The sequence below is a fragment of the Pseudonocardia wallangbongensis genome (assembly GCF_054486945.1).
The window spans coordinates 113,679-342,132 of the sequence record NZ_JBRERS010000010.1; the positions used below are offsets into that span (position 1 = coordinate 113,679).

A 228,454-nucleotide genomic window follows, 5' to 3' on the forward strand; every position below is an offset into this window, starting at 1 on the left:
CTCGTCCAGCGGGGTGTGCGGCGTCGGGCCCGCGGACAGCACCGGGAACCCGGTGGTCACGTACTGGCCGGGCGGCACCCGGGTCGGGTCGGCGTCGGTGCGCCGCCTGCCAAGGAAGCCGCGTGATGCGGGCGTCATCGGCGCACTCCCAGCTGCACCCGCAGCAGCCACTGCTGCTTCTCGAGCTCGCGGACCACCTCCACGAGCACGTCCTGCGACACGAGGTCGACCTCACCGACCCGGCGGAGCCGCGAACGGACCCGTTCGGCCACCGCCGCGATGCGGTGGGTGACCTCGTGGACGAGCACGTTGTCCTCGATCTCGGCCGGCGCGACGGGCGTCAGCTCGGTTCCGGCAGCGACGGCCGACACCTGGCCGTCGACGGTGTGGCCGATCGTGACGGCTCGTTCGGCGACGGTGTCGGCCATCGAGCGCCACGAGCCGACGAGCTCGTCGAGCTGCAGGTGCAGCGAGTGCGACAGCGGGCCGACGGCCATCCAGTGCAGCTGCTTGCCGGTCAGCGACAGCGCCACCAGATCGTGCAGCACCGCCTCCAGCTCCTGACCGATGGCGGCCCGCTCGTGCGGGTTGTCCATCGGCGGCAGGTAGACGGCGGCCGTCAGGGAATCCATGGATGGTCCTCCTCAGCGTGCAGCGGACGACCCGGTCGCCGCCGCGGTCCAGCTGACGTCACCCTCTTCGGGCGCGGCGCCGATCGCATCAGGGTGCTCCCCGGTCGATCCGCCACCGGTCGCCGAGCGGTTCTCGTATGCTCCGATCACCGGGACCACCGCGTGCGCGAGTCGCAGATCCTGGGGAGGGGAGCCGGACGGGCTCGGCATGCTGATGGACAGGCTGATCGACAGGGCCGGCGAGCGCGACGTGCTCGACCGCCTGCTCGCCGACGTCCGCATCGGGGAGAGCCGCGCGATGGTGCTGCGCGGCGACGCGGGCATCGGCAAGACCGCACTGCTCGAACACGTCTTCGGGCAGGCCGTCGACTTCCGCACGGTGCGGGCCACCGGCGTCGAGGCCGAGAAGGAGCTCGCCTTCGCCGCTCTACATCAGATCTGCGCGCCGATGCTCGACCGGTTGGGGCGGCTGCCCGCCCCGCAGCGCACGGCCCTGGCCACCGCGTTCGGTCTCGACGTCGGCAGCCCGCCGGACCGGTTCGTCATCGGTTTGGCGGTGCTCGGGCTCTTCGCCGAGGCGGCGCGGGAGCAGCCCCTGCTGTGCGTGGTCGACGATGCGCAGTGGCTGGATCGCGCGTCGGCGCAGGTGCTCGGGTTCGCGGCCCGGCGCCTCCGCACCGAGTCGGTGGCCGTCGTCTTCGCCATGCGCGACGTCGAGGACCACGCCGAGCCGCCCGACCTGGTCGGTCTTCCCGAGCTGCGTGTCACGGGGCTGACGGACGAGGACTCCCGCACGCTGTTGTCCTTGGCCCATCCCGGACCGATCGACGACCGGGTGCTCGAGCGCGTGACCGCCGAGAGCCGGGGCAACCCGCTGGCGCTGCTGGAGCTGCCGCGGGGCTTCACCCCCGCCGAGCTCGCGGGCGGGTTCGGGCTGTTCGGGTCGGTGAGCGTGCCGCGGCGGATCGAGGAGAGCTTCCACCGGCAGATCGACTCGCTGTCGCAGGCCACGCGGCAGGTGTTGCTGGTGGCCGCCGCCGAACCGGTGGGCGACCCGGTGCTCCTGTGGCGCGCCGTCGACCGGCTCGGCATCGACAACAGGGTCGTGGCCTCGTCGCAGGGTGAGGCGGCCGGGCTCGTCGAGTTCGCCTCCCGGGTGCGCTTCCGGCACCCGCTGCTTCGCTCGGTGATCTACAACGCCGCGTCACCGGAGCAGCGGCGGAGCGCGCACCGGGTGCTGGGCGAGGTGGTCGACCCGGAGTCCGATCCGGATCGGCGCGCGTGGCACCTCGCTCAGGCCACCGCCGAGCCGGACGAGGATGTCGCCGCGGAGCTGGAACGGTCGGCCGGACGGGCCCGGTCCCGCGGCGGGCTGGTGGCGGCCGCGTCGTTCCTCGAGCGCGCCACGGCCCTGACGCCGGACCTGCTGCGGCGCGGGGAGCGGGCGCTCGCCGCGGCCCAGGCCCGGTACCTCGCGGGCATGCCGGAGGCGTCGTTGCGCCTGTTGTCGCTGGCCGACGCCGGGCCGCTCGCCGCGCTGCCCCGGGCCCGAGCGGACCTCCTGCGGGCCCGCATCGCGTTCACCGTCGACCGGGGCCGGGACACGCCGCTGCTGCTGCTGAAGGCCGCGGCGCAGCTGGAGCCGCTCGACGCCCGGCTGGCGCGCGAGACGTACCTGGACGCGCTGCGCGCCGCCTGGTACGCGGCCGACCCCACCGGTGGCGTGACGATCCGGGACGTGGCCCGCGCGGCCGCGGCGGCACCCTCGTCCGGGTCCCCGCCGCGCGCCGCCGACCTGCTGCTCGACGCTCTGGCCGTGCGCTACACCACCGGCTTCCCGGCCGGCGCGCCGTTGCTGAAGCGGGCCCTGCGCGCGTTCCGGGATCCCGGCCTGTCCGACGAGGAGGGGTTGCGCTGGCTGTGGTTCGCGAGCGCCGCCGCCGTCGACCTCTGCGACGACGACACCGCCGACGCGGTCACCAGCAGGTTCGTCGCGCTCGCCCGCGACACCGGTGCGCTGGCCACCCTGCCCCTGGCCCTGACCACGCGCATCGTGATGGAGGTCTTCGCCGGCGACCTCGGCGCGGCGACCGCGCTGGTCGAGGAGATGCAGGGCGTCGAGGACGGCACCGGGATCCCGGCGGCGTCGTACACGGGTCAGCTGCTGGCGGCGTGGCAGGGCCGGGAGGGCGTCACCAACGAGCTGGTCGCGGAGACCGCGGCGGAGGCCGAACGGCGGGGGGAAGGGCTCGGGCTGATCAACGCCGGGTGGGCGCGCGCGGTGCTGTTCAACGGGCTGGGACGGTTCGAGGAGGCGTTCGCGGCGGCGGAGCGGGCCACCGCGCCGCACCAGGAGCGGGGCATCCTGACGTGGGCGCCGCTCGCGGAGCTCGTCACCGCGGCCTCCCGCATCGACCGGCACGACGCGGGCGCCGACGCGCTGCGGCGCCTCGAGGAGTTGACGCAGGCCAGCGGCACGCACTGGGCGCTGGGCCTGGAGGCCTCCTGCCGGGCCATGCTGAGCGAGGGGCGATCCGCCGAACGCTCGTACGTGGAGGCGATCGACCACCTCTCCCGGACCCGGATCCGCGGCCAGCTCGCCCGGGTTCGCCTGCACTACGGGGAGTGGCTGCGGCGGCAGAACCGGCGCAACGACGCGCGCGACCAGCTCCGCACCGCGCACGAGATGCTCACCACGATGGGCATGGGCGGGTTCGCGGCGGCCGCCGCCCGGGAGCTCGGGGCCACCGGGGAGCCGGTCCGCAAGCCCGTCGACCCGGGCCCGGGCGGGCTCACCACCCAGGAGGCCCAGATCGTCCGGCTGGTGCGCGAGGGCCTGTCGAACGCTGAGATCGCCACCCGGATGTTCATCAGCCCACGCACCGTCGAATGGCACCTCGGCAAGACGTTCGCCAAGCTCGGGATCACCTCCCGCCGGCAGTTGCGCCGCTGAGCCGCCGGGGTGTCGGACCGGGGAGATCCCCGAGGCGACGCCGCGGTGCCCGCGCGACGCTCCCTGCTGCACCGACACACGTACCGAGGGAGTGGAGATCGCCATGAGCCAGACCTTCGAAGGTCGCAAGCTGGTCGTCGTCGGCGGCAGCAGCGGGATGGGCCGGCAGACGGCGGCCGACGTCGTCGCACGCGGCGGGAGCGCGGTCGTCGTCGGTCGCAACCCGGATCGCGTCGACGAGACCGTGCAGGCGCTGTCGATGGGCGGGAAGGCGTGGGGCATCACCGCCGATCTCGCCGACCGCGACCAGGTCGTCCGGGTGCAGGAGCAGCTGGCCTCCGAGCACGCGGACGCCACCCTGCTGGTCAACGCGGCGGGTGTCTTCGTCCCGACGCCCTTCCTCGACCACGACGGCGCCGCCTACGACTCCTACATGGAGCTGAACCGCGCCATCTTCTTCCTGACCCAGACCGTGGTGCGCGGCATGGTCCAGACCGGCCACGGCGGCTCGATCGTCACGATCGGCAGCATGTGGGCCCACCAGGCGGTCGGCGCGACACCGTCGAGCGCCTACTCCATGGCCAAGGCCGGGTTGCACGCACTCACCCACAACCTGGCCATCGAGCTGGCAGGCCAGCAGATCCGGGTCAACGCCGTCGCCCCCGCCGTCGTCGCCACTCCCATCTACGAGGCCTTCATCCCGAAGGAGAAGGTCGCCGAGACGCTGCAGAGCTTCAGCGGCCTGCACCCCCTCGGCCGCGTCGGCAGCGCGCAGGACGTCGCATCGGCGATCACGTACCTGCTCTCCGAGGACGCCGGCTGGGTCACCGGCACCGTCCTCGACGTCGACGGCGGCGTCATGGCCGGGCGCAACTGAGGACCCGGGAGGACCCGATGGCGCGTTCGATCGAGTGGGGCCGGGTGACCGACGCCGACGTGGTGCGGGCGATGCGGGAGTACGACCGCACCGGGCCGGAGCAGTTCTTCGCCGAGCACGGCTTCGCGCGGACCACGACGTACGAGCTGGTGTGGGAGGAACGCCGCTACCCGCCGAAGGCGATCCTGGGTGTGGCGTACGAGCTCGCCACCGGAGATCGGCTGGCCGCCACCGATTTCGAGGGTGGGCGCAGCGGCGCCGTCCGGGTCCTCGGGAAGCTCGGGTTCACCGTCCGCCCCATTCAACGGTCGGTCGGCTGAGTGGCGAGGTCGGGCCAGTGGGCGGCCCACGGGGCGGCGGCCTCGAAGGCGGCCGAGGCGCGCAGGACGTCGGCGTCGGCGAGGTGGCGGCCGACGATCTGCAGGCCGACCGGGAGGCCGTCGGGGGTGAAGCCGGCCGGCACGGTGGCGGCGGGCTGGCCGGTCAGGTTGATCGGGAAGCAGAAACCCAGCCACGCGGTCGACCGGACCATCCGACCGTCGATGATCTCGGGGCCCTGGGTGTGGAGCGGGAACGGCGGGACGGCCAGGGTGGGTGTGATCAACAGGTCGTGGTCGGCCATGAGCCGCCACATCTTGTTGTTGACCGCCTTGCGCACCCGCCTGGCGCTCGTCAGCTCCTCCGCGGTCCAGGGCTTGCTCATGATCTCGACGACGTCGGGTGACATCTGCCCGCCGTACTCGCCGATCAGCTCGCGCATGCCCGCCAGGTCGGTGTCCCCCACCACCACCGTCCAGAACGCGTCGAACGGGTCCTCCCAGCCGGGGTGGGCCTCCTCGACCGTGCAGCCCAGGTCCTTCTCGAACACCGCCGCCGCCCGCGCGACGACCTCCCGGACGGCCGGATCGACCGCGAGGTAGCCCCAGTCCGGGGAGAACGCCACCCGCATGCCGCTGATCCCGCCCTCGACCGCCGTCGACCAGTCGACGTCGCCGGCCGGGAGCGACAGCCGGTCCCGGGGGTCGGGCCCGGCCAGCACCGACATGAGCAGCGCCGCGTCGGCCACCGTGCGGGTCAGCGGCCCGATGTGCCCGATGCTCTCCCAGCTGGACGCGCCGGGGTACCGCTCGTCGCGGGCACCGGGGTACATCGGCACCCGGCCCATCGACGGCTTGAACCCGTAGATGCCGCAGTGCGCCGCCGGGATGCGCACCGAGCCGCCACCGTCGGTGCCCAGGGCGACCGGCCCGATCCCGGCGGCGACCGCGGCCCCCGAACCGCTGCTGGAGCCACCCGGCGTCATCGCGGTGTTCCACGGGTTGCGCGCAGCCGGGGAGACGGGGTTGTGCCCGGCGCCGCTGTAGCCGAACTCGGGCACCGTGGTCTTGCCCAGGATCACCGCGTCGGCCGCCTTGACCCGCTCGACGACGACGTCGTCCTCGTCCGGCACGAAGTCGCGGTAGATCGGCGAGCCCATCGCGGTGCGGATGCCCTCGGTGCTGATCAGGTCCTTGATCGCGATCGGCACCCCGGCCAGCGGGCCGACCGGTTCACCGCGCGCGATCCGTTCGGTGACCTCGGCGGCCGTCGAGCGCGCCAGCTCCCGCGTCGGCTCGCAGAACGCGTGCAGAACCGGGTCCAGGCGGTCCATCCGGTCCAGCACGGCTTCGATCACCTCGACGGGCGAGAGCTCCTCGGCGTTGATCCGGGCGACCAGCTCGGTCGCCGGCATCCGGCAGATTTCCTCGGTCATCGACGGCCTCCGGCTCGGCCGGGAAGCGCGTCGCTCGCCGGCGGGTCACGTTGCCCGACGATCATGTGAACGGGTCGGGGCCCGTCGCATCGGGGCGTTCCCCGGCGATCCGCCCGGTGGACGCGGGCCCCGTCGCCCGGACCCGGTGATACCCGGACGCGACGGGCCGCCGCCGTTGCGACCGTCTCGGGGCGAAGGGCGTTCGCCCGCGGAGAGGAACCGTCATGTCTCGTGCCCGAGCAGCATCCACGTCCGACAGCCACGACGTCGACGGCTACGACGTCATCGTCCTGGGCGCGGGCCCGGTCGGCCAGACCGTCGCCGACCGGGCCCGCGCGCACGGGCTCGCCGTCGCCGTCGTGGAGCGGGAGCTCGTCGGAGGGGAGTGCTCGTACTGGGCGTGCATCCCCAGCAAGGCGATGCTGCGGCCGGTAGTCGCGGTCGCCGACGCCCGCCGCGTCGACGGCGCCCGCGAGGCCGTCACCGGCCAGGTCGCGGCGGCCGGTGTCTTCGGCCGCCGCGACCGCTACGTCACCGGCTGGGACGACCGCGGCCAGGCCGACTTCCTCGCCGGGATCGGCGCCGACCTCATCCGCGGGCACGGACGGCTCGACGGGCCGCGCCGCGTCGCCGTCGCCACCCCGGACGACCGGCTGGAGATCCTCACGGCGCGGCACGCGGTCGTCGTGTGCACCGGCAGCCGGGCCACGTTGCCGGACATGCCCGGCGTCGCCGAGGCCCGCCCGTGGACCAACCGCAAGGCGACCGACAGCAGCGCGGTCCCGGACCGGCTCGCGATCGTCGGTGACGGCGGCGTCGCGGTCGAGATGGCCACGGCGTGGCAGGGCCTCGGGTCGTCGGTCGTCCTGCTCTCGCGCCTGCACCGGCTGCTGCCGCGCATGGAGGCGTTCGCGGGCGAGCTGGTCGCCCGCGGCCTGGAGGAGTCCGGGGTCGAGATCCGCACGGGTGTCACGGTGACGGAGCTGAAGCGGCCCGGCGGCAACGGCCCGGTCACCCTGCTCCTCGACGACGCGGGCGAGGTCGTCGCCGACGAGGTGCTGTTCGCGGTCGGGAGGAACCCGCTCACCGAAGACATCGGCCTGCACACCCTCGGGCTCACGCCCGGCTCCTGGCTCGACGTCGACGACAGCTGCCAGGTCCGCGGTATCGAGGGCGGCTGGCTGTACGCCGCGGGCGACGTGAACCACCGGGCGCTGCTCACCCACCAGGGCAAGTACCAGGCCCGCATGATCGGCAACCTGATCGCGGCGCGCGCCGCGGGTCAGCCGGTGGACACGGCCCCGTGGGGCGCGCACACCGCCACCGCCGACGTCCACGCCGTGCCCCAGGTGTTCTTCTGCGACCCGGAGGCGGCGGCGGTCGGCCTGACCGCGGACCAGGCGCAGCGCGCCGGGTGCCGGACGCGGGTCGTCGACATAGACCTCGAACGGGTGCCGGGCGCGCTGTTCCACGCGGACGGCTACCGCGGCCGGGCGCGCATCGTGGTCGACCTCGACCACGAGTACCTGCTCGGCGCGACGTTCGTGGGACCGGGGATGGCCGAGCTGCTGCACTCGGCGACCATCGCCGTCGCGGGGCGGGTGCCGATCGACCGGCTGTGGCACAGCGTGCCGTGCTTCCCGACGATCAGCGAGGTGTGGCTGAAGCTGCTCGAGGCCTACCGCGACGCGGGCTGACCCCGGCCACGCTCATCGTCGGCCGCCTCGTCGTCGATCACGACGTGCATCGCGGCCTCCTCCGCGGAGGCCGCGGCGCCGTCGACCCCGATGTCGCGGGCGAAGTAGTCCGAGCGCGGGTCCGCCTCGTCGAGGTCCTCGAGCACGAGCCGGCCCGAGCGCATCGCCCCGACCTCCCGGTCGACGGGCTCGCCGTCGGTGTCGGAGGTGTCGCCGATGCCGTCGCCGAGGTCGACGTCGGCGAAGTCGGGTTCCTCGCGCGCCAGCCGGTGCGCGAGGTCCTCGTGCCCGGCCTGCTCGGCGGCGGTCGTCCCCCACGCGGTGAGGCCCCACGGCCGCTCCGGAGGCGAGTAGCCCTCGTCCGGGTCGCTGCCGGTCTCGTCGTCGTCGAGGCTCTCCTCGGGCGACAGCAGTTCGGGGTCACCGAGGTCGCCGAGTGCCCCATCGTCTCCGAAGCTCACCGTGTTCTCCCTCCGAAGATCGGGTGGTAGCGCTCGGGACAGCTTCGGGCCGGTCCGGCCCGCTCGCATCAGGCAGCTCCCGGGTCGTCGTTCCGGCGCCGGCATGCCGGAGGATTGGCGGCGTGCTGCTGGACAGGGAAGGCGAACGCGAGGCGCTCGAACACCTCCTCGCCGCGATCCGGACCGGGGAGAGCCGCGCGCTGGTGGTCCGGGGAGACGCCGGCATCGGCAAGACCGCGCTCATGGAACACCTCGCCGAGCGCGCCGCGGGATGCCGGATCGTGCGAGCCGTCGGCGTCGAGGCCGAGAAGGAGCTCGCCTTCGCCGCGTTGAACCAGGTCTGCGGCCCGATGCTGGACGCGCTGGCACACCTGCCCGCACCGCAGCGCGAGGCCCTGCGGACGGCGTTCGGCCTGAGCGCCGGCAGCCCGCCGGACCGGTTCATGATCGCGCTGGCCGTGCTGGGCCTGTTGGCGGAGGTCGCGCGCCAGCAGCCCCTGGTCTGCCTGGTCGACGACGCGCAGTGGTTCGACGTGGCGTCGGCGCAGGTGCTCGGGTTCGCGGCCAGGCGATTGCGGGCCGAGTCCATCGGGATGGTCTTCGCCGTGCGCGACGCCGGCGACGAGCATGAGGTGCCGGAGCTGGCCGGCCTGCCGGAGGTGCAGGTCAGCGGGCTGCCCGACCACGACGCCCGCACGCTGCTGGCATCGGCGCATCCGGGACCGGTCGACGATCGCGTGCTGGACCGGATCGTCGCCGAGAGCCGAGGCAACCCGCTGGCCCTGCTGGAGCTGCCGCGCGGGTTCACGCCCGCCGAGCTCGCGGGCGGGTTCGGGCCGTTCGGCTCGGCCGCGCTGCCGCAGCGGATAGAGGAGAGCTTCCGCCGGCAGCTCACCACGCTGTCGCCCATGACCCAGCAGGTGTTGCTGATCGCCGCGGCGGAACCGGTGGGTGACCCGGTGCTCGTCTGGCGCGCGGGCGATCGGCTCGGCATCGGCATGGACACCGACCTCGTGTCGCGGGAGGCATCGGCGGAGTTCGTCGAGTTCGGGTCCCAGGTGCGCTTCCGGCACCCGCTCCTGCGGTCGGCGATCTACCAGGCGGCCCCGCCGGATGCGCGGCGGAAGGCGCACTGGGCCCTGGGGCAGGTGACGGACCCGGAGCGCGACCCGGACCGGCGTGCCTGGCACCGCGCCCAGGCGGCCGCCGGAACGGACGAGGACGTCGCGGCGGAGCTGGAACGCCGCGCCGGGCGGGCACAGGCCCGGGGCGGGCCGGCCGCGGCCGCCGCGTTCTTCGAGCGTGCGTCCGAGCTGACCCCGGACCCCGAGCGGCGCGGGAAGCGACAGCTCGCGGCCGCGTACGCCGAGCTCCAGGGCGGCATGGCGGACTCCGCGCTGCGCCTGCTCGCGCTGGCCGACGCGAGCCCGTTGCGCGCGATGGAGCGCGCACTGGCGGATCGGCTGCGGGCCCGCGTCGCGTTCACCACCAACCACGGTCGTGAGGCCCCCCAGCTGCTGCTCAAGGCGGCGGCCGAGCTGGAGGGCCTCGACGTTCGGATGGCCCGGGAGACCTACCTGGAAGCACTCCAGGCGGCGTGGTTCTCCGCCCACCTGGCGTCCGGGCCCGGCCTGCGCGACCTCTCGGGCGCCGCTCGGGCCGCGCCGGCACCGGAGCCGCCCCTCGGTCCGTCCGACCTGCTGCTGGACGGACTCGCCGTCAGGTACGCGGACGGCTACGCGGCCGGCGCGCCGCCGCTGAGACGCGCGCTGGAGGGGTTCCTCGACGCGGACCCGGCGGGCGACGTCGGGCTGCGATGGCACTGGTTCGCTTCGACGATCTCGATGGACCTGTGGGAGGAGGAGACGTGCGATGTGCTCACGAGCCGGTTCGTCCAGCTCGCCCGCGCCTCCGGCACGCTCGCCCCGCTTCCCCTCGCCCTGACCCAACGGGCCGTCCTTCAGGTGTTCACCGGCGACCTGGCGGGGGCGGGCTGGCTGCTCGAGGAGTTCGCCGCCGTCCGGGAGGCGATGGGCGTCGACGAGCTGCCCTATGCCGCGCAGCTCCTCGCCGTGTGGCGGGGACGGGAACGCGAGGCGGCCGCGCTGATCGCGGCCACGACGGCCGATTCGGCACGCCGCGGCGAGGGCGTCGGGGTGATCGCCGCCGGCTGGATGCAGGCGCTGCTGTGCAACAGCCTCGGCCGCTTCGAGGAGGCCCTGTCCGCGGCGCTGTCGGCCACCGAGCCGCACCAGGAGATGGGCGTCGTGACCTGGTGCTCGCTGGTGGAGCTCGTCACCGCGGCGGCGGCCGTCGGGGAGGTGGACGTCGCGGGCGGGGCGCTCGCGCGCCTGACGACGATGACGCGGGCGAGCGGCACCGACTGGGCGCTGGGCCTCGGAGCGCGCTGCCGGGCGCTGGTCAGCCGTGCGGATGCCGCCGAGCCCCACTACCGCGAAGCCGTCGAGCGGCTCGCCCGCACGCGCATCCGCGGCGAGCTGGCACGCACCCACCTGCATTACGGGGAGTGGCTGCATCGGCAGAAGCGCCGTGGTGAGGCGCGCGACGAGCTGCACACGGCGCACACGGCATTCACCGCGGCGGGGATGGATGCCTTCGCGGCGCTGGCCGCCGACCGGCTCGGCGCCATGGGTGAGACCGTCCGCAAGCGCGTCGACGCCCGCTCCGGCCGGCTCACCACGCAGGAGGAGCAGGTCGCCCGGCTGGCGCGGGACGGGCTGTCGAACGCGGAGATCGCGGTGCGGCTCTTCATCAGCAAACGCACCGTCGAATGGCACCTGAGCAAGGTCTTCACGAAGCTCGGCATCACCTCCCGGCGTCAGCTGCGCCGCTGAGCCACGGGCGGCAGGCACCGCGCACACCGGGGGCGGGACCGGTGCCGAACCCGGGCGCGGACGACGGCTCCGGGCACAACGCTCCTCCTCGGGGCCGCAGGAACGGTCACCAGCCACCGAACCCGAGGGGTGAGGACGATACCGAAGGTCCACCACCGATACGCCGGCGTTGCCGGCCACCAGCTCTTCTACCGGGAGGCGGGCCCGGACGACGCGCCCGTGGTCGTGCTGCTGCACGGCTTCCCGACGAGCTCGTTCATGTTCCGCGACCTCATCCCGGCGCTGGCCGACCGGTACCACGTCATCGCCCCCGACCACCTCGGGTTCGGTCTCTCCGACGCACCGCCCGCGAAGGAGTTCGACTACACCTTCGACGCGCTGACCGACCTCACCGTCGGGCTGCTCGAGGAGATCGGCGTCGAGCGCTGCGCCATCTACGTACAGGACTACGGCGCGCCGATCGGCTGGCGCATGGCGCTGCGCCGGCCCGAGACCATCACCGCGATCGTCACGCAGAGCGGCAACGCCTACGACGCGGGCTTCGTCGACAGCTTCTGGCAGACCGTGTGGAACTACCAGCGGGAGCAGACCCCCGAGAACGAAGCAGCCATCCGGCAGGCGCTCACCCTCGACGTCACCCGGTGGCAATACGTCACCGGCGTGCCGGACCCGACCCTGGTCAGCCCCGACACCTGGTACCACGACCACGCGCTGCTGAGCCGGCCCGGCAACGACGAGGTCCAGCTGGCCCTGTTCCGCGACTACGCGACCAACCCCCCGCTCTACCCGCAGGTGCACCGGTACCTGCGCACCAGCCGGGTCCCGGTGCTCGCGGTGTGGGGTCGCGGCGACGAGATCTTCGGGCCCGCCGGCGCGGAGGCGTTCGCGCGCGACGCCGTCGACGCCGAGATCCACCTCCTCGACGGCGGCCACTTCCTGCTCGAGAGCGCGGGCGACGAGGTGGCAGCGCTCATGCGGGACTTCCTCGGACGCAGGCTCCCCGCACCGCGGGAGATGTGAGGCGGGTCGGTACGTTCGGAGGATGTTCGATGAGTTGGTCACGCGCCTCGCGCGCCTGCAGGTCTCGTCGCTGTCCGACGCGGACAAGACGCTGCCGGTGTGCGACCCGGCGATCCAGGCGCTGCTGCCCGACGTCACGCTCGTGGGCACCGCGTTCACCGTCCGCGCCGACGGCGACCTGCTCGGCATGATCGACGCGATCGGCCGCGCGGAACCGGGCACCGTGCTCGTGGTGGCCACGGACGGCCGCCCGCTCGCCGCCTCCGGCGAGCTGTTCGCCACCGAGGGGCGCCGGCGCGGGCTCGCCGGGATCGTCGTCGACGGGTTCTGCCGGGACCTGCGCGGGATCCGTCGGATCGGGCTGCCGGTGTTCGCCCGCGGCACGACACCGGCCGCGGGGCCCGCGCTCGGCCCCGTTGTCGTCCAGGAACCGGTGACGTTCGGCGGGGTCGAGGTGCGGCCCGGCGACCTGGTGTTCGGCGACGACGACGGGCTGCTCATCGCCCCGGCCGAGCGCATCGCCGCCGCCGTGGACCGGGCGGAGGAGATCGAACGCGTCGAGGGCGAGGTGGCCGCCGGGATGGGTGGCGGTCGCACCCTGCACGAGCTGACGAACGCCCCCGAGCACCTGCGGGCCGTCGCCGCGGGTGAGCCGAGCACGTTCCGGTTCCAGCCCTGACGGGCGGGCCGAGCGGCCCGTTCGCTCCACCTGGGCGGCCCGCTACCCGATGCAGAACTCGTTGCCCTCGGGATCGCGCATGACCGTCCAGCTGGCCCCGTTGCCGGAACGCTGCTCGCCCCGGGTTGCGCCGAGGGAGACGAGCCGGGCGATCTCGGCGTCCGGGTCGCGGGTGGCGAGGTCGACGTGCACCCGGTTCTTGCCCGCCTTGGGCTCCGGCACCTGGAAGAAGAGCAGGTGCCGGACGCCGCGGGGGTCGGCGGCGCGCAGCCGCACGAAGTCGGGCCGCTCCTCGGCCACCTCGTACCCGGTGACCCCGGCCCAGAACGCGGCGACGCGGGGAGGGTCGGCGCAGTCGAAGGTCACGTTGAAGATGAAGGACGTCATGGCCGTCATCATGGTCGCGCCACCGAGGGCGTCGGCGACGACCGGACGACGACGAGGTGCATCACGGGCGGGTGCTCGCTGATCCCGGCCGGAACACCCGGTCGAGGTGGTAGTCGACGGTGGCCAGGGCCTCGTCGGGCGTGCGGGAGCCGAGGACGATCCCCGTGGCCTGGGAGTCGACGAGCGCCCAGAGGACGCCGGCCTCCTGCCGCGGGTCGACACCGGGTGCGAGCTCGCCCGCATCCCGGGCGCGGTCGAGCTGCTCGGCGAAGAACCCCATCAGTTTCGGCCCGCCCTCGGCGACGACGGCCGCCATCCGGGGCTCGGACATCGCGCGGATGAAGAACGCGATGCCGGCCTGCCACGACGCACGGCTCGGCTCGTCCGTGGGGATGATCTCCACCAGGACCGTCCGGATGATCTCGCGGACGGTCGGCGGCCGGCTCGCCGCCCGCAGCCTCTCGACGACCCGCTGCTCGTGCAGGCGCGACTGGTGCTCGTAGGCGAAGGCGAGCATGTCGGCCTTGCTGCGGAAGTAGTGCTGCACCCGGCCCATCGAGATCCCGGCCTCGGCGGCGACGTGGCGCAGGCTCACCGACTCCAGGCCCTCGGTGGCGGCGAGCCGGAGCACGGCATCGGCGATCTCCCGCCGCCGCGCCTCGTGGTCCACCTTCCTGGGCACGAACCCACGTTACAATGCGAATGCATTGCAAAAGGGGGAGACATGACCACGACCACGGAACGGCCCGGTGAGCTCCGGCTCCGGCCGCCGCGCAACCCCGTCGACCCGCGGGCGGTCGGCTGGTGGCGCACCACGCTCGCACTGGTGTTCGGGACGCCGGTCGCGGTGCTGGCGGTGCTCGGGTTCCTGATCACACCCGCGCGGTTCTGGCTGCTCCTGCCGGCCGCGATCATCGTGCTGATCGGGACGCCGCTGACGCTGGCACTCCCGCGCCGGTGGTACGGCCTGCACCGGTGGGAGGTCACCGACGCCGCCGTCTACACGCGCTCCGGCTACTTCTGGCAGGAGTGGCGGGTGGCGCCGATGTCGCGGATCCAGACCGTCGACACCCAGCGCGGTCCCCTGGAGCAGCGGTTCGGGCTCGCCACCGTGACCGTCACGACGGCGTCCGCGAAGGGGGCACTGAAGATCGAGGGCCTCGACCACGAGGTGGCCGCCGACCTCGCCGAGCGCCTCACCACCACCACGCAGGCCACCCGCGGGGACGCGACGTGACCGGGACGGACCCGGGCTGGGTCGCGCTCGACCGGCGCACGGTGGCGGTCACCGCGCTCGTCATGGTCGTCGTGTCGATCACGGCCGGGCTGCCGACGGGGATCGGCATCGCCCGCGGCACGTCCGCCGGCACGGCCCTGCTCTGGGTGCTGCCCGCCGCGGCCCTGCTCGTGGCGGCGGGCAGTGCCGTCGACCACGTCCGCTGGCGGCGCACGCGCTACCGCCTCACCGCGGGACGCGTCGAGCTGCGCACCGGCGTCCTGGTCAGCAAGCACCGGTCGCTGCAGCGCGACCGCATCCGCACCGTCGACATCACGGCCGACCCGCTGCTGCGCGCGTTCGGGCTGGTGGCCGTGCGGGTCGGCACCGGCGAGCAGTCCGAGGGGTCGGTGGTGCTGCGGCCGGTGCCGGCGCCGGTGGGCGAGTCGCTGCGCCGCGAGCTCCTGGACCGTTCGCACGCACCTGCGTCCACCGACGGGACGCTCGCCGCGCTCGACCCGGCCTGGATCCGGTACGCACCGGTGTCCTTCCTCGCGCCGGTGCTCGGCGGGAGCGCCTTCGGCGGTGTGCTCCAGGTGTCCGAGTGGTTCGGCCTGCAGTCCGGCGTGATCGCGTGGGCCGGGAGCCTGTTCCGCGCGGTCCCGGCCGTCACGATGATCGCGGTCCTCGTCGCGGCGGCGCTCGTGGTCGGCGCGGTCGCCGCGCTCGGGCTCTGGGTCGAGATGTGGTGGAACTACCGGCTCGAACGCGAGCCGGGCACGCTGCGGGTGCGCCGGGGCCTGTTCACCACCCGCTCGATCTCGATCGAGGAGGCGCGGCTGCGCGGCGTCGAGCTCGTCGAGCCGCTGGGCGTGCGGCTGTCGGGCGCGGCCCGCGTCGACGCGGTGGCCACCGGCATGGCGGACGTGAAGCGCGACGACGACAAGACCGACCGGCGCACGCTGCTGCCCGCCGCCCCGCGCGGGATCGCGCTGAGCGTCGCGGCCGACGTGCTGTGCGAACCCGCCTCCCCGTTCGACACGGTGCCCTTGACCGGCCATCCGGTGGCCGCGCGCGGCAGGCGGCTGCGGTGGGCGCTCGGCACCGTCGTCGCGGTCGAGGTCCCGCTCGTGCTCCTCGGCGTCCTGCTCACCACCGTTCTGCTCCACACCGCCTGGATCAGCGCGCTCGTGCTCGTCCCGCTCGCCGTCGTGCTCGCGCTCGACGCGTACCGCGGCCTCGGGCACGGGCTCGACGCCGGTTACCTGGTGGCCCGCAGCGGCACCGTCCGGCGGGCCACGGTCGCGTTGCAGCGCGGCGGCATCATCGGCTGGACGTTCCGGCAGTCGGTCTTCCAGCGCCGCGCCGGGCTGGTGACGGTGGTCGCGACGACGGCGGCGGGCACCGGGGCGTACGCGGTGCTCGACGCCGGCTCGGACGACGGGCTCGCTCTGGCCGTGGACGCGGTACCCGGGCTCCTGGACGCGTTCCTGGAGCCCGTGCCGGCGTACGTGTCCAGCTAATCCCTTGATCCACCCTGCCAGGATCGGGCCCATGGTCCTCGACCCGAGCCGTCGGCTGCAGTCGCTGTACGTCCCGGTCGGTGACGGCGTGCGCCTCGCCGTCGACGTCTGGCTACCGGTGGAGCGGGTCGCCGCGGGCGAGGCGGTCGGTGCGGTGGTCCGGACCACCCGTTACCACCGCGCGCAGGAGCCGGCCGGCGCCGGTCCAGAGTTCGACTCCAACCGGGCGGAGGGCGAGCTGTGGAACGCCGCCGGGTTCGCGTTCGTCGTGGCCGACGCGCGCGGCACCGGCGCGTCGTTCGGTGCGCGGACCGGTGAGCTCGGTGAACGCGAGATCGCCGACTTCGGGGAGTTGATCGACTGGGTGGCGGCGTGGCCGTGGTCGAACGGCCGGGTCGGCGCCTGCGGCACGTCCTACGAGGGCCAGGCCGCCGAGCTGGTCGCGCGCCTGGGCAACCCGCACCTGGTCGCCGTCGCGGCGTTGTTCAGCCCGTACGACCCGTACCGCCAGCTCATGTATCCGGGCGGAGCCGCCACCGCGGGCCGGTTCGCCCGGTGGATGTACGGGTGCCGGCTCAAGGACGGCGTGGCCGGGGCCCGCGAGCGGCTGGCCGAGCTGCAGGGCGTTCCGGCGGAGTCGATCGAGCCCCCGGCGCCGGTCAAACCCGTCGACGGTCCGGACGGCCGGGCCCTGCTGGCCGAGGCGGTCGCGGAGCACCAGTCGAACGCCGACGTGCACGCGCTGATGGACCGGGTGCCGTTCCGCGACGACCGGGTGGACGGGCTCGACTGGGCGATCACCACACCGGCCGCCGCCCACGACGCGATCGCCACGACCGGCGTCCCGCTGTTCGTGCGGGTCGGATGGGTCGACGGCGCCTTCGTCACCGGCGCCCTGACCCGGTTCGCCACCCTGCCCAACCAGCAGACGGTCGAGATCGGGCCGTGGGGGCACGGCGGTCGCACGTACGCAGACCCGCTGGGGCCCGTCGACAGTGATCTCGCCGGCCCCGAGGGCCAGGACCGGCGCCTGGTGGAGTTCTTCGCGCGACACCTCGACGCGAACCCGGCGCCGCCGGGACGCGGCACGCTGACGTACAGCACGCTCGGCACGGGTCGGTGGCGCACCGTGGACGCGTGGCCGCCGGAGGACCTCGACGTGCGCCGCCTGTATCCGGGTGCGGCCGGCGAGCTGGCCGCCGATGCGGGGCCCGGGTCGACCGTGCGGTACGCCGTCGACCCCGCCTCGTCGACCGGCCCCACCAACCGGTGGCTCGCCGGCGAGATCGGACGGGGTGCGGCCTACCCGGACCGGCGGGGCGCCGACGAGAAGCTGCTGACCTTCACCTCCGCACCGCTCCCGGCCGACCTGCACGTTCTCGGTTTCCCGGTGGTGACGCTCCACCTGGCGACGAACGGGGACGACGGCGTGGTCCACGTCTACCTGGAGGACGTCGGCCCGGATGGATCGGTGACCTACCTGACCGAAGGCTGCCTGCGGTTCCTCCAGCGTGCGACGACCGGGCCGGCCGGGCCCACGGGGCTCGGCGTATCGCGCAGCTTCGCCCGCGCCGACCGTCTCCCGGTCGAACCCGGGAAGAACCTCGAGCTGGTCGTCGAGCTCCTGCCGGTGTCCGCGTTGCTCCGCTCCGGTCACCGGATCCGGATCGCGATCGCCGGCAACGACGCCTCGTGCTTCTCCTACCACGGCCCGCCGGGCGAGACCTTCACCCTCACGCTGGGCGAATCCACGCACCTGGACCTTCCCGTCATGCGCCGGGAGAGGTAGCCGTCGCCCCGCGGACGGCCGCCGTCGTGCGCTCCTCGTCGCCGGTGGCCAGCAGGTCCAGCAGGGCGCCGCGCAGCGTCGCGAGGACCGCCGTGGGGTCGGCCCCGGGGCCGAGCACGTCGCCGAGCACGTCGATCCAGTCACGCACCGTCTGCGCGGCGAAGCCGGCCCACGGCCCGTCCGGCTCGACGAGCGCGCGGGCGTAGCCCTCCGCCCACAGCCGCAGCAGGTCGCGCCGCTGCGGTGCCGCGAGCCACTCCCAGAGGCGCGCGACGAGCTCGCCCGGCCCACCGCCGTCCGCCCGCACCTGCGCGAGCAACTCGAGCTCCTCGGTACGCGAGCGGCGCAGCAGGGCCTGCACCAGGCCGTCCTTGGAGCCGAACAGGTACAGCAGCACCCGCGGGCTCGACCCCACGGCCTCCGCGAGCGGGCGCAGCGACATCCCGGCCATGCCGTTGCGGAGGACGTAGGCGTACGCCAGCTCCAGCAGCTCCTCCCGGCGCGGCGACGGGACTTGCGGATCGGCGCTCATGGCGCCAGTCTGCACTGAAACAGTCGTTTCAGTCCAGGGAGGCAGCGATGGGCGAGGTGCGGATCCGCGAGCTCGGACAACCGGGCGACCTCGGTTGGGTGGTGCTCGCCCATGGCGAGCAGTACGCGGCGGAGTTCGGCTGGGACGGCTCGTTCGAAGCGCTGGTGGCCAGGATCGTGGCCGACTTCGGCGAGAGCCACGACGTCGAGCGCGAACGCGCCTGGATCGCCGAGCTCGACGGCAGGCGCGTGGGCTGCATCTTCTGCGTGGCGGGCGACGAGCCGGGCACGGCGAAGCTGCGGATCCTGCTCGTGCACCCGGACGCCCGCGGCCACGGCGTCGGCGCCCGGCTCGTGGACGCCTGCGTGGCGTTCGCCCGCGACGCGGGCTACCAGCGCGTGCGGCTCTGGACGAACGACGTGCTCGCCGCCGCCCGGCGGATCTACCTCTCCACCGGCTTCCGGCTCGTGACCGAGGAGCCGCACCACAGCTTCGGTGCGGACCTCGTGGGGCAGGACTACGAGCTCGACCTGTCTCCGGCCACCTGAACCGGCCGGAGCCGCTCAGACCTGGATGGCCTTGGTCTCGGACGCCGTCGTCGCCGCCATCGACCGCGGAGACTCCGCGGCCGAGCGGATCGAGTGGGAGCTGCACGCGTTGATCAACCGGAGCGCGCGGGCGGACAAGCTGAGCTGGCTGCTGCGGTCGACGGCCCGCTACGCCCCGTTCCGGGCGTGGTCGTCGGTCACCGGGTGGTCCGAGGCGGCGCCGGAGGACCACTTCCCGCTGCTGCGCGGGCTCAGCCACCGCAGCCCGCGCACGGCCCGCGACGCCATGACCGCGCACATCCGCAACGTCGGCGAGCTGCTCGCCAACCACTGACCGAGCGGGGGATCCTCGTGGAGGACCCGACGGCGGTCACCGAGGCCCGGTCCCGCATCGAAGGCATCCCCGGGCCGTACGACGGCGCCGGGTCATGATGGCGCTCAGGCGGCCACTGCGTCCCAGCGCCAGTTCTCGGCCATCGGCTCCGCGCAGTCCGGGCAGGGCACCTCGCATCCGGACGTCGCGGTGACCGGCAGCTCGGCCTCGACGCCGCAGCCGGTGCAAGCCCACCATCCGGTCGTCATCGTCGTCGTGTCCATGGCCCGATGCTAAATCACACCACTGTCGTTTCCGCCGACCCGCGCCGCGGGTAACGCCTTCCGTGCGCGCCACGAGTGGATCCGCGGGGGTTGGGGTTGACCACGGGCCCCGCGCGGGAGCGCTGGGCCCGCGCGCGTCCCCGGCGCCGCGCCGACGTGCCCGCGTGGCGCGGATCCGGCCAGTGCGATGCCCGCTCAGACGTCCTCGACGAGGTCCGCGATCGAGGCCACCACGCGGTTGGGCCGGTACGGGAAGCGCTCGACATCGTTGGCCTGGGTGATGCCGGTCAGCACCAGCACCGTCCGCATCCCCGCCTCGAGGCCGGCGATGATGTCGGTGTCCATCCGGTCGCCGACCATCACCGTGGTCTCCGAGTGGGCCTCCAACCGGTTCAACGCCGCCCGCATCATCAGCGAGTTCGGCTTGCCGATGAAGTAGGGCTCGACGCCGGTGGCCCGGCTGATCAGCGCGGCCACGGCGCCGGTCGCCGGCAGGACCCCTTCCGGCGACGGCCCGGTCGCGTCCGGGTTCGTCGCCACCCACCGCGCGCCGCGCTTGATCAGCCGGATGGCCGTGGTCACCGCCTCGAAGCTGTAGGTGCGCGTCTCCCCCAGCACGACGTAGTCGGGCGCGTTGTCGGTGAGGACGTACCCGATCTCGTGCAACGCGGTGGTGAGCCCGGCCTCGCCCACGACGTAGGCGCTGCCTTGGGGCCGCTGGTCGTCGAGGAAGCTCGCGGTGGCGAGCGCCGAGGTCCAGATCGACTCCACCGGCAGGTCGATCCCGCTGGTCCGCAGGCGGAACTGCAGATCGCGAGGCGTGTAGATCGAGTTGTTGGTGAGCACCAGGAACGGCCTGCCGGCAGCACGCAGGCGGGCGATGAACTCGTCGGCGCCGGGGATCAGCCGTCCCTCGTGCACGAGCACACCGTCCATGTCGGTCATCCAGCACTCGATCGGCTTGGCGTCGGCCACGGCTGGGCAGCCTATTGGAACGCGGCGGGCCCCACCTGCGTTGACCAGGTGACTGTCGCCGGTGAGGAGTGGTTCGAGTGACAGGAACGATCCTGACCATCGTCGTCATCGCGCTGATCGTGGTGGGCGTCGCATGGCTGATCCGCCAGCGGGGCGCCGCCCAGGCCCGCGAGCTGGAGGACGCCAAGTCCGAGGCCCGGCGCTGGGTGGAGCGGCTGGGCGGCCAGGTGCTCAACCTCGTCGGCACCGACGACGCGTCCAAGCAGGCGATCGCCGACGCCGCGGAACGCTACAACGCGGCCGGGTCGCAGATGGAGCAGGCGCGCAGCGTCGCCCAGGCACGCCAGGTCACCGAGACCGCCCGCGAAGGCCTCTACTACGTCCGCGCCGCCCGCACGGCGATGGGCATCGACCCCGGCCCCGAGCTGCCCCCGCTCCCGGGGCAGGAGCGTGCCGGCGCCGTCAGCGAGGACCGCGAGGTCGAGGTGGAGGGCCACTCCTACGGTGCCTCCCCGGTGCCGTCGGCCCGCAACCAGCACTACTACCCCGGCGGCACCGTGGCCGGCCGGCCCGTCCCGCAGGGCTGGTACTCCGAGCCGTGGTGGAAGCCGGCCCTCGTCGCCGGCGCGTGGGGGATCGGGTCGGCCCTGCTGTTCAGCGCGATGTTCACCGGCATGTCCGGGGTGGCCTACGCCGACGGGTTCGCCGACGGCGCGGCGTCCGCCGACGGTGGCGACGGTGGTGGCGACGGCGGTGGCGACGCGCAGGGCGACGTCGGTGCCGACATGGGCGACCCCGGTGGGTTCGACGGCGGCTTCGACGGCGGCGGCTTCGACGGCGGCTTCGGCGACTTCTGACTTCGTTCGGGAGCGTAGCGAGCGAACCATTCAACACAGCGTGGTCCGCGAAGCGGTCGGCCGAGCGCAGCGAGGCCGGACGGTGAGCGGATACGGGTGCCCGGGCACCCGTATCCGCTCACGACCCCTCGTCAGGCGGCCTCCCAGCTCGGCCGGTCGGCGTGCTCCTTGACGGTCACGTTGATGCGGTTGAAGAGGTTCAGCGTGCCGATCATGATGATGAGCGCCGCGAGCTGCTTCTCGTCGTAGTGGTCGGCGGCCTCGTCCCACACGGCGTCCGGCACGGCCTCGTCGGTCCGGTCGGCCGTTCGCGTCACGGCCTCGGCCAGCCGCAACGCCGCGCGCTCCGCGTCGTCGAAGTACGGGGCCTCCCACCACACGGCCACGGCCATCAGCCGCTCGTCGGTCTCCCCCACCTTCCTGGCCTCGCGCACATGTCCCTGGACGCACGCGGCGCAGCCGTTGATCTGGCTGACCCGCAGGCCCACCAGTTCGAGCGTGCGCTGCGGCACGCCGCCCTGGGTCGTCGCCCGCAGCAGGTTCTGGATGCCCTTCATCGCGTCCGGGAGCACGAACGCCGGGTTCGTCATACGCACGGGACTGCCTCCTGTCACATCTCTCGTCTCTCGTGGGTCAGTGCTCTGACACGCGAGGACGGAAGGATGTGACAGATGGACCGGCACGAGGACTTCCTGGCCGAACGGTTCGAGGAGCACCGCACCCATCTCAAGGCGGTGGCGTACCGGATGCTCGGGTCCCGCGCCGAGGCCGACGACGCCGTGCAGGAGGCGTGGCTGCGCGTCACCCGCGGCGACACGTCCGGCGTGGACAACCTCGGCGGGTGGCTCACCACGATCGTCGCGCGCATCTGCCTCAACGTCCTGCGCTCCCGCAACCAGCGCCGCGAGGAGTCGCTGGACGCGCACGTACCCGACCTGGTGGTCGCGCCCGCGGGCCAGGCCGCCGCACCCGACCCCGAGCACCAGGCGGTTCTCGCGGACTCGGTCGGCCTCGCGCTGCTCGTCGTGCTGGAGACCCTGAGCCCGGCCGAGCGCCTCGCGTTCGTGCTGCACGACATGTTCTCGATGCCGTTCGACGAGATCGCCCCCGTCATCGACCGCAGCGAGACCGCCACCCGGCAGCTGGCCAGCCGCGCCCGCCGCCGCGTGCGCGGCGCCCAGCCGGAACCGGACGCCGACCCCGGCGCACAGCGCGCCGTGGTGGACGCGTTCCTCGCCGCCGCCCGCGGGGGCGACCTCGAGACGCTCGTCTCCGTCCTCGCCCCGGACGTGGTGGTGCGCATCGACAGCGGGACGCTGCGCCCGAGGACCGTGCTCCAGGGCCGGGAGGCGGTGGCGCAGGGCGCGATGGCCTTCACGCGGGTCGCCGAGCTCACCCGCCCCGTGCTGGTCAACGGTGCGCCCGGGGCCGCGGCGTTCCGGGCCGGCCGGCTCGTCTCCGTGGCGGCGTTCACCGTGTCGGAGGGGAAGGTCAGCGCGCTCGACATCCTCAGCGACCCGGAACGGCTCGCCGGCATCGACCCCGCGGTGCTCGAGGGCTGACCGGCCGGGCCGGCGGGTTCGAGCCACCGGGGATCTCAGCGGACTGCCAGTCGAACCGGGTTGCCGACGCGCCGTCGTCGCTACCGTCGGGCCCGTGACCACGCACACCGCCCCGTCGCCCTTCACCGAGACCACCGGCCCGGCCCGGCACGCCGCGTTCGCCGAGCTCGCGAGCACCGGCCCGGTGCAGAAGGTCATGCTGTTCACCGGCGTCCCGGCGTGGGTGGTCACCGGGTACGCCGAGGTCCGCGAACTGCTCTCGCACCCGGCGCTGGCCAAGACCGTCGGCGGCCCGCACATGGACGCGATGCCGCCGGAACTCAATGCCGCGATCAACACTCACCTGCTCAGCACGAACCCGCCCGACCACACCCGGCTGCGCCGGCTGGTGACCGCCGCGTTCACCACCCGCCGGGTCGAGGCGCTGGCACCGCGCGTCCGGGAGATCACAGACGGCCTGCTCGACGACCTGGTCACGGCGGGCGCGGGTGGCCGGCCCGTCGACCTCGTCGACGGCTTCGGGTTCCCGCTGCCCATCACCGTGATCACCGAGCTGCTCGGCATCCCGCCGGGCGACCGCGCCGACTTCCGGCGCTGGTCGTCGATCACCGTGAACGGCCCCGTGCACCCGCCCGAGGTCTACGTCGGCGCGGCGCGCAGCATGGTCGGCTACGTGCGGGAGCTGATCGCCGCGAAGCGCACCGACCCGGGCGACGACCTGCTCTCGGCCCTCATCGCGGTGCACGAGGACGGCGACCGGCTCTCGGAGGACGAGCTCACCTCGATGGTCTTCCTGCTGCTCGTCGCCGGGCACGAGACCACCGTCAACCTCATCGTCTCCGGCACGTACGCGCTGCTGCGCCACCCCGACCAGCTCGCGCTGCTGCGGGCCGAGCCCGAGCGGCTGCCCGCCGCCGTCGAGGAGCTGCTGCGCTACGACGGTCCGGTGCAGGTGACGATCCCCGCGGTCGCGGCGGCGCCCATCGAGGTGGGCGGCGTGACGATCCCCGCGGGCGACGTCGTGCTGCCGGCCCTGCTCGCCGCCAACCGCGACCCGATGCGGTTCCCCGAGCCGGACCGGCTGGACGTCACCCGCACCGCGAACTCGCACACGGCGTTCGGCCACGGGCTGCACCACTGCCTCGGCGCGCCACTGGCCCGCCTGGAGGGCCGGATCGCGCTGGGCGCGCTGCTCGAGCGGTTCCCCGGGCTGCGGCTCGCCGACCCGGACGGCGAACCGGCCCGCAACCCCGGACTGCTCATGAACGGCCTGGTCGCGCTGCCCGTCGTCCTCGCTTGACACGCTGGCACCGCGGGCACCAGAACAGGTTCCGGGCGGCGTGCGCGGCGTGCGCGATGGGCGTGCCGCAGACGAGGCACGGCAGCCCGGCGCGGCGGTACGCGTAGACCTCGCCGCCGTGCCGGTCCTGACGCGGTGCCCGGCCCGTGCGCTCCGGGTCGTGCTCGGGTGCGACCGTGTCGATCCGACCGGTCCGCACGCCCTCGCGCATCAAGGTGACGAGATCGCCCCACATCGCGTCCCATCGCGCCCGGCGCAGCGAGCGCCCCGGCAGCTGGGGGTCGGTCCGGTGTCGGAACAGCAGTTCGGCCCGATAGACGTTGCCCACGCCCGCGATCACGGACTGGTCCATGAGCAGGGTCGCGAGCGGCGCGCGCGAGCGCGAGATCCGGGCCCACGCGCGGTCCGGGTCGGCGTCGGCGCGCAGCGGGTCCTCGCCGAGGCGGTCGTGGACCGCCACGACCTCGGCGTCGGTCACCAGCTCGCACGCCGTGGCACCGCGCAGGTCGGCGACGTGGGTGGCGCCCACCATCCGCATCCGCACCTGCCCCACCGGTTCGCCGGCGGGCAGCGGCTCGTCGCCGAACGTCCCGTAGAGCCCGAGGTGGACGTGCACCACGAGGTCGGGGCCGTAGTGGTGGAACAGGTGCTTGCCGTGCGCCTCCGAGCGTTCCAGCACGCGACCGTCGACGATCGCCGCGCTCGCCGCGAACCGCCCCTGCGGGCTGGACACGGCGACCGGGCGCCCGGCGAAGCGACGCCGGTGCAGGTCGGCGAGCCGGTGGAGGGTGTGGCCTTCGGGCACGACTCTCAGGTCGTCGTCGTGCGCGCAGGGATCTGCTCGGGCGGCAGCGCGGGCGGCACCCCGGTGCGCTCGTACTCGGTGAGCAGGTCGATCCGCCGCTGGTGGCGCGGCTCACCGGAGAACCGCGTGTCGAGGAAGGTCGCGACGATCTCGGCGGCCTCGTCGAGCGAGTGCATGCGGGCCCCGACCGCGACGACCTGGGCGTCGTTGTGCAGCCGGCCCAGCTTCGCGGTCTCGACGCTCCAGGCGAGCGCGCACCGGATGCCGGGCACCTTGTTGGCCGCCATCTGCTCACCGTTGCCGGAGCCGCCGAGCACGACACCGAGGCTGCCCGGGTCGGCGAGGGTGCGGCGGGCCGCCTCGACGCAGAACGGCGGGTAGTCGTCCTGCGCGTCGTAGCCGGCGGGTCCCACGTCGATCGCCTCGTGGCCCAGCCCGGTCAGGTGTGCGACCAGGTGCGCCTTGAGCTCGAAGCCGGCGTGGTCGGAACCGAGGTAGACGCGCACGGTGGGTCATCCTCCCCCATGCGTCAGCTCCCGCCCCCGCCGGGACGGTGACCGTCACGCATCTCGGGGACGTCCGCTTCCGGGACGTCCGGCCCGGGTTCGGGCCCATCCGGATCGGCCAGGGTCGGGTCGGGCGTGGTCGGGTCCGGCGTGGGTGCGCCGGGGAGCCCGGGGACCACCTGCACGGTCTCCAGCGGTGGGTCCACCTGCGGTGCCGTGCCGCCGCTCGCGCGGACGTCGATGCGCTCCCCCAGGTAGCGCACGACGACGGACGCCGCGGCCACCACCGGCACCGACAGGAACGCGCCCGCGATGCCGTAGAGCGTGCTGCCCGCGGTGACGGCGAGCAGCACCACGGCAGCGTGCAACCGGAGGCTGCGGCCCTGCAGGTAGGGCTGCAGCACGTTGCCCTCGAGCTGCTGCACCAGCACGATCAGCACCAGCACGAACATCGCCGTCGTGAACCCGTTGCTCACGAGCGCCACGAGCACCGACAGCGCCCCCGCGACCAGGGCACCGACGATCGGGATGAACCCGCCGAGGAACGTGAGCACGGCGAGCGGGATCGCGAGCGGCACGCCGAGCACGACCAGCCCCAGCCCGATGAGCACGCCGTCGACGAGCGCCACGAAGGCCTGTACGCGGATGAAGTCGCCGAGCGTGTTCCAGATGCGGCGCAGCACCTCGGCGAGGTGCCCACCGGCCCCGTCGCCCGCCAGCGCCCGCAGCCACGGCAGGAACCGCGGCCCGTCCTTCACGAACAGGAAGGCGAGCACCAGCGTCAGCAGCGCGGTGACCACACCGGACGCCACGCTGCCGACGCCGGTGAGCACGCTGGTGGTGATCGTGGAGACGCTCTGCTGCAGCTGGGCGGTGGCCGTCTGCAGGGCCGCGTCGAGCTGGCTCTGCGCGAGGTTGACCGGCGGCCCGGACAGCCACTGCTGGATCGCCTGGATGCCTCGCGTGGCGCTCAGGGTGATCTCCGGGATGCTGCCGACCACCGACGTCGTGATGAGCGTGACCAGCCCCGCGAGGACCACCATGCCGGCGAACAGCACCGTCGCCGCCGCGAGCGCGGGTCGGAAGCGGCGGCGGCGCAGCCACGCCGTGGGTGGCCAGAGCATGGTCGCGAGGATCACCGCCAGCACCGTCGGCATCACGATCGACCACAGCGCCCCGATCAGCAGCCAGATCAGCACGACGCCGCCGGCGACGAGGATCAGCCGCAAGCTCCACCGGGCGGTCCACGTGATGCCCTCGCCGATCGCGGTGCCACGGCCCCGCCGCGGGGCGTCGCTCGTCGTCACGGCCCTCTCCTCGCTCCCCGTCCTCCCGGTACCCGGCCTCAAGGCTCCCAGACAGCGGCAGCCGGCGTCGGCCGTGTCTACGATCTCCCGGGTGACGCCCCGAACAGCCGGCATCGTGCTCGCCGGCGGACGCTCGTCCCGGATGGGTGAGCCCAAGGCGGCGCTGGAGTGGCACGGCTCCACCCTGCTCCGGCGTACCACCGGCGTGGTGGCCCGCGCGGTGGACGGCCCGGTCGTCGTGGTCCACGCGCCGGCCCAGCCGCTGCCGCCGCTCCCGGACGCCGTCGAGCTCGTGGCCGACCCGGTCGAGGGGCTCGGCCCGGTGCAGGGGATCGCCGTCGGGCTCGCGGCGCTCGGCGATCGGGCCGACGCGGCGTTCGTCTGCTCGACGGACCTGCCCTTCCTGCACCCCGCGTACATCCGGCGGGTGCTCGGCCTCCTCGACGGGGACGCCGTCCTCCCGCACGCCCGCGGCCACCGCCAGCCGCTCGCCGCCGCCTACCGCACGACGCTCGCTCCCGTGCTCGCCCGGATGGCCGATGAGCGGCAGCTCAAGCTCGGGCAGCTGTTCGAGCGCTGCCGCACCCGCCACACCGACGACACCGAACTGCTCGCCGACCCCCGGCTGCGGCGCCTCGACCCGGACCTGGACTCGGTCGTCAACGTGAACGAGCCCTCGGACTACCGCGACGCCCGGGAGCGGCCCGCCCCCGAGGTCACGCTCCAGCGGTTCGGGGCGCTCGCCCGCCGCGGCCCCGCGCCCGGCACCGCACGCGCCGCCACCCTCGGCGCCGCTGCCGCCGCCGTCGGGCTGGAGCTGGACCGGCACGTCGTCGCGGCGCTCAACGGCGACCAGATCACCCGCGATCCCGAGATGCCGCTGGTGGCGGGCGACTCGGTCGCCTTCCTGTCGGCGGATGCGGGGGGTTGATCGGCGGCCGCGGCGAGCAGGCGCCCCGCCGCTGAGGCGCCGGTGCGGCCGATGTTGCGGCAAAGCTGCGGTAGCCGGACGTGTTTCCGCGGTGCCCGGTCGCGGAAGGTGGAGCCATCGGCCTGCTTGATCAGCTGATCGGTCCGAGATTCGCCGCAGCGCCCACCCGAGGGCGCCCAGCCACACCTGATCACGAAGAGGCCACCGCAGGCCACGCACCCCGGAAGCGGCCGGCGACGAGCCCGGGCCCAGGTCGCGCACCCCGCCTCCTTCACACACCCGGTCGACGGGGCGCATCCGCCCACGCCGGATGCGCGAGACACGAGATAGCCCGGCGACGGCAGCGCGCCGATTCGGCAACAGGCACCTCCTGCCGCCCATGTCCCGATCGGGGCGATCACGCCGGCGTGCGCATACAGTCAGCACCATGACGGCAGGCGGCTACTCCGGGCGCGCGCTGGTCGTCGACGTCTCCGCCACGTCGGCCACCGGTGACGTGCTGGAACTGCCCGACCGCGTGCTGCGCGCCTACCTCGGCGGGGTGGGCCTTGGCACCTGGCTGCTGCACCGCCTCGCCCCCGCCCGGGTCGACCCGCTGGCCCCGGAGGCGCCGCTGGCGTTCGTCTTCTCCCCGCTCGTCGGCACCCCGCTGACGACGAGCGCGAAGTTCGCGGTGCTGGCGAAGTCGCCCCTCACCGGGCTGCTCACCGACGCGCTCGCATCGTCCCAGTTCGCGATCGCGGGCAAGCTCACCGGCCACGACGCGATCGTGGTGCGCGGGCGGGCCGCGGAGCTGTCGGTCCTGCTGGTCGACGCGGACGGCGTGCGCCTCGAACCGGCGCCCGAGCTGGCCGGGATGTCCGCGGGCGCGGCGGAGGCGGCGGTGAAGGAGCGGTTCGGCCGCGGCTGGCGCACGGCGGCGATCGGCGCTGCCGGCGAGCGCGGCGTCCGCTACGCCACGATCAGCCACGACGGAAGGCACGCCGGACGCGGCGGGCTGGGCGCGGTGCTCGGGGCGAAGAACCTCAAGGCGATGCTCGTGCGCGCCGGCACGAAGGTCGAGGTCGCCGACCCGGCCGCCGTGCTCGCGGCCGCCAAGGACCTGCGGCAGCGCAGCTTCGGCCCGGCCACGGCCAAGTACCGCGAGCTCGGCACCCTCGCGAACCTGCTCGCGTTCAACGCCGTCTCCACCCTCCCGACGCGCAACTTCACCGCCGCCACCTTCGCGGAGGCCCCCAAGCTCGCCGCGGAGGAGCTGCACGAGATGCGCGGCGTCGCCCGCAACAGCTGCGCGTCCTGCTCGATCGGCTGCGAGCACATCTACTCGCGCAAGGGCGGCGGCTCCCAGCGCATGGAGTACGAGAACGTGTTCGCGCTCGGCCCGCTCTGCGGGGTCTCCGACCCGGACGACGTGTTCGCCGCCAGCGCCCGCTGCGACGAGCTCGGCCTCGACACGATCTCGGCCGGCGGCACCATCGCGTGGGCGATGGAGTGCGTCGAACGCGGGCTGATCGACGCGCCCTGGCTGACGTTCGGCGACGGTGCCGCGCTGCTGCGCGCCCTGGACCTGATCGGCACCCGCGAGCCCGGCCTGGGCGAGCTGCTCGCGCTCGGCTCCCGGGCGGCGGCCGGGCTGGTCGGGCACGGCTCGATCGACTTCGCGCCGCAGGTCAAGGGCCTGGAACTGCCCGGGTACGAGCCGCGCTCCCTGCAGTCCATGGCGCTCGGCCTCGCCGTCAACGCCCGCGGCGCCGACCACAACCGCTCCGGCGCCTACGAGGCCGACCTCTCCGGGGCCGTCGACCGCCTCTCCGGCGGCCCCGCCCACGTCGCGGCCGCCATCGGCACCGAGGACCGCGCGGCCGTGATGGACTCGATGATCCTCTGCAAGTTCCTGAGGGGCGTGTTCACCGAGCCGTTCGAGGAGTGGGCAGCGCTCCTGCGCCCCGTCACGGGCTGGGACGTCACGGCCGACGAGCTGCGTGTGGCGGCCCGGCGGATCGTGCTGGCCAAGCGCGAGTTCAACGCCCGTGAGGGCGCCACCACCGCCGACGACGTGCTGCCCCGCCGGATGCTCGACACCCCGCTGCAGCTGGGGTCCGGCCGCACCGCCACCCTCACCGCGGAGCGGCTCGCCGCGATGGTCACCGGCTACTACGCCGGCCGCGGCCTGGACACCGAGGGCCGGCCGGCCCCGGCGGACCTCGCCGACCTGCTGCTCTGACCCCACCGTTCACACCTGCACACGTTTTCCTGCGTTCGCCCACGCATGCCTCCCCGGGCTGACACGGTTCCGCACCGGACCGAGAGAAGTCACTCCCAGTTGTGAGGCCAGCGGAATGGATGCAGGCAGCTTCGTCATCGCACTTCTGACGGCGGCGGGCGCCGCCGCCGGCCCGGCCGCGCTCGGCACGCCCCCCGAGGCCACGGCGGCCACCACCCGCTGCATCGCCGCTCCCGGCGAGGAGCGATCCGGCACCGCGGACATGGGCCGGCAGCGGGCCGGCACCGACGTCGGCCTGGATTCGGGCCGGGACCCGAGCACCAGCTCGTCGGCACTCGCCGAGGAACTGGCGCAGGAGCTCGCCGACGTCGTGGCCGAGAGCGACGACGCCACGTCCCGGCGCCTCGCCGCCGCGCTCGCCGCGGCCGGTTTCGAGGCGGGCGCCACGGGGTCGGGCCGGCAGACCACGGCGGCGCGCACCGACGGCGGCATGCTCGACGACCGCGTCGGCGACGACAGGCTCGACCGGAACCGGACGGGCGCCGAGGACCGGCTCGACCGAGAGCGGGGCGGCGCCGACCGGCTCGACCGCAACCAGGACGAGGACGGGCCGGGCTGCGCCGACCGCGGGCGGCAGCAGGCCGCCGACGTCGAGGACGAGAGGTCCGGCGCGAGCGGCGCGAACCGCTCGAGCGACCTGGAGGACGTGCTCTCCTCCCGGGACTCGACGCGTTCCAGCCGGTCGAGCGCCCCCGTCGAGCGCGGCGGCTCCGGCATCGCCTCGGCGCTCGAACGCGGTGAGCGGACGGCCGGATGAACGAGCGTCGGCGAGCGGGTCAACAGCACGGCGACGGCGGCGCACCCCGGGCGTGGCGTCGACCCCCGGCCGCGCGGCGGGCCCACCCGCGGACCGCGGAGCCACCGGCCCCGCACCTGCGCCCCGCGCCGCCCCCGGGCCCCGGGCCGACCACCGACCGGGCCCGCGCCGACCTCGCCGACCTCGGCCACCCGCACGCCGCCGTCCCGGCCCCCGCCGCCCTTCCGGCCCGGCGCGCCGACGCGGGTGCGCTGGCCGCGGCGTTCGGCGTCGACTTCCTGTCCTGGGACGAGGGCGACCCCGAGCGGCGGGGCCGCGCGCTCGCGCCGTACGTCACCCCACCGGTGCGGGAGGAGCGGCTCGCGGCCACGGGCTGGTCGGGCAGCGGCCGCCAGCGGGGTGAGCTGGCCCTGCCGGGCGCGGTCATCGCACTGTCGGAGGACCGCCTGCTCGTCCACGTCCGGGTCCGGGTCACACCGTTCCGCAGGCTCACGAGGGCGCCCGGCTGCGTCCGGCACAGCACCGACGTGCTCCCGTACCCGGCCGCCGCCCCGGCGCCGACCGATCCGGGCTGGGTGGGCCTCGACTCCTACTGGTACGAGCTGCTCGTCCCGGTCCGGGAGATCACCGACCAGTGGCGGGTCGACATCGGCGCGGTCATCGTGGTGCCGCCGTTGCCTCCCGAGGCGCGGGACGGGGTGGTTCCACCGTGACCGTGCGATCCCACGGGTACCACCCCGCCTTCCCCGCCGAGCCACCGTTCGGCGAGGCACCCGCGGACGCGCCGTGGCGGCTGCGGCCACGCGCCTACGACCCGCCGTTCCACGACCGCGACGACCCCCCGACCGAGGAGATCCCGGTGATCCCGCCGGGCCCCGTCGCTCCCGACTGGAGCCGGCTCGCCCCCACCCAGCCGTACCAGCCCTCCACGGAGTTCCTCCCCGCCGACATCGACGTCGCGAGCGCCGCCGTGCTCACCGACGAGTCGCTGGTCCGGCACCAGCGGGCCACTCCCACCGAGGGATGGCGGCTGGCCCTGTTCGCGGCGTCCGGCGGCCGCATCAACCCGGGGCAGAGCCCGCACGAGGCGGCGCGGGTGGAGCTGGTCCACCGCATCCGCCGGCCGCTGCCGGCAGCGCACCGGGTCGCCGTCGTCTCGGTCAAGGGCGGGGTCGGGAAGACCACGGTGGCCGCCTGCCTGGGGCTGGTGCTCGCCGAGCTGCGCGGCGACCGCGTCGTGGCGCTCGACGCCAACCCCGACGCGGGCACGCTCGCCGAACGCCTCACGGGGCCGGGCGGTCCCACCGTGCGCGACCTCTACGAGGACATGCCCAACCTGGCCTCGGTCGCCGAGCTCACCCGGTACACCCGCAACGCCGGCCGGTTGCACGTGCTGGGCAGCGAGCAGGAGCCGGCGATGGGCGAGGCGTTCAGCGCTGAGGAGTACCTGGACGTCACCTCCCTGCTCGAACGCTTCTACAACGTGATCATCACCGACTCGGGCACCGGCATGGTGCACTCGGCGATGGAGGCCACGCTCGCCTCCGCCGACAGCCTCGTGGTCGTCGGCTCGCCCACCGTCGACGGCGCCAACCGGGCCAGCCGCACCCTGTCGTTCCTGACGGACGAGGGCTACCGGGTGGCCGCCGAGCAGTCGGTCGTCGTGCTGTGCGGCGACCGGCACAGCCCGGACGTCGACCGCGCCCTCATCCGGTCCCACTTCGCCACCCGGTGCCGGGCGGTGGTCGACATCCCGCCCGACCCGCACCTCGCCACGGGCGGCCGGATCGACCCGGCGCTCTGGCGGGGCCGCACGCGCGACGCCTGGTACCTCCTCGCCGCGCACGTCGCCGACGGGTTCGGCGCCCCGACGGCGCCGGCGCCCCCGTTCGCGATGCCCGTGCCCGACACCGGCTGACCCTCCCACCCGAGAAACCCGAGCAACGAACCGACGTACGAGGACGGCGATACCGATGGATCCGATGAAGAGCCGGAGGTGGATCGCTGCGGCCGCGCTCGCCGCCGCCGTGGTGTTCCTCGTCATGATCACCGGCGAGCACGGGCCGGCGGCACCGGATGCCGCGCCCGCGCCGGTCTCGTCGTCCGAGGCGGTGCTGGCCTCCGACGGCGGGCCTCCCGAGGACGACGACGCCGCCGGTGGTGGTGGTGGTAAGCAGGATGCCGATCGGGAGGAGGTCGTCGGCGCCCTGCAGGGCCTGCTCGACGCGCTCGGCATCTCGGCCGACGAGCTCGCCGAGGGCGCCGAGAACTCCGACTGCGGCAGCGGCGCGAAGGGGAAGTCCGGCAACGGCAACGGGGATGCGAACGGCAGTTGCTCGCAGTCCGAGCCCGCGTCCGCCGGCCGGTCCGGCGACGCCGAGATCACGATCGCCGGCTTCGCGTTCGGGCAGCCGCTGACCGTCGCGCCCGGCGAGAAGGTCGAGGTCGTGAACACCGACGCGGCCACGCACAACGTCACGGCCGCCGACGGGAGCTTCGAGACGCCCGACCTGAAGCAGGGCGACACGGCCACCATCACCGCGCCGACCACGCCCGGCCGCTACGAGTTCAGCTGCACGCTGCACCCCGAGATGACCGGCATGTTGATCGTCGAGGGCAGCGGCGGCGGGCAGGGCCGGTCGCGCTCGTCCGGCGACGACGGCAGCACCCGGCAGCACCAGAGCACGGCACCGGGCCGCGACGGCACGGGCGGCTCCTCCAATGGCTACTGACGTGATCCGGCGCCGGGGGGAGGCGCCGTGACCAGCTCCTTGCAGGTGCCGGCGGGGCCCGGCTCGGTCGCGGCCGCACGCGGCTCCGCGCGGCTGGTGCAGCGGTGGTTCGCCGGCCTCACCGTCGTGCTGCTCGCCCCGCTCGCCGTCCGCGTCGTCGCAGGCGGCCCGGCGCCCCTGTGGGCCACGCTCACCGACCTCACCGGCCTCTTCGCGCTCTCGGCGTTCGTCTGCGCGTTCGTGCTGATCTGCCGGCTGCGGACGCTGTCGGGGGCGGCCGGGATCACGGCGCTGCTGTCGGCCCACCGGGCTCTGGGCGTGCTGGCCGCGGGAAGCGTGGTGCTGCACATCGCCGTCGTGATCGCCGCCGACCCGGCCAACGTCTACCTCCTCACCTGGGTCTACGCGCCGCCACGCGCCAGGGCCGCCACCGCGGCCACCGTCGCGCTCGCGGGCGTGATCGCGCTCGGCGTGCTCCGGCGGCGGGTGCGTCAGGAGTACGAGCTGTGGCGCTGGGCGCACCTGGTGCTGAGCGTGGCGGCGGTCGCGCTGTCGGCGCTGCACGTCCAGCTGGTCGGGCAGCTCGTGGCGCACCCCGTGATGCGCTGGGTGCTGGTGGCGCTGGCCGTCGCGCTCGTGGCGGCGCTCGCCCACCGCTCGCTTTCGGCACGGCGTTCGAGCGAGCACGTCGTGCGGGAGGTCCGGCACGACTCCGACAGCGTCTGCACCCTGGTCCTGGACCCGCTCAAGGCCCCGTTGAGGTTCGCTCCCGGCCAGTTCGCGTGGCTGCGCCTCACCCGCGGTGGCGAGGAGCACCCGTTCACGATCGCCTCCTCCGCGGCGGGCGGCGCGTGTGCGTTCACGGTGCGCTCCACCGGCGACTTCGGCACGGTCCTGCGGAACCTGCCGGCGGGCACACCGGTGTGGGTCGACGGGCCCTACGGGTCGTGCAGCCTCGACCTGCTCCCCCAGCCCGCGTCCGGTGTCGCCATGGTCGCCGCGGGCGTGGGGATCACGCCGATGCTCTCCATGGTGCGCACGCTCGCCGACCGCCACGACCCGCGCCCGCTGCTGCTGGTGCGGGCCGCGGCGGAACCGCGCGAACTGCTGTTCCGGCACGAGCTCGACGAGCTGGCGCGGCGGCTCGACCTCACGGTCGTCGAGGTCCTGCGCAACCCCCCGCCGGGCTGGACCGGCGCCACGGGCGACGTCGGCACGCCGCTGCTGCGCGTGGTGCTGCCCCACTCCGGCCAGCGCTCGGCGCTCGACCACTTCGTCTGCGGTCCACCCGGCTTCGTCACCGCCGTCACCCGCAGCCTGCTGGAACTCGGCGTTCCGGAGCACCGCATCCACACCGAGCAGTTCTGACCACGCAGAGCAGATCTAGACGCGAAGGGGCACCGGCTGTGCGATCACCTGTCTCGAGGGCCGCGCGCTGGGCCGGCGCGGTCGTACTGGCCGTCATCGTCACCGTCGCGGTGTTCAGCTCCGCTGGCACCGGCGGCGCCGCCGCGAACCAGCAGCCCGGCACCGCCTCCCGCACCGCGTTCGGCCCGCTCTCACCGTCCGACGTCGACCTGGTGGTGAAGGTGCGCCAGGCCGGGCTGTGGGAGGGCCCCACCGGGCAGCAGATGGAGCAACGAGCCACCAACCAGGTCGTGCGGGACGCGGGCCGGCGCATCTCCACCGAGCACGCCGAGCTCGACGCGATCACCCGCCAGACCGCCGACCAGCTCGGGGTCACCCTGCCCAGCCAGCCCTCGGCGCAGCAGCAGGGGTGGATGGCGGAGATCTCCGCGCAGAACGGCGCCGACTACGACCGCATCGCGGTGAACCGGCTGCGCCAGGCGCACGGGGTGGTGCTCCCGATCATCGCGCAGGTGCGCTCGGCCACCAGGAACGAGCTGGTGCGCCAGTTCGCGACCACGTGCGCCCAGTTCGTCACGCGCCACCACGAGTACCTCGAGAGCACCGGCCTGGTGGACTTCGAGGCGCTCCCCCAGCCGTCCGCTCCCGCGGCGGCCCCTGCCCCGGCCGCGCCCGCGGCGGCCGGGGCACCGGTGCTCACGGCGGGCGGGAGCCAGGCGAGCGGGCCGTTCGACGGCGTGCTGGCCTCGGTCCGCGGGGCCTCGGTGTCCTCGTGGCTCGCCGCCGGGCTCGCGTTCGTCGCCGTGCTCGGCGGCGGGGCGCTGCTCGACATGATGCTGCGCGACCGCTCCCGCACACGTCCCGCGGGCCCCGCGCCCGCTCCCGCCTACCCACCGGGGCGGCCGTTCCCGGCGCCGCCGCGCCCGCCTGCGCCGCCGCGCACCCAGCCGCCACGGCGGCGGCAGCCGGACCGGCGCCGGCCGGGCGGGCCGGCCGTGTTCGGCCTGCTCGTGATCGGTGTGCTGGCGCTGCCCCCGCTGCTGGAGGGCGCCGCGTCCGCACCGGCCGCGTCGTCCACGAGCGCCGTCGCCGCCGGGTTCGCCGAGCTCGACCCGGCCCCCGGCCACGTCCTCGCCCTGGTCGCCGCCACCGAGGACGAGCCGTCCGGCGACGACGAGGGCGAGGACGGCAAGAAGGATCAGAACGACGAGGGCGGCAAGGCGGGGGCCGGGGAGGGCGGCGACGCCCGCGACGAGCTGAGCCAGGCGCTCGCCGCCCGCCAGGCCGACCGCGACGACGACAACGGGGACGAGAAGGCCGACGACCGCGGCGACGACCAGCAGAACGACCAGCAGAACGACGATGCGGCCGACGAGTTCCCCGGACGCGAGAACGCCGCCCCGCCCGCCCTCGCCGACTTCGCCGACATCGGTGAGGTCGGCGAGGTCGTCGCCGACCCCACCCCGGACGCCAACGCCGCCACCGGCAGCTTCGTGTCCGAGTGCGGCGAGCCGGACCCCGCGCTGCGCAACTCCGACAACTGGATCGCCAGCCCCGGCGTCGTCAACGGCGCCCAGCACATGCACGACTACCTCGGCAACGTCGCGACGGACGCGTCCACCGACGCCGGCGACCTGTTGGCGTCGGAGACGAGCTGCGAGCTGGACAACCGGTCCACGTTCTACTGGCCGGTGCTGCGCGACACCACGCGGGTCGGTTCGGACGACAACGACGACGGCGGCGGCCTGGACGGCAACGTCGGGGAGATCATCGAACCGTCGCAGGTCGTCATGCAGTTCCTCGGCAACGCGACCGGGCCCGTCTCGCCCATGCCCCAGCTGATGCGGGTGATCACCGGGGACGCGAAGGCCGTGACCAACGGGGCGGACAACGTCGGTGCCCAGTGGACGTGCCGCGGTTTCGAGGACCGGACCACCACGCAGTACCCGCTGTGCCCGGACGGGAGCAGGCTGCTGCGCGTCCTCGACTTCCCGTCCTGCTGGGACGGCGAGAACCTGGACTCCGAGGACCACCGCTCGCACGTCACGTTCGCCGACGAGCAGACCGGCGCATGCCCGAACGACACGGTCGCGGTACCGCAGCTGCGGATGATCCTCGCCTACGACCAGCCGGGCGGGCGCAACTTCGCGCTCGACACCTTCCCCGACCAGCAGCACCACCCGGCCACCGACCACGGCGACTTCGTCAACGGCATGCCCGACGAGCTGATGGACGCGGTCGTCGAGTGCCTGAACGAGGGACTGCAGTGCTGACCCGCGCGACCGCCGCCCGCACGCCGGTGCGGGTCGCCCTCGGGCCGGTCGGCCGGTGGGCGGCCGTCGCGCTGGGCGCCACCGGCGCCGGTGTGCTGCTGGCCGCGGCGGCCGACGGCGTGCTGCCCGACGCCACGACGGCCGGGGTCACGGTGAGCCGCACGGCGATGGACGTGGCCGGGGTCGCGGTCGTCGGCCTCGCGCTGCTCGAGGTCCTCCTCCCGGCCGGGGACCGGCGGGCGGCGCCGGTGCTCGCGCGGACGGGGCGGGCCGCGCTCACCGCCGCGGGCGCGTGGCTGGTGGCCGTCCTGTTCGCGATCGTCTTCGGCGCCGCCGCCGCGTTCGCCCGCCCGGTCACCGCGGTCGAACCGGACGAGCTGGTCACCTGGGCCACCCGGCTCGGAGCGGGCCAGGGCATGCTGCTCGTCGCCTGCGCCACCGCGCTCGTCGTCGGCTGCGCGGTCGTCCGGGTGCGCAGGCCTTCGCTCGTCCCGCCGCGGGTGGTGCTCGCCGCCGCCCTGTTCGCGGTGATCACGCCGGCCGTCACGGGCCACTCCGGTGCGGCGCACGCCTACCAGCTGGTCGCGGTCGTCGGCGTCGGGATCCACGTGGCGGCCGCGGCCGCGTGGGTCGGTGGTCTGGGCGCGATCCTCGTGCTGGTCGCGTCCCGGCGCGGCCTGCTCGTCGCCGTGCTGCCCCGTTTCTCCCGGCTCGCCGCGGTGTGCATCGCCGCCGTCGCGGCCACGGGCGTGCTCACGGCCGCCGTCCGGCTGCCGCCCGCGCTCGCGCACGTCCGGTGGGAGGCGGCGGTGCAGCTGTACCTCGCCACCGGCACCGGTCAGCTGCTGGTGGCGAAGACGGCGGCCCTGTGCGTGATCGGGTGCCTCGGCTGGCTCACCCGCCGCCGGATGGCGGCGAGCCGCATGCCGCTGCTGTTGTGGGCCGGGTACGAGGTCACGCTGATGGCCGTGGCCCTTGGCCTGGCCGCCGCCCTCACCCAGACGGGCAGCGGTCATCAGTAGGTCGTGACCCGCACCGGGGCTGCTTGATCAGCAGACGGGTGCGCCCACGGCCACATCCCCTGCAGCTCATGTCCCTCATCTGCTGATCGGGGGTCGCCCCGCGGCGGCCCCGTCTCGCGGGCCTCCGGTCTCGCCGGCATGATCGGGCCGTCGGCGCGGAAACGGGCGAATCTGACCCGAGAATGCGCCGAACCGTCGATCACGGGCTCGAGGTGTGACGAGGATCCCGCAGTGGTCGGCCCCTCGGCCACCCGGGTCAAGGCTCGCCGTCGAACCGCAACCCCGCCGTCGCCGCCGAACCTCGCGCTTGACCTGTACCTGACTTCAACTCTTACGGTCGCCACGAGCAACCCGGAACGAAGTCCGTACGAGAACTGTCGGACCCCATCGCCACACTGACCGCGTCCGGCCGAGGAGATGAGTTTCACCGGCCGGCGCGGTCGTAGTGGCGGTGGGCCGGACAGCGAGGGGCAGGAGCGGCACGTGAGCATGGAGATGGTGGCGTGGCAGTCGATGTACCAGGCTGCCCACGCCCAGGAGGAGAGACGGCCGTTCTCGATGGCCACGCTGCGCCGGATCGGGGCGTTCGCGCAGCCCCACCGCCGGCGCATCGGCGCGTTCCTGCTGATCAGCGTCGTCGTCGCGGCGCTCGCCGTGGCCACGCCGGTCCTCGCGGGCCGCGTGTTCGACGTCATCGACGGCAGCGGCCCGGTCGAGGTCGTGGTGTGGCTCGCGGTCCTGATCGCGGTGATCGCCGTCGCCGAGGCGGGAGGCGGCATCGTGGCGCGCTGGCTGTCCGCGTCGCTGGGCGAGGGCCTGATCCTCGACCTGCGGGCCGCCGTGTTCGACCACGTCCAGCGCCAGCCCGTCGCGTTCTTCACCCGCACCCGCACGGGCGCGCTGGTGAGCCGCCTCAACAACGACGTCATCGGGGCGCAGCGGGCCTTCAGCGACACGCTGTCCGGCGTGGTCGGCAACCTCGTCCAGCTCGTGCTCACGCTCGTGGTGATGCTCAGCCTGTCGTGGCAGGTCACCGTGCTCGCGCTCGTGCTGCTGCCGCTGTTCGTGCTGCCGGCGCGGCGGATGGGCCGCAGGCTCGCCTCCCTCGAGCGGGAGGCGGCCGACCACAACGCCGCGATGGGCACCCAGATGACGGAGCGCTTCTCCGCGCCGGGCGCCACGCTCATCAAGCTGTTCGGCCGGCCCGCCGAGGAGACGCACGAGTTCGTCACGCGCGCCGCCCGCGTCCGCGACATCGGCGTGCGCACCGCGATGGTGCAGTGGGTGTTCGTCTCGGCGCTCACGCTCGTGTCGGCGCTCGCACTCGCCCTCGTCTACGGCGTGGGCGGTTGGCTGGCGCTGTCCGGCGGCGTCACCTCGGGCGAGGTCGTGGCCCTCGCGCTGCTGCTCACCCGCCTCTACGCGCCGCTCACGGCGCTGGCGAGCGCCCGGGTCGAGGTGATGAGCGCGCTGGTGAGCTTCGAGCGGGTGTTCGAGGTGCTCGACCTGCCGCCGCTCGTCGCCGAGCCGGAGAACCCGGTGGCGCTGCCCGACGGCCCCCTGGCGGTGGAGTTCGGCGCGGTCGGCTTCGCGTACCCGTCCGCCGACAAGGTGTCGCTCGCGTCGCTGGAGGAGGTCGCCCGGCTCGACACGCGTGGCGGCGAGCAGGTGCTGCACGACGTCTCCTTCCGGGCGGAGCCGGGCCAGATGATCGCGCTGGTCGGCTCGTCGGGCGCCGGCAAGTCCACGATCGCCCAGCTCCTCCCCCGGCTCTACGACGTCGACTCGGGCTCGATCGAGCTCGGCGGTGTCGACGTGCGCCACCTCTCGTTCGACTCGATCCGCGGGGCGCTGGGCCTCGTCACGCAGGACGGGCACCTGTTCCACGAGTCGATCCGCTCCAACCTGCTGCTCGCCGCCCCCGAGGCGAACGAGGCGGAGATCTGGAACGCGCTGGAGCGCGCCCGGCTCGGCGAGCTCGTGGCGTCCCTGCCCGACGGGCTCGACACGATCGTCGGCGAGCGCGGATACCGGCTGTCCGGTGGGGAACGCCAGCGACTCACGATCGCCCGCCTGCTGCTGGCCAAGCCGCGGGTCGTGGTGCTCGACGAGGCCACCGCCCACCTCGACTCCACGTCCGAGGCCGCGGTGCAGGAGGCGCTGGGCGAGGCATTGGCGGGCCGCACGGCGATCGTGATCGCCCACCGCCTCTCCACCATCCGCGCCGCCGACCAGATCCTCGTGCTCGAGGCCGGCCGCATCGTCGAGCGCGGCACCCACACCGAGCTCCTCGCCCGCGACGGCCGCTACGCCGAGCTGCACCGCACGCAGTTCGACCAGCCGGGCACCCGTACACCCGTCGCGCTGGCCGGCAACTAGAGGCAGCCGCCCGGCCGGGCTGAGGGGTCCCGGCCGGGCGGAGAACACCACGGCGACGAAGGGCACGCTGCGCGGGTGATCGCCCTCCGGCAGACTCGACGGGTGGACTTCCGCTCCTCCTACCGCCACGGGTTCCTCCGGGTCGCCTCCTGCACGATCCGCACCACGATCGCCCAGCCTGCGGCGAACGCGGAGGCCGTGCTGCAGTCGGCACTGGAGTGCCACGACGACGGGGTCGGGCTCGCGGTCTTCCCCGAGCTCGCGCTGTCGGGGTACTCGATCGAGGACATCCTGATGCAGGACACCCTGCTCGACGCCGTCGAGGAGGCCGTGCTGCAGGTGGCGGCGGGCTCGGCCGACCTGCTCCCGGTGCTCGTCGTGGGGGCGCCGCTGCGCTACCGGCACCGGGTCTACAACACTGCGGTCGTCATCCACCGCGGGCGGGTGCTCGGCGTGGCGCCGAAGTCGTACCTGCCGACGTACCGGGAGTTCTACGAACGGCGGCAGATGGCGGCGGGCGACGACGTCCACGACACCCTGCGGATCGGCGGGGCGGAGGTGCCGTTCGGCCCGGATCTGCTGTTCACCGCGGAGGACGTGCCGGGGTTCGTGCTGCACGCCGAGGTCTGCGAGGACATGTGGATCCCGATCCCGCCCAGCGCCGAGGCCGCCCTCGCCGGCGCCACCGTGCTCACCAACATCTCCGGCAGCCCCATCACCGTCGGCCGGGCGGAGGACCGCGGCCTGCTCGCGCGGTCGGCGTCGGCGCGCTGCCTCGCCGCGTACGTCTACGCCGCGGCGGGTGAGGGCGAGTCCACCACCGACCTGTCCTGGGACGGCCAGACGATGATCTGGGAGAACGGGGTGCTGCTCGCCGACACCGAGCGGTTCCCGAACGGGCCGCGGCGCTCCGTCGCCGACGTCGACCTGGACCTGCTGCGGGCCGAGCGGGTGCGCATGGGCACGTTCGACGACAACCGGCGCCACCACGCCGAGCGCACGGACTCGTTCCGGCGGGTCGGGTTCCGCCTCGACCCGCCGGACGGGGACATCGGGTTCCGCCGGGACGTCGAGCGGTTCCCGTTCGTCCCGTCCGACGAGACGCGGCTGGAGCAGGACTGCTACGAGGCCTACAGCATCCAGGTCTCGGGGCTGGAGCAGCGGATGCGGGCGATCGGGCAACCCAAGATCGTGATCGGCGTGTCCGGCGGGCTGGACTCCACGCACGCGCTGATCGTCGCGGCCAAGGCGATGGACCGGGAGGGCCGCCCCCGCAGCGACATCCTCGGGTTCACGCTGCCGGGCTTCGCGACGGGCACGCGCACCAAGGGCAACGCCACCCGGCTCGCCGAGGCGCTCGGGATCACGTTCGAGGAGCTGGACATCACCGAGACCGCCCGGTTGATGCTGAAGAACCTGGAGCACCAGTTCGCGCAGGGCGCACCGGTGTACGACGTGACGTTCGAGAACGTCCAGGCCGGGCTGCGCACCGACTACCTGTTCCGGGCCGCCAACCAGCGGGGCGGGATCGTGCTGGGCACCGGTGACCTCTCGGAGCTGGCGCTGGGCTGGTCGACCTACGGCGTGGGCGACCAGATGTCGCACTACAACGTCAACAGCGGGGTGCCGAAGACGCTGATCCAGCACCTCATCCGGTGGGTGGTCTCGTCGAAGCAGTTCGACGACGACGTGGACGCAGTGCTCCTCGACGTCCTCGACACCGAGATCACCCCCGAGCTGGTGCCGACCGGCGAGGACGAGGAGGTGCAGAGCAGCGAGGCGAAGGTCGGGCCGTACTCGCTGCAGGACTTCTCGCTGTTCCAGGTCCTGCGCTACGGCTTCCGCCCCTCGAAGGTCGCTTTCCTCGCCTGGCACGCGTGGCACGATCCGCAGCAGGGCGGCTGGCCTGCCGGGTTCCCGGAGGACGAGCGACCCGCGTACACGCTGGCCGAGATCAAGCACTGGCTGGAGGTGTTCGCGCAGCGCTTCTACGGGTTCAGCCAGTTCAAGCGGTCGGCGCTGCCGAACGGGCCGAAGGTGGCGGCCGGTGGGTCGCTCTCGCCGCGCGGCGACTGGCGGGCGCCGTCGGACATGTCGGCCCGCATCTGGCTCGACGAGATCCAGAGGGAGATCCCGGCAGAGTGGAAGGAGTGAGCCGGAAGCTGTGGGTCCTCGCGACGTTGTCGGCGCCGGTCCTCGTCGCCGCCCCGCTCGCGTGGTTCGCCGCGTCCACGAGCGGCAGGCGCACCACGGTGGACCGGGCGCAGGCGCGGCCCGTCGCGCTCGTGCTGGGGGCCGGCCTGCGCGCGGACGGGCGGCCGACGCTGCTGCTCGCCCGGCGCCTGGACCTCGCGGCGGACCTCTACCACCGCGGCACGGTGGACGCGGTGCTGGTGAGCGGCGCGGACGACGAGCCCGCGGCCATGCGCGCGCACCTGCTCGCGGCGGGCGTACCGGACGCCAAGATCGTTTGCGATGTGGCGGGCGTCCGCACCTGGGACTCGTGCGTGCGGGCGCGCGAGGTGTACGGGGTGCGCTCGGCGATCGTCGTCACGCAGGAGTTCCACCTGCCGCGGGCGGTCGTCCTCTGCGCGGCCGCCGGCATCGAGGCGATCGGCGTGGGCGATGCGAGCCTGCGCGTGCGCCGCACCGCCACGCTCTACGGGTGGCTGCGGGAGATCCCGGCCGCGGTCAAGGCCCTCGGCGACACGATCTTCCGCAGGGCCCCGCAACACCGGGGTGAGCCGACGAGCACGCTCGCCGACGCCGTGCGCGCACCCCGCCCCCCTGGAGGTTCCTCCACCCTCTGAGGGGAGCGCTGGATATTCGTCCGTCGTCGCCCGGCCGAGCCGGCGCTTGACTGGAACGCGTGACCACCGCGACCACCCACCCCGCACTCGCCCCGGCCCGGCTCGGGACCCACACCCTGCGCAACCGGCTGGCCGTCGCCCCGATGACCCGCGTGTCGGCGACGCCGGACGGCGTGCCGACCCCGGACATGGCCGACTACTACGCCACCTTCGCCGAGGGCGGGTTCGGTCTGATCATCACCGAGGGCGTCCACCCCGACGCCGAGCACAGCCAGGGCTACCTGAACCAGCCGGGCCTCGTCACCGATGCGCACGTCGCCGGCTGGCGGGCCGTCACCCGGCGGGCGCACGCCGCGGGTGCCGTGGTGATCGCGCAGCTCATGCATGCCGGCGCGCTGTCGCAGGGCAACCCGCACCGCGCCGGCACCGTCGGCCCGTCCGCGGTGCAGCCCGGCGGGGAGATGATGCCGGAGTACGGCGGGAGCGGACGGTGGCCGGTGCCCGCCGCGCTCGGCGTCCGCGACCTGGAGCGGATCGTCGAGGGCTTCGCCTCCGCCGCGGTGCGCGCCCGCGAGGCGGGGTTCGACGGCGTCGAGATCCACGCCGCGAACGGCTACCTGCTCGACCAGTTCCTCACCGAGTACACGAACCTGCGCACCGACGACTACGGCGGTTCCCCCGCCAACCGCGTGCGGCTCGCCGCCGAGGTGACGGGCGCCGTCCGCGCCGCGGTCGGGTCGCAGTTCCTGGTCGGCGTCCGGCTCTCACAGACGAAGGTCAACGACTTCGAGTACCGCTGGCCCGGCGGCCGGCGCGAGGCGGAGACCATCTACACGGCGCTCGCGGACGCGCGCGCGGACTACCTGCACATCGCCAGCGAGGGCCGGGCGTTCCTGGAGACCGCGCTGCTCGACGGCGGGAGCACGACCACCGCGCTCGCCCGCGGCACGACCGGGCTGCCGGTGATCGCCAACGGCGGCATGCACGACCCGCGGCCGGCCGAGCAGGTGCTCACCGACGGCCACGCCGACCTGCTCAGCGTGGCCCGCGGGGCACTCGCGAACCCCGACCTGCCGCACCGGCTCGCCGCGGGGACACCGCTCGAGCCGTTCGACCGTGCGCTGCTCGCCCCGAGCGTGACCCTCGGCAACGCCCGGCGGTGGGCCCGCGACGCGCGGTGAGAGCCGGCCTGGGGGTCCTGAACAACGACGCCGCGCAGTAGGCCCGAGTTGTTCAGGGCGTTCCTAGGAACCGGGTTCCGCGCCGGCGACGAGCTGGTCGGGTTGGGTCGCGTAGACCGTCATCCACGTCGGACGCAGCCGGTAGTAGACGACCTCGGACCAGTCGAACGAGGTGTCCCCGTAGAACCCGTGGAGGTGCTCGTGGATCTGCGGCCAGTCCGGGGAGGCCGGCCCGTCGGCCGGGTGGAGGTCCTCGACGACGCCGTGGACGAACACGCCGAGCTCCTCCCCACGCAGGTGCGCGACGCTCGCCGCGGGCCGCGCGCGGAGGTGCCGCGCCTTCGCCGCCCCGCGGGCCGTGCCGAACACCCAGCGGCCGTGCAGGAAGTGCCCATCGACCGCGCTGACCCGTGGTTCGCCCTTGGCGGTGACCGTGGACAGCACTAGGACGCACATGCCCGTGAGCACCCGTGCCAGCTGCCCCGCGGTCAGGCTCCGCTCCCCGTTGATGATCGACCGCAGGTGGGCGGTGGACCGGCCGAGCGAGGCGTCGATGAGGGTCTGCATGTCCCGGAGTTCAGCTTCGGTCTCGTACACCCCACCAGCGTGACGGCAAAACCTGACAGTTCTCGTGGAGGTTCGATGGATGTCCTGAACCGGAGCATCGACGTGCCCGGCGGCACCGGTCGCGCGGTGCGCGTCCGGGCGGGCGAGCGGATCCGGGTCGTCGACGTCGCGGGAGGCCAGGTCGGCGACGTCTTCGCGTTCGCCCACGACGGCGAGCACCCCAGCACCGAACACCACAGCGCGGCCCACACCCGGACGCAGACCCGGCGGCTGTTCCCGGCCGTCGGGGAGCAGTTCGTCACCGACCGCAGGCGCCCGATCCTCACGCTCGTCGCGGACACCTCCCCCGGCGAGCACGACATGCTGATCGCGGCGTGCGACCCGCAGCGGTACGCCCTGCTCGGCGCGCCCGACCACCGCTCCTGCGCGGCGAACCTGCGGGAGGCGCTCGCCGCGATCGGGCACCCCTACGCCGGCCCGACGCCGCAGCCGATCAACGTGTTCATGCGGATCCCGGTCGGGGCCGACGGCTCGCTGACGTGGCTGCAGGCGCCGACGGCCGCCGGCGACGCGATCTGCCGACCGGGTAGATCGTGGCCCGGCCCGCGGGTCCGAGGTCCACCTCCAGGGGCCGGGGCCTGCGGGCGAGCGCCGCCGCGGCGGCGGCCGCCTGCTCGGCGTCCAGCTGCGCCCCGGCCGCGCCGAGCACCCGTCCCATCCGGTCGACGACGGCGAGCGGCAGGTCGTGGTCGCGCCGCAGCACCGCGAGCACGCCGGACGCGCCCGCCCCGTGGGAGATCGCCGCGGCCAGCGCGTTGCCCCGGCGGACCAGGCCGACGAGCGCGTCCTGGCGCTCGGCCGCGTAGCTGGCCGCGGCCGCCCGCGTGATCGCCGTGAACGGCACCTCGATCGAGATCTCGAGCAGCGGCAGGTCCGCCGCGCGACAGGCCTCGACCAGCTCGTCCGGCGTGCTCGTGCGTTCGGCCCGCAGCCCGAAGACGATCCCGGCCGCGCCCGCCCGCCGGACACCGGCGACGAACCCGGCGGGCTCCGCGGCGTCCAGCCAGAGGCCGTTGGTCAGCACGAGCTCGCGTTCGCGCACGTACCGGGAGGGGTCGGCCAGCTCGGTGTTGTGCACCCACACGACCTCGGCGTCGAGCGCCCCTTCCGGCCCGGGGACGAGCAGGCGCAGCGCCAGCGCCGGGTCGGCGAGAAGGGCGCGCAGCGTGAGCATGGTGGAAATCTATACAGCTGGGAGACGCACTGATAGACGTTCCTCCACTCCGCACGCGGTCTCGTCCCTGGTTGCCTGAGGCTCTCCTCGCACAGAGAGGCGTCACCGTGGCCGCTACGAGAACGACTCGCACGAGAACGGCACAGCCGACCGAGACCGTCCCCTTCGACGCCCACGGGATCGACCCGATCCCGCCGGCCGGTCGGGACTCGACACCGTGGGAGCAGTTCTGGATCTGGGCGGGGGCGAACATCGCCCCGATCAACTGGGTGCTCGGCGCCCTCGGCGTCACCCTCGGGCTCTCACTCGTCGAGACCCTGGTCGTGATCGCGCTCGGCAACGTCGTGGGCTGCGCGGTGTTCGGCCTCTTCAACGTGATCGGCCACCGGACCGCGGTGAACCAGATGGTGCTCGGGCGGGCGCCGTTCGGCATCCGCGGCGCGCGCGTCCCCGGCGTCGTGCAGGGCCTGCTCACCATGGCCTGGGTGGGTGTGAACACGTGGGTGGTGCTCGACCTCGCGCTCGCCGTGCTGGCCCGGATGGGGGTGCGCGGCGGCGTGGGGCTGGAGTACACGGTCGCCGCTGTGATCATGGTCGTGCAGCTCGGCCTGGCCCTGTACGGCTTCTACGCGATCCGCACGTTCGAGAAGTACACGGTGCCGGCCACCGTCGCCGTCATGGTCGTGATGACGGTGCTCGCACTGGCGCACGCCGACGTCGACTGGACCGGCAGCAGCACCCCCACCCCTGCCGACAAGCTCACGGCCGTCACCCAGCTCCTCACCGCCATCGGCATCGGCTGGGGCATCTCGTGGGTGCCCTACTCGGCGGACTACAGCCGCTTCGTCCGGCCGCGCGCGTCCGGCCGCTCCGTGTTCTGGGCCTCCGCGCTCGGCATGTACGTGCCCACCGTGTGGCTGGCCGCGCTCGGCGCGTGCCTGGCGAGCGCCGGCGGCGCCGGCGACCCGTCCGACCTGGTCGTGAGCACGTTCGGGGCGATGGCCGTACCGGTGCTGCTGCTGGTCATGCACGGCCCGGTCGCGACCAACATCCTCAACCTCTACTCGTGCTCGCTGGCCGCGCTGTCGATCGGGATCCGCGTCGCGCGCTGGAAGCTCACGCTCGTGGCCGGGCTCGTCGCGTCGGGGGTGCTCGCGGTGTTCGTGCAGGCCGACAGCTTCGCCACAGCGTTCGACCACTGGATGGTGTCGATCCTGGTGTGGATCAGCCCGTGGGCGGCGATCGTGCTCGTGGACTTCTTCGTGCTGCGCGGCGGCCGGGTCGACGTCGCGGGGCTCTACGCCGCGCCGGGCGACTCGCCGTTCGGATCGGTGCGCCGCGGCGCGCTCGCCGCGCTCGGACTGGGCGTGCTGGCCGGCTGGAGCTGGCAGTTCGGACTGGTGCCCCTGATGCAGGGTCCGATCGCGCGGGCCATGGGCGGCACGGACTTCTCCTGGCTCTCCGGTGGCCTGGTGGCAGGCGGCCTGTACTGGCTCCTGGCCAGGCGGGCGTGCCGCACCTGAGCACGAGGTCGGGCTGTCGCCGAACACACAGACCTCGGTCGCGGGAGGCAGGTTAGCCTCTCCTCAATTATGGAGAGGGAGAGCTCGATGAGGTTGATGGTGGCCGGCGCGCTGGTCCTCGCCCTGGTGGCGGGCTGCGGTGGCGCGACCGACGCGGGGTCGAGCGGCCCCGGCAACACGGACGTGGCCACCGGCGGCCGGCTGTTCTCCACCGCCGACGAGGCCACGGCCGCGCTCGGGGCCGACGCCGCCCCGGGCGTCTTCCCGCGCACGGTCACGCACGCCCGCGGCACCACCCGGCTGGAGCGCAAGCCCGAGCGGGTCGTCGTGCTCGACACCGGGGAGATCGACGAGGCGCTCGCGCTGGGCGTCGTCCCGGTCGGGACGGCCACCCCCAACGGCACCATCCCCTCGTACCTGCAGCCGCAGCTCTCGGGCAGCACGAACGTCGGCTCGCTCGACGGGCTGCGGCTCGAGGCGATCGCCGCGCTGAAGCCGGACCTGATCCTCGGCAGCCAGCTGCGGGTCGACGACCTGTACGACGAGCTGTCCGCGATCGCGCCGACCGTGCTGAGCATCCGGCCCGGGTACCCGTGGAAGGAGAACCTGCTCCTCGCCGGCGCGGCGCTCGGCGAGGAGACCAAGGCCACCGAGCTGCTGAACGAGTACCAGCGTCGCGCCGACGCGATCCGGGCCCGGTTCACCCAGCCGCCGAAGATCTCGCTGCTGCGGTTCATGCCCGAGCGCATCCGGCTCTACGGCAACCTCTCGATGATCGGCGTCGTGCTGCGCGACGTCGGGCTCCCGCGCCCGGAGAACCAGGACATCGACGAGCTGGCCGCCGAGATCTCGCCGGAGCGGATCTCCGAGGCCGACGCCGACTGGGTCTTCTACTCCAGCTACGGCCCGAAGGAGGGCACCGCCGAGGGCTCGGTGGTCGGCGCGCAGCTGTGGAACCGGCTCGGTGCCGTGCAGCGCGGCACCGCACGCCCGGTGGACGACGAGGTGTGGTTCCTCGGCCTCGGCCCGATCGGCGTGTCCCACGTGCTCGACGACCTGGAGTCCTTCCTGACCTGACGGCACCCGGATCCGCTCACGACTCGAGCGGCCCCAGGTAGCCCTTCAGGACCCGCTTCAGCTCGCCCACCAGCGCCGCGCGCTCGGCGCCCTCGGCGGCCGTGATCGCCCCCGTCATCGCCCGCACGATCTGCGCGGCGACGAGCGCGGCCCGGTCCCGCTCGACCGCGGGCAGGCCCGGCGCGCGCGTCCCGATCACCGCCGACACGCGGCCGAGCAGGGCCTCCTGCAGCGGCCGGGTGGCCACCGCCAGCGGGGCGGGCGCGTCGGGGCCGGCGAGCAATGCCTTCGCGCCGGGGTTGGCCAGGTTGAACGCGATCAGCGGGTCGAGGATGCGGTCGAGCAGGTCGTCGAGGGGCAGGTGGGCGACGTCCGCTCCGTCGAAGGCGGCCGTGTGCGCCGCTCCCATCCGCTCGGCGAGGCGCGCCGACAGGGCCTCGGTGATCGCCTCCTTGTTCGCGAAGAACTGGTACAGCGAGCCGGGCGAGATGCCGGCCCTGGCCGCGATCCGGTTGGTGGACGCCACCTCGTAGCCGACCTCGGCGAACAGGGCCAGCGCGGCGTCGAGGATCTCGGCGATGCGCCGCTCCCCGCGCGCCTGCCGGCGCACCGGCCGGTCTGCGGTCGTCACACCCGCATCCTGCCCGGCCCCGCTCCTCGCCCGCGACACCCGTCACGGCGGCGGTGGACGGGACCGGCCACACTTGATCGAAGGTTCGGGGGGTGCCGTGGCAGCAGGGTGGGACCAGTCCTTGGCGGCGCGGGTCGTCGTGCGGGTCCTGGACCGCGGCGGCGCGCCGGTCGGCGCCGGTTTCCTCGCCGGGCCGGATCTCGTCGCGACGTGCGCGCACGTCGTCGCCGACGCCATCGGGGCCGACCCGTACGGCCCGGCTCCCACCACGGCGATCCGCCTCGACCTGCCGCTCTTCGCCACCTCCGACGCCGACCGGCCGCCTGCCCTCGACGCCGAGGTGTTGCGCTGGCAGCCGATCCGGGACGACGGCTCCGGCGACATCGCGATCCTGCGCGTGCGCGGCCCGCTCCCGGCCGGGGCCCGGATGCCGCCGGTCCGCCGGGTCGACCGGTTGTGGGGTCACGGGTTCCGCGTGCTCGGGTTCCCCGAGGGTCTCGCCGACGGCGTGTGGGCCACCGGACGCATCCGCGGGGAGCAGGGCAACCGCTGGTTCCAGCTGCAGGCCGCGCCGGGCGAGGAGCCCGTCGTCGGCGGCTTCAGCGGCTCTCCCGTCTGGGACGACGAGAGCGGCGCGGTGGTGGGCATGACGGTGGCCGCGGACGCCAGCGGCCGGACCACCACCGCCTACCTGCTGCCGATCGACCAGGTGCTGGGCCTCGACCCCGAGCTGCTGCCCTGCCCGTACCGGGGCCTCGAGCCCTTCGGCGAGGAGCACGCCGCCTTCTTCTTCGGCCGGGAGGGTGACGTCGACACGCTCGCCGCCGCGGCGACGCAGCACCCGCTGGTCGCTGTCGTCGGCCCGTCGGGGGCCGGGAAGTCGTCGTTGGTGCGGGCCGGGCTGCTTCCCCGCCTGCGCGGCGACGGCACCCGGATCGCGGAGCTCGTCGGCCGGCCGGGGGCGTCCGCGGCCGAGGTGCTGGGCACAACGGTGGAGGCCCCGGCGGGCCACGCCGAGCGCCTGGCCGACCCGGACGAGCGGCCGGCCGCGGTGCGGGGTCTCGCGACGGCGCTGGCGCAGCAGCGCACCGTGCTCCTGCTCGACCAGTTCGAGGAGATCGCCGCGGCCGACCCCGGCAGCGCGCGCGAGCTGCTCACGCTCGTGGGCGAGGTGGTCTCGGCCCTCCCCCGAGACGACGACGGTTGGCCGGTCCGCGCCGTGATCACGCTGCGCTCCGCCACGATCGACGAGGTCGTCGTGCCCCGGTTCGCCACGCTCCTCGGCGCCGGAACCGTGCTGGTGCCGCCGATGGAGCGCCGCCAGCTGCGGGAGGCCGTCGTCGCGCCGGCCGAGCGGGCGCCCGGGCTGACCTTCGAGCCCGGGCTCGTCGACCGCATCCTCGACGACGCCGCGGCCGAGCCCGGCCGGCTGCCGCTCGTGGAGTCGCTGCTCACCGAGCTGTGGGGCCGGCGGACCGGCGGCATGCTCACCGTCGAGGCGTACGAGCGCTCCGGCGGCGTGGCCGGGGTGGTCGCCACGCACGCGGAGGAGGTCGTCGCCGGGCTCGGCGACGGGGCGCTCGCACCGCTGCGCCGGCTGTTCACCTCGCTCGCCGCACCCGACCGCGACGGCCGGTTCGTCCGCCGCCCGCAGCGCTTCGCCGACCTCGCGGCCGACCTGCACCCGATCGTCGCACCGCTGGTGGCCGGGCGGCTGCTGGTCGTCGAGCGCGCCGGTGGTGAGGGCGACCGGATCCAGCTCGCCCACCAGGCGCTCATCGCCCACTGGCCGCGCCTGCGGGACTGGCTCACCCAGGACCGGGACTTCCTGTCCTGGCGCGACCAGCTGGAACAGCAGCGCGACCGGTGGGAGGCGGCGAGCCGGGACGACGGCGCCCTGCTGCGCGGGAGCGCGCTCGCCGTGGCCCAGGAGTGGCTGCCCGCGCGCACCGGCGACGTCTCCCCCGCCGCCCGCGAGTACGTCGACCGCAGCCGTGCCCGCCAGCGGCGCGAGGTGCGGCGGTGGCGCGTCGTCACGGCGGTGCTGGCCGTGCTGGTGCTGGTCGCCGCGACGTTCGGCGCGGTCGCGGTGTCGAGCCGCAACGAGGTGAGCGCCCAGCTGCGGCTCGCCAACGCCGAGATCCTCGGCCAGTCGACGCTCACGCGGATCGGCGCCGACCCCGCCACCGCGGCCGCACTGGCGCTCGCGGCGTGGCAGTCGGATCCTTCGAACCCGACCGTCCGGTCCGCCCTGGCCCGGCTCGCGATGGCGACGCAGTCGGTCGAGGCCGTGTACCCGGACCTGACCGAGCAGTCCTTCGGCGTCTTCGGGGTCTCGACCGACGGGATGACGGTCGTCATCCGCGAGGACGACCGACGCATGACCGTGTTCCACGGGATGCCGGCGGGGTCGGTCGACCGGTGGGACGTACCGGACGTGCCGGCCGGATCCTCGACCGCGCGACTCACCCCGGACGGGCACCTGCTGGTCGTCCCGGACCCGGCGGGCGGGCTCGCCCTCTGGGACCTCGCCGCCCGGACCGGTCCGACGCGCATCGACGACCCGGCCGTCGCCGGGCTCGATGCCGGATCCCTGAGGCTCTCCCCGGACGGTCGCCTGCTCACCGGGTTGACCCCGTGGCACGACGGCCGGTCCGACCTCGTCGTCTGGGACATCACGCGCGGCGCGGTCGTGCCCAACCGGATCACCCCGATCCGGGATCCCACGCTCGGCGAGATCGTGCCGACCTCCGATCCGGACATCATTCTGGAGGCCATCCAGGAGCCGGACGGCCGGATCCTCGCCCGCGCCCCGAGCGACGGGACCGTCCGCTTCGAACACCCGCAGCACAGCATGATCGCCGGCCCGTTCGTGCTCACGTGCGCCCCCGACGATCCGCGCGCCGTGCTCGTGCGGGCCGCGGAGTCCGGCGCCGACCGGCAGCGCATCGGCCTGCTGGCCCCGTGCACCCGCGACTACCTGCACAACCACCTCTCCGCCGACGGGCAGCACCTCATCGAGCCCCGGACCGCGGACCGCGAGCGCGACGTCGACATCTTCCGCATCACGAGCCTCGCCGAGGGGACCGCGTTCGAGCTCGCGGAACCCCCGGACACCCGGGCGGCGGCCACCGAGCTGAACACGATGACGCTGACGGCCGTGGTCCCCCGAGCGGACGGCGGGCGCACGGTCCTGCTGCCCAGGGCACGCTCCCTCGTCGTCCTGCGCGCCGCGCCGGCGCCGCGGCTCCCCGCGCCGCCGGAAACGCTGATCCTCAGCTCCGACGGGCGCTACGAGGTGGCGCTGGCCGGCGACCGGCTGACCGTGCTCGACGCGTCGACCCAGGACGTACTCGCGGGGGGCACCCTCCCTGCGCTGCCGGACGGCTCGAACTTCATCCAGGTGTCCGACACCGTCGGCGTGCTCACCCACGCACCGAGGAAGCGGGACTACGCAGAGTACGCGCTCCCCTCGCTCGCGCCGACGCTCGGCACCGACCTCGGGCCCTTCCCCGACCCGCCCATCCCGACGGAGCCGGTGGTGAAGACCACGCCGGAACGCGTCGTCCTGCTCGCCGACGGGCTCGTCTTCACCTGGGACCGCAGGACCGGGAACATCCTGGGAGACCCGATGTTCCTCGCCACGACCGTGCAGCGGACGCAACAGCTCCTCCAGAACCCGGTGATCGCCGCCCGGCCGGGGCCGGTTCCGCAGGTCGCGGTCGTCGCCGGCTCCGGGGGGATCGAGCTGTGGAACCCGGTGACCGGCACGCAGGACGGCGCCCTGCCCATCCCGCCCGCGCGCATCCCGATCGACGCGGTCTACGACCGCACCGGAACGCGGATGATCGTCCTCGGCCAGGACCTCACCGTGCAGATCTGGGACGTCGACCGCCGCGAGCCGGCGAGCCGGCCGATCGCGGTCACGAGCCTCGGCCTCCCGCAGGGGCTCGACGCCGACGGCTACCTCGTGTTCCTGGAGCCGACCGCGGTGCCCGACGTCAACCAGCTCACGTTCTGGGACGTGTCGACCGGACGGCAGAGCGGGTCCGTGCGCATCTCCACGGCCTACCCCGGCAACGAGCCGCTCACCGGCGACGGGACCCGGCTCCGGCTCAACGGGAAGGACGGGGCGCTCCCGGTGGCGTTCCCGCTGACGGCCGCGCAGTGGGTCGAGCACCTCTGCCGGTTCACCGACCGCCCCTTCACCGAGCAGGAGCGGAACCTGATGCCGGCGGGGATGGACGTCGAGCGCCCCTGCACGGGAGCGGCGAGCCCCCGCTAGTGGGGTCCCGGATCACCGCAACACCCAGCGGCGCTGGGCCGAGCGGCACGTTCGCTCGCGCCTAGCGTGCGAGGGCGCTGTTCGCTCCACCTGGGGTGGCTCGGCGCGGCGCGCCGAGCGGCAGCATCCGTACGGCGAGCGACGGGAGCGCTACCCTGCGCTCCGGCCCGGCCATTCCGGCCGGAACGACAGCCGGTCCTCGGGGGGCACGATGGCGGAGCCGGACGGCACCGACCGGATCGAGACCGACCTCGAGGTCGTCGCCGGCGTCACCGACCGTGGCCACGTCCACGAGCGCAACGAGGACGCCATGGCGCTCGGGCGGTGGCCGGACGGGACGGTGGCCGCCGTCGTCTGCGACGGGGTGTCCACCTCGCTAGCACCGCACCAGGCATCGCGGATCGCGGCCGACACCGCACTCGACGTCCTGCTGACCGGCACGGGCGCGGCGGCCGAGCGCGTGCAGGCCGCCGCCCACGCCGCAGCGGCCGCCGTCTCCGTGCTCGGCCGGGCCGGCGACCCGCACGCGCCGTCCTGCACGCTCGTGTGCGCGCTGGCGCAACCCGGTGAGATCACCATCGGCTGGATCGGGGACAGCCGCGCGTACTGGCTCGCCCCACCCGACGCCGACGAGCCGGCGCGAGTCCTCACCACCGATCATTCGTGGGCGGCCCAGATCGTGGCCGCCGGCGTGCTCGACGAGGCCGCCGCGATGCGCGACCCGCGGGCTCACGCGATCACCCGCTGGCTCGGTGCCGGCGGAACGACGGAGACGGACGTGGCGACGCTGCGCCCGGCGGGTGACGGCGCGCTGCTGCTCTGCACGGACGGGCTCTGGAACTACCTGCCCGACGCCGCCGACCTGGCCGCGATGGCGCTCCCCGAACTGGCCGACGGCGGGCCGATCGCGGCCGCGGAGGCGTTGACGACGCTCGCGCTCGACGCCGGCGGCCGCGACAACATCACCGTGGCCGTCATCCCGGCCCGAGCCGGCACCCCGTCCGAGTGATCGACCCTCACGATCCGTGACAGTCGATGGTTCCGACCGCGTTTCGAGCCGATTCACCGCAACCAGAAAGAAGGAGTAACCAAACGCGGAGTATTCGACTCACCCGATGGTGGTAGGTGATTTGTTTCCCCCCACCGCGGACGCTAACTTTTTCGGCAGTCAGCGAGGCTCCCCGTCGTGACGCTGACCATGGATGGGTTGGCTCCGGTCGACTCCGGACACTCAACAGGAGATGAACTGTGCTGAAGAAGGCTGGAATTGTCGTGGCCACGGCCGCTGCCGGGCTGCTCGCGGTCAGCCCGCTCGCCTTCGCCGGCGACGACCACGGCAAGGACCACGGCAAGAACATCGAGGACGTCAACCACATCGACGGCTCGAGCGAGGGCCTGCTCAACGTCGCCGGCAACAACCTCTCCGTTCCGGCGAACGTGTGCGACAACCAGGTTCCGGTGAACGTCCTGGGCGTCCAGGTGCCGCTCAACAGCACCGACGTCGTCGCCCGGGTGACCGCCGCGCTCGGCCTGAACAGCGACACCGAGGCCGACTCCGACGGCGACACCAGCCTCGACGACTCCTGCAACGCGGCCGCCGAGACCGGCGACAGCGCCGAGATCGACGACTGATCTGCGGGTAGTTCGCGACAACGGCGCCGGGCCTTCGGGTCCGGCGCCGTTCTCATGTCCGGGTTATCGAGAATAGGCGCCCATCCGCCGGGCCGGAATGCTCGAACCGCCGCGCGATATCCGGTCAGGTACCGGAGCCGGGCAGGCGTTCCTGGTGGTGCGGGGACCCGCGGACCGGCATCCTGCTCGCCGTGAGGTGGACCAACTGGGCCGGGGACGAGCGGTGCAACCCGGCCGTCCTCGCCCGGCCGCTGTCGGTCGAGGAGCTCGCCACGGCCGTGCGGGACGCGGGCGGGTGGACGGTACGCGTGGCGGGCGCCGGGCACTCCTTCGGTGACCTCGTCGCCACCGACGGCGTGCTGCTGCAGCTCGACGGGCTCGCCGACGTGCTCACCGTGGACCGGGACGCCGGGCTGGTACGGGTGGGCGCCGGCATCCGGCTGCACGCCCTGAACGCCGCGCTCGACGTGCTCGGGCTCGCCCTGCCCAACCTCGGCGACATCGACCGGCAGACCGTGGCCGGCGCGATCTCCACGGCCACCCACGGCACCGGCGCCCGGCTGGGCAACCTCGCCACGCAGGTCGAGGAGCTGGAGCTCGTCCTCGCCGACGGCAGCACCCTGCGCTGCGCCCCCGGCAGCGACGAGCTGCGAGCCGCGCGCGTCGGCCTGGGCGCGCTGGGCGTGCTGGCGACCGTGACGCTGCGGGTGGTGCCCGCGTTCCGGCTGCGCGCCGAGGACCGGGCCCACCCGCTGGACGAGACCCTCACCCGCCTCGACGAGCTCGTGGCCGGTAGCGACCACTTCGAGTTCTACGTCTTCCCGCACTCCGACCGGGCCCTGACCCGCACCAACACCCGCACGGGCGCCCCGGCCGCGCCTCGGGGCCGGCTGCGCCGCCTGCTGGACGAGGAGCTCGTGCCGAACGACCTGCTGGGCGCGGTCTGCCGGCTCGGCAGGCGGTTCCCGGCCACGATCCCGCGGCTGAACCGGCAGGTGGCGGCCGCGTTCACCGCGAACGTCCGTACCGACGCGAGCCACCGGGTGTTCACCGGCCCGCGGCGGGTGCGGTTCACGGAGATGGAGTGGGCGCTGCCCCGCACCGGGTGCGTGCCGGTGCTGCGGGCCGCCCTGCGCGCCGCCGAACGGCACGCCGTGAACCTCCCCATCGAGGTGCGCTTCACGGCCGCCGACGACGAGTCCTTCCTCAGCCCGTCCTGGTGCCGCGACACCGCCTACGTCGCGGTGCACGCGTTCGCGGGCATGCCGTGGGAGCCGTACTTCCGCGACGTGCAGGCCGCCGCGCTCGAGCACGACGGCCGGCCGCACTGGGGCAAACGCCACCTGCTCGACGCCGCGGCGCTCGCACCCCGCTATCCCGCGTGGGACCGGTTCCAGGCCGTGCGGGACCGCCTCGACCCGGACCGCCGTTTCACCAACGCGCACGTGGCCCGGGTGCTGGGCGACTGAGTCAGCCGGTCACCGCAGGTCCCGGCACGGCCTCGCGCCCGCCGTCGACGGCCGGGCCCGGCGGGCACGGCCAGCCGTGACTGCTGCGCGGCCGGCCGATCCCGGTCACCGCCTCCCGCCGTCCCGTCAACTCCCGCTCCGCGCACTCGACCGTCGGGAACGTCGAGAACTCCCCGAGAGCGGCCGTGACGGCCACCGGGAGCAGCGGCTCCCGCGCGCTCACGCCCGCCAGGTGCAGGCGGACCCGCGCGGCGCGCGCCCCGTCCCTCGCCCGCCGCAGGGCACCGAGGTCATCGGTGGCGAAGAAGCTCACCTCGCCGAGATCGACGACCAGGTGCCCGGAGCTGCCGGTCCGGGCCACCTGCGTGGCGACCAGCCCCGCCAGCCGCCCGACGGTCATCCGGTCGAGCACCCCGGCCACCCGCACGAGACGCAGTCCGGGGGAGCAGACCTCCACGGACAGCTGTGCCCCGTCGAAACGCACCACCGAACCTCCCACCCGCGCTCGGACCGTTCGGCTCAGCGGATACCCCATGGGGTGAGGGGTAACCCGGGTCCCGGCTCACGCGATCGGGGCAGCGTGTTCGGCGACGAGCAGGTCGTGCGCGTAGGTGATCTTGATGTTGCGCTCGTCCCCCGGCACCCACCCGATCGGGACGTCGGGCGCGAAGCGCTCCATGCAGGACGCGGTGTCGGTGCCGGTGAACCCGCGACGGGCGGCCTCCTCGTACGCCGCGAGCAGCGGCGCGGCCCGGAAACCCTGCGGCGTCTGGACCGCGACGAGCCCCCCGGGCGACGGGCCGGCGAGCCCCGACCCGTCCGGCCCGGCCACCGCGAGATCGTCCCGCCACAGCCCCGGCACCGCGCCACCGGTGACCCGGGCCGCCGTCAGCACCGACGACGCGAGCTCCCGCCCGGCGAGCGGGCGCGCGGCGTCGTGGACGAGCACGACGTCGATCTCACCGGTGTCGATCCGCCCGGCGAGCCGCCGCAGCCCGGCAAGCTCGGACGCCTGCCGGGTGCTCCCGCCGACGACCACCTCCACGCCACCTCGGGTGTGCTCGGCCAGGATGCGGTCGGCGAGCGGCCGGTCCGACTCGCGCACCACCAGCACCACCGCGCCGACCTCGGGCATGCCGGTGAACGTCGCGATCGACCAGGCGAGCACCGGCCGCCCGCGCAGCGGCAGGTACACCTTGTTCCGCTCGGCGCCGAGACGCGTGCCGCTGCCGCCCGCCAGCACGATCGCGGCCGCGGCGGGCCCCTGCGATGACGCGCTCACAGCCCAAGTGTCCCTCGCCGGGAGACCGGTGCGTGTATCGGTGGATCCATCTCTCCGCCGGGTGTGCCGGCGGGCCGGCCTCGTACCGGGCGTACTCGGCCGGTTTGCCGGTGCACTCAGCGGGGGCCTGGGCCGCCGAGACACGTGCAGGGCTTCCGGCGAGGGGCACTTGTTCGCAGGATCGGCGACACACCGCCGGAGCGGTCCGTATCGTCTCCACGGGTGACAGCGCCGTCGCCGGCAACTGCAGACACCGGCGACGGACGGGGAGAAACGCTCGAATCCCCCACCCGACGAGGTGCGTCGCGGCGCCTGCGATCACTCGCAGTAGGCTCCGGCGGATTCGTCGTCCCGCCGTCCCGGATGACCGACCGCAAGAGGGGGTGCGCATGACGGACGACCGACGGCGCGTACCCGGCCGCGCCCGGGCGACGCCTCCGCCACGGGAGGCGCCACGCCACCAGGTCTCCCGCCAACAGCCACCGCGTCAGCAACCACCCCGCCAGCAACCGTCGAGCCAACCCCAGCAGCCTCCCCGGCAGCAGCCCCCGCGCCAGCCGCCGCCCGCCGCCCGCCGGTCCGACCGCGGCAACCGGGCCGTGCCGCCCTCGCGCCACCAGCAGCCCCCGCGCCGCCCGGTTGCGCCGTCCGACGCCACGCGAGCCATGCCGACGACGCGCCGCCCGCCGCGGCCGCGCGACACCGAGCCCGCCACCAGCCCCGTCCCCCGCCCCGCGCCCGGCAACGGGCCTCCCGGCAGCCCGCCGCGGGGCGGGCAGCGCAGATCCGCCGCGGCGGCCCGCGCCGCCGTCACCACGGCGCTGCCCACCTCCCCGCCGGCAGCGCCCCTGCACGACGACGACCCCGAGCCCCCCACGGTCCGCCACGGGGCGCTCCCCCCGGCGCGCACGTCCGTGGCGCGCACGCCCACCCGGCGCCGGCGCCCTGCCGAGGTGGCCGACGAGGCCGCAGACCGGTTCGCGGACGACGAGGCGCAGCCACGGGGTTCCTTCGGCAGGGCGCTCGCCGCAGCGGCGGCCTCCACCGTGGCCCCCGGCTCGGGCCACCTCATGCTCCACCGCACCCGCACCGGCGCCGTGATCCTCGGCACATTCCTCCTGGTGATCGCCGTGCTCGTGATCCTGGTGCTCACCTCGGACACCGCGCAGCTGCTCAAGACGGCCCTGTCGTCCAACGTGCTCGTCATGGCCACCATCGGCCTGGTCGTGGCCGGGCTCGGATGGGTGGCGGTGATCGTCCGCGCCTACCTGCTGGCCCGGCCGCCCGGGCTCGGCGCGGCCCGGCAGGTCATCGGCGTGGCCACGGTCGTCGCGCTGTGCCTGGTGGTGGCCGCACCGCTCGGGTTCGGCGCCAACCTGGCCAACTCGCAGCGCGCGCTGCTCGCCAACCTGTTCGCAGGCGGTGGTGGCACCGCGGCGGCCGACGCCATCGCGAAGCCGAAGCTGAACATCCTGCTCGTCGGCAGCGACGCCGGGCCGGACCGCACGGGCGCGCGGACCGACACGATGATGGTGGCCAACATCGACACGAAGACCGGCCGCACCGTCCTGTTCTCGCTGCCCCGCAACATCCAGTACGCCCAGTTCCCGGACGACTCGCCGATGGCCGAGGACTTCCCGAAGGGCTTCCACGACTCGTCCGACCCGCTGTCGGGCGACTACCTGCTCAACGCCGTCTACGCCTGGGGGCTCACGCACCCGAACGTCGCCCCGCCCGGCCCGACGAAGGACCCGGGCCTGAACCTGCTGCACGAGACCATCGCCTACATGCTGGGCGTGCAGCTGGACTACTACGTCGAGGTCAACATGGCCGGGTTCGCGTCGATCATCGACGCGCTCGGCGGCCTCACCGTCGACGTCGGGCCCGAGCGCCTCCCGATCGGCGGGATCACGCCGAGCGGGCGGCACGTGCGTCCCGACGGGTACATCCAGCCCGGCGTGCAGCAGCTGTCCGGGGAGCAGGCGCTGGCGTTCGCCCGCTCCCGCACCAACTCGTCCGACTACGACCGCATGGGCCGACAGCGCTGCCTGCTGCAGACGATCCTCACGCAGAAGAGCCCCACCGACATGCTCACCAACTTCCAGAGCGTCGCCGCGGCCACCACGAACAGCGTGTCCACCAACATCCCGCAGGCCGTCCTGCCCGCGCTCGCGGCGCTCGCCGGCAACGGGATCTCGCTGGAGAGCGTGTCGTTCGACCCCAGCCTCCCCGACCCGTCCACGAAGGACGGCCACTTCAGCACCGGCGACCCGAACTTCTCCTACATGCGCCAGGTGGTGCAGGACGCCGCCAACCGTCCCCCGGCCCCGCCCGCGCCCCCCACCAGCGCGGCCGCACCCACCACCCGCGCGGACGACGATGACGACGAGTCGACCACCAGGAAGGTGAAGGACGACGACTCGGCCTCCCCCACCTCGCTGGCCGATTCCTGCTGACGGTCAGTCCCCGACCCCGCGGGGCCGCCACCGGTACTCCGCCTGCGGCCGCCCGGCGGGACCGTACCGGGCGGTGCGCTCGGCGAGGCCCGTCTCCACGAGGTACTCGAGGTAGCGCCGCGCGGTCACCCGGGACGCCCCGATCGCGGCGGCCACCTCGGCCGCGGTGCGGCCACCGGTGCCTTCGAGCGCCGCCCGGACGCCGTCGAGCGATTCCCGGCTCACCCCCTTGGGCAGACCACCCGCCTCCGTGGGGGTGCGCAGGCGCCCGAACAGGTCGTCGACGTCGTCCTGCGCCACGACCGGGCCGCCGCCGAGCCGCTCCCGGTACTCGAGGTACCCCTCCAGCTTGCGGCGCACGGCGCTGAACGTGAACGGCTTGACCAGGTACTGGGTGGCGCCGAACGCGACGGCGGCCTGCACCACTGCGACGTCGCGCGCCCGCGTCACCATGATCACGTCCGTGGTGTGCCCCGAGGCCCGCATCCGGCGCAGCACCTCGAGCCCGTTCGTGTCGGGCAGGTGGACGTCGAGCAGGACGAGGTCCACGGCGGTGGTCGCCAGCGCGCGCAGCGCCTCGGCGCCGGACGCGGCGCTCGCGGCCACCGTGAAGCCCCGCACGCGCTCGACGTAGGCGGCGTTGGCGGCCGCGGCCACGGGGTCGTCCTCGACGACGAGCGTGCGGATCACGCCCGCACCAGCGGCAGCCGCACCGTGAACTCCGCCTTCCCCACGAGGTGGACGCCGCCGCCGTGGCGCTGGGCGGCGCGCCGGACCAGGGCGAGCCCCAGCCCGCGCCCCATGCCGTCGTCGGGCTTGGTGCTGAAACCCCGGTCGAAGGCCCGCGCGGCGTCCTCGGGCGCGACCCCGGGGCCGCTGTCGCTGACCCGCAGTTCCACCGCGTCGTCGTCGACGCCGGCGCCGAACCGCACCCATCGCGGCTCCGGGCCCTCCTGCGCGGCGTCGATCGCGTTGTCGAGCAGGTTCCCGACGATGGTGACGAGGTCGCGCGGATCGGCGAGCCCCGCCGGCATGTGGGTGCCGTCCTCCAGGCGCAGCTCGACGCCCCGCTCGCCGGCCGCGGCCGCCTTCCCGACCACCAGCGCGGCCACCTCGGGCACCGCGATCCCCGAGACGACGGCGTCGGTGAGGTGCTGGGCGGTCTCGAGCTCCGCCGTCGCGAACTCCAGCGCCTCGTCGGCGCGCCCGAGCTCGATCAGCGAGATGACGGTGTGCAGCTGGTTGGCCGCCTCGTGCGCCTGGGCGTGCAGCGAGTCGGCGAACCCGCGCACGGTCTGCAGCTCGCTGACCAGCTGCCGCAGCTCCGTGTGGTCCCGCAGGGTGACGACGGTGCCCAGGTACCGGCCCGCCCAGCGCGCGGCGCCCTGGCTCACCACCACGATCCGGTCGGACGTCAGGTGGATCTCGTCGTCGAACGCCCGCCGCTCGGCGAGCGCCACACCCAGCGGCGCCGGCAGCCCGACCTCGTCCACCCGGCGGCCGCCCACGTCGTCCGGGAGCGCCAGCAGCCTGCGCGCCTCGTCGTTCACCAGCTGCACCCGGCCCTCCGGGTCGAGCAGCAGCAGCCCTTCCCGCACGGCGTGCAGCACGGCGTCGTAGAACTCGTACATCCGCGCCAGCTCGGCCGGGCCCAGGTCGTGGGTGGAGCGCCGCAGCCACCGGCTCACCAGCCACGACCCGGCCGCGGCCAGCGACAGCGCCACCGCGACGGCGGCGAGCACGACCGGCACCTGCCGCTCCAGGTCCCGGGCCACGGCGGTGATCGTCCGGCCGACGGAGACGAGGGCCACCACGCGCTCGGCGTCGAACACCGGAACGACCGCGCGCACGGACGGTCCGAGCGTGCCGGTGTAGGTCTCGGTGAAGTGGTCGTCCCCGGCGGCCGCGGGCTCGATCGTCCCGATGAACCGGTGGCCGATCTCGCTGGTCGTCGGGTGGGACCAGCGGATCCCGTCCGGAGTCATCACGACGACGAAGTCGGTGGCGGTGTCGATGCGCACCCGCTCGGCGAGCGGCTGCAGCACCGCGGTGGGGTCGGGGTCGTCGAGCGCGGCGAGCACCTCGGGCGACGCGGCCAGGGTGTGGGCGATGCCGAGCATCTCCTCCGCGGTGGCCTCGCGCCCGGCCTCCCGCAGCTGGAACCAGCTGGCCGTCGCCAGCGCGACCAGCACGACGCCGGCGATCACGGCCTGCAGCGCGAACAGCTGCCGGGCGAGGCTCCACCCACCTGCGCGCCCCATCCCTGCTCCGCTCGTCGTTCGAAATGAACAGAAGCGCGACGATAGCCAGGTCCCGCCGGATGATTCGCCGCGATGGTCGCCGGTCCACCGGTACCTGCGCAATCGCCACCACCGTCGTCGGCTCCGGAGGAACCCGTGACAGACACCAGCGCACCACCACGGCGAGATCGCACCCACTACCTCTACGTCGCGGTGATCGTCGCCGTGCTCCTGGGGATCGTGGTCGGCCTCGTCGCCCCCACGGTCGGGGAGGCGCTCAAACCGCTGGGCACCGCGTTCGTCAACCTGATCAAGATGATGATCTCGCCGGTCATCTTCTGCACGATCGTGCTCGGCATCGGGTCGATCCGGCAGGCCGCGAAGGTGGGCCGCGTCGGCGGGCTCGCCATCGGCTACTTCCTCGTGATGTCCACGATCGCGCTGGTCATCGGGCTGGTGGTGGGCAACATCGTGCAGCCCGGCACCGGGATGGACCTCGGCGGCATCGAGGCCTACAACGCCCCCGAGGGCGAGTCGACGTCCGAGTTCGTGATGGGCATCATCCCGACCACGCTGTTCTCCCCGCTGGTCGGCGACAGCGTGCTCTCCACCCTGTTCGTGGCCCTGCTCGTCGGGTTCGCGGTGCAGGCGCTCGGCCGCTCCGGCGAGCCGATCCTGCGCGGCATCAAGCACGTGGAGCGGCTCGTGTTCCGGGTGCTCGCGATGATCATGTGGGCGGCGCCGATCGGCGCGTTCGGCGCCATCGCAGCGGTGGTCGGCGAGACCGGCTGGTCGGCGATCGTGGCGCTGTTCCAGGTGATGTTCGCCTTCTACACCACCTGCGCGCTCTTCGTCTTCGTCGTGCTCGGGCTGCTCCTGCGGTTCGCTGCAGGCATCAACATCTTCTCGCTGTTGCGCTACCTCGGCCGCGAGTTCCTGCTGATCGTGTCGACCTCGTCGTCGGAGTCGGCGCTGCCGCGCCTCATCGCGAAGATGGAGCACGCGGGCATCTCCCGCCCCGTCGTCGGCATCACGGTGCCCACCGGCTACTCGTTCAACCTGGACGGCACGGCGATCTACCTGACGATGGCGTCGCTCTTCATCGCCGACGCGCTCGGCCGGCCGATGGCGATCACCGAGCAGATCGGGCTGCTGCTCTTCATGGTCATCGCGTCGAAGGGCGCCGCGGGCGTCACCGGCGCCGGGCTCGCCACGCTGGCGGGCGGCCTCGCCTCACACCGGCCCGACCTCGTCGACGGCGTCGGCATCATCGTCGGCATCGACCGGTTCATGTCCGAGGCCCGCGCCGTCACCAACTTCGCGGGCAACGCCGTCGCGACCGTGCTGATCGGCAACTGGGTCGGCGAGTTCGACCGCGAGAAGGCGGACCGCGTCCTGCGCGGCGAGGAGCCCTTCGACGAGGCCACGATGCTCGACGACACCCCCGACGAGCAGGCCACCCCCACCCCGGAGCCGGCCGCCACCAGCGCCTGAGCCGGGGAGCCAGCGGCGCCCCGCCCACCGGCGGGGCGCCGTCTTGGTCTACTGGGCGCATGACCCGAGAGATCGCCGCCGAGCAGGCCACCCCCGCCGTCGCCCACCACGGCGAGGGCCCCGTCTGGAACGCGGGCCTCGGCGTGCTCGCGGCGGTGGACATGCTCCGGGGCGACCTGCTGACCGTCGCCCTGCCGCCCGGCGGTTCCGCCGAGGTGCAGCGCAGGCACGTGGGCGACGTCCTCGCCGCCCTGCGCCCCCGGGACCGTGGCGGCTGGGTGGTGGCGCTCTCCCGCGGGTTCGGGCTGCTCGACGAGCCGGGCTCGGTGGGCGGGGGCGAGGCCCGCCCGCTCGGTGAGCTGTGGTCCGACCCGGGCGTCCGGATGAACGACGGCGGCTGCGACCCGGCCGGCGCCTTCTGGTGCGGCTCGATGGCCTACGACTCCGCGCCCGGCCGCGGCGCCGTGTTCCGGCTGGCCCCGGACGGATCGGTCGCCACGATGCTCACCGGCGTCACGGTCTCCAACGGTCTCTGCTGGACGCCGGACGGCTCCCGCGCCTACTACGTCGACTCCGGCACGGGCGCGATCGACGTGCTGACCGTCGACCTGACCGCTCCCGCGGTGATCTCCCGAGAGCGGTTCACCGAGGTCGAGGGCGGCACGCCGGACGGGCTCACCGTCGACGCGGAGGGCGGCGTCTGGGTGGCGTTGTGGGGCGGCTCCGCCGTGCACCGCTACACGGTGGACGGCGCGCTCGACACCGTCGTCCGGCTGCCGACGACCCACCCCACGGCCTGCGCGTTCGCCGGACCCGGGCTGGACGAGCTGTGGATCACCACGTCGGAGCAGGGCGCCGGTGTGTCCGACGGCCGCGCCGGGGCGTTCTACCGCTGCCGACCGGGGGTACGCGGCCTCGAACCGCTCACCTACGGGGGATGAACCACCCCCGACCGGGGAATACCGTTCGGCGCGTGACCGGGGGGTGCGCGCGTGGCGCTGCGCGGTTCTGTCACCCTTGACGGCCAAGATGACCTGCGCACATCCCGTCCGGGGTGGACGCACGGAGAGGAGACACGTCGACATGGCACTGCCCACGCTCACTCCGGAGCAGCGCGCCGAGGCCCTGAAGAAGGCCGCGGCCGCCCGCACCGCCCGCAAGGAACTCCGCGACTCGATCGCCCGCGGCGAGCAGACGATCCCCGCGGTGCTCGACCGCGCCAAGACCGACCAGGTGGTCGGGAAGACCAAGGTCGCCGATCTGCTCAAGAGCCTGCCCGGCTACGGCCCCGCCAAGGTCTCGCAGCTGCTGGAGCAGACGGGGATCGACGCATCCCGCCGCGCCGCCGGGCTCGGCGAGCGCCAGCGCCAGGCGCTCATCGACGCGCTCAAGTGACCCCCACCGCCCGGCGCCCGGACCGGACGTGATCCGGTACCCGGGCCCGGGCGGGGTGGCGCCCGCCACCCGGGCGCGCCCAACGATCGACACGGGCAGCGCCGACCGGCAGGATCCACACGTGGAACGCTTCGTCGACGTCGCGCCCGGTATCGCCCTGTGGGCCGAGGACATCGAGCCCACCGGGCCGCACCCGGCCGAGCCGCTGCTGCTCGTGATGGGCGCCAACTCCTCCGGCCTCGTGTGGCCGGACTCCCTCGTCGCGCAGCTCGCCGACCACCACCGCGTCATCCGCTACGACCATCGCGACACCGGGCGCTCCACCGCCACCTTCGAGGACGACCCGTACGGCATCACCGACCTCGCCGCGGACGCGGTCGCGGTGCTCGACGCGTTCGACGTGCCGCGCGCCCACGTCGTCGGGATGTCGATGGGCGGGTACCTGGTCCAGCTGATGCTGCTCGACCACCCCGAGCGCGTCGCCACCGCCACCCTCTTCTGCACCGGCCCGCTGCCGTTCGCGGGGCCGCCGCCCACGCCGGCCCTGCCCGGCCCGGACCAGGCCCTCCTGCGGCTGTGGGCCGAGATGGACGACCCCCGCGACCCCGAGGGCGAGATCGCGTGGCGGCTGGAGCACTGGCGGACGCTCAACGGCTCCGGCACCCTGTTCGACCCGGCGGAGTTCCGCGCGCTGGAGGAGCGGGTGATCGCCCACGCCGGCCGGACCGACCCGGTGGTGGCGCACGCCCGGATGGACACCGATGGCATGGCACGCGGCGCCGAGTTGGCATCCGTCGGCGTGCCGACCCTCGTGATCGAGGCACCGGAGGACCCGGCCTTCCCGCCGCCCAACTCCGGCGTGCTCGCCCGCTCGCTCGGGCACGGCCGCATGGTCCGGATCCCGGGCATGGGCCACGCGATCAACCGCACGGTGATCTCCCCGCTGGCCGCTGCCATCCTCACCCAGACCACGCGCGCGGCCGCCGCACCCGCCTGACGCGAGCGCGTCCCGCTCGGGGTGGTGCCCGTCACACACCAACTGTGGCGCTCGCACAGGAACTGCAGTTGGTGTGCGAGCGCTGACGTTCATGTGCGGCGGTCGCTATAGGCCGATCGAGTGACGCCGACATGGTGTACATCAGCGCTGCGTGATGACGTTCCGCCACCCATCGGCGCCCGCTCACCCGATCGGGTGATCCTCATATCGGCGCATTCGGGGCGGGCCGCCCCAGAACCGGTCGCCGTCGGCCACCTCGCACATCATCGCAGGTAGAACGCCCGCGTGATCCACTTCTCGGTGGGCCCCCGATGCTCGGCGCCGTCGGGCCGGCCCTAAAGTCTGGCCTCTCGGCCGGTGCGCCGATGCCGCCGCACAGAGCAGTCGGCAGCAGCCGATTGGCCTAAGTGCAGCCCTCCTCCGGGCGTATGGCATCGTTCGCGCGGCGTGCTGCGGGAGGAGAACGGGTGAAGGTCGTCGCCGTCATCAACCACAAGGGAGGGGTGGGCAAGACCACCCTCACGGCCAACCTCGGCGCCGGGTTCGCGGCCCGAGGTCAAAAGGTCCTGCTCATCGACCTGGACGGGCAGGCCAGTCTCACGATCTCGTTCTTCACGCAGAGCGAGTGGGCAGCTGACCTGCTGCCCGAGAAGACCATCAAGCAGTGGTTCGACCGGATCGGGAGCAACAACGCCGAAACCCCGGCGAAGCTCGTCTCCACGCCGCCCCGCGTCCAGGACAAGCTGTCGCGCGGCACCGGGGGGCTCGACCTGATCGCCGCCCACCGCGACCTCACGGACGTGGAGACCAACCTCGCCGCCGACCTGCTCTCGAACCCGGGCCGCTTCGGCGAGCTGCACGGCAGCCTGCGCGAGATGCTGGCCCACGAGGACTTCGCCGAGTACGACACGGTTCTCATCGACTGCGCCCCGAACTTCGGGCTCATCGCCAAGAGCGCCGTCGCGGCAAGCGACCTGCTGCTCATCCCGACCAAGCCGGACTACCTGTCCACCAACGGCATCGACTCGCTCGGGTTGAAGATCCGCTCGTTCGTCGAGGAGTACAACGAGCACTCCGCGATACCGGTCGAGCGGCCCGCCGCGTCCGTCGTGTTCACGATGGTGCAGAACACGAACGGCGCCCCGATCGAAGCGCAGCGCAGCGTGATCAGCCGCATCGAGGCCCGCGAGGTGCCGACGTTCGCCACGACGATCCGTGACAGCAAGGCCGTCTACGGCCCGGCACCCGAACACGGGGTGCCGGTGATACTCGGCGGGACGGGGCGGGCAGCCACCCGCGAGCTGCGCGACATGGTGTCCGAGCTGTCCGGCCGACTGGAGAGGATCGCCGCATGATGGGCCCCGAGCCGATCGACATCGAGTCGCTCCCCCGCTCCCCGCTCCCCGCCCAGCCGCTCGCGGTCGCCCTGCAGAAGGCCGTCGCGCTGCTCGAGTCGCTCAGCCGCGAGCAGCTCCAGGACATCGCGTCCGGCGAGGGCAAGCTCGTCTACCAGCCGTCCGCTGCGCGCACGACGCGGCGCCGCGAGGTCGTGCAACGGCCGTCGGGTGTCGACATCGAGGCGGCGGTGGCCGACATCAACCGCTTCACCAAGCCCGGCGATGTGGCCGACTACCTGCAGAGCCGTGCGGAGTTCACCGTGCCGGTGCTGAAGGAGATCGCAAAGGCGCTCGGCCCCACGGTGAACAGCACGGGCCGCACGAAGACCCAGCTCCGCCGCGACATCGTCGAAGGCACGGCAGGCTTCCGGGTCCGCTCGGCAGCGATGTCCGAAGGCGCCTGGGCGAAGCCCTGAACGCTCCCGTGAGTGGGTACGAGTGCTCGGGCACTCGTATCCACTCACGGCCGCGACAGCGTCAGCCTGGGTAGATAGCGGCCCGTCCGCGCCGCGTAGGCGACGTACTCGTCGCCGTGCAGCTGCGCCAGCATCGGTTCCCGCACCGCGCGCACCTGGATCCGCACGGAGACGACCAGCAGCACGGCGGCCAGCACCCCGACCAGCGTCGGCACCATCACCAGCGTGCCCGCGGTGGCCAGCACGATGCCGGTGAGCCCCGGGTTGCGCATGCGCGACCGCAGGCCGGCGCGGGCGAGCACCGGGTCGGGCGAGCCCGCACGCCGCAGCTCGAGCTGCGAGGCGAGCACCAGGGCCACCCCGAGCAGGGCGAGGCCGGCCCCGATCACGACCACGCCGGGGTCGTCGAACACCGCGATCGGGTCGATGACGTCGGCGGCGACGAGCAGCGGCGCCACGAGACCGAGCCCGGTGGCGATGCCGTACAGCAGGCGCCCCCACCAGGCGGGCGAGCCGGGCACGCGCGCGGCGCGGCCCATCGCACGGCGGGCGGGCGAGGCGTGCAGCAGGCGCCGCCCGCCGACGGCGCCCAGCACCGCCACGAGAGCGCCGATCGCGAGCGCCAGCCAACCCGCGGCGTGGTGGTCCAGCACGTCGGCGAACACCGTCCAGACGGGGCGGCCGGCGAGCTGCCCCCCGGCCTCCACCGCGAGCGAACCACCGAACAGGAAGAACAGCACGGCGGCGCCGATCGACACGGCACGCTCGGGGAGCAAGCGACCCAGCTTCCGGCCGACGAGGATCGCCAGCGCGTCCGCGGCCACCATCCCGAGCGTGGACCCGATCCACACGCCGAGCCACCCGTACTGGGTGGCCAGCGTGATCGTGGCGAGCATCGTCTTGTCGCCCAGCTCGGCGAGGAAGAACGCCACCGCCGAGGTGAGGACGGCGGAGCCGGTGGCCCGAGCGGCCTTGGCCCGCTCGCCCTCGGTGAGCCGGTCACCACGCAACGTCCAGGCCCCGAAACCGACGAACGCGACGGCGGCCACCAGCGCGATCCAGCCGGTGGGGAGCGCCGAGCCCAGGCTGTGCCCGACCGCGACCGACAGCAGGTGCACCGCCGTGGTGGCGATCGTGATGCCGGCGAGCACGGGCAGCGCCCGGTAACGGGTGGCGAACGCGAGGGCCATCAGCTGGGACTTGTCGCCGAGCTCGGCGACGAAGACCACCCCGAAGCTGACGGCGAGGGCGAGCAGGAATCCGTTCATGTCGCGATCGACGCTACGAGCGTCCGGCGCAGCGGCTGGACTGCAAAATTCGGTTAGCTTGAGCTAACGACCGAGGTCGGGCGCTCTAAGCCTCGAGCCGGACAGCGCGGTGGCCAGCCATCATCTGCTGGACGAACGGCACGCTCGTCCAACAGGACGGGACGAATGTGCCGCTCGGCCAACCCGAGACGCGCCCGACGGTCGACCGTTCGCGTCCACTGGACCGCTGGTGTACCAATGGGCTATGAGCGCTCCGTCGACGGAGACCGACAAGCAGCGGCGCCTGCGCACGCGGCTCGCCGAGCTGATCGCCGCGATGTCGCCCGGCGAGCCGCTCCCCGCCGAGCGCGACCTGGCGCGCGACCTCGGCGTGGCCCGGATGACGCTGCGCCGGGCCGTCGACGGCCTCGTCGCCGAGGCCGTGCTCGTGCGCAGGCAGGGGGCGGGCACCTTCGTGGCGCCGGTGAAGGTGGCCAACCGGCTCGCGGCCAACTCGTTCTCGGCCGACATGCGCTCCCGCGGGCTGCGACCCGGCAGCCGCACGCTGCGGTCCGGGCAGGCCCCGGCCGGCGTCATGCTGGCGGCGCTGCTCGAGATGCCGAGCGGCACGCCCGTCCTGCACGTGCGCCGGCTGCGGTTGGCCGACGAGGAGCCGATGGCGGTGGAGGACCTGCACGTCCCGGCCGACCTCGTGCCCGGGCTCACCGGCGCCGACCTGGAGGACCGCTCCTACTACGAGCTGCTCGCCGACCGCTACGGGCACCGGATCGCGTCCGGCACGCAGACCGCCGAGGCCGCGCTCACCAGCGCCGAGGACGCCGCCGTGCTCGGCGTCGAGGCGGGCGCCCCCGCGTTCTGCTTCGAGCGCACGTGCCGGGTGGACGGCGGGCGGGTGGCCGAGTTCGTCCGGTCGGTCTACCGGGGCGACCGCTACCGGATCATGGCCGACATCTTCCCGTCGTAACCAGACCGTCGCTTGACGTGGCCGGGGTGACCGACACTACAGTTCCGACCATTTAGACCTCTGGTCTCAAAAACCGTCGAGGGGAACTCCATGTGGTCGATGCCCGGATCCCGATCGGTGCGGCGATGCGCCGTCGCCGTAGCCGCGGTAGCGGCCCTGGCCCTCGCGGGCTGCGGCGGCCAGTCCGGCGACGCAGGCGGTGACCGCACCCTGACCGTCTGGATCATGGAGGGCACCAACCCGGACAGCCAGCCGTTCTTCGACGAGCTCTCGGCGGCGTTCCAGCAGCGCACCGGCGCCACGCTGGACGTCCAGTTCATGCAGTGGGGTGCCGCGAAGGACCGGTTCACCACCGCCATCGCCGGGCAGACCACGCCCGACGTGGCGGAGGTCGGCACGACCTGGGTCGGGGAGTTCGGCGATGCGGGCGCGCTGGTCGATCTCGGCCCGCGGGTGCAGGAGGCGGGCCTGTCCGACAGCCTCCTGCCCGGGCTGGTCGAGGCGGGCACGCTCGACGGCGCGCTCTACGGACTGCCCTGGTACTCCGGAGTGCGATCGATCGTCTACCGCACCGACGTGTTCGCCGAGCTCGGGCTGCAGCCGCCGACCACGTGGGACGAGCTCGTCGCCGTCGGGCAGCGCATCAAGGAGGCCCGTCCGGACCTGCTGCCGCTGCCGATCGCGGGCGACAACGAGTTCGTCGTCTACCCCTTCCTGTGGGGCACGGGCGGGGAGGTCGCCACGCAGAACGGCGGGACCTGGACCAGCGGCGTCGACTCGCCCCAGTCGCGCGAAGGCATCCAGTTCTACGCCGACCTGGCGCTGGAGCACGGGTTCTCCACACCGGCGGCGGCCAACTGGCGCGAGACCGACGTGCGCGACTCGTTCACCAAGGGCCAGTCCGCGATGATCTTCTCCGGGAGCTGGACGCCCAAGGCCATCCTGGAGGCGGCCCCGGACCTGGAGGGCAAGATCGGCGCCTTCCCGATCCCCGGTCCGACCGGCGGGCTCGCGCCGTCGGTGGTGGGCGGCTCGGTCCTCTCCGTCTTCGAGACCAGCGCCGAGCAGGACCTGGCGTGGCAGCTCGTCGAGATGATGGGCACCGGTGAGTTCGCCACCAAGTGGGCCCACGAGTCCAGCTACTTCCCGGGCACCACGGCAGAGCTGAACGAGGCCGCGCAGTCGCCCGACCCGCTCGTGGCGCCGTTCGCGACGCAGATGGTCGGCTCCGGGCGCAGCGTGCCGGTCACGCCCACGTTCGGCCAGATCCAGGGCAAGAAGACGATCGCGGCGATGATGCGCTCGATCCTCACCGGCGAGGCCACCGTGGAACAGGCCACCTCCACCGCGGCTGCGGAGATGAACGAGATCTTCGCCAGCGGCGCATGACCCTCGCCGAACGCACCGACGTCGAGCGGGGCGTGGCGCCGCCCAAGCCCGGCCCGCGGCGGCGCCGGCGCGGCACGGCCCGCCCGTGGCTGCTGCTCGCCCCCGCCCTGCTGGTCATGGGCGGGCTGCTGCTCTACCCGCTCTTCCGGGTGCTCGTCCTCTCGCTGCAGGACTTCGGGCTGCGCGAGCTCGTGTCGGGCCGCACGAAGTGGGTCGGCGTCGACAACTACGCGGAGTTGCTCGGCAGCCCGGCCCTGTGGACCACGGTGCTGCCGAATACCATCCTGTTCGCCGTGGTGGCGGTGGCGCTCACGGTGGTGTTCGGCACGCTGGTGGCGCTCCTGCTCGCCCGGCTCACGCCCGTCGTCCGCGGCCTGGTCACGACCGCGATCATGGTGGCATGGGCGATGCCCGCCGTCACCGGCACGTACGTGTGGGTCTTCGTGTTCACCCCGGGCGACGGCCTCGCGATGCAGGCGCTCGACGCGCTCGGCCTCGTCGACGCCGCCACCGCCAACCCGTTCGCCGGGCGCCTGTCGTTCTACGCGGTCGCCGCGCTCAACGTCGTGCACCACGGGTTCCCGTTCGTCGCGCTCACCGTGCTCGCCGGGCTGCTCACGATCCCGCGGGAGCTCACGGAGGCGGCGATCGTGGACGGTGCGGGCCCGTGGCGCCGGTTCTGGTCGTTGACGTTCCCGATGCTGCGGCCGGTCTTCGCGGTGGTCACCGTGCTGTCGACGATCTGGGACTTCAAGGTGTTCACCCAGATCTACCTGATGCCGGGCGGCGACGGCGTCAACCGGGGCGTGCTCACGCTCGGCACCTGGTCGTACGTGGAGTCGTTCGCGCAGAACCGGTACGGGCTCGGCGCCGCGATCGCGGTGCTGCTCACCGCGTTGCTGCTGGTGGTCACGGTGACCTACCTGCGGCTGCTGTTCCGGGAGGAGGAGCTGTGAGGGCGGCGCTGAAGGGGCTCGGGGTCACCGGCGTGCTCGTCTTCACGCTGTTCCCGGTCTACCTCATGGTCGTCACCGCCCTGAACGGCGAGGCGAACGCGGGCTCGCGCACGCTGTGGCCGGACGAGTGGACGCTGCGCAACTTCGCCTACGTCGTCGGGGACGGTGGCTTCGGGCGGTACCTCGTCAACTCGCTCGGCGTCGCGCTCGGCACCGTGCTCGCGGGCGCCCTGCTCGCGCTGCTGGCCGCGGTGGCCGTCTCCCGGTTCCGCTTCCGGTTCCGGACGTCCGTGCTGGTGATGGTGCTGGTCATCCAGATGGTGCCGGTGGAGGCGCTCGTGATCCCCCTGTTCATCCAGGCGCGGACCCTCCAGATGCTCGACACGCTCGTCGGGCTCACCGTCGTGTACCTGGCGTTCTCGCTGCCGTTCGCGATCTGGACGCTCCGCGGGTTCGTCGCCGCGGTGCCCGTCGAGCTCGAGGAGGCCGCCTACCTGGACGGCGCCTCGTGGGGCCGGATGTTCCGGTCGGTGCTGCTGCCGCTGGTGGCACCGGGGCTCGTGGCCACCAGCGTGTTCTCGTTCATCGTCGCCTGGAACGAGTTCATCTTCGCGCTCACGTTCATGTCCGACGACCAGAACTACACGGTGGCCGTCGGGCTGCGCCGCTTCTTCGGGCAGCACGCCACGGACTGGGGTGCCGTGATGGCCGCGTCCACGCTGATCACGATCCCGGTGATGGTGTTCTTCGTGATCGCGCAGAAACGGCTCACCGACGGGCTCGTGGCCGGAGCCGTCAAGGGATGACCACCGACGACGCGCTGGTCAACGGGGTGCTGCTGCCCGGCTTCACCGGCGCCGCGGTGCCCGGCTGGCTGGCCCGCGCCGCCGACGCCGGGCTCGCGGGCGCCTGCCTCTTCGCCGGGAACGTCGGCCCCGGCCTGCGGGCGCTGACCGCGGACCTGCACGCGCGGCGAGCCGGCTTCCTCGTCGCGTCCGACGAGGAGGGCGGCTCGGTGACGCGGCTGGACGGCCCGTGGCCCAGCGCCGCCGCGCTGGGGCGGCTCGACGACGAGGCCGTCACCGAGGCCGTCGCCGCCGGCATCGGCGGGCGGTGCCGAGCGCTCGGGATCGACCTCGCGCTCGCACCCGTCGCCGACGTCCTCGGGGGATGGAAAGCCGGCGGGGCGGGTAAGGACTGGGAACCGGACAACCCCGTGATCGGCATCCGGTCCTTCGGCGCCACCCCGGATCTCGTGGGCCGGCACACCGCGGCGTTCGTCCGCGGGATGCAGGGCGCGGGCACCGCCGCCACGGCCAAGCACTTCCCGGGCCACGGCTGCACCACCGTCGACTCGCACCTGGCCCTGCCGGTGATCGGCGACGACGCCGCCACGCTGCGGGCCCGGGACCTGCCGCCGTTCGCCGCGGCGGTCGCGGCCGGGGTCCGCTGTGTGCTCACCGCCCACGTGCGCTTCCCGGCCCTCGACGACCGGCCCGCCACGATGAGCCCGCCGCTCCTCGCGGTGCTGCGCCGCGAGGTGGGCTTCACCGGTGTCGTGATCAGCGACGCCGTCGACATGGCCGCGATCGCCGCGACGGTCGGGATGGGCCCCGGCGCCGTCGCGGCCGTGGCCGCCGGGGTCGACCTGGTCTGCATCGGCAACCCGCAGAACGGCTACGACGACGAGACCGGCTACCGCGAGGTCCGCGACGCGCTGCTCGCCGCCCTCGCCGACGGCACGCTTCCGCGCGAGCGGGTGGCCGAAGCCGGGCGGCGGGTCGCGGAGCTCGCCGACTGGGTGCGCGCGGCCCCGGCCGGGCCGGACGGCGCGGCCGGGCTGGGCGGGCAGGTCGTGCGGCGGGTCGCGGAGGTGCTCGGGGACGTGCGCATCGGGCCGGGCGCGCACATCGTGGACCTGCGGGGCGGGATGAACATCGCCGACGGCCGGGCCGGCGAACCGCGCGTCGCCGCCGCGCTGCGCCGGCACGACCCCACGGTGACGGCGGGCCCCGGCGCGCCGGCCGGCCGGCCGCTGGTCGTGGTGGTGCGCGGTCCCTCCGCCACCTTCGACGAGGTGCGGGCCGCCCGCCCGGACGCGGTGGCCGTGCACGTGGGGCTGCCGGGCGGATGGCGCCCGCCCGCTCCGTCGGTCACCGTGTGGGGCGACGGGCACGCGCACGCCGAGGTCGCAGCGGAGTTGCTCCGCCAATAGCCCGATCAGGGGTTTCGGCTGGTATTCCCAGGTGGTCCTCAGGACAGCCTCAGAATCCAGGCGCATCGTCGATGACATGAGCGACGAGCAGAGGGAGCACGGCCGGGACGCGAGCGCCTCGACCGGTGACTCCCGTACCGAGCAGTACCCCGTTCCGTCGTACGCAGGCGCCGCGGGACCGGCGCCCGCGCATGGTGCCGGCCAGCAGGCCCCCGCGCCCGACCCCTCGGCGGCCTACGGCCCGCCCCCGCAGGGGCCTGTCGGCGGGTTCTTCCCGCCCCCGCCGAACCACTTCCAGGGCCCGCCCACGGCCACGATGCCGCCCCAGCCGCGCAAGCAGCGGGGCATGGCGACCGTCGTGGTCGCCGCGGTGGTCGCCGGCCTCGTCGGCGGCGGTGCCGGTTTCGGGGGCGCGTACGCGCTCCTCGGAGACCGCCCCGGCACCACCCTCTCGTCGGCACCGCAGGGCTCGAACGCGGTGAACGCCGCGCCCGGGTCCGTCACCGCGGCCGCCCAGACGGTGCTGCCCAGCACCGTCGACATCCGGGCCAGGGTGTCGCAGGGTGAGGCCGAGGGCAGCGGCGTCATCCTCACCGCGAACGGCGACATCCTCACCAACAACCACGTCGTCGCGGGCGCCCGGGACATCTCGGTCACCCTCTCCGACGGCAGCGAGCACCCGGCCACCGTCGTCGGCACCTCACCCAGCTACGACATCGCCGTGATCCGGGTGCAGGGCGCCTCCGGGCTCACGCCGTCGACGCTCGGCGACAGCTCCTCGCTGCAGGTCGGGCAGCCCGTCGTCGCCATCGGGTCGCCGCGCGGCCTCACCGGCACCGTCACCACGGGCATCGTCAGCGCGCTCGACCGCACCGTCACGGTGCAGGGCGAGGGCGGCCAGGCCGTCGTCTACAACGGCCTGCAGACCGACGCCCCGATCAACCAGGGCAACTCCGGCGGGCCGCTGGTGAACCTCGACGGCCAGGTCGTCGGCATCAACTCGGCCATCGAGACCTCGGGCCAGAACGCCGGCAGCATCGGGCTCGGCTTCGCCATCCCGATCGACCAGGCCAAGCGCGTCGCCCAGGAGATCATGAACTCCGGTACCCCCACCAAGCCGGTCCTCGGAGTACAGGGCAGCATCGCAGGCAACAGCGCGGAGGGCGCACAGATCGCCGCCGTGCAGCCGGGCTCCCCCGCCGAGGCGGCCGGGCTGCAGGCAGGCGACGTCGTCACGAAGGTCGGCGACGGCCCGGTGGCCGACTTCGCCGACCTCATGGCCCGGATCGGGGCGCACTCCCCCGGCGAGCAGATCGCGCTGACCGTCACCAACGGCGGCGCCGAGCGCACCGTCAACGTCACCCTGGGCAGCCAGCCCGACGAGGCGGCGACCACCAGCCCGAGCGAGGGCGGCGGTGGCGGCGGCAACAGCCCGTTCGGCGGCCAGAACCCCTTCGGTGGTGGCGGAGGCAACCCGTTCGGCGGGGGCAACTGACGCCGACGATCTCGTCAGTCCGACATGAGCCACGCCCGCACCTCGTCGCCGTCCGCGCCCAGCGCGGGCGGCGGCTTGCGGTAGGACGCCGGCGTCGCCGAGTACGTCACCGGGTTGCGGACGCTGGGCACGCCACCCGGCTCGACCACCGGTTCCAGGCCCAGCCGGTCGGCCAGGGCCAGGCCCTCGTCGATCGTGTTGATCGGCCCGCACGGCACGCCCACGGGCGCGAGGATGTCGAACCACTCCTGCGCGGTCTTCGTGGCGAGCCGCGCGAGGAGCAGCGGCCGCAGCTCGTCGCGGTGGGCGTTGCGCGAGCCCATCGACGCGAAGCGCGGGTCGTCGAGCAGCTCGGGGGCGCCGACGGCGGTGGCGAGCTTGCGGAACTGGCCGTCGTTGGCGGCGATGACGATCAGCTCGCCGTCCCCGGTGGGCAGCGGCTCGTACGGGAACAGGGAGAGGTGGGCGTTGCCCAGCCTGCCGGGCACGACCCCGCCGGCGAGCACCGCGGACGTCTGGTTCACCAGGCCGGACAGGGCCGCCGACAGGAGGTTCGTCTCCAGCTTCTGCCCCGTTCCGGTGCGTTCGCGGTGGTGGAGCGCGGCGAGGATGGCGAGCGCGGCGTGCAGCCCGGTGATCACGTCGAAGACCGCGACGCCCGCGCGGTAGGGCGGGCCGTCGGCGTCGCCGGTGAGGCTCATCAGGCCGGACGTCGCCTGCACGAGCAGGTCGTACCCGGGCAGCCCGGCCCCTGCCGCCGTGCCGAAGCCGCTGATCGAGCAGTAGACGACCCGCGGGTTGCCCGCCGACACCGTGGCGTGGTCGAGCCCGAACCGCGCGAGGCCGCCGGGCTTGAAGTTCTCGATCATGACGTCGGCGCGGCCGGCGAGCCGTTGCGCGACGTCGAGGTCGGCCGGGTCGGCGAGGTCGAGCACGATCGACCGCTTGTTCCGGTTGATCGAGAGGTAGTACGTGGCCGTACCGTCCTCGCTGGTCGGCGGCACCCAGGTGCGGGTGTCGTCGCCGGTGCCCGGGCCCTCGACCTTGATCACGGTGGCGCCGAGGTCGGCCAGCAGCATCGTGGCGTACGGCCCGGCGAGGATGCGGGAGAAGTCGGCGACGAGCACCCCGGCGAGGGGTCCGCCGACCGGGGTCCCGTCGACGCGGTCGTTGGCATTGCTCACGCCCGGCATCGTACGAAGGTCAGGCCCGGCGGCGCAGGACCGTCACAGTGACCGCTGCCGCGGCGGCCACCGACACCGCGCTCGCCAGGAAGGCCAGCTGGTATCCGCTGGTCAGGGCCTCGGGCAGCGGGGTTCCTGCGGCGGTGGCGGCCTCGGTGCTGGCCGCGGCCAGCGCGGCGAGCACGGCCGTGCCCAGCGCGCCGCCGACCTGCTGGCTGGTGTTGGCCAGGCCGGACGCCAGCCCGGCGTCCTCGTCGGTGGCGTCGGCCATCATCACCGTGGTGACGGCAGGCAGCGCCAGGCCGGCACCGGCGCCGAGCACGAGCATCGACGGGAGCACGTCCACCAGGTAGTTGCCCACCGGTGGGCGGGTGAGCAGCAGCAGGCCGGCCACGAGGAGGATCTCGCCGGCGAGCAGCACCGAGCGGGCACCGGAGCGGGCGATCAGCCGGCCCGACGCGGTGAGCGACACCAGCGCGATCGTGAGCGTGATCGGCAGGAGCGCGAAGCCGGTCTGCGCCGGGCCGTACCCGAGCGCCCGCTGCAGGTACAGGGCCGCCACGAACTGGAAGCCGAGCATGCCCGCCACCATGAGCAGCTGCGCCGCGTTGCCACCGGACACCGCGCGCGACCGGAAGATCCGCAACCGGACCAGCGGCTCCGCGGCCCGCCGCTGCCGCACGACGAAGCCGACGAGCAGCGCCACGGCGGCCACGCCCATCCCGAGCCGCACGGCGGGCCCCGAGGTGTCGACGATCGTGAACACCGCGAGCACCAGACCGGCCGTCACCAGCAGCCCGCCCAGGACGTCCGGGCGCGCCGCGCGATCGGACGGGCGGTCGGCGGCGACGTAGCGCAGCGCCAGCAGCACGGCGGCCACCCCGATCGGCACGTTGACCAGGAAGATCCAGCGCCAGCCGACGGTGTCGGTGAGCACGCCGCCGAGCAGGGTGCCGATGGATGCACCGGCCGCGCCGACGAACGCGTAGACGCCCATGGCCCGGGCCCGCTCGCCCGGCTCCGGGAAGAGCGCCACGACCATGCCGAGCACCACGGCCGAGGCCATCGCCGCGCCGACCCCCTGCACGAACCGGGCCGCGATCAGCATCCCGGCGCCGACGGCCAGCCCGCAGAGCAGCGACGCCAGCACGAACAGCGCGAGGCCGCCGAGCAGCATCCGGCGCCGGCCGTAGAGGTCCCCGAGCCGCCCGGCGAGCAGCAGCAGGCCGCCCAGCGGTACGAGGTAGGCGTTGACCGTCCAGGCCAGCCCCGTCGTGGTGAAGCCCAGCTCGGACTGCAGCACCGGCAGCGCGACGGTGGTGATCGTGCCGTCGAGAATGATCATGAGGGTGGCGCTGCACAGCACCGCCAGCGCGAGCCAGCGGGATGGTGCGGAGCGATCCGTCGGAACGGCCGAACTCGTCATGAGATGGACCGTAGCAGATAGTTTTCTAACAGACAATCTCGTTCAGTACGGTCAGGCGCCCCGCTTCCGGCGCGGTGCGTGCGGGTTCGGCTCCACGGCCGACAGCGGGCCGTCCCGGGTGACGAGGGTGACCAGCGCGTCGAGCAGGGCGGCGCGCTGCTCGACGGGCAGCACGCCGAGCACCTCCTCGTAGAGGTCGTCGATCACACCGCGCGCCGTGGCGACCGCCCCGTCACCCGCGTCCGTGGTGCGGACGATCCGCACCCGCCGGTCGGCGGGCGACGGCGTGCGCTGGGCCAGCCCGGACTTCTCGAGGTTGTCGCAGGTGACGACCATCGTGGTCTTGTCGAGCAGCGCCAGCTCCGCGAGCTCGCCCTGGGTCAGCTCGTGCGCGGCGGCCTTGGAGAGCACGCAGTAGTCGCGCACGGTCATGCCCAGCTCGCCGAGCACGGTGCCCATCCGCGCGGAGAGGGCCTGGCTCGCCTTGTCGAACAGGTAGGAGAGGTCGGCGCGGATCTCGTCGTCGCTGCGCGTGTCCATAGCACAAGAGTACAGACGATCCGCAACGGGACGGTCCTGTACGGAACTGTCTACCGGCGCACCGGGTCCTGCCTCCGCAGGAGCCACGCCGTGACGCCCAGCAGCACCACCAACTGGACGGCGAGCACGCCGACGGCCAGCAGCCACGGGCCGGGCGCGTGCTCCCACAGCGGATCGGGGTCGCCGCGGACGTTGGGGTTCAGGTCGACCGTCGACGCACCCATCGCGTACGCCCACCGCGACGGCACCAGCCATGCCACCTGCTCCAGCACCGCCCGCCCGTGCACCGGGAACAGCCCGCCGCTCACCACCAACTGCAGCATCAGTACGAGGACGAGCAGCGGCATGCCGCGGTCGGCGTTGTCGATGAACGCGGAGATCACCAGGCCGACGACCATCGTCAGCACGGACACGGCGACGACCGCGAGCAGCACCTCGACAACCCCGGACCCGAGTACCACCGCGGCGTCGGGCGGCCGGTGACCGAGCAGGGCCAGCACCGTGAACACGGCGGCCTGCACGGCGGTGACCACGGCGAGGACCAGCAGCTTCGAGGTGAGGTAAGCGCCCAGCGAGAGCCCGATCGCGCGCTCGCGCCGGTACACCGGGCGTTCCTTGACCAGCTCGCGGATCGACGCGGCGATCCCCATCAGCGCCCCGCCGAGCACCAGCACGAGCAGCAGCTGGTTCGGCTGGCCGGTCCGCTCCGCCACCGCCGTGGTCGACGAGAGCCCCGCCGACCCCGGCACCAGCCGCGCGAGCAGGCTCAGCACCAGCGGCAGCAGTGCGAGGAACAGCGCGTACTGGCGGTCGGCCGCGATCACCGCGAGGTAGCGGCGGCAGAGCACGCCGAGCTGGGTGAGCCAGCCCTGCTGGCGCGGCGCGGTGCGCGGCGGCCCGGGACGCTCCGGCACCCGCGGCAGCGCGGCCGTGGGTGCGGCCACGTAGCGGCGGTGCTGGGCAGATGTCTTGAACCTGGTTGCGAGCACGGGGCCGGGCACGCGGTCGAGCTGCAGGAACATGTCGGCGAAGTCGCGCTCTCCGAAGTACCCGAGCGCCTCGCGCGGCGGCCCGAAGTACGCGACGTGACCACCGGGCGCCAGCACGAGCAACAGGTCGCAGACGTCGAGGTTGAGCACGCTGTGGGTGACGACCACGACGGTGCGCCCGGCGCCGTCGGTGCCGTCGGCCAGGCCGCGCAGCGTGCGCATCACCGACCGGTCCAGGCCCGGGTCCAGCCCGGACGTCGGCTCGTCGAGGAAGAGCAGCGACGGCTTCGTGAGCAGCTCGAGGGCCACGCTGGTGCGCTTGCGCTGCCCGCCCGACAGCGTGTCGATCCGCTGGTCGGCCTGCCCGGTGAGCCCCAGCTCCGCGACGACCTCCTCGACGCGGCGCTCCCGGTCGGCGGCCGGCACGTCGGCCGGGAACCGCAGGCGCGCGGCGAACCGCAGCGCCCGGCGCACGGTGAGCTGCGGATGCAGCACGTCGTCCTGCGGCACGAGCCCGATGCGGTGGCGCAGCTCGTCGTAGCCCGCATAGAGGTCGCGCCCGTCGTAGCGGACGTGGCCGTGGTCGGCGGGCCGCGACCCGGTGAGGGCGCGCAGCAGCGTCGACTTGCCCGCTCCGCTCGGCCCGACGATCGCGAGGAGGCAGCGGCCGGGCAGCGAGAAGGACACGCCGTCGAGGAGCCGCTTGCCGCCGCCGACGGTGACCGACAGGTCGTGCGCGGCGAACGCCACGTCGCCCGAGTCGACGACGGCCACCAGCCGGTCACCCTGCAGGCGCAGCAGGGTACGGCCGACGCCGATCACGTCCGCGGGCGTGACCGCCGCCCGCCCCGTGCGCGCGCCGTTGACGAACGTGCCGTTGCCGCTGCCGAGATCGACCAGCTCCCAGCCGCCGTCCGGGCGCCGCTCCAGCACCGCGTGGCGCCGCGAGGCGAGCAGGTCGTCGACCACCACGTCGTTGTCCGGGAGCCGCCCGATCGTCAGGCGACCGGACGCCACGAGGTGGACGGTGGTGTCGCGGCCGGCGACCGGTACCGCGACGGGAGCCGGAGGGGTCGGGTTCGGCCGCTCGACCAGCGTCCGGACCGGCTCGGCCCGGGCGGGAGCCGGCGCGGGCGGACCGCCGACGGGGTGCAGCTCGACGGTGGTGCCCCCGCTGCCCCGGCCCAGCCGCACGACGACCGGGCGATCCACCCGCAGCACGGTGATCCGGTCGTCGTCCAGTGCCCCCCGCCGGGAGTCGGGTGCGTACATCGGCGGATCCAGGTTTCTGCTGGGTGTGCCGGCGGGTCGTCCCTCGTATTGGTCATACTCGGGCGAGTCGCCGGTGCGCCCAGCAGGAGGCTGGGCCGCCGAGGTATGTGGCGGACTTCCGGCGGGGGGCACTAGGTAGGTGCCGTTGCTCGAGCTGTCGGTGAGCGTCCAACCGTCCCCGGTGAGCTCCAGGACGGCGTGCCGGCGCGACACGCGCGGGTGCGGCAGGTCGAGGTCGGCGTCCGGGCCGCGGCCGATGACGAACGGCCGCCCGGCGGGCACGCGCACGCTGCCGCCCGCGTACCGCACCTCCAGCCCCCCGGGTCGCATCAGCTCATCAAGAGCTCGGCGGTCGCCCCGGGAGCGCTCACCATCGCGTCGTGGCCGGTGGCCAGCTCCCGGAACTCCCAGCCCTCGCGCCGGGCGATCGCATGCGCGGAGTGGACCGCCGGATAGGCGGGGTCGGTGCACGCGACGTACGTGACGGGCCGACCACCCCCGAGCGGGCCGCGCATCGGGAACGGCTCGGCGTAGGTGCGCAGCGGGTGCGGGGTGAGCCTGCGGTCGACCCAGGCGATGTCCTCGGGATCGGCCAGGCCGAACGCCGCCGCGCCGGGCGGCGGGAACACGATGTCGCCGGTGGCCTCCGCCGCGTCCTTGCGCGCGGCCGCCGACTCCGGTGGCAGCCCGTCGAACCCGGCGGCTCCCGCCTCGACGACCAGCCCGTCGAGCAGCACGACCCGGCGCACCCGGTCCGCGGCCGCCTCGGCGACGGCGAGCGCGACGAGCGCCCCGAAGCTGTGCCCGACGAGCACGACGTCGGTGAGCTCCTCGTTGTCCAGCACGCCGACGACGTCCTGGACGAGCGTGCCCGGGCCGACGTCGGCGCCGAGCAGGTGGGCCCGCTCGCCGAAGCCCGTGAGCGTGGGCGTGAACACCTCGTGGCCCGCCTCGCGCAGCAGCCGCGCCACCCGCCGCCAGCACCACCCGCCGTGCCAGGCACCGTGGACGAGCACGAAAGGATCACTCACGCGAGCGATCCTCGCACGGACGGGCTACCGCCGAAGTTCAGGAAAGCCACTTTACTGTCCTGCAGGTTCATGAATGTGGCTTTCCTGAACCTCCGCCGGGACCGGTTGCGGGTGGCCGAGTTGGGTCAGCCAGCCGCGCAGCACACCGTGCAGGGCCTCGGCCCCGACGATCTCGGCGGGCGGCGACAGCTCGGCCGGGTGCAGGAGGAAAGCACGGGTCTGCGCGCCGCCCAGCCCGCCGTGCGAGCCCACGTGCGGCTCGAACGGGGACGCCTCGTCGCGCGTCGGGTCGTACCGGCTGTTGATCATCACGTCCCCGCAGTGGGGGAACTCGTCGACCCGGCGCACCAGGTCGGCGGCGTGCGGGCCGTAGGGAACGAGCGGGTCGTCCCCGATGACGACGTCGGTGGCGAGCCTGCGCAGCCCGTCGCGGCCGAGCACGACGGGCCCGAACTCGCCGCTGCGCACCAGCACGAACCCCACACCGGGGTGGTCGACCAGCGACGGCAACAGCTCCGGGTACTCGCTCTCGATCGTCTCCAGCTCCACCCGGCCCTCGTGCCCGGTGAACGACACCATCGCGAGGTGGCCGGACCCGACGACCACGACCCCCGGCGCGACCCGCGCCACCGCGCCCGGGGCACCGCTGGGCGTGCGCGGCCGGTCGGCGGCGCGCTGGACCCGGGCGCGCAACCTGCGCGCGATCGGGCCCCCGCCGGACGACGCCTCGGCGAGCACCGCATCGATCTGCCAGCCCTCCGCGGTGCGGGCCGACCCGGCGTGCGATCCACGGCGCGGGTCCGGCTGGGGCTCCCCGCACAGCCGCCCGACCAGCGCCTCGATCGACTCGCCGAAGCGGTCGGCGAACGCCCAGCCCTGGGTCTGGCCGTGATCGGAGAGCGCGACGATGTGGTAGCGCCGGGGCGCGAGCTGGGTGGCGCGGTGCAGCCGGCCGATCTGCCGGTCGATGCCGCGCAGCACGGCGAGCGAGTCGAAGCGCTCCACCCCGGAGTGGTGGCCCACCTCGTCGTAGCCCATGAAGTCGGCGTACACCACCGCCCGGCCGGCCATCATGTCCTCGATGATCGCCGCGACCACGACGTCGCGGGCGATCACCGTGGTACCCGCCCGGGCGAGGGGGTAGAACCCGCCCCGGCTCACCCGCGGCCGCACCCCGGCCCGCCGCTGCCGGACCGCCGCCGAGACCTCCCGCGCTACGTCGACCAGCGCGCCGACGACCGTGCGCAGCGCGTTGGCCGGGTTGGCGAAGTACCCGTAGTAGCCGGCGCCGACGCCGTCCCGGCCGCGCCCGCGCCGGCCCGCCCCGCTGATCAGCGGCAACGCGCTCATCGTGAGGCTCGTGTGCGCGGCGTCACCGGTGAAGAGGCTCGCCCGCGCCGCACCGTCGACGGCGAGCAGCCCGCGCCCGTCGGAGTGCCGGCGCTCGATCTCCGCGGCGTCCTCCGGGCTGGAGCACGCCATCACGTGATCGCGGTCCTTCTCGTACCAGCGGAACCCGAGGATGTCGTGGTTGTCGCCGTGCAGGATCCCGCAGACGCTCGCACCGGTCTGCGAGCTCCAGTCCGTGTGCCAGCCGGCGAGCCGGTGGCTGCCGTCGTCGAGAAGGCGGGCGAGCGCGGGCATGTCACCGTCGCGGACGGCGCGCCGCAACGTGTCGAAGCCGAGCCCGTCGACCTGCAGGACCAGCACCCCGGGCGGCATCGTCTCGTCGCCGGACGTGCCGCCGCGGGCACCGCGGCGCGCGGTGCGGCGGAAGAACAGCTCGTCCTCGTCGAGGCCCACCACGCTGCTCACGACCGACCCCAGCGCCGCCACCGCGACGGCCACCACCACGGCGGTGCCGAAGTCCGTGATCACCACGCCGGGCACGGCGAAGGAGATCGCCATCACCCCCGCACCGAGCAGCAGGAACGAGCCGATCCCCAGCGTGAACACGGCCACCGGCAGCGCGACGCGCAGCACCAGCGGCCACACCACCGCACTCAGCACGCCGAACAGGAGCGCGCAGACCGTCGGCTGCCACCACTCGGGCATCGAGAACCCGGTGAGCCAGACGTCGAGCAGCCGCAGGGCGCCCACCGCGAGCAGCCACACGAGCAGCACGCGCGCGACCACGCGCCCACCGCGAACGAGCCGGCCACCGCCCGTCGGCGCCATCACCGCGCCGCACCCGAGCGGTCCCGCCTGCGGCGCTGCCACACGGACACCAGCGAGCCGAGCCCGGCCAGCACCAGCACCAGCAGCGCCGCCAGCGTCGTGGCGAGCACCGGGTTGTCGAACAGCCCGCCGGACAGCACGCCCAGCACCGCGTACGCGATCGCCCACAGGATGCACCCGAGGACGGCGGCGGGTACGAGGCGCCGCCACGGGTACTCGAGCGCGCCCGCCGCGAGCAGCACCGGGATCCGGCCGGCCGGCATCAACCGCCCGATGACGATGAGCACGCCGCCGCGGCGCTCGAACTGCGCCCGCGCCGCCGCCAGCCGCTCGGGCGACTGGCGCCCGGTGACCCAGCGCTGGGCGACCGAGCTGCCCGCGTGGGCGAATGCGAACGTGACGAGGTCGCCGAGCAACGCCCCGACGACCGACAGCACGAGCACGAGCGGGAGCGACATGCTGCCGGTGGAGACGGCGATCGCCGCGGCAGCACCCACGACCGCGCCGGTGGGCACGATCGGCACGATCGAGCCGATCAGCACGCCGCCGAAGAGCGCGGAGTAGCCGAGCGCGGACGGGTCCGTCCAGCCCGCTGCCTGGACGGTGGTCATCGCACCACCGGCCGTGCCCCGCGCGGGGCGACCGCGGCCCCCGGTTCCGTCACCAGCACCCGGGTGCGCTCCCCCGCCGCTGCCACGGCCGCGGCGAACCGCTGCGGCGGCTCGACCAGGAGCCTGCGCATCCGCTCGCCGATCCGCCCGGGCAGGTGCGGCAGGCCGGTCATGGCGAGCGTTCCCCAGTGCACCGGCACGGCCACCCGCGGCCGCAACAGCCCGACGGCCTCGGCGGCGCGGCGCGGGTCGAGGTGGCCGGGGCCCAGCGTGAGCCCCCACCCCCACACCGGCAGCAGGGCGGCGTCCAGCGGGCCGAAGGTCGCCATGCCCGGGAACAGGTCCGTGTCGCCGGCCGCGTAGACCCGGCGGCACCCGCCCTCGATGACGTGCCCCATCGCCGCAGCCTGCGGACCGTGGGTGGAGCGCGGCCCGAACCGGTGGCCGCTGTGCTCCGCCGGCACGCCGTGCACCCGGAGCGCCCCGTGCTCGAGGTCCTCGCCGGGGGCGAGCTCGTCGACGTTGCGGATGCCGCGGCCGCGCAGCCACCGCCCGGCGCCCCGGGGCACCACCACGCGCGCCGTGCGCGGGAGCCGGCGCAACGACGGCAGGTGCAGGTGGTCGCCGTGCAGGTGGGACAGCAGGACGAGGTCGGTGTCCGCGAAGTGCGTGGGGTCCGGCTGCGGGCCCACCCGGCGCAGCGGGCCGACGCGGCCGGTGAGCACCGGGTCGGTGAGCACGACCGACCCGGCCAGCTCCAGCCGCACGGTGGAGTGGCCGAGGAAGCGCATCGCGAGCCCGTGCACACCCCCAGTATCGCTGCCCACCCGTGAGTGGATACGAGTGCTCCAGCACTCGTTTCCACTCACGGGTGGTCCGGTCAGCCGAAGCGGGCGGGCTGGCCGGTGGACTCCAGGACCGCCATCCACAGGTCGCCGTGCGGGTCGACCTGGTTGCGCCGGCTCACCGCCACGTGCATCGGGATGTGGACGAACCGGCGGCGGTAGCGGCCCACCACCATCTCGGTGCGCCCGGACATCGCCGCGTGCACCGCCGCCTGCGACAGCCGCACGCAGTACACCGAGTCGTACGGGTTGGCCGGCACGCTGCGGATCGCGTAGCTCGGGTCGATGTAGCGGATCGAGGTCTCGACGGCCACGTCGGAGAAGTGGTCCGCGAGGCGGCGCCGCAGCCAGGGGCCGATGTCGTGCAGCCGCGCGTTGCCCGACGCGTCGCGCGCGTCCTCGTCGCTCCCGCCGAGGAGCTCCTGGCCCGCGCCTTCGGCCACGACCACCACCGCGTGCCCGCGCTCGGACACCCGGCGCCGCACGTGCGCGAGCAACCCGTGCTCGCCGTCCAGCGCGAACGGGACCTCCGGGATCAGCACGGCGTCGGCACCGCTGCGGGCGAGCGCCGCGTAGCAGGCGATGAAGCCGGAGTGCCGCCCCATCAGCTTGACGAGCCCGATGCCGCCCGCCGTGGACTTGGCCTCCACCTGCGCGGCCCGGATCGCGTCGCTGGCCAGGCTGAACGCGGTCTGGAAGCCGAAGCTCTGGTCGATGTAGGGGATGTCGTTGTCGATCGTCTTCGGGACGCCGACGACCGCGATCAGGAGGCCGCGGTCGGCGATCGTCCGCGCGATCTGCATCGCTCCGCGCATCGAGCCGTCGCCACCCACCACGAACAGGATGTTGACGTGCAGCCGCTCCAGGCAGTCGACGATCTCCTCGGGGTCCTGCGGCCCGCGGGACGTGCCGAGCACGGTGCCGCCGTCGGTCGCGATGTCGCGCACCGACTCCGGGGTGAGGTCGACGACGTCGTGGCCGTAGTTCGCGACGAACCCCTGGTAGCCGTTGCGGATGCCGACCACGCGCCGGACGCGGTAGTGGTAGGTCAGGGTGCGGACGATGCCGGCGATCACGTCGTTGAGGCCCGGACACAGGCCGCCGCAGGTGACGATCGCCGCGCGCGTCTTGGCCGGGTCGAAGAAGATCTTCCGGCGGGGGCCGCACGGCTCCATGCCGGGCAGCTGGTCCGGGGCGACTCCGCGGGAGGAGATGCCGGCGAGGGTGTCGTCGAGCAGCACGCGGTCGTGCTCGTTGATGTAGTGCTCGGTGGTCCGGGTGGCGTCCAGCAGCGGCGCCATCGGGGACGTGATGCGGGCCGTTCCCAGCGTGTCGATCGTGAGGTCCGGGGGCGGCTCGACGCGAGGCAGCTCCACGACGGAGGCCTCGTGCGGCGGGCTGTCGTGTTCGTCCGGGAAAGCGGTGCTCACGGCGCTCCCTGCGTCGGCTGCGTAGCGCCCCGGCACTGGGGACGACGGTCTTCTTGACCGGTACAGGATGCCCGGTCGCGCCCGTTCGGACCAGCCCGGCCATCGAGGTGTTCCCCGTTCCACATGCTTGCTAATGGCAACGACCCCGTGCTCATCTGATGTGGTGACATCCCCCCGCCCGACGGTCGTGATCAGCGTGCTCGCGTCGTGCGGGTTGGCCGTCTCGCTGATGCAGACCCTGGTCGTGCCGCTCCTCCCGCAGTTCCCGCAACTGCTGTCGTCCTCGCCGTCGACCGTGGCGTGGCTGGTCACGGCCACACTGGTGGCCGCCGCCGTGTGCGCCCCGGTCATGGGGCGGCTCGGCGACATGTACGGCAAGCGCCGGATCCTGCTCGCCGGGCTCGCGATCGTCACGGTCGGATCGGTGCTCGGCGCCGTCGCCCCGAACGTCGGGGTGCTCATCGCCGCGCGGGCGTTGCAGGGCGTCGCGATGGGCGTGATCGCACTCGGCATCAGCGTGATGCGCGACGTGCTCCCGCCGGAGCGCGTCGGCAGCGGGATCGCGCTGATGAGCTCGTCGCTGGGCATCGGTGGCGCGATCGGGCTGCCGCTGACCGGCATCGTCGCGCAGCAGGCGAGCTGGCGGTGGCTCTTCGTCGGGGCCGCGGTGCTCGGCGTCGTGCAGTTCGTGCTCGTGCTCCTCGTCGTGCGGGAGTCGCCGCTGCGCTCCGGCGGCCGGTTCGACCTGCCGGGGGCGCTGGGCCTGTCGGCCGCGCTGGTGTGCCTGCTGCTCGCGATCTCGAAGGGCAACGAGTGGGGCTGGGGCAGCGCGCTCGTGCTCGGCCTGCTCGCCGCGGCGGCCGTCGTGTTCGCGCTGTGGGTCGCCTGGGAGCTGCGCCTTCGCCGGCCGCTCGTCGACCTGCGGGTCTCCGCCCGCCCCGCCGTGCTCTGGACGAACGTCGCGTCCATCGTGGTCGGCTTCGGGATGTTCGCGAGTTTCCTCGTGACGACGCAGATCCTGCAGGCCCCGCGGGCCACCGGGTACGGCTTCGGCCTGTCGCTCGTGGCGGCGGGCGTCGCGCTGCTCCCGATCGGCGCGGCCATGACGATCTTCTCGCCCGTCTCGGCCCGGGTCTCGCGACGCCGCGGCGCACGCACCACGCTCGTGCTCGGCGCCACGATCCTCGCGCTGGGCAACGTGCTGATGGCGACGCTGCCGAGCTCGCTCCCGCTGATCGTGGCGGCGTCCACCACCACGGCGATCGGCGCGGCGCTTGCCTACTCCGCGATCCCGCTCCTGATCATGGACTCGGTGCCGCGCGACGAGACCGCGGCCGCCAACAGCCTCAACACGCTCATGCGGATGCTCGGCACGTCCTCGTGCAGCTCGTTCGTCGCGGCGATCGCCACCGGCCTGACGACGACCGTCGCCGGCCGGTTGCTGCCCGCGGCGGACGCGTACACGGTGATCTACCTGGCTGCCGCGACCGCTGCCGCCCTCGGCGCCACGATCGCCGCCCTCACCCCCCGCCCCGCCGTGGCCGACGCCCTCCCGGCGGTCGTGGAACCGACCGCGCAAGCGGCCTGAGAAGCCCGGTTCGCGGCCGCCTCCGAGGCCCGACACACCAACTTCGGTGCTCACACACGAACTGCAGTTGGTGTGTGAGCACCCGAGTTGGTGTGCGACCGTCCGGGCGGCCTCAGCGCGGGTCGCGGCGGATCGGGTGGTCCTCCGGGACCTGGACCACGACGATCCTCGTGCCGTCCGGGTCGCTGATCCACATCTCGTGCAGCCCCCACGGCTCCTGCCGCGGCTCGCGCGCGACGTGGTCGGCCAGCTCGCGGTGGGCCGCCGCGAGGTCGCGGACCTGCAGCCACAAGGCCACGGCGGGACCGGCCGGCGCGTCCGCGCTCCCGGAGAGCTCCAGGAACCCGCTGCCGATGAAGAACACCGTGCCGCCGGGGAACTCGCGGGCGATCGCGAGCCCGAGCACGTCGCGGTAGAACGCGAGGCTGCGCTGCATGTCGACGGGTCGCAGCAACACCCGTCCCGAGAGGATCTCCATATCAGGCAGGGTGCTCGGCGACGTGCTCGAGCACGAGCGCGGCCAGCTCATCGGGGGTCTCGTCGGGCACCCAGTGGCTCACGCCCCGCAGCTCGGCGTAGCGGAACGGCCCGGTGACGTGCCGGTCCACGAGTTCTGTGGACTGCCGGGTGAGGGCGGTGTCGCCGTCGCTCCAGACGAACAGGGTGGGCACCCGCACCGGCGGGTCCGGCTCACCCGGCGGACCGGAGAACATGCCGCGGTACCAGTTGATCGCGGCGGTGAGCGCGGCCGGGTCGGCGAGGCCGGCCGCGTCGCGCTGGGCGGCCGCCTTGGACTGGCCGGTGCGGCGCAGCGCCGCCACGAAGCGGCGCGAGAACGGGCCGCCTTTCGCGGCGAGCAGGCGCTCGGGCAGCCAGGGCAGCTGGAGCGCGTAGACGTACCAGGACGCGAGCCCTTGCCGCGTGGTCAGGAGCGAGCGCAGGTAGGCCGCGGGCGGGGGCACCGACACGGCGGTCAGCGTGCGGAGGCGCTCGCCGTGCCGCGCCGCGAGCCGCCATGCGACGGCGGCACCCCAGTCGTGCCCGACGAGGTGCACGCGCGCGTTCCGGCCGACCAGCCGGTCCACCACGGCGAGCGCGTCGTCCACCATCTCCTCGATCCGGTAGGCGTCGCGACCGGTCGGGCGGGCCCGCGGCGAGTAGCCGCGCTGGTCCGGCGCGAGCGTGCGGTAGCCGCGTTCGGCGAGCCGGGTGGCGACGGCATGCCATGAGTCGCCCCGCTGTGGGAACCCGTGCAGGAGCAGGACCGGATCGCCACCCGGGGGGCCCAGCTCGTGCACGTCGAAGGTGAGGCCGTCCCGGCTCGCCGTGCGCACCGGCACATTCTGCCCCGACGTCCCCCGCCTGCAGGTTGTGCGACGCGGGTGGCGTCGAGTTGGGTGGTCGCGGCGTACGGTGCACCGGGCACCAGCGACGGGAGTGAAGAAGATCGTGACGCAGTTCGAACGGGTCGCCATCGTCAACCGCGGCGAGCCGGCGATGCGCCTCATCCACGCGGTGCGCGAGTGGAACGCCGAGCTGTCCGAGGGGAACGGCGCCGCGCCGCTGCGCACGATCGCGCTCTACACGGCCGTCGACCGGCACGCCATGTTCGTGCGCGAGGCCGACGAGGCGGTGCTGATCGGTCCCGAGGACCCGGAGCAGGCGTTCGCCACGAGCCCTTACCTCGACTACGCCGAGCTGGAGCGGGGCCTGCGCGCCGCCCGCGCCGATGCGGTGTGGCCCGGCTGGGGCTTCGTGTCCGAGAAGGCCGACTTCGCGCGGCTGTGCCGCGAGCTCGGGATCGTGTTCGTCGGGCCGTCACCCGAGGTGATGGAGCGGCTCGGCGACAAGATCGCGGCGAAGCTGCTGGCCGAGGAGGTCGGCGTGCCGCTCGCCGCGTGGAGCGGCGGCCCGGTGGCCGACGTCGCGGCGGCCCGGGAGCACGCGGAGCGGATCGGCTACCCGCTCATGGTCAAGGCGACGGCTGGCGGCGGCGGGCGCGGCATCCGCCGGGTCGACTCCCCCGACCAGCTCGCCGACGCGTTCGAGCGCGCGAGCTCCGAGGCGTCGAAGACCGCGGGCGACGCCACCGTGTTCCTGGAGCGGGCGATCCCCGGTGGCCGCCACGTCGAGGTGCAGGTCGTGGCCGACGCCTCCGGCGACGTGTGGACGCTCGGCGTGCGCGACTGCTCGGTGCAGCGGCGCAACCAGAAGGTGCTCGAGGAGTCGGCCTCCACCGCGCTCGACGCCGAGCAGGAGCGGCTGCTGCGCTCGTCGGCCGCGAAGCTGGCGCGGGCCGCGGGCTACGTCAACGCGGGCACCGTCGAGTTCCTGTACGAGCCGGGCGAGCGGCTGCTGTCGTTCCTCGAGGTGAACACCCGGCTGCAGGTGGAGCACCCGGTCACCGAGGCCACCACCGGCGTCGACATCGTCAAGCTGCAGTTGCACGTCGCCGCGGGCGGCAAGCTCGCCGACATCGCCCCGGAGGCCCCGCCCGCCCGCGGGCACGCGATCGAGGCCCGGCTCACCGCGGAGGACCCCGAGCAGGGCTTCGCCCCCGCGCCGGGCCGGATCGAGCACCTCGCGCTGCCCAGCGGACCCGGCGTCCGCGTGGACACCGGCGTCGCCGCCGGGGACGTGATCCCGCCGCAGTTCGACTCCATGATCGCCAAGGTGATCGCGTGGGGCCGCGACCGCGACGAGGCGCGGGCCCGGCTCTCGCGGGCGCTCAGGCAGACCGCCGCGGTGATCGACGGTGGCACCACGAACAAGGCCTTCCTGCTCGACCTGCTCGACCGGCCCGAGGTCCGCTCCGGCAAGCTCGAGACCACCTGGCTCGACCGGATGATGGCCGACGGCTACGAGCCCCCGCGGCGCATGGACGTCGCGCTGCTCGCCACGGCCGTGGAGGCGCAGGATGCGCACGTGGCGCGGCAGCGGGAGCGGTTGTTCGCCTCCGCGGAACGCGGACGCCCCGAGGTCGGTCACGAGACCTGGTACCAGGTGGACGTGCGGGCGGCAGGCGAGTCGTACCGGCTGCTGGTGGCCCAGTCGCGCGGCACCCGCTACCACGTGGAGCTCGACGGCAAGGCCGTCGACGTCGACGCGGACCGCACCGGCCGGTTCGAGCGCAAGCTCACCGTGGCCGGGCAGTCGTACTCGGTGCTCTCGGTGCCGCAGGGCCCGGACTTCCTCGTGGAGGTCGACGGCGCCGTGCACCGGATCTCCGGGGGCGAGGCCGGTCTGGTCCGGGCCCCGGCGCCGGCGGTGATCGTCGCGATCCCGGTGGCACCGGGCGACACCGTCCAGGCGGGCGACGTCGTCGCCGTCGTGGAGAGCATGAAGCTGGAGACGGCCCTGCGCGCCCCGGTGTCGGGTCGCGTGCGCGAGGTGCTCGTCGCCGCCAACACGCAGGTGGACGGCGGCACCCGGCTGGTGCGCCTCGAACCCGACGGCGACGCGGGGGGCACGGCCGGCGGCGAGCGGGCCGACTTCACGCAGCTGGCCGGCCCGCCGGTCACCGGATCCGACGCGGCCGCGTGGGCCGCCGACGCGCTCCGGTCGCTGCGCTTCCTGGTACTGGGCTACGACATCGACGAGCGCGACGCCCGCCCGCTCCTCGCCGCGCTCGCCGCCGCCCGCGCCGAGCTCTCGCCGGACGACCCCGGTGTGCTCGCCGGCGAGACGGCGGTGCTGCGCATCTTCGCCGACCTGTGCGCGCTCTCGCGCAACCGCCGCGGGCCGGAGGACGAGACGCAGCAGATCGACCCGGCCGGTGAGGAGGCGCGCAACCCGCAGGAGTACCTGTACGCGTTCCTGCGCTCGCGCGATGCCGACGCCGAAGGCCTGCCGGAGTCGTTCCGCGACCGGCTGCGCCGGGCGCTGGGGCACTACGACGTGCCGGACCTGGCACCGTCGGACCCCGTCTCGGCCGGTGCGCTGAACAGCGCGCTGTACCGGATGTTCCTCGCGCACCGGAGGGCCACCGCGCACGTGCCGGTCGTGCTGGAGCTGCTGGAGTGGCGGCTGCGCCACCCCGAGTCGCTCCCGCCCGCCGCGCGCACGGACTACCAACGCATGCTCGACCGGCTCGTCACGGCCACCCAGCTGCGGCACCCGGTGGTCGGCAGCCTCGCCCGGCGGGTGCGCTACACCCTGTTCGACGCGCCCCTCATCGTGGCCGAGCGGGCCGAGGGCCAGGCGGAGGTGCGGGCAGAGCTGGACCGGCTGTCGGACGACCCCGCGGTGCGGGCGCGGCAGATCGACACCATCGTGTCCGCGGGCGAGCCCATCCTCGGGGTGTTCGGCGCGCAGCACCACGCGGCGATGCTCGAGGTGATGACGCGGCGCTACTACCGCATCCGCACCCTGTACGACCTGCAGGTGACCGACCGCGGCGGCCGTCCGCTGCTCACTGCCCGCTACGAGCACGGGTCCGGGGGACGGCAAGCCGGCGGAGCTCGCGGAGCCGGCGGGGTGGGTGAGCGGAGCGAGCTCACCGTGCTCGCCACCACGGTCCACACCGCGCCGGACGCACCGGCGGGCGGCGACCCGATGACCGTGCAGGGCGACCTGCGCCGGCTCATCGCGCAGCTGCCCGACCCCAGCACTGTGCTGCTCGACCTCTACATCATCGCCGGCGAGGCACCGGACGCCGACCCGGAACGCTCCTCGGAGAAGATCCGCGCGATGCTCGGGCGGCTCCCGGAGCGGCTCGCCCGGGTCGCGGTGGCGGTGCGGCGCCCGCACGGCGACGAGCGGTCCGCCTGGTTCACGTTCACCGCCGGGCCGGACCGCAAGCCGGTGGAGGACCGCACGCTGCGCGGTCTGCACCCGATGGTCGCCGAGCGGCTCGGGCTCTGGCGCCTCACCGACTTCGAGCTCACCCGGCTGCCGTCGCCGATCGACGTGCACCTGTTCCGCGCCGAGGGCCGCGGTGTCCCCGCCGACAAGCGCCTCATCGCGCTCTCGGACGTCCGGGAGCTCACGGTGCTGCGCAACGGCGACGACGGCAGTGCTGATGCGCGCTCCGCTGACGCTGCGCGCGGCGGCCACATCCGGGCCCTCCCCCAGCTGGAGCAGGTCCTCGACTCCTGCCTGGACGCCGTCCGCTCCGCCCGCGCCGCGAGCCGCGAGGACGCGCGCCTCGACTGGAACCGGGTGCTGCTCTACGTCTGGCCGGTGGTCGACGTGCCGTTCGAGGAGCTCGACTCGGTGGTGCGAGTGCTCGCGCCCCGTTCGGTGGGGCTCGGCCTGGAGCAGGTCGTCGTGCAGTTCCGCCACATCGGCGACGGCACCGGGGAGCCCCGGGAGTACCTGCTGCGGATGTCCCGCCCGCCGGGCGCAGGCCTGACCGTGCAGGTCACCGAGCCGCCGACGGAGCCCATGCGCGAGCTGGACGCCTACGCGCAGAAGGTGATCCGGGCGCGCAGGCGCGGTGCCGTCTACCCGTACGAGCTGGTGCCGATGCTGCAGCGCAGCCCGGACCGCGGCGGACCGACCGGCACGTTCACCGAGTACGACCTCGGCCCGGACGGCGCCCCCGTCGTCGTCGAGCGGCCGCCGGGGCAGAACACCGCCAACATCGTGCTCGGCACCGTCACCACGCCGACCCGGCGCTACCCGGAGGGCATGACCCGCGTCGTGCTCATCGGTGACCCGACCAAGGCGCTCGGCGCGCTCGCCGAGCCGGAGTGCGCGCGCGTGCTCGCTGCGATCGAGCTCGCGCAACGGCTGGACGCGCCGATCGAGTGGTTCGCGGTGTCGGCCGGCGCGAAGATCGCCATGGACTCCGGTGTGGAGAACATGGACTGGGTCGCCAGGGCCCTGCGCGGGATCATCGAGTTCACGCAGGAGGGCGGCGAGATCAACATCGTCGTCACCGGCATCAACGTCGGCGCCCAGCCGTACTGGAACGCCGAGGCCACGATGCTCATGCACACCAAGGGCATCCTCGTGATGACGCCGGACAGCGCGATGGTGCTCACCGGCAAGCAGGCCCTCGACTACTCGGGCGGCGTCTCCGCGGAGGACAACTTCGGCATCGGCGGGTACGACCGGATCATGGGCCCGAACGGGCAGGCGCAGTACTGGGCGCCGGACCTGTCCGGGGCGGTGGACGTGCTGCTCGCCCACTACTCGCACACCTACCGCGCACCCGGTGAGCGGTTCCCGCGCCCGGCGCCGACGGCCGACCCGGTGGACCGCGACATCTCCGACTCGCCGCACGCGGGCCCCGGGTGCGACTTCACGCAGGTCGGGGAGATCTTCTCCGCCAACCCGGAGCGCAAGAAGCCCTTCGACATCCGCTCGCTGCTGCGCGCGGTGGCCGACGCCGACCACCCCACGCTCGAACGCTGGATCGACATGATCGACGCCGACGGCGTGGTCGTGCTCGACGCGCACCTGGGCGGGCAGCCGATCTCCCTCATCGGCGTCGAGTCCCGGCCCCTGCCCCGGCGCGGGCTGCTGCCGATGGACGGGCCGACCACGTTCACGGCGGGCACGCTGTTCCCGAGGTCGTCGAAGAAGACGGCGCGCGGGATCAACGCCGCGAGCGGCAACCGCCCGCTCGTGATCCTCGCGAACCTGTCGGGCTTCGACGGCTCCCCGGAGTCGCTGCGCCAGCTGCAGCTGGAGTACGGGGCCGAGATCGGCCGGGCGGTCGTGAACTTCGAAGGGCCGATCGTGTTCTGCGTGGTCTCCCGGTACCACGGCGGCGCGTTCGTGGTGTTCAGCGGAACGCTCAACGACAACATGGAGGTCGCCGCCGTCGAGGGCTCGTACGCGTCGGTGATCGGCGGCGCGCCCGCCGCTGCCGTCGTGTTCGCCGGCGACGTCAACAAGCGCACGGCCGGCGACCCGCGCGTCGCCGACCTGGAGGCCCGCATCGCCGAGGCCCGCCAGAACGGGGCGGAGGAGGAGGCCGCGCGGCTCACGAACGAGCTGGCCACCCTGCGCCCCGGCGTCCGGGCGGAGGTGCTGGGCCAGGTGGCGGACGAGTTCGACGCCGCCCACAGCGTGGAGCGCGCCCAGCGCGTGGGCTCGGTGGACGCGATCGTCCCGGCGACGGGCCTGCGCCCCTACCTGGCCGACGCGGTGCGGCGAGGAATGGAGCGGGCGGGCACCAGCCGACCCTGAACCGCAGCATGGTGGCCATACTCCGGTTCAACCGGAGTATGGCCACCATGCTGCGAGAGGCCCTAGGAGCAGACGCGCTTCGCTTTCAGGATGTGGGTCACCGCCTCGTCGGTCGACCGCACGTCCAGCCGTGACTGCTCCAGGTGGTCCAGCACCGGGGTGATGCGGCCGCCGCTGGACCACAGGGCCATGTCCGCCCCCGCCTCCAGGGCGCGCTCGACGGCCTGGGGCAGGGTGAACTCGTCGGTGATGGCGTCCATCGCGCCGAGGTCGTCGGTGAGCACGAGGCCGTCGAAGCCGACCTCCTGGCGCAGGAGCGCGTACACCTCGGGGGTGAGCGAGCTGGGCAGGTCCGTGGTGAGGCCGGGCACGTCCAGGTGCCCGACGAGCACGCCGGTGCGGCCGTCGGCGAGCGGCCCGCCCGGGCCGAGCAGGGTGGCGTAGGGCCGCATGTCGTCGGAGCGCATGTCGGCCAGGTCCGGGGTGGTGACGCGGCCCTTGTGCGAGTCGCCGTCGGCGCGGCCGTGCCCGGGGAAGTGCTTGAGCACCGTGTAGACGCCCGCGTCGCGCTGCCCCTCGGCGAACGCGGCGGCGTAGCTCGCAACCGTCTCGGGGTCGTCGGCGAAGGACCGGTCGCCGATGGCCGAGGACCGGCCGGTCACGTCGACGGCCGGGGCCAGGTTCATCGTGATGCCGCGCGCGAGCTGCTCCCGCCCGCGCTGCTCGCCCAGCTCGCGCACCTGCTCCGGGGTGCGGGATCGCGCCATGGCGCGGGCGCTGGGCAGCTCGCCGTCGAGGGTGTCGATGCGCTGGACGCGCCCGCCCTCGTCGTCGACGGCCACGGCGAGGGGGATCCGGGCCATCGCCTGCACCCCGCGCAGCGCCTGGTCGGTGAGCAGCGCGGTGGCGTTGCCGCCGACGAAGATCGCACCCACCTGCGTGGCATGCACGTTCTCGGCGGTCGCGCGCGGATCCGCACCGTCGACGCCGACCATGAGCCGCTGGGCGAGCTTGTCCCGCGGTGACATCCCCGCCAGCACGTCCGAGCAGTGCGGCAGCCGGTCGGGGCCGAGGTGCTCGCCGGTGAGGGGCGGTGGGGGTGGGAGTGGCGTCGCGGATGCCGGGGCCGTCGCGATGACCACCCCGGCCAGCGCTGCGAGCAGCACGACGAGCGACTTGCGAACCGTCATCCCGGCCCATCCTCCTCCGCCTGGCCGGGCGCCCGGATCCGGGCCGGAAGGTCGGTGCGACGTGGCCTGCGCCGCGAAATGGTCGAGTTCTGCCATGCGGACTACCATCGACGGGGCAGGCCGGGTCGTCATCCCGAAGCAGCTGCGTCAGGCCGCGTCGCTCGAGCCCGGGCAGGAGCTCGAGATCACCGAACGCGACGGACGGATCGAGATCGAACCGCTTTCGGCGCCTGTTCAGCTCGTCGAGCGCGGGGCTTCCTCGCCGCGGAAGTCGCGGACGTCGACGTCCCGGCTCTGACCGCGTCCGATGTGCGCGACCTCCTGGAACGCACGCGCAGGTGATCACGTGTGACACATCGGTGCTGGTCGCCGCGTTCGCGCGATGGCACGCCGACCACACGGCAGCAGCCGCGGCAGTCCACCGGGTGGACGCGATCGTCGATCACGTGGCGGTCGAGACCTTCTCGGTCCTCACCCGGCTGCCGCCTCCCCGCCGCGTGCCGGCGCACCTCGTCACGGCCTTTCTCGACGGTCACTTTCCCGGCTCGGTGCCGCGGCTGGTGAGTACGCCGTCGACGGACGTCCTCGACATCGCCGTGCGAGGCGGGATCGCACGCGGCGCCATCTACGACCTCGTCGTCGCGCTTGCCGCGCAACGCGGCGGCGCGGTACTGCTGAGTCTCGATCAGCGGGCGGCCAAGACGTACGACGCAGCAGGCGTCGAGTACGAGTTGCTCGGTGGTTGAGGCCGGCTCAGGCGATCGGGGGTACCCGTTCCCCCTCCGGTGGCGGGCCGGGCGGGGTGCCGTCGCCGAATGGGCGCCCACCCAGCTCCTCGCGCCCGTGCGCGGTGAGCCAGCCCTGCGGGTCGGGGCCGAGCGGGACGATCCCGGTCGGGTTGATCTCGGCGTGCACTCCGTAGTAGTGCTGCTTGATCTGCTCGAGGTCGATCGTGTCGCCGAAGCCGGGAGTCTGGAACAGGTCCCGCGAGTAGGCCCACAGCACCGGCATCTCCGCGAGCTTCTCCCGGTTGCACTTGAAGTGGCCGTGGTAGACGGCATCGAACCGGACGAGCGTGACCCACAGCCGGATGTCGGCCTCGGTGATCGTGTCCCCCACCAGGAAGCGGCGGGTGGCCAGCCGCTCGGACAGCGCGTCGAGCCGGGCGAACAGCGCCGAGTAGGCCTTCTCGTAGGCCGCCTGCCCCTTGGCGAACCCGCACTTGTAGACGCCGTTGTTGACGTCGCGGTAGACGGCGTCGTTGATCTCGTCGATCTCCGCCCGGTGCGCCTCGGGGTACAGGTCGGGCGCGCCGGCACGGTGGTGCGCGCGCCACTGCGTGGACAGGTCGAGCGTGAGGCACTGGAAGTTGTTGGTCACGGCCCTGCCGCTCGCGATCTCGACGACCGTCGGGACGGTGACCCCGGCGTCGAAGCCGGGGTGGGCGGCCTCGTAGGCCTCGCGCAGGTACTCGATGCCGAGCACCGGGTCGCGGTTGTCGGGGTCGTTGTGGAACCGCCAGCTCCGCTCGTCGTGGAGCGGGCCCGCGATCCCCATCGACAGCACCGGCTCCAGCCCGAGCAGCCGCCGGACGATCACGCTGCGGTTCGCCCACGGGCACGCCCGCGCGACGACCAGCCGGTACCGGCCGGGCTCGACCGGCCACGCCGACGACCCGTCGGAGGTGATCCGCTCGGTGAGCGCCACGGGTTCGCGCTCGAACGCCTCGGTACGGGACTGGGTAGCGGTCATGCGCCCGAATCTATGCGCCGCGCGGCCGCCGCGCCGGTCAGTCGTCGTCGCCCTCGCCGTCCTGCTGCGTGACGCCGGGTGCGTCGTCGCCGTCGTCGTCCTCGCCACCGCCGCAGGAGCCGGCCGAGGTCAGGAGGAGGACGACGCCCGCGAGGAGCGCCGCGAGCGACCGGGTCAGACTCGTTCGTCCCATATGTCCACCCTGCCAGGTTCCGGGGCATCATGCTGCGCGCCGAACACCCAGTAGCGCATGACGAGGAACCGGCCGGCCCCGCCGAGGACGCTCGCGGCCGCAAGGGCCACGGTCTCCTCCACCGGCGTCGGGTCGAGGACCAGCCCGAGGATCAGCAGGACGGCCGAGCTGTAGAACGCGTAGAACAGGACGGTGCCGCCGATCTGCACGCGGGAACGCCAGGGGTGAACGGCCGTTCCACCGAACGTGAACCGGCGGTTCGCCTCCGTGCTCACGGCCGTGCTCACGAGCAGCGCGACGAGGTTCGCCGGCACCGCATCCAGCCCGGCCGTGCGCAGGGACAGGAACGCGGCCGCGTTGACCGCGGTGCCGAGGCCTCCGACCATCATGTAGCGGACGACCTGCACGAAGAGCGGGTGGCGCAGCCGGAAGCGAGCCGCCGCGACCAGCGGGCTCACCATCCCGACCACACCCTTCCCGACCGCCCTCGTTGATCCCCTTTATCTCATCCGGAGCGAGGGACGCGCTGTCACTCACCTGTGGGAACGCTCAGAGCGGAGCGTCATTCCGGGACTGACAGATGTCACGTCCAGGTCGTGACCGCTGTCGTGGGCGCCGGGGCTCGGCGGGCAGCAGTCTTCGAGGCATGGATCGGACGTCGTATCGCTCCCCCGCCCCCGCGCCCGCCACGGAGAAGGCCGCGCCCCAGTGGTCGATGTTCCTCGGGCTGTTCTGGGACATCGGGTTGAGCCTGCTGGCCTACTACGGGCTCCGCGCCCTCGGTGCGTCGCCGTACGTCGCGCTGCTCGGCGGCACGGTGACCGCGGGCCTGCGGATCGCGTACGTGTGGCTGCGCACCCGCCGGTTCGACGGCTTCGCCGCGTTCATGCTCGCCGAGTTCGGGGTGGGGCTCGGGTTCGCGCTGCTGACCGGGGACGCCCGCTTCCTCGTGGCGAAGGAGTCCTTCAGCACCGCGGTCGCCGGACTGATCTTCCTCGGGACCTGCGCGTACGGCCGGCCGATGATCTGGCACGCCGCGGCCAGGTTCCGGCCCGCGTACCGCGGCGAGTTCGAGCGGCTGTGGCGCCACTCGGCGGGGTTCCGGCACATGTTCCGGATGCTGACCGCGGTGTGGGGCGTCGGAATGCTGGTCGAGGCAGTGGCCCGCGTGGTCGTGGCCTACAGCCTGCCAGTGGACACCGCGGCCGGGCTCTCGCAGCTGCTGCGCTTCGCCGCCATGGGACTGCTGATCCTGTGGACGCTCGCCACCGTGAAGCGCCACCGCCGGAAGCGGTCGTAAGGTCATCGGCGTGCGTGTCGTGCAGGGCGTCGACCTCCTGGAATGGCCGGTCCGACGCCCCGAGGACCCGGCGATCGCCCGCCGGGTCCGCCGGCGCAGCGTCATCGGCGCGTCGGTGTTCCTGGTCTTCTTCGTGCGCACCGTCGCCGAGGAGTGGAACGCAGCGCCGCCGGGCAACCGCGCCGCGCTCGTCGTGATCGGTGGCGTCTACCTCGTGAGCTACCTGCTCACGCTGTACTTCGGCCAGCTGTGGGCGCCGCTCCCCCGGGTGCTGGTGATCGCATGGCTCTTCCTCACCGGCTCCGGCTTCGCGCTCGTCACCGCCGACCCGGGCCACCTGACGATGCTGGCGTACGCGGTCGCCGCCGCGATCCTGATGCTGCCGCTGCGGTGGGGGGTGGTGATCAGCCTGCTCACGACGGTCGCGGTCGTCGCAGGCACCTGGGCGGTGGACGGCGCGGTCGACTGGGGCGACACCTCTGCGCTGATCATGCTGACCGTCGGCATGGTGACGCTCACCCAGCTGATCCGCACGATCAACCAGCTCCGCGCCGCCCAGGACCGGATCGCGACGCTCGCCGTGGCCGACGAGCGGGCCCGGGTGGCGCGGGACCTGCACGACGTGCTCGGGCACAGCCTCACGACGATCACCGTGAAGACCGGGCTGGCCCGGCGGATCCTGGAGAGCGGGGCCGAGCCGGCCCGGGCGCTCGCCGAGCTGCACGACGCCGAGCGGCTGTCCCGGCAGGCGCTCACCGAGATCCGCGCCACCGTGTCCGGCTATCGGCGGCCCTCGCTGGCCGCCGAGCTCGCCGGGGCGCACGAGGCGCTGCGGGCGGCCGACATCGACGCCGTGTTCCCGCAGGCCGTGGACGACGTCGCCGACGAGTTGCAGGAGCCGTTCGCGTACGTGCTGCGCGAGGGCGTCACCAACGTGATCCGGCACAGCGGGGCCACCCGCTGCGAGGTCCGGCTGGGTGCGCGCTCGATGGAGATCCGCGACGACGGGCGGTCCACCGGCCCGCCCCACCCCGGCAACGGTCTGGCCGGGCTCACCGAACGGATGGCCGCGGTGGGCGGCCGGCTGACCGCGGAACCGTTGCCCGGCAAGGGTTTCCGCCTGTACGCGGAGGCGTGATGATCCGGGTGTTGCTCGCCGACGACCAGGCGCTCGTCCGCGGCGCGCTGGCCGCGATGCTCGATCTCGAGCCGGACGTCGAGGTGGTGGCGGAGGTCGGCGACGGTGCCGAGGTGCTCGAGGCGGCCCGCCGCACCACGCCCGACGTCGCGCTGCTGGACGTCCAGATGCCCGGCACCGACGGCCTCACCGCGGCGGCCGCACTGCACGCCGCGCTGCCGTCCTGCCGCATCGTCATGTGCACGACGTTCGGCCGGCCCGGCTACTTCGCCCGGGCGATGGCGGCCGGTGCGGCGGGCTTCGTCGTGAAGGACTCCCCACCGGAGCAGTTGGTGGAGGCGATCCGCAAGGTGCACGCCGGCCTGCGGGTGGTCGACCCGGGCCTGGCCGCGGAGTCCCTCGCCCGCGGCGTCAGCCCGTTCACCGAGCGGGAACGCGACGTGTTGCGCGCGGCCCGCGACGGCGCGAGCGTGGCCGACATCGCCCGCGCCGTCCACCTCTCGGGCGGCACGGTCCGCAACCACCTGTCCGCCGTGATCGGCAAGACGGGCGCCGCCAACCGCGCCGAGGCCGCCCGCATCGCCGACGAGAACGGCTGGCTCTAGCGATCCGAACCGGAAGTCCGGTGCATAAATCGGCGGATCCAGGTTCCGCTGGGCCGTCGAGTTATGTGGTGGACTTCCGGTTCGGGATACCAGATGGCCGTGATCGGTCGGATCGGGACTCGAGCTGCACCGGTGCACCTGATGTCCCGTTCCCGCCGATCAGCCGCGCCGCCCGAGTCCCCAGGCCTCGCCGTCAGACCTGCAGGAAGACCGTCTCCCCCTCGCCCTGGAGGCGGATGTCGAAGCGGAGCTCACCCTCGCCCGCCGCCTCGGCGACCAGCGTCGCCGCACGCTCGGCCGGCAGGGAGGACAGCAGCGGGTCCGCCGCGTTGGCCGCGGCCTCGTCCGGGAAGTAGATGCGGGTGGCGAGGTGCTGGAGCAGGCCGCGGGCCAGCACCGTGACGTCGATGTGGGGGGCCTGGCCGTCGCCGAGCGGGCCCGGCTTCACGGTGATGATCTGGAAGCGGCCCTCGTCGTCGGTCGGGCAGCGGCCGAAGCCGCCGAAGCCGGACCCCGAGGCCCCGCGCGGGTCGTCGGGGTGGTCGAAGCGGCCGTTCGCGTCGGCCTGCCAGGTCTCGACCACGCCGTCGGGGACGAGGGCGCCCGCGCCGTCGAACATCCGGCCCGCGATCCGGATCGCACCCGGGCTCCCCTCCGGGACGACGAGGTGCCCGTCGGTCCAGGTCAGGCCGAGCGAGAGGAACGGCCCGACGGTCTGCGACGGGGTCACCAGGTCACTCATGGGGCTCCTCGAACGGGGTCTGCTCACGGCCGCGCAGCACGATGTCCCAGCGGTAGGCGAGCGCCCAGTCCGGCCGGGTGGCGTCGAGATCGAACGTCGAGATCATGCGCTCGCGGGCCTTCGGGTCCGGCACGGAGTTGAAGATCGGGTCCTGGCCGAACAGCGGGTCGTCCGGGAAGTACATCTGCGTGACGAGCCGCTGCGTGAACGCGCGGCCGAAGAGCGAGAAGTGGATGTGCGCCGGCCGCCAGGCATTGTGGTGGTTGCCCCACGGGTAGGCGCCGGGCTTGATCGTGGTGAACGAGTACTCGCCCTCGGAGTTGGTGAGCACCCGCCCGCCGCCGGTGAAGTTCGGGTCGAGCGCGCCGGCCCAGTTGTCGTTCTTGTGCGGGTAACGCCCGGACGCGTTGGCCTGCCACACCTCGACGAGCGTGTCCGGCACGGCGCGGCCGTCGCTGTCGAGCACCCGCCCGAACACGATGATCCGCTGGCCGATCGGCTCACCGCCGTGCTGCGTGGTCAGGTCGTGGTCGCTGGGGCCGATCAGGTCGTCGTGACCCGCCGTCAGCAGCGGGCCGGTGACCTCGGTGAGCCGGTTCCGCAGCACGATCGGCGCCTGCGAGGGCGCCCGCAGCGACGTGCTCTTGTAGCCCGGGTAGTCCAGCGGTGGGTGCGTGCCCTCCGGTGGTGGCCGGTAGCCGGCGGGATGGGCGAGCGTCATCGATTTCCTCCCGTGTGGGGTAGGCCGGTGTAGTTCTCGGCGAGGCTGGTGGCGGCGGCGCGGGAGGCCACCGTGTAGCGCAGCTGGGAGAGCTGGAGACGGCGGGTGAACGGGTCGCCGTCCGGCGCGTTGTGCAGCATCGACGTCATCCACCACGAGAAGTGCTCGGCCCGCCATACGCGGCGCAGGCACGTGTCGGAGTAGGCGTCGAGGCCGGCCTCGTCCCCACCGGCGAAGTACGCCGAGAGCGCCTCGGCGAGCACCCGCACGTCGGCGATGGCGAGGTTCATGCCCTTCGCCCCGGTGGGCGGCACGATGTGCGCCGCGTCGCCGGCCAGGAAGAGCCGCCCGTGCCGCATCGGCTCGGCGACGACGCTGCGCATCCCGGTGACGCCCTTCTCGAGCACCGGGCCCTCGTTGAGGCCGAACCCGTCGGCGGCGAGGCGGGTGCCCAGTTCGTCCCAGATCCGGCTGTCCGGCCAGTCTGCGAGGTCGGTGTCGGGCGGTACCTGCAGGTAGAGCCGGGTGATCTCGGGGCTGCGCATCGAGTAGAGCGCGAACCCGTTCGCGTGGTTGGCGTACGCGAGCTCGTGCTGCGTGGGGGCGGCCTCGGCGAGGATCCCGAGCCACGCGTAGGGGTACTCGCGGTCGAACACCTCCGGTGCGTACGTGCCGCGGCTGATCCCGTGGAAGCCGTCGCAGCCGGCCACGATGTCGCAGCGCAGCTCGTGGCGGGTGCCGCCGGTGTCGGAGTAGGAGATCACCGGCGCGTCGGCGAGCCCGTCGAGCGCGACGTCGGAGACCTCGAAACGGACGTCACCACCGGCGGCGAGGCGGGCCGCGATCAGGTCCTTCACGACCTCCTGCTGCCCGTAGACGGTGATCCCGCGGCCGACGAGGTCGGTGAAGTCGATGCGGTGGTCCACGCCCTCGAAGCGCAGCGAGATGCCCTCGTGCGGCATGCCCTCGCGGTCCAGGCGGTCGGCGAGCCCGACCTCGCGCAGCAGCTCGACGGTGGGGTGCTCCAGCACGCCCGCCCGCACCCGCTGCTCGACGTACTCCCGGCTGCGGGCCTCGAGCAGCACGGAGTCGACGCCGGCGCGGGCGAGCAGGTGGGACAGCAGCAGGCCCGCCGGTCCCGCTCCCACGATGCCGACTTGCGTGCGCATGCCAGGAAGCCTGACGCACGCCGACCACGACCTCGACGCCGCTTCCGGCCAGCGGAAGAGGCGCGGCACACTGACGGGGTGGCCGAGACGGTGACGGGACGCGTGCTGCGGGTGCTGGCGGCATTCAGCGCCGAGCACCCGGAGATCGGGCTGACCGAGCTCTCCCGCCGGGCGCGCCTGCCGCTCACCACCACCCACCGGCTGGTGGCCGAGCTCGCCGATTGGGGAGCCCTCGAACGCGGGGCGGACGGGCGCTACCGGGTCGGGCTGCGGTTGTGGGAGGTCGGCGCCCTGGCGCCGCGCGGGCTGGGACTGCGCGAGTCGGCCATGCCGTTCCTCGAGGACCTCTACGAGGTGACCCGGCAGAACGTCCAGCTCGCGGTGCTCGACGGCACCGAGGTCGTGTTCGTCGAGCGGATCTCCGGCCGCGGCGCCGTCAACGTGATCACCCGCGTGGGTGGACGGCTGCCGCTGCACGCAACCGGCGTCGGACTGGTCCTGCTCGCCAACGCCCACCCGGAGCTGCAGGAACAGGTGCTCGCCTCCCCGCTGAGGCGCTACACGGAGCGGACCATGTGCGACCCCGACGAGCTGCGGCGCGCGCTCGCCGAGGTCCGGCGCACCGGCGTGGCCGTGAGCGACCGGCAGATCGAGCTGATCTCCCTCTCGGTGGCGGCCGCCGTCCACGGCACACGCGGCGAGGTGGTGGCGGCGCTCTCGGTGGTGGTGCCGGCGGAGACCTCGGACGCCCGCGCGTACGTCCCGGTCGTCCGGGCGGCGGCCCGGGGCATCTCGAGGACGCTGGGTGCCCCCGAACCCAGGCGACGGTGATTGCAGTGAAGCCACTTCCATGCCACCTGGTTGCGTGAATGTGGCTTTGCTGCAACTCGCGGCCCGCTCTTGCGCCCGTTCCGCCGTGGGCCGACGATCTGCGGCGTGGACGTCCTGGAGTTCCGACCCGAGCCCGACCAGTACGCGTGGACGTTCGGCGGCGTCGCGCCGACGCACCGGATCACCCCCGGCACCGTGCTCAAGCTGTGGACCGAGGACGCCTTCTCCGGACGGCTGCAGCGCACCACCGACAAGCCGTCCCAGGTGCTGAACATGGCGGAGGTGAACCCGCAGACGGGGCCGTTCTTCGTCGAGGGCGCGGAGCCGGGCGACACCCTCGCCCTGCACATCGTCGACCTCACCCCGGCGCGGGACTGGGCCGCGTCGAGCACGATCCCGTTCTTCGGAGCGCTCACCGGAACCGACCGCACCGCCCTGCTGAACGACCCGTTGCCGGAACAGACGTGGATCTACGAGCTGGACCGCGCCCGCGGCATCGTCCGGTTCGAGGCGCAGCGCAGCTCGCTCAGCCTGGAGTTGCCGATCGCGCCGATGCTGGGCACCGTCGGCGTGGCCCCGCCCGGCCGCGAGGTGCGCTCGAGCCTCGTGCCCGACACGTTCGGCGGCAACATGGACACCCCGGAGATGCGGGCGGGCACCACCTGCTTCCTCGGCGTGAACGTCGAGGGCGCGCTCTTCTCCGTCGGCGACGGGCACTACCGCCAGGGCGAGGGCGAGAGCTGCGGCACCGCGGTCGAGGGCGCCATGGACGTCACGCTGATCGTGGAGCTGGTCAAGGGCGGGGCGCCCGCGTGGCCGCGCCTCGAGCACGACGAGGACTACGCGGTGGTGGGGTCGGCGCGGCCCCTCGAGGACGCGTGGCGGGCGAGCCAGGTGGGGATGATCGCCTGGCTCGGCGAGTTGTACGGGCTCGACCGGCTCGACGCCTACCAGCTGCTCACCCAGGTCAGCCGCTCGCCGCTCGCCAACGTCTGCGACACCAACTACAGCGCGGTCACCAAGATCGAAAAATCCTTCCTGCCTGCCGCCGACGCCTTCGGCGGCATGCACCGCCACCTGCGCGAGCAGGCCGCAACCCTGTAGGAGACAACCGTGGATCTGCAGCTCACCGGCCGGGCGGCGCTCGTGACGGGCGGCACGAAGGGGATCGGGCGCGCGATCGTCGACGGCCTCGCCGCGGAGGGCGCCAAGGTCGCCTTCTGCGCCCGCACCGCCGCGGATGTCGAGAAGGCGGTGAACGAGCTGCGCGGCGCGGGGCACGACGTCGCAGGCACCGCGCTCGACGTCGCCGACGGGTCCGCGGTCCGCGCCTGGGTCGACGCGTCGGCCGAGCGGTTCGGAGGCATCGACATCGTCGTCCCGAACGTCTCGGCGCTCGCGATCGGGCCGGGCGAGGCGAACTGGCGGGCGAGCTTCGACGTCGACCTCATGCACACCGTCCACATGGTCGAGGCGGCCCTGCCCCACCTCGAGCGGAGCGACGCCGCGTCGATCATCGCCGTGTCGAGCGTGTCCGGGCGGGAGATCGACTTCGCCGACGGGTCCTACGGCGTGATGAAGGCCGCGATCGTGCACTACGTGTCGGGCCTGGCCTACGACCTGGCCGCGAAGGGCATCCGGGCCAACGCCGTCTCACCCGGCAACGTCTACTTCGACGGCGGGGTCTGGCAGAACATGGAGCAGAACAACCGTGGGCTCTACGACATGGCGCTCGGCCTCAACCCCACCGGCCGGATGGGCACCCCCGAGGAGACGGCGTACGCGGTGGTGATGCTCGCGAGCCCGCGCGCGTCCCGGATCAGCGGCACCAACCTCGTCGCCGACGGCGCCCTGACCAAGGGAGTGCAGTTTTAGTGTCCCCCGCCGGAAGTCCGACACATGTCTCGACGGCCCAGCTCCCCGCTGGGCGCCCCGGCGAACCGCCCGAGTATGCCGATACGCGCGGCGGCCCGCCGGCACACCCAGCGGAAACCTGGATCCGCCGATACACGCACCGGACTCCCGGCGGGGGACACTAATGCGCGAGTTCCGCATCGAGACCCCCGAGTCGGACCTGGACGACCTGCGGGAGCGCCTCGCCCGCACCCGCTGGCCCGACCCGGGCACCGCGGCGGGCTGGACGCAGGGCGTGCCCCTGGACTACGCGCGCGAGCTGTGCGGCCACTGGGCCGGCCGGTACAGCTGGCGCCGCTGCGAGGCCGAGATCAACGCCATCCCCCAGTTCCGCACCGGGCTGGACGGGGGCGGCGACGACACGGTCGAGGTGCACCTGCTGCACGTGCGCTCACCGCACAAGGGGGCCATGCCGCTGCTGCTCACCCACGGCTGGCCGGGCTCGATCGTCGAGTTCCTCGGCATCATCCCGGCACTCACCGACCCGCCGGACCCGGCCGACGCGTTCCACCTCGTGATCCCGTCGCTTCCCGGGTACGGGTTCAGCGGCAAACCGACCGTCCCGGGGTGGGGCGTGGAGCGGATCGCCACCGCGTGGGCGCAGCTGATGGACCGGCTGGGCTACGACCGCTACGGGGCCCACGGCGGCGACTGGGGCTCGATGATCTCCACGGCGCTGGGCACCGGCGCGCCGGAGAACGTCATCGGCATCCACCTGACCATGCCGGTGGCCGCTCCTCCGCCCGCGGATGAACGGCAGCCGCTCAGCCCCGACGAGGCGCAGGCGCTCACGGCGCGCGAGAACTTCTTGAAGGTCGGCACCGGCTACTCCCGCGAGCAGGCCACGCGCCCGCAGACCCTCGGGTACGGCCTCGCCGACTCGCCGACCGGGCAGTGCATGTGGATCGTCGAGAAGTTCTGGGACTGGACCGACTGCGCGGGCCACCCCGAGAACGTCATCTCGCGCGACCGGCTGCTGGACAACGTCATGCTCTACTGGCTCCCGGGCTCCGGGGCGTCGTCGGCGCGGCTGTACTGGGAGAGCTACGACCGTCGCCGCACGGACGAGGTCCCGGTCCCCACGGGCGTCACCCTGTTCCCGCAGGAGCTGGTCCGCCTGCCCCGGCACTGGCTCGAGCGCCGTTACACCGATCTGCGGCACTGGAACGAACCCGCGGTGGGTGGTCACTTCGCGGCCCTCGAGCAGCCGGACGTCCTCGTGGATGAGCTGCGCACCTTCTTCCGCAAGCTCCGTGACTAGTGGTTCCCGCCGGAGGTTCGTCGGGGGTATCGGTGGATCCAGCTTCTCGCTGGGCGTGCCGGCGGGCAGCCCTCGTACCGGGTTGTACTCGGGCTGTTCGCCGGTGCGTCCAGCGGGGAGCTGGGCCGCCGAGACCCTTGGCGAACCTCCGGCGGGGATCACTACGGCTCCTACCGCGGCCCGTCGCCCCGGGCGGTGAGCCACGCCCAGCATCGCTCGAACCGGGATCCGCTCGGCGGCGACGCCGAGCCGAGGGTCCTCGCCACCACGAGCAGGGACAACGCCACCGCGGCCGGGACGGCCCCGACCACCACCAGGACGACGCCGTCGCCCCTGGCGAGGCCGGTCAGCACGCCGGTCGCGGCGACCACCAGCAAGCCGACGGCGGCCAGCCGCACGGGGACGAGCGCGACGCCCGGGGATTCGTCCTGGTCGGGCGGAGCTGCGCCCCAGCCGATCCGGCGCGCGATCTCGGCGAACCGGCGTCGTTCGTCACGGCTGAGCGCGCGCCGACCGTCCTGCCGTCCGACCCATCTCCCCATGCGTTCCCCCCGGCACGCACTGCGCGCGCAACGCCGACTCCCCCGTCGGCATAACGCTCCCGGGCGCTCCTCGGTTACACGCGGGCATCCCCCGCCGATGTCGAGCTGCCAGAACGATCACCAGTCGGAGATAGTTGCAATCTACTGGCAAGAGCAGCTGATCAGGAGCCGCGGGCCGCGCCGAGCAGCAGGTGCATGCCGACGTCCGTGGAGCGTTCCCTGATGTCGGTTCGGCCGCCCGGGAGGCGGGGGTCCCGGGCGAGCACCTGCCCGTCCGCGGTGGTCACGCAGAAGCAGACGTAGCCCACGGGCTTGGCGTCCGTGCCCCCGCCGGGACCGGCGACGCCCGTGATCCCGACGCCGACTTCGGCGCCGAAGCGCTTCCGGGCCCCGTCGGCCAGCGCCCGAGCAACCTCCGGCGACACCGCGCCGTGCGCGGCGATCATCTCGGCCGGCACACCGAGCAGGTCGGTCTTGGCGGCGTTCGAGTACGCGACCACCCCGCCCGCGACGTAGTCGGACGACCCCGCCAGGTCCACCAGGCGCGCGGCGAGCATGCCGCCGGTGCAGGACTCCCCGGTGGCGACCGTCCACCGGCGCTCGCGCAGAGCACGGGCCAGCAGCTCGTCGGTGCTGGTGCCGTCGGTGCTCACCAGGTGCCGGGCGTGCCGGCGGGCCAGCTCGGCGTGCAGCGTGGCGGCGACGTCGCCCGCGCCGGGCCGAGGGCGTAGATCCACCTCCAGCTCCGAACGGCGCAGGCAGGTGGTGATCTCGACGCCGGACAGGTCGCGCTCCGCCTCGATCTCACGCAGGGTGGCGGCGATCTCGGACTCCGGCAGGCCGAAGTAGCGCAGGGACCGGGCGGCGGGCGCGGGCACCCGGGCCAGCAGGTCCCGCACAGGCTCCGCGGCCAGCGCAGCGGGCCACATGCCCTGCAGCTCACGAGGCGGTCCGGGCAGCACCACGACCGGCGGCCCGCCGGGCCGGGACACCACGAGGCCCGGCGCCGTGCCGACCGGGTTCAGCGCCGTCGCGCCGCGCGGCACCATCGCCTGCTTGCGGTTCGCCGCATCGAGGGCAGAACCGCCGAACCCGGTGCGCGCGGCGAACCCGGCCAGGATCGCCGCGATCCGCTCGTACATCGCCTCGTCCAGCTCCAGCGGCGCGCCCGCGAACGCGGCCACGACCTCACCGGTCAGGTCGTCGGCGGTCGGACCGAGCCCGCCGCTCGTCACGACCAGCTCGCAGCCCTCCTCGACGGCCAGGTCGAGGGCACGGGCGAGGTCGCCGGGCCGGTCCCCGACGAGCTGCACGTACGCCACCTCGAAGCCGAGCCCGGTGAGCTCCCGGGACAGCCACGGGCCGTTGCGATCGGAGATCGCCCCCGTCAGCAGCTCGCTCCCGGTGACGACGACGGCTGCCCGCGGCCTGGTGTTCACGAGAGCGAACCTATCCCGTGTACGAGAAGCGGCAGAGCCGCTCGTACTCGCGAGCACGCAGCCCGCACCGCTGCGGGTTCTCAGACGTCGTCTCGCGCACCGCAACGCAAGCCCGCCACTCCCTAGCCCGATCAGGCGGCGACCGCGTCCAGCGCCGCCACGGCCGACTCGTCGCCGATCCGCACTGCCTCGCCCACGCGCACCGCGTCCACGCACAGGGAACCCATGCCCGCGGAGCGCGCGGGCCCGATCGCGGCCAGGTGCCCCGGCCCGCGGTCGGGGTGCGCCGCGTCGGTGACGAGACGCAGGTCGGAGCCGTAGCGGCGGGAGCCCTGGGCGAGGGAGCCGAGCCCGGGGACGAGGCGGTCGAGCGCACGGGCCCACAGCGACAGCCCGGCGTCGGCGTCGGGGTGCAGGTCGTCGCTCCCGCGGCACAGCAGCACGAGCACGTGGCTGGCACCGCCGCGCAGGGCCCGCGCCATGGCCAGGGGTTCTGCGATCGACCCGTCCACCCAGCGCCGCCCGCCCCATGGGATGGGCGGCCCGGCGAGCAGCGGGATGGCCGCGCTCGCGCGCAGCGCCTGCTGCCAGTCGGACACCGTCTCCATCCCCTCCAGGGTGTGGGCGGTCAGGTCCGAGGCGTCGGTGGCCACCACGCGCAGCGGCGCAGCGGTGCGCCCCAGTTCGTGCCAGGCGAGCGGCTTTCGATCGCCGAGCACGTCGTGCACGAGGTGGTCGAGGGCGACGACGGGCCGCCGGCTGCCGAGCCGGCGCATGTTGATGAAGACGTCCGTGCTGAGGTCCTCGGGATAGCTCGCGGCACAGGCGGCGGCATCGCCGGTGAGGAACGCCGCCCCGCTGAAGCCGCCGGACGACGCCCCGTAGACCTCGTCGAACGCGGGCACGAGACCGGCGCGGTCGAGCGCGCGCAGCATTCCCGCCACGTACGCGCCCCGCATCCCGCCGCCCCCGATGACCAGGGCGAGCCGGTGGTCGTCGGCGCGGGCCCCGGGCGTGGTGCGCGACGCTCTCCGCGCGTGCAGGACGTCGATGACCTCCCGGTCACCGTGCAGGAAGGGGACGGGCGACTCCAACGGCACCCGGGCAGGGTAACGGGGAGGGCCGTGAGGCCGACGTCGAAGCCACGCCGGGTGCTCGGCCGATGACGGCGGGCAGCGTTCACCGCGGCTAGGCTGTCGGTCGGCGCGGCGATCGCCGGGCACCTCCGGTTCCGCTCCACAACGGACGCTCCCGCAGGTCGGCGCGGCGATGCGCCGGAAGAGTGGGGGTTCGCCCGCCCGGCGCAGCGGCGAGAACCACGGGGAGTGACCGCCCGCCGTCACGGCCGCCCGAGGGGAACGAGGAGCGAGCGTCGAGGTTGCGATCTGGCTGTCCACGCGCGCCGAACGGCAACCATCACGCGCCCATTGTCGAGCGGCGGCGCCGAGCGGTTATGGAGAAACGTCGAACGGTCTGGGCGAAACGTTACTGTTATTCGGCGACCGGCCGCCAAATTCGTCCGAGCGAGTGATTCACAAAGTGACGCAGACCACAGCTTTTGGTTACAAAGCGCTGTGACTCTCTCAGGTTGCTCACCCCACTGGCTGATGTCGATGACAGGTACCCTGTGGCCGACCTGGGGAAACCTGGGCATTCGGCTAGCCGCAGCCGCCGTTGCGGTTGCGCTGCGTGACCATGCCCCTGGGCGTTCGTGGATCTGACGGCTGCGAAACCATCGTTCGCCACAGAGGCGACCGGAACGGTCGTCATGAATTGGAGGGGCATTCCATGCAGTCGTCGAGGATCTTCATCGTCGGATCGGGTGTCGTGGGAGCTGCAACGGGTGGCGGCTTCCGCGAGGCCGGCCACGAGGTGACGTTCATCGACATCAACGAGGCCCGGGTCAACGAGCTCAAGGAGCGCGGCTGGGATGCGCGCACCTCGATCGACCTGACCGACGAGCCCGAGTCGTTGATCTTCCTGACCCTGCCGACGCCGCACGAGGGACACCGTTACGACCTGACGGCCTTCTCCGCCGGCACCGCATCAGTGGGCAAGGCCCTGGCAGGCTCCGCTTCCCGGCACACCGTCGTGGTGCGGTCCACCGTCCCTCCGGGCACCACCGAGGGCCTGGTCAAGACCGCCCTGGAGGAGAACTCCGGGATGGTGGCCAACGAGGGCTTCGGGCTCGCGTCCAACCCCGAGTTCCTGCGGGCCGTCTCGGCCGCCGAGGACTTCGCCAACCCGTGGATGACGATCATCGCCAGCCGCGACCCGCAGAACGTCGAGCGCCTGCGGGCCGTGCTCGCTCCCTTCGGCGGTGAGCTGCGCACCTTCACCAACCCCGCCGAGGCCGAGTTCATCAAGGCCGCGCACAACATCTACAACGCCACCAAGATCAGCTTCTGGAACGAGATGTGGCTGGTGGCCCAGAAGCTCGGCCTGGACCTCGACCCGATCGCCGCCACCGTCGCCCGCTCCGCCGAAGGCTCCATCAACCCCGAGTACGGCATCCGCGGCGGCGCCCCCTACGGCGGCGTCTGCCTGCCCAAGGACACCTGCGGGTTCCTCGGCTTCGCCAAGACGGTGGACGTCGACATGCCCCTGCTGGCGGCAGTGGTTGAAACGAATGACCGGCTCGCGGCGATCGTTTCAGAAGAGGTCGACACGGCCACGCACGCTGCGTCGCACGCCCAGCTGCGCCAGGCCGCCAGTGGAAAGGAGACGGCTGCTGCCGCCGTGGCGAGCGGGCAGCAGCTGCACGAGCCGGCATGAACCTACCTGCGTACTACTACGTGCTGGGCACCCCGCTCGGGGTGCTCGGCCTCATCCGGTGGGCCACCTGGCTCGTCCGTCGCATCCCGGCGGTGCTCTACAAGCCGGTGGTCAACAACTACCGGCTCTCCATGAGCATCGTGGTCCCCACCTACCAGGAGGACCCCGAGATCTTCGCCATGGCGATCGAGTCCTGGCTCGCCAACGACGTCCAGGAGGTCATCCTGGTCATCGACGCGTCGGACACGACCTGCCAGGAGATCGCCCGCCGGTACCCGGTACGCATCCTGATCACCGACGTCCCGGGCAAACGTGACGCGCTCCGCCGCGGCTGGCGCGCCGCCCGCTCGGAGCTCGTCGCCCTGGTCGACTCCGACACGATCTGGGCCCCCGACGTCGCCACCGAGGTGTTCAAGCCGTTCGCCGACCCCCGCATCGGCGGGGTCGGCACCCGGCAGAGCGTCTACGGGACCAAGGGGTTCCTGGCGCGGATCACCGACATGTTCCTCGACAACCGGTACTTCGACGAGAACGCCAGCCAGACCCTGCTGGGCCAGGCGGTCGCCTGCCTGTCCGGGCGCACCGCGATCTACCGGCGCAGCCTGCTGCTGGAGATCGAGGCGGAGTTCATGGAGGAGAAGTTCTGGGGCATCCCCTGCCTCTCCGGGGATGACAAGCGCCTCACCACGCTCACGCTCGAGCACGGCTACCTCACCTACATGCAGCGCACCGCGGTGGTGTGGTCGACGTTCCCCGACAAGTGGCGCATCTTCTTCAAGCAGCGCGTGCGCTGGGCGCGCAACACCTGGCGCTCGGACATGCGGGCGCTGTCGAAGGCGTGGGTCTGGAAGCACCCCTTCCTCGCCTACACCATGATCGACAAGGCGGTGTCCGGTTTCACGGTGCTGCTCGGCCCGATCTTCATGGTCACAGCGCTCATCGCGCAGCAGTGGATGGTCGCGGTCATCCTCTTGGCGTGGTGGCAGATCAGTCGCGCGGCGAAGTTCCTGCCCCACATCGTGCGCCGGCCGTCGAGCTTCTTCTTCGTGCTGGGCTACGTCGTCGTCTCCTGGCTCATGGCGCTCATCAAGATCCGCGCACTGATGACCATCCGAGCCCAGAAGTGGGGCACCCGGCAGGTCGCCGTCGAGAACGGTCAGGTCGTCCGCACCGCGGGCGCCGGCGGCGGTATCCAAGACGACGCGACGATCCCGATGCGCGCGGTCGGGGTTGGGAGGGCCGCATGACCAGCTCCCGGACACACCGGCGGGGCTTCGCCAGGATCGTTCTGGCGAGCCTCGCCATCGGCGCGCTCGCCCTTCCCGTCACGGTGGGTTCGGCCGCGGCGGCCATCGACACGTCGTCGGTGGCGCAGGCCACGCCACCGGGCGACGGCGGAAGCGGCTCCACCCCCGGCGGCGACAGCGGCGGCAGCACCGGAGGCAGCTCCGACCCCGGCGACGACGGTGGCGGCAGCGGCGGCGGCAATGGCGGCGGCGGCAACGACGGAGGTGGCAACGGCGGGGGCGGCAACGGCGGGGGCGGCAACAGCGGCGGCGGCAACAGCGGCGGCAACAGCGGTGGCAACACCGGCACCCCCGGTGGCGGCACCACCAACCCGAGGCCCACCGGCCCCTCGCAGCAGGAGCTCGAGGAGAAGCGGAAGGCCGAGGAGGCACGCAAGGCGCAGCAGAAGGCGGAGAAGGAGGCCGCCGAAGCAGCCAGGAAGGCCGAGGAGAAGCGGCTCAAGGAGATCGAGCGGCAGCGGCGTGAGGCCGCCGAGCGCGCCGAGCAGGCGGCGAAGGCACGCGCGTCGTGGGACGAGCGCGGCCGCCCCCGCCAGATGGTCACCGTCCGCACCGACCGCGTCGAGGTCGTCGACAACGGACGACTCACCACCCTCGTGCCCCGGCGCCCAGGCGCGCTGGACCTCAAGGACCTCGACCGCATGCTGCCGAGCGACTGGATCGCCATCGACGGCGACACCGCCACGGTGAACACGGCCATCGTCCTGACGCCGGGCGTCACGTTCGAGATCTCCGACATCCCCACCGTCAAGCTGACCGGCGGGCCCGATGTGCCGGACGCCTGCCCGATCTACACCGGCAGCGGCCGGCTGACGCTGAAGAACACCACCCTCAACGGGGTCGACCGCAACGGCCAGCAGCTGCCGTTCGAAGCGATCGGCCGACCCTTCCTCGAGGCCTCGAACGGCGGCGAGATCAACGCCACCGACGTCACGATCACGGACATGGGCGTGCCCGAGCACGGGCAGGTCACCGCGGAGCCCGCCGTGGGCTACAACCCGGGCAGCGGCGGATCGCTCGTCCGCACCACGCTGCAGCGCAACAACATCGGCGTGGAGGTCTCGAAGGCCCAGGGCGTGCAGCTCGACGGGCTCACCGTCTCCGAGTCGGAGGCCGACGGCATCGTCCTCAACGGTGACCAGGGCACCAAGATGGCCAACCTCCGCGCCGAGAAGAACGGCGGCAACGGGATGTTCGTCGGCGGGGAGAACTCCGACCGGCCGATCAGCGGGCTGACCACGCTGAACAACAAGCTCTACGGCCTGGTCGTCACCCAGCAGACCGGCACGCAGGTCAGTGGCATCAGCACCGAGGCCGACGAGGCCGGCGGGCTGCGGCTGAACCAGGCCACGGACGTCACGGTCACCGACTTCACCGCCACCGACCAGCCGATCGGTGTCTTCACCCACGTCGGCAGCACCGGCATCGTGCTCGACAACATCCGCGCCAACGGCGGGCGCCGGGGCGTGGTGGTCGAGAAGAGCACCACCAAGCTGGAGATCAAGAACTCCACCATCGAGGGGTCGCGGGTCGCCGGCGTCAACATCGGTGGCAAGGAGATCCAGGTCAACGGCGTGCACGTCGCGGACGCCAAGGCCGGCGTGCGCATCGAGCGCGGCGCGGGGCACATCAAGCTCGCCGGCATGACGATCGACGGCGGCCGCGACGGGATCGTGTCCTCCGCGGGTGCCACCGACGTCACGATCGCCGACCTCACGGCCAACAACGTCGAGGACGGCGCGATCCGCACCGCCACCCCGGAGGCCGTCATCAGCGGTGGCACGATCAACGGCGGCGCCACGGGCATCGACGTCACCGGATCGACCACGATCACCGCGGTCGCGATCAACGGTGCCAGCGAAGGCCTGCGGGTGCGCTCACCCGAGCCGGTGCGCGCCGAGAACGTGGCGATCGATGCCACCGACCTGGGGCTCAACGTGGCGCCCGGCAGCCAGATGGTGCTCGCCAACTCGAGCGTGCACGCGCTGGAGGCGGTCCGCGGCTTGTTCACCCCGGAGGGCGAGAACAACATCAGCCTCCCGCCGCTCAACCTGCTGGCCGCCATGGGCGTGCCGCTGATCCTGCTGGCCATCGTGCTCGAGCAGGTGCACTCCTTCCGGCAGCGCCGGGTGGGCGGCAACAAGCGGCGCGTTCCGCCGGCGATCCCGGTGGGAGCCGGCGGCTGAGGCCGTCGCATCATGATCACCGGCGGTGACGTCGGTGCAGACCCGAGGATGACCCTGACGATGTCTCGACCGACCGACGCCCGCACTTCCCGCTCCCATGGCCGAACCATCGTGCTCGGGGTGCTACTCGCCGTCGCCGCCCTCCTGGCGGGTGCCTGCTCGAGTCCGACGCCGGACCCGCTCACCCGCCAGGAGGCCGCGGCCGACGAGAAGATCGACCCCGCGAAGCCGTGCACCCGGGAGGCCTCGGGCGACAGCGGTGGCGGGGAGGCAGGCGGGGCGGCCAAGGCGAGCTTCGACTCGGGGGCGAACACGATCAACCTCACGGGTGGCGAGGGTGTGACCCTGCCGGCGCTGGCCAAGGAGGTGAGCGGCAACGCGCTGCGCGACGCGGGCGACGGCGTGTGGGAGCTGCGCGCCGACATCGCGGTGCAGAACGGGGCGTCGTTGCGGATCGCGGCGCCCGAGGTGAAGTGGCTCAAGCTGATCAGTGAGGACGGCAAGTTCGCGTCGCTGAAGCCCTCCGGTGGGGGCCTGGACGTCGTCGGCTCGTGCATCACCTCGTGGGACCCGGGCGCCAACGCAGCCGACACGAACCTGGACGACGGCCGCGGCTACCTGCTGGCCCGCGACGGTGCCCAGATGAACATCGACCACGCCGAGATCCGGTTCCTCGGCAACAGCACGGTCGAGTCCTACGGGCTGTCCTGGCGCACCGAGGGCACCACCGGGAAGATCACCAACAGCGTGGTGTCCAACAACTACTTCGGGCTCTACAGCTACGAGGTGGGCGGCCTCGTCATCACCGACAACGAGTTCCACGACAACAAGCTGTACGGCGTCGACCCGCACACCGGGTCACACAACCTGACCATCGAGCGCAACAAGGTGCACGACAACGGCAAGCACGGGATCATCCTCGCCGAGGACTGCGTCGACAGCGTGATCCGCGACAACGTCGTCTACCGCAACAACCACCACGGCATCGTGCTCTACCTGCGGTCCGACCGGAACACCATCGAAGGCAACGACACGTTCGCCAACGCCGCCCAGGGCATCAACATCAACGAGTCCAACGACAGCATCGTCCGCGGCAACCGGGTGTACGACAACAACGAGTCCGGCATCGGGATCACGCAGACCTCCGAGAACAACCTCGTCGAGAACAACCAGGCTCGCGGCAACAAGCAGGACGGCGTGCGCGTCGTGAGCGAGTCCGCGCGGAACACCGTCCGCGCCAACACGCTGGGCGAGAACGGCCGCTACGGCGTCTACATCGACATCGACGGCGACGTGGACATCGCGGACAACGTCATCTTCGCCAACAAGTCAGGGATCATGCTGAAGGGCTCGGCCGCCGTCCCCGACGGCACCAACGAGATCTTCGACAACCAGCAGGCCGCGATCCTCAACGACTGAGCGGGGCCGGGGCCGCCCGGCCGGCTCCGGCGCCCTTCACAGCGGCCGTCGGCCGCTCCCCCGGCTCCCGAGCACTCTGGGTGAGCGCGCTGGCCCCCTCCGAGGCCGGCCGCAAACGCCCCTCCCGCCTCCGGGTTGCGCCCGACCGGGCGACCGGTCGTCGAACGGTCGCACCCACCGTCATTCCTGCGCCGGGCGGCGGCCCGAGGCCACTCGAACGGCTGTTTCCGGGATGGATACGGGTGGTCCGACAATTGCCCTGGATTCACCGGACCAGGTGTATTTGCCCGTGACCCACGTCACAGCGTTGGTTACGGATGGTTGAACGGCATTGGTCATGGCCGTCGCCCACGAGGCCCTCATAAGACTCACAACTCTCCCCTGAGCTGCCTGGACAGGCTACTGGCGCCCCAATAGCCCACAGTGCGCAGATACGCAGGGTAGTTACCGGCTACACGATCGTGGAGCCGCTCGATTGCGCAACCATCTCCCTGACGCGACAGGTTCGGCCGCTCAGAAATAGGGGAAGGTGCAATTTCATGCAGTCGTCGAGGATCTTCATCGTGGGTTCGGGGGTCGTCGGAACGGCGACGGGTGAGGGCTTCCTGGCGGCGGGTCACGAGGTCACGTTCGTCGACATCGCCGCGGCCCGGGTGCGTGAGCTGCGCGAGCGCGGCCTGGACGTGCGCACCGAGATCGACCTGTCGGCCGAGCCGGACTCGCTCCTCTTCCTCACCCTCCCCACGCCCAATGACGGACACCGCTACGACCTGACCGCGTTCGCCGCCGGCACCGCCTCCGTCGGTCGCGCCCTGGCCACCGCGCCGGCGCACCACACCGTGGTCGTGCGGTCCACCGTGCCGCCCGGCACCACCGACGGCCTGGTCCGCACGGTGCTCGAGGAACAGTCCGGCCGGCCCGCGGGCGAGGGCTTCGGGCTGGCCTCGAACCCCGAGTTCCTGCGCGCGGTGTCCGCCGCCGAGGACTTCGCGAACCCCTGGATGACCGTGATCGCCAGCCGCGACCGGCGGACGCTGGAGCGGCTGCACGACCTGCTCGCTCCCTTCGGCGGTGAGCTGCGCACCTTCACCAACCCCGCCGAGGCCGAGTTCATCAAGGCCGCGCACAACATCTACAACGCCACCAAGATCAGCTTCTGGAACGAGATGTGGCTGGTGGCCCAGAAGCTCGGCCTGGACCTCGACCCGATCGCCGCCACCGTCGCCCGCTCCGCCGAAGGCTCCATCAACCCCGAGTACGGCATCCGCGGCGGCGCCCCCTACGGCGGCGTCTGCCTGCCCAAGGACACCTGCGGGTTCCTCGGCTTCGCCGAGACGGTGGACGTCGACATGCCCCTGCTGGCGGCAGTGGTGGAGACCAACGACCACCTGGCCGCGATCGTCGCCCACGAGGTCGACACCGCCAGCCACGCGGCAGGGGCCGACCAGCTCCGCGCCCGCGCCATGGCGGGCGCCGACCGGCAGCAGCGCGAGCCGGCATGAACCTTCCCGTCTACTACTACGTGCTGGGCACCCCGCTGGGGCTGCTCGGCCTGTTCCGCTGGGGCTGTTGGCTCGTGCGGCGCATCCCGGCGGTGCTCTACCAGCCCGCCCTGGACGAGCACCGCCTGTCCATCAGCCTGGTCGTGCCGGTCTACCAGGAGGACCCGCACGTCTTCGCCGCGGCGATCGAGTCGTGGCTCGCCAACGACGTCGAAGAGATCATCCTCGTGATCGACGCCTCGGACCGGATCTGCCAGGAGATCGCCCGCCGCTACCCGGTGTCGGTGGTGGTCACCACCGTGCCCGGCAAGCGGGACGCGCTGCGGCGGGGCTGGCGCAAGGCGACGACCGACCTGGTGGCGCTCGTCGACTCGGACACCGTCTGGGCCCCTGACGTCGCCACCGAGGTGTGCAAGCCGTTCGCCGACCCCCGCATCGGCGGGGTCGGCACCCGGCAGTCCGTCTACGGCGGGCGCGGGTTCCTGGCGCGGATCACCGACATGTTCCTCGACCACCGCTACTTCGACGAGAACGCCAGCCAGACCTACCTGGGCAAGGCGGTCTCGTGCCTCTCCGGCCGGACCGCGGTGTACCGCCGCACGATCCTGCTGGACATCGAGGACGACTTCATGGACGAGACGTTCTGGGGTGTGCCCTGCCTGTCGGGGGACGACAAGCGCCTCACGACGCTCATCCTCGAACGCGGCCACCTCACGTACATGCAGCGCACCGCTGAGGTCTGGTCGACGTTCCCGGACCGGTGGCGGATCTTCTTCCGGCAGCGGCTGCGCTGGGCGCGCAACACCTGGCGTTCGGACCTGCGGGCGCTGTCGCGGCGCTGGGTGTGGCAACACCCGTTCCTCGCCTACACGATGATCGACAAGGCGGTCAGCGGATTCACGCTCCTGCTGGGCCCGATCTTCATGGTCGTCGCGCTCGTCCACCAGAACTGGATCTTCGCGGCCGTGCTCGCGCTCTGGTGGCAGATCAGCCGGTCGGCCAAGCTGCTGCCGCACATCCGGCGCAGGCCGTCCAGCTTCTTCCTCGTGCCCGGCTACGTCTTCGTGTCCTGGGTCATGGCCCTGATCAAGATCCAGGCGCTGCTCACGGTCCGCCGCCAGCGCTGGCTCACCCGCCAGGTCGCCGTCGAGAACGGCGAGGTGGTGCGCACGTCGCAGCCACCGCAGGAACAGGCCCAGCAGCCGCAGACGCCGGCCGAGCCGCGCACGGGGGCGACGGTATGACCGGCCGCCACCGGTCCGGCCGGCTGATCGCCGCAGGGGCGGTGCTCGGGATCGTCGGTGTCCTGCTGAGCGCCGAGGTGTTGCCCGGGATCGCGAACGCGGCACCCGCCCCGACGCGGACCGCGGCGCCTGCCGCGGCGGCGCTGCCGGCTCAGCAGCCACCCCCCGACGGCTCGCAAGGACCCTCCGCCGCCGAGCGCGCCGCTGCGGCGGCCAAGGCGCGGGCGCAGGCCGCGGCGCGGGCAGCCAGGGCGGCAGCCAAGCGCGCCGAGGCCGCCCGGAAGGTCCGCGTGACATGGGACAAGCGGGGCCGGCCACACCGGATGGCGATCGTGCGCTCGAACCGGATCGACGTGGCGACCGACGGGCGACTCACCCGCCAGGCCGGTCGGGGCGGCGGAGCCAACACGATCACCACGCTCGACCGGGCGCTGCCCAGCGACTGGCTCACGACGTCGGACGGCACGGCCACCCTCAGCGCGATGATCGTGCTCACCCCCGGGACCACGCTGGACGTCAGCGACCCGATCAAGCGGCTGGAGCTGGTCGGCGGGGCCACGCCGCAGGACGCGGCGGCGATCTTCACCGGCAGTGGTGGCGTCTCGCTGAAGGGCGTCACCGTCACGTCGATCGACCCCGCCACCCGGCAGGCCGTGGCGCCCACGTCACCGGGCCGGCCCTATTTCTCCGTGTCCGGGCGCGGCCGGTTCGAATCGGTCGACTCCACGATCAGCGACCTCGGCACCGCGTCCACCGGTGTCAACGGGGGGCAGGCCGGCGTGACGTTCAACCGCGGTGCCACCGGCTCGCTGGTGCGCACCACGGTGCAGCGCAACACCACGGGCGTGGAGCTGTCCCGTTCCGACGCGGTGCACCTCGAGGACGTCACGTTCACCGAGTCGGTCGGGGACGGGCTCGTCCTCACCGGCGACCGCGGCACCACCATGAGCGGCATCCAGGCCGTCGGCAACGGCGACAACGGGGTGGTGGTCTCCGGGGAGAGCACCGGCCGGCCGGTCACCGGCATCACGACCAACGGCAACGGCGGCTACGGCGTGGTCGTGGTCGGGCAGACGGGCGGCGAGCTCTCCGGGATCGACACGTCGAGCGACCAGGCAGGCGGACTGCGGATCAACCGCACGACCGACCTGCACGTCACCGACTTCAGCGCCACCGAACAGCCCGCAGGCATCTACGTCCACGTCAGCAGCGCCCGGATCGCACTCGACCACATCCGGGCAACGGGCGGCCGGCGCGGCATCGTGATCGAGAAGAGCACCGACGGCCTCGAACTGCGGGACTCGACGATCGACGGCGCCCGCGTCGCCGGTGTCGGGATCGGCGGCAAGCACATCCTCCTGAGCGGTGTGCAGGTCCGCGACTCGCGCGCCGCGGTCCGGGTCGAGCGCGGCGCGGTTTCCGTACGGCTGGCGGGGCTGGTCCTCGACGGTGGCCGGGACGGCGTCGTGGCAACCCCGGGCACCACCGGCGTGGTGATCGCAGACCTCGTGGCGCGCAACGTGCAGTCGGACTCCATCCGCACCGCCAGCACGGACGCGGAGATCATCGGCGGCCGCATCACCGGCGGCACCACCGCCATCGACGTCGCCGCGGCCACCACGATCTCGGGCGTCACGATCGACGGTGCTTCGGAGGGCATCCACTCGCGCTCACCGGACATCGTGCGCGCCGACGAGGTGCGCATCGACACCCTGGACCTGGGCATCAACGCCCTGCCCGGAAGCCCGTTCCACCTGACCGGGTCCAGCGTGCACGCGCTCGAGGCGCTGCGCGGGCCGATCCAGCAGCACGGGACGAACGACCTCAGCCTGCCGCCGCTCAACCTGCTGAGCGCGATCGGCGTGCCGCTGATCCTGCTGGCCATCGTGCTCGAACAGGTGCACACCAGCAGGCAACGGCGGGCGGGCGTCCGCAGGCGCCGGGTGCCACCGGTGCCCGTCGGCGCGACCAGCTGACCGTGCCCGGCCGAGGAGGACCATGAAGACCTCGCAGATCCCGGCCCGTGCCGCCCTCCTCGTGGCGACGCTCGGGGTGCTGGGCGGCGCGACCCTGCTCGCCGTGATCGGGAGCATCCCGCCCTCACCGCCGGAACTGGTGCGGCACGAGCTGGCAGCGGCGGTCCCGGTCGACCCGGCGCACCCCTGCACCCGTGAAGCGGCCGAGGCACCGGCGGCACCCCAGCCGAGCGGGGTGGAGGCCCACTTCGACCCGGCCCAGAACGCCGTGGTGGTCACCGCGGGGCAGGGCGCGACGCTGCCCGCACTGGCGCAGGCGTTGGGGAACCCGGACCTGCTGCGCGAGGAGGCGCCGGGCGAGTGGCTGCTCGGCGCGGACCTCGCCCTGATGCAGGGCAGCTCGGTGAACATCTCCGCCCCGACGACGCGCTGGCTCAAGCTGCTGAGCACCGCCGGGCGGTACGCCTCGGTGAAGGCGTTCGGAGGTGGCATCGACGTGAGCGGCGCCTGCATCACGTCGTGGGACCCCGCCAAGGGCACCGCCGACACGGAACCCGCCGACGGCCGCGGCTTCCTGCTGGCCCGCGACGGCGCCCAGATGAACATCGACCACGCCGAGATCCGCTACCTCGGCCACGGAGAGGTCGAGTCCTACGGCCTGTCCTGGCGCACGGAGGGCACCGGCGGAAAGATCACGAACAGCATCGTGTCCAACAACTACTTCGGGCTCTACAGCTACGAGGTGGGCGGCCTCGTCATCACCGACAACGAGATCCACGACAACGTCCTCTACGGCGTCGACCCGCACACCGGGTCACACAACCTGACCATCGAACGCAACACCGTTCACGACAACGGCAAGCACGGGATCATCCTGGCCGAGGACTGCGTCGACAACGTCATCCGCGACAACGTCGTCTACCACAACAACCACCACGGCATCGTGCTCTACCTGCGGTCCGACCGGAACACCATCGAAGGCAACGACACGTTCGCCAACGCCGCGCAGGGCATCAACGTCAACGAGGCCAACGAGAACGTCATCCGCGACAACCGCGTCTACGACAACAACGAGTCCGGCATCGGGATCACCCAGACGTCCCAGAACAACCTCGTCGAGAACAACCAGAGCCGCGGGAACCACCAGGACGGGATCCGCGTCGTCAGCGAGGCGGCACTCACCACGCTCCGCGCGAACACGCTCGGCGAGAACGGGCGGTACGGCGTCTACGTCGACATCGACGGCGACGTGGACATCGCCGGGAACCTCATCTTCGCCAACCGCTCGGGAATCATGCTGAAGGGCTCCGCCGTCGTCCCCGACGGCGACAATGCGATCTTCGACAACCTCGAGAGGGCGGTCATCGCGGGCTAGGCTCCGGCCGCAGCGAGCGGCGTCCAGGTAGCGTCCCCGGACCGATGCCCTCGATCGCCGACCGGGAACTGCTTGATCAGCGGATCGGTGCATCCACGGCCGCATGTGGCCGCCCTCGCACCAGGCGGCCGATCATGGCCCCACCGTCCAAGGCGGCGCGCAGCAGGCCCGGGTTGTCAGGGCGCTCCCAGGAGGCACCGGTGCGAGTCGGCACGGCCCTGATCAGGACTTCCGCGATGACCCGGCCGTACGAGGGGGGTGTTGTTGTGCCTCCCGGAGGCCGTCCGTAGGGTTGAACAGCGGCCCGCGAGGACAGACCGCACTCCGAGTCCACGACCCACATCGAGGAGCCGGTGCGCATGAGCGGCGACATCCCCGCCGACCACGGAACCACGGACGACAACGACGAGATCGGCGAGGTCGTACGGTTCGACGTGGTCAGTCACGGCCCCGACGCCCGGGTCGTGCACGTCGTCGGGGAGATCGACACCCTCACCGCGCCGGTGCTGCGTACGCGGCTCGACGAGCAGGTCGCGGCCGTGCCGCTGCTCGTGCTCGACCTCACCGACGTCACGTTCCTCGGGTCGGCCGGCCTCGCCGTGCTCGTCGCGGCCAAGGACGAGGCCGACCGCAGGCGGCACACGCTGCGGCTCGTGCCCGGCTCGCGGATCGTCACCCGGGCGCTGGAGGCCACCGGGCTGCTGGGGATCTTCGACATCGCGGAGGGTGTGCCGCAGGCGCTCGAGCCCGCGGGCTGAGCCCGACACCCCCGACCGGGGGTCTGCGCGGCGGGTCATCCCCATGATCAGCGCTTTTGGTGCCATGGTGGGCGGATGGACGCCCCCGACCTGACCGGGCTCACCGCGGCCGAGATCGTGTTGCGGGTGCGTGACGGGCGCAGCAGCGCGGTCGACGTCGCCCGCGCCCACCTGGCCAGGATCGCCGAGAACGACCCGGACGTCGGCGCGTTCGCCGAACACGACCCGGTCCGCGTGCTCGCCGAGGCCGGCGGTGTGGACGCCCGCGCCGACCGCTTCGCGCTGCCCCTGGCGGGCGTGCCGGTCGCCGTGCCCGACGACGTCGACGTCTCGGGCTACCCCACCCGTCACGGGTCGGCCGCCACGTCCTCCGACCCGGCCCGCCGCGACGACGAGCTGGTGAAGCGGCTGCGCGCCGCGGGCGCCGTCGTCGTCGGGAAGGTGCGCATGCCCGAGCTAGGTGTGTGGGCGTTCACGCAGGCCACCCAGGCGGCGCCGCGCAACCCGCTCGACCTCTCGCTCGACCCGGGCGGCTCCGGTGCCGCCGCGGCCGTCGCGGCCCGGATGGCGGTGCTGGCACTCGCGACCGACGGCGGCGGTGCGGCGCGGGTGCCCGCGGCCTGCTGCGGCCTCGTCGGGCTCAAGCCCGGCCCGGACGTGGTGCCGCTGCCCCGCGGGGCCGAGGAGCACTGGTGCGGGCTCGGCGCCACCGGGCCCATCGCCCGCACCGCCGAGGACGCCGCGCTGCTGCTGAGCGTGCTCACCGGCGACCCGGTCGACCTGGACCGGCAGGGCCCGCGCCGCATCGCGCTCTCGCTGCGCGCGCCGTGGCCGTCCCGCGGTCCGCACGCCGACCACCGGGCCGCCGCGATCGGCGCGGCCGCCCGGCTGCGGGCCGGGCCCGGCGGCGCGATCGTCACCTTCGCCGACCCGCCCTACCCACGCGGGCTCGCCGCCCAGTGGATGCGCCGCTGGCAGGCCGGCGTGGCCCGGCACGCCGAGGCGCTCGACCTCGACATGGGCGCCGCGGAACGGTGCACCGCCACCGTCGTGCGCAAGGGCCGCCGCCTCCTGCGTCTCGCCCCGCCCCGGCCGGACATCGCCGACGCCTGGCGCGAACGCGTGCTCGGCTGGATGGACGAAGGCGACTTCGACGTGCTGCTCGGCCCCGCCACCTCGCAGCCGGCGCTGCGCGCGGGCGCCATGCTCGGGCACGGTTACACCTCGAGCCTCCTGACCACGGCCTCCCGGCTCTCCTGCACCCCCGCCTGGAACCTCGCCGGCCTGCCCGCTGTGGTGGCCCCGGTCCTCATCGGCGGGCGCCCGGTGGGCGTGCAGCTGGTGGGCCGCCCCGGCGCGGAAGCCGACCTGCTCGCGGCAGCGGCGAAACTGGAGCGGCGCTCGGTGCCGATGGCGCGGGCCGCGGCGCCGAGGGTGTACGCCTAGGTACGACAGCCGGAGTTCGTGATGGTGCCCGGCGCAGCGTCGCTGGTGGCGTGGGTTCCGCCGGCGACGGCCGCCCCGGTGACCCCGGGGGACGGTAGTGGCGCCAACCCGACCACCCGCCGGGGACGAGGTCGGGGTCCGGACAGGAGCGGCCGCGCCCGGGACCGGATCGAAGGGTGGGCGATCGGGCTACGAGCCGGGCACGGCGCGCCCACCGGCAGCCGATCCCGCGACGAGGCAGACCCGACCGCCAGCGCCGGTCACATTCATGATCCGCAGTATCGGTTGGCCATAGCTGCGGCGACAGCCATGAACAACCGATATCCGCGATCTTCCCGCCAGGATCGCGCATCGACGCGAGACATGATCACGATGCACCGCTGGAGTGCTAGAAGCTGCGGAGGGCGCTACGGGTCCACGGTGAAGTGGTGCCACTCACCCGTCTTCATGAACTGCTCCAGCGTCGACGTGTAGGGCGCCAGGTTCATGCCCTGGCGTTCCACCCAGCCGTCGTCGTAGTAGCTGTGCTGGTAGCGGTCGCCGCCGTCGCAGATCAGCGTCACCACGCTGCCCCGCACCCCCGCCGCCCGCATGCGCGCCACCAGCTGCCAGACCCCCCACAGGTTGGTGCCCGTCGAGCCGCCCGCCCACCGGCCCGTCACGTCGCGCAGGTGGCGGGCCGCGGCGACGCTCGCGGCGTCCGGCACCGGGATCATCAGGTCGATCACGCCGGGCACGAAGCTCGGCTCCATCCGCGGCCGGCCGATGCCCTCGATGCGGGACGGCATCCCGGTGCCGTATTCGGGGGCGTTCAGCGTCCAGCCGGGGAAGAAGGCGGAGTTCTCGGGGTCGACGACGGCCAGGCGTGTGCGGTGCCGCCGGTAGCGCACGTAGCGCCCGATCGTCGCGGACGTGCCGCCGGTGCCGGCGCCCACGACGATCCACTCCGGCACGGGGAACCGTTCCATCGCCAGCTGATCGAAGATCGACTCGGCGATGTTGTTGTTGCCCCGCCAGTCGGTGGCCCGCTCGGCGTAGGTGAACTGGTCGATGTAGTGCCCACCGGTCTCGGCGGCGAGCCGCTCCGCCTCCGGGTACATGTCCGGCGCCCGGTCGACGTAGTGGCAACGCCCGCCGTACCGCTCGATCAACGCGAGCTTCTCCGGGCTCGTGGACCGGGGCACGACCGTGACGAACGGCACGCCGACCAGCTGCGCGAAGTACGCCTCCGACACCGCCGTCGAGCCCGAGCTCGCCTCCACGACGGTGGTGCCCTCGACGATCCAGCCGCTGGTCAGCGCATACAGGAACAGCGAGCGGGCGAGCCGGTGCTTGAGGCTCCCGGTGGGGTGCACCGACTCGTCCTTGAGGTACACGTCGATGCCCCACTCCGGCGGCAGCGGGAAGGGATGCAGGTGCGTGTCGGCGGAGCGGTTGGCATCGGCCTCGACGCGCCGGATGGCCTCGGTGACCCAGGCGCGGGTGCGGTCGCAGGAACGGTCGACGGGTTGGGACACGCGTTGAGTGTCCCGTACCGGAGGTCCGGTACGGGACACTGGTCAACCCCACGGGCCCGTGATCGCGAACATCGTGCCCGGCACCTGGACGTTCGCGAACAGCACCCGGCCGTCGGCGCTGAAGACGGGGCCGGTGAACTCGCTGCCGCGCTCGCTGCGGGCGAGCCGGAACGTCGTGCCGTCCTCGGCGGCCCCGACGAGGTGGTTGGTCCCGTCCCCGTCCTCGGCGACGATCACGCCGCCGTGCGGCGAGACGCTGATGTTGTCGGGGCCGTCGGAGCCGTCGTCCTCACCGGTGAACAGCAGCCGCAGCGTGAACGTCGACCGCCGCGGGTCGTAGTGCCACACCTGCCCACGGTGGCTGCTCGAGTAGCTCGACACGATGTACGCGCCACCGTGGCCCCACCAGGCGCCCTCCAGCTTGTGTGCGCGGGTGACGCGGCCGTCGTCGAGCTGCTTGCGCACCGACTCCTCCCGGGCGTCCCGGTCGGGCAACTCCACCCACTCCACGGCGTACGTGGTGCCCGCCGATGACGCCCGCGACAGGTTGTCGACGTGCTTGCCCGCCTCGTCCGTGCAGCGCATGGCCGCCAGTGCCCCGTCGGCGTCGCCGAGCGCGCGCAGGGCCCCACGGCCGACCCGGAAGCCCGGCGGCGGCGACCAGCGGTAGAGGAGCCCGTCGGGCCCGGACGCGTCCTCGGTGAGGTAGACGTCGCCGCCGGCCGGGTCCACGGCCAGGGCCTCGTGGATGAACCGCCCCAACGCCTTCACCGGGCGCGGGTCGCGGATCGCGGCCCGGTCGAACGGGTCCACCTCGAAGACGTACCCGTGGTCACGCTCGTACCCGCGCTCACCGGCCCGCGCTTCGGTCTCCTCACAGGTGAGCCAGGTCTGCCAGGGCGTCACGCCGCCCGCGCAGTTGGTGGACGTGCCGGCGATCCCGACCCGCTCGGACACCCGCCGTCCCCGCGCGTCGGTGGTGACGATCGTGCAGCCGCCCGCGGCCGCGGGGTCGTAGACCAGCCCGTCGAGGTGCGGTACGGCGAGCTCGGTGCCCGCCCCCTCGCGGATCTCGTGGTTGAGCACGAGCACGGTGCCGCCGGCTGCCGCGGCGAACGCGCCCGTGCCGTCGTGGTTGCGCGGGGTGGGCTCCCCGGTGTCCAGCTCGGTCTCGCCCGCGTCCGTGACGACCGCGTAGGTGAACCCCTCCGGCAGGGCCAGCCGCCCCGCCGGGTCGTCGACGAGCGCGCCGTAGCCCGCGGGCGCGGCCGCCACGCGCAGGACGTCGGTGCTCCCGGCCAGCAGCACCCCCGCCGCCGACCTCTGGAGGAACGAACGCCGCGACAGCCCCATGGGTCCGATGAAATCGGACGAGCAGGGTCTTCGGGGTCACGACGTGCGGACAGGTACCCCGATCAGGACGAGGTCGCGCCCCACGCCTACAGATAGTAATCGTCCGCGTACTCTCCGTACGCAGGCGTCGCGGCGACGTACTGGCCCATCTGGCCGCCGGAATGATCGTCCAGGCGGTGGAGGCGGCGGGCGACGACCCGAGTAACGATCTTCGCACGTCACAGGCGTTCGCGGAGAGGGCGCCGCAGGCCGCAGCTCGTCGACCGCACGCCCCGCGAGGCTGTGCGCTGCAGCGATGGCGAACACCGCCGGACGCAGGCAGGCACCCGCCCGCCGACGCCATATGGAGGAATACCAGTCCGAGCGAACACACTACCGACTGTGACGATCAGCACCCCCCAGAACTCCGTCCACAGCAGTGGGGGCGTCCCGTCCCCCGCCGGAGCGTCGTTCGACATCGTCCGCCGCGGCTACGACCGCGACCAGGTCGATGCGCAGATGCGCGAGCTCCGTGACCGAGTCAACGCAGCCGAGACCGCACGCAAGCAAGCCGAGCAGCACGCCCGCGGCATCGAGGGCGAGCTCCGCACCACCCGTGCCCAACAGGCCGACGGCCCGATCTCCCAGGAGAGCTTCGGGTTCCGCGCAGAGAAGATCCTGCGGCTCGCCGAGCACGAGGCGGCCGACGTCCGCAGCCGGGCCGCCAACGAGGCCACGGCGCTGGTTGAGCAGGCCCGTGCCGACGCCGAACGGCACCGCCACGAGGTCGAGCAGAAGCTCATCGCACGGTCGGCCGAGCTCGACCAGGAGGCGGCGCAGCGCAACGTCGCCATCCAGGAGCGGGAGCAGCAGGCCGCCGCCATGCTGTCCGCCGCCCGCGACGATGCCAGCCGCATCACCGACGACGCGCGCGCAGCGGCCGACAAGGTGCTCTCCGAGGCGCAGGCCCGCGCCAAGGAGGTCCTCAACCGGAGCGACCAGGACCTCAAGCGCCGCCGTGAGGCCGCCGAGCAGGAGCTGCGGCGCATCGGCTCCCTGCACGAGGGCGTCCGCAACGAGATGGGGCGGCTGCACAAGCTCCTCGGCACCGAGCTGGGCGAGAGCGCCTCGCGCAGCAACAACAGCAACGACTCCGCGGACCGCAACGGCGTCGCCGCCCGCGGGTGACCCCGCGGCCGAGCTGATCGTCCGTTTCCGATCCGCACCCCGCGGGCGGCCCGGACCGGGTCCCCTCCGCCTGACCCGTCCGGGCCGCCTGCCGCTCCAGGTGGCACGACCGAGCCCCGAGCCTTACGGTGACGACCGATGTCCGAGACGCGCGAGAACCTCCAGACGCAACCCTCGTCTACCCGACGTGGGGGCGAAGCCGACGACCAGATCACGCTGTCGACCGCGCGCCCGGCCACCGGGCAGGTCGTCATCCAGGTCGGCGGCGAGGTCGACATGCTCACGTCCCCGCAGCTGCGCCTCGCCGTGCTCGACCAGTTCGAGCCCGAATCCGGGGTGGAGCTCGTCGTGCTCGACCTCGACGGCGTCACCTTCCTCGGCACCAGCGGCCTCGCCGTGCTCATCGAGGTGCGGGAGGCCGCCCACACGGCGGGCGTCGAGCTCCGGTTGGCATGCACCGCGCGCCGCGTGCTGCGGCCGCTCACCATCGCCGGGCTGATCCCGCTCTTCGACATTCACGACACCGTGGAGCGTGCGCTCGCGGCCACCTGACCAGCCATAAAACCTCCTGTCAGATGTGAGCTGAGTCACATCCGGTTCATCAGTGCTCTGACGTGTTTGACCGCGCATCGGCCTGGGAACCAGCACCTCGGTCGCCCGGAACGTCGGGCACGAACGACAAGAGGTGACGATGAGCGACGTTTCGCGGCTCCCCGGCCCCATGGACCACGCGTGGCAGTGGCAGCGTCTCGGGGCGTGCCGTGGCATGGACAGCGGCGTCTTCTTCCACCCCGACGGGGAGCGCAACCCGTCGCGTGCGCGCCGCACCGCCCAGGCCAAGGAAGTGTGCCGACACTGCCCGGTGATCGAGCAGTGCCGCGAGTTCGCGCTCCAGACCCGCGAGCCGTTCGGCGTGTGGGGTGGCCTCGCGGAGGCCGAGCGCAGGGTGATCCTCGAACAGCGCGGCATCGCGATGGCCAGCTGAACGATCGGACAGGATGGGGCGGGGCCCGCGGGGCCCGCCCCTTTTTCACGCGCCCGTGACGACGGACAGCTCCAGGCAGCGGTAGCGCAGCAGCGGGATCCCGTAGACCTGGGCGATCCGCTGAGCGGCGCGCTCCACGACATTGCGTGCCGGGTCGGCGGGCGCCGGTGCGGGGGCCAGGCAGTACAGACCCGGCTCCGGGTCGAAACCCACCAGCTCGCTCAACGCGGCCACCAGATCGCCTTCCGCGGTGGCGGGCAGCGGGCTGGGCAGGCCGAGCCGGTGCAGGGCGAGCCCGGGAAGCTCGAGCCGGGCGGCGCTCGCCCGCAGCTCCTCACCCACGTGGTCGTGTTCGCCGTCCGGGTCGGGCCGGCCGTCGTCTGCCGCCACGAGCAGCTCGACCTGCGGGAACCCGGCGATGAGCTCGGCCAGGTGGGATTCGGGGCGCAGCAGTTCCATCGGGCTGACGGCGACCGCCACCGCGCGGGACGCGGGCACGGCCGAACCACCGGTGGCGGCACCCGCCACCGGCTCGGAGACAGGCATCTCCGGAACCGCGACCATCTGCAACATGTCCCCCTCGACCGGCCGCCCATCCCGCCCCCCGGGACAGACGATCCGTCGCTGAGTCAACTCCCACCGGAGCACCCGGCACCGCCGTACCGGAGGTCCGTACGCCGAGCGGCGGGGCGCAATCCGTGAGTGGCGCCTCGCCGTGGGGTAGGCGGTGGAACGGTCCGTTAACACCGTTCGGCGCTCCCACCTGCGCAGACTCCCTCACGGATCGAGTCGGACGGCCAGCAGCGCGACGTCGTCACGCAGTCGCGGCGGGCTGCACGCCGCGAGCACCCGCTCCACGACGTCGTCCGCGGCGAGGTCGAGCGGGAGGGCCGCCAGGGTTCGTTCCAGCAATGCGGTCCGCTGGTCGGCGTCCTCGCCCGCGACGTCGGTGAGGCCGTCGGTGTAGAACAGCAGCAGCGTGCCGGGCGGGCACCGGCGCACCGCCTCGGCACGGCCGGGGCCGGCCCGCCTGCCCAGGCTGCGGATGGCACCGATCATCGGTGAGCGCTGCTCGTCCAGCCGCACCAGCGTGCCGTCGGGTTCGAGCAACAGCGGGGCCGGATGGCCCGCGTTCGCGTAGCAGAGCATCCGCCCCCCGTCCGGGTCGGGCGGTTCGACGCGGATGTAGACGGCCGTGGCCATCGCCGCCATCTCGAGGCCCTGCACGAGCTGGTCGCACCGGTCGAGCACCGAACCGGGCCGGCCGCCGTCCCACGCGTACGAGCGCAGCACACCGCGCAGCTGCCCCATCGCGGCGGCCGCCTTCAGGTCGTGCCCGGCCACGTCGCCGATGGCCAGGCCGAGCGCGCCGTCGGGCAGGTCGAGGACGTCGTACCAGTCGCCGCCGACCTGGTTGCCGTCCACGCCCACCAGGTACCGGGCGGCCACCTGCACGCCCGCGACGTCCGACACCTCGGGCAACAGGCTGCGCTGGAGCGTGACGGCGGCGGCGTGCTCGGTCTCGTACAGCCGCGCGTTGTCGATCGCGAGCCCGGCCCGGCCGGCGATGTCGGTCGCGAGGTGCAGATCGCGCAACGAGTAGCGCCGCCCGTGGGGATGCTGGGTGAGCAGCGTGAGCGCGGCGAGCACCCGCCCCCGCGCGCGCACCGCCACGACCATCACCGACCGCAGCCGCAGCGTGTCGTAGACGGCGGCCGCGGCCCGGTCCTCCGGGTACCGGTCGGCGCCGCGTTCGGGTAGCTCCGGCACGAGCACGGGTTGGGTGCCCGCCAGGACGTGGCCGGTGTCGCTGCTGCCGCCCACGTGGTACTTGCGCAGGAGGCCGAGCTCGCGCAGCCGTTCCTCGTCCCCCGCATCCCGCCCGGCCACGGCGAGGCGGTGCGGCGCCCCGTCGCCCGGCGCGTCCAGAACGTCCACGGCGCACAGGTCCGCGAGCTCCGGCACGAGGCTGCGGGCCAGCCGCTCGCACGCGTCCACGACGCCGAGCGCCGCGGTCATCTGCGTGGTGGCCTCGGCGAGCATCCGCAGCTGCGCCCGGGCTTCCTCGGCCTCGGTGAGAGCGGCCCGGCGCTCCTGCTCGACGACGACCCGCTCCGTCACGTCGGACTGCACGCCGACGAAGTTGACGAGGTCGCCGGAGTCGTCGAACATCGGTGAGATCGCGATCTGGTTGTAGAACGCCGTGCCGTCCCGGCGGTAGTTCAGCAGCACCTCGGTGACCGAGCGGTGCGCGCGCAGCGCATCCGCGATCCGCCGCACGGCGGCCTGGTCGGTGTTGCGCCCCTGCAGGAACCGGCAGTTGCGCCCCACCGTTTCGTCCACCGGGTAGCCGGTCAGCGCGGTGAACGACGGGTTGACCCACACGAGCGGGTTGTCGTGCCGCCGCGGGTCGCTGATCGTGAACGACATGTCGGTGGCGACGACGGCCCGGTTGCGGAGCTCCTCCAACCTCCGGTCACCACGATCCACCACGAACACAGACTAGGAGAAGGGTCACGCAGTTGCTCACGTCACAACCCGGCGGTCACCTCTAGGGTGGGTGGATGCGCCAGGGGCGAGCCGACGTCGTGGCCGAACAGCTGCTCGACCTCGTTCTGGACGGCACGTTCCCGGTCGGGGGCCCGTTGCCGAGCGAGTCCGAGCTCGCCACCCGGTTCGGCGTCAGCCGCCTCACCGTGCGTGAGGCGATCCGCTCGCTCGTCCCCACGCGGGTCCTCGACGTGCAGCAGGGCCGGTCCACGCTCGTCAACCCGACGAGCCTGTGGTCTCCGCTGGACGGCAGGTTGCTCCTCGCCCGCAGCCGCGTGGGAGGCGACCCGCTGCTGCTGCCCCGCAGGCTGATGGAGGCCCGCCGGGCCGTCGAGGTCGCGATCGTCGAGCTCGCCGCGGTGCGCCGCCAGGAGCCGCACCTGGAGCGGCTGCGCGCGCTGCACCGGCAGATGCTCGACGGGCACGCGCGCGGTGACGCCGCCGGTTCCGCCGAGGCCGACCTCGCCTTCCACGCCGCGCTCTTCGAGGCCGCCGACAACGTCTTCCTCGACGCCCTGTTCGAGCCGCTCACGTCGGTGCTCCGCGCGATGCGCCAGGAGACGTCGGCGGTGGCGGACTTCCGCAGCCACGCCCTGGACCGCCACGCCGCGATCCTGCGCGCGGTCGAGGCGGGCGATCCGGTTCAGGCGCGGGCCGCGATGGAGGCCCACCTGCAGCAGACCGAGGAGGACGTCGAGCACTTCCTCGACCCCGTCGGTCTCGGCACTAGATGATCCCGACGACGTTGGCCAGCGAGTAGACGCCGAGCATCGCGATCGCCACGCTGCTCACCGCGAGGCAGACCGCGAAGGCGCGCCCGCCGTGCAGCCGGGGGTCGGTCTCGTTCTGGCGCAGCCAGTACACGGCCCACACCACGCCGATGAGGAAGATCCCCGTCATCACGCCCGCGATCTGCACCATGATCACCGGGGACTGGATCGTCAGGTAGATCACGGCCCACAGCAGCGGCAACGCCACGGTGAAGACGCGGATCCAGCGCAGCCGGGCCACCGGGTCCTGCCAGTCCAGCACGCCGAACGTGGCGAGCAGGTTCGTGTACATCCGCGCCCAGCTCGGGATCGCCGCCCACATCGTCGAGCCGAGCACGGCGATCGCGCCGAGCAGGAAGACGACGCTCGCCCAGTCACCCATGGTGTCGGTGTACATCCGGGACAACGTGGTGATCATTCCGTTGCCCTCGGGCTCGAGGCCCTGCGGGTGCAGCACGGCCGCGCCCATCAGGTAGAACGCGATCGTCCCGAAGGTGTAGATCACCCAGGACAGCATCGCGTCCTTGTACATCACCCGGATCCAGCCGTTGGCCCGGCGCACCCACGCGTCGCTTCCGTCGTTCGGGCCGACCCAGCGCGCGTACCCCTTCTCCACGCACCAGTAGGTGTAGAAGGTGATCTCGTCGGCCCCGACCCCGGTGATGCCGAACATCGCCAGCGCCGCCCCGAGCGCGCCGGCGGGGATGAGGAAGGCCAGCCCGCTGCCGAGGTCGCCGAGCCCGTAGGCGAACGGCGTGGCCGGCAGGCCGAGCGCGATGAGCACGGTGACCGCCGTGAAGATCACCACGAGGGCCGCGGCGCCGCGCTCGATCAGCGAGTACCGGTTGGAGTAGAGCAGGGCGATGCTGCCGATCGCGATCACCGAGGTCCAGATCAGCAGGGAGGTGAACCCGAGCGGGTCACCACCGATCGGCAGCAGGATGCTGAAGGCCACGGCGACGCCGCCGATGATCCCACCCAACTGCAGCAGTTTCGACAGCGCCAGCACCGCCCACAGCAGGTTCACCCAGCCGATCCCGAAGATCAGCGGGGGCACCTTGGCGTAGCCGGTGAGCGCGGGCTGGCCGGTGGCGATGGTCCAGCGCGCCAGCTCGATCTGCACCGCCACCTTGACCAGCGTGCTGACGATCACCAGCCAGAGCAGCACGAACCCGGCCTGGGCACCGAGTGCCGTGGTCGCGATCAGCTCGCCGGAGCCGACGATCGAGGCGCTGAGGATCAGCCCGGGGCCGAAGTAGCGCATGCTGTCCCGCCAGCCGGTCGGCGGCTCCTTGATGCCGTCGGCTGTGAGCGTGTACGGGTCGGTCTCGGTCGCTCTGTTGGTGCTCTCGGACATCGTCGTCCTCTCGCCTTACTCATCAGATGTCTGGAGGATCGTCGTACCCATCACGCGGAGGCGTCAACGCCCCGTCTCCGCCGCAGCAGCCCACGCAGCGCCGGATAGGTCAGCGCCAGCACCGTCACGATCATCAGCACGGCACTGATCGGCCTGGTCAGGAACTGGGTGAGGTCCCAGTTCGTCTTGATCACGCTCTGCATGAAGTTCTTCTCGACGATCGGCCCGAGCACGAGACCGAGCACCACCGGCGCCAACGGGAACCCGGAGCGTTCCAGCAGGTAGCCGACCACCCCGAGCAGCAGCATGATGATGATCTCGAGGTAGCCGTTGTTGATCGAGAACGAGCCGACGACGCAGAACGCCACGATCACCGGCATGAGCACCGACGGGGGAACCCGCAGGAGCCAGGCGCTGCCCCGGATCGCGAGGTACCCGAGCGGGACCAGCAGCAGGTTCGCCACGATGAAGATCAGGTAGACGCCGTAGAGCAGCGGGGCGTTCGTGGTGAACAGCTCGGGGCCGGGCTGGACCCCCTTCACCAGCAGCACCCCGAGCAGGATCGCGGTGATCGTGTCACCCGGGATGCCGAACACGAGGGTCGGCACGTAGGCCGATGCGAGCGCGGCGTTGTTGGCCGAACCCGCCGAGACGATCGGTTCGACGTGGCCCTCCCCCCTGCCGAAGAGGTGCGCTTCCTTCGAGGTCCGCTTCGTGGCGGCGTAGGAGACCCACGCGGCGATGTCGCCCCCCGCCCCGGGCAACGCCCCGATCACGCTGCCGATGGCGTTGCCGCTGACCATGCCCCGCCAGTACTTCCGGAGGGTGCGGACGGTCTCGCGGAACATCCCCCGCGTTCGCAGCCGTACCACGTCCACCGGCCCGCTCGGCCGCAGCGCAGCCCGCAGCACTTCGGAGAGCCCGAACAGGCCGATCATCGCCGGGATGAAGCTGATCCCCTGCAGCAGGTCGACGCTGCCGAAGGTGAACCGCGCGTAGCCCAACGCGATGTCGATCCCGACCGTCGCCAGGAGCAGCCCGATGAGCAGCGAGATCGCGCCCTTCACCTGCGAGCCCTCGGAGATGATCACCGAGGCGGTGAGACCGAGCACCGCGACCCAGAAGTACTCGTACGACGTGAAGAGCAGCGCGAACTCGGCCAGCAGCGGCGCGGCGAGCATGAGCACGACCGCGCCGACGATCCCGCCGATCACCGAGCCGAGAAGGGCCACGCCGAGCGCCCTGGCCCCGTGACCCGCCCGGGTCTGCAGGTAGGCGTCCTCCGTGTAGGCGGCGCTCGCCGGCGTGCCCGGCATGCGCACGAGCGCCGATGGCAGGTCGCCCGCGAAGATCGCCATCGCCGACATCGTGATCACCGCGGCCAGCGCGGGCAGCGGGTCGAGGAACAGCACGAACGGCACGAGCAGCGCCGTCGCCAGCGTCGCCGACAGCCCGGGGATCGCCCCGATGAACAGGCCGTACACCGCCGACGCGAGCACGACCACGATCAGCGTGGGATCGATGAGCATCCCCAGCGCCGTTGCAAGATCACCCACGTCGCTACCCCAGGAAGCCTTCCGGGAGCGGGACGAGCAGCAGCTCCTCGAACACCAGGAAGATGAACCCCGTGGTGACCGCGGCGGCCAGCACCGCGACCAGCAGTCGCGCGCCGAGCAGCCACATCAGCAGGAACAGCAGCACGCCCATCGTCAGGACGAAGCCGAGCGTCTCGGCCAGCAGCAGGTACCAGACGACGAGGCCGAGCACGGCGAGCGCGCGCAGCCACCCCCGCCCCGTGACGCCGGCGTCGGGGTCCGCGGCCGGCGTGCCCCGGGCCAGCACGGCGCGCACGACGAGCAGCAGTCCGAACAGCACGAGCAACCCACCGACGATGCCCGGGAAGAGCGCCGGGCCCGGCTGGCCGTCCGGGAGATCCGGGAACGTGCGGACGTGCAGCACGACGGCAGCGCCGAGGGCGGCCGCGAGCAGCCCGCCGACCAGGTCGTGGCGCCACGGGACGGCGGCGGGCGCCGCTGCGGGTTCGCTCGTGGGTTCGGTCGTCACGCGGCCAGCCCGGCGGCCCGCATGATCTCGCCCTTCTCGGCGTCCTGCGCCGCGAGGTACGCGCCGAAGTCCTGGGCGTTCTGCCAGACGATGCCGAAGCCCGCGGTGCCCATGAACTCCTCGTACTCGGGGCTGTGCACGATCCCGTCGAGGTGGCAGCTGAGCTCGCCGACGATGTCGTCGGGCAGGCCCTCCGGCCCGGCGATGCCCCGCCAGGCCGACATCGTGAAGTCGATGCCCTGCTCGCGCAGCGTCGGCACGTCCGGCAGGTTCGGCAGGCGTTCATCGGCCATGACGGCGATGGCCTTGGCCCGCCCGGCATCGATCATCGTGTGGTTCTCGACGAGGCTCGCCGTGGAGGTGGTGATGCCGCCGGCCACCAGCTCCTGCAGGGCGGGCGCCGCACCCTCGCTGGGCACCCAGCGGATCGCGTCGGCGGGCAGCCCCGCCTTCAGAAGCATGCCGGCCCGCGCGAGGTCCCAGATCCCGCCCCGACCGGTTCCGGACGCGGTCATCACCCCGGGCTGCGCCTTCGCCTCGGCGAGCATCTGCTGGGCGTCGGCCCACGGCGCGTCCGCCCGCACCGTGATGCCCGCCGGATCGGAGTTGACCAGACCGATCGGCGTGAGCGCCTCGTAGGTCAGGTCCGTGAGCCCCTGCCAGTGCATCATCGTGATCTCGACGGTGGCCAGCCCGATCGTCGTGCCGTCGGGCCGCGCCGTGGCGATGGCGCTGTGGCCCACCACCCCGCCGCCGCCCGTCCGGTTGACGACGTTGACCTGCACGCCGAGCCGCTCACCCAGCTGCGTGCCGATGAAGCGGGCGACGCTGTCGGTGCCCCCGCCCGCCGCCCAGGGCACGATCAGCTCGATCGGGCGGCTCGGGAAGTCGTCGGAGGTGTCGCACGGCGACGCCGGCTCGCTGGAGTCGGCTCCGCCGCCGGCACCACACGCCGCCAACACGACACTCAGTGCTATCGGCAGGGCCGCGAGACGGAAGCGACGGAAGAACTGCATGGGTGACCACCCCAGTCGACGGTGACGCGAGTGCCCGCATGATGTTCGGCCACCACCGATCGGGTCAATCACCTTCTCCGGCTACCAGTATTCGCGATCCGGATAGTCCGGCCCGGTGCAGCTCACACCGGGTGCGTTTAGCAGAGTTGCGGTCATGACGCGTCCGACCGTCCTGATGCCCGTCCCGATGCACGACGTCGTCGTCGACGGCTGCGAGGAACGTTTCGAGCTGCTGCGGCTCTGGGAGGCCGCCGACCCGGACGCGCTGCTCGCCGAGCGTCGCGACGACGTGCGCGGCCTCGCCGTGGGCAGCCACTCGCGCATCGACGCCGCCCTCTTCGACCGGCTGCCGAAGCTGGAGATCGTGGCCAACTTCGGCGTCGGGTACGACAGCGTCGACGTGGACGCGGCCACCGAGCGCGGGCTGGTCGTCACCAACACCCCCGGCGTGCTCGACGACGAGGTCGCCGACACCGCGCTCGCGCTGCTCCTGATGACCGTGCGCGAGCTGGGACGGGCCGAGCGGTACCTGCGCGCCGGGCGGTGGGCGGCCGAGGGCCACTACCCGCTGACGGACCTGACCGTCACCGGCCGGAAGCTGGGCATCCTCGGCCTGGGGCGGATCGGGGAGGCGATCGCACGGCGCGCCGAGCCCTTCGGCATGACGGTGGGCTACCACAACCGCAGCGCGAAGGACGTCCCGTACCGCTACTACCCGTCGCTGCTGGAGATGGCCCGCGACGTCGACACGCTGCTCGTCGTCGTGCCGGGCAACGCCGCCACCCGGCACCTGGTCGACGCCGAGGTGCTGACGGCCCTCGGCCCGGACGGCGTGCTCGTCAACATCGGGCGCGGCACCGTCGTGGACGAGGCCGCACTCGTCGACGCGTTGAAGACGCGCACGATCCGCGCCGCGGGCCTCGACGTCTTCGAGGACGAGCCGAACGTCCCGCGGGAGCTGATCGACCTCGACAACGCCGTGCTGCTCCCGCACGTCGGGTCGGCGAGCAAGGCCACCCGGCGGGCCATGGGGCAGCTGGTGGTGGACAACCTGACGGCGTGGTTCACGGACGGCCGCGCCCTGACCCCCGTGAACGGCTGACGGCTGCGATCCGGCGCGCTGCCCGCCGGTGACGATCGTCGGGGTGTCCGGGGTGAGGGCGCGCTGGGTCAGGACGCCGCAGGCGAACCCGAGCACGAAGATCAGGGCAGCGACCAGCGTGGCGGTGAGCCTGCTCGTGCGCCTCGGCGGTTCCCAGCCCGGATCGAGCAGGTCGTCATGCGGTTCCATCGGCATCACTCGTATCTGAGGGCGTGGATCGGACGCAGCGCCGCCGCCTTGTTCGCGGGGTAGAAGCCGAAGAACAGCCCGATCGCCACGGACACGACGAACGCGAGCAGCACGGAGAACGGCGCGACGACGAGCTGGAAACCGCCGATCGACAACGACCCGACCGCGACCCCGATGCCGATTCCGAGCAGGCCGCCGGCGACGGAGAGCATCGTGGCCTCGAGCAGGAACTGCCCGACGATGTCGGACCTCTGCGCGCCGATCGCCTTCCGGATGCCGATCTCCCGGGTCCGTTCGGTGACGGTGACGAGCATGATGTTCATGACGCCGATCCCGCCGACGAGCAGCGAGATGCCCGCCACCGCCCCCAGGAGCAGCGTGAAGGTCGCGTTGACCTCCGAGACCGCCTCGAGGATCGACGTGGGGCTGGAGATCGAGAAGTCGGGGACCGCCGTGCCGTGGCGCGCGTTCAGGATCGCCGTGACCTCGGCCTCGGCCACCGGCACGCCCTCCGCGGACATGGCCTTCACCGAGATGCTGGAGAGCGGCCCGTAGCCGGTGAGGGTGTCCTGCACCGCCGTCATGGGCGCGATCACGCGGTCGTCCTGGTCCTGCGGCCCGCTGCTGCCCTTGGCGGTCAGCAGGCCCGCCACCTGGAACGCCACGCCGTTGAGCTGGATCGCCTGCCCGACGACCGCCCGCCCGTCGCCGCCGGCCAGCTCGGTGGCGACGGTGGCGCCGACCAGCGCCACCCGGTTGTGCGCGAGGTAGTCGGAGTCGGTGATCGGCACGCCGGCCTGCACGCCGTCGTCGAGGTTGGTGAGGTAGCTCGGGGTCGTGCCGGTCAGGGTGGCGACGTCGTGCGACGCGCCCTCGTAGGTGGCCGTCACCGAGCTCGCCGTCACCACGGGCGCCACCGACGCGACGGTCGGGGCCAGCTCGGGGTCGACGAGCGCCTCGGCGTCCTCCAGGGTCAGCCGCGACTCGCGGATCTCGGTGCCGCGGTCGTCCTCCGCCGGCTGGGCACCGGCGCGCGGCGGCCCGGCGGGGCGGGGCCCGCCACCCCCGAACGGACCACCGCCGATGCGCAGGCCGCCACCGCCGCGGCCACCGGAGCCCTGACCGGTCTCCGGCGTGATCGTCAGCGTGTTGCTGCCCAGCGCGCTGATCGACGCGGTCGTGGCGGCGCTCGCCCCGGTGCCCGCCGCCACGAGGATGATGACGGCGGCGACGCCGATGACGATCCCCGACATCGTCAGCACCGAGCGCAGCTTGTTCGCCAGCACCCCGGCCACGGCGAACTGCAGGCTCTGCCCGAGGTTCACGAGCCCACCGCCGGCACCGGCGCCGCGCGCTCGTCCGCCACGATCCGGCCGTCGCGCATCTGGAGCACGCGCCTCGCGCGGTGCGCGACCTGCTCCTCGTGCGTGATCACGACGAGCGTCCGGCCGTCCGCGTTCAGGTCGTCGAACAGGGCCAGCACCTCGCCGGTGCTCCCGCTGTCGAGTGCGCCGGTCGGCTCGTCCGCGAGCAGCAGGACGGGATCGGTGGCGATCGCCCGTGCGATCGCCACCCGCTGCTGCTGCCCACCGGAGAGCTCGGACGGGCGGTGGTGGACCCGCTCGCCGAGCCCCACCCGCTCCAGGGCGCGCAGCGCCCGGCTGCGCCGCTCCGGCTTGCGGACGCGGGCGTACGCCATCGGCAGCTCGACGTTCCGCAGGGCCGTGGTCCGCGGGATCAGGTTGAACGACTGGAAGACGAACCCGATCTTCCGGTTGCGGATCAGGGCCTGCCGGCGCTCGTCGAGCCGCCGGGTGTCGACGCCGTCGAGGGCGTAGCGGCCGCGGGTCGGCAGGTCCAGGCAGCCGATGATGTTCATCAGCGTCGACTTGCCCGAACCCGACGCCCCCATCACCGCGACGTAGTCCCCGCGCTCGACGACGAGGTCGACGCCGTCCACCGCACGCACCACGGTGTCGCCGCTCCCGTAGATCTTCGCGACCTCACGGAGCTCGATGACGGGCCGCATCACCGGCCACCCGTCCTGGGGAAGCCCGCACCGGAGCCGGCGGTCGCGACGTTCGGCGACGGCAGCACCAGCACGTCGCCCTCGTCGACCCCGCTGAGGATCTCCGTGTCCGCCGGCCCGGACACGCCGATCCGCACGGGGACGACGGTGTCGGTGCCGTCGCGGCGCACCGTGACCGTGCTGCGGTTGCCGGTCGTGGTGACCGCCTGCGTCGGTGCCTTCAGCACGCCGGTCGCGCTGCCCGTCGTGACCGACAGGTTGGCGGTGGCCCCGACCCCGACCCCCGCCGGAGCGGTCTCCAGCGAGATCGTGACCGGGTAGAGCACCACGTCGTTCGACACCGTGCTCTGCGGGTCCTTCCGCGTGACGGTGCCGGTCGCCGTGGTCCCGGTCGCCGGGAACGAGACCGTGGCCTGCTGGCCCAGCTCGAGCTTCGCCGCGTCGGCCTCCGGGACCTCCGCCGTCACGGCGAGCTCGCTCGGGTTGGCGATGACGGCGAACCCGTCCCCGGCCGAGCCGGCCGCGTCCGACGCCGCCGAGTCGCCGCTGTCGCTCCCGCCGCCGTCGCCGGACGACCCCGAGTCGTCGTCGGAGCCCTGCCCGCCCGCGGACCCGCCGACCTCCCCGTTGACGGCGAGCACGACCCCGGCCTGCGGCGCCTTCAACGCGGTCTCGTCGACGCCGCGGCGGGCCGTGTCGACGTCGACCTGCGCGCTGTCGACCGTGGCCTGCGCCTGGGCGATCTCCTCCGGCGTCTGCGGGTGCGCGTTCCCCTCCGCGGTGAGCCGGGCCGCCGTGACGTCGCCCTCCGCCTTCGTCACCGCCTGCTTGTCGGTCTCGATCGTCGTCTGGCCCTTGAGCAGGGTGTCCGACCGCGTGTGCTCCGCATCCGTGACGGCCTGTTCGCGCTGGTCGAGCGTCGACTCCCGGGTCTGCTTCGCCGTCGTCACCGCCTGCTTGCCGGCCAGCAGCACCGAGTTGCGGGTGTTCTCGGCGTTCCTGGTGGCGAGCTTCGCCGAGCTGCAGCTGCCGGACGTGCTCCCGGACTCCTCGTCGTCCTCCGTGAGCGAGCTCGTGCTGCCGCAGGCCGACTTCTCCTCCGCCTCGGCCTGCGCGACGAGCGTCTTCTGGGTCTTCTCGTCGGCGTCGAGCTTGTCCTCGGCGTTCTCGATGGCCGTGGAGGTGGCCTTGTCGTCGTTCGCCAGCTCGGTCTTCGCGCTGTCGATCGCCGACTGCGTCGCCGTCCGGTCGAGCTCGAGCTGCTTCTCGGCGGCCGTCACCGCGGTCCGCGCGTTGTCGAGGGCCTGCTCGGCCTGTGTGATCGTCAGCTGGTCCTGTTGCGACTGCACGTCGGTCGGCCCGGCCCGGGCCTGGTCGAGCGCGGCCTGGGCCCCCGCGAGCTGGGCCTCGGCGGTGCGCAGCTCGGCCTGCGCCGCCGCGGCGTCGATCGTGGCCAGCGTCTGACCGAGCGTGACGGTGTCGCCCGGCTGGACCGTCACCGACGTGACGGTGCCCGACCCCTCGAAGCTGACCGGCGTGCGTAGCGACGACTCGGCGTTGCCGCTCCCGGTGACGAGCGCCGTCACGTCGCCACGGGTGACCGTCGCCGTGCGGGTGACCGGCTCCCGTCCACCCGGGTGTGTGATCACCAGGACCGTCGCCACGACCGCCAGGACCAGCAGCAGGAGCAGCCCGAGGTTCAGCCGGCGCGTGCGCGCCCAGCCCCACGCCGCCGGGAGTTTCCGGTCGCCCACCGTCGCCATTCCACCCCTTCTCCACATTTATATGAATACACTTGGAGATAGCTGTGGATCTCTTATGAGGCCATCTCTTCTGCGCATTTCAAGAATGCGAAGATAGCGGACGGAAATTGTCGTCGGCGGCGGGGACCGCCCCGCCGGTCAGACGGTGAAGGACTCGATGCCGAGACGGCCCCACGCGATGAAGGCCGCGAGTGCGAGGTAAGCCAGGTTGACCAGCACGAGCTTGTACTGCCCGAACCGGCCGTGCGTGATCATCGCGCCGACCATGAGCACGACCCAGCACAGGGCGGTGACCGCCACCATGACCGGGGCGATGCCGAGCACGGCGGGCAGGATCAGACCGACCGCCGCCAGCAGCTCGAGGACCCCGAGGGTCTTGATGAAGCCGACCCCGGCGTCCCGGGTCCACCGCCCGCCTTCGTGCGCCGCCAGCTTCTCCTTCGGGACGAACGTCTTGCTGATGCCGCCGGCCAGGGCGACCACCGCCAGCAGTCCGGTGGCGATCCACAATGCGAGGTTCATGAGCCTCCCCTTCGGTTCCAGGTTCGGCATCAAGACGCCCGCCGGTCGGCGGCTGTGACGGTTCATGAGGCAGGTCACCCCACGGCGTCCCGGATCAGGGACAGCGGCCCGCGAGGACGCAGAACTCGTTGCCCTCCGGGTCGGCGAGGACGACCCAGCTCTCGTCGCCCTGGCCGACGTCGGCGCGCCGGGCGCCCAGGTCGAGCAGGCGACGGACCTCGGCGGCCTGCTCCCGGTCGGTCGGGTTGAGGTCGAGGTGCAGCCGGTTCTTGACCGTCTTGCCCTCCGGCACGCGCGCGAACGTCAACGTCGGCGGCACCGGGCCGGGGCGGTCCTTGCCCTCGGGCACCAGCGGCGAGCCGATCGTGACGATCCCGTCCTCCTCGTCCTCCACCTCGTAGCCGAGGACCGCGCACCAGAACCGGGCGAGACCGCCGGGATCGGCACAGTCGATCGCGAGCTCGGTGAACTTGCTGGCCATGCCGGCCGCCGGGTCAGTGGTTGTCGCGAGGCAGGCCCTTGCTCGCCACGCGCTGGTAGGCCACCGCGGGCTTCAGGACCATGCCCGCGGAGAGCTGGTCCACCATGCCCCGCTGGATCTCCTGCCACGGCGTCTGGGATGCCGGCATCGAGAAGCCGCCGCCCTCGTCCAGGCGCCTGCGCCGCTCGGCCAGCTCCCCGTCGGGCACGAGCATGTCCGCGGTGCCGGCGTTCAGGTCGATTCGCACGCGGTCGCCGGTCTGCAGGATCGCCAGCCCGCCGCCCGCCGCCGCCTCGGGGGAGGCGTTGAGGATCGACGGCGATCCGGACGTGCCGGACTGGCGCCCGTCGCCGACGCACGGCAGCGCGTGCACTCCCCGCTTGATCAGCTCCGCGGGCGGCTGCATGTTGACGACCTCGGCCGCTCCCGGGTAACCGAGCGGGCCGGCACCGCGCATGAACAGCAGGCATTCCTCGTCGATCTTGAGCTCGGGGTCCTCGATGCGGTGGTGGTAGTCCTCGGGGCCATCGAAGACGACTGCGCGGCCTTCCAGGACGTTCGGGCGGTCCGGGTCGGACAGGTAGCGCTCCCGGAACTCCGGCGAGATCACGCTCGTCTTCATGATCGCGCAGTCGAAGAGATTGCCCTTCAGCACCAGGAACCCGGCGTCGTCCACCAGGGCGTTGTCGAACGTGCGGATCACGTCGCGGTCGGTGGCCACGGTGTCGCGGCAGTTCTCGCCGATCGTGCGCCCGTTGACGGTGCGGGCGCCCTCGCGGACGAGGCCTTGCGCCATCAGCTCGTTGACGACGGCGGGGACGCCGCCGGCGCGGTGGAACTCCTCGCCCAGGTACTTGCCGGCCGGCTGCAGGTCGACGATCAGCGGGATCTCGAGGCCCAGCCGCTGCCAGTCCTCCATCGGCAGCTCGACGCCCATGTGCCTGGCCACCGCCGTGATGTGGATCGGCGCGTTGGTGGAGCCGCCGATCGCGGAGTTGACGACGATCGCGTTCTCGAACGCCTCCCGGGTCATGACGTCGGACGGCTTGAGGTCCTCGTGCACCATCTCGACGATCCGCCGCCCGGTGAGGTAGGCGTTGCGGGCGCGGTCGCGGTGGGGCGCCGGGATCGCCGACGAACCGGGCAGGCTCATCCCGAGCGACTCGGCGAGCGCGTTCATCGTGGAGGCGGTGCCCATCGTGTTGCAGTGCCCCGGCGACGGCGCCGACGAGGCCACCATCTCCACGAACTCGGCCTGGTCGATCTCCTCGGCGGCCAGCATCTCGCGCGCCTTCCAGACGATCGTGCCCGAGCCGGTGCGCTCGCCGTTGTACCAGCCGTTCAGCATGGGCCCGCCGGACAGCACGATCGCCGGGATGTCCACGGTGGCCGCGGCCATGAGGCAGGCCGGGGTGGTCTTGTCGCAGCCGGTGGTGAGCACGACGCCGTCGAGCGGGTAGCCGTACAGCACCTCGACCAGCCCCAGGTACGCGAGGTTGCGGTCGAGCGCGGCGGTGGGCCGCTTGCCGGTCTCCTGGATGGGGTGCACCGGGAACTCGAACGCGAGCGCGCCCATCTCCCGGATGCCCTCGCGCACCCGGTCGGCGAGCACGAGGTGGTGGCGGTTGCAGGGGGCGAGGTCGGAGCCGGTCTGCGCGATCCCGATGATCGGCTTGCCGGACTGCAGCTCCTCGCGCGTCAGTCCCCAGTTCATGTACCGCTCGATGTAGAGGGCAGTCATGCCGGGGTTCCCGGGGTTGTCGAACCATGCCTGGCTGCGGAGCGTCATGGCGTGAGCTGCCCTCCGTTGACCTCGATCACCTGGCCGGTGACGTAGCCGCTCATGGCCGCGGAGGCCAGGAACAGCACGGTGCCGACGCACTCCTCGGGGGTGCCGGCGCGCCCCATCGGGATGCCGGCGACCATCGCGTCCATCTGCTGCGGCGGGGTGTGCCGCTCGTGGAACGGCGTCGTGATCACGCCGGGCGCCACGGCGTTCACGCGGATCCCGTCCCGGGCGAGCTCCTTGGCGAGGCCCCGGGTGAACGTGCTGACGGCGCCCTTGCTCGTCGCGTACGCCACCGAGCCACCCGCGCCGCCGGTGCGGGCCGCGATCGACGTGAGGTTGACGATCGCGCCGCTGCCCCGGGCGCTCATCACGGGGACGACCTGCCGGCACGCGGCGAACACGGAGGTCATGTTGAGGTCCATGACGCGGGCGAAGTGCTCGTCGGTCATCTCCGCGATCGACATGCGGCCCAGCAGGTCACCCGCGTTGTTGACCAGCACGTCCAGCCGCCCGTGCGCGGCGGCGACCTCGTCGACGAGGCGGGTGGCCCCGGCCGCCGAGGAGAGGTCGGCGGAGACGACGGACGCCGAGCCGCCCGCCTCCTGGATCCCGCCGGCGACCTTCTCGGCGCCGTCGCGGTTGTGCCCGTAGTGGACGACGACGTGCGCGCCGTGCCGGCCGAAGGCCGCGGCGACGGCGGCGCCGATCCCGCTGCCCGCGCCGGTGACCAGGACGACCTGGCCGGAGAAGTCCAGCATCGTCACATCACCGCACCCAGCTGCCACGGCACGAACTCCTCCTGTCCGAAGCCCAGCTCCTCGCTGAACGTCTTGCGCCCCGACGCGGTGTCGAGGATGAACCGGAACAGCCGCTCCCCCACCGCCTGCACCGACTCACCCTCGGAGAGGATCACGCCGCAGTTGACGTCCATGTCGCCGGCCATGCGCTCGTACATCTCGGTGTTGGTGGCGAGCTTGATGCTGGGCGTCGGCTTGCACCCCAGCACCGAGCCGCGGCCGGTGGTGAAGCACATGACGGTGGCCCCGCCCGCCACGATCCCGGTGACCGACACCGGGTCGTAGCCGGGCGTGTCCATGAACGTGAAGCCCTTCGCGGTGACCTTCTCCGCGTAGCCGTAGACGCCGGTGAGGTTCGTCGTGCCGCCCTTGGCGACGGCGCCGAGCGACTTCTCCAGGATCGTGGTCAGGCCGCCCGCCTTGTTGCCCGGCGAGGGGTTGTTGTCCATCGACCCGTTGTTCTTCGCGACGTACCGCTCCCACCAGTGGATCTGGTCGACGAGCTTCTCCGCGACCTCCGGGCTCACCGCGCGCCGCGTGAGCAGGTGCTCGGCGCCGTAGATCTCCGGCGTCTCGCCGAGCACGGCGGTGCCGCCGTGGCGCACCAGGATGTCGACGGCCGCGCCGAGCGCGGGGTTGGCGGTGATGCCCGAGTAGGCGTCGGAGCCGCCGCAGTTGAGGCCGAGCACGAGCTCGCTGACCGGCACGGGCGTGCGGGTGGCCTCGTTGGCCCGCGGCAGCATCGCCTCGAGCGCCTCGACACCCGCCCGGACGGTGGCGACGGTGCCGCCCTGCTCCTGGATCGTCATCGTGGCGACGGGCCGCGACGGGTCGAGCCGCCACCCTTCCGACACGCCTCGGATCTGGTTGACCTCGCAGCCCAGGCCGAGCATGAGGAACCCGGCGAAGTTGGGGTGCTCGGCGTAGCCGGCGAGCGTGCGGCGCAGCACCGCGATGCCCTCGCCGTCGTCGGCCATGCCGCAGCCGGTGCCGTGGGTGAGCGCCACGACGCCGTCGACGTTCGGGAAGGCGTCGAGCCGGCCCGGCCTGCGGAACTGGTCGGCGATCATCTTCGCGGTGTGCGCCGAGCAGTTGACGGACGTCAGGATGCCCAGGTAGTTGCGGGTGGCGACCTTGCCGTCGGCCCGCACGATGCCCTCGAACGTCGCGCGCTCCGACTCCGGCACGTACTCGGTCGGCGTGACGTCGGCGCCCACCGCGTAGTCGCGCTCGAACATCTGGAACGCGACGTTGTGCGTGTGCACGTGGTCACCGGGCCGGATCTCCCCGGTGGCGAAGCCGATGATTTGGTTGTACTTGCGGACGGGCTCCCCCGCGGCGATCTCCGCCGTGGCGATCTTGTGGCCGGCCGGGACGTCCCGGCGCAGCGTCACCCCGTCCAGGGTGGTGCCCGCGGCCAGGGCCCGGGCGGCCACGATCACGTTGTCGGCCGAGTGCAGCCGGACGCTCGGCTCTCCTCGCCGTCCGATGCTGACAGGTGTCACTGCCACGGCAGCAGCCGTCCCTCCTCGTCGAACGCCATCGGTACGGCGTCTCCGGTGATCTCCAGGTTCTGGTCGGCGTCGACCGCCTCCCGCAGCGACTCCGAGACCAGCAGGTGCTCGAGGTCGAGCGTGTTGTGCATGCGCACGAACGTGAGCGCGGCGACGTCCGCCCGCCCGCAGGTGGCCACGGCCGCCGCGATCGTGTCGCGGTCGGTGGCGAACGCCATCGGGATCTGCGCGCGCTGCGGACCACCCAGGCCGGAGGTCATCGCGTTGATGTAGACGCTGCGCAGGTCGACGCGCTCCAGCAGCCGGAACGGCACGAAGTCGGCGAGGCCGAGGCCGACGGCGTTGCCGTGCGATGCGTCGCTGACGTCCAGCACGGCGATGTTGCGGATGCGCGGGCGCTCGAACTCGGCGCTGCCGCGGATCATCATCCGGCCGATGACGTTGGTGTCCATCCCGGCGCCGGAGTAGTTCTTGCCCATCTCGTCGATCACCGCGACGTCGATCTCGTCGAACGGCAGGGTGGCCATGCGGCGCTTGGCGTCCGCGAGGAGCGCGCTCTCGGCGGCACCCGCGATGTCGGGGGCGTCCAGGAGCTCGATGCGGGCGGCGCGGTCGTAGGCGTTCTCGACGATCGCGAGGCCGCCGAGCACCTTGCCGGTGTCGACGATCCGGCGCGCGACCCGCGGCACCCAGACGGCCAGGTTGGCCGGGCCGAACCGGTGGATGCCCTCCGCGCCGCGCTGCTTCCCCAGCCCGATCGCGATGATCTTGGCGAGGCCGCTCTCGACGTCGCCCTGGAAGTCGGTGTGGGCCTTGACCCGGTTGATCGCGAGGATGCCGTCGGCCTTGGCGGCGTTGGCGTCGAGGTGCACGGCGGGGCCGTCGGGCAGGCGGTCCAGCTCGACGGTCTCCATCGTGGCGCGGATCGGCATGCCGACGCTGTCCTCGGTGATCCCGAGGTCGGCGAGCAGCTCCACCTGACCCTCGGCCGTGGCACCGCCGTGCGAGCCCATCGCCGGCACCACGAACGGCTCGGCCCCCGCCGCGCGCAGCCACTGCCCGGCCGCGCGCACCACCGCGGGCTTGTCGTGGATCCCGCGACTGCCCGCCGTGATCGCGACGGTCATGCCGGGGCGGATCCGTGCGCGCACCGGTTCGAGCGCCTGCGCCGTGGCCGCCGCCACGTCGGCGACCCGTCCCGGGTCGAACCGCTGCCGCACCGGCAACAGCCGCGGGAACGGCACGTCGTAGGTGAGTTCCCGGACGGCCTCGAACGGGCCGAGATGCGTGCTCACGACGTACCCCCTTGTGCGCGGCCTGCCACCCGAGGCTATGTGTGGCCGCTCACCTGGTCAACGCAGCTCCTCTGATGTGTGAGCAGGTAAACGTCCGATGTCTAGCCCGACGCCCGGACCGCCGGATGATCGCTGCGATGTGCGGATGTGCGTCCTCCATGGGGCGCAACGGCGCATCTCGGACCGATCATCCGCCGTTGATCGGTGCGAGACCCCGCTCAGCGTCCCCGTGACGGCGAGACCCCGCACCTGGCATCGATCATGCGCGGGTCCGCGCCGCCATCCCGGCCGGTCCCCGACCAACGAGATCACGACCTACGGCCGGGCCGCCACCGCGCGGCGGGCCACCTCGCGCAGCGGGAGGTCAAGGGCCGCTGCCGCCGCCGCCACGTCGTCGTGCTCGGGCTTCACACCCCACGGCCCGTGCTTGAGCCGGATCGGGTGGCCGTCCACGTCCACCGTGGTCGTGTGCCGGGGCAGGGCGGCGCGGTCCACCGGCGAGCGGCGAAGGCCCAGGCTGCCGGTCTCGGCGAGCACGACGCGCTCGCAGCCGGCCGCACGGTCGGCGGCCACCAGCACGTGGACGGTGTGGGCCGGCCTCCCCTTCTTCATCACGATCGGCGAGAGCCACGCGTCCGCCGCACCCGCGTCGAGCAGTCGCGCGACGAGGTGGCCGAGCACCTCGCCGGTGACGTCGTCGACGTTCGTCTCCAGCAGCAGCATCTGCTCGACGCGGCCGGCGGCGTCGCCGAGCATCGCCTGCAGCACGTTGGCCCGGCCCGCCGGGTCGCGCCCACCCGCCCCGTACCCGACGCCGCGCAGCGCCATCGCCGGCAGCGCGCCGAACCGCGCCCCCGCCGCGACCAGCAGGGCCGCCCCGGTGGGCGTCACGGTCTCGCCCTCACCCGCCCCGACGACCGGGGCGCCGGCCCGGGCCAGCAGCTCCGCGGTGGCCGGCGCGGGCACCGGCAACACGCCGTGCCTGGTGGCGACGGTGCCGGAGCCGAGCGCGAGCGGCCCGCAGTGCACCTCGGTGACGCCGAGGAGCTCCAGCGCCGCGGCCACGCCGACCGTGTCGACCACGGTGTCCAGACCGCCGATCTCGTGCAGGTGCACCCGGGCCGGGTCGATGCCGTGGATCCCGGCCTCCACCTCGGCGATCTCCCGCACGGCGCGCGCCGCGACCGGCACGTCGGCGACCCGCGCGAGCAGCTCGGCCGCATGCCGCTCGGTGGCGGTGTCGGTGACCTCGACGACGGCCCTCGTGGCCCCGATCCCGCCGCGCGTGACGCGCTCGGCCCCGAGCTCCCAGCCGTCCAGGCCGGTGCGGGCCACCGCGGCCCGCACGCCGTCGACGGGGGCGCCGAGGTCGAGCAGCGCGCCCAGCAGCATGTCGCCGGAGATCCCGCTGAACGGGTTGAGCCAGAGGATCACCGGGGAACCCGCTGGGCCATGCGGTGCGCGGCGATCGCCGCCCCGAAACCCGAGTCGATGTTCACGACCACCACCCCGGCCGCGCAGGAGCTGAGCATCGCCAGCAGCGGCGTGACGCCCTCGAACACCGCCCCGTACCCGACCGAGGTCGGTACCGCGATGACCGGGCAACCCACCAACCCGCCGACGACGCTGGGCAGCGCGCCCTCCATCCCGGCCACCACGATCACCGCGTCGGCCGCGGCGAGCGTCCCGGTCTCGGCGAGCAGCCGGTGCACGCCGGCGACCCCGACGTCCCGAAGCTCCTGCACCTGCAGGCCGATCGCCGTGGCCACGGCGGCCGCCTCGGCCGCCACGGGCCAGTCGGAGGTGCCGGCCGACGCGACGACCACGCGGAACGGCCGCGGCGGAGCGGGACGCCACACCAGGAGCCGGGCCACGGCGTCGTAGCTGCCGCCCTCGACGGCGGCGCCCACCTCGGCCGCGTCCTCGCCGGTGACGCGGGTGACCAGCACCGGACCGTCGTTGCCCGCGAGCAGCGACCGCACCACCCCGACGACCTGCTCGACCGTCTTCCCCGGCCCGTACACGACCTCGGGGAGGCCGAGCCGCGCCTCCCGGTCGGTGTCGGGCCGCGCGAAACCCAGATCCTCGAAGCCGGCGCTTGATTGCCTCCGCTCCGCTCCGGCGTGCTCGCGGGCCTCATCGTCAGCCATCATCGGGAGGTCGGCATCCCCAGGAGCACGTTCATCCGCCCACTGGCGAACCCCTGCATGTCGAGCGCGCAGAACTCGAAACCGGCTCCGCGGACGGCCCGGTCCAGCTCGGAGCGCAGGTCGGCGGCCCGAGCCACGTCCTCGGCCGGTACCTCGACGCGGGCCACCGCGCCGTTGCCGTGCGCCCGCACGCGGCAGACCGGGAAGCCGAGGCCACGCACCTCCTCCTCGGCCAGCTCGATGCGGCGCAGGACCTCCGCGGTGACCGGGTCGCCGTACGCCACCCGCGACGAGAGGCACGCGGCGGCCGGCTTCTCCGCCGTGGCGAGGCCGAGGGCCGCGCTGACGCGGCGCACGTCGGACTTGCCGAACCCGGCGTCGAGCAGCGGGGCGATCGCGCCGCGCGCGACCGCCGCGGCCTGACCCGGCCGGTGGTCGCCGAGGTCGTCGGTGTTGGTGCCGAGCGCGATCCGGGCCCCGGAGAGCGCGGCCAGCGGCGCGAGCGCGTCGAAGAGCGCGGACTTGCAGTGGTAGCAGCGGTCCCCGGCGTTGGCGACGTACTCGGGCCGGTCGAGCTCGTCGGTGGCGACCTCGACGTGGGCGATGCCGTGCGCCGTGGCGAACGCCCGCGCGGCCGCACGCTCGCTGCGGGGCAGGCTCGCCGACACCGCCGTGACGGCCACGGCCCGTTCCCCGAGCTCCTGCGCGGCGACGGCCGCCACGAGCGCCGAGTCGACCCCGCCGGAGTAGGCGACCAGCAGTCGCGGCTCGGCGCGCACGCGTTCGCGGAGGGTCGCCAGCTTCACCTCATCAGACGTCTCGGACACGACCGCAGCCTAAGCGGGTGACGCACCCCTTGGCACCGGTGGCGCGGGGTAGGGTTCGCGCGGCGAGGCGGAGGTGAGACATGGATGATTCGGGCCGGCCCGGCCCCGAGGTCCTCGACGCCACGCTGACCCGGCCGAATCCGGACACGGCCGTCCTCGCGGTGCGAGGCGAGATCGACACGCTCACCGCACCCGCGTTCACGGCCGCCATCGAGGAGCTGCTGACCGCTTCGGGCGAGGTTCTCGTGATGGACCTCACCGAAGTGCGGTTCCTCGCGTCGAGCGGTCTCGCTGCGATGATCTCGGCGGCCCATCGGGCCGAGGACCGCGGGATCCGGTTGCGGCTGGTCATCACCAGCCGCGCGGTGCGCCGCCCGCTCGAGGTCACCGGCACCGCCGCCCTGTTCGATCTGCACTCCGACGCGGACTCCGCGTGCGGGGGGCGCGATTGAACCCGCAACGACCAGGTAGCAAGATGAAGCAGCCGGTGCGGTGACCGCACCTGAGGAGACCGGAAGGAGACCCGGCAGCGTGTCCGACCTGGACTCCCCCTCGCCCGCCGACGCACTCGACGGGGCATCGACCGTGGAGGTCCGGACGTCGGCGAGCGCCGCGCTGATCCCGACCATCCGCGCCGTAGCCTCCGACCTGGCCGCTCGAGCCGACTTCGACCTCGACGCCATCTCCGACCTGCGGATGGCCGTGGACGAGGCCTGCGCCACGCTCGTCGACGTCGCAGCCCCCACCTCCTGGCTGCGCTGCACGTTCCTGGTGCGTCCCGAACGCATCGAGGTGCACGCACAGGTGCAGACCAAGCACGTCGAGGCCGTGGTGTCCACCGACACCTTCGGCTGGCGGGTGCTGCAGACCCTCGCCGACGAGGTCACGGTGCACCACGACCCCGGCGTCGACGGTACCGGCCCGACCGTGGGCATCCGGTTGGACAAGCGCTCCGGCGACGTGATGCGGTGACCCGAGCAGACCCCGAGTACGGACACCTCTCGCCCCTCCTCGAACGCTATTCCGCGCTGCCGGCCGACCACCCGGACCGGGAGAAGCTGCGGGACGAGCTCGTGCGGGGGTTCCTCCCGGTGGCCCAGCACATCGCCCGCCGCTTCTCCAACCGCGGTGAGCCCCTCGACGACCTCGTTCAGGTCGCCACCGTCGGGTTGATCAACGCGATCGACCGCTACGCGCCCGACCGCGGCACCGACTTCTTCTCGTTCGCCGTGCCCACCATCAGCGGCGAGGTCCGGCGGCACTTCCGCGACCTCGGCTGGTCGATGCGCGTGCCGCGGCGGCTGAAGGACCTGCACGTCTCGATCAACGGCGCCGTGTCCGAGCTGTCGCAGAGCCTCGGCCGCGCGCCGAAGCCCACCGAGATCGCCGAACGGCTCGGGGTACCGGTCTCCGAGGTGCTGGAGGGACTGGAGGCCTCGGAGGCGTACCGGAGCTCGTCGCTGGACGAGATGCTCTCCTCCGAGCAGGGCAGCGCCACCGTCGGCGAGCTGGTGGGAGAGGCCGACGCCGAGCTCGACCGCGTCGACTTCCGCCAGGCGTTGCGCCCCGTGCTCGCCGAGCTCGCCGAGCGCGAGCGGACGATCGTGCTGCTGCGGTTCTTCGGCAACATGACCCAGACCCAGATCGCCGACCGGGTCGGCATATCCCAGATGCACGTGTCCCGGCTCCTCGCCCAGACCCTCGACCGGCTACGCACCCGGCTGGACCCCGAGACGCGCGTCGGCTGAGCGCTGCGACACAATTCCGGCCGAGGGGGAACATCATGACCGGTCAGCCGGAGCACGTGGTGATCATCGGTGCCGGGCTGGGTGGGCTGCGCACGGCACAGCAGCTGCGCTCGGCCGGGCTGCAGGGCCGGATCAGCCTCGTCGGCGCCGAGTCGCGGCCGCCCTACGACCGGCCACCGCTGTCGAAGCAGGTGCTCACCGGCGAATGGGACCCGCAGCGCACCGCGCTGGCCGAGCCCGACACGTTCGACGAGCTCGGCGTCCGCACCCACCTCGGCAACCCCGCGATCGCCCTGCGTCCCGGCGACCGGGGGCACGAGCTCGAGCTGGCCGACGGGGCGGCGCTGCACGGCGACGCCGTCGTGATCGCCACCGGGCTCGTCGCCCGGGAGCTGCCGGACCAGCCCGCGCAGGTGCACACGCTGCGCACCCTCGACGACGCGCTCGCCCTGCGCGCCACCCTGGAGACCGCGGCCACGCTGCTCGTGGTCGGCGCCGGGTTCATCGGGGCCGAGGTGGCGAGCTCCGCGCGCACCCGTGGCACCGCCGTCACCGTCGTGGAGGCGCTCGACGTACCCGCCGCCCACGCGCTCGGGCCGCAGGTGGGCCCCCTGGCCGGACGGCTGATCACCGAGAGCGGCGCCGAGCTGCACACCGGCGCGAAGATCACCCGTTTCGTGGACGCGTCCGGCGGGGTGGCGGTCGAGCTCGCCGACGGCAGGCAGGTCGCCGCGGAGGCCGCGGTCGTCGGCATCGGCGGCGTGCCGCGGCTGGACTGGTTGGCCGGCCTCGGCCTCGACACGTCCCGCGGCCTCGCCTGCGGCCCCACCGGGCGGGTCCACGGCCTGGAGAACGTGTGGGCGGTCGGGGACGTCGCGTCGTGGGACGACCCGGTGACCGGTGCCCGCCACCGCCACGAGCACTGGACCAGCGCGGGCGACCAGGCCGCCATCGCGGCCCGGGACGTGCTCTCCGCCCCACCCCCGCCCACCACGGTGCCCTACTGCTGGTCCGACCAGTTCGGCCTCAAGATCCAGGTCGTGGGGCGGCCGGAGCTCGGCGGCGACGAGGTCGTGCCGCTGCACGGCGCGGGTTTCGACGGCGGTCCCGTGCGCGGCACGGTGGCGGCGTACGTCGCAGGCGACCGGGTGGTGGCGGTGGTGGGCTTCGGCGCCGCCCGCCTGGTGGCCCGCTACCGCCCCCTGGTGGCAGCAGGCGCTGCGGCGTCGGAGGCGCGCGCGATGGCTGCGGCCCTCACCTGAGGCCCGCAGCTCGCCCCGGAACTGCAGCAAGGTGGCTTTGCTCCGGTTGAACCGGAGCAAAGCCCCCATGCTGTGATCGGAGAATCAGCGGAAGAGCTTGCGGAGCAGCGCCAGCACCAGGATCGCGCCGATCGCCATCAGGCCGTAGCGGATCCGCGGGTCGGAGAGGCGGTGCTGCACGCTCTCCTTGCCCGCCGCCACCAGGTGCTTCGGGTGGGCCCGCTCCGAGAGCTCGTCGAGGCTGTCGGCGAGCGCGTCCCTGGTCTGCTCGATCTCGCGCTGGATGGTGTCCGGGTCGCGGGGCACGACGCCTCCTGGTGCTGCGGGTCGACTTGGATAGCGGAGGGTGCCACGGTAGATCAGCGGCACGGGTGCCAGTATCGCGGCATGACGACCCGTCTGGCCCCCGGCGACACGGCTCCCGAGTTCACTCTTCCCGATGCGGACGGCAAGCCCGTGTCCCTGTCGGACCACCGCGGCCGCCGCGTGATCGTCTACTTCTACCCGGCTGCCAGCACGCCGGGCTGCACGAAGCAGGCCTGCGACTTCCGCGACAACCTCGCCGACCTCGGTGACGCCGGGCTCGACGTGCTCGCGATCTCGCCGGACGGGCAGGCGAAGCTGGTGAAGTTCCGCGACGCCGAGGGCCTGACGTTCCCGCTGCTCTCCGACGTCGACAAGGAGGTCCTCACCGCCTGGGGCGCCTTCGGGGAGAAGAAGCTGTACGGCAAGACCGTCACCGGCGTCATCCGGTCGACGTTCGTGGTCGGCCCGGACGGGAAGATCGAGCAGGCGTTCTACAACGTGCGGGCCACCGGGCACGTCGCGAAGCTGCGGAGGGACCTCAAGGTCTGACGACGCGGGCATCAACCCCGGGGAGGTCGGAGAACCGGGCCTTCTCGTCGGTCGTGACGATGGTGCGGCCCGAGCTGAGCGCGGTGGCCGCGAGCAGGAGGTCGTGGGCGCCGCGCGGCTCGCCCGTCTGCCGCACGTGCGCCAACAGCGCGGCATGGTGCTCTGCAACGTCCTCGTCGTACTCGAGCACCGGCACCAGCTGCAGCACGTCGTCCAGGAAGGCTCGTTGCGCCGCGGACCGTCCCGGATCCGGGTCGAGCAGTGTGCCGGCCAGGTACTCGGCCACGGCGATCGCCGCGATGCAGACGTCGTCGGCGGCCGCCATCCCGGCGAGCGCTTGCCCGCGGGCGCCGGCGACGAGGACCCCGGTGTCGAGGATCAGTCGCGCCACGGATCGGAGTCCAGCTCGGCGGATGCCCCGCTACGCGCCGCGTCGACCTGGAGCGCGAAGGCATCGTCGAGCGCGGGATGATCGCGCCAACGTGCGAACAGGTCCAGCACCGCGCCCCCGTTCGCACGGGGTGCAGGCGCGATCAGCGCCACGCGCCGGCCGGAGCGGGTGACGACGACCGTCTGCCCCTTCTCCGTGGCGTCCAGCACGGCGGAGAAGTTGCGCGACGCCTCGGAGGCCGTCATCTCCCTCATGGGTTCAGAATATCAGATTCTGCATCTCCGAAGGTGGTGAACACCGCATCGAGTCCCGGCAGCCGCTCGCGATAGCCGCGCAGCAGGTCCTGCGCCACGCCCACCGAGTCGACGAGCGGGTGCTGGGCAAAGGCCCGCAGCGCGAGCGTCGGCGACCCGGTGACGGCCGCCTCGATCGTGTCCTGCTCCACCGCCTTGACCTGCTGCAGCAGTCCCAGCATGGCGCCGGGCAACGGCGCGGTGGCCAGCGGTGTGACGCCGTGGGCACCGACCAGGCAGGGCACCTCCACCACCGCGTCGGCGGGGAGCCCGGGCACCGCGGCGCCGTTGCGGACGTCGAGGATCATGGTTTGCGGTACTCCCCCGGACAGCGCCGCCATCAGCTCGAGGGCCACCTGCTGGTACCCGCCGCCCGCGACGTCCTCGGCCGCGCGCTCGCCCGCGCCGCTCGCCTCCCGGCTCTCGGCCATGTAGCTGGCGTCGCGCTCCGCGCGGACGCGCGTCCACCGCTCCAGCGCGCCGGCGGGGTCGGCGGCGGTCTCGGCGTAGAACCGATCCTGCTGGGTGAGCAGGTACTCCCCGCGCGTGCTCCCCGCCTCGCGGATGGCCGCCACCGCCTCGCGGGCGCGGTAGAAGTAGTAGAGGTACTCGTTGGGCAGCGCGCCGATGGCCCGCACCCAGTCGGCGCCCACGAGCCGCACCTCCTCGATGGAGTCGAGCGCGGCGTCGTCGGCCAGCAGGTCGGGCAGCCGGTCCACGCCGTCCACCCGCAGCCCGCGCAGCCAGCCCAGGTGGTTGAGACCGACGTACTCGACCACCTGCTCGCCGCCGGCGCCGATCCCGAGCGCCCGGGCCGCCCGCGTCGCGAGCCCGATCGGGGAGTCGCAGATGCCCACCACCCGCTCGCCCAGCACCCGCTGCATGGCCTCGGTGATCATCCCGGCGGGGTTGGTGAAGTTGATGACCCAGGCGTCCGGTGCCAGCGCGGCCACCCGCTCGGCGACGCGCAGCGCGACCGGCACCGTTCGCAGGCCGAAGGCGATCCCGCCGGGGCCGGTGGTCTCCTGGCCCAGCACGCCACAGGACAGCGCCACCCGCTCGTCCACCGTGCGCCCGGCGAGCCCGTCCACCCGGATCGCGGAGAACACGAACCGTGCGCCGGCCAGTGCGTCGTCCAGGTCCGTGGTGGCCCGCACCACCGGGCCGCCGCCGAACTGCTCGAGCACGGCCCGGATCGCGGTGAGCCGCTCGGGCGCCACGTCGTGCAGGACGACCTCGCTGATCGGAGAGGCGTCTCCGAGCGCCTGGTAGACGAGCGGCACGCGGAACCCGCCGCCGCCGAGAACGGTGAGTTTCACCAGCGCCCCGCGCCGGGGGTCCGGTGCGTGGATCGGCGGATCCGGGCTTCCGCTGAGTGGGCCGGCGGGCCGTCCTCGTACTGGGCGTACTCGGGCGGTTCGCCGGTGCGCTCAGCGGGAAGCTGGGCCGTCGAGGTATGCGGTGGACCCCCGGCACGGGGCGCCAGGCGGATCTCGGTGCCGGCCGCGGCGCACGCGGCGAGCGTCTCGGCGTCGGCCCCTTCGTTCGTGACGACCACGTCGACCTCCTCCGGTCCGCAGACGGTGAGCAGCCCGGTGCCCGGGAACTTCCCGCGGTCGGCCACCACGACGGTCTGCTCGGCCGCCTCGATCATCGCCCGCTTGACCGGCACCTCGACGAGCGTCGAGTCCCGCACCTGGCCGCTGCGCGCGATGCCGCTCGTGCCGAGGAACAGCCGGTGGGCACGCACCTCGTGCAGGGCCTGCTCGGTGAGCATGCCGACGAGGGAGTGGTAGTTGCGGCGCAGGATGCCGCCGAGCACGAGCAGCTCCACGGCCGGGTCGGAACGCAGCTCGTCGACGACGGCGAGGCTGCTCGTGATCACCGTGATCCGCCGGCCCCGCAGCGCCCGCGCGAGCCGCGCGGTGGTGGTGCCGATGTCGAGCAGCACCACATCCCCGTCGCTGACGAGCTCGGCCGCGACGCGGGCGACGCGCTCCTTCTCGTCGGCGGCCACGGTCGCCACCTGGGCGAACGGCACCGGGTCGTCGTCGTGGACGCATCCGGCGCCGCCCCGGACCCGGCGCAGCGCTCCGTCGGCGTCGAGCGAGTGCAGGTCGCGCCGGATCGTGGACGGGCTCACGCCGAGGTTCTCGGCCAGCGCCTCCACGGAGACCACGCCGGAGGACCGCACCAGGCGGAGGATCTCCCCGTGACGGCTCGCCGGAAGCACGCGCACACCGTAACGCAGTGCCACGCGGGCGAACAGCCAACAGCACGCAGGTTTCGTCACGTCTGCGCAAATTCGCGCACATGTGGTTGCCATGTACGCAGCCCACCGGCACTATCCGGACAGACCAACCGAATGGATAGGTGGTGCAGCAGTTGACCAGCGCGATCGTGGACACGCCGCACGAACCTGTGTTGTGGGACCCGCTCGCCGACCTGCGTGACGCCGACTCGCCCGCCGTCGACGTGTTCATGTCCGGCACCGTGTTCCTCGACATCGTCTTCGCCGGGCTGCCCACGGCACCCGCCGCGGGCACCGAGGTGTGGGCGTCCGGGATGGCCTCCTGCCCCGGCGGCATCGCCAACCTCGCGGTGGCCACCGCCCGGTTGGGCCTGCGCACGAGCCTCGCCGCCGGGTTCGGCGACGACGTCTACGCCGACTTCCTCTGGCAGACCCTCGCCGAGCAGGAGCGCGTCGAGCTGTCCCGGTCCCGGCGCTTCGCCGGGTGGCACTCCCCGGTCACCGTCTCCCTGGCCGTGCAGCGCGACCGCAGCATGGTCACCCACGGCCACGAGCTGCCGATCGGCACCGACGAGCTGATCGGCGTGCCGCCGCGCTGCCGGGCCGTGATCACCAGCATCGGCGAGGGCGCCGCCGAGCCCGTACTCCCGTCCTGGGTGGCGCGGTCGCGGCAGGAGGGCGCGCTCGTGTTCGCCGATGCCGGCTGGGACCCCACCGGCGAATGGGACCCGAGGCTGTTGAGCACGCTCGCCGGGTGCGACGCCTTCATGCCCAACGCCGTCGAGGCCATGCACTACACCCGCACCGACACCCCGCGGGCGGCGCTGCGCGCACTCGCCGAGCACGTGCCGCTCGCGGTCGTCACGCTGGGCGGTGAGGGCGCCATCGCGATCGACGGCGTCACCGGGGAGCTGGCGGAGGTGCCTGCGCTCCCCGTGGACGCCCTCGACCCCACGGGAGCGGGCGACGTGTTCGGCGCGGCGCTCGTGCTCGGCACCATCGCGGGCTGGCCCCTCGAACACCGGCTGCGGTTCGCCGGGGTGTCGGCCGCACTCGCCGTCCACGAGTTCGGCGGGTCGCTCGCCGCGCCGGGCTGGGGCGACATCGGGGACTGGTGGCGCCGCACCCGTGCCTGCGCCGCCGAGGGCAACCCCACTTCCATCGAGCTTGCCGGGCGCTACGGCTTCCTCGAGGATCTTGTGCCACGCACCCACGTCTGCGGGGTGCGGCGAGCGGCCGCCACCATCGCCCGCCACTCCGACGTCACCCGCCCCTGAGGAGCCCACATGACCCGCCCCGCACGGACCTGCCGCGTCGCCGTCGCCGCGCTCGTCGGGGCGCTGGGGCTCCTCGCCGCCGCGTGCACCCCGGGCTCGGAGAACGCGGCCGCCCCACCACCCACCGACCGCGCGATACAGACCGACGTCGCCGCACTCGGGCCGGTCACGCTCACGGTGTGGGACCAGGAGGTCCGCGGCGGGCAGAACGAGCAGATGGAGCGGCTCAACGCCGCGTTCCAGCAGCGGTACCCGAACGTCACGATCAAGCGCGACTCGCGCTCGTTCGACGACCTCGCCACCACCCTGCGCCTCGCCCTTTCCGGCAACGACGCGCCCGACGTCGTGCAGGCCAACAACGGCCGTGCCGACATGGGCGCGTTCGTCGCCGCGGGTGAGCTGCTGCCGCTGGCCCCCTGGGCGCAGGCCTACGGCTGGGACCAGCGCTACCCCGACGCCGTGCGCCAGTACGTCAGCTACACGCCGGACGGCAAGGTGTTCGGCGAGGGTGAGATGTACGGGCTGCCGCAGGTCGGCGAGGTCGTCGGCATCTACTACAACCCCGCCGAGCTGCAGCGGCTGGGCATCGCCGTCCCCACCACGTGGGAGGACTTCGAGGCCGCGCTCGGCACCGTCAAGGCTGCCGGGGCCACCCCGCTGCAGCTGGGCAACGTCGAGGGCTGGCCCGCGCTGCACGTCTTCGGCACGGTGCAGGACCAGCTCGTGCCCGCCGACCAGATCACCGACCTCGCGTTCGGGCGCAAGGGCGCCTCCTGGACCACCCCGGAGAACACGCAAGCCGCGCAGCGGGTCGCCGACTGGGCCCGCGCCGGCTACTTCAACGAGGGCGTCAACGGCCTCGACGACAACCAGGCGTGGCAGGCGTTCTCGCGCGGCGAGTCCGTGTTCTTCATCGGCGGCACCTGGTACGCCGCCGACCTGGAGGCCGCCATGGGCCAGAACGTGCGGTTCATGCCTCCCCCGCCGCCCGCCGGCCGCCCGGTCTCGGCCACCGGGGGCACCGGGCTGCCGTTCGCCATCACCAGCGCGAGCGACGCACCCGACGCCGCGGCGGCCTACCTCGACTTCCTCACCAGCCCCGACGCCATGAAGGTGCTCACCGAGACCGGCAACCTGCCCGTCGTCGACACCGCGGCGCAGACGCCACCCGCCGGGCTCTCGAAGGACGTCTTCGCCGCGTTCGCCACCGTCGCCGACGGCGGGCAGCTGCTCCCCTACCTCGACTACGCGACCCCGACGATGGGCGACACGATGGGCGCGGCGCTGCAGGACCTGCTCGCCGGCTCGCAGCCGCCCGACGCGACCCTCTCCACGGTGGAGGCCGACTACGCCGCCTTCGTGGAGCAGAATGGCTGACCGGCCCCGCAGGAGCCGCCTGGGTCCCTCCCCGTGGCACGCGCTGGCCTACGTCGCGCCCGCGCTGGTCGTGTACGCGGCGTTCGTGCTGTACCCGCTCGGCCGCGCCGTGCACCTGTCGCTCTTCGACTGGGACGGGCTCACGCTCGCGACGTTCGTGGGGCTGGGCAACTACGTCGAGGTCGTCACCGACGCGGGCCTGCGCGCGGCGTTCGCGCACGCGCTCGTACTGATCGTGTTCTTCGCGCTGCTGCCCACCGCGATCGGCCTCGTGCTCGCCACGTTGCTCACCCGGGCCCGGACACGCGGACTGCCGTTCTTCCGGACGGTCGTGTTCCTGCCGCAGGTCGTCGCCATGGTGGTGGTCGGCGTCGCGTGGCGGCAGCTCTACGCCCCCGACGGCTCGGTCAACGACCTGCTGGAGCTCGTCGGCCTCGGCGGGGTCACCCGGGCCTGGCTCGGCGACCCGACGTTCGCGCTGCCCGCCGTCGGCGTGATCGGCACGTGGGTGCAGACGGGACTCGTCACCGTGCTGCTGATGGCCGGCATCAGCCGGATCCCCGACCAGCTGTACGAGGCCGCCCGGCTCGACGGCGCCGGCCCGGTGCGGGAGTTCTTCGCGATCACGCTGCCGTCGGTGCGCGCGGAGATCGCGGTCGCGCTGACGCTCACCGTGATCGCCGCGCTCAAGACGTTCGACCTGATCTACATCACCACCGGTGGCGGGCCGGGAAACCGCACGTCGGTGCCGTCGTACGAGGTCTACAACCGGGCGTTCCGGCTCGGTGAGGTCGGCTCCGCCGCGGCCGTCGGCGTCACGCTGACCGTGATCATCTTCGTGGTGAACCTCGCGGTGGTCCGGATCGGCGAGCGCCGATGATCTCCCGCACCGAGCGCTCCGCCAACTACGCGATCCTCCTGCTCTTCGCGGTGTTCGCGCTGTGGCCGATCCTCACGATCCTCGGCAGCGCACTCGGCGCCGACGACGCCGGAGGCGCCGGCGGCCTCGCCAACTTCCCGGCCGCGTGGGAGGAGGGCCGGTTCGGCCGCTCGATGCTCACCAGCATCGGCGTCTCGGGCTTCGTCGTGGTCGTGGCGGGTGTGCTCTCGATACTGGCGGGCTACGCCTTCGGCACCATGCGCGTGCCCGGCGCCTCGGTGCTCTTCCCGCTGTTCCTGCTCGGGCTGATGGTGCCCACCGAGGTGATCGTCGTCCCGCTGTACTTCGACCTGCGCACCTTCGGGCTCACCAACACGTTCTGGGGCATCGCGCTGCCGCAGGTGGCGCAGTCGGTCGCGTTCGGCACGTTCTGGATGCGGGCCTACTTCCGGTCCCGCCCGCAGTCGCTGATCGAGGCCGGCCGCCTCGACGGCGCCGGCTCGTGGCGCATCCTCTGGCAGATCCTCGTGCCGCCCGGGCGGCCCGCGATCGTCACGATGGTGGTGCTCACGTTCATGTGGACGTGGAACGAGTTCCTCATCCCACTGGTCATGGCCACCGACGAGGGGCTGCGCACCGCCCCGCTCGGCCTCGCGTTCTTCCAGGGCCAGCACACGTCCGGCCTGACGCTGCTCGCCACCGGGGCCGTGATCGTCGCCGCTCCCGTCGTCGTGGTGTACCTCTTCCTCCAGCGCCACTTCATCCGGGGCATGCTGGAGGGCGCCGTGCGGGAGTGAGCCGAGGGGGTTTCGTGGCGACCGACGACGACGTGCGCCGGATCGCGCTCGCGCTGCCGGGGGTCGAGGAGATCCCGAGCGAGGGCTTCGACTTCCGCGTGGGCGGCAAGGGGTTCGTCTGGTCCTACCCGGAGCGCGTGCCCGGCAGGCGGCGGGAGATCCGCACCGACGTCGCCGTGCTGTACGTCGGCGACGAGGCCGAGAAGCAGGCACTGTTGCTCGGCGAGCCGGAGCTGTTCTTCACCCACCCCACATACGACGGCCTGCCGATGGTGATGGTCCGGCTGGAGAAGGTCGATCCGGTGCGACTGATGGAGCTCGTTCTGGACGCGTGGCGCATGCGCGCGCCCGCCGAGCTGCACACGCCCGAGTGAGCGACTTCGCTCATCTCGTCGACGCTTCGCACAAGGCGGGCGGTATGTGAAGTCCGTGCTGGGTGTGCGAAGTGACCCCGTTAGGCTGCTGGCCGAGCCGGCGTAGCCCAATGGCAGAGGCGCGATCTTTAGGCGGTCGACAGTGCGGGTTCGAATCCCGCCGCCGGCACTGACTCCTACTCCCCGGCCGTGGCCGGGATCGCCGGTCGCCTCGCCGCGATCAGGGCGCCCGTGAGCCCCACCAGGCCCGAGCACACCGAGATCAGCAGCATCGCCGGGTGCGGGTTGCCGCCGACCGCGGCGTCACCGAGGATCACGACCCCGATCGTCCCGGGCAGGACGCCCAGCACCGTGCCCACCAGGTAGGGCGTGAAGCGCACTCCCGAGAGGGCCGAGGCGTAGTTCATCGCCGAGAACGGCACGGCCGGGATCAGGCGCAACGACACCATCGCGAGCAGGCTGCTGCGGTCGAGCCGGGCGCGCACCCAGGTCATGACGCGGTGGTCGTTGTGCCGGCGGGTGAACCGCCCACCCAGGAGCTTGACCAGCCAGAACGCGAAAGCCGCCGCCAGCCCCGTGCCGGCGACCGCGAGCAGCACCCCGCCGACCCCGCCGAACAGCACCCCGGCCGCCACCGTGAACACCGTGCGCGGCACGGGCGTGACCGTGACCATGCCCTGCAGCAGCACGAACAGCAGCGGCGCCCACAGGCCCGCGGTCCGCACGGACGTGCGCACGTCCAGCAGGTCGGTGCCGGTGCGGTACAGCAGCAAGGCGACCACGGCTACCACGAGCACCGCCGTGCCCACAGCGGCGATCCGTCCCCAGCTCACTCGACCGAAGGTACCGACGTCCGGCGGTGGCGGGTCGGGAAGGGTGGTGCTCGACACCGTCCGTTCACCTCCGTGGCAGCTACGGTGCGTGGCGTGACCACGGAGCAACCAACTCTCGACCTCGATCCCGACGGCCTGGCGGTGCGCCGCGAGGTGCTCGGGGCGCAGCACGTCGACGCCGCGCTCTCCCGCGCCGACGCCGTCACCGCCGACTTCCAGGAAATGATCACCCGGTACGCGTGGGGCGGCATCTGGACCCGTCCCGGCCTCGACCGGCGGATGCGCAGCGCCATCACCCTCACCGCCTTGGTGGCCCACGGGCACTACGGCGAGCTGGAGATGCACCTGCGCGCCGCTCTGCGCAACGGCCTGTCCCGCGACGAGATCGTGGAGGTGCTGCTGCAGAGCGCGATCTACTGCGGAGTCCCCGCGGCCAACTCGGCCTTCGCGGTAGCCCGTCGCGTCCTGGCCGAGCCCGACCCGACCGACTGACGCTCCAGCGGTCAGGTCAGGGCGTGCAGGTGGGGCAGGAGGGCGCGCATGGCCCGGCCGCGGTGGGATGCGGCGTCCTTCTCCTGCGCGCCGAGCTCGGCGGAGGTGCGCTCCTCGCCGTCGGGCACGAAGATCGGGTCGTAGCCGAAGCCGTTGGTGCCGCGGGGAGCCCGGACGATCCGGCCGCGCCACTCGCCGTGCACCACGGTCTCCGGCCCGTTCGGCACCACCAGCGCCGCCGCGCAGACGAACGCGGCGCCGCGCCGCTCGTCGGGAACATCGGCGACCTGCCCGAGCAGCAGTTCGAGGTTGGCGACGTCGTCGCCGTGGCGGCCGCTCCAGCGCGCCGACAGCACGCCGGGCATCCCGTTCAGCGCATCGACGGCGAGACCGGAGTCGTCGGCCACGGACGGCATACCGGTGGCGGCCGCCGCGTCCCGCGCCTTCGCGAGCGCGTTCTCCGCGAAGGTGGCGCCGGTCTCGGGGGCCTCCGGGAACTCGGGGACGTCGGCGAGGCCGACCACGTCGACCGGGCCGTCGGCGAGCATCCGGCGCAGCTCGGCGAGCTTGCCGGGGTTGCGGGTGGCGAGCAGGACCTTCACGAACGCCCCGGCAGGTCGCGCGGGTAGGGCTGCGTCAGCACCTCGGCCTGCAGGTCCGACAGCTGCCGGATACCGGCGAGCGCGATGTCGAGCATCGAGTCGAGGGTGCTGCGGGCGAACGTGGCGCCCTCGCCGGTGCTCTGCACCTCGATGAGCGTGCCCGTGTCGGTGGCGACGATGTTCGCGTCCACCTCGGCGCGCGAGTCCTCCTCGTACGGCAGGTCGAGCCGCACGCGCCCGTCCACCACGCCGACGCTGACGGCCGCGACCTGGCAGGACAGCGGCTTCGGGTCGGCGAGTGCGCCCCGCGCGCCGAGCCAGGTGACGGCGTCGGCCAGCGCCACGTAGGCGCCGGTGATCGCGGCGGTGCGGGTGCCGCCGTCGGCCTGGATGACGTCGCAGTCCAGGGCGATGGTGTTCTCGCCGAGCGCGGCGAGGTCGATGCACGCACGCAGCGACCGACCGATCAGCCTGCTGATCTCGTGCGTGCGGCCGCCGATGCGGCCCTTCACCGACTCGCGGTCGCTGCGGGTGTTGGTGGCGGACGGCAGCATCGCGTACTCGGCGGTGAGCCAGCCCAGCCCCGACCCCTTGCGCCAGCGCGGGACGCCCTCCGCGACGCTCGCCGCGCACAGCACCTTCGTGTCCCCGAACTCGACGAGCACCGAGCCCGCCGGGTGCTTCTGGAAGCCCCGGGTGATCGTCACCGGGCGGAGCTCGTCGTCGGTCCTGCCGTCTGCGCGTGTCACGGGGGCCACCCTATGGTCCGGCTGAACCGGACCCCACGGCCGCCCGTTGTGAAGGACATGTGGGTCATCGACGGTATCCCGTTGCATCCCCTGGTCGTCCATGCGGTCGTCGTGCTCCTACCCCTCGCGGCGCTGGGGGCCCTCGTGATCGCGGTGCGGCGCTCGTGGCGGCGCTCGCTCGGGATCCCGGTCCTGCTCGTGGCGCTGGGCGGCGTCGCGGCCGTCCCGATGGCCACCACCACCGGCAGCCAGCTGTACGCGGCGCTCGGCGGGCAGAACCCGGTGATCGAGCTCCACATGCAGCGCGCCTCGTTGATCCTGCCGGTCGCGCTCGCCTTCTTCGTACTGCTGGGCGGCGCCGTGCTCACCGAGATCGCGATCGTGCGGGCCGAGTCCGGGGCGCACGCGGCCCGCGCAGCCACCGCCACCCGGTACCACGTCGCCACCGGCCTCTCGGCGCTGGCGGCGCTCACGGGCATCGCGGTCGTCGTCATCGTGGTGCTGGTCGGGCACGCCGGATCGACCGCCGCGTGGCAGGGGGTCGTGCAGTAGTCAGATCTCGTACGCCGCGTCCGGAGCCACGAGGTCCACCGGCCCGTCGAACGCCGCTTCGGCCTCGGCGAGCAGCCCGCCGCCGTCGTTCCACGGGGGGACGTGCGTGATCAGCAGCCGGCCCACACCCGCAGCGGTGGCGTGCTCTCCCGCCTGCCGCCCCGACAGGTGCACCCCCGGCGGGGGTTCCTCCCACTCGTCCGACACGTGCGGCCACGTGGCCTCGCACAGCAGCACGTCAGCGCCCCGGGCGAGCTCCGCGAGGGCGCTGCACGGGCCGGTGTCACCGCTGTAGACGAGGCTCCGCCCACCCGCGTCGACGCGCAGGGCGTAGGCCTCGCAGAGGTGGTCGACGCGTCGCGCCGTGAGCGTCATCGCCCCGGCGTCGGCGCCGGCACCGTCGGTGAGGGCGTGGAAGGTGAAGACGTCGGTGAGGTCGGTCTCCGCCCGCTCGGCCCCCGACGGCGCGTACGCCGCGGCGAACCGGTCGGGCGCCTCGCCCGGGGCGTGCACCGGCAGCGGGCGGGAGGCGGGGTCGTAGGGCGGGCGCGGGTGGTAGCGGCGGTGCACGACGAGGGACGTGAAGTCGGCACAGTGGTCCGGGTGCAGGTGGGAGAACGCCACCGCGTCGAGCTCCCACGGGTCGGCGTGGCGCTGCAGCGCGCCGAACGTGCCGTTGCCCAGGTCGAGCACGAGCCGGGTGTCCTCGGCCTCGACGAGGTACCCGGATGCCGGCGAGCCCGGACCGGGCCCGCTCCCCGAGCACCCGAGCACGATCAACCGCATGGGCCGAACGCTAACAGTCCACCGGTGGCTGTCCGCCTGCTTCGCGAGGCGGCCGGTCACCGGACAAGCGTTGGCGTGCGCGCGTGTGCCGCAGCCACCAGAGGCCGATGAGCGGGAGCACGAGCGGCACGAAGCCGTAGCCGCGCCCGAACACCGACCAGACCGTGTCGTCGGGGAAGTCACCGGTGTCGAACACGGTGAGCGTGCCGACCGTGAGCACACCGACCAGCTCGAACACCACGGCGCCCCACGCGAGCCTGCGGGCGCCGGGCCCGTGGCCGGCGAGCCCGATCGTGGCGAGGATGTAGACGACGCCGGCCAGCGCCGAGAGCAGGTAGGCCACCGGCGCCTCACCGAACCGGGTGGCGATCTGCACGCCCGCGCGCGCCGTGGCCGACAGCGCGAACACCCCGTACACGGCGATCAGCACGCGTCCCGGGCCGGAGGACGTGGCGCGGGCGGGCTCAGGCACCGGGCACCCAGAGCCCCTGCAGCCGCCACACCGCGACGGCCGTGGCGATCGCCCCCACCGCGACGACGGCGCCACCCCACCGGGTGGGCTCCGCCGTCGCGAACTGCGTCGCGATCGGCAGCACGCACACCGACACGACGAGGTAGATGAGGAACGTCGTGTTCTCGGGCAGCGTGGTGCCCGAGAACACCTGCACCGCGGCGATCACGGCCTGGACCACGAGCAGCGCCACCGCGACGCCCACCGCCCGCTTCGTCCAGGCATCCGGGAGCCGGTTCAGCACGGTGAGGACCACGCCGTAGACCGCGAGCGCGGCGAGCGCGACCTGGACCACGACGACGAGAACGCCGATCACGCCGCGACGCTACCCGAGCCCGACCCGGGCGTAACCAGACCCCGACTCGCGCGCATCCAGGGCGGTCACGGCGCCGATCTCCGGGCCGAGGAAGCGGCGGCCGAGGCGGCGGAACGGCTCGGGGTCGCCCGTCGCGAGGAAGCGGTGGGGCGCCGGGGGCTCGCCGGCCGGGTCGCGGGCCAGGTCGTGCTCCATGAGGACGCGCACGACGTCCTTGGCCGTCTCGTCGGCGCTGGAGACGAGCGTGACGTCCGGCCCGGCCACGATCTGCAGCACGCCGGCGAGCAGGGGGTAGTGCGTGCAGCCGAGGACGAGCGTGTCGACGCGCGCCCGCTGCAGCGGCTCCAGGTAGCTCTGCACGAGCCCGAGCACCTGCCGTCCGCTGGTCATGCCGCGCTCGACGAAGTCGACGAAGCGCGGGCACGCGACGGAGGTGACCTCCACACCGGGCGCGGCGGCGAAGGCGTCCCGGTAGGCGCCCGAGGCGATCGTCGCGCTGGTGCCGATGACCCCGACCCGCCCGCTCCGGGTGGTGGCGACGGCGCGGCGCACCGCGGGCCGCAGCACCTCCACGACCGGCACCGGGTAGCGCTCCCGGATGTCGGGCAGGCAGGCGGCGGTGGCGGTGTTGCAGGCGACGACGAGTGCCTTGACCCCGTGCTCCATCAGCGCGTCCCCGACGGCGAGCGCGTGCCGGCGCACGTCGGCGACCCGCAGCGGCCCGTACGGCCCGTGGGCGGTGTCGCCGACGTAGACGACCTGTTCGGCGGGCAGTTGGTCGATCACCGCCCGGGCCACGGTGAGGCCGCCGACGCCGGAGTCGAAGATGCCGATCGGGGCGTCGGGGAGCACGCGGTGAGCCTAGGCCGTGGTGCGGCGGTCGGCGCGGGCGACGAGCCGGGCCGCCAGCAGGCCGGCCAGCGCCCCGAACAGGTGCGACTGCCAGGAGATGCCGGGCTGCCCGGGCAGCACGCCGAACAGGATCCCACCCCACACGAGGAACAGCCCCACCGCCATGAGGATCTGCAGACCGCTGCGGGCGAAGAAGCCCCGGGCGAGCAGGAAGACCAGCCAGCCGAAGATCACCCCGGACGCCCCGATGTGCACCGGCTCGTAACCGGGCGGGGCGCCGATGTCCCCGGTGAGCCACACCCCCAGGCCGCCGAGGATCCAGATCGTTGCCGTCACCACCGCGAACTGCCGGATGCCGCCCGCCATCGCCAGGAATCCGAGCACTAGGAAGGGCACGGTGTTGCCCATCAGATGAGCCCAGGTGCCGTGCAGGAGGGGCGCGAACAGCACGCCGTCGAGCCCGTCGACCTCGAGCGGCTCGATGCCGTAGTTCCGGTCGAGCGCCCCGCCGCTGACGATGTCGAACGCCTCGATCACGTAGAGCCCCGCGGTGCACACGATCATGAACAGGGCCGCGGAGAACGGGTTGCGGGGCAGCACGCGAGCGGTCCGGCGAGGGACGGGCGCAGGGGCGACCATGCCTTCGAGGTTACGCAGGTCGAGCCACTCCGGGACTGATGTGAGCCACGTCACTCCGAGCAACCGGGGGGTACGCCCCGACCGTCCTCCGAGCATGGCCGACAGACCGGGGGGACCTGTCATGACTCATCGCACCATCCGCGCACTCGCGGTCGCCGGCATCGCCGCCACCGCACTCCTCGCCGGGCCGGGCGCCGCGCTCGCGCAGGAGCGTTCCGACCAGGTGAGCGCCGACGCCGACCTCGACGGGGACGGCGTCGCGGACCGGGTGACGCTGGAGAAGCTGGCGCCGGGCACGCAGCTGCTGCGCGCCGAGCTGCCCGGTGGGCCCGTCGAGGCCCGGGTCAGCGGTGACGAGGCGCTGCCGCTGATCGTCCCGTTCGTGGTGGACGTCAACGGCGACGGGCGCGACGAGATGGTCCTGGGCATCTCCCTCGGCGCCAACACGACGACGTTCGAGGTGTGGGGCGTCGACGCCGGGCGCCTGCACGCCGTCACCACCGAGGACGGGGCACCGTGGCGGCTCTACGAGGGCGGTGGGGTGTCGGCCATCGGCGAGTACGGGTGCGTGCCCGGCACGCCCGGCCGCCAGCTCCGCGACGTGCAGGCCAGGCTCGACGACGCCGCGTCCACGGACGGCACGCCCCGCTACGACGGCACGTTGGTGACCTACGCCGTCGCCGGCGGGGTGGCGCACCCGGCGGCGACCCAGCCCCTGCAGGACGTGACGCGCGACGACCCGCGGACCCAGCTCGACCCGGCCACCTGCACGCCGCCGAGCTGACGGGTACCTACGCCCAGAGGTGCCCGTCGATGCCCTCGGCCGCGTCGTCCAGCTCCCCGGAGTAGGCGCCGGTGGAGAGGTACTTCCAGCCCGCGTCCGCAATGATGATCACGATGTCGGCGGTCTCACCCGCCCCCGCGGCCTTCTCCGCCACCGCGAGCGCGGCGTGCAGGATGCCGCCGCTGGAGATGCCCGCGAAGATGCCCTCCTGCTCCACGAGCTGGCGGGTGCGGCGCAGGGCGTCGCGGCTGCCGACCGAGTAGCGGGCGGTGAGCACGTCGGGGTCGTACAGCTCGGGGACGAAACCCTCGTCGAGGTTGCGCAGGCCGTAGACCAGCTCGCCGTAACGCGGCTCGGCCGCCACGATCTGGACGTCCGGCTTGTGCTCGCGCAGGTAGCGGCCGGTGCCCACGAGCGTGCCGGTGGTGCCGAGCCCGGCGACGAAGTGGGTGACCGTCGGCAGGTCACGCAGGATCTCGGGACCCGTGGTGCGGTAGTGCGCCTCGGCGTTGGCCGGGTTGCCGTACTGGTAGAGCATGACCCAGTCCGGGTGCTCCGCCGCCAGGCCCTTCGCCATCGCGACGGCCTGGTTGGAGCCGCCCGCCGCCGGCGAGGAGATGATCTGCGCGCCGTACATCTCCAGCAGCTGACGCCGCTCGAGCGAGGTGTTCTCCGGCATCACGCACACCAGCCGGTAGCCCTTGAGCCTGCAGGCCATCGCCAGCGAGATGCCGGTGTTGCCGGAGGTCGGTTCCAGCACCGTGCAGCCGGGCTGCAGCAGCCCGTCCGCCTCGGCCTTCTCGATCATCGCGAGCGCTGGGCGGTCCTTGATCGAGCCGGTGGGGTTGCGGTCCTCCAGCTTCGCCCACAACCGCACGTGCGGTGCCGGTGAGAGCGACGGCAGACCGACCATCGGGGTGTCGCCGACCGCGTGGAGCAGGGAGTCGTACCGGGCCATGACGCCTCCTGGGAAACGCCCGTGCGGGCCGGGACACCCCGGCCCGCGCCGGACTCAGCGCATGCCGCCCGCGACGGCCCCACCGGCGACCGCAGGCAGGATGGTGACGGTCGAGTTCTCCCCGACCGGCGCCTCCAGGCCGCCCGCGAAGCGCACGTCCTCGTCGTCGACGTAGATGTTCACGAAGCGGTGCAGGTTGCCGTCCTTGACGAGCCGGGCGGCGATCCCGCTGTGCCGCGACTCGACGTCGTCGATCACCTCGGCGACGGTGGCGCCCTTCGCCTCGACGGCCTTCTCGCCGCCGGTGTGGGTACGCAGGATGGTCGGGATCGAAACAGTCACGGCCATGCGGATGCTCCAGGTGGTTCGGTCGTGGTGGGGACGCGGGCGCCGGGTCAGGCTCGGTCCGGCACGTCGTCCGCACCCGTGTGCGAGAACATGTAACTCTCGACGACCTCGACGTCTTCCTCGGTGACCACGCCGTCCACGATGTGGAACGACCGGAACTCGAGCCCCAGGACCGTCGGCGTGGCGTCCTCGCGGGTGGAGACGATCACGTAGTGGATCCGCGGGTCGCTGAGCGGGCCGGACCCGTAGTCGATGTCGACCTGGGAGGGGTAGGCCGGGCTGCGGGTGTGGGAGTGGTAGTTCACGACCGACCACTCGTCGCGGGCGTCGATCTCGTTCTCGACGCGCAGCCGCTCCTTGCCGTCGTAGACGTAGTACTCCTTCGACGTGCGCTGCTCACCCTGGTACTCCGCGTGGTCACCGCTGAGGACCACCGGCCGCAGGGCACGCTCCTCCGCGTCGACCGACTCGTCGCCGGTGGGTTTCGCGGCATTGCGCATCCGGATGAGCCGCTCCGGCCGCTCGGCGCCCTCCGGGCCCGCGATCATGCCGCACGCCTCGTGAGGGTGCTCCTCACGCGCGTGAGCCATGACGGCCTCGACGAGGTCGGCCCGGATCACCAACACGACGTCCAGCGTACGTTCCGCATCCGCGCGAATGCACATCCACGGGCACGGCTCACAATCTCTGCCACACTCGCCGCGTGCCCGCCCCGCGCCTGGAGATCACCTACTGCACGCAGTGCCGCTGGCTGCTCCGCGCCGGCTGGACGGCGCAGGAGTTGCTCACGACGTTCCCGGGCGACCTCGGCGAGGTGGCCCTCGTACCCGGCACCGGCGGCGTGTTCCAGGTGCGGCTCGACGACGAGATGCTGTGGGACCGCGCCGCCGAGGGCGGCTTCCCGGAGCTCTCCCGGCTCAAGCAGCTCGTGCGCGACCACGTGGCCCCGGACCGGGGCCTCGGCCACTCCGATCGCCGCTAGGCCCGGTTCGTTCCGGTCCGCCGCCCCGGGTGGGTGGCCGGGTCGGGTTCACCGCCGGCCTCGGCTGGAAGGAATGCCGGTTTCCGACGAGCCCGTCACCACGGGATGCCTACGCGACTGGCATCCGCCTCCGTGTAGATCGACCCGAGCTGCGCGTACCCGCCGCCCGGAGGGCGCTGAGCGGGACCTCGCAACGATCAACACATCATGATCGGACCGACATCCGCTACAGCGCCCACCCAAGGGCAGCCAGGCCCAGGTGATCATGGAAAGCCGCCTCCGGTGGCGCCACCACCCCCGCAACCCCTGAAGTGGTACTACCCGGCCCCGCCACCCGGGCACGCACGTTCGCGGGCTAGCGCACCTGCATCCGCGCCATCACCAGCGAGTCCTGCACGAACGTGAGCCAGTGGTAGACGCCGAGGTGCGCGGCGCGCGGGTCGTCGGCGGGGAGATCCTCGGGCATCTCCTCGCTCACGTCGAGCGCGGTGCCCAGTGCGAGCCGCACGTCGTTCACGGCGGCGAGCCAGGTGTCGGCCTGCTCCGGGGTGAGCTCGACGCGGCCCCCGGCCTCCGGGAGGGTGTCGAGCACCAGTACCGCGGCGGAGTCCTTGGCCTCGATCAGCTCGGGTTCGTGGAGGGAGCGCATGCCCGCGGAGAGCTCGGTGTCGTCGGTGGAGAAATCGGGGAGCAGCCTGGCGAGCACCCGGTCGTCGGGACGGGTGGACGGGCCGGTGCGCATCCCCGTGAGCACCGCCAGCTCGTCGGCGGGGTTGTCGGCGGAGCGCCCGGCGAGCATCTGCCGGATCTCCTCCACCAGCCCGCGCAGGACCGCGGCCTCCTGCGGGTCGAACGTGCCGGCGAGCCGCGCCTTTCCGCCGCGGCCCGCCTTCTTCCAGCCGTTCAACGCTTCCCGCCGTTCATGCTTTCTGCATCGTGGCCCAGAGGCCCGCGGCGTGCAGCTTCGCGACGTCGACCTCGATCTTGTCCTTGTCGCCGGACGACACGGCCGCCTTCCCCTTGTGGTGCACGTCGAGCATCAGTGCTGTGGCCTTGGGCTCCGGGTACCCGAAGAGCTTCTGCAGTACGTACGTGACGTACGACATCAGGTTGACGGGGTCGTTCCACACGATCGCCTGCCAGGGGACGTCGGCGATCGAGTCCTCGGCGAACTCCTGCTCCACCTGGCGCGTGGGTGCGGGTAGCGGCGCGGCCATGGTCTCCATGGTGACACCTCCCCCATTCGGGCTGCACGGCACATAGGCTCTCGATCCATGACTGGCAGTCCGTCGTCGGCCGGGGTGTCCACCGCCCTGTTCACCGACCGGTACGAGCTGACCATGGCGGCCGCGGCGCTCGCCGACGGCACCGCGCACCGGCGATGCGCGTTCGAGGTCTTCGCGCGCCGGCTCCCGGAGGGGCGCCGCTACGGCGTGGTGGCCGGCACGGCCCGCCTGCTGGAGTCGATCGAGCGGTTCCGCTTCGGCGAGGAAGAGCTGGAGATGCTCACCGGCGTCGTCGACGACGCCACGCTCTCGTGGCTGGCCGGGTACCGATTCTCCGGCGACGTCGACGGCTACCCCGAGGGCGAGCTGTACTTCCCCGGATCCCCGATCCTGACCGTCACCGGCACGTTCGCCGACGCGGTGCTGCTCGAGACGCTGTCGCTGTCGATCCTCAACCACGACAGCGCCGTGGCGTCGGCCGCGGCCCGGATGGTCACGGCCGCCGCGGGCCGGCCCATCATCGAGATGGGGTCGCGGCGCACGCACGAGGCAGCGGCGGTGGCATCGGCGCGGGCCACGTACCTCGCGGGGTTCTCCTCCACCTCCAACCTGGAGGCGCAGCGCCGGCACGGCATCCCCACCGCGGGCACGGCCGCGCACGCCTGGGTGCTCCTGCACGACGACGAGCTCACGGCGTTCACCAGCCAGGTGAAGGCGCTCGGATCCGACACCACGCTGCTCGTCGACACCTACGACATCCGCCGCGGCGTGGAGCTCGCGGTCGAGGCCGCCGGCACCGGGCTGGGCGCGATCCGGATCGACTCGGGCGACCTCGGCGAGCTGGCCCGCCAGGCCCGCGAGCAGCTCGACGCCCTGGGCGCCAAGGACACGAGGATCGTGCTGTCCGGCGACCTCGACGAGTACGCGATCGCCTCGCTGCGCGCCGAACCCGTCGACTCGTACGGCGTCGGTACCTCGGTCGTCACCGGCTCGGGCGCACCGACCGCCGGGATGGTCTACAAGCTGGTGGAGGTCGACGGCCGGCCGGTCGCCAAGCGCAGCGCGTCGAAGGAGTCGCGTGGGGGGCGCAAGTCGGCCCTGCGCCGCTACAAGCCGACGGGCACCGCGATCGAGGAGGTCGTGCACCAGGTGGACGTCCCTCCCGAGCTCGGGCCGCACGACCGCGTCGTACCGATCCCGCTGATCCGGGGCGGCGAGCAGGTGGCGGGCCTGCCCGACCTGGAGCAGTCCCGCGAGCACCTGCGCAGCGCGCTCGTGTCCGTGCCGTGGGAGGGCCTCAAGCTCTCCCGCGGCGAGCCCGCCCTGCCCACCGTGTTCGAGGGGAGCTGACGTGAGGGCATTGATCGTCGTCGACGTGCAGAACGACTTCTGCGAGGGCGGCTCGCTGGCGGTCGAGGGCGGGGGCGCGGTGGCCGCCGCGATCTCCGGTCACCTGCGCACGGCGGCCTACGACCACGTGGTCGCCACCCGCGACCACCACATCGACCCGGGCGCCCATTTCTCCGCCGAGCCGGACTTCGTCGACAGCTGGCCGCCGCACTGCCGCGCCGGTACGCCCGGGGCGTCGTTCCACCCGGCGCTGGACGTGGCCCCGATCGAGGCGGTGTTCAGCAAGGGCGATTACACCGCCGCCTACTCCGGCTTCGAGGGAACCGAGCCGGGCGGGGCGGGCCTGGCCGACTGGCTGCGCGCCCAGGGCGTGGACACCGTGGAGGTGGTCGGGATCGCCACCGACCACTGCGTGCGCGCCACGGCACTGGACGCCGCGGCCGAAGGCTTCACGACCGCCGTGCTGCTGGAGATGTGCGCCGGGGTCGCGCCGGCCACGACGGAACGGGCACTCGAGGAGATGCAGGCGGCGGGCGTCCGGCTGTCTTGAGGCGACTTCACACACCATCGGTGCCCTTCACACAAGGCGGCCGTCTGAAGGGCACCTCGGGTGTGTGAAGTCGGCGTGTCAGACCTCGCGCATCCGGAACGGTTCGAGGAGCGCGCCCAGGTCGCCGACCACGCCGTTCTCGTCCAGGACCCGGTGCGAGCCCAGGGCCTCGGCCAGGCCGATGCAGCGGGGGCCGTCGAACAGGCCGCACGCGTAGCGGGCGGTGGTCTCGTCGAGCTCGACCACGCCGACCCGCAACTGGTAGATGCCCGGGTAGTGCACCTCGTCGAGGTACTGGACCTCGAGCGTGCTCGGGGACAGGCCGTCGAGCGGGCCGCCGGTGGGGTAGCCGAGCACGTCGAGGTGCAGCTCGGCGAGGCCGTCGAGGTACCAGCCTGCGAGCTTGACGTTGTTGACGTGACGGTTCGTGTCGAGGTCGCCGAAGCGGGTGCGCACGTCGAGCCGGAACGGGTAGGCCTCGCGCACCCGGCGGGCCGGGTCGAGCTCGGGCCGCTCGGCCGCCGGACCGTCGACGCGCAGCTCCTCGAGCGCGGCGCGCACCGGCGCGGGGACCGGGGCCGGGCGGCCGTTCGAGGCGTGCACGCTGACCGACTCGCCCGCCGCGACGCACTCGTCGTCGGCGAAGACGCCGTAGGAGTACGCGAACGACGAGGTGCCGACGTGAGTCACCCCGAGGCCGATGCGGTACCGGCCGGTGACCCGCAGCGGGGCCAGCACGTCGACGCGCACCGAGGCGAGCAGCAGCCGCGTGCGGCCGGTGAGGTCGGCGCCGAAACGGGTGCGCTCCACGGCGACCCGGGCGTCCTCGAACCACCGCACCAGCGCGTCCCGGCCGATCCGGCGGCTCGGGTCCAGGTCGCCGTAGCGGGCGTCGTGCTCGAGCAGCACGGGGTAGGACGACGGCGAGAACAGAACTGGCGTGGACGTCACCCAGCCCATGATGGCCACGGGAACGGGACCGCGGGTTACGCGTAGTTGTTCATCACGTGTGAACCGCGCAACGTCGCGGCCTCCGGGCCCGGTTGCGACGTTCCGCCCCGGGGCGTCGGGGGCGCCCGGTAACCTCGCCGGGTGCCTACCGCGACGAAGAAGCAGGGGACGAACCTGCCGGGAGTTGCGGAACTGCTCGAAGCGGCCGTCACCGCCGTCGGAGGCACGCGCCGCGAGGGGCAGGACGCGATGGCGCAGGCCGTTCGCAAGGCCCTCGTGAGCGGCGAGCACGTCGCAGTGCAGGCCGGCACGGGCACCGGAAAGTCGCTCGCCTACCTGGTGCCCGCCATCCACCACGCCGCGTCGAAGGGCGCCACGGTCGTCGTGTCCACGGCCACGATCGCGCTGCAGCGCCAGCTCGTCGACCGCGACCTCCCGCGGCTGGCGAAGGCGCTCAAGCCGCTGCTGGGGCGCGCGCCGACGTTCGCGATCCTCAAGGGCCGCCGCAACTACCTGTGCCTCAACAAGCTGCACGGCGGTGACGAGACCGACCCCGGCGAGGAGCTGTTCGACCCGTTCGCGATCTCCGCGATGGGCCGGCAGGTCAAGCGGATCCACGAGTGGGCCGACAACACCGACACCGGCGACCGCGACGAGCTCGTGCCCGGGGTGCCCGACTCGGTGTGGCGCCAGGTGTCGGTCACGGCCCGGGAGTGCCTCGGAGCGGCCAAGTGTCCGGTCGGCGACGACTGCTTCGCGGAGAAGTCCCGCGCCGTCGCGGGCCAGGCCGACATCGTCGTCACCAACCACGCCCTGCTCGCGATCGACGCGCTGGAGGGGCGCCCGGTGCTGCCCGAGCACGACGTCGTGGTCGTCGACGAGGCGCACGAGCTGGTCGACCGCGTCACCGGCGTGGCCACGGCCGAGCTCACGGCCGGGATGATCGCCGCCACCGCGCGCCGGCTCGGCAAGCTCGTCGACCAGGCCGTCGCCGACCGGCTCGCCGAGGCCGGCGAGGGCCTCGGGTTCGTGCTGGACGACCTGCCCCCGGGGCGCTGGGAGTCCCTGCCGCGGGCCGCGGCGGGCGCGCTCTCCGCCGTCCGCGACGCGGCGGGTTCCTGCAAGCAGGCACTGGGCACGGAGCGCCGGGAGGACCCGGAGGCCGCCACCGGCCGCAAGATCGCCCAGGCGTCCCTCGACGACGTCGCCGACACCGCGGTGCGGCTGCTCGGCGCGTTCGACGAGGCCGATCCGGCCAAGCGGCACGACGTCATCTGGCTCGCCGAACAGGGCCCGGACGGCGCGCGGCACAAGTCGCTGCACGCCGCCCCGCTCTGGGTGGGCGGGCTCCTGCGGGAGCGGCTCTTCGGCCGCTCCACCGTGGTGCTCACCTCGGCCACGCTCGCGCTGGGCGGCAACTTCGACGCCCTGGCCCGGCAGTGGGGGCTCCCCCCGGAGAAGGTGGCGGCGGGCAAGACCGACGACCCGGTGCCCGACCCGGACGCGCCGAAGTGGTCCGGCCTCGACGTCGGCTCGCCGTTCATCCACGCCAAGAGCGGCATCCTCTACGTCGCCAAGCGGCTGCCCCCGCCGGGGCGCGACGGCCTGCCGCCGTCGTACCTGGACGAGATCGCGGGGCTAGTCGAGGCCGCTGGCGGGCGCACGCTCGGGCTGTTCTCCTCGATGCGCGCCGCCAAGCAGGCCACCGAGGCGTTGCGCGGCCGGCTCGACACGCCGCTGCTGTGCCAGGGCGAGGACTCCACGATGCAGCTCGTCGAGAAGTTCGCCGCCGACGAGGCCACGTCCCTCTTCGGCACGCTCTCGCTCTGGCAGGGCGTCGACGTGCCCGGGCCGTCGCTGTCGTGCGTGATCATCGACCGGATCCCGTTCCCGCGCCCGGACGACCCCCTCGTCGCGGCCCGGCAACGCGCCACCGACGCCCGCGGCGGCAACGGTTTCCTGTCCGTCTCGGCCACCCACGCGGCGCTGCTGCTCGCGCAGGGCGCGGGCCGGCTCCTGCGCGGCATGGACGACCGCGGCGTCGTCGCGATCCTCGACTCCCGCCTCGCCACCGCCCGCTACGGCGGCTTCCTGCGCGCGAGCCTGCCGCCGTTCTGGGCCACGGACGACCGGGAGAAGGTGCACGGCGCCCTGCGCCGGCTGCGGGGGGCCTGACGATCAGCCCGGCCGCGTCTCCAGCGCGGCCGCCAGCAGCGCCTGCAGCTGCCGCTGTTGCTCCGCGTCGAGTGCGGCGAGGGGGGAACGTTCCCGCACCCGCTCCAGGAGCCTGCGGCGGACGTCCTCCCCGGCGGGCGTGAGCACCAGGGTGCGTACGCGCCCGTCGGCGGGGTGCGGGCGGCGTTCGGCGAGCCCCTTCTCCTCCAGTCGGTCGGACAGGAGCGTGACGTTCGACGGGTCGCAGTGCAGCCTGCTCGCGACCTGGCGCAGCGGTACCGGGTCGGCGGCGGGGTCGAGCGCCCAGACGAGGTTGGCGAGGGAGTGGGTCAGGTCGACCTCCCGCACCGCCGCCTGCAGGTCCTCGGCGACGGCGCCGGCCACGGCGAGCACCTGCTCGACGAGGGCTGGGGTGAGGTCGCCACCGGGCACGGCCCGAAGTCTATCCTTGACAATCTCCTTGAGTGGCTCAAGCATTATGCTTGAGCCACTCAAGGACAGGAGAGTTCGTGTGACCCCCTGGGACCCGAGCACCATCGCCGACCAGCAGGGCCGGCGCGTCGTCGTCACCGGAGCGGGCAGCGGGCTGGGCCTCGTCGTCTCGCGCGAGCTCGCCCGGCGGGGGGCCCGGGTCGTCATGGCCGCGCGCGACGTCGGAAAGGCCGACCGGCACCGCGCCGACCTGATCGCCGAGCACCCGGCCGCGACCGTCGAGGTCCGGCCGCTCGACCTGCTCGACCCCGCGTCCGTCCGGGACTTCGCCGCCGCCGTCACCGAGGAGCCGGTCGACGCCCTGCTGAACGTGGCCGGCATCGCCGGCGTCCCCCTCCGGCGCAACACGCGGGGCTGGGAGAGCCAGTTCGCGACCAACCACCTGGGCCACTTCGCCCTCACCGTGCTGCTGCTCGACGCGCTGGGCCGCGGGTTGGAGCCGCGCGTGGTCACGGTCTCCTCCTCCTTGTACCGGGTCGGGAGGCTGGACCTGGATCGCGACGACCACCTGACCGGTGGGCGGCGCTACTCCCCCATGCGCGCCTACGCCCGCTCGAAGCTCGCCAACATGCTGTTCGGGCTGGAACTCGACCGCAGGCTGCGCGGCGCCGGTTCCCCGATCCGCAGCATCCTCGCCCACCCCGGGATGGCCCGCACCCCGATGAACACCGGCCGCACCGAGACGCTGGTCGACAGGCTGGTCCTGTCGGTCGCCGGTGCGGTGGCCCGGGCACCCGAGGCGGCCGCCCTGCCGATCCTGTACGCGGCCACCGCGGGCGACCTGGAGGGCGGCACATTCGTCGGTCCGCGCACCGAGTTCCGTGGCCCCGTGCGCGTGGAGCACCTGCCGGTCCGCCCGCCCGCCGACGACATCCCGCTCGCCGAGCGCCTGTGGGCGGCCTCCGAGGAGCTCACCGGCACGCGCTCCGCGCTGATCGGCGGTTAGGAGGGTCCTGGGACAACTCCGCCCGTAGCGAGCGGCGTCCAGGTGGTGCCCTCGCAAGACGGACGATCGCACCGATACCCCGATCGCCGACACGGCCAAGCGATGATCAGCGGATCCGTGACGTGAATCGCACATCTGCGGCTCACGTCACGATCGCGGCGATCAAGACGGCCGCTCTGTTCCACCGGGAGCGTCTTGATCAGCAGGATCGGGACATGGGCCGCACCCGTGCAGCGGATGTCCCTTTTCCGCTGATCACAGGCTCGCGCGGGACCTGGCGAGCCGATCTCGGGCCGGGGCGGCGATGCAGGTGATCGTGCCGGGGGCGACTTCGGTGAACCCGGCGTCCCGGACGGCCACCGCCTCGCCGCGCCCGACCGCGGCGCACAGCTGCCCCCACCGGTCCTCGTCGGCGTCTCGCACCGCGAAGTGCGGCACGGACGAGAGCCCGTGGGCCGCGGCGTAGAGCATGGAGGCGTGCCCGACCTGGGCGGCCGCCTTGCCGACGGTCAGGTTCAGCGCGGCGTTCACCCAGATCACCGGCTGCCCCGGCGCGGGAGGTCCGGGTTCGTCGGCTTCGAGCTCGGTGCCACCGATCTGCAACCGGGAGACCACGCGCGGCACGTCGTCCACCGGGCCGGGCAGCAGGGCCCGCGCCTGCGCGCCGTCCACCTCCCACGTGACGCCCGGCAGCTCCTGCACCGCGGCCCAGTGCGCGCCACGGGCCCGCCGGGCGATCTTCCGGATCTGGGTGGCCACCCAGATCGCGACGGTGTCGTGCCACTCGCCCCCGGAGCGGGCGCGCGGGTCGAGGCACACGGCGAGCGCGGCGGCCGCGGCGGCCTCCAGCACCGGCGTCCGGGCGGCCGGCGGCCGCTCCAACCGGAGGATCACCGGCATCGCGCGCACGATGCCGTCCGACACCGGCTCGCCGCCCCGGACGTACCGGGCCGCGAGTGGGGCCAGCACCGGAGCGTCGGCGAGCGACTGATCAGCGTTCACGCCCGTCCCAACGCGGCGAACCCGTCCGTGCTTCCGCCCTCAGGGGATCGGGACGCGCCGCAGCACGCCCTCGGCCGCGTCGGCGCGCTCGACCTCGTCACGGGTGATGCCGAGGACGAACAGGACGACGTCGAGGTAGGGGTGCGACAGCGCGGCGTCGGCGACCTCCTGCAGCGCCGGCTTGGCGTTGAACGCGACGCCGAGCCCCGCGGTGGACAGCATGTCGATGTCGTTGGCGCCGTCGCCGACCGCCACGCACTGCTCCAGCGGCACGCCGAAGTCGTCGGCGAACCGGCGCAGCGCCACCGCCTTGCCCGGCCGGTCCACGATGTCGCCCACGACCCGCCCGGTGAGCCGGCCGTCGACGATCTCCAGCTCGTTGGCGGCGCAGAAGTCCAGCCCCAGCTCGTCGACCAGGCCCTTGATCACCCGGGTGAAACCGCCGGAGACGACGCCGCAGCGGTAGCCGAGCCGCTTCAGCGTGCGGATCGTGGTGCGGGCGCCCGGGGTGAGCTCCAGCCGGGCGGCCACCTCGTCGAGGACGGTCTCGGGCAGGCCGGCCAGCACGGCGACACGGCGGCGCAGCGACTCGGCGAAGTCCAGCTCCCCGCGCATCGCGGCCTCGGTGACGGCGCGCACCTCGGCCTCCGAGCCCGCGTGCGCGGCGAGCATCTCGATGACCTCGCCCTGCACGAGCGTCGAGTCGACGTCGAAGACGATCAGCCGCTTGCTACGCCGGGAGAGCCCCGCCCGTTCGACGGCGACGTCGACGCCCGCGGTGCGGGCCACCTCCACGAGCCGCGCGCGCAACGTGCCCGGCGGGTAGTTCTCGCTCCCGCCGCCCGGCTCGGGGGAGACCATCAGCTCCAGCCCGGTGACCGGGTAGTCGGCGACCCGGCGGATCGAGTCGATGTTGGCGCCGACGTCGGCGAGCGCGGCGGCGACCGAGCCGAACGCCCGTGCGGTGATCGGCCGGCCGATCAGGACCACGACGTGCGAGGAGTGTCGCCGGACGGCCGGGTCGTCGCGCACCTCGAGCGTGGTGTGCACCTGCATCGCGATGCTCGCCATCGCCTGCTCGACGACCTCCTGCAGTCCCTCGGGGTCGCGGTGGGCCTCCACCACGACGCCGAGGGTGAGCCGGCCGCGGATCACGACCTGCTCGACGTCGACCAGGTCGACCCCGTGCCGGGTGAGCGCCGCGAACAGCACCGAGCTCACGCCCGGCCGGTCCGGGCCCGTGACCGTGATGAGGACGCTGGTGCCCGAGCCGGTCATGGAGGGGTCAGCGTGACTTCGGATCGTCGCTCGGGAGGGTCTCCCCGGCGACGACGGAGGTGGCCAGCTCGCCCGGGTCGGCGTGCCCGATGTGGGCCTCGGCGCGGAAGCGCTCCACGAGGTGCGGGTAGTGCAGCTCGAACGCCGGGCGCTCCGACCGGATCCGCGGCAGCTCGGTGAAGTTGTGCCGCGGCGGCGGGCAGGACGTGGCCCATTCGAGCGAGTTGCCGAAGCCCCACGGGTCGTCCACCGTGACCACGCGGCCGTAGCGGTAGCTGCGGAAGACGTTCCAGAGGAACGGCAGCGTGGACGCGCCCAGCACGAACGCGCCGATCGAGGAGATCGCGTTCAGCGTGTTGAACCCGTCGATGGGCAGGTAGTCGGCGTACCGGCGCGGCATGCCCTCGTTGCCCAGCCAGTGCTGCACCAGGAACGTCAGGTGGAACCCGATGAACGTGAGCCAGAAGTGGACCTTGCCGAGGGTCTCGTCCAGCATCCGCCCGGTCATCTTCGGGAACCAGAAGTAGATGCCCGCGTAGGTGGCGAACACGATCGTGCCGAACAGCACGTAGTGGAAGTGCGCCACCACGAAGTAGGTGTCGGACACGTGGAAGTCCAGCGGCGGGGACGCCAGCAGGATGCCGGTGAGCCCGCCGAACAGGAACGTGGCCAGGAAGCCGACGCTGAACAGCATCGGCGTCTCGAACGTCAGCCGCCCCTTCCACATGGTGCCGATCCAGTTCACGAACTTGATGCCCGTGGGGATCGCGATCAGGAAGGTCGTGAAGGAGAAGAACGCCAGCAGCACCGCGCCGGTGGCGTACATGTGGTGGGCCCACACGGCCACCGACAGCGCACCGATCGAGATCGTCGCGTAGATCAGCGACTTGTAGCCGAACACCGGCTTGCGGCTGAACACCGGGAAGATCTCACTGACGATCCCGAAGAACGGCAGCGCCACGATGTAGACCTCGGGGTGCCCGAAGAACCAGAACAGGTGCTGCCAGAGGATCACGCCGCCGTTGGCGGGGTCGAACACGTGCGCGCCGAAGTGGCGGTCGGCCAGCAGGCCCAGCAGCGCGGCGGTCAGGACCGGGAAGGCGATGAGGACCAGGATCGCCGTCACGAGGATGTTCCACGTGAAGATCGGCATCCGGAACATCGTCATGCCCGGCGCGCGCATGCAGACGATCGTGGTGGTGAAGTTGACGCCACCGAGGATCGTGCCGAGACCGGAGAGGACCAGGCCGACGATCCACAGGTCGGCGCCGGCACCCGGCGAGCGGATCGCGTCCGACAGCGGGGTGTAGGCGAACCAGCCGAAGTCGGCGGCGCCGCCGGGCGTCAGGAACCCGGACAGCACCGTGAGCCCGCCGAACAGGAACAGCCAGTAGGAGAAGGCGTTCAGGCGCGGGAACGCGACGTCGGGCGAGCCGATCTGCAGCGGCACGATGTAGTTCGCGAAGCCGAACAGGATCGGCGTCGCGTACAGCAGCAGCATGATCGTGCCGTGCATGGTGAACAGCTGGTTGTACTGCTCGGTGGACAGGAACTGCAGACCCGGCACGGCCAGCTCGCCCCGGATGAGCAGCGCCATCGCGCCGCCGGCCAGGAAGAACCCGAACGACGTGACCAGGTACAGGATCGCGATGTCCTTGGGGTCCGTCGTCCGCAGCATCTTCAAGAAGGTCGAGCCCTTGGGCGACTGTCGCGCCGGGTACTCCGGCGCGATCGGCTTGGGGGCGACGGCGGTCACTGGTCCTCCTGGAACTGCCGACTGCACGAGCGGGCGGGCCGGATGGCCCAGCCGGGATGTTAGCTCTACCCGTCGTCGAAGGCGCCGCCCGGGTGGCGGGCCCCACGTCCCGGCGACACCCGGTGCGCACCCGGACACGGCCGCGCGGAGCGGCGATGATTCCGGGCATGGGCTCGACCACGGTCGTCATCGGACCGGGGCTCGCCGTCGCCGGCGTGCTCGCGGTGGGGGTCGCCGCCGTACTCGCGGCGGCGGCGCACCTGGGTACCGGCCGGTCCACGCTCGTGGCCGGTGCGCGGGCGGTGCTGCAGCTCGGCGCGGTGTCGCTGCTGATCGGCGTGATCATCGGTTCGGTGCTGCTCAGCGCGGCGTTCGTGCTGCTGATGGTGGCCGTGGCGGGATGGACCTCCGCGCGCCGGATCACCCCGCACCCCAGCGGCTGGTGGGCGGTGCTGCCGATCGCGGTGACGCCGCTCCCGGTCACGGCCGCCCTCGTGCTCGCGGGCGTCGTGCCGCCCGTCGGGGTCGCGGTGATCCCGATGGCCGGCATCCTCGTCGGAGGGACGATGACCGCCACATCGCTGGCCGGCCGCCGCGTCCTCGACGAGCTGGAGACGCGTCGCGGCGAGGTGGAGGCCGCCCTGTCGCTGGGGTTCCTGCCCCGCGACGCCGCGATCGAGATCGCCCGGCCGCGCGTGGGTCAGGCGCTGATGCCGGCAATCGACCAGACCCGCACGGTGGGGCTGGTCACGCTGCCCGGCGCGTTCGTCGGCATGTTGCTGGGCGGCGCCACGCCGGTGCAGGCGGGCGCCGTGCAGGTGCTCGTGCTGGTGCTCCTGCTGGCCGTCGAGACGGTGGCGGTGGCGATCATGCTGGAGCTGGCGTGCCGCGGGATGGTGCGCCGGACGGCTACCGCAGCGGCGTGAACAGCTCCTCGAACAGCTCCGGCGCCGCGGCCGGGTTGGGAACCGGATCGAGGATGTAGAACTCCGTGCCCATACCCAGCGCGAACACCGGATCGGGCATCGCGAGCAGGAAGTGCTCGGGCGACATCTGGCTCGCGTGCGCCCGCATCGACGCCCGCTTCTGGTCGACGAAGTCGACGGCGTCGACGCGGTGGGTGATCTCCGCCTCCGGCTTGCCGAACGTCGGCTCGTCGAAGTTCGGGGGCTCCCAGCCCTCGGGCATGTCACCGGACTCGGCCATGCCGCGCATCCCGCGGATCATCCAGTCGCGGTTGATCGTGTGCTGGGCCACCACGGGGACGGCCGACAGCTCGGCGGCGCGCATCCCGACCCGGTGCACCTGGATGTGGTCGGGGTGGCCGTAGCCGCCGTTGTCGTCGTAGACGGTGAGGATGTCCGGCTCCTCCTCGTCGAGGATGACCGCGAGGCGGCGCGCCGCGTGCTGGACGTCGGCCTGCCAGAAGCAGTACGGGGCCGCGTTGCTCGGCTCGCCCATCATCCCGGAGTCGGTGTAGCCGAGGAACTCCACGCGCTTGGCGCCGATCGCCGCCGCCGAGGCGTAGCTCTCGGCGGAGCGGCGCACGGGCAGCTGCTCACCGGGCTCCAGCACGCCCGGAACGGGCTCGCCGAGCTCGCCGCGGGTGGCGAAGACCAGTACGACCCGGTGACCGGCCGCGGCCGCCCTGGCGAGGGTGCCGGCGGTGCCGATCGACTCGTCGTCGGGGTGCGCATGGAAGGAGACGATGGTTCCCACCCCAGTCACCCTACGCAGCGCCCGACGCGCCCCCGGCTACCTGCCGCGCCAGGAGCGCTTGGCGGCGATCACGGCCGCCGCGTAGATCGTGCACGGCCAGGTCTGGTTGCCCCGCTGCCCGCCGAGCGTGCAGGTGCGGCAGTGCCCGTGACCGTCGTCGACGTGCTGCTCGAGCAGCGTCGTGACCGCGACCGGCTCGTCTACGATGAGGTTCGCGAGTAGCGTTCGGATCCCGCTCACGGGATCGAGACCTTTGCCGGCACAGCCATCCCCCAGCCCCTCGGTGGTCGCACGTCCCGCGGTGGAGCTCGCCGGACCGCCCCCGTGCCGTTACGCGGATCCTGTGGTTCAGTGCACACGCGAACCGGTGACCCTCCCGGTGCGAACGACAGGACGTGAGGACCGCGCCGGTGGCCGAAGCCGATGCGCCCGATGCACCCGACGACGAGCTCGTGCGTGCCGTCGCGGCCGGGGCGCAGCTGGCCCTGGCCGCCCTCTACGACCGGTACGGCAGGCGGGCGTTCTCCCTCGCGCGCCGGGTCTGCCGGGACGACAACCTCGCGGAGGACGTCGTGCAGGAGGTCTTCCTCGCGTTCTGGCGCGCCCCCGGGCGCTTCGACCCGGCGCGGGGCGGGTTCGGCACGTGGATCCTCACGCTGGTGCACCACAAGTCGGTCGACGCCGTGCGGCGCGAGAGCGCCCTGCGCCGCCGTACGGTCGCCGCCGCCGAGGAGGGGCAGGAGTCGGGCCCGCCCGGCCCGGGCGCCGACCAGGGGGCGTTGCAGTCCATGGAGGCCGGGCAGGTCCGCGACGCGCTCGGTCGCCTGCCGGCCGAACAGCGGGAGGCGCTGGCACTCGCCTACTTCGGCGGCTACTCGCAGCGCGAGGTCGCCACGCTCACGGGGGTGCCGCTCGGGACGGTGAAGTCGCGGATGTTCAGCGGGATGCGGCGGTTGCGCGGGGTGCTCGGCCCGGTGCTCGGCGAGATCGCCACCGAGGCGAAAGGGGGTGCGTGATGGACGACCGGTCCGGGTTCGACGGCGCGACGCCCTGTCCGCTGGGCGAGGAGGCGGTCGCGTTCGCCCTGCACGCCCTCGAGCCCGACGAGGAGGCGGCCATGCGCGGTCACGTCGAGCGCTGCCGCACCTGCTCCGAGACGGTCCGCGAGACCGAGCTCGTCGCGGCGGCGGTGGGTGGTGCGGTGGACCAGGTCGACCCGCCCGCGCGGTTGCGCAGCAACCTCCTGGCCACGGCGGCCGAGACGCCGCAGGTAGGCTCCCCGGCCGCGCCGGAGCCCCACCCGCGGTTCGCCCGGCCGCGACCGCCGAGGACGCGGGCCCTGATCGCGGCCGCCGCGGCGGCGGTGATCGCGATCGGCGGGCTCGGCGCCTACACCGTCCAGGTGCAGCGGGAGCGCGACGCCCTGGCCACGCAGGCACGGGCCCTCGCCGGGATCGTCACGCAGCTCGACGCTCCCGGCAGCTCGCACGCCATCCTCAGCACCGGGTCCGGGCAGCCCGTGGCGGCCGTGCTCATCACCGGCGACCGCGGCACCGTCGTCACCACCGGGCTCGACCCGAACGACACCGGTTCCTCCACCTACGTCATGTGGGGGCTCGGCGTGGGCGACCCGCGCCCCCTGGCCGCCTTCGACGTCGCCGCTCCCGGGCCCGGGATCCACGAGGTGGGCGCCGGTGACGCTCCGCCGTTCACGTCCTACGCCGTGTCCCTCGAGCCCGGGCGCACGATGCCCGCCGTCCCCACCACGGTGGTGGCGAGCGGGCCGGTGCAGGCCTGAACGGCGCACGCGGCTCCCGATCGGCACGTGATCTCCCCCACGACCGGTTGGCCCTGACACCGGTGTGAAGCGCCAACGTCGGAGGCATGGCCGAACATCTCGCGCACGTCGTCAGGGGCTCCGGCCCGGGGATCCTGCTCGCCCACGGCGGGGGCGGCAGCGTGGCGGGCAGCTACGGCCCGACCCTGGACGACCTCGCCACCACCCACACCGTCGTCGGACCCGACTACCCGGGATCGGGCGCCACGCTCGGCGCGATCCGCTCGCTGCTGGCCCGGGTACGGTGAGCCGTGGATCTCGAGGTGGTGCTGCCCGACGAGTCGCCCGACACCGCGCCCGAAGCGTTCGTGGAGCTCGCGCAGACCGCGGAGCGGCTCGGCTACCGCACCCTGTACCTGCCCGACCACCTGCTCCCACCCGCCCCCTACGGCGACACGTACGGCGGCGTGTACGAGCCGCTCGTGACGCTCGCCCACATCGCGGCACGCACGTCGGCCATCCGGCTCGGCACGTCCGTGCTGGTGCTGCCGTTGCGCAGCCCGTTCGTCGTCGCGAAGCAGGTCGCCACCCTGGACCGGCTCTCCGGCGGCCGGGCGGTGCTCGGGGTGGGGGTGGGCTGGGACCGCGCCGAGTTCGCCGACGTGGGCGCCGACTTCACCACGCGGGGCGCGCGCACCGACGAGGACATCACCCTGCTGCGCCACCTCTTCCGCGACGGCGGAGCGTTCCACGGCCGGTTCCACCACGTGGAGCAGGGCGTGTTCGCGCCGGTGCCCGCGCGGCCCGTACCGATCATGGTGGGCGGGACGAGCGCGGCGGCGCTGCGCCGGGCCGCCGCCGTGGCCGACGAGTGGCAGGGCTTCTCCATCGACGCGGACGGGTTCGCGCGCTGCGCCGCCCGGCTGCGTGAGCTGTCCGAGCGCGTCCCGCGGCTCGGCACCCGGCTGGCCTGGACCGGCGGTTCCGACGAGCTGAGGCGCAGCGTGGACGAGGCCCACGCGCTCGCCGCGGCGGGCGCCGACGCCGCGGCCGTCTGGTTCGGCGCGGCCGAGGGCGCCGGGGACCGGATGGCCGAGTTCGCCGCGGCGTTCCGCAGCTAGTGTCCCGGACCGGAAATCCACCACATAACTCGACGGCCCGCCGATTTATGCACCGGACTTCCGGTCCGGAACACTAGCTGGGCGGGGGCAGGCGGCTCGCCGCCGCCGTGGCGAGGCTGCTGGCGGTCCGGCAGAGCTGCTCGCCAGAGCCGGAACCCCAGTACGTCACCCACACCGACTCGATCCGGTTGCTGCTCCCGACGAAGTACGAGCGCTGCACGAACTGCACCCAGCAGTTCCCCGGCCGCGCGAGCACGGTGCCGGGGTGACCGCCGAAGTCGGCGGGCGTGCCGTCGGCCTCGCCGAGGGGGTAGCCGCGGTAGTACGTCACCACGACGCTGCCGCTGGACGTGAACGAGTTCCAGTTGCAGCCCCAGTCGCCGAAGCGCGACCGGGGTGGCGTCGCGCCGGCGACGGCGGCGGCGATCTCCTCGCGGGTCAGCAGGCCGCACGCCGGGATGGTGGCCAGCGGGCTGGTGGCGCTGAGCGGCTGTCGCCTGCCGATGCCCTGGGCGGCCAGCCGCGAGAGCGTGGCGGCCTGCCCCGCCTCGGCGATCGCGCAGAGGTCCGTCGTGCCGGCCGGGTCGTCGTAGCTCACGGCGGACACCAGCACGGTGTTCCCGTCGGACAGGCGGATGCGGTGCTCGCAGGTGCCGTCGGCGGGCGGGTAGCGCACGACCGTGTAGCCGGACTCCTCCGACTGGGTGCCGCCACCGATCAACGCGGTCTCGGTCTGGTTCTCGAACGCGATCGTGAACCCGACCGAGCCGCCGTCGGCCTGCTCGATGTCGGCGCGGCAGCCGACGAACGAGACGTTGTCCGGGTCGAGGGTGGTGGTACCGAAGCCCTTCACCGACTCGACGTCCAGCAGCGAGCACGGGTCCGCGGTGGCCGGGTCCGGGATGGTCGCGGTCGCCGGGGCCGTCGTGGGCGGGGCCGCGGCGGGCGGCGCGTCGACGCCGGGCCGGGCGATGGTGACGGCGACGACCACACCGGCCGCCACCGCGAGCGCGGCGGCGACCGCGGCCCCGGCCCGCAGCCCGCGTCGCGCCGGCTTCGCGGTGGGCCCGGCATCGGTCCCGGTGGGAGCCCGCCCGTCGGCGATCGCGCGAAGCGCTTCGTGCGCCTGTGCCGCGGTGGGGCGGGCCGCCGGGTCGTCGGCCGTGAGGTGGCGCAGTACTTCCCTGAGCGGCCCGGCACGCTCCGCGACGGGCGCGCCACCGCGCCCGATCCGCGCCAGCAACGCGAGGACGTTGCCCGAGTCCGCGCCGAAGGGCGGCCGCCCCTCGACCGCGGCGTACAGCGTGGCCCCGAGCGAGTAGACGTCGCTGCGGGAGTCGGTGCCCTCCCCGCGTGCGGTCTCCGGCGCGAAGTACGCCGGCGTGCCGGTGACCACGTGCGTGGCCGTGATCGCGGGGGCCGCCGCCGTGTGCGCGATGCCGAAGTCGGTGAGCTTGACGACGGGGCCCGCGGCCGAGGGCCGGGAGAGCAGCACGTTGTCCGGCTTGACGTCGCGGTGCACGATGCCGGCCGAGTGCGCGGCGGCCAGCGCGCCGGCCACGTCGGCTCCGATGGCGGCGACCTCGAGCGGCGGCAGCGTCCCGCGTTCGGCGAGCACCCCGCCCAGGCTGCGCGAGGGCAGGAACTCCAGCACCAGCCACGGCTCGTCGCGCTCCAGCACGACGTCGAAGATCGAGACGATGTGGGGGTGGTGCAGCGCGGCCACGATCCGCGCCTCGCGCATCGTCCGCTCGCGGGCGAGCGCGACGTCGGCCACGGCCTGGTCGGCGAGCCGGACCTGCTTCAGCGCCACCTCGCGGCCGAGCAGCTCGTCGCCTGCGCGCCAGACGGCGCCCATGCCACCGGCCCCGATGAGCTCGCGCAGCCGGTACCGGCCGGCGACGACGGCGACCGGTGCACCGTCCGGGATCCCGGTCATCTGCGCCCCTCACGTGAGATCGCACGGAGGATAGAACAGCCGCCCGGGCCCCCTCCCGGGTCGATCTTCGCTACGCTCCGCAGTCCGGGGGGTGAGACGTGGGGGTCACGTTCGGGTGGCGGCGCGTTCTGTTGGGCACCGCGACCCCGCAACGGCTCGAGCGCCTCCGCGCGCTGCTCGTCGCCGCCTGCCTCGCCACGGCGCTGGTCAGCGCGCTGGCGGGCTCGGCCCGAGCCGATGCGGTGGGCGCGGGCGGCACCCAGGTGGCCGCGGCCGACACGGACACCGGCCAGCTCTACAGATCGCTGAACGAGGCCGAGGCGATGGCGGTCAGCGGCTTCACCGGCGAGCAGCCTCCGCCGCCCGGCGTGGTGGCCCGCTACCACGACCACATCGCCCGGGCCACGCAGCGGCTGACCCACGCGGCGAGCCTGCTCCCCCCGGGCGGGCGGGATGCCGCGCTGATCGAGCGGATGGCGAGCCTGCTGCCCCGGTACACGGCCCAGGTGCAGGAGGCGAACACGCTGCGGGCCGACGGCTCGCCGGCGCGGGAGTCCCGGGCGCGGGAGATCCTCACCGACGCGTCGGACCTCATGCGCACCACGATCCTGCCCGCGGCCGACGCGCTGCGGCGCGGCCAGGACACTGCGCTCACCGAGAACTACCGGCGGGCCAGCGAGTTCCCGGCCATCGTCCTGCTCGTCGGGGTGGCCACGCTCCTCGGTGTCGGCTACGCGGGGTTCCGCGAGCTGCGCCGCACCAACCGGATCCTCAGCCCCGGGCTCGCCGCCGCCGGCCTGCTGCTGGTCGCCGTGCTCGGATGGTGGTCGATCGCCACGGCGGCCGCGAGCGACCGGCTCGACGCGGCGCGCGGTCACAACGCCGTGGCCACCTCGCTGGACGAGGCCCGCATCACCGCCCTGCAGGCACGCGCATCCGAGAGCGCCGGCAACAGCAGGGAGTTCGTCAACCGCATGGAGGCGGTGACCGGCCCCGGAGGCTTGCTCGACGCGGCCGCCGGGCAGACCGCCGGCGAGGTCACGACGGCCGGCATCGCCGGGATCCGGGCCGCCGCAGGCGACTGGCGGCTCGCGGTCGCCAACCCGGATCCGGACGCGTCCCGGAGCGCGTTCGACCGGCTCGGAGCGGCTTTGGCGGACGTGATCGGCACCGAGCGAACGGCACTGGCTGGCGACGTCCGCAGCGCCGACGCCGCACTCGGCGGGACGGCGGCCGTGCCGGCCGTCCTGGCGGTGCTGGCGGCGGCCGCGGCGGCGTTCGGGATCGGCCGGCGCCTCAAGGAGTACCGATGACGTGGTCGCGCCGCGACTTCCTGCGTGGGGGCGTCGCGCTGGGCGGGGGCGCGCTCCTCGCCGGGTGCGCATCCGGCACGGGCTCGACCCTCGACGGCGCCCGCGATGCGGGGATCATCACCGTCGGCATCGCCAACGAGGCGCCCTACGGCTTCACCGGCCCGAACGGCGCCGTCACCGGCGAGTCGGTCGAGGTGGCGCGCGCCGTGTTCGCCGCGCTCGGCGTCCCCGAGATCCGGCCGGTCACCGTCGACTTCGGCGAGCTCGTCCCCGGCCTCACCCTGGCCCGGCAGTTCGACCTGATCGCGGCCGGCATGTTCGTCACGCCCGGACGGTGCGCGAGCGTCGCGTTCTCGGCGCCGGACTACACGGCCCCGACCGCGTTCCTGGTGCCGTCGGGCAACCCGCAGGCCGTGTCGACCTTCGACGACGTCCGCGACCACAACCTCCGCCTCGCGGTTCTGGGCGGCGCGGTCGAGTACCACTACGCGCTGGACAGCGGCATCCCCGACGGCCGGATCCAGCAGCTCGCCGACCAGTACGCGCTGCTCCTGGCCGTCGCGGACGGGCGCGCCGACTGCGCCGCCCTCACCAGCATCTCGCTCAAGAACGCGCTCGCCGGTGCGCCGGGCACCCCAGTCGAGGTCACGTCCGGCTTCTTCCCCGTGGTCGGCGGCCGCACGGTCGTCTCGGCCGGCGCGTTCGCGGTCCGCCCGGGCGACGACGACCTCCTCGACGCCGTGAACACCCAGCTGCGGGCGATGCAGCAGTCCGGGGAGTGGCTGCGCATCGCCCAGCCGTTCGGCTTCGGCCCGGAGAATGTCCCGGAACCGGACCTGACCACGGAGAGCCTCTGCGGCGGCTAGCGCGGTGACCACATACCTTCGCCGGGTCCGGCTGGAGCGGCGGTACGAGCGGCACTTTCGCACGTTAGGTGCGTACGGGAGTGCCGTCCGTGCAACTGAAGCACTCCCCGGAGTGGCGGGGGCGGGCCTCACGCAGATCGGCGCCTGGTGATCGATGCGAGATGCGGGAAACCGCCCCCACAAGGGCACGAACCACGGTCTCGCAACGATCAAGGCCGCATGATCGGACCGAACTGCGGTTGATCGCCTTGCCCGGGGCGCCGAGCGCCATCTCGCAACGATCATGCCCGGCCGGGTCACCGGGCGCGAGTGGGCCGCAGCGCCCAACGCCGGCGGTGCCCGCACTAACTGCGCAGTCCTGCGATGAGGAGACCGACCAGCCGTCGCGCGTCGTAACGGGGATCGCTGCCGGCGCCGACGCAGAGGTTCCCGACGCCACGCATGAGCTCCAGGGCGCTCAGGTCGGACCGGATCTCTCCGGAGGCGACCGCGGCGTCGAGCAGCTCGGTGCACACGGGCACGAGGCGGTCGAGGAAGTAGGCGTGCAGCCGGTCGAACCCGGCGGCGTCGGGTTGCAGCACGGCGGCGAGCCCGTGCTTGGTGACCAGGAAGTCGACGAAGATGTCGATCCAGCTCGCCAGCGCGGCGTAGGGAGTTGCGCCGGTCGCCAGCAGCGCAGGCCCGGCCTCGGCGCACGCCTCCACCTGGTGCCGGAAGACGGCGATGATCAGGTCCGCGCGCGTCGGGAAGTGGCGGTAGATCGTGCCCATACCGACGCCCGCCTCGGCCGCGATGTCGCGTACCGGCGCATCCACCCCTTTCGCGACGAAGACCGCGGCGGCCGCGTCGAGCAGGGCCTTCTCGTTGCGCCGCGCATCCGCCCGCTTGGGCCGCGCCGCGCCGCTGCCGTTCACCACGCAGCCCCCTCCTTGCTAAGCGGAACGTTGCTCCGTATCGTTAGCGGAGCGATGTTCCGCTTCCTATGGTGCCAGAGCGGACCCGACGAAGGAGCAACGACCCATGCCGAACACCACCCGGCCCCGGTTCGGGATCATGACCGCCCCCATGCACGTCGACTACCAGGACATCCTGCGGGTCTGGCGCGAGGCGGACACGATCCCGGAGATCGAGCACGCATGGCTGTTCGACCACCTCAAGCCGATCGCGGGCGACGTGAACGGACCGATCCACGAAGGCTGGACCCTGCTGTCCGCACTCGCCGCCCAGACCAGTCGGCTGCGCCTCGGCCTGCTCGTCACCAGCAACCGCTTCCGACCGCCCGCGATGCTGGCCCGGATCGCCGCCACCGTCGACATCGTCTCCGGCGGGCGGCTCGAGTTCGGGATCGGCGTCGGCTCCCTGCCCAGCCACCCACTGGCCCGGAGCGAGTACGAGGCGCACGGCCTGCCCTACCACGACACCGCCGACGCGGTGGGCGGCTTCGCCGAAGCGCTCACGGTGATCCGGCGGCTGTGGACCGAGACCGAGCCGTTCGACTTCCACGGCAACCACGTCCAGCTCACCGACGCCCTCTGCAACCCCCGGCCCGTGCAGCGCCCCCACCCGCCGATCCTCATCGGCGGACGCTCGTCCGCGACGTTGCGGGTGGTCGCCGAGCACGCGGACGTGTGGAACTTCCCCACCCACGGCGTCGAGATCGACGAAGCCACCCGCCGCAGCGCCCTGCTGGACCGCTACTGCGCCGAGATCGGACGCGACCCCGCATCGATCACCCGTTCCGTCCCGCTGCCGGTCTCCTACGACGACCCCGGCAGCACCCAGGACGCGATCGGCCAGGCTATCGACGCCGGCTTCGGGCACATCGTCCTCGTCCTGCCGGCGCCCTACCCGGCCGACGTCGCGCACTGGGTGGCCGACAAGCTCATCAGCACGTCGGTCTAACCGAGCACGCGCGTCAGGGCCGGACCCACCTCGGCAAGCCTGCGCACCGTCTGGGCCCGCCCGCCCCGCCGGGCCGCGAGCGCCGCCGCGGCCGCCTCGGCGTCGGCCCCTCCGAGCGGGACGAGCACCTGCAGCCGGTCGATGCCGCCCAGGGCGGTGGCCGGGTCGTCGCCCGCGGTGTGGATGCAGTCCGACAGCAGCACGACGAGCCGCTGGTCGGCCACCGCCCCCGCGACCTGCCCGGCCGCCTCGCGCAACCCGGCGGCGAGGTCGGTGGTGCCGTGGCCGCGCAACGCGACGAGGTCGGACAGCAGGTCCTCGGGTGGGCGCCGCACGCCGTGGGCCTGCAGCACCCGGACGCCCGAGCCGAACGCGACGACCGCCGGGACGAGCCCGTCCCCCGCCGCCAGCACCACACCCGCCGCCGCCACCGCGGCCAGGGCCACCGCCTGCCCCTGCATCGACCCGGACACGTCGACGGCGAGCGCCACCGCCCGCCGCGACGCCGTCCAGCCGCGGGTGACGATGTCCTCCGCGCGGGGCCGGCGGGTGGGGCCCGGCTCCCAGGCGTCGAGGGTGCGGTCCAGGTCGAGGTCGCCGTCGCCGCGGGGAACCGGGGCGAGCCGCCGGGTCCCGCGGGCGCGGGCCGGGCCGACGCGGCCCAGGCGCAGGAACACCCGGCCCGCGAGCTGCCGGGCGGCGGCGCGCAGCCCCTCGTCGGTGGCGACCGCGAGGTCGGCGAGCAGCGCCGCGGCGGCCTCGGGGTCGCGGGAGAGCAACTCCTCGAACGCGGCGGCGTCGAGCTCGCCCACCTCCGGCGAGACGTCCGCGAACTCCGCGTGCTGCGCCGCGAGCTCGGCCCGGCCCTGGGTGCGGCCCGCGCGGTCGCGCTCCGGGCGCGACCGCTGCCGGAAGCCCGCCGGAGGGTCCGGCGGGCCGTCAGCTTTTCCCGGGCCGTCCGGGGGTCCGTCGTCGGTGGGCCAGAGCGCGTCCAGCAGCTCGTCGATCACGGACTCCGGCGTGCGGTCCACCCCGTCGGCGATCCGGATGCGCCCGGACAGCGCGGCGTACGCGGCGTCGCGGCCGGTCTCGCGACCGGGCTCGGGCTCGCCGCGCAGCTCGGTGAGCCCCGTGAGCACCAGCGCCATGTCGATCGCGCCGCGCACCGAGGAACCCATCCGCACGTCGCGGTGGGTGCGCGTGGCCCGGGCCATGCCGACCGCCAGCTCGACGACCTCGCCGTTCAGCCCCGTCACGGCGTTCGTGATCGCACGCTCGGCCGGCTCGTCCTGGTAGCCGAGGACCACCCGGCACATCCGGTCGGCGATCGCCTGGCTCACCCGCGCCGTGCCGATCGCGTCGAACGGGTTCATCGCCGCGATCAGCCGGAACTCCGGCCCGGCCCGCACCGCACCCAGCCTGGGCACCGCGATCTCGCCCTCGGCGAGAACGGTGATCAGGACGTTGAGCGTCTCCTCCGGGACGCGGTTGAGCTCCTCCAGGTACAGCAACCCGCCCTCGCGCATCGCGGTGAGCAGCGGCCCGTCCACGAAGCTCGCCGGGTGGTAGCCCTCGGCGAGCACCTGCGCCGGGTCGAACTGCCCGACCAGCCGGGCGGGCGTCAGCTCGGCGTTGCCCTCGACGAAGACGACGGCTCGCCCGTTCTTCCGGGCGATCGACCGCAGCAGCGTCGACTTGCCGGTGCCCGGTGGACCCTCGATGACCACGTGCCGGCCGGTCGCGAGCGCGACGGTGAGGACCTCGCGCTCGCGACGCAGGCCGACCGGCGCTACCTCAGTAGATGATGACGCCACGGATGTTCTTGCCGTCGTGCATGTCCTGGTACCCCTGCGCGACCTCGTCGAGCGAGTAGGTCTTCGTGATCAGCTCGTCGAGCTTGAGCACGCCCTCGCGGTAGAGCTGCAGCTGCCGCAGGATGTCCCAGTTCGGGTTGGACGCGCCGAAGAGCGCCCCCTGCAGCCGCTTCTGGCTCAGGGTCAGTTCGGAGAGCGCGATCGGCACCCCGACCTCGGTGGCGTCGCCGAGCCCGGTCACCACGCACGTCCCGGCCTTCCGGATGGACGCGAAGGCCTGCCCGACGTGCTCGGGCTTCACGACGCCGATGGTGACGATCGCCGAGTCGGCCCCCTGCCCGTTGGTGAACTGCTTGGCGAGCTCGGTGGCCTCGTCCATCGTCTCGACGGCGTGCGTGGCGCCCAGCTCCTGCGCCTTCTCGCGTTTGAAGGCCACGGGGTCGACGGCGATGACGTTGGACGCCCCGGCGTGGGCCGCGCCCTGCACGGCGTTGATGCCGATGCCGCCGATGCCCATGATGATCACGGTGTGCCCGGGCTGAACCTCGGCGGAGTTGACCGCCGAGCCCCAGCCGGTGCCCACCCCGCAGCCCACGAGGCACGCCTTGTCCAGCGGGATGTCGTCGGGCACCTTCACCGCGGAGTCGGCGGACGCGGTGGTGGTCTGCAGGAACGTCGAGATCCCGCACATCTGTCCGACGCCCTGGCCGGTCTCGGCGAGCTTCACGCGGTAGTCGCCGGGCCGGCCCCAGCGGGCGCCGTCCAGCAGGGTGGCACCCAGGTCGCAGAGGTTCTGCATCCCGGACGCGCACCAGCGGCAGTGCCCGCACGAGGGCAGGAACGAGAAGACGACGTGGTCGCCTTCCTTCAGCCCTTTGCCGTTGACGCCTGCCTTGGTGACGATGCCGGCGCCCTCGTGGCCGCCGGCGAACGGGAACACGGCCACCGGGATGTCGCCGGTGGTGATGTGGTCGTCGGAGTGGCACATGCCCGACGCCACCATCTGGACCTGGATCTCGTTCTCCTGAGGGTCATCGACCTCGAGGTCCACTACCTCGTACTTGCCCGGCACCTGGCGGACGATGGCGCCACGAGTCTGCATCGCTGATCTCCTTCGACGAGCGGCCAGGCCTCGTTCATAGCAGCGTGCGCATGGATGTGAAAGCGCTGCGGTGAGGGATCTTCTACGGATCGTTGCCGGAGCGTGAGCAACCAGTAGAGTTCGGACCCACCCGTTCGGACCGGAGCCGCTCCCATGACGGAACTGTTCAACGCCGCCGCCTACCTCACCGAGCGTCGCGTCGACGCCGGTGACGGCGAGCGGATCGCGCTGCGTCACCCCCGGGGCACGCACACCTACGCGCAGATCACGGCGGAGGTCCGCCGGGTCGCCGCGGGCCTGGTCCGCATCGGGGTGCGCCCGGAGGAGCGCGTGCTCCTGTGCATGGCCGACGACATCGAGCTGGCCACCGGCGTGCTCGCCGCGATGTACATGGGTGCGGTGGCCGTGCCGGCCTCCACCATGCTCACCGCACGTGAGCTCGCCACGCTCGTCGTCGACTCCCGGGCGCGGGTGCTCGTCGGCAGCCCGCAGTTCGCCGGCGCCGTCACGGCAGCCGCCGCCGACGCGCCGGACCTGCGCCACGTCGTGCTCACCGGCGACACCGCGCCGGACGTGCCCGGCACTACCGGCCTGACGTGGGAGGACCTGCGGACGGCCGAGCCGCTCCCGGCGCCGTACCCCACCTGGGACGAGTCGCCCGCCCTGTGGCTCTACACGTCCGGCACCACGGGCAAGCCCAAGGGCGCGATGCACCGGCACACCGACATCCGCTACGTGTGCGAGACCTACGCCGCGCAGGTGCTCGGCATGGGCCCGGACGACGTGTGCCTGTCGGTGGCGAAGCTGTTCTTCGCCTACGGCATCGGCAACTCGCTCTTCTTCCCCCTCGCGGTGGGCGCGTGCAGCGTGCTGGAGCCGTCGCGGCCCAACCCCGCGCTGTACGCCGAGCGGGTGGTCGAGCACGGGGTCACGCTCTTCTTCGGCGGTCCGAGCTTCTGGGGCCCGCTGATGGCCGCCGACCTGCCGCGGGAGACGTTCGCGACGGTCCGCAACGGCGTGTCGGCCGGCGAGGCGCTGCCGGCCCGGATGTTCCACGGCGTCCGCGACCTGTACGGCTTCGAGATCCTCGACGGGATCGGCTCCACCGAGGCGCTGCACATCTTCATCTCCAACTCACCCGGCAAGGTCGTGCCGGGCAGCTCCGGCTTCCCGGTACCCGGCTACGAGGTGCAGCTGCGCCGGCCGGACGGCAGCGTCATCGAGGGCGCGGGCGAGCCGGGGATGCTCTACCTCGCGGGCGAGTCGCTGTGCACCGGCTACTGGTGCCGCACCAGCGTCAACCGGGCCGTGTTCCACGGGGAGTGGATGCGCAGCGGCGACCAGTACGTCCGGGGCGAAGACGGCAGCTGGACCTGCCTCGGCCGCGCCGACGACGTGCTCAAGGTCGGCGGGATCTGGGTGAGCCCCAGCGAGGTCGAGGCCCGGCTGCTCGAGCACCCGGCGCTCGCCGAAGCCGTTGTCATCGGGGTGCCCGACGAGGACGGGCTGGACAAGCCGGTCGCGTACGTCGTCGCACACCCGGGTGCGACGGTCGACCCGGACGAGGTGGTGGCGTTCTGCCGCGCGGGCCTGGCGGCGTTCAAGCGCCCCCGCCTGGTGGTGCAGGTCGACGAGCTGCCCCGCACGGCGACGGGCAAGATCCAGCGCTTCCGCCTTCGCGAGCTGGCGGCGTCGACGGTGACGCCCCCGGGCACGACGGCGGCCGAGGCCGCCGAGGTGAAGGCCTGACAGCGCGACCTGCGAAGTGTCGATGTTCTACATCGCATTGCCGGATCGACGCTTAGATGTAGAATGAAATCCAGTCCGCCTCGGGAGGTCCGTCGCCCATGACGAGCAACGCAGAGCCCGCGACCGAACCGCAGGTCTCCTTCGACACCGACCCGTCGAGCTACCGGCACTGGCAGCTCGACGTCCAGGGGGAGGTGGCGTACCTGCGGCTCGACGTCGCCGAGGACGGCGGGCTGGTGCCGGGCTACGAGCTGAAGATGAACAGCTACGACCTCGGCGTCGACATCGAGCTGCACGACGCCGTGCAGCGGCTGCGCTTCTCGCACCCGCAGGTGCGGGCCGTGGTGCTCACGAGCGCGCGGGACCGCAACTTCTGCGCCGGCGCGAACATCCGGATGCTGGCCCAGAGCAGCCACCCGTGGAAGGTGAACTTCTGCAAGTTCACCAACGAGACCCGGGGCGAGATCGAGGACGCCACCGCGCACTCGGGCCAGACCTGGATCGCGGCCGTCAACGGCACGGCGGCGGGCGGCGGCTACGAGATGGCGCTCGCCTGCGAGCGGATCCTGCTGATCGACGACAACTCCTCCGCGGTCGCGCTGCCGGAGGTCCCGCTGCTCGGGGTGCTGCCCGGCACCGGCGGCCTCACGCGCGTCACCGACAAGCGCAGGGTGCGCAAGGACCGTGCCGACGTCTTCGCCACCCGCTCGGAGGGCATCCGCGGCAAGCAGGCCGTCGAGTGGCGGCTGGTGGACGAGGTGATCCCCAAGCGGAAGTGGGACGAGACCGTGGCCGAGCGCGCCGCCGAGGCCGCGGCCCACTCCGACCGACCGGCGGACGCCGAGGGCGTCGAGCTTCCCCCGCTGCAGCGCGAGGAGTCCGCGGACGGCATCCGGTACCAGCACGTCGAGGCGCGCTACGACCGGGCGGCCGGCCTCGTCGAGATCACCGTGCACGGGCCGGAGGGCGACGTGCCCGACACCGTCGAACGCGTCCACGAGCTGGGTGCGGCGTTCTGGCCGCTCGCCATGACCCGCGAGCTGGACGACCTGGTCCTGCGGCTGCGCGCCAACGAGCGGGAGCTCGGCACGTGGCTGATCCGCACCGAGGGCGACGTCGAGGACGCATTGGCGTTCGAGCGCGTGATCGCCGAACATTCGCGGGACGACTGGCTGGTCAACGAGATCCGGCACTACTTCAAGCGGGTGCTCAAGCGGCTCGACGTCACGTCCCGCTCGCTGATCGCGCTGATCGAGCCGGGTTCGTGCTTCGCCGGGGCGCTGCTGGAGCTGGCGCTGGCCTGCGACCGGCAGTACATGCTCGACGGGTTCCTCGAGGAGGACTCGCAGGAAGGGGAGCCGGCCCAGATCGTGCTCTCCGAGAGCAACTTCGGCACCTTCCCCATGGGCAACGGCCTCTCCCGGCTCGCGAGCCGCTTCTACGGGGACGACGACCACGTGGCGAAGCTGCGCCAGGAGGCGGGGCGGCGCATCGATGCGGCCGAGGCGCTGGAGCTGGGGCTCGTCACCGACGCCCCCGACGACATCGACTGGGACGACGAGATCCGGATCATGCTGGAGGAGCGGGCGTCGCTGTCCCCGGACGCGCTCACCGGCATGGAGGCCAACCACCGGTTCGTCGGCCCGGAGACCATGGAGACGCGGATCTTCGCGCGCCTCTCCGCGTGGCAGAACTGGATCTTCGTACGACCGAACGCGGCAGGCCCCGAGGGTGCGCTGCGCCGGTACGGCACGGGCCGCAGGGCCGACTTCGACCGCAGGCGGGTGTGAGCACGTGAGCGAGCTTGCGCGCGAACCATCGACACAGCGATTCCGCGAATCGCCGACCGAGCGAAGCGAGGGAGAGCGATGAGCATCGACTACAGCGAGAAGATCCCGAACAACGTCGACCTGGCGGGCGACCGCAAGCTGCAGCGCGCGCTCGAGTCGTGGCAGCCCAACTTCCTCACCTGGTGGAAGACCATGGGCCCGGCCGTGCCCACCGAGGACGTCTACCTGCGCACGGCCGTCGCCGTCGGCCGCGAGGGCTGGGCGCACTTCGACCACGTCCCGATGGACGAGTACCGCTGGGGTGTGTTCCTCGCCGAGCGCAACACCGACCGCCGCATCGCCTTCGGTGAGCTGAAGGGCGAGCCGGTGTGGCAGCAGGTGCCCGGCGAGTACCGCGCCGACCTGCAGCGGCTCATCGTCATCCAGGGCGACACCGAGCCGGCGTCGGTGGAGCAGCAGCGCCGCCTCGGTGAGAGCGCCCCCTCGCTCTACGACCTGCGCAACCTCTTCCAGGTCAACGTGGAGGAGGGCCGCCACCTGTGGGCGATGGTGTACCTGCTGCACGCCTACTTCGGCCGCGCCGGGCGCGAGGAGGCCGCGGCGCTGCTGCAGCGCAACTCCGGCGACATCGACTCCCCGCGCATCCTCGGCGCGTTCAACGAGGAGACGCCGGACTGGCTGTCGTTCTTCATGTTCACCTACTTCACCGACCGGGACGGCAAGTACCAGCTCGGCACGCTGAAGGAGTCGGCGTTCGACCCCTTGAGCCGGACCTGCGAGTTCATGCTCAAGGAGGAGGCGCACCACATGTTCGTCGGCACCACGGGTGTCGACCGGGTGGTGGCGCGCACCGCCGAACTGATGCGCGAGCACGACACCGAGGACATCGCCCCGCGCGGCGGGATCCCGCTCGACGTGATCCAGAAGTACATCAACTTCCACTACTCGGTGTCGCTCGACCTGTTCGGCTCCGAGCGCTCCACCAACGCCGCCAACTACTTCACGGCCGGGCTCAAGGGCCGCTGGCAGGAGGAGCGGCGCAAGGACGACCACGTCCTCACCGAGGACGCGGCCCACATCGACGCGGTGCGGGACGGCGAGATCACCACCGATGAGATCTCGGCCCTGCTCGCGCTCAACCACGACCTGCGCCGCGAGTACATCGCCGACTGCGAGACCGGGCTCAAGCGCTGGAACCGGGTTCTCGAGAAGGGCGGCGTCTCCCAGCGCCTCGCGCTGCCCCATTCGGGCTTCAACCGCGAGGTCGGCGTGTTCGGCGACCACCACGTCACGCCCAAGGGCGACCTCGTCGGCGAGGACGTGTGGGAGGCCAACCGGGACCGCTGGCTGCCCAGCGAGGCCGACAAGACCCACGTCCGGTCGCTGATGCGGCCGGTCTACGAGCCGGGCAAGATCGCCGGCTGGATCGCGCCGCCGTCGAAGGGCATCAACGACAAGCCCGTCGACTACGAGTACGTGCACTTCCCCTGACGGGTCAGGCACGCTCCCGGTGCCGGTAGCGCAGCGGTGACTCGCCGACCTCCCGTTTGAACGCGGTGCTGAACGCGCTGTCCGACGCGTAGCCCAGCTCGGCCGCCAGCGAGCCGACCCGGACGTCACCGTCCCGGAGGGCGCGCTGCGCCAGCAGCATCCGCCAGCGGTTGAGGTAGGTCAGCGCCGGTACCCCGGCGACGGTCCGGAAGCGTTCGGCGAACGACGTCCGTGACATCGCCGCGGCCCGCGCCAGCTCCTCCAGCCGCCACGGCCTTCCGGGTTCGGCGTGCATGAGCCCGAGAGCCGGACGCAGTCGTTCGTCGGTCAGCGCCCGGAGCCATCCCGGGGGCAGGTCGGTCTGGTGGACGTAGGCGCGCAGCACCTCGAGCAGGAGGAGCTGGCCGTACTGCCGGATCGCGAAGGCCGAGCCCACCCGGTTGCCGGTGGCCTCCTCGAACAGGCGGTCGAGGGCGTCGCGCAGGCCCGTCGCGCCGGCCGCGGCCCGGACGTGCCCGACGGGCGGGAGCGCCTGGAGCAGCAGGGCCCGGGCGGCCGGGTTGATGTCGACCGCGGCACCGATGACGACGTCGTCGCTGCCCCGGTCGGCGCCGGCGAGGTGGGTGAAGCTCTCCTCCGGCACGATCTCCCGGCGGAGCCCGCCGCCCGCGCCACCCTCGAGGGACAGCCACGACCGGTTGTTCAGGATCGCGACGTCGCCCCCCTCGAGCTCGACCGGGTCGTCGACACCGTCGACGGCCAGCCGAACCCGGCCGCATACCAGCGCGATGAGCTTCAGCGGGTCCTGGAGGGGGGAACGCGCCACCCACGGGCCCCGCACCGCGAAGCCGCCCGACACCAGGCCGCGGACCTGGACCAGGTCGAGCATCTCGGACAGTTGATCGCCGACCACGTTCGTACTCTCGCGCAAGAAAATCGGATCGTCAATCATTCAGAGTACGGACCGGCCCGCGCACAGTGGTGGCATGACACAGAAGCAGCACCTGATCGGAACCGGGTTCACCGCAGCATCGACGGCCGACGAGGTCCTCGAGGGCATCGACCTGGCCGGCACGAACGCCGTCGTCACCGGCGGCCACACCGGGCTCGGCCTGGAGACCACCCGCGCGCTCAGCAGGGCGGGCGCAACCGTCACCGTGGGCGCGCGCAACCCCGACCGCGCCGCCCCCGCGCTGGCCGGGATCGAGCGCGTCGAGGTCGACCGGCTGGACCTCCTCGACCCGCCCTCGATCGACGCCTTCGCCGCCCGCTACCTCGGCTCCGGCCGCCCGCTCCACATCCTGGTCAACAACGCCGGCATCATGGCCGGCCCGCTGTTCCGGGACGCCCGCGGCTACGAGTCGCAGTTCGCGACCAACCACCTCGGCCACTTCCAGCTGACCCTCGCCCTGCTGCCCGCGCTCCGGGCCGCCCACGGCGCCCGGGTCGTCAACGTGACGTCCGGCGGACACCGGCTCTCCGACATCCGCTGGGACGACCCGCACTTCACCACCGCGTACGACCCCCTGCTCGCCTACGGCCAGTCCAAGACCGCCAACGTGCTGTTCGCCGTCGAGCTGGACCGCCGTTGGGCCGCGGACGGGATCCACGGCTACGCCGTGCACCCGGGCATCGTCGTCACCACCGGCCTGGGACCGTCGCGGGCCGAGGACGGACCCGCCGCGACCGAGGACGAGCAGCGCGCCATGGGCCTGATCGACGACTCCGGCCGGCCGGTCATCGCCCCCGAACGGGAGCTGAAGACGCCGCAGCAGGGCGCCAGCACCAGCGTGTTCGCGGCGACCAGCCCGATGCTCGCCGACCTCGGCGGCGTCTACCTCAAGGACAACGAGATCTCACCGCTGGACACCCCGAGGCCCATCGCCTTCGGGGTCGACCAGGACATCCCGTCCGACGTCGTGCCGCACGCCGTCGACCCCGAGTCGGCCCGGCGGCTCTGGGAGCTGAGCGAGCGGATGCTCGAAGCGTGACGGCCGGTCAGTAGAACTCGACCGTGTCCACCACGTTGCGCAGCGGGCGGCCGTCGAGCAGCCGGCCGGCGTTGTCGGCGAAGAGCTCGGCGATCCGCCGCCCCTCCGCGGGCGTGAGGGCGGCGTTGTGCGGGCTGATCAGCACGTTCGGCAGGTCCCACAGCGGGCTCGCCGGGTCGAGGGGTTCGGCGGTGAACACGTCGAGGGCGGCGAAGCCGATCCGCCCGTCCCGCAGCGCCTTCACCAGCGCGTCCTCGTCGATCACGGCACCGCGCCCGACGTTGACGAGCGTGGTGCCCGGCCGGACCGCGGCCAGCACGTCGGCGCTCACCAGCCGCTCGGTGGCGGTGGTGCGGGGCAGCGTCACGACGATGCCGTCCACCCGTCCCACCGCCGCGGCGAGCTCGGAGGGGTGCACCAGCTCGGTGACCCCCTCGACCGGCTCGCCGCGCCTGCTCGTGCCGATCACGCGGGTGCCGAGCGCCGCCAGCAACCTCGCCACCTCGCGCCCGATCCCACCGAGCCCGACGACCAGCACCGTCTGCTCCCGCAGCTGCCCCATCAACCATCGGTGCGGCCACTCGTGCCGGTCGGCGTCGGCCCGCAGCCGGGGCAGGTTCTTGGCCCCGGCGAGCAGCCCGAACAGGGCGAACTCAGCGAGCGGACCGCCGTGCACCCCGGCCGAGGTGGTGAACGTGACGCGCTCGAGCTGCTCGGCGGACAGGCCCGCGGCCTTCACCAGCGCGCCGCCACCGGCCGCCATCGTGTGCACCCAGCGCAGCCCGGGGTTGGTCTCGACGGCCCGCTGCAGCGCCGCCGCGTCCTCGCCGGGCACGCCGTAGAGCGCGTCGGCCCCGGCGATGATCTCCGCGAACCGCCGCTCCTGCTCGGGGGTGCGGCTGAACGAGGGAACACCGTGGTGGTCGGCCGGGTACCGCGGGGGCGGCAGCAGCTCGAGCTCGCAGACGAGCTCCACCCGCGGCTCGAGCCGCGGGACGAGCGCGCACAACTCCGCGCTGAACGGCGTCACCACAGCAACTCGCAGCCGATCACCCATCGACCCAGCATCTCAGTCGCCCGACTCCCGCCCAGCAGGGGACGATCCGTACCAGGATGCCCGCCCGGTCGCGCGGCATCCTGGGAGGCGTGGACCGCACCGAGCTCGGGATCGCGTTGCGCACGTGGCGGGAGCGACTGCGTCCCGCCGACGTCGGGCTGCCGGCCGGCGTGCGGCGGCGCACCCCCGGCCTCCGACGCGAGGAGGTGGCCGGCCTCGCCGGGATGTCGGTGGACTACCTGACCCGCGTGGAGCAGGGCCGCGGCCCGCGCCCGTCGGAGGCCGTGCTCAGCGGCCTCACCAGGGCATTGCGGCTCACCGACGCCGAGCGCGCCCACCTGTTCGACCTCGCCGGGGTGGCGCCGCCCGCCCCCGGTCGCATCCGCAGCGCGGTGCGGCCCAGCGTGCAGCGGCTGATGGACCGGTTCACCGACCTCCCGGCCCTCCTGCTCGACGCGAAGTGCGACGTGCTGGCCTGGAACCCGCTCGCGGCCGCACTGCTCGGCGACATGTCGGCGCTGCCGCCGACACGGCGCAACGTCGTGTGGCAGGCGTTCCTCGGCGACGCGGGCCGGGTGGAGGCGGAAGGCGAGGAGCGCGAGCGGCTCGACCGCGCGGTCGTGTCGGACCTGCGCCGGACGGCCGCCCGCTACCCGGACGACCCGGGCCTCGCCCGGCTGATCGCCGAGCTGCGCGCGGGGAGCGACCGGTTCGCACGCCTCTGGACGCTCCGCGAGCTCGACGAGCGCCACGGCGACACCAAACGGATCCGCCACCCCGAGCTCGGCGTGCTCGAGCTGGACTGCAACGTGCTGCACGTCCAGGGCGACGACCAGGTGCTGCTGGTCTACTCGGCGGCGCCGGGGAGCCGGGAGGCCGAGGCGCTCGCGCTGCTCGGCGTGGTGGGCCTGCAGGAGGTCACCAGCCCGGCCGGGTAGCGGCGATCAGTCGTCGTCATCGTCGTCGTCATCGGGTTCCGGCTCGCCCGGGCGCAGGATGTCGACGCTGCCGAACGCGCCGGTGGCGTCCACCACCACCTCCTGGCCGGTGCCGGTACAGGCCAGCGCGCAGTCGGTGCTGCCGAACACCACCGCTCCGGTGGGCCGCGCGCGCATCCCGTCCGGGACGATGACGTCGACGCTGCCGAAGAGCATCCCCACCTCGACCCGCTCCTGGCCCGGCGCGACGGTGATCTGCCGGTTGCCGAAGATCGCCGCCCCGTCGTCGGCCGTGACGACGTGCGATCCGATGAAGATCAGCGCGCCGATCGCCGCGATGCCGACGAGGCTCCCGCCGATCCGCTGCCCGAAGCTCTTGGCCGGCGGAGCCGGGGCGCTCTCCGGGGCCACCACCGCAACGGTGGGTTCGTCATCGGGGTTCGGCCGGTACGGCGGCAGGTCACGGACCAGCACGTCGAGGTCGCTCTGGGTGCGCGCCGCCCAGCACTGCGCGGCGCGCTCGTCGTACTCGGAGAGGGTGAGCACGCCGTCGGCGTGCGCCTGCTGCAGGTGGGCATCGAGGGCGCGGCGTTCGCGGTCGCCGATGCGCACCTCGGGCCGAGGCGGTTCGTCCACGTACCCATAGTGCCGTTACCCGTGGGCGGCTCCCGCAGTGGTCGCGACCGGGGTGTCCCAGTCGATGTGGTGCCCGTGCAACCAGGCGGCCGCCTCCGCCCCCTGCCTGCGCAGGAAGATCGGCAGCAGCGCGTCGCGCAGGACCCGTGCCACCGGCCCGGCCGCCTTCGCGGTGCTCGACCGCGCGCCGTTCGCCACCACCCGCTCCACCCGCGCCCGGCGCAGCCGCTCGTACGCGGCGAAGGCGGCATCGGAGCCGGGCAGGTCGCGCAGGCACCGGCCGAGCTCGACCGCGTCCTCGATCGCCATCGACGCACCTTGCCCGGACGCGGGCGACGTCGCGTGGGCGGCGTCGCCGATCACGACCATGCCGTCGCGGTGCCACCGCCGCACCGTCGGCAGGTCGTACGTGGCCCAGCCCTGCAGCTCCCCCGGCGTCGCGTCGATGATCGCGCAGGCCGGCATGCGGTCGCCGGCGAAGAGCTCGCGCAGCCGGGCCCGCCAGTGCTCGGTGGTGAGCGCGGCGAGCTCCCCCGGCGCGGGCTCGGTGCGCTGCGGCGGGTTCGCGAACCACCAGACCTGCCCGTCCGGGGCCACGGCGTAGCCGAAGAACGCGCGCTTCCCGAACACCATCTCGTACTCGCCGGGCGCCGCGTCGACGGAGATCGAGTCGGCGTACCCGCCGATGTTGAGCACCGGCACGTGCCGCGCGGGCACCGCGTGCGGGTCGATGGCCTCGCGGACCCGGGACCGGATCCCGTCGGCGCCGACCAGGACGTCGGCCGTGGCGGTGGTGCCGTCCGCGAACTCGGCGCGAACGCCGCCGGGCACGGGCCGCACGTCGACGAGCCTGCGTCCGTGCTCGATCGCGACGCCGTGGCGACGGGCCTCGTCCCGCAGCGCGCGGTAGAGGTCGCTGCGCCGCAGCGTGACGCCGACCGTGCCGTCGGGCAGGGCCGCGCCGGTGCTCACCTCGCCGAGCAGCTTGCCGGTGCCGCTGCGGAATCGCATGCGCGGCGTGGCGAAACCGACTCCGTCCACGACGTGGCCCACGCCCAGCGCGCGCAGCGCGGCGACGCCGTTGACCTGCAGTGTGAGGAACGCACCCACGTCGTCGGCCGGGCCCTCGTGGGCCTCGTACACGGTGGTGGTGATGCCCGCCCGCTGCAGCGCGACGGCCGCCACCGGCCCCGCGATCCCCGCTCCGATCACCAGCGCCGTCCGCATGACCTACCCTTCCCTCGCACCACCAAATATCTCGCGTTTACAAGTATCTTGGCAACGCGAGATAAATGTCAAGGAGGTCCCGTGGCCGCCGACGAGCTGCGCGCCGCCATCCAGCGCTCGACGCTGCGCTTCATCGCGAGCGTGGTGCTGCACAACCACGCCGTGGCCCAGCGGGTGGGGCTCGGGGCGAGCGACTCGCAGCTGATCTCGCTGCTCGGCCTGCACGGCCCGCTCACCCCCGGCCGGCTCGCGGAGCTGACCGGCCTCACCACCGGCACCGTGACGGGCGTGATCGACCGCCTCGAACGAGGCGGGTTCGTGCGCCGCGAACGGGACACGACGGACCGGCGGAAGGTGCTCGTGCTGCCGGAGCCCGAGGCGATGGCGGCGCTCGGTGAGCACTACCGCCACCACGGCGAGCACCTGGACGCCGTGCTCGGCCGCCGGGACGACGCTCAGCTGCGCGTGATCGCCGACTTCCTCGCGGACCTGACGGACGCCGGGGCCGCGGTGTCGCCGCCGCCGTCGGAGGGCGGGCGCGGGAGCGGGACGGCGAGCAGCAGCGGAAGCTGACCCGGGGCGGGGCGGTTGGGGCGACGCACGTGGCCCACCACCCACCCGGTGCGCCGGGGATGCCCGTGCACGAACGACACACCCACCACCTCCGGAACCGAGTTCACCACGGGGGTCCGACATTCCTGCGGGCTCCCCGCGCGGATCGACGAACCCCGGCGGTTCGCTAACGTCCAGCCCGTGCACGCAGCCGGAACCTTCGCCGTCGCCTCGTTCGCCCCCACGTCGGTGGTCCCCGAACCCGCCGTGGTCACCGCACTCCCGGTGGGCGTCTCCACCATGGAGAAGTCCTACGACGGCGAGGTGACCGGGCGATCGGCCACCCTGTTCACCGCCGCGTTCGACCAGGAGAGCGGGGTCGGCACGTACGTCGCCATGGAGTCGTTCGAGGGAGCGCTGGGTGGCCGGACGGGTTCGTTCAACTACGTCCACTCGGCCAGCACCACGGGCGCCGACCGCGGCGGCGAGTACTTCGCCATCGTCCCGGGCAGCGGCACCGGCGAGCTCGCCGGCATCTCCGGCGGCGGTGGCATGACCGTCGACGGTGACGGCACCCACCGCGTCTGGTTCGACTACGAGCTGGGCTGAGCTGGTCGAACGGGCAGTGGCCGGGTATCGCGCAGCAAGCCCGGCGCCCTCGGCGCGCTCCTAAGATGGCCGGGGTGCCCGTTCCCGCTCTGTTCGACGCAGCCGCCGACACCTACGACGAGGACCCGCACCACCTCGCCATCGCCCGGCGGCTGGTGGCCGGCCTACGCCCGGTGCCGGAGCCGGGGCTGGTCGTCGACGTCGCAACCGGCACCGGGTTCGCCGCCCTCGCCGCGCTCGAGGCGCTCGCCCCGCGGCGCGTGCTGGCGATCGACATCTCGCCGCGGATGATCGAGAAGGCCGCGGCGAAGACGGCCGCCGACGGGCGGGTCGAGTGGCGGGTCGCGCCCGCGGTGCCGCTCGACGTGCCGGACGGATCGGCGGACGTGGTGCTCTGCGCGTCCGCGCTGCACCTCGTCGGGGCCGGCGCACCGCCCGAGTGGCGGCGGGTGCTGCGACCGGGCGGGCAGGCAGCGTTCAGCATCCCGGTGGCCGCCGACTTCCACCCCTCCCCCGCGTTCGCCGCGACGCTGCCCGCCGACCTCGCCGTACCGGCCGACGAGGCGGGCGCCGCACGCATCGCCGGTGCTGCGGGGTTCGGGTCCGTGCGGGTGGCGACCACGGCGCCGCCGCGCCGGTCGTTCCTGGTGTTCGCGGAGGTGCCGCGGTGAACGCCCGCGTGGTCGCGCTGCACACCTACCCGGTCAAGGGCTGTGCCGGGGTCACGCTGACCAGCACGTTCCTCACGCCGGCCGGGCTCGCCCACGACCGGACGTTCATGGTCGTGAACGACGAGGGCGGGTTCCGCAGCCAGCGCAGGGACCCGCTGCTCGCGACGATCCGGCCGGAGGTCGTCGACGACGGCCAGGAGCTGGTGCTGCACGCCCCGGGCACCGAGGCCGTGCGGGTCGCGGTGGACCTCGACGGCCCCCGGCGGCCCGTCGAGATGTTCGACCGGCCGTACCGGGGCATCGACCAGGGCGCGGCCGTCGCGGGCTGGCTCACGCGCGTGCTCGGCGCGCCGAGCCGGCTCGTGCGGGTGCCACCGGAGCACGACCGCGTCACCGACGGCGAGACGCCCGGCCGGGCCGGCTTCGCCGACAGCGGTGCCCTGCTGCTCACGAGCCGCGCGTCCTGGGCCGAGCTGGACCGGCGGATCGCCGGGCGCGGTGCTTCCGGGGGACGGAAGCCGGCGGGGCGGGTAAAGGGAGTGGCCATGGAGCGGTTCCGTCCCAACGTCGTGGTGGACGGGTGGACGGATCCGCACGTCGAGGACCGGGTCCGCGAGATGTCGGTCGGCGACGCCGAGCTCGCGTTCGCCAAGCTGGCGATCCGGTGCGCGGTCACCCTGGTCGACCAGGACACCGGGAAGCGGGTCGGACCGGAGCCGCTGCGCACCCTCGCGGACTACCGCCGCGTCGACACGGGCGTCGCGTTCGGCGCCAAGTTCTCGGTGCTCCGGCCGGGGCGGTTGATCGTCGGTGACGAGCTCGTCGTACGTCGCTGGGCGGACGAGACGGTCAGCGCGTAGGGGGCGCTGGGGCCCTGAAGGTAGCGAGCGGCACACCGGTGCGGACACGGAGCCGAAGGCGCCGATTGCAGCAAAGCCACTTTCATGCAGCGTCGTTGCGTGAAAGTGGCTTTGCTGCAATGGGGGAGCGCGCCTGGGCGCGGACGCGACCCCACGGCTTGTAGACCGACAGCACGGTGGCGGCCACCAGCGACGCGCCCGAGACGAGCGGCGGGAACATCATGCTCGACAGGTCGACGCCGACGGGGATGCCTGCCGCGAGCTGCCGCCCCGCCTCGGCCGCCTCGTCCATCCCGGGGCCCAGCAGCACGACGACCAGCGACGTCAACGCGATGTTCAGGCCCAGCTTCGCCAGCACCCACCAGTGGCGCACCAGCCCGTGATGGGTGCCCGCGCCGAGGACGACGCCGGTGGCGAGGCTGGTCAGGCCGCTCACCAGGATCGGCCAGAACAGCAGCGGCATCGCCTGGTAGCAGAGGGCGGCGACGGCGGTGTCGGACGTGAGCAGCGGGGTGAAGACCAGCACGCCGAGCATCACGTCGAGCCCGATCCAGGCGCCCGCGGCGACGATGTGGGCGACCAGCACGCCCTTGCGGACGCGCGGCCGCATCCGCCACCGGGTCCGCGTCCTGGCCTGCGTCGTCGACATGGGCCCATCGTGGCGGGTCCGGCCGCGGTGCGCGTCCGGGCGGGGACGGCCGCGGGCGTGCGCCCGCCGGGGTAGCGCCGCGGGCGCCGGTACCCCGTCCGGCGTACCTGTCATACCGTGACGGCATGCGTGGAGCGGTTCGGAACGGCTGGTGGGCCGGCCCGCTCCGCACGGTCGTCCTGCCGCTGGCGGTGGCGGTCTTCACGGTGGTCGGGACGTTCCGCGCGGCCCAGATCCAGCCCTTCGCACGGCCGCTCGACGCCCCGGCGGTCGCCTTGCTCCTGGTCGGCGCCGCGGCCCTCGTGCTGCGCCGGCGGTACCCCGCCGCGGTGCTGGGGGTCGGCGCCGCCGCGGCCTGGGTCTACCTCGCCCTCGGCTATCCCTACGGCCCGGTGTTCCTGGCCGGTCTGGTGGCGATGTGCAGCGCGGTGGTGTCCGGGCACCGGCGCAGCGCCTACGTCGTCACGGGCGTCGCCTTCGCCGGCCTGCTGGTCCTGCACCTCGTCCGCTTCCCCGACCAGCCGTTGCCGCTCTTCGGAGCCGGTGGCTGGCTGTCGTCGCTGGCGATCGTCATCGCGGTGTGCGAGTTGTGGCGCGCGCGGCGGGAGCGGCACGCGCAGGAGCGGCTGGCACGGGAGGAGGCCGAGCGCAGGCGGGGCAGCGAGGAGCGGCTGCACATCGCCCGCGACCTGCACGACTCGCTCGGCCACCACGTCAGCCTGATCAACGTGCAGGCGGGGGTCGCGCTGCACCTCATGGACGACGACCCGGAGCAGGCGAGATCGGCGCTCGCTGCGATCAAGAAGTCCAGCGGGGAGCTGCTGCGCGAGATGCGCGCCACGCTCGGGGTCCTGCGGGGGGTCGACGAGGGCCCACCGCGCGCCCCGGTGGCCGGGCTGGCCCGCCTCGACGACCTGCTCGCGGAGAACCGGTCGGCGGGCCTGCCGGTGGAGTTCGAGGTGGCGGGAGCGGAGCGGGAGCTGCCGCCCAGCGTCGACCAGGCGGCCTACCGGATCGTTCAGGAGTCGCTGACCAACGCCCGCAAGCACGCCGGTCCGGCCCGCGCCCACGTCCGGCTGCGCTACGCCGAGGACGGGCTCACGGTGCAGGTCGACGACGACGGCCGCGCCACCGCCGTTCCCGCCGAACCGGCCGGGGGCAACGGGCTGCCCGGGATGCGGGAGCGCGCCACCGCCCTCGGCGGCACGCTCACGGCCGGTCCGCGCACCGGGGGCGGGTTCCGCGTCGAGGCGCACCTGCCGTCGCCGGGCCGGGTAGGAGCGCCCTGAACAACTCGGGCCTACTGCGCGACGCCCAGGCGGCGCCCTCGCCGCGTTGGTCCCGGGGTGTCGCCGAACCCGGGTGTGGGCTCGGCGCCGGCTGCTCCTGGGGGTGGGGCATCCGGTGGCGCCGCGCATCGTGCGGGGCCGCTCCTCACCTGTCAAGGGCGCTTCGCGTCGCTTCGCGATCGCTGCGCGACCCTTGACAGGTGAGCCTCTGCGGCCCCTCCCGGGCGGATCGCGGGCAGGCCAGAGGCCTGCCCGGTGGGCGCGCGACGCCACCGGAGACCGGTCTCGCGGGCAAGATCACGGCATCGGTGCGGGGGCAGCCGTATGTGGCTGTGGGTGCACCGGTCTGCTGATCAAGCCCGGGCCGCGACGAGCATGATCGGCCGCTTGGTGCGGGAGCAGCCACATGTGGCGGTGGGTGCACCGATGGGCTGATCATGCGCTCGCGGTGGGGGTCTGGGTCGCTGCTTGCGTCGGTGCTGGGTGCCGCGGACCCGGTCGCGGCACCCGCCAGGTGGTCTCGGTCGGTGACCATGGGCAGATGGTCGCTCCCGGAGATCGACTGGCTGCCATCTGCCCTTGATCGACGACAACCGGCCCGGCGCCCCTGATCACTGCTCGGCCGCGTCGGCGACCGAGGGTGTCGGTGCGATCGTCCGTCCGAGGACACCACCTGGACCCGCTCGCTACGGCCGGAGTTGTCCAGGACCCTCCTGCCGAGCGCTCAGCCGGCCGGCGTGAGCGCCGTGATCCACAGGTTCAGCTCGTCGCGCACCGAGCGCAGCTCCGCGACCCAGGGGGCGAGGTCCTCCACGGCGCGCACCGAGCGGACCGCGCCCGGCGCGGCCTTCCGCGGGAACGCGAGCCGCACGGAGACGTGCAGCATCTGGAAGTGCAGCAGTACGAGGTCGGACAGCCGTCGCTCCAGCGAGCCGTCACCTGCCGACGGCGCGAAGTCCAGCGACCAGGTCCACAGCCGCTGGTACTCCGCCGCCACCCGGGCGCCCTCCCGGGCGACCAGCTCCACCGACTCTCCCGGCTCCGCGCACGCCTGCAGCACCGCCTCGGCCCGTTCCTGCAGGAGGATGGCCTGGTCGGCGATGGCGAGGAGGGCGAGCAGGTCGGCGAGAACGCGTTCGGGACGGTCCTGGCTCGCCATCGCGTTCACCCCCATCGTGGTCTGGATCACGAAAATCCTAGTAGCGATGCCGGGGGCGGACGAGTAGTGCTAGCCGGAATCAACCATCACCTGTAGGCGGGCAGGAGTAGTGGTCCGCCTCCACCCTTTCCATGGCCTTCGCCGCGTTCGTGGACAGGGATCGCGCGCTGAAGTAGACGTCGCCGCGCACCTCGGGGTGTTCCCGGTCGAGGTTCAGGTGTGCGCTGAGCTCGCCGTCGTCCCACGCCGGGCTGCTGCCGACCTTGTAGGCCGCCTGACCGATGTAGAGGTCCACCGAGGTGCCGGCGACGACGCCGGCCCACCACGGCACGAGCACGGCGTAGTCCGCGGTGGGATGGCCGATCTCCCAGTAGACCTGCGGGACGATGTAGTCCACCCAGCCCTCGCGCACCCAGGTGTAGCTGTCGGCGTAGGTCGTGTCGTAGGACTGGATGGCGGTGGTCGCCGAGCCGCGTGGGTCCGCGGACTCGTTGCGCCAGATCCCGAACGGGCTGATGCCGAACGCGATGTCCCGGTCCAGCCCGGAGAGCCGGTCGGACACGCCCTTGACCAGCTCGTCCACGTTGTGCCGCCGCCAGTCGGCGACATCGGACGAGCTGTCGCCGTACGCGGAGAACGTGTCGGCGTCCGGGATCCGCTCGCCGTCGACCGGGTACGGGTAGAAGTAGTCGTCGAAGTGCACGCCGTCCACGGGATAGCGCTCCGCCACGTCCAGCACGATGTCGGTCACGAGCTCGCGGACCGCGGGCACGCCGGGGTCGTAGTAGAGCTGGCCGCCGTAGGCGAACACCCAGTCCGGGTGCTCGCGGGCCGGGTGCTCGGGCACCAGCTGCGCCGGGTCGGCCTGCTTGCTCACCCGGAACGGGTTGAACCAGGCGTGGAACTTCAGCCCTCGAGCGTGCGCCTCCTCGACGAGGAAGGCGAGCGGGTCGTAGCCGGGGTCCTTGCCCTGCTCGCCGGTGAGCCAGTGCGACCACGGCTCGTACGGCGAGGGCCACAGCGCGTCCGCGGTCGGCCGCACCTGCACGATGACGGTGTTCAGCCCGTGCCGCTGCACGTCGTCGAGCAACGTGCGGTACTCCCGCTGCTGGTCGGCGACGGACCGGCCCGGCTTGCTGGGCCAGTCGATGTTCCCGACGGTGGCGATCCACACCGCCCGCGTCTCGCCGTCGTCGCAGCTGCCGGGCGGCTCGGCCGGCCCGGCACCCCACAGCCCGAGCGCGAGCACGAGGGCCGCGACGCCCCACTCCGCCACCCGAGCCCGCATGATCGTCAGTATCGGGTGCGCACGGCCGTATCCACTGCCACGAACGCCCGAGAGTCGGCATCTTCGCCCGCGAGGGCTACCTGGTCGTGCGAGACCCGGGGAGCCGGAGTGAGTGCACACTGTCCGGATGGAGCAGCGGCCGCCGTCCCCGACCGAGCTCGCCCACCGGCCGGAACCCGGCGATCCGCGCCTGGACCTGCTCGCCGGCGCCATCGACCTGCACCACGGCCGGATCCGGTTCGTGCACCCGCGCGACCCGGCGGCCCTGCTGTACGAGGACGACGTCGCCGCCGACCAGGCCTACCCGCCGTACTGGGCGGAGCTGTGGCCGAGCGGGATCGAGCTTGCCAACGCCGTGTCGGCGGGCGACTGGACGGGCGCGCACGCCGTGGAACTGGGCTGCGGCCTTGGCCTGCCCGCCGTGGCCGCCGCCCTCGCCGGGGCACGGGTACTCGCCACCGACCGGTCCGCCGACGCGCTCGCGTTCGCCGCCGTGAACGCCGAGCAGAACGGGACGAGCATCGAGACGGCGCGGTGCTCGTGGGACGAGCCCGGCGAGCTGGTCGAGCGCGGCCCGTTCCAGCTCGTGCTCGCCGCCGACGTCCTGTACGGCCAGCGCAACGTCGACGAGATGCACGCCCTCCTCCCCCGGCTGGTCGCCGACGGCGGGCAGGTGTGGATCGCCGACCCGGAGCGGCCGCTGGCCGGGGAGTTCCTCGACGGCGCCCGGGCGCGCTGGGCGTCGGTGCGGACGTCGCCGACCCGGTTGCCGAAGGTCTGGATCCACCGCCTCACGCGGGCCGGCTGACCCGCCTCCTCGATGTCCAGTGGCGGATCAGGATCGCGACGGCCACCACCGACTGCCCCACGACCAGCGCGACACCCACCCCGGTGAGCCCCTGCGTCGGCATGAGCACCAGCGCGAGCGGGATGACGAGCACCGCAACCGCCGCCGGCACGCCGAGCAACACGGCCCGCTGCTGCCGCACCCTGGCCCCGAAGAGCGCCGCGGTGACGATGACGTTCGGGATCGCGGAGAGGGAGCTGAGCGCGAGCAACGTCGTCCCGGTCGCGGCGTAGTGCGCGCCGAAGATCGAGAGGATCAGCCCGGCGCCCGGGACGATGACGACCGCGGCGGGCAGGATCAGGGCGAGCGACCTCGTCACCGTGCTGCGGCGGGCGGCTTCCAGCGCTTCCGGGTCGGCCGCCACGTGCGCAACCAGCGACTGCCCCATCCCGTGCGACACGAGGTACAGGCCGTAGGCGATCGCCCACGCGACGCCGAACGTCGCCGCCTGCTCGGCGCCCAGCGTCACGAGGACGAGCAGCGGCAGCCCGAACTCGACCGCGTTCGTGAACAGCCCGCCCGTCCAGTCGGCCGACACGAACCGGGCGACGGCGCGGGGCCGTACCGGGGACTCGGCGGGAGGTTCCCCGCGGGCGGGCGCGGGCAGGACGCGCAGCAGGTACCCGGTGATGCCGAGCACGATCAGCGCGGTGGCCACCATCCACGACACGGCGATCGCACCGCCGAACGCGACCAGCGCCCCCACCCCGAGCAGCGCGATCTTCAGCAGGGAGAACACCAGGTTCTCCAGCGGCACGAGCGTGGCCCGCTTGACCGCGGTGAGGACGTAGTCCTGGATGACGAACACCGTCCAGATCGGCGTGGACAGCACGAAGAACGCCACCAGCGGACCGCCCCCGACCGCCTGCCTGAGCTCGGGCGCCCACCACCCGGCCCCGAGCGCGAAGATCCCACCCGCCACGCAGGCGACCACGATCCCCACCCCGTAGCAGGTGAACACGAGCCGCCGGGCCGACCGCTCGGCGACGGGCACGAAGCGCAGCAGCGCGTTCCCGAGGTTGAGCTGCGCGCCCACCGCGATCAGCGTCATCGTCGAGATCAGCGTGTTGTTGATCCCGACGATCTCCGGCGGGAACAGCCGGGCGGCCACCACCCAGTAGAGCAGCCCGATGACCGAGGTCAGCCCCGAGCTGAGCACGAGCGCCAGCCCGTCGCGGTGCTGCGGGGCGCTCCAGCCGGCGAGGACCCCCCGCAGGCGGCCGGCCAGGCCCGGCGCCGCCGCGTCAGGCATTGCCGGCGTCGGCCCCCGCGGTGTCGCTCGCCCTCGTGGGCACGGCGGGGCGCTCCGCAGCGAGCGGGGTGTTGCCGAGGACGATGTCGGCCGCCTTCTCCGCGAGCATCAGCGTGGGCCCGTAGGTGTTGGCGTTGATGATCGACGGGAACGCGGCGGCGTCGACGACGCGCAGGCCGTCCACCCCGCGCACCCGCATCGTGGCCGGGTCGACCACCGCGCCGTCGTCGGATCCCATCCGCGCCGAGCACGACAGGTGCAGGCCGGGCTGCCCGGTGCGGGTCACCCAGTCCATGACCTCGTCGTCCGTGCGGACGTCGGTGCCGGGCAGCCACTCGCCGCCGTCGAGGCCCTTCATCGCCGGCTGCCCGAGGAGCTCACGGGCGATCCGCACGGCGGCGAGCCAGCGCGTGCGGTCCTCGGCCCCGGAGAGGAAGTTGAGCTGCAACGCCGGGTGCGCCTCGGGATCGGTGGACGTGATCCGGACGGACCCCCGCGCCTCGGAGCGCATCACCTCGACGTGCATCTGGTAGCCGTGCTGGTCGACCGGCATCGACCGCTCCTCGCTCTGCATGGCGAGCGGGGCGAGCACGAAGAACAGGTCGGGGTAGCCCTGCTCCGGCGAGGTGCGGGCGAACCCGCCGACCCGCATCGGGTTCCAGGCGCCGGCGCCGCGACCGAACAGCAGCGCCTCACCGACGATCTTCGGCCAGTTCGACTTGCGGCGGACCGCCGCCATCGACACCGGCTGGAGGCAGGTGTGCTGGATGTGCACGGCGTAGTGGTCCTGCAGCGACTGCCCGACGCCCGGCAGGTGCTGCACCACGGGCACGCCGAGCCCCTCCAGGTGGGCCTGGTCGCCGATCCCGGACAGCTGCAGGATCTGCGGCGTGCCGACGGCGCCCGCCGCCAGCACGACCTCCTTCGCCCGGGCGAACGTCTCGGTGTCGCCGTGGCGGTACCGCACGCCGACGGCGCGACCGCCCTCGATCTCGACCTTCCCGACCAGGACCCGGGTGCGGATCTCGAGGTTGCTGCGCCCGCGCACCGGCCACAGGTAGGCCCGCGAGGCCGACTCCCGCCGGCCGCCGCGAACACCCTGGTCGAGCGGGGCGAAGCCTTCCTGCTCGGAACCGTTGGTGTCCCTCAGGACCTTGTGCCCGGCCTGGCGAACCGCCTCGAAGAAGGCGTCGAAGATCGGCCCGTCGACCGGGCTCGGCGCGATGGTGTGCGGGCCGCTACGGCCGCGGAAGGCGTCCTCGGCATCGCCGACCCGGCGTTCGAGCCTGCGGAAGTAGGGCAGGCAGTGGGCGTAGTCCCAGTCGTCGGTGCCGGTCTCCTGCGCCCACCGGTCGTAGTCCGCCCGGTTGCCCCGGGTGTAGAGCATTCCGTTGATGCTGGTGGAGCCGCCGAGCACCTTCCCGCGCGGGTGCTCGATCCGCCTGCCCGAAAGGTGCGGCTCGGGCTCGGCCACGTAACGCCAGTCGTGCGCGGCGCTCCCCACCGGCATGCCCATCGCCAGCGGCAGGTGCACCGCGAGGTCCCACCAGTAGTCCGGCCGACCCGCCTCGAGGAGAAGGACGCGGGTGTTCGGGTCCGCGCTCAGCCGGTTGGCCAGCACGCTACCGGCGGCGCCACCGCCCACGATCACGAAGTCGTACGCCTGCTCGGACATGTGGGCTTTCACACCTCGGTTCACGCTCATACCGCTGGACGACCTCAGGCTATCGCCGGTGCCTGAAAGCAAACTGTGGGTGGCCGCGCACCGAATAACCGTCGACGGGTGTATTGCAGCCAGGCAGGTGTGATCGGCGTCACACAACCGGGCTGTCCCCTTCGGCCGACCCCGGTCGTCCCCTTCCCGACACGCACCCGACGAAGGAGGATGAAATGGGCAAAGTGATCGTAATTTCGTTCGTGACGCTCGACGGCGTCATGGAGGACCCGGACGGCTCCGGCGGCACGCCGCAGGGCGGCTGGGCGTTCCGGTACGGACCGGAAGCCACCGCGGGCGACAAGTTCGGGCTCGGCCCGGTGCTCGACACGGGCGTGATGCTGCTGGGCCGGACGACGTGGGAGCTCTTCTCCCGCATCTTCGGGCCACGCACCGACCCGTTCTCGCAGAAGATGAACACCATTCCCAAGATCGTGGCGTCCCGCGCGCTCGATCGGGCCGACGGCTGGCAGGGCTCGACCGTGCTGCAGGGTGACCTCGACGTCGAGGTGGCGCGGCTCAGGGAGGACCGGGACGTGGTGATCCCCGGGAGCACGAGCGTGGTCGAGCGCCTGGCCGCGCGCGACCTGATCGACCAGTACCGGCTGCTCGTCTTCCCGACCGTGCTCGGCGAGGGCCGCCGGCTCTTCGCCGACGGCACCGCGCCCGTGGACCTGGAGCTCACCGGCGCCGAGACCCTTGGCCCGGCTGTGCGCCTGGTGTACGACCGTCGGAACGGCAAGGAGAGCTGATGCGGTACGCACTGCTGATCAACGAACGTCCGGGCGCCACCGACTCGCACGACGAGCGCGAGCGCGCCGCCGTCACCGCCGAGTACATGGCGTTCCACGACGACCCGCGCGTGACCGGCGGCGAACGGCTCCAGCCCGCGGAGACCGCCACCACCGTCCGCGCCGCCGGAGCGGAGATGCTGCTGACCGACGGCCCGTTCGCCGACACCAAGGAGATCTTCGGCGGGTTCTTCCTGGTGGATGCGCCCGACCTGGACAGCGCGCTCGAGCTGGCCGGGAAGGTTCCGGCGCTGCGGTTCGGCGGGTCCGTCGAGGTGCGGCCCCTGATCGACTACGGCAGGTGATCGACGAGATCTTCCGGGCCGAGTGGGGCCGGGTCGTCGCCTCCCTGGTCGGCTTCTGCCGCGACGTCGACGTCGCGGAGGAGGCCGCCCAGGAGGCGTTCGCCCTGGCCGTGCAGCGCTGGGCCCGGGACGGGTTGCCCGACGAACCGCGGGCGTGGCTCGTCACCGTTGGGCGCAACAAGGCCGTCGACCGGCTGCGGCGCGACCGCCGGCACACCGAGAAGGTGCAGCTCCTCCCACCACCCGGACAGGCCCCGATGCCCGCCACCGCGATCCCCGACGAGCGCCTCGAGCTGATCTTCCTGTGCTGCCACCCGGCGCTCGCACCGGAGGCGCGGGTGGCGCTGACCCTGCGCGCGCTTGGCGGGATGTCCACGGCGGAGATCGCGCGTGCGTTCCTGGTGTCCGAGGAGACCATGAAGCGCCGGCTCAGCCGGGCCCGTACGAAGATCAAGGCGGCCGGGATCCCGTTCGCGGTGCCCGGCGAGGACCTGCTCCCGGCCCGGCTCGGCACGGTCCTCGCCGTGCTCTACCTGATCTTCAACCAGGGCTACGGCGACCAGCGCGTCGACCTGGCCGCCGAGGCGATCCACCTGGGCCGCATGCTGGCACGGCTCCTGCCCGCCGAACCCGAGGTGAGCGCCCTGCTCGCCCTGATGCTGCTGCACGACGCCCGCCGCGACGCCCGCACCCGCGACGGCGAGCTCGTCCTGCTCGCCGACCAGGACCGCTCCCGGTGGAACGCCGGGCAGATCGAGGAGGGACGCGCGCTCCTGCGCGGCACCGCGGGCCCGTACGCCGTGCAGGCCGCGATCGCCGCGCTCCAGACCGAGGACCCGATCGACTGGGCGGCCGTCGCCGGCCTGTACGCCGGGCTCCGGGAGCTCACCGGGTCCGCGGTCGTCGAGCTCAACCGCGCCGTCGCCGTGGCCGAGACCGCCGGCCCGCGCGCCGCGCTGGAGATCGTCGACGCCGTCGCCCCCGGTCTCGACGGCTACCGCTACCTGCACTCCACCCGGGCCGAGCTGCTGCGCCGGCTCGGGGAGCCGGCCGCCGCCCGCGCCGCCTACCGCCGAGCACTCGACCTCACCGCCACGGAGGCCGAGCGGCGGTTCCTCGACCGCCGCCTCGCGGAACTCTGACGCAGGTGGGACTGGTCCACCGGGCCGGAAGGTGTGATCATCGGCTCCTTCGTAGAGCGAGGGGGCCACACCCGTGACGAACCACGAGGAAACCGGATTCATCAAGGCCCTCGGGCGCTGGGACACCCTCGCGGTGGGGTTCGGCGCGATGATCGGCTTCGGCTGGGTCGTCCTGGTGGGCGGCTGGCTGGAGAACGCGGGCACGCTCGGGGCGGCGCTGGCGTTCGTCGCGGGCGGCCTGGTCATGACGCTGGTCGGGCTGGCGTACGCCGAGCTCGTCTCCGCGATGCCGCGAGCCGGCGGCGAGCACAACTACGCGCTGCGCGCCTTGGGCTCCCGACCGGCGTTCGTGACGTCGTGGGCGATCGTGCTGGGGTACGTCTCGGTGGTCGCGTTCGAGGCCGTCGCGCTGCCGCAGACCCTGCTCTACCTCGCCCCGGACATGCTGGCCGGCCGGCTGTGGTCGGTGGCCGGGTACGACGTGTACGCGACGTGGGCGCTGGTCGGGATCGCGGGCGCCGTGCTGATCACCGGCGTCAACTACGTCGGCATCCGCCCGGCCAGCGTCGTGCAGACCATCGCCGTCGCGTTCCTGCTCGTGGTCGGTCTCGTCCTGCTCACCGGCACGTTCGTCGGCGGCGACGCCCGCCACATGGAGCCGTGGTTCACCGGCGGGCTCGTCGGCTTCGTCGGGGTGCTCGTCGCCACCCCGTTCCTGTTCGTCGGCTTCGACGTGATCCCGCAGTCCGCCGAGGAGATCGACCTGCCGCAGCGGCAGGTGGGCAAGCTGCTGGTCGTCTCCGTGCTGATGGCCACGGCCTTCTACGTCGTGGTGGTCCTGAGTGTCAGCTCGGCACTGCCCCACGCCGAGCTGGCCACCGCCGAGCTGGCCACCGCCGACGGGATGACCGCGTTGTGGGGCAGCCCGGCGATGGGCACCCTCCTCATCCTCGGCGGCATCGCCGGCATCCTGACGAGCTGGAACGGGTTCCTCATCGGCGCGAGCCGGATCATCTACGCGATGGCCGAGTCCGGGATGCTCCCCCGCTGGCTCGCCTACCTGCACCCGCGCTACCGCACGCCCACGCACGCGATCCTGGTCGTCGGTGGGCTGTCGGTGATCGCGCCGCTGTTCGGCCGGCAGATGCTGGTGTGGCTCGTCGACGCGGGCGGGGTCAACATCGTGGTCGCGTTCCTGCTCGTCTCCCTGTCGTTCCTCGTGCTGCGCAGGCGCGAGCCGGACATGCCGCGACCGTTCCGGGTGGCGGCCGGTCCCCTGGTCGGGTGGGCCGCCGTCGTGCTGAGCCTCGGGCTCGCCGTGCTGTACCTGCCCGGGATGCCGGCCGCGCTCGCCTGGCCCGCGGAGTGGATGATCGTCGGGGTCTGGTGGATCGTCGGCCTGTGGTTCGTGCTGCGGCTGCCGCGGGTCGGCGCCGGGCCGGACGCCGAGGAACGACTGATGGAGGCGACTGCACGACGATGACCGGTATCCATCCCTCGAACGTCGACTCCGCCACCGCGTGGGACGGCCCCACCGGTGAGGTGTGGGCCGAGAACGCCGAGCAGTTCGACGCGGGCGTCGCCCGGTACATGCGGCCCTTCCTGAACGCCGTGGCCATCGAGCCCACCAGCCACGTGCTCGACGTCGGCTGCGGCAACGGGCTCACCACCTGCGAGGCGGCCCGACGAGCAGCGGCTGTGACGGGGGTGGATCTGTCCGCTCGGATGCTCGGCCTCGCCCGGCGCCGCGCCGCGGAGGCCGGGTTGGCGAACGTCTCGTTCGCGCAGGCCGACGTGCAGGTGGCCGACCTCGGCGAGGCCCGCTACGACCGCGTGATCAGCCGCAACGGCGTGATGTTCTTCGGCGACCCGGTCGCCGCGTTCACCAACCTCGGCCGGGCGCTGAAGCCGGGCGGGCGCATGGTGCTGCTGGTCTGGCAGGCCATGGCGGACAACCCGTGGTTCACCGCGTTCCGCGACGCGGTCGCGGTGGGCCGGGACCTCCCGCCGCCGCCGCCGGACGGCCCCGGCCCGTTCGCGCTCGGCCACCCGGACCGCGTCCGCGCGCTGCTGGCCTCCGCCGGCTTCGGCGAACCGGAGCTCGTCGGCGCCCGCGAGCCGATGTACTACGGCCCCGACGTGGCGGCCGCCGAGCGGTACGTCCGAGCGATGATCGGCAGCCAGCTCGCCGAGCTGGACGACGCGGGCCGCGCCGAGGCCGGGGCCCGCCTGCGCGCGACGCTGGAGGAGCACCTCGGGCCCGACGGAGTGACGTACCCGTCGGCGATGTGGATCATCACGGCGAGCAGGTCCGGCTCGTGATCACCCGGCTCGTCGCGGGCGCGGTGGCTGCGGTGGCCCTCCTCGCGGGGTGCTCGTTGGAGCCCGCCGCCGAACCCGCGGCCGCCGGTCCGGCGCAGAGCGTGCTCGACACCGTGCTCGCCAACGGGGAGATCAAGGTCTGCAGCACCGGCGACTACCGCCCGTTCACCTACCTCGACGAGGCCACCGGGCAGTGGGAGGGCATCGACGTCGACATGGCGGGCGACCTCGCCGCGAAGCTCGGCGTGCGGCTCACGCTCGTGCAGACCACGTGGGGCACGCTCGTCGACGACCTCGGCCGCACCTGCGACATCGCCATGGGCGGCATCTCCGTCACCACCGACCGCGCCAAGCGCGCGTTCTACAGCGACCCCTACCTGGTCGACGGCAAGACGCCGATCACGCGCTGCGAGAACGTGGCCCGGTTCCAGACCCTGGAGCAGATCGACCAGCCGGGCGTGCGGGCGGTGGTCAACCCCGGCGGAACGAACGAGGAGTTCGCCCAGGCCAGCCTGACCCGGGCCACCATCGTCCCCCACCCCGACAACAACACGATCTTCGAGGAGATCCTGGCCGGCCGCGCGGACCTGATGATGACCGACGCCACCGAGACCCGGTGGCAGCAGCACCAGCACCCCGAACTGTGCGCGGTGCACCCGGACGCACCGTTCACGTTCTCCGAGAAGGCCTACCTGCTTCCCCGGGGCGACGTCGTCATGAAGGAGTGGGTC

General features: G+C 73.3%; 214 protein-coding genes, 1 tRNA gene and 2 pseudogenes (2 of these 217 only partly in view). 118 read left to right on the plus strand and 99 right to left on the minus strand.

The window, feature by feature from the left end; genetic code table 11:
• Together ACU436_RS30540 and ACU436_RS30545 are read right to left on the minus strand one after the other, a co-directional pair.
• A protein-coding gene (locus ACU436_RS30540) for a sulfite oxidase-like oxidoreductase (protein WP_459030465.1) crosses the window boundary here: on the minus strand, positions 1-138 show its beginning. It extends 468 nt beyond the left edge of the window; only the first 138 of its 606 coding nucleotides appear in the window; the start codon lies at positions 136-138; its stop codon lies off the left edge, out of view.
• A complete protein-coding gene (locus tag ACU436_RS30545) occupies positions 135-632 on the minus strand; it encodes a Dps family protein (RefSeq protein ID WP_459030466.1) in 498 nt (165 codons plus the stop codon). Before ACU436_RS30545 ends, ACU436_RS30540 begins: the two co-directional genes overlap by 4 nt.
• Positions 633-840: 208 nt before the next feature.
• On the opposite strand from ACU436_RS30545, the gene ACU436_RS30550 reads away from it, so the two are divergent.
• The 3 genes from ACU436_RS30550 (at position 841) to ACU436_RS30560 (ending at position 4,782) form a co-directional block, all read left to right on the plus strand.
• The gene (locus ACU436_RS30550; protein ID WP_459030467.1) at positions 841-3,585 is read left to right on the plus strand and encodes a helix-turn-helix transcriptional regulator; all 2,745 of its coding nucleotides are present in this window, start codon (positions 841-843) and stop codon (positions 3,583-3,585) included.
• A 103-nt stretch (positions 3,586-3,688) separates the two neighbouring features.
• Positions 3,689-4,462 (plus strand): SDR family NAD(P)-dependent oxidoreductase, encoded by a 774-nt coding sequence (locus ACU436_RS30555; protein WP_459030468.1) that lies wholly within the window; start codon positions 3,689-3,691, stop codon positions 4,460-4,462.
• Positions 4,463-4,479: 17 nt separating this feature from the next.
• Entirely contained in the window at positions 4,480-4,782 is a 303-nt protein-coding gene (locus ACU436_RS30560; protein WP_459030469.1) for a hypothetical protein, read from the plus strand.
• Here the strand turns inward: ACU436_RS30560 and ACU436_RS30565 are convergent.
• A complete protein-coding gene (locus ACU436_RS30565; protein ID WP_459030470.1) occupies positions 4,764-6,215 on the minus strand; it encodes an amidase in 1,452 nt (483 codons plus the stop codon). The two genes, ACU436_RS30560 and ACU436_RS30565, sit on opposite strands and share 19 nt — an antisense overlap.
• 224 nt (positions 6,216-6,439) lie before the next feature.
• Here ACU436_RS30565 and ACU436_RS30570 point away from each other — a divergent pair, with 224 nt between their 5' ends.
• Positions 6,440-7,912 (plus strand): dihydrolipoyl dehydrogenase family protein, encoded by a 1,473-nt coding sequence (locus tag ACU436_RS30570; protein WP_459030471.1) that lies wholly within the window; start codon positions 6,440-6,442, stop codon positions 7,910-7,912.
• On the opposite strand, the gene ACU436_RS30575 is transcribed toward ACU436_RS30570, so the two are convergent.
• Complete coding sequence (locus tag ACU436_RS30575; RefSeq protein WP_459030472.1) at positions 7,894-8,373, minus strand: DUF5709 domain-containing protein; 480 nt, start codon at positions 8,371-8,373, stop codon at positions 7,894-7,896. The genes ACU436_RS30570 and ACU436_RS30575 overlap by 19 nt on opposite strands.
• Positions 8,374-8,495: 122 nt before the next feature.
• Between ACU436_RS30575 and ACU436_RS30580 the strand changes: the two genes are divergently transcribed.
• The 3 genes from ACU436_RS30580 to ACU436_RS30590 all read left to right on the plus strand — a co-directional run bounded on the left by ACU436_RS30580 (position 8,496) and on the right by ACU436_RS30590 (position 12,927).
• Complete coding sequence (locus ACU436_RS30580; RefSeq protein ID WP_459030473.1) at positions 8,496-11,228, plus strand: helix-turn-helix transcriptional regulator; 2,733 nt, start codon at positions 8,496-8,498, stop codon at positions 11,226-11,228.
• A gap of 138 nt (positions 11,229-11,366) precedes the next feature.
• On the plus strand, positions 11,367-12,248 hold the full coding sequence (locus ACU436_RS30585) for an alpha/beta fold hydrolase (protein ID WP_459030677.1): 882 nt from the start codon (positions 11,367-11,369) through the stop codon (positions 12,246-12,248).
• A 22-nt stretch (positions 12,249-12,270) separates the two neighbouring features.
• On the plus strand, positions 12,271-12,927 hold the full coding sequence (locus ACU436_RS30590; RefSeq protein ID WP_459030474.1) for an RraA family protein: 657 nt from the start codon (positions 12,271-12,273) through the stop codon (positions 12,925-12,927).
• 42 nt (positions 12,928-12,969) lie between these two features.
• On the opposite strand, the gene ACU436_RS30595 is transcribed toward ACU436_RS30590, so the two are convergent.
• Together ACU436_RS30595 and ACU436_RS30600 are read right to left on the minus strand one after the other, a co-directional pair.
• Positions 12,970-13,314 (minus strand): VOC family protein, encoded by a 345-nt coding sequence (locus ACU436_RS30595; RefSeq protein WP_459030475.1) that lies wholly within the window; start codon positions 13,312-13,314, stop codon positions 12,970-12,972.
• Positions 13,315-13,375: 61 nt separating this feature from the next.
• A complete protein-coding gene (locus ACU436_RS30600; RefSeq protein WP_459030476.1) occupies positions 13,376-13,996 on the minus strand; it encodes a TetR/AcrR family transcriptional regulator in 621 nt (206 codons plus the stop codon).
• Positions 13,997-14,038: 42 nt separating this feature from the next.
• Between ACU436_RS30600 and ACU436_RS30605 the strand changes: the two genes are divergently transcribed.
• Genes ACU436_RS30605 through ACU436_RS30615 form a run of 3 tightly spaced genes read left to right on the plus strand, consistent with a single transcriptional unit; the run spans position 14,039 to position 17,842 of the window.
• On the plus strand, positions 14,039-14,551 hold the full coding sequence (locus ACU436_RS30605; protein ID WP_459030477.1) for a PH domain-containing protein: 513 nt from the start codon (positions 14,039-14,041) through the stop codon (positions 14,549-14,551).
• Positions 14,548-16,053 carry a PH domain-containing protein gene (locus ACU436_RS30610; protein ID WP_459030478.1) on the plus strand — a complete coding sequence of 502 codons (1,506 nt, stop codon included), beginning with the start codon at positions 14,548-14,550 and terminating at the stop codon, positions 16,051-16,053. Before ACU436_RS30605 ends, ACU436_RS30610 begins: the two co-directional genes overlap by 4 nt.
• Before the next feature lie 31 nt (positions 16,054-16,084).
• Positions 16,085-17,842 (plus strand): CocE/NonD family hydrolase, encoded by a 1,758-nt coding sequence (locus ACU436_RS30615; RefSeq protein ID WP_459030479.1) that lies wholly within the window; start codon positions 16,085-16,087, stop codon positions 17,840-17,842.
• On the opposite strand, the gene ACU436_RS30620 is transcribed toward ACU436_RS30615, so the two are convergent.
• Positions 17,823-18,374, minus strand: coding sequence for a TetR family transcriptional regulator (locus tag ACU436_RS30620; RefSeq protein WP_459030480.1), 552 nt, complete (start codon positions 18,372-18,374; stop codon positions 17,823-17,825). The genes ACU436_RS30615 and ACU436_RS30620 overlap by 20 nt on opposite strands.
• 47 nt (positions 18,375-18,421) lie before the next feature.
• Here ACU436_RS30620 and ACU436_RS30625 point away from each other — a divergent pair, with 47 nt between their 5' ends.
• A complete protein-coding gene (locus ACU436_RS30625; protein WP_459030481.1) occupies positions 18,422-18,922 on the plus strand; it encodes a GNAT family N-acetyltransferase in 501 nt (166 codons plus the stop codon).
• A gap of 25 nt (positions 18,923-18,947) precedes the next feature.
• Positions 18,948-19,256, plus strand: coding sequence for an FCD domain-containing protein (locus tag ACU436_RS30630; RefSeq protein ID WP_459030482.1), 309 nt, complete (start codon positions 18,948-18,950; stop codon positions 19,254-19,256).
• Positions 19,257-19,360: 104 nt separating this feature from the next.
• Here ACU436_RS30630 and ACU436_RS30635 read toward each other — a convergent pair whose 3' ends face one another.
• A complete protein-coding gene (locus ACU436_RS30635; protein ID WP_459030483.1) occupies positions 19,361-19,519 on the minus strand; it encodes a hypothetical protein in 159 nt (52 codons plus the stop codon).
• Positions 19,520-19,714: 195 nt separating this feature from the next.
• Entirely contained in the window at positions 19,715-20,464 is a 750-nt protein-coding gene (locus ACU436_RS30640; RefSeq protein ID WP_459030678.1) for an HAD-IIA family hydrolase, read from the minus strand.
• A 107-nt stretch (positions 20,465-20,571) separates the two neighbouring features.
• Between ACU436_RS30640 and ACU436_RS30645 the strand changes: the two genes are divergently transcribed.
• Positions 20,572-21,351 carry a hypothetical protein gene (locus tag ACU436_RS30645; RefSeq protein WP_459030484.1) on the plus strand — a complete coding sequence of 260 codons (780 nt, stop codon included), beginning with the start codon at positions 20,572-20,574 and terminating at the stop codon, positions 21,349-21,351.
• 131 nt (positions 21,352-21,482) lie between these two features.
• Here the strand turns inward: ACU436_RS30645 and ACU436_RS30650 are convergent, their stop codons facing one another.
• Positions 21,483-21,941, minus strand: a complete 459-nt coding sequence (locus tag ACU436_RS30650; protein ID WP_459030679.1) for a carboxymuconolactone decarboxylase family protein — start codon at positions 21,939-21,941, stop codon at positions 21,483-21,485.
• Between the two features lie 81 nt (positions 21,942-22,022).
• Here ACU436_RS30650 and ACU436_RS30655 point away from each other — a divergent pair, with 81 nt between their 5' ends.
• Positions 22,023-22,913, plus strand: coding sequence for a sigma-70 family RNA polymerase sigma factor (locus ACU436_RS30655; protein WP_459030485.1), 891 nt, complete (start codon positions 22,023-22,025; stop codon positions 22,911-22,913).
• A gap of 94 nt (positions 22,914-23,007) precedes the next feature.
• The gene (locus tag ACU436_RS30660) at positions 23,008-24,213 is read left to right on the plus strand and encodes a cytochrome P450 family protein (RefSeq protein ID WP_459030486.1); all 1,206 of its coding nucleotides are present in this window, start codon (positions 23,008-23,010) and stop codon (positions 24,211-24,213) included.
• Here the strand turns inward: ACU436_RS30660 and ACU436_RS30665 are convergent.
• The 3 genes from ACU436_RS30665 to ACU436_RS30675 are packed head-to-tail and all read right to left on the minus strand — an operon-like array spanning position 24,173 to position 26,831.
• Positions 24,173-25,018: an Fpg/Nei family DNA glycosylase gene (locus ACU436_RS30665; protein ID WP_459030487.1), complete on the minus strand. Its 846-nt coding sequence runs from the start codon at positions 25,016-25,018 to the stop codon at positions 24,173-24,175. The two genes, ACU436_RS30660 and ACU436_RS30665, sit on opposite strands and share 41 nt — an antisense overlap.
• A gap of 5 nt (positions 25,019-25,023) precedes the next feature.
• Positions 25,024-25,524 carry a ribose-5-phosphate isomerase gene (locus tag ACU436_RS30670; RefSeq protein ID WP_459030488.1) on the minus strand — a complete coding sequence of 167 codons (501 nt, stop codon included), beginning with the start codon at positions 25,522-25,524 and terminating at the stop codon, positions 25,024-25,026.
• A 23-nt stretch (positions 25,525-25,547) separates the two neighbouring features.
• The gene (locus tag ACU436_RS30675; protein ID WP_459030489.1) at positions 25,548-26,831 is read right to left on the minus strand and encodes an AI-2E family transporter; all 1,284 of its coding nucleotides are present in this window, start codon (positions 26,829-26,831) and stop codon (positions 25,548-25,550) included.
• Positions 26,832-26,922: 91 nt separating this feature from the next.
• Here ACU436_RS30675 and ACU436_RS30680 point away from each other — a divergent pair, with 91 nt between their 5' ends.
• The 14 genes from ACU436_RS30680 (at position 26,923) to ACU436_RS30745 (ending at position 46,023) form a co-directional block, all read left to right on the plus strand.
• The gene (locus ACU436_RS30680) at positions 26,923-27,762 is read left to right on the plus strand and encodes an NTP transferase domain-containing protein (RefSeq protein WP_459030490.1); all 840 of its coding nucleotides are present in this window, start codon (positions 26,923-26,925) and stop codon (positions 27,760-27,762) included.
• A 427-nt stretch (positions 27,763-28,189) separates the two neighbouring features.
• Positions 28,190-29,986, plus strand: coding sequence for an aldehyde ferredoxin oxidoreductase family protein (locus ACU436_RS30685; protein ID WP_459030491.1), 1,797 nt, complete (start codon positions 28,190-28,192; stop codon positions 29,984-29,986).
• Positions 29,987-30,101: 115 nt separating this feature from the next.
• On the plus strand, positions 30,102-30,803 hold the full coding sequence (locus ACU436_RS30690; protein ID WP_459030492.1) for a hypothetical protein: 702 nt from the start codon (positions 30,102-30,104) through the stop codon (positions 30,801-30,803).
• Positions 30,800-31,516, plus strand: a complete 717-nt coding sequence (locus ACU436_RS30695; RefSeq protein ID WP_459030493.1) for a hypothetical protein — start codon at positions 30,800-30,802, stop codon at positions 31,514-31,516. Before ACU436_RS30690 ends, ACU436_RS30695 begins: the two co-directional genes overlap by 4 nt.
• Positions 31,513-32,721, plus strand: a complete 1,209-nt coding sequence (locus ACU436_RS30700; protein ID WP_459030494.1) for a MinD/ParA family ATP-binding protein — start codon at positions 31,513-31,515, stop codon at positions 32,719-32,721. Before ACU436_RS30695 ends, ACU436_RS30700 begins: the two co-directional genes overlap by 4 nt.
• A 64-nt stretch (positions 32,722-32,785) precedes the next feature.
• On the plus strand, positions 32,786-33,535 hold the full coding sequence (locus ACU436_RS30705; protein ID WP_459030495.1) for a cupredoxin domain-containing protein: 750 nt from the start codon (positions 32,786-32,788) through the stop codon (positions 33,533-33,535).
• 27 nt (positions 33,536-33,562) lie between these two features.
• Complete coding sequence (locus ACU436_RS30710; RefSeq protein WP_459030496.1) at positions 33,563-34,903, plus strand: ferric reductase-like transmembrane domain-containing protein; 1,341 nt, start codon at positions 33,563-33,565, stop codon at positions 34,901-34,903.
• 38 nt (positions 34,904-34,941) lie between these two features.
• Positions 34,942-37,176 carry a DUF1996 domain-containing protein gene (locus tag ACU436_RS30715; RefSeq protein WP_459030497.1) on the plus strand — a complete coding sequence of 745 codons (2,235 nt, stop codon included), beginning with the start codon at positions 34,942-34,944 and terminating at the stop codon, positions 37,174-37,176.
• The gene (locus tag ACU436_RS30720; RefSeq protein WP_459030498.1) at positions 37,170-38,198 is read left to right on the plus strand and encodes a CopD family protein; all 1,029 of its coding nucleotides are present in this window, start codon (positions 37,170-37,172) and stop codon (positions 38,196-38,198) included. The genes ACU436_RS30715 and ACU436_RS30720 overlap by 7 nt, the downstream gene beginning before the upstream one ends.
• Positions 38,199-38,711: 513 nt before the next feature.
• Complete coding sequence (locus ACU436_RS30725; protein ID WP_459030680.1) at positions 38,712-40,577, plus strand: ABC transporter ATP-binding protein; 1,866 nt, start codon at positions 38,712-38,714, stop codon at positions 40,575-40,577.
• A 75-nt stretch (positions 40,578-40,652) separates the two neighbouring features.
• The gene (locus tag ACU436_RS30730) at positions 40,653-42,731 is read left to right on the plus strand and encodes an NAD(+) synthase (RefSeq protein WP_459030499.1); all 2,079 of its coding nucleotides are present in this window, start codon (positions 40,653-40,655) and stop codon (positions 42,729-42,731) included.
• The gene (locus tag ACU436_RS30735; protein ID WP_459030500.1) at positions 42,728-43,387 is read left to right on the plus strand and encodes a SanA/YdcF family protein; all 660 of its coding nucleotides are present in this window, start codon (positions 42,728-42,730) and stop codon (positions 43,385-43,387) included. Before ACU436_RS30730 ends, ACU436_RS30735 begins: the two co-directional genes overlap by 4 nt.
• 59 nt (positions 43,388-43,446) lie before the next feature.
• Positions 43,447-44,568, plus strand: coding sequence for an oxidoreductase (locus ACU436_RS30740; RefSeq protein ID WP_459030501.1), 1,122 nt, complete (start codon positions 43,447-43,449; stop codon positions 44,566-44,568).
• A gap of 642 nt (positions 44,569-45,210) precedes the next feature.
• Complete coding sequence (locus tag ACU436_RS30745) at positions 45,211-46,023, plus strand: urea carboxylase-associated family protein (protein WP_459030681.1); 813 nt, start codon at positions 45,211-45,213, stop codon at positions 46,021-46,023.
• Here ACU436_RS30745 and ACU436_RS30750 read toward each other — a convergent pair.
• Positions 46,022-46,369 (minus strand): annotated as a pseudogene (locus ACU436_RS30750) (PucR family transcriptional regulator ligand-binding domain-containing protein); the annotation flags it as partial. The gene ACU436_RS30745 and the pseudogene ACU436_RS30750 overlap by 2 nt on opposite strands.
• A 107-nt stretch (positions 46,370-46,476) precedes the next feature.
• Between ACU436_RS30750 and ACU436_RS30755 the strand changes: the two are divergent.
• Both ACU436_RS30755 and ACU436_RS30760 read left to right on the plus strand, forming a co-directional pair.
• Entirely contained in the window at positions 46,477-47,892 is a 1,416-nt protein-coding gene (locus tag ACU436_RS30755; RefSeq protein WP_459030502.1) for a cytosine permease, read from the plus strand.
• 87 nt (positions 47,893-47,979) lie between these two features.
• Positions 47,980-48,969 (plus strand): ABC transporter substrate-binding protein, encoded by a 990-nt coding sequence (locus ACU436_RS30760; protein WP_459030503.1) that lies wholly within the window; start codon positions 47,980-47,982, stop codon positions 48,967-48,969.
• Positions 48,970-48,985: 16 nt separating this feature from the next.
• Here the strand turns inward: ACU436_RS30760 and ACU436_RS30765 are convergent, their stop codons facing one another.
• Positions 48,986-49,600, minus strand: coding sequence for a TetR/AcrR family transcriptional regulator (locus ACU436_RS30765; RefSeq protein ID WP_459030504.1), 615 nt, complete (start codon positions 49,598-49,600; stop codon positions 48,986-48,988).
• 97 nt (positions 49,601-49,697) lie between these two features.
• Between ACU436_RS30765 and ACU436_RS30770 the strand changes: the two genes are divergently transcribed.
• From ACU436_RS30770 to ACU436_RS30785, 4 genes are all read left to right on the plus strand, one after another.
• Positions 49,698-53,885, plus strand: a complete 4,188-nt coding sequence (locus ACU436_RS30770) for an nSTAND1 domain-containing NTPase (RefSeq protein WP_459030505.1) — start codon at positions 49,698-49,700, stop codon at positions 53,883-53,885.
• Between the two features lie 211 nt (positions 53,886-54,096).
• The gene (locus tag ACU436_RS30775; protein WP_459030506.1) at positions 54,097-54,894 is read left to right on the plus strand and encodes a PP2C family protein-serine/threonine phosphatase; all 798 of its coding nucleotides are present in this window, start codon (positions 54,097-54,099) and stop codon (positions 54,892-54,894) included.
• A gap of 239 nt (positions 54,895-55,133) precedes the next feature.
• Entirely contained in the window at positions 55,134-55,517 is a 384-nt protein-coding gene (locus ACU436_RS30780) for a hypothetical protein (RefSeq protein WP_459030507.1), read from the plus strand.
• A gap of 182 nt (positions 55,518-55,699) precedes the next feature.
• On the plus strand, positions 55,700-56,986 hold the full coding sequence (locus tag ACU436_RS30785; protein WP_459030682.1) for a D-arabinono-1,4-lactone oxidase: 1,287 nt from the start codon (positions 55,700-55,702) through the stop codon (positions 56,984-56,986).
• Between the two features lies 1 nt (position 56,987).
• On the opposite strand, the gene ACU436_RS30790 is transcribed toward ACU436_RS30785, so the two are convergent.
• Both ACU436_RS30790 and ACU436_RS30795 read right to left on the minus strand, forming a co-directional pair.
• Entirely contained in the window at positions 56,988-57,470 is a 483-nt protein-coding gene (locus ACU436_RS30790) for a hypothetical protein (protein WP_459030508.1), read from the minus strand.
• Between the two features lie 78 nt (positions 57,471-57,548).
• The gene (locus tag ACU436_RS30795; RefSeq protein WP_459030509.1) at positions 57,549-58,268 is read right to left on the minus strand and encodes an IspD/TarI family cytidylyltransferase; all 720 of its coding nucleotides are present in this window, start codon (positions 58,266-58,268) and stop codon (positions 57,549-57,551) included.
• A gap of 665 nt (positions 58,269-58,933) precedes the next feature.
• On the opposite strand from ACU436_RS30795, the gene ACU436_RS30800 reads away from it, so the two are divergent.
• On the plus strand, positions 58,934-60,724 hold the full coding sequence (locus ACU436_RS30800; protein WP_459030510.1) for an LCP family protein: 1,791 nt from the start codon (positions 58,934-58,936) through the stop codon (positions 60,722-60,724).
• A gap of 3 nt (positions 60,725-60,727) precedes the next feature.
• Here ACU436_RS30800 and ACU436_RS30805 read toward each other — a convergent pair whose 3' ends face one another.
• A complete protein-coding gene (locus ACU436_RS30805; RefSeq protein WP_459030511.1) occupies positions 60,728-61,414 on the minus strand; it encodes a response regulator in 687 nt (228 codons plus the stop codon).
• Positions 61,411-62,985 carry a sensor histidine kinase gene (locus tag ACU436_RS30810; protein ID WP_459030512.1) on the minus strand — a complete coding sequence of 525 codons (1,575 nt, stop codon included), beginning with the start codon at positions 62,983-62,985 and terminating at the stop codon, positions 61,411-61,413. Before ACU436_RS30810 ends, ACU436_RS30805 begins: the two co-directional genes overlap by 4 nt.
• Before the next feature lie 72 nt (positions 62,986-63,057).
• Here ACU436_RS30810 and ACU436_RS30815 point away from each other — a divergent pair, with 72 nt between their 5' ends.
• From ACU436_RS30815 to ACU436_RS30840, 6 genes are all read left to right on the plus strand, one after another.
• Positions 63,058-64,458: a cation:dicarboxylate symporter family transporter gene (locus ACU436_RS30815; RefSeq protein ID WP_459030513.1), complete on the plus strand. Its 1,401-nt coding sequence runs from the start codon at positions 63,058-63,060 to the stop codon at positions 64,456-64,458.
• A 59-nt stretch (positions 64,459-64,517) separates the two neighbouring features.
• On the plus strand, positions 64,518-65,399 hold the full coding sequence (locus ACU436_RS30820; protein WP_459030514.1) for an SMP-30/gluconolactonase/LRE family protein: 882 nt from the start codon (positions 64,518-64,520) through the stop codon (positions 65,397-65,399).
• A gap of 142 nt (positions 65,400-65,541) precedes the next feature.
• Positions 65,542-65,853 carry an integration host factor, actinobacterial type gene (gene mihF / locus ACU436_RS30825; protein ID WP_459030515.1) on the plus strand — a complete coding sequence of 104 codons (312 nt, stop codon included), beginning with the start codon at positions 65,542-65,544 and terminating at the stop codon, positions 65,851-65,853.
• A gap of 121 nt (positions 65,854-65,974) precedes the next feature.
• Positions 65,975-66,850, plus strand: a complete 876-nt coding sequence (locus ACU436_RS30830) for an alpha/beta fold hydrolase (protein ID WP_459030516.1) — start codon at positions 65,975-65,977, stop codon at positions 66,848-66,850.
• Between the two features lie 467 nt (positions 66,851-67,317).
• On the plus strand, positions 67,318-68,205 hold the full coding sequence (locus ACU436_RS30835; protein ID WP_459030517.1) for a ParA family protein: 888 nt from the start codon (positions 67,318-67,320) through the stop codon (positions 68,203-68,205).
• Entirely contained in the window at positions 68,202-68,663 is a 462-nt protein-coding gene (locus ACU436_RS30840; protein WP_459030518.1) for a hypothetical protein, read from the plus strand. The genes ACU436_RS30835 and ACU436_RS30840 overlap by 4 nt, the downstream gene beginning before the upstream one ends.
• Positions 68,664-68,707: 44 nt before the next feature.
• On the opposite strand, the gene ACU436_RS30845 is transcribed toward ACU436_RS30840, so the two are convergent.
• Positions 68,708-69,931 carry a TMEM165/GDT1 family protein gene (locus tag ACU436_RS30845; RefSeq protein ID WP_459030519.1) on the minus strand — a complete coding sequence of 408 codons (1,224 nt, stop codon included), beginning with the start codon at positions 69,929-69,931 and terminating at the stop codon, positions 68,708-68,710.
• A gap of 244 nt (positions 69,932-70,175) precedes the next feature.
• Between ACU436_RS30845 and ACU436_RS30850 the strand changes: the two genes are divergently transcribed.
• The 6 genes from ACU436_RS30850 (at position 70,176) to ACU436_RS30875 (ending at position 76,950) form a co-directional block, all read left to right on the plus strand.
• Positions 70,176-70,895, plus strand: a complete 720-nt coding sequence (locus tag ACU436_RS30850) for a GntR family transcriptional regulator (RefSeq protein WP_459030520.1) — start codon at positions 70,176-70,178, stop codon at positions 70,893-70,895.
• A 99-nt stretch (positions 70,896-70,994) separates the two neighbouring features.
• Positions 70,995-72,284, plus strand: a complete 1,290-nt coding sequence (locus tag ACU436_RS30855) for a sugar ABC transporter substrate-binding protein (RefSeq protein WP_459030521.1) — start codon at positions 70,995-70,997, stop codon at positions 72,282-72,284.
• The gene (locus ACU436_RS30860) at positions 72,281-73,240 is read left to right on the plus strand and encodes a carbohydrate ABC transporter permease (protein ID WP_459030522.1); all 960 of its coding nucleotides are present in this window, start codon (positions 72,281-72,283) and stop codon (positions 73,238-73,240) included. The genes ACU436_RS30855 and ACU436_RS30860 overlap by 4 nt, the downstream gene beginning before the upstream one ends.
• Positions 73,237-74,046: a carbohydrate ABC transporter permease gene (locus ACU436_RS30865; RefSeq protein ID WP_459030523.1), complete on the plus strand. Its 810-nt coding sequence runs from the start codon at positions 73,237-73,239 to the stop codon at positions 74,044-74,046. Before ACU436_RS30860 ends, ACU436_RS30865 begins: the two co-directional genes overlap by 4 nt.
• The gene (locus tag ACU436_RS30870; RefSeq protein WP_459030524.1) at positions 74,043-75,455 is read left to right on the plus strand and encodes a glycoside hydrolase family 3 N-terminal domain-containing protein; all 1,413 of its coding nucleotides are present in this window, start codon (positions 74,043-74,045) and stop codon (positions 75,453-75,455) included. Before ACU436_RS30865 ends, ACU436_RS30870 begins: the two co-directional genes overlap by 4 nt.
• A gap of 76 nt (positions 75,456-75,531) precedes the next feature.
• Positions 75,532-76,950: a S1C family serine protease gene (locus tag ACU436_RS30875; protein ID WP_459030525.1), complete on the plus strand. Its 1,419-nt coding sequence runs from the start codon at positions 75,532-75,534 to the stop codon at positions 76,948-76,950.
• A 14-nt stretch (positions 76,951-76,964) separates the two neighbouring features.
• Here ACU436_RS30875 and ACU436_RS30880 read toward each other — a convergent pair whose 3' ends face one another.
• The 9 genes from ACU436_RS30880 to ACU436_RS30920 all read right to left on the minus strand — a co-directional run bounded on the left by ACU436_RS30880 (position 76,965) and on the right by ACU436_RS30920 (position 88,402).
• Positions 76,965-78,134 (minus strand): CaiB/BaiF CoA transferase family protein, encoded by a 1,170-nt coding sequence (locus ACU436_RS30880; protein WP_459030526.1) that lies wholly within the window; start codon positions 78,132-78,134, stop codon positions 76,965-76,967.
• A 19-nt stretch (positions 78,135-78,153) separates the two neighbouring features.
• Positions 78,154-79,560 (minus strand): MFS transporter, encoded by a 1,407-nt coding sequence (locus tag ACU436_RS30885; RefSeq protein ID WP_459030527.1) that lies wholly within the window; start codon positions 79,558-79,560, stop codon positions 78,154-78,156.
• A gap of 51 nt (positions 79,561-79,611) precedes the next feature.
• A complete protein-coding gene (locus tag ACU436_RS30890) occupies positions 79,612-80,100 on the minus strand; it encodes a MarR family winged helix-turn-helix transcriptional regulator (protein ID WP_459030528.1) in 489 nt (162 codons plus the stop codon).
• A gap of 50 nt (positions 80,101-80,150) precedes the next feature.
• Entirely contained in the window at positions 80,151-82,691 is a 2,541-nt protein-coding gene (locus tag ACU436_RS30895; protein ID WP_459030529.1) for an ATP-binding cassette domain-containing protein, read from the minus strand.
• Positions 82,691-83,392 (minus strand): alpha/beta fold hydrolase, encoded by a 702-nt coding sequence (locus tag ACU436_RS30900; RefSeq protein ID WP_459030530.1) that lies wholly within the window; start codon positions 83,390-83,392, stop codon positions 82,691-82,693. Before ACU436_RS30900 ends, ACU436_RS30895 begins: the two co-directional genes overlap by 1 nt.
• Positions 83,393-83,443: 51 nt before the next feature.
• Positions 83,444-85,570 (minus strand): phage holin family protein, encoded by a 2,127-nt coding sequence (locus ACU436_RS30905; protein ID WP_459030683.1) that lies wholly within the window; start codon positions 85,568-85,570, stop codon positions 83,444-83,446.
• Positions 85,570-86,181: a DedA family protein gene (locus ACU436_RS30910; RefSeq protein WP_459030531.1), complete on the minus strand. Its 612-nt coding sequence runs from the start codon at positions 86,179-86,181 to the stop codon at positions 85,570-85,572. Before ACU436_RS30910 ends, ACU436_RS30905 begins: the two co-directional genes overlap by 1 nt.
• Positions 86,178-86,987: an MBL fold metallo-hydrolase gene (locus ACU436_RS30915; protein WP_459030684.1), complete on the minus strand. Its 810-nt coding sequence runs from the start codon at positions 86,985-86,987 to the stop codon at positions 86,178-86,180. Before ACU436_RS30915 ends, ACU436_RS30910 begins: the two co-directional genes overlap by 4 nt.
• Positions 86,988-87,061: 74 nt before the next feature.
• Positions 87,062-88,402, minus strand: a complete 1,341-nt coding sequence (locus tag ACU436_RS30920; RefSeq protein ID WP_459030685.1) for an ATP-dependent 6-phosphofructokinase — start codon at positions 88,400-88,402, stop codon at positions 87,062-87,064.
• Between the two features lie 217 nt (positions 88,403-88,619).
• On the opposite strand from ACU436_RS30920, the gene ACU436_RS30925 reads away from it, so the two are divergent.
• Positions 88,620-90,044 carry an MFS transporter gene (locus tag ACU436_RS30925; protein WP_459030532.1) on the plus strand — a complete coding sequence of 475 codons (1,425 nt, stop codon included), beginning with the start codon at positions 88,620-88,622 and terminating at the stop codon, positions 90,042-90,044.
• Positions 90,045-90,156: 112 nt separating this feature from the next.
• Here ACU436_RS30925 and ACU436_RS30930 read toward each other — a convergent pair whose 3' ends face one another.
• Positions 90,157-90,522, minus strand: a complete 366-nt coding sequence (locus tag ACU436_RS30930) for a VOC family protein (protein ID WP_459030533.1) — start codon at positions 90,520-90,522, stop codon at positions 90,157-90,159.
• A 1-nt stretch (position 90,523) separates the two neighbouring features.
• On the minus strand, positions 90,524-91,378 hold the full coding sequence (locus tag ACU436_RS30935; protein WP_459030534.1) for an alpha/beta fold hydrolase: 855 nt from the start codon (positions 91,376-91,378) through the stop codon (positions 90,524-90,526).
• A gap of 115 nt (positions 91,379-91,493) precedes the next feature.
• On the opposite strand from ACU436_RS30935, the gene ACU436_RS30940 reads away from it, so the two are divergent.
• Positions 91,494-97,184, plus strand: coding sequence for an ATP-binding protein (locus ACU436_RS30940; RefSeq protein WP_459030535.1), 5,691 nt, complete (start codon positions 91,494-91,496; stop codon positions 97,182-97,184).
• Positions 97,185-97,246: 62 nt separating this feature from the next.
• Here ACU436_RS30940 and ACU436_RS30945 read toward each other — a convergent pair whose 3' ends face one another.
• Complete coding sequence (locus ACU436_RS30945) at positions 97,247-98,374, minus strand: glycoside hydrolase family 3 N-terminal domain-containing protein (RefSeq protein WP_459030536.1); 1,128 nt, start codon at positions 98,372-98,374, stop codon at positions 97,247-97,249.
• A gap of 94 nt (positions 98,375-98,468) precedes the next feature.
• On the opposite strand from ACU436_RS30945, the gene ACU436_RS30950 reads away from it, so the two are divergent.
• Together ACU436_RS30950 and ACU436_RS30955 are read left to right on the plus strand one after the other, a co-directional pair.
• Positions 98,469-98,672 carry an AbrB/MazE/SpoVT family DNA-binding domain-containing protein gene (locus tag ACU436_RS30950; protein ID WP_459030537.1) on the plus strand — a complete coding sequence of 68 codons (204 nt, stop codon included), beginning with the start codon at positions 98,469-98,471 and terminating at the stop codon, positions 98,670-98,672.
• 40 nt (positions 98,673-98,712) lie between these two features.
• Positions 98,713-99,120 carry a PIN domain-containing protein gene (locus ACU436_RS30955; protein ID WP_459030538.1) on the plus strand — a complete coding sequence of 136 codons (408 nt, stop codon included), beginning with the start codon at positions 98,713-98,715 and terminating at the stop codon, positions 99,118-99,120.
• 7 nt (positions 99,121-99,127) lie between these two features.
• On the opposite strand, the gene ACU436_RS30960 is transcribed toward ACU436_RS30955, so the two are convergent.
• Genes ACU436_RS30960 through ACU436_RS30970 form a run of 3 tightly spaced genes read right to left on the minus strand, consistent with a single transcriptional unit; the run spans position 99,128 to position 100,780 of the window.
• Positions 99,128-100,126, minus strand: a complete 999-nt coding sequence (locus tag ACU436_RS30960; RefSeq protein ID WP_459030539.1) for a glutathione S-transferase family protein — start codon at positions 100,124-100,126, stop codon at positions 99,128-99,130.
• Between the two features lie 37 nt (positions 100,127-100,163).
• Entirely contained in the window at positions 100,164-100,319 is a 156-nt protein-coding gene (locus ACU436_RS30965) for a hypothetical protein (RefSeq protein WP_459030540.1), read from the minus strand.
• Positions 100,301-100,780: a GtrA family protein gene (locus tag ACU436_RS30970; protein WP_459030541.1), complete on the minus strand. Its 480-nt coding sequence runs from the start codon at positions 100,778-100,780 to the stop codon at positions 100,301-100,303. Before ACU436_RS30970 ends, ACU436_RS30965 begins: the two co-directional genes overlap by 19 nt.
• 185 nt (positions 100,781-100,965) lie before the next feature.
• Between ACU436_RS30970 and ACU436_RS30975 the strand changes: the two genes are divergently transcribed.
• The 3 genes from ACU436_RS30975 to ACU436_RS30985 are packed head-to-tail and all read left to right on the plus strand — an operon-like array spanning position 100,966 to position 103,362.
• Positions 100,966-101,619, plus strand: a complete 654-nt coding sequence (locus tag ACU436_RS30975) for a VC0807 family protein (RefSeq protein ID WP_459030542.1) — start codon at positions 100,966-100,968, stop codon at positions 101,617-101,619.
• A gap of 10 nt (positions 101,620-101,629) precedes the next feature.
• Positions 101,630-102,757: a sensor histidine kinase gene (locus tag ACU436_RS30980; protein ID WP_459030543.1), complete on the plus strand. Its 1,128-nt coding sequence runs from the start codon at positions 101,630-101,632 to the stop codon at positions 102,755-102,757.
• Positions 102,757-103,362: a response regulator transcription factor gene (locus ACU436_RS30985; RefSeq protein ID WP_459030544.1), complete on the plus strand. Its 606-nt coding sequence runs from the start codon at positions 102,757-102,759 to the stop codon at positions 103,360-103,362. Before ACU436_RS30980 ends, ACU436_RS30985 begins: the two co-directional genes overlap by 1 nt.
• 193 nt (positions 103,363-103,555) lie before the next feature.
• Here the strand turns inward: ACU436_RS30985 and pcaG are convergent, their stop codons facing one another.
• From pcaG to ACU436_RS31000, 3 genes are read right to left on the minus strand one after another with little or no spacing between them, the layout of a single operon-like run.
• The gene (pcaG, locus tag ACU436_RS30990; RefSeq protein WP_459030546.1) at positions 103,556-104,104 is read right to left on the minus strand and encodes a protocatechuate 3,4-dioxygenase subunit alpha; all 549 of its coding nucleotides are present in this window, start codon (positions 104,102-104,104) and stop codon (positions 103,556-103,558) included.
• Positions 104,097-104,825 carry a protocatechuate 3,4-dioxygenase subunit beta gene (gene pcaH / locus ACU436_RS30995; protein WP_459030547.1) on the minus strand — a complete coding sequence of 243 codons (729 nt, stop codon included), beginning with the start codon at positions 104,823-104,825 and terminating at the stop codon, positions 104,097-104,099. The genes pcaG and pcaH overlap by 8 nt, the downstream gene beginning before the upstream one ends.
• Positions 104,822-105,994, minus strand: coding sequence for a 4-hydroxybenzoate 3-monooxygenase (locus ACU436_RS31000; protein ID WP_459030548.1), 1,173 nt, complete (start codon positions 105,992-105,994; stop codon positions 104,822-104,824). Before ACU436_RS31000 ends, pcaH begins: the two co-directional genes overlap by 4 nt.
• Before the next feature lie 78 nt (positions 105,995-106,072).
• Between ACU436_RS31000 and ACU436_RS31005 the strand changes: the two genes are divergently transcribed.
• The 4 genes from ACU436_RS31005 to ACU436_RS31020 all read left to right on the plus strand — a co-directional run bounded on the left by ACU436_RS31005 (position 106,073) and on the right by ACU436_RS31020 (position 110,000).
• A complete protein-coding gene (locus ACU436_RS31005; RefSeq protein WP_459030549.1) occupies positions 106,073-106,825 on the plus strand; it encodes an IclR family transcriptional regulator in 753 nt (250 codons plus the stop codon).
• Between the two features lie 105 nt (positions 106,826-106,930).
• Complete coding sequence (locus tag ACU436_RS31010) at positions 106,931-107,929, plus strand: acetamidase/formamidase family protein (protein ID WP_459030550.1); 999 nt, start codon at positions 106,931-106,933, stop codon at positions 107,927-107,929.
• Positions 107,930-107,938: 9 nt separating this feature from the next.
• Positions 107,939-108,700 (plus strand): SDR family NAD(P)-dependent oxidoreductase, encoded by a 762-nt coding sequence (locus ACU436_RS31015; RefSeq protein ID WP_459030551.1) that lies wholly within the window; start codon positions 107,939-107,941, stop codon positions 108,698-108,700.
• Between the two features lie 163 nt (positions 108,701-108,863).
• Entirely contained in the window at positions 108,864-110,000 is a 1,137-nt protein-coding gene (locus ACU436_RS31020) for an epoxide hydrolase family protein (protein WP_459030552.1), read from the plus strand.
• 170 nt (positions 110,001-110,170) lie between these two features.
• On the opposite strand, the gene ACU436_RS31025 is transcribed toward ACU436_RS31020, so the two are convergent.
• From ACU436_RS31025 to ACU436_RS31035, 3 genes are all read right to left on the minus strand, one after another.
• Entirely contained in the window at positions 110,171-110,542 is a 372-nt protein-coding gene (locus tag ACU436_RS31025) for a hypothetical protein (protein ID WP_459030554.1), read from the minus strand.
• A gap of 161 nt (positions 110,543-110,703) precedes the next feature.
• Positions 110,704-111,981 (minus strand): competence/damage-inducible protein A, encoded by a 1,278-nt coding sequence (locus ACU436_RS31030; RefSeq protein WP_459030555.1) that lies wholly within the window; start codon positions 111,979-111,981, stop codon positions 110,704-110,706.
• A gap of 131 nt (positions 111,982-112,112) precedes the next feature.
• Positions 112,113-113,081, minus strand: coding sequence for a patatin-like phospholipase family protein (locus tag ACU436_RS31035; protein ID WP_459030556.1), 969 nt, complete (start codon positions 113,079-113,081; stop codon positions 112,113-112,115).
• Between the two features lie 595 nt (positions 113,082-113,676).
• On the opposite strand from ACU436_RS31035, the gene ACU436_RS31040 reads away from it, so the two are divergent.
• From ACU436_RS31040 to ACU436_RS31085, 10 genes are all read left to right on the plus strand, one after another.
• On the plus strand, positions 113,677-114,756 hold the full coding sequence (locus tag ACU436_RS31040; RefSeq protein ID WP_459030686.1) for a 2-dehydropantoate 2-reductase N-terminal domain-containing protein: 1,080 nt from the start codon (positions 113,677-113,679) through the stop codon (positions 114,754-114,756).
• A complete protein-coding gene (locus ACU436_RS31045) occupies positions 114,753-116,003 on the plus strand; it encodes a glycosyltransferase (RefSeq protein WP_459030557.1) in 1,251 nt (416 codons plus the stop codon). The genes ACU436_RS31040 and ACU436_RS31045 overlap by 4 nt, the downstream gene beginning before the upstream one ends.
• Positions 116,000-118,249, plus strand: a complete 2,250-nt coding sequence (locus ACU436_RS31050; protein ID WP_459030558.1) for a right-handed parallel beta-helix repeat-containing protein — start codon at positions 116,000-116,002, stop codon at positions 118,247-118,249. Before ACU436_RS31045 ends, ACU436_RS31050 begins: the two co-directional genes overlap by 4 nt.
• 120 nt (positions 118,250-118,369) lie before the next feature.
• Positions 118,370-119,668 (plus strand): right-handed parallel beta-helix repeat-containing protein, encoded by a 1,299-nt coding sequence (locus ACU436_RS31055; RefSeq protein WP_459030559.1) that lies wholly within the window; start codon positions 118,370-118,372, stop codon positions 119,666-119,668.
• A 539-nt stretch (positions 119,669-120,207) separates the two neighbouring features.
• Entirely contained in the window at positions 120,208-121,170 is a 963-nt protein-coding gene (locus ACU436_RS31060; protein ID WP_459030560.1) for a 2-dehydropantoate 2-reductase N-terminal domain-containing protein, read from the plus strand.
• Entirely contained in the window at positions 121,167-122,414 is a 1,248-nt protein-coding gene (locus ACU436_RS31065; RefSeq protein ID WP_459030561.1) for a glycosyltransferase, read from the plus strand. Before ACU436_RS31060 ends, ACU436_RS31065 begins: the two co-directional genes overlap by 4 nt.
• Positions 122,411-124,390, plus strand: coding sequence for a right-handed parallel beta-helix repeat-containing protein (locus tag ACU436_RS31070; RefSeq protein WP_459030562.1), 1,980 nt, complete (start codon positions 122,411-122,413; stop codon positions 124,388-124,390). Before ACU436_RS31065 ends, ACU436_RS31070 begins: the two co-directional genes overlap by 4 nt.
• Before the next feature lie 22 nt (positions 124,391-124,412).
• On the plus strand, positions 124,413-125,765 hold the full coding sequence (locus tag ACU436_RS31075) for a right-handed parallel beta-helix repeat-containing protein (protein ID WP_459030563.1): 1,353 nt from the start codon (positions 124,413-124,415) through the stop codon (positions 125,763-125,765).
• A gap of 359 nt (positions 125,766-126,124) precedes the next feature.
• Positions 126,125-126,523, plus strand: coding sequence for an STAS domain-containing protein (locus ACU436_RS31080; RefSeq protein WP_345608830.1), 399 nt, complete (start codon positions 126,125-126,127; stop codon positions 126,521-126,523).
• Between the two features lie 75 nt (positions 126,524-126,598).
• Entirely contained in the window at positions 126,599-127,969 is a 1,371-nt protein-coding gene (locus ACU436_RS31085) for an amidase (protein WP_459030564.1), read from the plus strand.
• Between the two features lie 407 nt (positions 127,970-128,376).
• Here the strand turns inward: ACU436_RS31085 and cds1 are convergent, their stop codons facing one another.
• On the minus strand, positions 128,377-129,486 hold the full coding sequence (gene cds1, locus ACU436_RS31090) for an L-cysteine desulfhydrase Cds1 (protein ID WP_459030565.1): 1,110 nt from the start codon (positions 129,484-129,486) through the stop codon (positions 128,377-128,379).
• A 42-nt stretch (positions 129,487-129,528) separates the two neighbouring features.
• On the minus strand, positions 129,529-130,839 hold the full coding sequence (locus ACU436_RS31095; protein WP_459030566.1) for an alkaline phosphatase PhoX: 1,311 nt from the start codon (positions 130,837-130,839) through the stop codon (positions 129,529-129,531).
• Between the two features lie 381 nt (positions 130,840-131,220).
• On the opposite strand from ACU436_RS31095, the gene ACU436_RS31100 reads away from it, so the two are divergent.
• From ACU436_RS31100 to ACU436_RS31110, 3 genes are all read left to right on the plus strand, one after another.
• Positions 131,221-132,006 (plus strand): hypothetical protein, encoded by a 786-nt coding sequence (locus ACU436_RS31100; protein ID WP_459030567.1) that lies wholly within the window; start codon positions 131,221-131,223, stop codon positions 132,004-132,006.
• A 138-nt stretch (positions 132,007-132,144) separates the two neighbouring features.
• Complete coding sequence (locus ACU436_RS31105; protein ID WP_459030568.1) at positions 132,145-132,558, plus strand: STAS domain-containing protein; 414 nt, start codon at positions 132,145-132,147, stop codon at positions 132,556-132,558.
• A gap of 139 nt (positions 132,559-132,697) precedes the next feature.
• Entirely contained in the window at positions 132,698-132,991 is a 294-nt protein-coding gene (locus tag ACU436_RS31110) for a WhiB family transcriptional regulator (protein ID WP_459030569.1), read from the plus strand.
• Positions 132,992-133,036: 45 nt separating this feature from the next.
• On the opposite strand, the gene ACU436_RS31115 is transcribed toward ACU436_RS31110, so the two are convergent.
• On the minus strand, positions 133,037-133,537 hold the full coding sequence (locus ACU436_RS31115) for a hypothetical protein (RefSeq protein ID WP_459030570.1): 501 nt from the start codon (positions 133,535-133,537) through the stop codon (positions 133,037-133,039).
• A 231-nt stretch (positions 133,538-133,768) separates the two neighbouring features.
• On the minus strand, positions 133,769-135,484 hold the full coding sequence (locus ACU436_RS31120) for a PP2C family protein-serine/threonine phosphatase (protein WP_459030571.1): 1,716 nt from the start codon (positions 135,482-135,484) through the stop codon (positions 133,769-133,771).
• A 71-nt stretch (positions 135,485-135,555) separates the two neighbouring features.
• Between ACU436_RS31120 and ACU436_RS31125 the strand changes: the two genes are divergently transcribed.
• On the plus strand, positions 135,556-136,275 hold the full coding sequence (locus ACU436_RS31125) for a FadR/GntR family transcriptional regulator (RefSeq protein ID WP_459030572.1): 720 nt from the start codon (positions 135,556-135,558) through the stop codon (positions 136,273-136,275).
• Here ACU436_RS31125 and ACU436_RS31130 read toward each other — a convergent pair.
• The 4 genes from ACU436_RS31130 to ACU436_RS31145 are packed head-to-tail and all read right to left on the minus strand — an operon-like array spanning position 136,268 to position 140,748.
• On the minus strand, positions 136,268-137,668 hold the full coding sequence (locus tag ACU436_RS31130; RefSeq protein WP_459030573.1) for an Nramp family divalent metal transporter: 1,401 nt from the start codon (positions 137,666-137,668) through the stop codon (positions 136,268-136,270). The two genes, ACU436_RS31125 and ACU436_RS31130, sit on opposite strands and share 8 nt — an antisense overlap.
• Positions 137,669-137,718: 50 nt before the next feature.
• Positions 137,719-139,224, minus strand: coding sequence for a tripartite tricarboxylate transporter permease (locus tag ACU436_RS31135; protein ID WP_459030574.1), 1,506 nt, complete (start codon positions 139,222-139,224; stop codon positions 137,719-137,721).
• A 4-nt stretch (positions 139,225-139,228) separates the two neighbouring features.
• Complete coding sequence (locus ACU436_RS31140) at positions 139,229-139,732, minus strand: tripartite tricarboxylate transporter TctB family protein (protein WP_459030575.1); 504 nt, start codon at positions 139,730-139,732, stop codon at positions 139,229-139,231.
• Positions 139,729-140,748, minus strand: coding sequence for a tripartite tricarboxylate transporter substrate binding protein (locus ACU436_RS31145; RefSeq protein ID WP_459030576.1), 1,020 nt, complete (start codon positions 140,746-140,748; stop codon positions 139,729-139,731). Before ACU436_RS31145 ends, ACU436_RS31140 begins: the two co-directional genes overlap by 4 nt.
• 154 nt (positions 140,749-140,902) lie before the next feature.
• On the opposite strand from ACU436_RS31145, the gene ACU436_RS31150 reads away from it, so the two are divergent.
• Positions 140,903-141,850 (plus strand): 2-hydroxyacid dehydrogenase, encoded by a 948-nt coding sequence (locus ACU436_RS31150; protein WP_459030577.1) that lies wholly within the window; start codon positions 140,903-140,905, stop codon positions 141,848-141,850.
• A 194-nt stretch (positions 141,851-142,044) separates the two neighbouring features.
• On the opposite strand, the gene ACU436_RS31155 is transcribed toward ACU436_RS31150, so the two are convergent.
• From ACU436_RS31155 to larE, 12 genes are all read right to left on the minus strand, one after another.
• On the minus strand, positions 142,045-143,364 hold the full coding sequence (locus ACU436_RS31155) for an ABC transporter permease (RefSeq protein ID WP_459030578.1): 1,320 nt from the start codon (positions 143,362-143,364) through the stop codon (positions 142,045-142,047).
• Positions 143,361-144,068: an ABC transporter ATP-binding protein gene (locus ACU436_RS31160; RefSeq protein WP_459030579.1), complete on the minus strand. Its 708-nt coding sequence runs from the start codon at positions 144,066-144,068 to the stop codon at positions 143,361-143,363. The genes ACU436_RS31155 and ACU436_RS31160 overlap by 4 nt, the downstream gene beginning before the upstream one ends.
• The gene (locus ACU436_RS31165; RefSeq protein WP_459030580.1) at positions 144,068-145,831 is read right to left on the minus strand and encodes an HlyD family efflux transporter periplasmic adaptor subunit; all 1,764 of its coding nucleotides are present in this window, start codon (positions 145,829-145,831) and stop codon (positions 144,068-144,070) included. Before ACU436_RS31165 ends, ACU436_RS31160 begins: the two co-directional genes overlap by 1 nt.
• Positions 145,832-145,969: 138 nt before the next feature.
• Positions 145,970-146,353, minus strand: a complete 384-nt coding sequence (locus tag ACU436_RS31170; RefSeq protein ID WP_459030581.1) for a DoxX family protein — start codon at positions 146,351-146,353, stop codon at positions 145,970-145,972.
• Between the two features lie 94 nt (positions 146,354-146,447).
• Entirely contained in the window at positions 146,448-146,834 is a 387-nt protein-coding gene (locus tag ACU436_RS31175; RefSeq protein WP_459030582.1) for a VOC family protein, read from the minus strand.
• A gap of 13 nt (positions 146,835-146,847) precedes the next feature.
• The gene (locus ACU436_RS31180) at positions 146,848-148,575 is read right to left on the minus strand and encodes an IlvD/Edd family dehydratase (protein ID WP_459030583.1); all 1,728 of its coding nucleotides are present in this window, start codon (positions 148,573-148,575) and stop codon (positions 146,848-146,850) included.
• A 44-nt stretch (positions 148,576-148,619) separates the two neighbouring features.
• Positions 148,620-149,408, minus strand: coding sequence for an SDR family NAD(P)-dependent oxidoreductase (locus ACU436_RS31185; RefSeq protein ID WP_459030584.1), 789 nt, complete (start codon positions 149,406-149,408; stop codon positions 148,620-148,622).
• Positions 149,384-150,931, minus strand: a complete 1,548-nt coding sequence (locus tag ACU436_RS31190; protein ID WP_459030585.1) for a UxaA family hydrolase — start codon at positions 150,929-150,931, stop codon at positions 149,384-149,386. The genes ACU436_RS31185 and ACU436_RS31190 overlap by 25 nt, the downstream gene beginning before the upstream one ends.
• Complete coding sequence (locus ACU436_RS31195) at positions 150,922-152,229, minus strand: nickel pincer cofactor-dependent isomerase, group 22 (protein ID WP_459030586.1); 1,308 nt, start codon at positions 152,227-152,229, stop codon at positions 150,922-150,924. Before ACU436_RS31195 ends, ACU436_RS31190 begins: the two co-directional genes overlap by 10 nt.
• A 315-nt stretch (positions 152,230-152,544) precedes the next feature.
• Positions 152,545-153,663 carry a nickel pincer cofactor biosynthesis protein LarC gene (larC, locus tag ACU436_RS31200; protein WP_459030587.1) on the minus strand — a complete coding sequence of 373 codons (1,119 nt, stop codon included), beginning with the start codon at positions 153,661-153,663 and terminating at the stop codon, positions 152,545-152,547.
• Positions 153,660-154,382, minus strand: coding sequence for a nickel pincer cofactor biosynthesis protein LarB (gene larB, locus ACU436_RS31205; protein WP_459030588.1), 723 nt, complete (start codon positions 154,380-154,382; stop codon positions 153,660-153,662). The genes larC and larB overlap by 4 nt, the downstream gene beginning before the upstream one ends.
• Positions 154,379-155,206, minus strand: coding sequence for an ATP-dependent sacrificial sulfur transferase LarE (gene larE, locus ACU436_RS31210; RefSeq protein ID WP_459030589.1), 828 nt, complete (start codon positions 155,204-155,206; stop codon positions 154,379-154,381). Before larE ends, larB begins: the two co-directional genes overlap by 4 nt.
• A gap of 80 nt (positions 155,207-155,286) precedes the next feature.
• Between larE and ACU436_RS31215 the strand changes: the two genes are divergently transcribed.
• The 4 genes from ACU436_RS31215 (at position 155,287) to ACU436_RS31230 (ending at position 158,216) form a co-directional block, all read left to right on the plus strand.
• A complete protein-coding gene (locus ACU436_RS31215) occupies positions 155,287-155,658 on the plus strand; it encodes an STAS domain-containing protein (protein ID WP_459030590.1) in 372 nt (123 codons plus the stop codon).
• A 79-nt stretch (positions 155,659-155,737) separates the two neighbouring features.
• The gene (locus ACU436_RS31220; RefSeq protein WP_459030591.1) at positions 155,738-156,178 is read left to right on the plus strand and encodes an ATP-binding protein; all 441 of its coding nucleotides are present in this window, start codon (positions 155,738-155,740) and stop codon (positions 156,176-156,178) included.
• Positions 156,175-156,954 (plus strand): SigB/SigF/SigG family RNA polymerase sigma factor, encoded by a 780-nt coding sequence (locus ACU436_RS31225; protein WP_459030592.1) that lies wholly within the window; start codon positions 156,175-156,177, stop codon positions 156,952-156,954. Before ACU436_RS31220 ends, ACU436_RS31225 begins: the two co-directional genes overlap by 4 nt.
• Before the next feature lie 35 nt (positions 156,955-156,989).
• Entirely contained in the window at positions 156,990-158,216 is a 1,227-nt protein-coding gene (locus ACU436_RS31230; protein ID WP_459030593.1) for an NAD(P)/FAD-dependent oxidoreductase, read from the plus strand.
• An 84-nt stretch (positions 158,217-158,300) separates the two neighbouring features.
• Here ACU436_RS31230 and ACU436_RS31235 read toward each other — a convergent pair whose 3' ends face one another.
• On the minus strand, positions 158,301-158,522 hold the full coding sequence (locus ACU436_RS31235; protein ID WP_459030594.1) for a DUF3618 domain-containing protein: 222 nt from the start codon (positions 158,520-158,522) through the stop codon (positions 158,301-158,303).
• 81 nt (positions 158,523-158,603) lie between these two features.
• Here ACU436_RS31235 and bcp point away from each other — a divergent pair, with 81 nt between their 5' ends.
• On the plus strand, positions 158,604-159,071 hold the full coding sequence (gene bcp, locus ACU436_RS31240) for a thioredoxin-dependent thiol peroxidase (protein ID WP_459030595.1): 468 nt from the start codon (positions 158,604-158,606) through the stop codon (positions 159,069-159,071).
• Here the strand turns inward: bcp and ACU436_RS31245 are convergent.
• From ACU436_RS31245 to ACU436_RS31260, 4 genes are read right to left on the minus strand one after another with little or no spacing between them, the layout of a single operon-like run.
• Positions 159,061-159,462, minus strand: a complete 402-nt coding sequence (locus ACU436_RS31245; RefSeq protein ID WP_459030596.1) for a PIN domain-containing protein — start codon at positions 159,460-159,462, stop codon at positions 159,061-159,063. The two genes, bcp and ACU436_RS31245, sit on opposite strands and share 11 nt — an antisense overlap.
• Positions 159,450-159,716 (minus strand): type II toxin-antitoxin system Phd/YefM family antitoxin, encoded by a 267-nt coding sequence (locus ACU436_RS31250; protein ID WP_459030597.1) that lies wholly within the window; start codon positions 159,714-159,716, stop codon positions 159,450-159,452. Before ACU436_RS31250 ends, ACU436_RS31245 begins: the two co-directional genes overlap by 13 nt.
• Complete coding sequence (locus tag ACU436_RS31255; protein ID WP_459030598.1) at positions 159,713-161,074, minus strand: 6-phospho-beta-glucosidase; 1,362 nt, start codon at positions 161,072-161,074, stop codon at positions 159,713-159,715. Before ACU436_RS31255 ends, ACU436_RS31250 begins: the two co-directional genes overlap by 4 nt.
• Positions 161,071-161,988 carry a DeoR/GlpR family DNA-binding transcription regulator gene (locus ACU436_RS31260; protein WP_459030599.1) on the minus strand — a complete coding sequence of 306 codons (918 nt, stop codon included), beginning with the start codon at positions 161,986-161,988 and terminating at the stop codon, positions 161,071-161,073. Before ACU436_RS31260 ends, ACU436_RS31255 begins: the two co-directional genes overlap by 4 nt.
• A 143-nt stretch (positions 161,989-162,131) precedes the next feature.
• On the opposite strand from ACU436_RS31260, the gene ACU436_RS31265 reads away from it, so the two are divergent.
• The 6 genes from ACU436_RS31265 to ACU436_RS31290 all read left to right on the plus strand — a co-directional run bounded on the left by ACU436_RS31265 (position 162,132) and on the right by ACU436_RS31290 (position 166,880).
• Entirely contained in the window at positions 162,132-163,283 is a 1,152-nt protein-coding gene (locus tag ACU436_RS31265; RefSeq protein ID WP_459030600.1) for a carbohydrate kinase family protein, read from the plus strand.
• A 9-nt stretch (positions 163,284-163,292) separates the two neighbouring features.
• Positions 163,293-164,660, plus strand: a complete 1,368-nt coding sequence (locus ACU436_RS31270; RefSeq protein ID WP_459030601.1) for an ABC transporter substrate-binding protein — start codon at positions 163,293-163,295, stop codon at positions 164,658-164,660.
• Entirely contained in the window at positions 164,653-165,540 is an 888-nt protein-coding gene (locus tag ACU436_RS31275) for a carbohydrate ABC transporter permease (RefSeq protein WP_459030602.1), read from the plus strand. Before ACU436_RS31270 ends, ACU436_RS31275 begins: the two co-directional genes overlap by 8 nt.
• Complete coding sequence (locus tag ACU436_RS31280; protein WP_459030603.1) at positions 165,537-166,337, plus strand: carbohydrate ABC transporter permease; 801 nt, start codon at positions 165,537-165,539, stop codon at positions 166,335-166,337. The genes ACU436_RS31275 and ACU436_RS31280 overlap by 4 nt, the downstream gene beginning before the upstream one ends.
• A gap of 14 nt (positions 166,338-166,351) precedes the next feature.
• On the plus strand, positions 166,352-166,711 hold the full coding sequence (locus ACU436_RS31285) for an MmcQ/YjbR family DNA-binding protein (protein WP_459030604.1): 360 nt from the start codon (positions 166,352-166,354) through the stop codon (positions 166,709-166,711).
• Between the two features lie 96 nt (positions 166,712-166,807).
• Positions 166,808-166,880: transfer RNA gene (locus tag ACU436_RS31290), tRNA-Leu, on the plus strand.
• 7 nt (positions 166,881-166,887) lie between these two features.
• Here the strand turns inward: ACU436_RS31290 and ACU436_RS31295 are convergent.
• A complete protein-coding gene (locus ACU436_RS31295; protein WP_459030605.1) occupies positions 166,888-167,544 on the minus strand; it encodes a TVP38/TMEM64 family protein in 657 nt (218 codons plus the stop codon).
• A 93-nt stretch (positions 167,545-167,637) separates the two neighbouring features.
• On the opposite strand from ACU436_RS31295, the gene pcaC reads away from it, so the two are divergent.
• Entirely contained in the window at positions 167,638-168,036 is a 399-nt protein-coding gene (gene pcaC / locus ACU436_RS31300; RefSeq protein WP_459030606.1) for a 4-carboxymuconolactone decarboxylase, read from the plus strand.
• Positions 168,037-168,047: 11 nt separating this feature from the next.
• Here pcaC and rdgB read toward each other — a convergent pair whose 3' ends face one another.
• Positions 168,048-168,584: an RdgB/HAM1 family non-canonical purine NTP pyrophosphatase gene (gene rdgB, locus ACU436_RS31305; protein ID WP_459030687.1), complete on the minus strand. Its 537-nt coding sequence runs from the start codon at positions 168,582-168,584 to the stop codon at positions 168,048-168,050.
• Between the two features lie 50 nt (positions 168,585-168,634).
• Entirely contained in the window at positions 168,635-169,387 is a 753-nt protein-coding gene (gene rph / locus ACU436_RS31310; protein ID WP_459030607.1) for a ribonuclease PH, read from the minus strand.
• Positions 169,388-169,468: 81 nt separating this feature from the next.
• On the opposite strand from rph, the gene ACU436_RS31315 reads away from it, so the two are divergent.
• On the plus strand, positions 169,469-169,939 hold the full coding sequence (locus ACU436_RS31315; protein ID WP_459030608.1) for a DUF2231 domain-containing protein: 471 nt from the start codon (positions 169,469-169,471) through the stop codon (positions 169,937-169,939).
• On the opposite strand, the gene ACU436_RS31320 is transcribed toward ACU436_RS31315, so the two are convergent.
• Genes ACU436_RS31320 through ACU436_RS31340 form a run of 5 tightly spaced genes read right to left on the minus strand, consistent with a single transcriptional unit; the run spans position 169,940 to position 173,043 of the window.
• The gene (locus ACU436_RS31320) at positions 169,940-170,725 is read right to left on the minus strand and encodes an MBL fold metallo-hydrolase (RefSeq protein WP_459030609.1); all 786 of its coding nucleotides are present in this window, start codon (positions 170,723-170,725) and stop codon (positions 169,940-169,942) included.
• A gap of 10 nt (positions 170,726-170,735) precedes the next feature.
• Complete coding sequence (locus ACU436_RS31325) at positions 170,736-171,197, minus strand: hypothetical protein (RefSeq protein WP_459030610.1); 462 nt, start codon at positions 171,195-171,197, stop codon at positions 170,736-170,738.
• Positions 171,190-171,552: a hypothetical protein gene (locus ACU436_RS31330; protein WP_459030611.1), complete on the minus strand. Its 363-nt coding sequence runs from the start codon at positions 171,550-171,552 to the stop codon at positions 171,190-171,192. Before ACU436_RS31330 ends, ACU436_RS31325 begins: the two co-directional genes overlap by 8 nt.
• Positions 171,553-171,561: 9 nt before the next feature.
• Positions 171,562-172,404 carry a glutamate racemase gene (murI, locus tag ACU436_RS31335; protein WP_459030612.1) on the minus strand — a complete coding sequence of 281 codons (843 nt, stop codon included), beginning with the start codon at positions 172,402-172,404 and terminating at the stop codon, positions 171,562-171,564.
• A gap of 9 nt (positions 172,405-172,413) precedes the next feature.
• Entirely contained in the window at positions 172,414-173,043 is a 630-nt protein-coding gene (locus ACU436_RS31340) for a rhomboid family intramembrane serine protease (RefSeq protein WP_459030613.1), read from the minus strand.
• 121 nt (positions 173,044-173,164) lie between these two features.
• Here ACU436_RS31340 and ACU436_RS31345 point away from each other — a divergent pair, with 121 nt between their 5' ends.
• Entirely contained in the window at positions 173,165-173,827 is a 663-nt protein-coding gene (locus tag ACU436_RS31345) for a hypothetical protein (RefSeq protein WP_459030614.1), read from the plus strand.
• 7 nt (positions 173,828-173,834) lie between these two features.
• Here the strand turns inward: ACU436_RS31345 and ACU436_RS31350 are convergent, their stop codons facing one another.
• The 3 genes from ACU436_RS31350 to ACU436_RS31360 are packed head-to-tail and all read right to left on the minus strand — an operon-like array spanning position 173,835 to position 175,759.
• Positions 173,835-174,785 carry a PLP-dependent cysteine synthase family protein gene (locus tag ACU436_RS31350; RefSeq protein WP_459030615.1) on the minus strand — a complete coding sequence of 317 codons (951 nt, stop codon included), beginning with the start codon at positions 174,783-174,785 and terminating at the stop codon, positions 173,835-173,837.
• Positions 174,786-174,839: 54 nt separating this feature from the next.
• Positions 174,840-175,133, minus strand: a complete 294-nt coding sequence (locus ACU436_RS31355) for a MoaD/ThiS family protein (RefSeq protein ID WP_459030616.1) — start codon at positions 175,131-175,133, stop codon at positions 174,840-174,842.
• 47 nt (positions 175,134-175,180) lie between these two features.
• Positions 175,181-175,759: a M67 family metallopeptidase gene (locus tag ACU436_RS31360; protein WP_459030617.1), complete on the minus strand. Its 579-nt coding sequence runs from the start codon at positions 175,757-175,759 to the stop codon at positions 175,181-175,183.
• Positions 175,760-175,836: 77 nt separating this feature from the next.
• Here ACU436_RS31360 and ACU436_RS31365 point away from each other — a divergent pair, with 77 nt between their 5' ends.
• Entirely contained in the window at positions 175,837-176,115 is a 279-nt protein-coding gene (locus ACU436_RS31365; protein ID WP_459030618.1) for an Rdx family protein, read from the plus strand.
• A gap of 355 nt (positions 176,116-176,470) precedes the next feature.
• Here the strand turns inward: ACU436_RS31365 and ACU436_RS31370 are convergent, their stop codons facing one another.
• Together ACU436_RS31370 and clpS are read right to left on the minus strand one after the other, a co-directional pair.
• The gene (locus ACU436_RS31370; RefSeq protein ID WP_459030619.1) at positions 176,471-177,022 is read right to left on the minus strand and encodes a DUF2017 domain-containing protein; all 552 of its coding nucleotides are present in this window, start codon (positions 177,020-177,022) and stop codon (positions 176,471-176,473) included.
• A 13-nt stretch (positions 177,023-177,035) separates the two neighbouring features.
• Entirely contained in the window at positions 177,036-177,332 is a 297-nt protein-coding gene (gene clpS / locus ACU436_RS31375) for an ATP-dependent Clp protease adapter ClpS (RefSeq protein ID WP_459030688.1), read from the minus strand.
• Between the two features lie 57 nt (positions 177,333-177,389).
• Here clpS and ACU436_RS31380 point away from each other — a divergent pair, with 57 nt between their 5' ends.
• Both ACU436_RS31380 and ACU436_RS31385 read left to right on the plus strand, forming a co-directional pair.
• The gene (locus ACU436_RS31380; protein ID WP_459030620.1) at positions 177,390-178,691 is read left to right on the plus strand and encodes a nicotinate phosphoribosyltransferase; all 1,302 of its coding nucleotides are present in this window, start codon (positions 177,390-177,392) and stop codon (positions 178,689-178,691) included.
• A gap of 1 nt (position 178,692) precedes the next feature.
• Positions 178,693-179,241, plus strand: coding sequence for a nicotinamidase (locus ACU436_RS31385; RefSeq protein WP_459030621.1), 549 nt, complete (start codon positions 178,693-178,695; stop codon positions 179,239-179,241).
• A gap of 78 nt (positions 179,242-179,319) precedes the next feature.
• Here the strand turns inward: ACU436_RS31385 and ACU436_RS31390 are convergent, their stop codons facing one another.
• Positions 179,320-180,192, minus strand: a complete 873-nt coding sequence (locus tag ACU436_RS31390; RefSeq protein ID WP_459030622.1) for a thioesterase family protein — start codon at positions 180,190-180,192, stop codon at positions 179,320-179,322.
• A 141-nt stretch (positions 180,193-180,333) separates the two neighbouring features.
• Between ACU436_RS31390 and ACU436_RS31395 the strand changes: the two genes are divergently transcribed.
• Positions 180,334-182,367 (plus strand): ATP-dependent DNA helicase, encoded by a 2,034-nt coding sequence (locus ACU436_RS31395; RefSeq protein WP_459030623.1) that lies wholly within the window; start codon positions 180,334-180,336, stop codon positions 182,365-182,367.
• Between the two features lie 3 nt (positions 182,368-182,370).
• Here the strand turns inward: ACU436_RS31395 and ACU436_RS31400 are convergent, their stop codons facing one another.
• A complete protein-coding gene (locus tag ACU436_RS31400) occupies positions 182,371-182,799 on the minus strand; it encodes a MarR family winged helix-turn-helix transcriptional regulator (protein WP_459030624.1) in 429 nt (142 codons plus the stop codon).
• 79 nt (positions 182,800-182,878) lie between these two features.
• Between ACU436_RS31400 and ACU436_RS31405 the strand changes: the two genes are divergently transcribed.
• The gene (locus tag ACU436_RS31405; RefSeq protein ID WP_459030625.1) at positions 182,879-183,805 is read left to right on the plus strand and encodes an SDR family NAD(P)-dependent oxidoreductase; all 927 of its coding nucleotides are present in this window, start codon (positions 182,879-182,881) and stop codon (positions 183,803-183,805) included.
• 255 nt (positions 183,806-184,060) lie between these two features.
• Here ACU436_RS31405 and ACU436_RS31410 read toward each other — a convergent pair whose 3' ends face one another.
• Genes ACU436_RS31410 through ctaD form a run of 3 tightly spaced genes read right to left on the minus strand, consistent with a single transcriptional unit; the run spans position 184,061 to position 187,841 of the window.
• Positions 184,061-184,807: a peptidyl-tRNA hydrolase gene (locus ACU436_RS31410; protein WP_459030626.1), complete on the minus strand. Its 747-nt coding sequence runs from the start codon at positions 184,805-184,807 to the stop codon at positions 184,061-184,063.
• 39 nt (positions 184,808-184,846) lie between these two features.
• Positions 184,847-186,085: a phosphoserine phosphatase SerB gene (gene serB, locus ACU436_RS31415; RefSeq protein ID WP_459030627.1), complete on the minus strand. Its 1,239-nt coding sequence runs from the start codon at positions 186,083-186,085 to the stop codon at positions 184,847-184,849.
• Between the two features lie 7 nt (positions 186,086-186,092).
• Positions 186,093-187,841 carry an aa3-type cytochrome oxidase subunit I gene (gene ctaD / locus ACU436_RS31420; RefSeq protein WP_459030628.1) on the minus strand — a complete coding sequence of 583 codons (1,749 nt, stop codon included), beginning with the start codon at positions 187,839-187,841 and terminating at the stop codon, positions 186,093-186,095.
• Positions 187,842-188,008: 167 nt separating this feature from the next.
• Here ctaD and ACU436_RS31425 point away from each other — a divergent pair, with 167 nt between their 5' ends.
• Positions 188,009-188,767: an ABC transporter permease gene (locus ACU436_RS31425; protein ID WP_459030629.1), complete on the plus strand. Its 759-nt coding sequence runs from the start codon at positions 188,009-188,011 to the stop codon at positions 188,765-188,767.
• On the opposite strand, the gene ACU436_RS31430 is transcribed toward ACU436_RS31425, so the two are convergent.
• Together ACU436_RS31430 and ACU436_RS31435 are read right to left on the minus strand one after the other, a co-directional pair.
• Positions 188,751-189,560 (minus strand): PIG-L family deacetylase, encoded by an 810-nt coding sequence (locus ACU436_RS31430; RefSeq protein ID WP_459030630.1) that lies wholly within the window; start codon positions 189,558-189,560, stop codon positions 188,751-188,753. The genes ACU436_RS31425 and ACU436_RS31430 overlap by 17 nt on opposite strands.
• A gap of 36 nt (positions 189,561-189,596) precedes the next feature.
• Positions 189,597-189,800, minus strand: a complete 204-nt coding sequence (locus tag ACU436_RS31435; protein WP_459030631.1) for a hypothetical protein — start codon at positions 189,798-189,800, stop codon at positions 189,597-189,599.
• A 170-nt stretch (positions 189,801-189,970) separates the two neighbouring features.
• Between ACU436_RS31435 and ACU436_RS31440 the strand changes: the two genes are divergently transcribed.
• From ACU436_RS31440 to ACU436_RS31455, 4 genes and pseudogenes are all read left to right on the plus strand, one after another.
• The gene (locus tag ACU436_RS31440) at positions 189,971-190,576 is read left to right on the plus strand and encodes a sigma-70 family RNA polymerase sigma factor (protein WP_459030632.1); all 606 of its coding nucleotides are present in this window, start codon (positions 189,971-189,973) and stop codon (positions 190,574-190,576) included.
• Positions 190,576-191,358, plus strand: coding sequence for an anti-sigma factor (locus tag ACU436_RS31445; RefSeq protein WP_459030633.1), 783 nt, complete (start codon positions 190,576-190,578; stop codon positions 191,356-191,358). The genes ACU436_RS31440 and ACU436_RS31445 overlap by 1 nt, the downstream gene beginning before the upstream one ends.
• An 86-nt stretch (positions 191,359-191,444) precedes the next feature.
• A pseudogene (locus tag ACU436_RS31450) lies at positions 191,445-191,606 on the plus strand (alpha/beta fold hydrolase); the annotation flags it as partial.
• Positions 191,607-191,648: 42 nt separating this feature from the next.
• Positions 191,649-192,458, plus strand: a complete 810-nt coding sequence (locus ACU436_RS31455) for a TIGR03619 family F420-dependent LLM class oxidoreductase (RefSeq protein WP_459030634.1) — start codon at positions 191,649-191,651, stop codon at positions 192,456-192,458.
• Positions 192,459-192,531: 73 nt separating this feature from the next.
• Here the strand turns inward: ACU436_RS31455 and ACU436_RS31460 are convergent, their stop codons facing one another.
• Positions 192,532-194,397, minus strand: coding sequence for a serine/threonine-protein kinase (locus ACU436_RS31460; protein WP_459030635.1), 1,866 nt, complete (start codon positions 194,395-194,397; stop codon positions 192,532-192,534).
• Between the two features lie 98 nt (positions 194,398-194,495).
• On the opposite strand from ACU436_RS31460, the gene ACU436_RS31465 reads away from it, so the two are divergent.
• Together ACU436_RS31465 and ehuB are read left to right on the plus strand one after the other, a co-directional pair.
• Positions 194,496-195,710: a hypothetical protein gene (locus ACU436_RS31465; protein ID WP_459030636.1), complete on the plus strand. Its 1,215-nt coding sequence runs from the start codon at positions 194,496-194,498 to the stop codon at positions 195,708-195,710.
• Positions 195,707-196,576, plus strand: coding sequence for an ectoine/hydroxyectoine ABC transporter substrate-binding protein EhuB (ehuB, locus tag ACU436_RS31470; RefSeq protein WP_459030637.1), 870 nt, complete (start codon positions 195,707-195,709; stop codon positions 196,574-196,576). The genes ACU436_RS31465 and ehuB overlap by 4 nt, the downstream gene beginning before the upstream one ends.
• 344 nt (positions 196,577-196,920) lie before the next feature.
• On the opposite strand, the gene ACU436_RS31475 is transcribed toward ehuB, so the two are convergent.
• Entirely contained in the window at positions 196,921-197,493 is a 573-nt protein-coding gene (locus tag ACU436_RS31475) for a TetR/AcrR family transcriptional regulator (RefSeq protein ID WP_459030638.1), read from the minus strand.
• Positions 197,494-197,596: 103 nt separating this feature from the next.
• Here ACU436_RS31475 and ACU436_RS31480 point away from each other — a divergent pair, with 103 nt between their 5' ends.
• Positions 197,597-198,478 (plus strand): LLM class flavin-dependent oxidoreductase, encoded by an 882-nt coding sequence (locus ACU436_RS31480; protein ID WP_459030639.1) that lies wholly within the window; start codon positions 197,597-197,599, stop codon positions 198,476-198,478.
• On the opposite strand, the gene ACU436_RS31485 is transcribed toward ACU436_RS31480, so the two are convergent.
• Complete coding sequence (locus ACU436_RS31485) at positions 198,475-200,292, minus strand: AAA family ATPase (RefSeq protein ID WP_459030640.1); 1,818 nt, start codon at positions 200,290-200,292, stop codon at positions 198,475-198,477. The genes ACU436_RS31480 and ACU436_RS31485 overlap by 4 nt on opposite strands.
• Positions 200,273-201,394, minus strand: coding sequence for an NDMA-dependent alcohol dehydrogenase (locus ACU436_RS31490; RefSeq protein WP_459030641.1), 1,122 nt, complete (start codon positions 201,392-201,394; stop codon positions 200,273-200,275). The genes ACU436_RS31485 and ACU436_RS31490 overlap by 20 nt, the downstream gene beginning before the upstream one ends.
• 153 nt (positions 201,395-201,547) lie before the next feature.
• On the opposite strand from ACU436_RS31490, the gene ACU436_RS31495 reads away from it, so the two are divergent.
• The 3 genes from ACU436_RS31495 (at position 201,548) to boxB (ending at position 206,424) form a co-directional block, all read left to right on the plus strand.
• Entirely contained in the window at positions 201,548-203,143 is a 1,596-nt protein-coding gene (locus ACU436_RS31495; RefSeq protein WP_459030642.1) for a benzoate-CoA ligase family protein, read from the plus strand.
• A gap of 98 nt (positions 203,144-203,241) precedes the next feature.
• Entirely contained in the window at positions 203,242-204,933 is a 1,692-nt protein-coding gene (gene boxC, locus ACU436_RS31500; protein WP_459030643.1) for a 2,3-epoxybenzoyl-CoA dihydrolase, read from the plus strand.
• Between the two features lie 78 nt (positions 204,934-205,011).
• Complete coding sequence (boxB, locus tag ACU436_RS31505) at positions 205,012-206,424, plus strand: benzoyl-CoA 2,3-epoxidase subunit BoxB (RefSeq protein WP_459030644.1); 1,413 nt, start codon at positions 205,012-205,014, stop codon at positions 206,422-206,424.
• A 4-nt stretch (positions 206,425-206,428) separates the two neighbouring features.
• Here the strand turns inward: boxB and ACU436_RS31510 are convergent, their stop codons facing one another.
• A complete protein-coding gene (locus tag ACU436_RS31510) occupies positions 206,429-207,337 on the minus strand; it encodes an AraC family transcriptional regulator (RefSeq protein ID WP_459030645.1) in 909 nt (302 codons plus the stop codon).
• Positions 207,338-207,410: 73 nt separating this feature from the next.
• On the opposite strand from ACU436_RS31510, the gene ACU436_RS31515 reads away from it, so the two are divergent.
• Positions 207,411-208,415, plus strand: a complete 1,005-nt coding sequence (locus ACU436_RS31515) for an SDR family NAD(P)-dependent oxidoreductase (protein WP_459030646.1) — start codon at positions 207,411-207,413, stop codon at positions 208,413-208,415.
• 7 nt (positions 208,416-208,422) lie between these two features.
• Here the strand turns inward: ACU436_RS31515 and ACU436_RS31520 are convergent, their stop codons facing one another.
• A complete protein-coding gene (locus ACU436_RS31520) occupies positions 208,423-209,472 on the minus strand; it encodes a D-2-hydroxyacid dehydrogenase (RefSeq protein WP_459030647.1) in 1,050 nt (349 codons plus the stop codon).
• An 89-nt stretch (positions 209,473-209,561) separates the two neighbouring features.
• Between ACU436_RS31520 and ACU436_RS31525 the strand changes: the two genes are divergently transcribed.
• Complete coding sequence (locus ACU436_RS31525) at positions 209,562-210,410, plus strand: helix-turn-helix transcriptional regulator (protein WP_459030648.1); 849 nt, start codon at positions 209,562-209,564, stop codon at positions 210,408-210,410.
• 6 nt (positions 210,411-210,416) lie between these two features.
• Here the strand turns inward: ACU436_RS31525 and ACU436_RS31530 are convergent, their stop codons facing one another.
• Positions 210,417-211,046: a DUF1707 SHOCT-like domain-containing protein gene (locus ACU436_RS31530; protein WP_459030649.1), complete on the minus strand. Its 630-nt coding sequence runs from the start codon at positions 211,044-211,046 to the stop codon at positions 210,417-210,419.
• Positions 211,047-211,061: 15 nt separating this feature from the next.
• Positions 211,062-212,273 (minus strand): FAD-dependent oxidoreductase, encoded by a 1,212-nt coding sequence (locus ACU436_RS31535; RefSeq protein WP_459030650.1) that lies wholly within the window; start codon positions 212,271-212,273, stop codon positions 211,062-211,064.
• An 81-nt stretch (positions 212,274-212,354) separates the two neighbouring features.
• On the opposite strand from ACU436_RS31535, the gene ACU436_RS31540 reads away from it, so the two are divergent.
• From ACU436_RS31540 to ACU436_RS31555, 4 genes are all read left to right on the plus strand, one after another.
• Positions 212,355-212,846, plus strand: coding sequence for a MarR family transcriptional regulator (locus ACU436_RS31540; protein WP_459030651.1), 492 nt, complete (start codon positions 212,355-212,357; stop codon positions 212,844-212,846).
• 180 nt (positions 212,847-213,026) lie between these two features.
• Entirely contained in the window at positions 213,027-213,434 is a 408-nt protein-coding gene (locus ACU436_RS31545; RefSeq protein ID WP_459030652.1) for a DUF3224 domain-containing protein, read from the plus strand.
• Between the two features lie 65 nt (positions 213,435-213,499).
• Entirely contained in the window at positions 213,500-214,105 is a 606-nt protein-coding gene (locus ACU436_RS31550) for a class I SAM-dependent methyltransferase (RefSeq protein ID WP_459030653.1), read from the plus strand.
• Positions 214,102-214,965, plus strand: a complete 864-nt coding sequence (locus ACU436_RS31555; RefSeq protein ID WP_459030654.1) for an MOSC domain-containing protein — start codon at positions 214,102-214,104, stop codon at positions 214,963-214,965. The genes ACU436_RS31550 and ACU436_RS31555 overlap by 4 nt, the downstream gene beginning before the upstream one ends.
• Before the next feature lie 82 nt (positions 214,966-215,047).
• On the opposite strand, the gene ACU436_RS31560 is transcribed toward ACU436_RS31555, so the two are convergent.
• The gene (locus ACU436_RS31560; protein ID WP_459030655.1) at positions 215,048-215,614 is read right to left on the minus strand and encodes a hypothetical protein; all 567 of its coding nucleotides are present in this window, start codon (positions 215,612-215,614) and stop codon (positions 215,048-215,050) included.
• 125 nt (positions 215,615-215,739) lie between these two features.
• Between ACU436_RS31560 and ACU436_RS31565 the strand changes: the two genes are divergently transcribed.
• Entirely contained in the window at positions 215,740-216,903 is a 1,164-nt protein-coding gene (locus ACU436_RS31565) for a sensor histidine kinase (protein WP_459030656.1), read from the plus strand.
• Positions 216,904-217,627: 724 nt separating this feature from the next.
• Here the strand turns inward: ACU436_RS31565 and ACU436_RS31570 are convergent.
• Both ACU436_RS31570 and ACU436_RS31575 read right to left on the minus strand, forming a co-directional pair.
• On the minus strand, positions 217,628-218,092 hold the full coding sequence (locus tag ACU436_RS31570; RefSeq protein WP_459030657.1) for a hypothetical protein: 465 nt from the start codon (positions 218,090-218,092) through the stop codon (positions 217,628-217,630).
• A gap of 49 nt (positions 218,093-218,141) precedes the next feature.
• Positions 218,142-219,350 (minus strand): glycoside hydrolase family 10 protein, encoded by a 1,209-nt coding sequence (locus ACU436_RS31575; RefSeq protein WP_459030658.1) that lies wholly within the window; start codon positions 219,348-219,350, stop codon positions 218,142-218,144.
• 127 nt (positions 219,351-219,477) lie between these two features.
• Between ACU436_RS31575 and ACU436_RS31580 the strand changes: the two genes are divergently transcribed.
• Positions 219,478-220,158 carry a class I SAM-dependent methyltransferase gene (locus ACU436_RS31580; protein ID WP_459030659.1) on the plus strand — a complete coding sequence of 227 codons (681 nt, stop codon included), beginning with the start codon at positions 219,478-219,480 and terminating at the stop codon, positions 220,156-220,158.
• On the opposite strand, the gene ACU436_RS31585 is transcribed toward ACU436_RS31580, so the two are convergent.
• A complete protein-coding gene (locus tag ACU436_RS31585; protein WP_459030660.1) occupies positions 220,142-221,449 on the minus strand; it encodes a lipopolysaccharide biosynthesis protein in 1,308 nt (435 codons plus the stop codon). The genes ACU436_RS31580 and ACU436_RS31585 overlap by 17 nt on opposite strands.
• Positions 221,442-223,124 (minus strand): choline dehydrogenase, encoded by a 1,683-nt coding sequence (locus ACU436_RS31590; protein WP_459030661.1) that lies wholly within the window; start codon positions 223,122-223,124, stop codon positions 221,442-221,444. Before ACU436_RS31590 ends, ACU436_RS31585 begins: the two co-directional genes overlap by 8 nt.
• 215 nt (positions 223,125-223,339) lie before the next feature.
• Between ACU436_RS31590 and ACU436_RS31595 the strand changes: the two genes are divergently transcribed.
• The 6 genes from ACU436_RS31595 to ACU436_RS31620 form a co-directional block, all read left to right on the plus strand.
• Complete coding sequence (locus ACU436_RS31595) at positions 223,340-223,915, plus strand: dihydrofolate reductase family protein (protein ID WP_459030662.1); 576 nt, start codon at positions 223,340-223,342, stop codon at positions 223,913-223,915.
• On the plus strand, positions 223,915-224,259 hold the full coding sequence (locus tag ACU436_RS31600; RefSeq protein WP_459030663.1) for a YciI family protein: 345 nt from the start codon (positions 223,915-223,917) through the stop codon (positions 224,257-224,259). Before ACU436_RS31595 ends, ACU436_RS31600 begins: the two co-directional genes overlap by 1 nt.
• The gene (locus tag ACU436_RS31605) at positions 224,256-225,401 is read left to right on the plus strand and encodes an RNA polymerase sigma factor (RefSeq protein WP_459030664.1); all 1,146 of its coding nucleotides are present in this window, start codon (positions 224,256-224,258) and stop codon (positions 225,399-225,401) included. The genes ACU436_RS31600 and ACU436_RS31605 overlap by 4 nt, the downstream gene beginning before the upstream one ends.
• A gap of 73 nt (positions 225,402-225,474) precedes the next feature.
• Complete coding sequence (locus tag ACU436_RS31610; RefSeq protein WP_459030665.1) at positions 225,475-226,884, plus strand: APC family permease; 1,410 nt, start codon at positions 225,475-225,477, stop codon at positions 226,882-226,884.
• Positions 226,881-227,723, plus strand: a complete 843-nt coding sequence (locus tag ACU436_RS31615; protein WP_459030666.1) for a class I SAM-dependent methyltransferase — start codon at positions 226,881-226,883, stop codon at positions 227,721-227,723. The genes ACU436_RS31610 and ACU436_RS31615 overlap by 4 nt, the downstream gene beginning before the upstream one ends.
• Positions 227,723-228,454 carry the 5' portion of a transporter substrate-binding domain-containing protein gene (locus ACU436_RS31620; RefSeq protein ID WP_459030689.1) on the plus strand. 69 nt of this gene lie beyond the right edge of the window, so the window shows 732 of its 801 coding nt (coding positions 1-732); it begins with the start codon at positions 227,723-227,725; the stop codon falls past the right edge of the window. Before ACU436_RS31615 ends, ACU436_RS31620 begins: the two co-directional genes overlap by 1 nt.

What these genes read in the sequence shown, in the direction of transcription:
- ACU436_RS30545 (WP_459030466.1), bottom strand. Translation starts at nt 632, where the DNA reads ATGGATTCCCTGACGGCCGCCGTCTACCTGCCGCCGATGGACAACCCG.
- ACU436_RS30550 (WP_459030467.1), top strand. Translation starts at nt 841, where the DNA reads ATGCTGATGGACAGGCTGATCGACAGGGCCGGCGAGCGCGACGTGCTC.
- ACU436_RS30555 (WP_459030468.1), top strand. Translation starts at nt 3,689, where the DNA reads ATGAGCCAGACCTTCGAAGGTCGCAAGCTGGTCGTCGTCGGCGGCAGC.
- ACU436_RS30560 (WP_459030469.1), top strand. Translation starts at nt 4,480, where the DNA reads ATGGCGCGTTCGATCGAGTGGGGCCGGGTGACCGACGCCGACGTGGTG.
- ACU436_RS30565 (WP_459030470.1), bottom strand. Translation starts at nt 6,215, where the DNA reads ATGACCGAGGAAATCTGCCGGATGCCGGCGACCGAGCTGGTCGCCCGG.
- ACU436_RS30570 (WP_459030471.1), top strand. Translation starts at nt 6,440, where the DNA reads ATGTCTCGTGCCCGAGCAGCATCCACGTCCGACAGCCACGACGTCGAC.
- ACU436_RS30590 (WP_459030474.1), top strand. Translation starts at nt 12,271, where the DNA reads ATGTTCGATGAGTTGGTCACGCGCCTCGCGCGCCTGCAGGTCTCGTCG.
- ACU436_RS30595 (WP_459030475.1), bottom strand. Translation starts at nt 13,314, where the DNA reads ATGACGTCCTTCATCTTCAACGTGACCTTCGACTGCGCCGACCCTCCC.
- ACU436_RS30605 (WP_459030477.1), top strand. Translation starts at nt 14,039, where the DNA reads ATGACCACGACCACGGAACGGCCCGGTGAGCTCCGGCTCCGGCCGCCG.
- ACU436_RS30615 (WP_459030479.1), top strand. Translation starts at nt 16,085, where the DNA reads ATGGTCCTCGACCCGAGCCGTCGGCTGCAGTCGCTGTACGTCCCGGTC.
- ACU436_RS30620 (WP_459030480.1), bottom strand. Translation starts at nt 18,374, where the DNA reads ATGAGCGCCGATCCGCAAGTCCCGTCGCCGCGCCGGGAGGAGCTGCTG.
- ACU436_RS30625 (WP_459030481.1), top strand. Translation starts at nt 18,422, where the DNA reads ATGGGCGAGGTGCGGATCCGCGAGCTCGGACAACCGGGCGACCTCGGT.
- ACU436_RS30630 (WP_459030482.1), top strand. Translation starts at nt 18,948, where the DNA reads ATGGCCTTGGTCTCGGACGCCGTCGTCGCCGCCATCGACCGCGGAGAC.
- ACU436_RS30635 (WP_459030483.1), bottom strand. Translation starts at nt 19,519, where the DNA reads ATGGACACGACGACGATGACGACCGGATGGTGGGCTTGCACCGGCTGC.
- ACU436_RS30640 (WP_459030678.1), bottom strand. Translation starts at nt 20,464, where the DNA reads ATGACCGACATGGACGGTGTGCTCGTGCACGAGGGACGGCTGATCCCC.
- ACU436_RS30650 (WP_459030679.1), bottom strand. Translation starts at nt 21,941, where the DNA reads ATGACGAACCCGGCGTTCGTGCTCCCGGACGCGATGAAGGGCATCCAG.
- ACU436_RS30655 (WP_459030485.1), top strand. Translation starts at nt 22,023, where the DNA reads ATGGACCGGCACGAGGACTTCCTGGCCGAACGGTTCGAGGAGCACCGC.
- ACU436_RS30685 (WP_459030491.1), top strand. Translation starts at nt 28,190, where the DNA reads ATGACGGCAGGCGGCTACTCCGGGCGCGCGCTGGTCGTCGACGTCTCC.
- ACU436_RS30690 (WP_459030492.1), top strand. Translation starts at nt 30,102, where the DNA reads ATGGATGCAGGCAGCTTCGTCATCGCACTTCTGACGGCGGCGGGCGCC.
- ACU436_RS30695 (WP_459030493.1), top strand. Translation starts at nt 30,800, where the DNA reads ATGAACGAGCGTCGGCGAGCGGGTCAACAGCACGGCGACGGCGGCGCA.
- ACU436_RS30705 (WP_459030495.1), top strand. Translation starts at nt 32,786, where the DNA reads ATGAAGAGCCGGAGGTGGATCGCTGCGGCCGCGCTCGCCGCCGCCGTG.
- ACU436_RS30725 (WP_459030680.1), top strand. Translation starts at nt 38,712, where the DNA reads ATGTACCAGGCTGCCCACGCCCAGGAGGAGAGACGGCCGTTCTCGATG.
- ACU436_RS30745 (WP_459030681.1), top strand. Translation starts at nt 45,211, where the DNA reads ATGGATGTCCTGAACCGGAGCATCGACGTGCCCGGCGGCACCGGTCGC.
- ACU436_RS30760 (WP_459030503.1), top strand. Translation starts at nt 47,980, where the DNA reads ATGAGGTTGATGGTGGCCGGCGCGCTGGTCCTCGCCCTGGTGGCGGGC.
- ACU436_RS30775 (WP_459030506.1), top strand. Translation starts at nt 54,097, where the DNA reads ATGGCGGAGCCGGACGGCACCGACCGGATCGAGACCGACCTCGAGGTC.
- ACU436_RS30800 (WP_459030510.1), top strand. Translation starts at nt 58,934, where the DNA reads ATGCCGACGACGCGCCGCCCGCCGCGGCCGCGCGACACCGAGCCCGCC.
- ACU436_RS30810 (WP_459030512.1), bottom strand. Translation starts at nt 62,985, where the DNA reads ATGGGGCGCGCAGGTGGGTGGAGCCTCGCCCGGCAGCTGTTCGCGCTG.
- ACU436_RS30815 (WP_459030513.1), top strand. Translation starts at nt 63,058, where the DNA reads ATGGTCGCCGGTCCACCGGTACCTGCGCAATCGCCACCACCGTCGTCG.
- ACU436_RS30820 (WP_459030514.1), top strand. Translation starts at nt 64,518, where the DNA reads ATGACCCGAGAGATCGCCGCCGAGCAGGCCACCCCCGCCGTCGCCCAC.
- mihF (WP_459030515.1), top strand. Translation starts at nt 65,542, where the DNA reads ATGGCACTGCCCACGCTCACTCCGGAGCAGCGCGCCGAGGCCCTGAAG.
- ACU436_RS30840 (WP_459030518.1), top strand. Translation starts at nt 68,202, where the DNA reads ATGATGGGCCCCGAGCCGATCGACATCGAGTCGCTCCCCCGCTCCCCG.
- ACU436_RS30845 (WP_459030519.1), bottom strand. Translation starts at nt 69,931, where the DNA reads ATGAACGGATTCCTGCTCGCCCTCGCCGTCAGCTTCGGGGTGGTCTTC.
- ACU436_RS30850 (WP_459030520.1), top strand. Translation starts at nt 70,176, where the DNA reads ATGAGCGCTCCGTCGACGGAGACCGACAAGCAGCGGCGCCTGCGCACG.
- ACU436_RS30855 (WP_459030521.1), top strand. Translation starts at nt 70,995, where the DNA reads ATGCCCGGATCCCGATCGGTGCGGCGATGCGCCGTCGCCGTAGCCGCG.
- ACU436_RS30860 (WP_459030522.1), top strand. Translation starts at nt 72,281, where the DNA reads ATGACCCTCGCCGAACGCACCGACGTCGAGCGGGGCGTGGCGCCGCCC.
- ACU436_RS30870 (WP_459030524.1), top strand. Translation starts at nt 74,043, where the DNA reads ATGACCACCGACGACGCGCTGGTCAACGGGGTGCTGCTGCCCGGCTTC.
- ACU436_RS30875 (WP_459030525.1), top strand. Translation starts at nt 75,532, where the DNA reads ATGAGCGACGAGCAGAGGGAGCACGGCCGGGACGCGAGCGCCTCGACC.
- ACU436_RS30885 (WP_459030527.1), bottom strand. Translation starts at nt 79,560, where the DNA reads ATGACGAGTTCGGCCGTTCCGACGGATCGCTCCGCACCATCCCGCTGG.
- ACU436_RS30890 (WP_459030528.1), bottom strand. Translation starts at nt 80,100, where the DNA reads ATGGACACGCGCAGCGACGACGAGATCCGCGCCGACCTCTCCTACCTG.
- ACU436_RS30895 (WP_459030529.1), bottom strand. Translation starts at nt 82,691, where the DNA reads ATGCGACCCGGGGGGCTGGAGGTGCGGTACGCGGGCGGCAGCGTGCGC.
- ACU436_RS30905 (WP_459030683.1), bottom strand. Translation starts at nt 85,570, where the DNA reads ATGGCGCCGACGGGCGGTGGCCGGCTCGTTCGCGGTGGGCGCGTGGTC.
- ACU436_RS30910 (WP_459030531.1), bottom strand. Translation starts at nt 86,181, where the DNA reads ATGACCACCGTCCAGGCAGCGGGCTGGACGGACCCGTCCGCGCTCGGC.
- ACU436_RS30930 (WP_459030533.1), bottom strand. Translation starts at nt 90,522, where the DNA reads ATGGAGATCCTCTCGGGACGGGTGTTGCTGCGACCCGTCGACATGCAG.
- ACU436_RS30945 (WP_459030536.1), bottom strand. Translation starts at nt 98,374, where the DNA reads ATGACGGTTCGCAAGTCGCTCGTCGTGCTGCTCGCAGCGCTGGCCGGG.
- ACU436_RS30950 (WP_459030537.1), top strand. Translation starts at nt 98,469, where the DNA reads ATGCGGACTACCATCGACGGGGCAGGCCGGGTCGTCATCCCGAAGCAG.
- ACU436_RS30960 (WP_459030539.1), bottom strand. Translation starts at nt 100,126, where the DNA reads ATGACCGCTACCCAGTCCCGTACCGAGGCGTTCGAGCGCGAACCCGTG.
- ACU436_RS30965 (WP_459030540.1), bottom strand. Translation starts at nt 100,319, where the DNA reads ATGGGACGAACGAGTCTGACCCGGTCGCTCGCGGCGCTCCTCGCGGGC.
- ACU436_RS30970 (WP_459030541.1), bottom strand. Translation starts at nt 100,780, where the DNA reads ATGGTGAGCCCGCTGGTCGCGGCGGCTCGCTTCCGGCTGCGCCACCCG.
- ACU436_RS30975 (WP_459030542.1), top strand. Translation starts at nt 100,966, where the DNA reads ATGGATCGGACGTCGTATCGCTCCCCCGCCCCCGCGCCCGCCACGGAG.
- ACU436_RS30985 (WP_459030544.1), top strand. Translation starts at nt 102,757, where the DNA reads ATGATCCGGGTGTTGCTCGCCGACGACCAGGCGCTCGTCCGCGGCGCG.
- pcaG (WP_459030546.1), bottom strand. Translation starts at nt 104,104, where the DNA reads ATGAGTGACCTGGTGACCCCGTCGCAGACCGTCGGGCCGTTCCTCTCG.
- pcaH (WP_459030547.1), bottom strand. Translation starts at nt 104,825, where the DNA reads ATGACGCTCGCCCATCCCGCCGGCTACCGGCCACCACCGGAGGGCACG.
- ACU436_RS31000 (WP_459030548.1), bottom strand. Translation starts at nt 105,994, where the DNA reads ATGCGCACGCAAGTCGGCATCGTGGGAGCGGGACCGGCGGGCCTGCTG.
- ACU436_RS31020 (WP_459030552.1), top strand. Translation starts at nt 108,864, where the DNA reads ATGCGCGAGTTCCGCATCGAGACCCCCGAGTCGGACCTGGACGACCTG.
- ACU436_RS31025 (WP_459030554.1), bottom strand. Translation starts at nt 110,542, where the DNA reads ATGGGGAGATGGGTCGGACGGCAGGACGGTCGGCGCGCGCTCAGCCGT.
- ACU436_RS31040 (WP_459030686.1), top strand. Translation starts at nt 113,677, where the DNA reads ATGCCCCTGGGCGTTCGTGGATCTGACGGCTGCGAAACCATCGTTCGC.
- ACU436_RS31045 (WP_459030557.1), top strand. Translation starts at nt 114,753, where the DNA reads ATGAACCTACCTGCGTACTACTACGTGCTGGGCACCCCGCTCGGGGTG.
- ACU436_RS31050 (WP_459030558.1), top strand. Translation starts at nt 116,000, where the DNA reads ATGACCAGCTCCCGGACACACCGGCGGGGCTTCGCCAGGATCGTTCTG.
- ACU436_RS31060 (WP_459030560.1), top strand. Translation starts at nt 120,208, where the DNA reads ATGCAGTCGTCGAGGATCTTCATCGTGGGTTCGGGGGTCGTCGGAACG.
- ACU436_RS31065 (WP_459030561.1), top strand. Translation starts at nt 121,167, where the DNA reads ATGAACCTTCCCGTCTACTACTACGTGCTGGGCACCCCGCTGGGGCTG.
- ACU436_RS31070 (WP_459030562.1), top strand. Translation starts at nt 122,411, where the DNA reads ATGACCGGCCGCCACCGGTCCGGCCGGCTGATCGCCGCAGGGGCGGTG.
- ACU436_RS31075 (WP_459030563.1), top strand. Translation starts at nt 124,413, where the DNA reads ATGAAGACCTCGCAGATCCCGGCCCGTGCCGCCCTCCTCGTGGCGACG.
- ACU436_RS31080 (WP_345608830.1), top strand. Translation starts at nt 126,125, where the DNA reads ATGAGCGGCGACATCCCCGCCGACCACGGAACCACGGACGACAACGAC.
- ACU436_RS31085 (WP_459030564.1), top strand. Translation starts at nt 126,599, where the DNA reads ATGGACGCCCCCGACCTGACCGGGCTCACCGCGGCCGAGATCGTGTTG.
- ACU436_RS31095 (WP_459030566.1), bottom strand. Translation starts at nt 130,839, where the DNA reads ATGGGGCTGTCGCGGCGTTCGTTCCTCCAGAGGTCGGCGGCGGGGGTG.
- ACU436_RS31105 (WP_459030568.1), top strand. Translation starts at nt 132,145, where the DNA reads ATGTCCGAGACGCGCGAGAACCTCCAGACGCAACCCTCGTCTACCCGA.
- ACU436_RS31110 (WP_459030569.1), top strand. Translation starts at nt 132,698, where the DNA reads ATGAGCGACGTTTCGCGGCTCCCCGGCCCCATGGACCACGCGTGGCAG.
- ACU436_RS31115 (WP_459030570.1), bottom strand. Translation starts at nt 133,537, where the DNA reads ATGCCTGTCTCCGAGCCGGTGGCGGGTGCCGCCACCGGTGGTTCGGCC.
- ACU436_RS31125 (WP_459030572.1), top strand. Translation starts at nt 135,556, where the DNA reads ATGCGCCAGGGGCGAGCCGACGTCGTGGCCGAACAGCTGCTCGACCTC.
- ACU436_RS31130 (WP_459030573.1), bottom strand. Translation starts at nt 137,668, where the DNA reads ATGTCCGAGAGCACCAACAGAGCGACCGAGACCGACCCGTACACGCTC.
- ACU436_RS31145 (WP_459030576.1), bottom strand. Translation starts at nt 140,748, where the DNA reads ATGCAGTTCTTCCGTCGCTTCCGTCTCGCGGCCCTGCCGATAGCACTG.
- ACU436_RS31150 (WP_459030577.1), top strand. Translation starts at nt 140,903, where the DNA reads ATGACGCGTCCGACCGTCCTGATGCCCGTCCCGATGCACGACGTCGTC.
- ACU436_RS31160 (WP_459030579.1), bottom strand. Translation starts at nt 144,068, where the DNA reads ATGCGGCCCGTCATCGAGCTCCGTGAGGTCGCGAAGATCTACGGGAGC.
- ACU436_RS31165 (WP_459030580.1), bottom strand. Translation starts at nt 145,831, where the DNA reads ATGGCGACGGTGGGCGACCGGAAACTCCCGGCGGCGTGGGGCTGGGCG.
- ACU436_RS31170 (WP_459030581.1), bottom strand. Translation starts at nt 146,353, where the DNA reads ATGAACCTCGCATTGTGGATCGCCACCGGACTGCTGGCGGTGGTCGCC.
- ACU436_RS31175 (WP_459030582.1), bottom strand. Translation starts at nt 146,834, where the DNA reads ATGGCCAGCAAGTTCACCGAGCTCGCGATCGACTGTGCCGATCCCGGC.
- ACU436_RS31180 (WP_459030583.1), bottom strand. Translation starts at nt 148,575, where the DNA reads ATGACTGCCCTCTACATCGAGCGGTACATGAACTGGGGACTGACGCGC.
- larB (WP_459030588.1), bottom strand. Translation starts at nt 154,382, where the DNA reads ATGATGGCTGACGATGAGGCCCGCGAGCACGCCGGAGCGGAGCGGAGG.
- ACU436_RS31215 (WP_459030590.1), top strand. Translation starts at nt 155,287, where the DNA reads ATGGATGATTCGGGCCGGCCCGGCCCCGAGGTCCTCGACGCCACGCTG.
- ACU436_RS31230 (WP_459030593.1), top strand. Translation starts at nt 156,990, where the DNA reads ATGACCGGTCAGCCGGAGCACGTGGTGATCATCGGTGCCGGGCTGGGT.
- bcp (WP_459030595.1), top strand. Translation starts at nt 158,604, where the DNA reads ATGACGACCCGTCTGGCCCCCGGCGACACGGCTCCCGAGTTCACTCTT.
- ACU436_RS31250 (WP_459030597.1), bottom strand. Translation starts at nt 159,716, where the DNA reads ATGAGGGAGATGACGGCCTCCGAGGCGTCGCGCAACTTCTCCGCCGTG.
- ACU436_RS31270 (WP_459030601.1), top strand. Translation starts at nt 163,293, where the DNA reads ATGACCCGCCCCGCACGGACCTGCCGCGTCGCCGTCGCCGCGCTCGTC.
- ACU436_RS31275 (WP_459030602.1), top strand. Translation starts at nt 164,653, where the DNA reads ATGGCTGACCGGCCCCGCAGGAGCCGCCTGGGTCCCTCCCCGTGGCAC.
- ACU436_RS31280 (WP_459030603.1), top strand. Translation starts at nt 165,537, where the DNA reads ATGATCTCCCGCACCGAGCGCTCCGCCAACTACGCGATCCTCCTGCTC.
- rdgB (WP_459030687.1), bottom strand. Translation starts at nt 168,584, where the DNA reads ATGCTCGCCGACGGCCCGGTCGACGTGGTCGGCCTCGCCGACGTCCCC.
- ACU436_RS31320 (WP_459030609.1), bottom strand. Translation starts at nt 170,725, where the DNA reads ATGCGGTTGATCGTGCTCGGGTGCTCGGGGAGCGGGCCCGGTCCGGGC.
- ACU436_RS31340 (WP_459030613.1), bottom strand. Translation starts at nt 173,043, where the DNA reads ATGGTCGCCCCTGCGCCCGTCCCTCGCCGGACCGCTCGCGTGCTGCCC.
- ACU436_RS31345 (WP_459030614.1), top strand. Translation starts at nt 173,165, where the DNA reads ATGACTCATCGCACCATCCGCGCACTCGCGGTCGCCGGCATCGCCGCC.
- ACU436_RS31350 (WP_459030615.1), bottom strand. Translation starts at nt 174,785, where the DNA reads ATGGCCCGGTACGACTCCCTGCTCCACGCGGTCGGCGACACCCCGATG.
- ACU436_RS31355 (WP_459030616.1), bottom strand. Translation starts at nt 175,133, where the DNA reads ATGGCCGTGACTGTTTCGATCCCGACCATCCTGCGTACCCACACCGGC.
- clpS (WP_459030688.1), bottom strand. Translation starts at nt 177,332, where the DNA reads ATGGCCGCGCCGCTACCCGCACCCACGCGCCAGGTGGAGCAGGAGTTC.
- ACU436_RS31380 (WP_459030620.1), top strand. Translation starts at nt 177,390, where the DNA reads ATGACTGGCAGTCCGTCGTCGGCCGGGGTGTCCACCGCCCTGTTCACC.
- serB (WP_459030627.1), bottom strand. Translation starts at nt 186,085, where the DNA reads ATGACCGGCTCGGGCACCAGCGTCCTCATCACGGTCACGGGCCCGGAC.
- ACU436_RS31425 (WP_459030629.1), top strand. Translation starts at nt 188,009, where the DNA reads ATGGGCTCGACCACGGTCGTCATCGGACCGGGGCTCGCCGTCGCCGGC.
- ACU436_RS31445 (WP_459030633.1), top strand. Translation starts at nt 190,576, where the DNA reads ATGGACGACCGGTCCGGGTTCGACGGCGCGACGCCCTGTCCGCTGGGC.
- ACU436_RS31460 (WP_459030635.1), bottom strand. Translation starts at nt 194,397, where the DNA reads ATGACCGGGATCCCGGACGGTGCACCGGTCGCCGTCGTCGCCGGCCGG.
- ehuB (WP_459030637.1), top strand. Translation starts at nt 195,707, where the DNA reads ATGACGTGGTCGCGCCGCGACTTCCTGCGTGGGGGCGTCGCGCTGGGC.
- ACU436_RS31480 (WP_459030639.1), top strand. Translation starts at nt 197,597, where the DNA reads ATGCCGAACACCACCCGGCCCCGGTTCGGGATCATGACCGCCCCCATG.
- ACU436_RS31490 (WP_459030641.1), bottom strand. Translation starts at nt 201,394, where the DNA reads ATGCAGACTCGTGGCGCCATCGTCCGCCAGGTGCCGGGCAAGTACGAG.
- ACU436_RS31495 (WP_459030642.1), top strand. Translation starts at nt 201,548, where the DNA reads ATGACGGAACTGTTCAACGCCGCCGCCTACCTCACCGAGCGTCGCGTC.
- boxC (WP_459030643.1), top strand. Translation starts at nt 203,242, where the DNA reads ATGACGAGCAACGCAGAGCCCGCGACCGAACCGCAGGTCTCCTTCGAC.
- boxB (WP_459030644.1), top strand. Translation starts at nt 205,012, where the DNA reads ATGAGCATCGACTACAGCGAGAAGATCCCGAACAACGTCGACCTGGCG.
- ACU436_RS31515 (WP_459030646.1), top strand. Translation starts at nt 207,411, where the DNA reads ATGACACAGAAGCAGCACCTGATCGGAACCGGGTTCACCGCAGCATCG.
- ACU436_RS31520 (WP_459030647.1), bottom strand. Translation starts at nt 209,472, where the DNA reads ATGGGTGATCGGCTGCGAGTTGCTGTGGTGACGCCGTTCAGCGCGGAG.
- ACU436_RS31535 (WP_459030650.1), bottom strand. Translation starts at nt 212,273, where the DNA reads ATGCGGACGGCGCTGGTGATCGGAGCGGGGATCGCGGGGCCGGTGGCG.
- ACU436_RS31550 (WP_459030653.1), top strand. Translation starts at nt 213,500, where the DNA reads ATGGCCGGGGTGCCCGTTCCCGCTCTGTTCGACGCAGCCGCCGACACC.
- ACU436_RS31560 (WP_459030655.1), bottom strand. Translation starts at nt 215,614, where the DNA reads ATGTCGACGACGCAGGCCAGGACGCGGACCCGGTGGCGGATGCGGCCG.
- ACU436_RS31565 (WP_459030656.1), top strand. Translation starts at nt 215,740, where the DNA reads ATGCGTGGAGCGGTTCGGAACGGCTGGTGGGCCGGCCCGCTCCGCACG.
- ACU436_RS31575 (WP_459030658.1), bottom strand. Translation starts at nt 219,350, where the DNA reads ATGCGGGCTCGGGTGGCGGAGTGGGGCGTCGCGGCCCTCGTGCTCGCG.
- ACU436_RS31580 (WP_459030659.1), top strand. Translation starts at nt 219,478, where the DNA reads ATGGAGCAGCGGCCGCCGTCCCCGACCGAGCTCGCCCACCGGCCGGAA.
- ACU436_RS31585 (WP_459030660.1), bottom strand. Translation starts at nt 221,449, where the DNA reads ATGCCTGACGCGGCGGCGCCGGGCCTGGCCGGCCGCCTGCGGGGGGTC.
- ACU436_RS31590 (WP_459030661.1), bottom strand. Translation starts at nt 223,124, where the DNA reads ATGTCCGAGCAGGCGTACGACTTCGTGATCGTGGGCGGTGGCGCCGCC.
- ACU436_RS31595 (WP_459030662.1), top strand. Translation starts at nt 223,340, where the DNA reads ATGGGCAAAGTGATCGTAATTTCGTTCGTGACGCTCGACGGCGTCATG.
- ACU436_RS31600 (WP_459030663.1), top strand. Translation starts at nt 223,915, where the DNA reads ATGCGGTACGCACTGCTGATCAACGAACGTCCGGGCGCCACCGACTCG.
- ACU436_RS31615 (WP_459030666.1), top strand. Translation starts at nt 226,881, where the DNA reads ATGACCGGTATCCATCCCTCGAACGTCGACTCCGCCACCGCGTGGGAC.